214 protein-coding genes and 1 pseudogene (2 of these 215 running past the window's edge) are annotated in these 230,686 nt (G+C 66.3%); 101 read left to right on the top strand and 114 right to left on the bottom strand.

Translation table 11 applies throughout. The features are described 5' to 3' along the window. The 3 genes in view from JOF56_RS23065 to JOF56_RS23055 are tightly spaced (at most 10 nt apart) and all read right to left on the bottom strand, a layout consistent with a single transcriptional unit that may run on beyond the window. On the bottom strand, positions 1-331 hold the start of the coding sequence (locus tag JOF56_RS23065; protein ID WP_209641476.1) for an aldehyde dehydrogenase family protein. The gene continues 1,178 nt to the left of window position 1, outside the view; 331 of the gene's 1,509 nt are visible here — the first part of the coding sequence; the start codon lies at positions 329-331; its stop codon lies beyond the left edge, outside the window. Between the two features lie 10 nt (positions 332-341). Next, positions 342-1,193, bottom strand: coding sequence for a 3-oxoacyl-ACP reductase (locus JOF56_RS23060; protein ID WP_209641474.1), 852 nt, complete (start codon positions 1,191-1,193; stop codon positions 342-344). Beyond that, positions 1,186-2,271, bottom strand: a complete 1,086-nt coding sequence (locus tag JOF56_RS23055) for a zinc-binding dehydrogenase (RefSeq protein ID WP_209641472.1) — start codon at positions 2,269-2,271, stop codon at positions 1,186-1,188. The genes JOF56_RS23060 and JOF56_RS23055 overlap by 8 nt, the downstream gene beginning before the upstream one ends. 276 nt (positions 2,272-2,547) lie before the next feature. On the opposite strand from JOF56_RS23055, the gene JOF56_RS23050 reads away from it, so the two are divergent. Both JOF56_RS23050 and JOF56_RS23045 read left to right on the top strand, forming a co-directional pair. Then, positions 2,548-3,729 carry an acyl-CoA dehydrogenase family protein gene (locus JOF56_RS23050; protein ID WP_209641470.1) on the top strand — a complete coding sequence of 394 codons (1,182 nt, stop codon included), beginning with the start codon at positions 2,548-2,550 and terminating at the stop codon, positions 3,727-3,729. 12 nt (positions 3,730-3,741) lie between these two features. Next, on the top strand, positions 3,742-4,761 hold the full coding sequence (locus tag JOF56_RS23045; RefSeq protein ID WP_209641469.1) for an acyl-CoA dehydrogenase family protein: 1,020 nt from the start codon (positions 3,742-3,744) through the stop codon (positions 4,759-4,761). Positions 4,762-4,825: 64 nt separating this feature from the next. Here JOF56_RS23045 and JOF56_RS23040 read toward each other — a convergent pair whose 3' ends face one another. The 4 genes from JOF56_RS23040 to JOF56_RS23025 form a co-directional block, all read right to left on the bottom strand. After that, positions 4,826-5,488, bottom strand: a complete 663-nt coding sequence (locus tag JOF56_RS23040; protein WP_209641467.1) for a hypothetical protein — start codon at positions 5,486-5,488, stop codon at positions 4,826-4,828. Between the two features lie 146 nt (positions 5,489-5,634). Next, positions 5,635-6,144, bottom strand: coding sequence for a hypothetical protein (locus tag JOF56_RS23035; RefSeq protein WP_209641465.1), 510 nt, complete (start codon positions 6,142-6,144; stop codon positions 5,635-5,637). Positions 6,145-6,331: 187 nt separating this feature from the next. Further along, positions 6,332-7,420, bottom strand: coding sequence for an NAD(P)H-dependent flavin oxidoreductase (locus tag JOF56_RS23030; protein ID WP_209641463.1), 1,089 nt, complete (start codon positions 7,418-7,420; stop codon positions 6,332-6,334). Next, a complete protein-coding gene (locus tag JOF56_RS23025) occupies positions 7,420-9,030 on the bottom strand; it encodes an acyl-CoA synthetase (protein ID WP_209641461.1) in 1,611 nt (536 codons plus the stop codon). The genes JOF56_RS23030 and JOF56_RS23025 overlap by 1 nt, the downstream gene beginning before the upstream one ends. 60 nt (positions 9,031-9,090) lie before the next feature. Here JOF56_RS23025 and JOF56_RS23020 point away from each other — a divergent pair, with 60 nt between their 5' ends. The 5 genes from JOF56_RS23020 to JOF56_RS23000 are packed head-to-tail and all read left to right on the top strand — an operon-like array spanning position 9,091 to position 13,742. Further along, positions 9,091-9,864 (top strand): crotonase/enoyl-CoA hydratase family protein, encoded by a 774-nt coding sequence (locus JOF56_RS23020; RefSeq protein WP_209641459.1) that lies wholly within the window; start codon positions 9,091-9,093, stop codon positions 9,862-9,864. Between the two features lie 18 nt (positions 9,865-9,882). Next, the gene (locus JOF56_RS23015) at positions 9,883-10,842 is read left to right on the top strand and encodes a Zn-ribbon domain-containing OB-fold protein (RefSeq protein WP_245379932.1); all 960 of its coding nucleotides are present in this window, start codon (positions 9,883-9,885) and stop codon (positions 10,840-10,842) included. Positions 10,843-10,849: 7 nt separating this feature from the next. After that, the gene (locus tag JOF56_RS23010; RefSeq protein ID WP_209641457.1) at positions 10,850-11,902 is read left to right on the top strand and encodes a thiolase family protein; all 1,053 of its coding nucleotides are present in this window, start codon (positions 10,850-10,852) and stop codon (positions 11,900-11,902) included. Continuing rightward, positions 11,902-13,056, top strand: coding sequence for a thiolase family protein (locus JOF56_RS23005; RefSeq protein WP_209641455.1), 1,155 nt, complete (start codon positions 11,902-11,904; stop codon positions 13,054-13,056). Before JOF56_RS23010 ends, JOF56_RS23005 begins: the two co-directional genes overlap by 1 nt. Next, on the top strand, positions 13,026-13,742 hold the full coding sequence (locus JOF56_RS23000) for an SDR family oxidoreductase (RefSeq protein ID WP_307855219.1): 717 nt from the start codon (positions 13,026-13,028) through the stop codon (positions 13,740-13,742). Before JOF56_RS23005 ends, JOF56_RS23000 begins: the two co-directional genes overlap by 31 nt. Positions 13,743-13,818: 76 nt before the next feature. Here the strand turns inward: JOF56_RS23000 and JOF56_RS22995 are convergent, their stop codons facing one another. Further along, the gene (locus tag JOF56_RS22995; protein WP_209641454.1) at positions 13,819-15,042 is read right to left on the bottom strand and encodes a cytochrome P450; all 1,224 of its coding nucleotides are present in this window, start codon (positions 15,040-15,042) and stop codon (positions 13,819-13,821) included. A gap of 163 nt (positions 15,043-15,205) precedes the next feature. On the opposite strand from JOF56_RS22995, the gene JOF56_RS22990 reads away from it, so the two are divergent. Then, the gene (locus JOF56_RS22990; RefSeq protein ID WP_209641451.1) at positions 15,206-16,324 is read left to right on the top strand and encodes a steroid 3-ketoacyl-CoA thiolase; all 1,119 of its coding nucleotides are present in this window, start codon (positions 15,206-15,208) and stop codon (positions 16,322-16,324) included. Here the strand turns inward: JOF56_RS22990 and JOF56_RS22985 are convergent. Together JOF56_RS22985 and JOF56_RS22980 are read right to left on the bottom strand one after the other, a co-directional pair. Next, on the bottom strand, positions 16,321-17,226 hold the full coding sequence (locus JOF56_RS22985; RefSeq protein ID WP_209641449.1) for an SDR family oxidoreductase: 906 nt from the start codon (positions 17,224-17,226) through the stop codon (positions 16,321-16,323). The genes JOF56_RS22990 and JOF56_RS22985 overlap by 4 nt on opposite strands. Beyond that, positions 17,223-17,972, bottom strand: coding sequence for an SDR family oxidoreductase (locus JOF56_RS22980; protein WP_209641447.1), 750 nt, complete (start codon positions 17,970-17,972; stop codon positions 17,223-17,225). The genes JOF56_RS22985 and JOF56_RS22980 overlap by 4 nt, the downstream gene beginning before the upstream one ends. Positions 17,973-18,037: 65 nt before the next feature. Between JOF56_RS22980 and JOF56_RS22975 the strand changes: the two genes are divergently transcribed. From JOF56_RS22975 to JOF56_RS22960, 4 genes are read left to right on the top strand one after another with little or no spacing between them, the layout of a single operon-like run. Continuing rightward, positions 18,038-18,790, top strand: coding sequence for an enoyl-CoA hydratase family protein (locus JOF56_RS22975; protein ID WP_209641445.1), 753 nt, complete (start codon positions 18,038-18,040; stop codon positions 18,788-18,790). Then, positions 18,783-19,610 carry a CoA transferase subunit A gene (locus tag JOF56_RS22970; RefSeq protein WP_209641444.1) on the top strand — a complete coding sequence of 276 codons (828 nt, stop codon included), beginning with the start codon at positions 18,783-18,785 and terminating at the stop codon, positions 19,608-19,610. Before JOF56_RS22975 ends, JOF56_RS22970 begins: the two co-directional genes overlap by 8 nt. Then, positions 19,601-20,311, top strand: a complete 711-nt coding sequence (locus JOF56_RS22965) for a CoA-transferase subunit beta (RefSeq protein WP_209641442.1) — start codon at positions 19,601-19,603, stop codon at positions 20,309-20,311. The genes JOF56_RS22970 and JOF56_RS22965 overlap by 10 nt, the downstream gene beginning before the upstream one ends. Then, positions 20,308-21,372, top strand: a complete 1,065-nt coding sequence (locus tag JOF56_RS22960; RefSeq protein WP_209641440.1) for an NAD(P)H-dependent flavin oxidoreductase — start codon at positions 20,308-20,310, stop codon at positions 21,370-21,372. The genes JOF56_RS22965 and JOF56_RS22960 overlap by 4 nt, the downstream gene beginning before the upstream one ends. On the opposite strand, the gene JOF56_RS22955 is transcribed toward JOF56_RS22960, so the two are convergent. Both JOF56_RS22955 and JOF56_RS22950 read right to left on the bottom strand, forming a co-directional pair. Continuing rightward, positions 21,325-22,608: a M1 family metallopeptidase gene (locus tag JOF56_RS22955; RefSeq protein ID WP_372448093.1), complete on the bottom strand. Its 1,284-nt coding sequence runs from the start codon at positions 22,606-22,608 to the stop codon at positions 21,325-21,327. The two genes, JOF56_RS22960 and JOF56_RS22955, sit on opposite strands and share 48 nt — an antisense overlap. Further along, entirely contained in the window at positions 22,608-26,459 is a 3,852-nt protein-coding gene (locus JOF56_RS22950) for a Pls/PosA family non-ribosomal peptide synthetase (RefSeq protein WP_209641439.1), read from the bottom strand. Before JOF56_RS22950 ends, JOF56_RS22955 begins: the two co-directional genes overlap by 1 nt. A 212-nt stretch (positions 26,460-26,671) precedes the next feature. Here JOF56_RS22950 and JOF56_RS22945 point away from each other — a divergent pair, with 212 nt between their 5' ends. Beyond that, positions 26,672-28,669 (top strand): NPCBM/NEW2 domain-containing protein, encoded by a 1,998-nt coding sequence (locus JOF56_RS22945; RefSeq protein ID WP_245378360.1) that lies wholly within the window; start codon positions 26,672-26,674, stop codon positions 28,667-28,669. Positions 28,670-28,880: 211 nt separating this feature from the next. On the opposite strand, the gene JOF56_RS22940 is transcribed toward JOF56_RS22945, so the two are convergent. The 5 genes from JOF56_RS22940 to JOF56_RS22920 form a co-directional block, all read right to left on the bottom strand. After that, on the bottom strand, positions 28,881-31,376 hold the full coding sequence (locus JOF56_RS22940) for a M14 family zinc carboxypeptidase (protein ID WP_209641437.1): 2,496 nt from the start codon (positions 31,374-31,376) through the stop codon (positions 28,881-28,883). 146 nt (positions 31,377-31,522) lie between these two features. Next, entirely contained in the window at positions 31,523-32,677 is a 1,155-nt protein-coding gene (locus tag JOF56_RS22935; protein WP_209641434.1) for an acetyl-CoA C-acetyltransferase, read from the bottom strand. Positions 32,678-32,691: 14 nt separating this feature from the next. Beyond that, positions 32,692-33,258: a TetR/AcrR family transcriptional regulator gene (locus JOF56_RS22930; protein ID WP_281065746.1), complete on the bottom strand. Its 567-nt coding sequence runs from the start codon at positions 33,256-33,258 to the stop codon at positions 32,692-32,694. A gap of 61 nt (positions 33,259-33,319) precedes the next feature. Then, positions 33,320-34,096, bottom strand: coding sequence for an SDR family oxidoreductase (locus tag JOF56_RS22925; RefSeq protein WP_209641430.1), 777 nt, complete (start codon positions 34,094-34,096; stop codon positions 33,320-33,322). Beyond that, complete coding sequence (locus JOF56_RS22920) at positions 34,093-35,238, bottom strand: acyl-CoA dehydrogenase family protein (RefSeq protein ID WP_209641428.1); 1,146 nt, start codon at positions 35,236-35,238, stop codon at positions 34,093-34,095. The genes JOF56_RS22925 and JOF56_RS22920 overlap by 4 nt, the downstream gene beginning before the upstream one ends. A 39-nt stretch (positions 35,239-35,277) precedes the next feature. Between JOF56_RS22920 and JOF56_RS22915 the strand changes: the two genes are divergently transcribed. The 4 genes from JOF56_RS22915 (at position 35,278) to JOF56_RS22900 (ending at position 39,778) form a co-directional block, all read left to right on the top strand. Next, complete coding sequence (locus tag JOF56_RS22915) at positions 35,278-36,741, top strand: FadD3 family acyl-CoA ligase (protein ID WP_307855218.1); 1,464 nt, start codon at positions 35,278-35,280, stop codon at positions 36,739-36,741. Beyond that, complete coding sequence (locus JOF56_RS22910) at positions 36,738-37,568, top strand: enoyl-CoA hydratase (RefSeq protein WP_209641424.1); 831 nt, start codon at positions 36,738-36,740, stop codon at positions 37,566-37,568. The genes JOF56_RS22915 and JOF56_RS22910 overlap by 4 nt, the downstream gene beginning before the upstream one ends. Next, on the top strand, positions 37,565-38,677 hold the full coding sequence (locus JOF56_RS22905) for an acyl-CoA dehydrogenase family protein (RefSeq protein ID WP_209641421.1): 1,113 nt from the start codon (positions 37,565-37,567) through the stop codon (positions 38,675-38,677). Before JOF56_RS22910 ends, JOF56_RS22905 begins: the two co-directional genes overlap by 4 nt. 231 nt (positions 38,678-38,908) lie before the next feature. Continuing rightward, positions 38,909-39,778 carry an acyl-CoA dehydrogenase family protein gene (locus tag JOF56_RS22900; RefSeq protein ID WP_209641419.1) on the top strand — a complete coding sequence of 290 codons (870 nt, stop codon included), beginning with the start codon at positions 38,909-38,911 and terminating at the stop codon, positions 39,776-39,778. On the opposite strand, the gene JOF56_RS22895 is transcribed toward JOF56_RS22900, so the two are convergent. After that, on the bottom strand, positions 39,756-40,334 hold the full coding sequence (locus JOF56_RS22895) for a TetR/AcrR family transcriptional regulator (protein ID WP_209641417.1): 579 nt from the start codon (positions 40,332-40,334) through the stop codon (positions 39,756-39,758). The two genes, JOF56_RS22900 and JOF56_RS22895, sit on opposite strands and share 23 nt — an antisense overlap. Before the next feature lie 75 nt (positions 40,335-40,409). Here JOF56_RS22895 and JOF56_RS22890 point away from each other — a divergent pair, with 75 nt between their 5' ends. The 3 genes from JOF56_RS22890 to JOF56_RS22880 all read left to right on the top strand — a co-directional run bounded on the left by JOF56_RS22890 (position 40,410) and on the right by JOF56_RS22880 (position 42,124). Further along, entirely contained in the window at positions 40,410-40,793 is a 384-nt protein-coding gene (locus JOF56_RS22890; RefSeq protein ID WP_307855217.1) for a VOC family protein, read from the top strand. Positions 40,794-40,863: 70 nt separating this feature from the next. Next, entirely contained in the window at positions 40,864-41,397 is a 534-nt protein-coding gene (locus JOF56_RS22885) for an RNA polymerase sigma factor (protein WP_209641413.1), read from the top strand. Beyond that, a complete protein-coding gene (locus JOF56_RS22880) occupies positions 41,390-42,124 on the top strand; it encodes a hypothetical protein (RefSeq protein WP_209641411.1) in 735 nt (244 codons plus the stop codon). Before JOF56_RS22885 ends, JOF56_RS22880 begins: the two co-directional genes overlap by 8 nt. A gap of 12 nt (positions 42,125-42,136) precedes the next feature. Here JOF56_RS22880 and JOF56_RS22875 read toward each other — a convergent pair whose 3' ends face one another. Continuing rightward, the gene (locus tag JOF56_RS22875) at positions 42,137-42,430 is read right to left on the bottom strand and encodes an alpha/beta hydrolase (protein ID WP_209641409.1); all 294 of its coding nucleotides are present in this window, start codon (positions 42,428-42,430) and stop codon (positions 42,137-42,139) included. Between the two features lie 167 nt (positions 42,431-42,597). Between JOF56_RS22875 and JOF56_RS22870 the strand changes: the two genes are divergently transcribed. Next, positions 42,598-43,488 carry a bile acid:sodium symporter family protein gene (locus JOF56_RS22870; RefSeq protein WP_307855216.1) on the top strand — a complete coding sequence of 297 codons (891 nt, stop codon included), beginning with the start codon at positions 42,598-42,600 and terminating at the stop codon, positions 43,486-43,488. Between the two features lie 112 nt (positions 43,489-43,600). Here the strand turns inward: JOF56_RS22870 and JOF56_RS22865 are convergent, their stop codons facing one another. Continuing rightward, positions 43,601-46,408 (bottom strand): FAD-binding and (Fe-S)-binding domain-containing protein, encoded by a 2,808-nt coding sequence (locus JOF56_RS22865; protein ID WP_209641407.1) that lies wholly within the window; start codon positions 46,406-46,408, stop codon positions 43,601-43,603. After that, positions 46,405-47,547, bottom strand: coding sequence for a pyridoxal-phosphate-dependent aminotransferase family protein (locus JOF56_RS22860; protein WP_209641405.1), 1,143 nt, complete (start codon positions 47,545-47,547; stop codon positions 46,405-46,407). The genes JOF56_RS22865 and JOF56_RS22860 overlap by 4 nt, the downstream gene beginning before the upstream one ends. A gap of 121 nt (positions 47,548-47,668) precedes the next feature. Between JOF56_RS22860 and JOF56_RS22855 the strand changes: the two genes are divergently transcribed. From JOF56_RS22855 to JOF56_RS22845, 3 genes are read left to right on the top strand one after another with little or no spacing between them, the layout of a single operon-like run. Continuing rightward, on the top strand, positions 47,669-48,937 hold the full coding sequence (locus tag JOF56_RS22855; RefSeq protein WP_209641404.1) for an SLC13 family permease: 1,269 nt from the start codon (positions 47,669-47,671) through the stop codon (positions 48,935-48,937). A 3-nt stretch (positions 48,938-48,940) separates the two neighbouring features. Next, positions 48,941-50,053: a CaiB/BaiF CoA transferase family protein gene (locus tag JOF56_RS22850; protein WP_209641402.1), complete on the top strand. Its 1,113-nt coding sequence runs from the start codon at positions 48,941-48,943 to the stop codon at positions 50,051-50,053. Continuing rightward, complete coding sequence (locus JOF56_RS22845; RefSeq protein ID WP_209641400.1) at positions 50,050-50,817, top strand: enoyl-CoA hydratase/isomerase family protein; 768 nt, start codon at positions 50,050-50,052, stop codon at positions 50,815-50,817. The genes JOF56_RS22850 and JOF56_RS22845 overlap by 4 nt, the downstream gene beginning before the upstream one ends. Here the strand turns inward: JOF56_RS22845 and JOF56_RS22840 are convergent. After that, a complete protein-coding gene (locus JOF56_RS22840) occupies positions 50,814-51,689 on the bottom strand; it encodes an SAM-dependent methyltransferase (RefSeq protein ID WP_245378357.1) in 876 nt (291 codons plus the stop codon). The genes JOF56_RS22845 and JOF56_RS22840 overlap by 4 nt on opposite strands. Positions 51,690-52,598: 909 nt before the next feature. Beyond that, entirely contained in the window at positions 52,599-54,227 is a 1,629-nt protein-coding gene (locus JOF56_RS22835) for a serine/threonine-protein kinase (protein ID WP_209641398.1), read from the bottom strand. A 70-nt stretch (positions 54,228-54,297) separates the two neighbouring features. Here JOF56_RS22835 and JOF56_RS22830 point away from each other — a divergent pair, with 70 nt between their 5' ends. Next, positions 54,298-55,167: an acyl-CoA dehydrogenase family protein gene (locus JOF56_RS22830; RefSeq protein WP_372448090.1), complete on the top strand. Its 870-nt coding sequence runs from the start codon at positions 54,298-54,300 to the stop codon at positions 55,165-55,167. Here the strand turns inward: JOF56_RS22830 and hsaB are convergent. From hsaB to hsaA, 4 genes are read right to left on the bottom strand one after another with little or no spacing between them, the layout of a single operon-like run. Beyond that, positions 55,164-55,709: a 3-hydroxy-9,10-secoandrosta-1,3,5(10)-triene-9,17-dione monooxygenase reductase subunit gene (hsaB, locus tag JOF56_RS22825; RefSeq protein WP_209641394.1), complete on the bottom strand. Its 546-nt coding sequence runs from the start codon at positions 55,707-55,709 to the stop codon at positions 55,164-55,166. The two genes, JOF56_RS22830 and hsaB, sit on opposite strands and share 4 nt — an antisense overlap. After that, positions 55,706-56,608, bottom strand: a complete 903-nt coding sequence (gene hsaC, locus JOF56_RS22820) for an iron-dependent extradiol dioxygenase HsaC (protein WP_209641392.1) — start codon at positions 56,606-56,608, stop codon at positions 55,706-55,708. The genes hsaB and hsaC overlap by 4 nt, the downstream gene beginning before the upstream one ends. Beyond that, positions 56,608-57,468: a 4,5:9,10-diseco-3-hydroxy-5,9,17-trioxoandrosta-1(10),2-diene-4-oate hydrolase gene (gene hsaD, locus JOF56_RS22815; RefSeq protein ID WP_307855215.1), complete on the bottom strand. Its 861-nt coding sequence runs from the start codon at positions 57,466-57,468 to the stop codon at positions 56,608-56,610. The genes hsaC and hsaD overlap by 1 nt, the downstream gene beginning before the upstream one ends. Continuing rightward, a complete protein-coding gene (hsaA, locus tag JOF56_RS22810; protein ID WP_209641389.1) occupies positions 57,459-58,619 on the bottom strand; it encodes a 3-hydroxy-9,10-secoandrosta-1,3,5(10)-triene-9,17-dione monooxygenase oxygenase subunit in 1,161 nt (386 codons plus the stop codon). Before hsaA ends, hsaD begins: the two co-directional genes overlap by 10 nt. An 80-nt stretch (positions 58,620-58,699) precedes the next feature. Here hsaA and JOF56_RS22805 point away from each other — a divergent pair, with 80 nt between their 5' ends. The 4 genes from JOF56_RS22805 to JOF56_RS22790 all read left to right on the top strand — a co-directional run bounded on the left by JOF56_RS22805 (position 58,700) and on the right by JOF56_RS22790 (position 62,184). Further along, positions 58,700-59,026 carry a hypothetical protein gene (locus tag JOF56_RS22805; protein WP_209641387.1) on the top strand — a complete coding sequence of 109 codons (327 nt, stop codon included), beginning with the start codon at positions 58,700-58,702 and terminating at the stop codon, positions 59,024-59,026. Then, positions 59,023-59,475, top strand: a complete 453-nt coding sequence (locus JOF56_RS22800) for a hypothetical protein (RefSeq protein ID WP_209641385.1) — start codon at positions 59,023-59,025, stop codon at positions 59,473-59,475. The genes JOF56_RS22805 and JOF56_RS22800 overlap by 4 nt, the downstream gene beginning before the upstream one ends. Before the next feature lie 135 nt (positions 59,476-59,610). Beyond that, positions 59,611-59,985 (top strand): hypothetical protein, encoded by a 375-nt coding sequence (locus JOF56_RS22795; protein WP_209641383.1) that lies wholly within the window; start codon positions 59,611-59,613, stop codon positions 59,983-59,985. 15 nt (positions 59,986-60,000) lie between these two features. Beyond that, entirely contained in the window at positions 60,001-62,184 is a 2,184-nt protein-coding gene (locus JOF56_RS22790) for a (Fe-S)-binding protein (protein ID WP_209641381.1), read from the top strand. A 3-nt stretch (positions 62,185-62,187) separates the two neighbouring features. Here JOF56_RS22790 and JOF56_RS22785 read toward each other — a convergent pair whose 3' ends face one another. Continuing rightward, positions 62,188-62,871, bottom strand: coding sequence for a TetR/AcrR family transcriptional regulator (locus tag JOF56_RS22785; protein ID WP_209641379.1), 684 nt, complete (start codon positions 62,869-62,871; stop codon positions 62,188-62,190). An 83-nt stretch (positions 62,872-62,954) separates the two neighbouring features. Here JOF56_RS22785 and JOF56_RS22780 point away from each other — a divergent pair, with 83 nt between their 5' ends. After that, positions 62,955-65,036 carry an MMPL family transporter gene (locus JOF56_RS22780; protein WP_209641377.1) on the top strand — a complete coding sequence of 694 codons (2,082 nt, stop codon included), beginning with the start codon at positions 62,955-62,957 and terminating at the stop codon, positions 65,034-65,036. A gap of 79 nt (positions 65,037-65,115) precedes the next feature. On the opposite strand, the gene JOF56_RS22775 is transcribed toward JOF56_RS22780, so the two are convergent. The 6 genes from JOF56_RS22775 to JOF56_RS22750 are packed head-to-tail and all read right to left on the bottom strand — an operon-like array spanning position 65,116 to position 71,081. Beyond that, on the bottom strand, positions 65,116-65,685 hold the full coding sequence (locus tag JOF56_RS22775; protein ID WP_307855214.1) for an HD domain-containing protein: 570 nt from the start codon (positions 65,683-65,685) through the stop codon (positions 65,116-65,118). A 38-nt stretch (positions 65,686-65,723) separates the two neighbouring features. Next, positions 65,724-66,776 carry a hypothetical protein gene (locus tag JOF56_RS22770; protein WP_245378355.1) on the bottom strand — a complete coding sequence of 351 codons (1,053 nt, stop codon included), beginning with the start codon at positions 66,774-66,776 and terminating at the stop codon, positions 65,724-65,726. A 59-nt stretch (positions 66,777-66,835) separates the two neighbouring features. Next, positions 66,836-67,837 (bottom strand): 4-hydroxy-2-oxovalerate aldolase, encoded by a 1,002-nt coding sequence (dmpG, locus tag JOF56_RS22765; RefSeq protein WP_209641375.1) that lies wholly within the window; start codon positions 67,835-67,837, stop codon positions 66,836-66,838. Beyond that, complete coding sequence (locus tag JOF56_RS22760) at positions 67,791-68,705, bottom strand: acetaldehyde dehydrogenase (acetylating) (RefSeq protein WP_209641373.1); 915 nt, start codon at positions 68,703-68,705, stop codon at positions 67,791-67,793. Before JOF56_RS22760 ends, dmpG begins: the two co-directional genes overlap by 47 nt. Further along, positions 68,705-69,487, bottom strand: a complete 783-nt coding sequence (locus JOF56_RS22755; RefSeq protein WP_209641371.1) for a 2-keto-4-pentenoate hydratase — start codon at positions 69,485-69,487, stop codon at positions 68,705-68,707. Before JOF56_RS22755 ends, JOF56_RS22760 begins: the two co-directional genes overlap by 1 nt. Then, on the bottom strand, positions 69,474-71,081 hold the full coding sequence (locus JOF56_RS22750) for an FAD-binding protein (protein ID WP_209641368.1): 1,608 nt from the start codon (positions 71,079-71,081) through the stop codon (positions 69,474-69,476). The genes JOF56_RS22755 and JOF56_RS22750 overlap by 14 nt, the downstream gene beginning before the upstream one ends. A 96-nt stretch (positions 71,082-71,177) precedes the next feature. Here JOF56_RS22750 and kstD point away from each other — a divergent pair, with 96 nt between their 5' ends. The 5 genes from kstD to chsH3 are packed head-to-tail and all read left to right on the top strand — an operon-like array spanning position 71,178 to position 76,131. Next, positions 71,178-72,851: a 3-oxosteroid 1-dehydrogenase gene (gene kstD, locus JOF56_RS22745; RefSeq protein WP_209641366.1), complete on the top strand. Its 1,674-nt coding sequence runs from the start codon at positions 71,178-71,180 to the stop codon at positions 72,849-72,851. Then, positions 72,848-73,996, top strand: a complete 1,149-nt coding sequence (locus JOF56_RS22740) for a 3-ketosteroid-9-alpha-monooxygenase, oxygenase component (protein ID WP_209641364.1) — start codon at positions 72,848-72,850, stop codon at positions 73,994-73,996. Before kstD ends, JOF56_RS22740 begins: the two co-directional genes overlap by 4 nt. Further along, positions 73,996-74,289 carry a hypothetical protein gene (locus tag JOF56_RS22735; RefSeq protein ID WP_245379922.1) on the top strand — a complete coding sequence of 98 codons (294 nt, stop codon included), beginning with the start codon at positions 73,996-73,998 and terminating at the stop codon, positions 74,287-74,289. Before JOF56_RS22740 ends, JOF56_RS22735 begins: the two co-directional genes overlap by 1 nt. Next, positions 74,282-75,271, top strand: a complete 990-nt coding sequence (locus tag JOF56_RS22730) for a ferredoxin--NADP reductase (protein ID WP_209641362.1) — start codon at positions 74,282-74,284, stop codon at positions 75,269-75,271. Before JOF56_RS22735 ends, JOF56_RS22730 begins: the two co-directional genes overlap by 8 nt. Before the next feature lie 8 nt (positions 75,272-75,279). Beyond that, positions 75,280-76,131, top strand: a complete 852-nt coding sequence (chsH3, locus tag JOF56_RS22725) for an enoyl-CoA hydratase ChsH3 (RefSeq protein ID WP_209641360.1) — start codon at positions 75,280-75,282, stop codon at positions 76,129-76,131. Here chsH3 and JOF56_RS22720 read toward each other — a convergent pair. The 7 genes from JOF56_RS22720 to JOF56_RS22690 form a co-directional block, all read right to left on the bottom strand. After that, positions 76,118-76,771 (bottom strand): L,D-transpeptidase family protein, encoded by a 654-nt coding sequence (locus JOF56_RS22720; protein ID WP_245378354.1) that lies wholly within the window; start codon positions 76,769-76,771, stop codon positions 76,118-76,120. The two genes, chsH3 and JOF56_RS22720, sit on opposite strands and share 14 nt — an antisense overlap. Positions 76,772-76,903: 132 nt before the next feature. After that, complete coding sequence (locus JOF56_RS22715; protein WP_372448391.1) at positions 76,904-78,112, bottom strand: lipid-transfer protein; 1,209 nt, start codon at positions 78,110-78,112, stop codon at positions 76,904-76,906. A gap of 93 nt (positions 78,113-78,205) precedes the next feature. Then, positions 78,206-78,574 carry a MaoC family dehydratase gene (locus tag JOF56_RS22710; protein ID WP_209641358.1) on the bottom strand — a complete coding sequence of 123 codons (369 nt, stop codon included), beginning with the start codon at positions 78,572-78,574 and terminating at the stop codon, positions 78,206-78,208. Continuing rightward, complete coding sequence (locus tag JOF56_RS22705) at positions 78,571-79,437, bottom strand: bifunctional MaoC family dehydratase N-terminal/OB-fold nucleic acid binding domain-containing protein (protein ID WP_209641357.1); 867 nt, start codon at positions 79,435-79,437, stop codon at positions 78,571-78,573. Before JOF56_RS22705 ends, JOF56_RS22710 begins: the two co-directional genes overlap by 4 nt. Then, positions 79,434-80,546, bottom strand: coding sequence for an acyl-CoA dehydrogenase family protein (locus JOF56_RS22700; RefSeq protein WP_209641355.1), 1,113 nt, complete (start codon positions 80,544-80,546; stop codon positions 79,434-79,436). The genes JOF56_RS22705 and JOF56_RS22700 overlap by 4 nt, the downstream gene beginning before the upstream one ends. Then, positions 80,531-81,490 (bottom strand): acyl-CoA dehydrogenase family protein, encoded by a 960-nt coding sequence (locus JOF56_RS22695; protein ID WP_209641353.1) that lies wholly within the window; start codon positions 81,488-81,490, stop codon positions 80,531-80,533. Before JOF56_RS22695 ends, JOF56_RS22700 begins: the two co-directional genes overlap by 16 nt. Positions 81,491-81,498: 8 nt before the next feature. Further along, a complete protein-coding gene (locus JOF56_RS22690) occupies positions 81,499-83,493 on the bottom strand; it encodes an acyl-CoA dehydrogenase family protein (protein ID WP_209641350.1) in 1,995 nt (664 codons plus the stop codon). 117 nt (positions 83,494-83,610) lie between these two features. On the opposite strand from JOF56_RS22690, the gene kstR reads away from it, so the two are divergent. Beyond that, entirely contained in the window at positions 83,611-84,222 is a 612-nt protein-coding gene (gene kstR, locus JOF56_RS22685; protein WP_209641348.1) for a cholesterol catabolism transcriptional regulator KstR, read from the top strand. Between the two features lie 85 nt (positions 84,223-84,307). On the opposite strand, the gene JOF56_RS22680 is transcribed toward kstR, so the two are convergent. From JOF56_RS22680 to JOF56_RS22670, 3 genes are all read right to left on the bottom strand, one after another. Continuing rightward, positions 84,308-86,074 carry an IS1634 family transposase gene (locus JOF56_RS22680; RefSeq protein WP_209633904.1) on the bottom strand — a complete coding sequence of 589 codons (1,767 nt, stop codon included), beginning with the start codon at positions 86,072-86,074 and terminating at the stop codon, positions 84,308-84,310. A gap of 581 nt (positions 86,075-86,655) precedes the next feature. Continuing rightward, complete coding sequence (locus JOF56_RS22675) at positions 86,656-87,825, bottom strand: acyl-CoA dehydrogenase family protein (RefSeq protein ID WP_209648417.1); 1,170 nt, start codon at positions 87,823-87,825, stop codon at positions 86,656-86,658. Positions 87,826-87,836: 11 nt separating this feature from the next. Then, a complete protein-coding gene (locus JOF56_RS22670; protein WP_209641346.1) occupies positions 87,837-88,598 on the bottom strand; it encodes a glucose 1-dehydrogenase in 762 nt (253 codons plus the stop codon). A gap of 110 nt (positions 88,599-88,708) precedes the next feature. Here JOF56_RS22670 and JOF56_RS22665 point away from each other — a divergent pair, with 110 nt between their 5' ends. Then, the gene (locus tag JOF56_RS22665) at positions 88,709-89,335 is read left to right on the top strand and encodes a TetR/AcrR family transcriptional regulator (RefSeq protein ID WP_209641344.1); all 627 of its coding nucleotides are present in this window, start codon (positions 88,709-88,711) and stop codon (positions 89,333-89,335) included. Here the strand turns inward: JOF56_RS22665 and JOF56_RS22660 are convergent. Further along, on the bottom strand, positions 89,319-89,927 hold the full coding sequence (locus tag JOF56_RS22660) for a histidine phosphatase family protein (protein WP_209641342.1): 609 nt from the start codon (positions 89,925-89,927) through the stop codon (positions 89,319-89,321). The genes JOF56_RS22665 and JOF56_RS22660 overlap by 17 nt on opposite strands. A 105-nt stretch (positions 89,928-90,032) precedes the next feature. On the opposite strand from JOF56_RS22660, the gene JOF56_RS22655 reads away from it, so the two are divergent. Next, positions 90,033-90,857, top strand: a complete 825-nt coding sequence (locus tag JOF56_RS22655) for a glycerophosphodiester phosphodiesterase family protein (RefSeq protein WP_209641340.1) — start codon at positions 90,033-90,035, stop codon at positions 90,855-90,857. 126 nt (positions 90,858-90,983) lie between these two features. Here the strand turns inward: JOF56_RS22655 and JOF56_RS22650 are convergent, their stop codons facing one another. Both JOF56_RS22650 and JOF56_RS22645 read right to left on the bottom strand, forming a co-directional pair. Then, positions 90,984-91,820 (bottom strand): HpcH/HpaI aldolase/citrate lyase family protein, encoded by an 837-nt coding sequence (locus JOF56_RS22650; RefSeq protein ID WP_209641338.1) that lies wholly within the window; start codon positions 91,818-91,820, stop codon positions 90,984-90,986. 3 nt (positions 91,821-91,823) lie between these two features. Further along, complete coding sequence (locus JOF56_RS22645; protein WP_209641336.1) at positions 91,824-92,885, bottom strand: HpcH/HpaI aldolase/citrate lyase family protein; 1,062 nt, start codon at positions 92,883-92,885, stop codon at positions 91,824-91,826. A 205-nt stretch (positions 92,886-93,090) separates the two neighbouring features. On the opposite strand from JOF56_RS22645, the gene JOF56_RS22640 reads away from it, so the two are divergent. Next, positions 93,091-95,073 carry an elongation factor G gene (locus JOF56_RS22640; RefSeq protein WP_209641334.1) on the top strand — a complete coding sequence of 661 codons (1,983 nt, stop codon included), beginning with the start codon at positions 93,091-93,093 and terminating at the stop codon, positions 95,071-95,073. On the opposite strand, the gene JOF56_RS22635 is transcribed toward JOF56_RS22640, so the two are convergent. After that, complete coding sequence (locus JOF56_RS22635; protein WP_209641332.1) at positions 95,060-95,980, bottom strand: isoaspartyl peptidase/L-asparaginase family protein; 921 nt, start codon at positions 95,978-95,980, stop codon at positions 95,060-95,062. The genes JOF56_RS22640 and JOF56_RS22635 overlap by 14 nt on opposite strands. Positions 95,981-95,992: 12 nt before the next feature. Further along, positions 95,993-97,726, bottom strand: coding sequence for a glycoside hydrolase family 5 protein (locus tag JOF56_RS22630; protein ID WP_372448082.1), 1,734 nt, complete (start codon positions 97,724-97,726; stop codon positions 95,993-95,995). 163 nt (positions 97,727-97,889) lie between these two features. On the opposite strand from JOF56_RS22630, the gene JOF56_RS22625 reads away from it, so the two are divergent. Beyond that, a complete protein-coding gene (locus JOF56_RS22625; RefSeq protein ID WP_209641329.1) occupies positions 97,890-98,651 on the top strand; it encodes a maleylpyruvate isomerase family mycothiol-dependent enzyme in 762 nt (253 codons plus the stop codon). 704 nt (positions 98,652-99,355) lie between these two features. Here JOF56_RS22625 and JOF56_RS22620 read toward each other — a convergent pair. Then, complete coding sequence (locus tag JOF56_RS22620) at positions 99,356-100,078, bottom strand: hypothetical protein (protein WP_209641327.1); 723 nt, start codon at positions 100,076-100,078, stop codon at positions 99,356-99,358. A gap of 177 nt (positions 100,079-100,255) precedes the next feature. Between JOF56_RS22620 and JOF56_RS22615 the strand changes: the two genes are divergently transcribed. After that, entirely contained in the window at positions 100,256-100,561 is a 306-nt protein-coding gene (locus JOF56_RS22615) for a hypothetical protein (RefSeq protein ID WP_209641325.1), read from the top strand. Continuing rightward, the gene (locus tag JOF56_RS22610) at positions 100,558-101,367 is read left to right on the top strand and encodes a putative antibiotic biosynthesis monooxygenase (protein ID WP_209641323.1); all 810 of its coding nucleotides are present in this window, start codon (positions 100,558-100,560) and stop codon (positions 101,365-101,367) included. The genes JOF56_RS22615 and JOF56_RS22610 overlap by 4 nt, the downstream gene beginning before the upstream one ends. Here the strand turns inward: JOF56_RS22610 and JOF56_RS22605 are convergent. Genes JOF56_RS22605 through JOF56_RS22590 form a run of 4 tightly spaced genes read right to left on the bottom strand, consistent with a single transcriptional unit; the run spans position 101,364 to position 105,642 of the window. Then, positions 101,364-101,972, bottom strand: coding sequence for a GTP-binding protein (locus tag JOF56_RS22605; RefSeq protein WP_372448081.1), 609 nt, complete (start codon positions 101,970-101,972; stop codon positions 101,364-101,366). The two genes, JOF56_RS22610 and JOF56_RS22605, sit on opposite strands and share 4 nt — an antisense overlap. Next, positions 101,953-102,459, bottom strand: a complete 507-nt coding sequence (locus JOF56_RS22600) for a DUF742 domain-containing protein (protein WP_209641319.1) — start codon at positions 102,457-102,459, stop codon at positions 101,953-101,955. The genes JOF56_RS22605 and JOF56_RS22600 overlap by 20 nt, the downstream gene beginning before the upstream one ends. Positions 102,460-102,466: 7 nt before the next feature. Beyond that, complete coding sequence (locus JOF56_RS22595) at positions 102,467-102,904, bottom strand: roadblock/LC7 domain-containing protein (RefSeq protein WP_209641316.1); 438 nt, start codon at positions 102,902-102,904, stop codon at positions 102,467-102,469. Continuing rightward, positions 102,901-105,642, bottom strand: a complete 2,742-nt coding sequence (locus JOF56_RS22590; RefSeq protein WP_307855213.1) for a sensor histidine kinase — start codon at positions 105,640-105,642, stop codon at positions 102,901-102,903. The genes JOF56_RS22595 and JOF56_RS22590 overlap by 4 nt, the downstream gene beginning before the upstream one ends. Before the next feature lie 502 nt (positions 105,643-106,144). On the opposite strand from JOF56_RS22590, the gene JOF56_RS22585 reads away from it, so the two are divergent. Together JOF56_RS22585 and JOF56_RS22580 are read left to right on the top strand one after the other, a co-directional pair. After that, positions 106,145-106,525, top strand: a complete 381-nt coding sequence (locus JOF56_RS22585) for a DUF485 domain-containing protein (protein ID WP_209641314.1) — start codon at positions 106,145-106,147, stop codon at positions 106,523-106,525. Further along, positions 106,522-108,096: a monocarboxylic acid transporter gene (locus JOF56_RS22580; protein ID WP_372448078.1), complete on the top strand. Its 1,575-nt coding sequence runs from the start codon at positions 106,522-106,524 to the stop codon at positions 108,094-108,096. The genes JOF56_RS22585 and JOF56_RS22580 overlap by 4 nt, the downstream gene beginning before the upstream one ends. Here the strand turns inward: JOF56_RS22580 and JOF56_RS22575 are convergent. Continuing rightward, positions 108,091-109,452, bottom strand: a complete 1,362-nt coding sequence (locus JOF56_RS22575) for a pyridoxal phosphate-dependent decarboxylase family protein (protein WP_372448077.1) — start codon at positions 109,450-109,452, stop codon at positions 108,091-108,093. The genes JOF56_RS22580 and JOF56_RS22575 overlap by 6 nt on opposite strands. Next, positions 109,449-110,720 carry an MFS transporter gene (locus tag JOF56_RS22570; RefSeq protein ID WP_209641312.1) on the bottom strand — a complete coding sequence of 424 codons (1,272 nt, stop codon included), beginning with the start codon at positions 110,718-110,720 and terminating at the stop codon, positions 109,449-109,451. Before JOF56_RS22570 ends, JOF56_RS22575 begins: the two co-directional genes overlap by 4 nt. Positions 110,721-110,823: 103 nt before the next feature. Between JOF56_RS22570 and JOF56_RS22565 the strand changes: the two genes are divergently transcribed. From JOF56_RS22565 to JOF56_RS22550, 5 genes and pseudogenes are all read left to right on the top strand, one after another. Further along, the gene (locus JOF56_RS22565) at positions 110,824-111,294 is read left to right on the top strand and encodes an NADPH-dependent FMN reductase (RefSeq protein WP_209641310.1); all 471 of its coding nucleotides are present in this window, start codon (positions 110,824-110,826) and stop codon (positions 111,292-111,294) included. Then, positions 111,291-111,791, top strand: coding sequence for a flavin reductase family protein (locus JOF56_RS22560; RefSeq protein WP_209641307.1), 501 nt, complete (start codon positions 111,291-111,293; stop codon positions 111,789-111,791). The genes JOF56_RS22565 and JOF56_RS22560 overlap by 4 nt, the downstream gene beginning before the upstream one ends. A 26-nt stretch (positions 111,792-111,817) precedes the next feature. Further along, a pseudogene (locus JOF56_RS22555) lies at positions 111,818-112,897 on the top strand (type III PLP-dependent enzyme); the annotation flags it as partial. A gap of 60 nt (positions 112,898-112,957) precedes the next feature. Next, entirely contained in the window at positions 112,958-113,377 is a 420-nt protein-coding gene (gene speD, locus JOF56_RS58130) for an adenosylmethionine decarboxylase (RefSeq protein WP_245379914.1), read from the top strand. Then, positions 113,374-114,204, top strand: a complete 831-nt coding sequence (locus tag JOF56_RS22550) for a spermidine synthase (protein ID WP_209641303.1) — start codon at positions 113,374-113,376, stop codon at positions 114,202-114,204. The genes speD and JOF56_RS22550 overlap by 4 nt, the downstream gene beginning before the upstream one ends. Here JOF56_RS22550 and JOF56_RS22545 read toward each other — a convergent pair. The 3 genes from JOF56_RS22545 to JOF56_RS22535 are packed head-to-tail and all read right to left on the bottom strand — an operon-like array spanning position 114,191 to position 115,750. Further along, a complete protein-coding gene (locus tag JOF56_RS22545; RefSeq protein ID WP_209641301.1) occupies positions 114,191-114,553 on the bottom strand; it encodes a DUF3817 domain-containing protein in 363 nt (120 codons plus the stop codon). The genes JOF56_RS22550 and JOF56_RS22545 overlap by 14 nt on opposite strands. Beyond that, the gene (locus tag JOF56_RS22540; RefSeq protein WP_209641299.1) at positions 114,550-114,921 is read right to left on the bottom strand and encodes a hypothetical protein; all 372 of its coding nucleotides are present in this window, start codon (positions 114,919-114,921) and stop codon (positions 114,550-114,552) included. Before JOF56_RS22540 ends, JOF56_RS22545 begins: the two co-directional genes overlap by 4 nt. A 37-nt stretch (positions 114,922-114,958) precedes the next feature. Next, the gene (locus JOF56_RS22535; RefSeq protein WP_307855212.1) at positions 114,959-115,750 is read right to left on the bottom strand and encodes a lytic transglycosylase domain-containing protein; all 792 of its coding nucleotides are present in this window, start codon (positions 115,748-115,750) and stop codon (positions 114,959-114,961) included. An 86-nt stretch (positions 115,751-115,836) separates the two neighbouring features. On the opposite strand from JOF56_RS22535, the gene JOF56_RS22530 reads away from it, so the two are divergent. Continuing rightward, positions 115,837-116,529: a hypothetical protein gene (locus tag JOF56_RS22530; RefSeq protein WP_209641298.1), complete on the top strand. Its 693-nt coding sequence runs from the start codon at positions 115,837-115,839 to the stop codon at positions 116,527-116,529. A gap of 44 nt (positions 116,530-116,573) precedes the next feature. Here the strand turns inward: JOF56_RS22530 and JOF56_RS22525 are convergent, their stop codons facing one another. The 3 genes from JOF56_RS22525 to JOF56_RS22515 all read right to left on the bottom strand — a co-directional run bounded on the left by JOF56_RS22525 (position 116,574) and on the right by JOF56_RS22515 (position 119,059). Next, positions 116,574-117,068: a helix-turn-helix transcriptional regulator gene (locus JOF56_RS22525; protein WP_209641296.1), complete on the bottom strand. Its 495-nt coding sequence runs from the start codon at positions 117,066-117,068 to the stop codon at positions 116,574-116,576. A 173-nt stretch (positions 117,069-117,241) separates the two neighbouring features. Next, positions 117,242-117,403, bottom strand: coding sequence for a hypothetical protein (locus JOF56_RS22520; RefSeq protein WP_209641294.1), 162 nt, complete (start codon positions 117,401-117,403; stop codon positions 117,242-117,244). 522 nt (positions 117,404-117,925) lie between these two features. Continuing rightward, on the bottom strand, positions 117,926-119,059 hold the full coding sequence (locus tag JOF56_RS22515; protein ID WP_209641292.1) for an acyl-CoA dehydrogenase family protein: 1,134 nt from the start codon (positions 119,057-119,059) through the stop codon (positions 117,926-117,928). A 78-nt stretch (positions 119,060-119,137) separates the two neighbouring features. Here JOF56_RS22515 and JOF56_RS22510 point away from each other — a divergent pair, with 78 nt between their 5' ends. From JOF56_RS22510 to JOF56_RS22480, 7 genes are all read left to right on the top strand, one after another. Continuing rightward, a complete protein-coding gene (locus tag JOF56_RS22510; protein ID WP_209641290.1) occupies positions 119,138-119,803 on the top strand; it encodes a TetR/AcrR family transcriptional regulator in 666 nt (221 codons plus the stop codon). A 53-nt stretch (positions 119,804-119,856) separates the two neighbouring features. Continuing rightward, positions 119,857-120,780, top strand: a complete 924-nt coding sequence (locus tag JOF56_RS22505) for a hypothetical protein (RefSeq protein ID WP_209641288.1) — start codon at positions 119,857-119,859, stop codon at positions 120,778-120,780. Then, a complete protein-coding gene (locus tag JOF56_RS22500) occupies positions 120,777-121,382 on the top strand; it encodes a hypothetical protein (protein WP_209641285.1) in 606 nt (201 codons plus the stop codon). The genes JOF56_RS22505 and JOF56_RS22500 overlap by 4 nt, the downstream gene beginning before the upstream one ends. A gap of 40 nt (positions 121,383-121,422) precedes the next feature. Further along, the gene (locus tag JOF56_RS58125) at positions 121,423-123,681 is read left to right on the top strand and encodes a sensor histidine kinase (RefSeq protein WP_245378352.1); all 2,259 of its coding nucleotides are present in this window, start codon (positions 121,423-121,425) and stop codon (positions 123,679-123,681) included. A 5-nt stretch (positions 123,682-123,686) separates the two neighbouring features. Beyond that, a complete protein-coding gene (locus tag JOF56_RS22490) occupies positions 123,687-124,328 on the top strand; it encodes a response regulator (protein ID WP_209641283.1) in 642 nt (213 codons plus the stop codon). A 290-nt stretch (positions 124,329-124,618) separates the two neighbouring features. Continuing rightward, positions 124,619-125,251: a response regulator transcription factor gene (locus JOF56_RS22485; protein WP_209641281.1), complete on the top strand. Its 633-nt coding sequence runs from the start codon at positions 124,619-124,621 to the stop codon at positions 125,249-125,251. 143 nt (positions 125,252-125,394) lie between these two features. Next, the gene (locus JOF56_RS22480; protein WP_209641279.1) at positions 125,395-125,883 is read left to right on the top strand and encodes a Pvc16 family protein; all 489 of its coding nucleotides are present in this window, start codon (positions 125,395-125,397) and stop codon (positions 125,881-125,883) included. On the opposite strand, the gene JOF56_RS22475 is transcribed toward JOF56_RS22480, so the two are convergent. After that, positions 125,880-126,368: a hypothetical protein gene (locus JOF56_RS22475; protein ID WP_209641277.1), complete on the bottom strand. Its 489-nt coding sequence runs from the start codon at positions 126,366-126,368 to the stop codon at positions 125,880-125,882. The genes JOF56_RS22480 and JOF56_RS22475 overlap by 4 nt on opposite strands. Before the next feature lie 203 nt (positions 126,369-126,571). On the opposite strand from JOF56_RS22475, the gene JOF56_RS22470 reads away from it, so the two are divergent. Together JOF56_RS22470 and JOF56_RS22465 are read left to right on the top strand one after the other, a co-directional pair. Then, on the top strand, positions 126,572-127,624 hold the full coding sequence (locus tag JOF56_RS22470; RefSeq protein WP_209641275.1) for a GNAT family N-acetyltransferase: 1,053 nt from the start codon (positions 126,572-126,574) through the stop codon (positions 127,622-127,624). Between the two features lie 69 nt (positions 127,625-127,693). Beyond that, complete coding sequence (locus JOF56_RS22465; protein ID WP_209641274.1) at positions 127,694-128,722, top strand: LacI family DNA-binding transcriptional regulator; 1,029 nt, start codon at positions 127,694-127,696, stop codon at positions 128,720-128,722. Positions 128,723-128,759: 37 nt separating this feature from the next. On the opposite strand, the gene JOF56_RS22460 is transcribed toward JOF56_RS22465, so the two are convergent. The 10 genes from JOF56_RS22460 to JOF56_RS22415 form a co-directional block, all read right to left on the bottom strand. After that, positions 128,760-130,163, bottom strand: a complete 1,404-nt coding sequence (locus tag JOF56_RS22460) for a GH1 family beta-glucosidase (protein ID WP_209641272.1) — start codon at positions 130,161-130,163, stop codon at positions 128,760-128,762. An 8-nt stretch (positions 130,164-130,171) separates the two neighbouring features. Then, positions 130,172-131,002 (bottom strand): carbohydrate ABC transporter permease, encoded by an 831-nt coding sequence (locus JOF56_RS22455; RefSeq protein WP_209641269.1) that lies wholly within the window; start codon positions 131,000-131,002, stop codon positions 130,172-130,174. Then, the gene (locus tag JOF56_RS22450) at positions 131,002-131,898 is read right to left on the bottom strand and encodes a carbohydrate ABC transporter permease (RefSeq protein ID WP_245379909.1); all 897 of its coding nucleotides are present in this window, start codon (positions 131,896-131,898) and stop codon (positions 131,002-131,004) included. The genes JOF56_RS22455 and JOF56_RS22450 overlap by 1 nt, the downstream gene beginning before the upstream one ends. A gap of 77 nt (positions 131,899-131,975) precedes the next feature. Then, the gene (locus JOF56_RS22445) at positions 131,976-133,253 is read right to left on the bottom strand and encodes an ABC transporter substrate-binding protein (protein ID WP_209641268.1); all 1,278 of its coding nucleotides are present in this window, start codon (positions 133,251-133,253) and stop codon (positions 131,976-131,978) included. A gap of 120 nt (positions 133,254-133,373) precedes the next feature. Beyond that, positions 133,374-133,820: an FtsX-like permease family protein gene (locus JOF56_RS22440; RefSeq protein WP_209641266.1), complete on the bottom strand. Its 447-nt coding sequence runs from the start codon at positions 133,818-133,820 to the stop codon at positions 133,374-133,376. Continuing rightward, positions 133,817-134,524: an ABC transporter ATP-binding protein gene (locus tag JOF56_RS22435; protein WP_209641244.1), complete on the bottom strand. Its 708-nt coding sequence runs from the start codon at positions 134,522-134,524 to the stop codon at positions 133,817-133,819. The genes JOF56_RS22440 and JOF56_RS22435 overlap by 4 nt, the downstream gene beginning before the upstream one ends. A 159-nt stretch (positions 134,525-134,683) precedes the next feature. Next, positions 134,684-137,671: a helix-turn-helix transcriptional regulator gene (locus JOF56_RS22430; RefSeq protein ID WP_209641242.1), complete on the bottom strand. Its 2,988-nt coding sequence runs from the start codon at positions 137,669-137,671 to the stop codon at positions 134,684-134,686. Between the two features lie 11 nt (positions 137,672-137,682). Continuing rightward, positions 137,683-137,862 (bottom strand): hypothetical protein, encoded by a 180-nt coding sequence (locus JOF56_RS22425; RefSeq protein WP_209641240.1) that lies wholly within the window; start codon positions 137,860-137,862, stop codon positions 137,683-137,685. A gap of 560 nt (positions 137,863-138,422) precedes the next feature. Next, positions 138,423-138,614 (bottom strand): DUF397 domain-containing protein, encoded by a 192-nt coding sequence (locus JOF56_RS22420; protein ID WP_209641238.1) that lies wholly within the window; start codon positions 138,612-138,614, stop codon positions 138,423-138,425. A 4-nt stretch (positions 138,615-138,618) separates the two neighbouring features. Beyond that, entirely contained in the window at positions 138,619-139,482 is an 864-nt protein-coding gene (locus JOF56_RS22415; protein WP_209641236.1) for a helix-turn-helix domain-containing protein, read from the bottom strand. A gap of 137 nt (positions 139,483-139,619) precedes the next feature. Here JOF56_RS22415 and JOF56_RS22410 point away from each other — a divergent pair, with 137 nt between their 5' ends. Together JOF56_RS22410 and JOF56_RS22405 are read left to right on the top strand one after the other, a co-directional pair. Next, complete coding sequence (locus tag JOF56_RS22410) at positions 139,620-139,937, top strand: hypothetical protein (protein ID WP_209641234.1); 318 nt, start codon at positions 139,620-139,622, stop codon at positions 139,935-139,937. A 631-nt stretch (positions 139,938-140,568) separates the two neighbouring features. Further along, positions 140,569-142,716: a SulP family inorganic anion transporter gene (locus tag JOF56_RS22405; RefSeq protein WP_209641232.1), complete on the top strand. Its 2,148-nt coding sequence runs from the start codon at positions 140,569-140,571 to the stop codon at positions 142,714-142,716. Positions 142,717-142,762: 46 nt separating this feature from the next. Here the strand turns inward: JOF56_RS22405 and gnd are convergent, their stop codons facing one another. After that, positions 142,763-144,196, bottom strand: a complete 1,434-nt coding sequence (gene gnd, locus JOF56_RS22400; protein ID WP_209641230.1) for an NADP-dependent phosphogluconate dehydrogenase — start codon at positions 144,194-144,196, stop codon at positions 142,763-142,765. A gap of 207 nt (positions 144,197-144,403) precedes the next feature. Between gnd and JOF56_RS22395 the strand changes: the two genes are divergently transcribed. The 7 genes from JOF56_RS22395 to JOF56_RS22365 all read left to right on the top strand — a co-directional run bounded on the left by JOF56_RS22395 (position 144,404) and on the right by JOF56_RS22365 (position 154,070). Continuing rightward, a complete protein-coding gene (locus tag JOF56_RS22395) occupies positions 144,404-144,580 on the top strand; it encodes a thiazolylpeptide-type bacteriocin (RefSeq protein ID WP_209641228.1) in 177 nt (58 codons plus the stop codon). Between the two features lie 46 nt (positions 144,581-144,626). After that, positions 144,627-146,969, top strand: a complete 2,343-nt coding sequence (locus tag JOF56_RS22390) for a lantibiotic dehydratase (protein ID WP_209641225.1) — start codon at positions 144,627-144,629, stop codon at positions 146,967-146,969. After that, positions 146,966-148,036, top strand: coding sequence for a lantibiotic dehydratase C-terminal domain-containing protein (locus JOF56_RS22385; protein ID WP_209641223.1), 1,071 nt, complete (start codon positions 146,966-146,968; stop codon positions 148,034-148,036). Before JOF56_RS22390 ends, JOF56_RS22385 begins: the two co-directional genes overlap by 4 nt. 4 nt (positions 148,037-148,040) lie before the next feature. Further along, complete coding sequence (locus JOF56_RS22380; protein ID WP_209641221.1) at positions 148,041-149,495, top strand: hypothetical protein; 1,455 nt, start codon at positions 148,041-148,043, stop codon at positions 149,493-149,495. Next, positions 149,492-151,081: a YcaO-like family protein gene (locus JOF56_RS22375; RefSeq protein WP_209641219.1), complete on the top strand. Its 1,590-nt coding sequence runs from the start codon at positions 149,492-149,494 to the stop codon at positions 151,079-151,081. The genes JOF56_RS22380 and JOF56_RS22375 overlap by 4 nt, the downstream gene beginning before the upstream one ends. Before the next feature lie 686 nt (positions 151,082-151,767). After that, complete coding sequence (locus JOF56_RS22370) at positions 151,768-152,526, top strand: nitroreductase family protein (RefSeq protein ID WP_209641217.1); 759 nt, start codon at positions 151,768-151,770, stop codon at positions 152,524-152,526. Next, positions 152,523-154,070, top strand: a complete 1,548-nt coding sequence (locus JOF56_RS22365; protein ID WP_209641215.1) for a thiopeptide-type bacteriocin biosynthesis protein — start codon at positions 152,523-152,525, stop codon at positions 154,068-154,070. Before JOF56_RS22370 ends, JOF56_RS22365 begins: the two co-directional genes overlap by 4 nt. Here JOF56_RS22365 and tesB read toward each other — a convergent pair. The 6 genes from tesB to JOF56_RS22335 form a co-directional block, all read right to left on the bottom strand. After that, on the bottom strand, positions 154,050-154,958 hold the full coding sequence (gene tesB / locus JOF56_RS22360; protein WP_209641213.1) for an acyl-CoA thioesterase II: 909 nt from the start codon (positions 154,956-154,958) through the stop codon (positions 154,050-154,052). The two genes, JOF56_RS22365 and tesB, sit on opposite strands and share 21 nt — an antisense overlap. An 8-nt stretch (positions 154,959-154,966) precedes the next feature. Further along, positions 154,967-156,391 (bottom strand): pyruvate kinase, encoded by a 1,425-nt coding sequence (pyk, locus tag JOF56_RS22355; RefSeq protein ID WP_209641211.1) that lies wholly within the window; start codon positions 156,389-156,391, stop codon positions 154,967-154,969. Between the two features lie 241 nt (positions 156,392-156,632). Further along, complete coding sequence (locus JOF56_RS22350; protein WP_209641209.1) at positions 156,633-157,958, bottom strand: pentapeptide repeat-containing protein; 1,326 nt, start codon at positions 157,956-157,958, stop codon at positions 156,633-156,635. Between the two features lie 51 nt (positions 157,959-158,009). Then, positions 158,010-158,672 carry a DUF2461 domain-containing protein gene (locus JOF56_RS22345; protein ID WP_209641207.1) on the bottom strand — a complete coding sequence of 221 codons (663 nt, stop codon included), beginning with the start codon at positions 158,670-158,672 and terminating at the stop codon, positions 158,010-158,012. 4 nt (positions 158,673-158,676) lie between these two features. Beyond that, positions 158,677-159,261, bottom strand: coding sequence for a GNAT family N-acetyltransferase (locus JOF56_RS22340; RefSeq protein WP_209641205.1), 585 nt, complete (start codon positions 159,259-159,261; stop codon positions 158,677-158,679). Further along, positions 159,258-160,703, bottom strand: coding sequence for an APC family permease (locus JOF56_RS22335; RefSeq protein ID WP_209641203.1), 1,446 nt, complete (start codon positions 160,701-160,703; stop codon positions 159,258-159,260). Before JOF56_RS22335 ends, JOF56_RS22340 begins: the two co-directional genes overlap by 4 nt. A gap of 108 nt (positions 160,704-160,811) precedes the next feature. On the opposite strand from JOF56_RS22335, the gene JOF56_RS22330 reads away from it, so the two are divergent. Further along, positions 160,812-161,459 (top strand): GOLPH3/VPS74 family protein, encoded by a 648-nt coding sequence (locus JOF56_RS22330; RefSeq protein ID WP_209641201.1) that lies wholly within the window; start codon positions 160,812-160,814, stop codon positions 161,457-161,459. A gap of 19 nt (positions 161,460-161,478) precedes the next feature. Here JOF56_RS22330 and JOF56_RS22325 read toward each other — a convergent pair whose 3' ends face one another. From JOF56_RS22325 to gltB, 5 genes are all read right to left on the bottom strand, one after another. Further along, positions 161,479-162,264 (bottom strand): hypothetical protein, encoded by a 786-nt coding sequence (locus JOF56_RS22325; RefSeq protein WP_209641200.1) that lies wholly within the window; start codon positions 162,262-162,264, stop codon positions 161,479-161,481. Between the two features lie 201 nt (positions 162,265-162,465). Next, a complete protein-coding gene (locus JOF56_RS22320) occupies positions 162,466-163,905 on the bottom strand; it encodes an aromatic amino acid ammonia-lyase (protein WP_209641198.1) in 1,440 nt (479 codons plus the stop codon). Positions 163,906-164,520: 615 nt separating this feature from the next. Then, positions 164,521-164,841, bottom strand: coding sequence for a hypothetical protein (locus tag JOF56_RS22315; RefSeq protein ID WP_209641197.1), 321 nt, complete (start codon positions 164,839-164,841; stop codon positions 164,521-164,523). Positions 164,842-164,915: 74 nt separating this feature from the next. Then, complete coding sequence (locus tag JOF56_RS22310; RefSeq protein ID WP_209641195.1) at positions 164,916-166,427, bottom strand: glutamate synthase subunit beta; 1,512 nt, start codon at positions 166,425-166,427, stop codon at positions 164,916-164,918. Further along, on the bottom strand, positions 166,420-170,973 hold the full coding sequence (gene gltB / locus JOF56_RS22305; RefSeq protein ID WP_209641193.1) for a glutamate synthase large subunit: 4,554 nt from the start codon (positions 170,971-170,973) through the stop codon (positions 166,420-166,422). The genes JOF56_RS22310 and gltB overlap by 8 nt, the downstream gene beginning before the upstream one ends. 266 nt (positions 170,974-171,239) lie before the next feature. Between gltB and JOF56_RS22300 the strand changes: the two genes are divergently transcribed. Genes JOF56_RS22300 through JOF56_RS22285 form a run of 4 tightly spaced genes read left to right on the top strand, consistent with a single transcriptional unit; the run spans position 171,240 to position 174,793 of the window. Further along, positions 171,240-172,166 carry an ABC transporter substrate-binding protein gene (locus tag JOF56_RS22300; RefSeq protein WP_209641191.1) on the top strand — a complete coding sequence of 309 codons (927 nt, stop codon included), beginning with the start codon at positions 171,240-171,242 and terminating at the stop codon, positions 172,164-172,166. Between the two features lie 20 nt (positions 172,167-172,186). Beyond that, entirely contained in the window at positions 172,187-173,182 is a 996-nt protein-coding gene (locus tag JOF56_RS22295) for a FecCD family ABC transporter permease (RefSeq protein WP_209648410.1), read from the top strand. Further along, entirely contained in the window at positions 173,179-173,955 is a 777-nt protein-coding gene (locus JOF56_RS22290; RefSeq protein WP_209641189.1) for an ABC transporter ATP-binding protein, read from the top strand. The genes JOF56_RS22295 and JOF56_RS22290 overlap by 4 nt, the downstream gene beginning before the upstream one ends. Positions 173,956-173,989: 34 nt before the next feature. Further along, complete coding sequence (locus tag JOF56_RS22285) at positions 173,990-174,793, top strand: poly(ethylene terephthalate) hydrolase family protein (RefSeq protein ID WP_209641187.1); 804 nt, start codon at positions 173,990-173,992, stop codon at positions 174,791-174,793. A 6-nt stretch (positions 174,794-174,799) separates the two neighbouring features. Here the strand turns inward: JOF56_RS22285 and JOF56_RS61160 are convergent, their stop codons facing one another. Next, positions 174,800-175,033, bottom strand: a complete 234-nt coding sequence (locus JOF56_RS61160) for a DUF4279 domain-containing protein (RefSeq protein WP_504739840.1) — start codon at positions 175,031-175,033, stop codon at positions 174,800-174,802. Between the two features lie 372 nt (positions 175,034-175,405). After that, positions 175,406-176,233, bottom strand: a complete 828-nt coding sequence (locus JOF56_RS22280; RefSeq protein WP_209641185.1) for an SMI1/KNR4 family protein — start codon at positions 176,231-176,233, stop codon at positions 175,406-175,408. A gap of 56 nt (positions 176,234-176,289) precedes the next feature. Between JOF56_RS22280 and JOF56_RS22275 the strand changes: the two genes are divergently transcribed. The 3 genes from JOF56_RS22275 to JOF56_RS22265 are packed head-to-tail and all read left to right on the top strand — an operon-like array spanning position 176,290 to position 178,788. Continuing rightward, positions 176,290-176,874, top strand: coding sequence for a DinB family protein (locus tag JOF56_RS22275; RefSeq protein WP_209641183.1), 585 nt, complete (start codon positions 176,290-176,292; stop codon positions 176,872-176,874). Positions 176,875-176,926: 52 nt separating this feature from the next. Next, positions 176,927-177,715: an SDR family oxidoreductase gene (locus tag JOF56_RS22270; RefSeq protein ID WP_209641181.1), complete on the top strand. Its 789-nt coding sequence runs from the start codon at positions 176,927-176,929 to the stop codon at positions 177,713-177,715. Further along, complete coding sequence (locus JOF56_RS22265; RefSeq protein ID WP_209641179.1) at positions 177,712-178,788, top strand: NAD(P)H-dependent amine dehydrogenase family protein; 1,077 nt, start codon at positions 177,712-177,714, stop codon at positions 178,786-178,788. The genes JOF56_RS22270 and JOF56_RS22265 overlap by 4 nt, the downstream gene beginning before the upstream one ends. Here the strand turns inward: JOF56_RS22265 and lgt are convergent. The 6 genes from lgt to JOF56_RS22235 form a co-directional block, all read right to left on the bottom strand. Next, positions 178,772-179,911: a prolipoprotein diacylglyceryl transferase gene (gene lgt / locus JOF56_RS22260; RefSeq protein WP_307855211.1), complete on the bottom strand. Its 1,140-nt coding sequence runs from the start codon at positions 179,909-179,911 to the stop codon at positions 178,772-178,774. The genes JOF56_RS22265 and lgt overlap by 17 nt on opposite strands. Positions 179,912-179,982: 71 nt before the next feature. Then, positions 179,983-180,783, bottom strand: a complete 801-nt coding sequence (trpA, locus tag JOF56_RS22255) for a tryptophan synthase subunit alpha (protein ID WP_209641176.1) — start codon at positions 180,781-180,783, stop codon at positions 179,983-179,985. Next, a complete protein-coding gene (gene trpB / locus JOF56_RS22250) occupies positions 180,783-182,018 on the bottom strand; it encodes a tryptophan synthase subunit beta (RefSeq protein ID WP_209641174.1) in 1,236 nt (411 codons plus the stop codon). Before trpB ends, trpA begins: the two co-directional genes overlap by 1 nt. Next, the gene (gene trpC, locus JOF56_RS22245) at positions 182,015-182,824 is read right to left on the bottom strand and encodes an indole-3-glycerol phosphate synthase TrpC (protein ID WP_209641172.1); all 810 of its coding nucleotides are present in this window, start codon (positions 182,822-182,824) and stop codon (positions 182,015-182,017) included. Before trpC ends, trpB begins: the two co-directional genes overlap by 4 nt. Before the next feature lie 119 nt (positions 182,825-182,943). Continuing rightward, positions 182,944-183,435 (bottom strand): Trp biosynthesis-associated membrane protein, encoded by a 492-nt coding sequence (locus JOF56_RS22240; protein ID WP_209641170.1) that lies wholly within the window; start codon positions 183,433-183,435, stop codon positions 182,944-182,946. Continuing rightward, on the bottom strand, positions 183,428-184,981 hold the full coding sequence (locus JOF56_RS22235; protein ID WP_372448074.1) for an anthranilate synthase component I: 1,554 nt from the start codon (positions 184,979-184,981) through the stop codon (positions 183,428-183,430). Before JOF56_RS22235 ends, JOF56_RS22240 begins: the two co-directional genes overlap by 8 nt. Positions 184,982-185,076: 95 nt before the next feature. Between JOF56_RS22235 and JOF56_RS22230 the strand changes: the two genes are divergently transcribed. Continuing rightward, the gene (locus JOF56_RS22230; RefSeq protein WP_209641166.1) at positions 185,077-185,691 is read left to right on the top strand and encodes a TetR/AcrR family transcriptional regulator; all 615 of its coding nucleotides are present in this window, start codon (positions 185,077-185,079) and stop codon (positions 185,689-185,691) included. An 80-nt stretch (positions 185,692-185,771) separates the two neighbouring features. Here JOF56_RS22230 and hisI read toward each other — a convergent pair whose 3' ends face one another. Genes hisI through hisF form a run of 3 tightly spaced genes read right to left on the bottom strand, consistent with a single transcriptional unit; the run spans position 185,772 to position 187,218 of the window. Beyond that, on the bottom strand, positions 185,772-186,113 hold the full coding sequence (gene hisI, locus JOF56_RS22225) for a phosphoribosyl-AMP cyclohydrolase (RefSeq protein WP_209641164.1): 342 nt from the start codon (positions 186,111-186,113) through the stop codon (positions 185,772-185,774). After that, positions 186,110-186,460, bottom strand: a complete 351-nt coding sequence (locus JOF56_RS22220) for a hypothetical protein (protein WP_209641163.1) — start codon at positions 186,458-186,460, stop codon at positions 186,110-186,112. Before JOF56_RS22220 ends, hisI begins: the two co-directional genes overlap by 4 nt. Further along, positions 186,457-187,218, bottom strand: coding sequence for an imidazole glycerol phosphate synthase subunit HisF (gene hisF, locus JOF56_RS22215; protein WP_209641161.1), 762 nt, complete (start codon positions 187,216-187,218; stop codon positions 186,457-186,459). Before hisF ends, JOF56_RS22220 begins: the two co-directional genes overlap by 4 nt. 30 nt (positions 187,219-187,248) lie before the next feature. Here hisF and JOF56_RS22210 point away from each other — a divergent pair, with 30 nt between their 5' ends. From JOF56_RS22210 to JOF56_RS22185, 6 genes are read left to right on the top strand one after another with little or no spacing between them, the layout of a single operon-like run. Then, positions 187,249-187,821: a TetR/AcrR family transcriptional regulator gene (locus JOF56_RS22210; RefSeq protein ID WP_209641159.1), complete on the top strand. Its 573-nt coding sequence runs from the start codon at positions 187,249-187,251 to the stop codon at positions 187,819-187,821. Positions 187,822-187,873: 52 nt separating this feature from the next. After that, positions 187,874-188,587: an ABC transporter ATP-binding protein gene (locus JOF56_RS22205; protein WP_209641157.1), complete on the top strand. Its 714-nt coding sequence runs from the start codon at positions 187,874-187,876 to the stop codon at positions 188,585-188,587. Further along, positions 188,584-189,300, top strand: a complete 717-nt coding sequence (locus tag JOF56_RS22200; protein ID WP_209641155.1) for an ABC transporter permease — start codon at positions 188,584-188,586, stop codon at positions 189,298-189,300. Before JOF56_RS22205 ends, JOF56_RS22200 begins: the two co-directional genes overlap by 4 nt. A 40-nt stretch (positions 189,301-189,340) precedes the next feature. Then, positions 189,341-189,862, top strand: a complete 522-nt coding sequence (locus JOF56_RS22195; RefSeq protein ID WP_307855210.1) for an MOSC domain-containing protein — start codon at positions 189,341-189,343, stop codon at positions 189,860-189,862. 9 nt (positions 189,863-189,871) lie between these two features. Further along, complete coding sequence (locus tag JOF56_RS22190; protein WP_209641153.1) at positions 189,872-190,261, top strand: PPOX class F420-dependent oxidoreductase; 390 nt, start codon at positions 189,872-189,874, stop codon at positions 190,259-190,261. 31 nt (positions 190,262-190,292) lie between these two features. Continuing rightward, on the top strand, positions 190,293-191,018 hold the full coding sequence (locus tag JOF56_RS22185; protein WP_209641151.1) for a Clp protease N-terminal domain-containing protein: 726 nt from the start codon (positions 190,293-190,295) through the stop codon (positions 191,016-191,018). Here the strand turns inward: JOF56_RS22185 and priA are convergent. Next, complete coding sequence (gene priA / locus JOF56_RS22180) at positions 190,984-191,715, bottom strand: bifunctional 1-(5-phosphoribosyl)-5-((5-phosphoribosylamino)methylideneamino)imidazole-4-carboxamide isomerase/phosphoribosylanthranilate isomerase PriA (RefSeq protein ID WP_209641149.1); 732 nt, start codon at positions 191,713-191,715, stop codon at positions 190,984-190,986. The genes JOF56_RS22185 and priA overlap by 35 nt on opposite strands. 220 nt (positions 191,716-191,935) lie before the next feature. On the opposite strand from priA, the gene JOF56_RS22175 reads away from it, so the two are divergent. After that, complete coding sequence (locus JOF56_RS22175; RefSeq protein WP_245378349.1) at positions 191,936-194,266, top strand: S8 family serine peptidase; 2,331 nt, start codon at positions 191,936-191,938, stop codon at positions 194,264-194,266. Here JOF56_RS22175 and hisH read toward each other — a convergent pair. Beyond that, positions 194,261-194,887, bottom strand: coding sequence for an imidazole glycerol phosphate synthase subunit HisH (gene hisH, locus JOF56_RS22170; RefSeq protein WP_209641145.1), 627 nt, complete (start codon positions 194,885-194,887; stop codon positions 194,261-194,263). The genes JOF56_RS22175 and hisH overlap by 6 nt on opposite strands. Positions 194,888-194,973: 86 nt before the next feature. Between hisH and JOF56_RS22165 the strand changes: the two genes are divergently transcribed. Continuing rightward, positions 194,974-198,639, top strand: coding sequence for a leucine-rich repeat domain-containing protein (locus JOF56_RS22165; RefSeq protein WP_209641143.1), 3,666 nt, complete (start codon positions 194,974-194,976; stop codon positions 198,637-198,639). A 48-nt stretch (positions 198,640-198,687) separates the two neighbouring features. Here the strand turns inward: JOF56_RS22165 and JOF56_RS22160 are convergent, their stop codons facing one another. After that, positions 198,688-199,626: a hypothetical protein gene (locus JOF56_RS22160; protein ID WP_209641141.1), complete on the bottom strand. Its 939-nt coding sequence runs from the start codon at positions 199,624-199,626 to the stop codon at positions 198,688-198,690. 102 nt (positions 199,627-199,728) lie between these two features. Between JOF56_RS22160 and JOF56_RS22155 the strand changes: the two genes are divergently transcribed. The 8 genes from JOF56_RS22155 to JOF56_RS22120 are packed head-to-tail and all read left to right on the top strand — an operon-like array spanning position 199,729 to position 205,508. Beyond that, positions 199,729-200,340, top strand: coding sequence for a hypothetical protein (locus JOF56_RS22155; RefSeq protein WP_209641139.1), 612 nt, complete (start codon positions 199,729-199,731; stop codon positions 200,338-200,340). A gap of 3 nt (positions 200,341-200,343) precedes the next feature. After that, positions 200,344-201,663: a histidinol dehydrogenase gene (gene hisD, locus JOF56_RS22150; RefSeq protein ID WP_209641137.1), complete on the top strand. Its 1,320-nt coding sequence runs from the start codon at positions 200,344-200,346 to the stop codon at positions 201,661-201,663. Further along, positions 201,660-202,742, top strand: coding sequence for a histidinol-phosphate transaminase (locus JOF56_RS22145; RefSeq protein WP_209641135.1), 1,083 nt, complete (start codon positions 201,660-201,662; stop codon positions 202,740-202,742). Before hisD ends, JOF56_RS22145 begins: the two co-directional genes overlap by 4 nt. Beyond that, positions 202,739-203,338 carry an imidazoleglycerol-phosphate dehydratase HisB gene (gene hisB / locus JOF56_RS22140; RefSeq protein ID WP_209641133.1) on the top strand — a complete coding sequence of 200 codons (600 nt, stop codon included), beginning with the start codon at positions 202,739-202,741 and terminating at the stop codon, positions 203,336-203,338. The genes JOF56_RS22145 and hisB overlap by 4 nt, the downstream gene beginning before the upstream one ends. Then, positions 203,338-203,493, top strand: a complete 156-nt coding sequence (locus tag JOF56_RS22135; protein ID WP_209641131.1) for a CG2302 family histidine operon protein — start codon at positions 203,338-203,340, stop codon at positions 203,491-203,493. The genes hisB and JOF56_RS22135 overlap by 1 nt, the downstream gene beginning before the upstream one ends. Before the next feature lie 13 nt (positions 203,494-203,506). Next, positions 203,507-204,658 carry an aminotransferase class V-fold PLP-dependent enzyme gene (locus JOF56_RS22130; RefSeq protein WP_307855209.1) on the top strand — a complete coding sequence of 384 codons (1,152 nt, stop codon included), beginning with the start codon at positions 203,507-203,509 and terminating at the stop codon, positions 204,656-204,658. Between the two features lie 21 nt (positions 204,659-204,679). Continuing rightward, positions 204,680-205,057 carry a metalloregulator ArsR/SmtB family transcription factor gene (locus JOF56_RS22125; protein WP_209641130.1) on the top strand — a complete coding sequence of 126 codons (378 nt, stop codon included), beginning with the start codon at positions 204,680-204,682 and terminating at the stop codon, positions 205,055-205,057. After that, positions 205,017-205,508 (top strand): SRPBCC family protein, encoded by a 492-nt coding sequence (locus tag JOF56_RS22120; protein WP_209641128.1) that lies wholly within the window; start codon positions 205,017-205,019, stop codon positions 205,506-205,508. The genes JOF56_RS22125 and JOF56_RS22120 overlap by 41 nt, the downstream gene beginning before the upstream one ends. On the opposite strand, the gene JOF56_RS22115 is transcribed toward JOF56_RS22120, so the two are convergent. From JOF56_RS22115 to nadA, 4 genes are read right to left on the bottom strand one after another with little or no spacing between them, the layout of a single operon-like run. After that, positions 205,505-207,109: an ABC transporter substrate-binding protein gene (locus tag JOF56_RS22115; protein ID WP_307855208.1), complete on the bottom strand. Its 1,605-nt coding sequence runs from the start codon at positions 207,107-207,109 to the stop codon at positions 205,505-205,507. The genes JOF56_RS22120 and JOF56_RS22115 overlap by 4 nt on opposite strands. 10 nt (positions 207,110-207,119) lie before the next feature. Continuing rightward, positions 207,120-207,989: a carboxylating nicotinate-nucleotide diphosphorylase gene (nadC, locus tag JOF56_RS22110; RefSeq protein WP_209641126.1), complete on the bottom strand. Its 870-nt coding sequence runs from the start codon at positions 207,987-207,989 to the stop codon at positions 207,120-207,122. Further along, positions 207,986-209,608 (bottom strand): L-aspartate oxidase, encoded by a 1,623-nt coding sequence (locus JOF56_RS22105; RefSeq protein WP_209641125.1) that lies wholly within the window; start codon positions 209,606-209,608, stop codon positions 207,986-207,988. Before JOF56_RS22105 ends, nadC begins: the two co-directional genes overlap by 4 nt. Continuing rightward, positions 209,605-210,603: a quinolinate synthase NadA gene (nadA, locus tag JOF56_RS22100; RefSeq protein WP_209641123.1), complete on the bottom strand. Its 999-nt coding sequence runs from the start codon at positions 210,601-210,603 to the stop codon at positions 209,605-209,607. The genes JOF56_RS22105 and nadA overlap by 4 nt, the downstream gene beginning before the upstream one ends. Before the next feature lie 57 nt (positions 210,604-210,660). On the opposite strand from nadA, the gene JOF56_RS22095 reads away from it, so the two are divergent. Next, positions 210,661-211,365 carry an NUDIX hydrolase gene (locus JOF56_RS22095; protein ID WP_209641121.1) on the top strand — a complete coding sequence of 235 codons (705 nt, stop codon included), beginning with the start codon at positions 210,661-210,663 and terminating at the stop codon, positions 211,363-211,365. 18 nt (positions 211,366-211,383) lie between these two features. Then, positions 211,384-212,064 (top strand): LON peptidase substrate-binding domain-containing protein, encoded by a 681-nt coding sequence (locus tag JOF56_RS22090; RefSeq protein ID WP_209641119.1) that lies wholly within the window; start codon positions 211,384-211,386, stop codon positions 212,062-212,064. 77 nt (positions 212,065-212,141) lie between these two features. Here JOF56_RS22090 and JOF56_RS22085 read toward each other — a convergent pair whose 3' ends face one another. Together JOF56_RS22085 and JOF56_RS22080 are read right to left on the bottom strand one after the other, a co-directional pair. Continuing rightward, the gene (locus JOF56_RS22085; protein WP_209641117.1) at positions 212,142-213,506 is read right to left on the bottom strand and encodes a serine hydrolase domain-containing protein; all 1,365 of its coding nucleotides are present in this window, start codon (positions 213,504-213,506) and stop codon (positions 212,142-212,144) included. 29 nt (positions 213,507-213,535) lie between these two features. Continuing rightward, entirely contained in the window at positions 213,536-215,005 is a 1,470-nt protein-coding gene (locus tag JOF56_RS22080; protein ID WP_307855207.1) for an MFS transporter, read from the bottom strand. Positions 215,006-215,108: 103 nt separating this feature from the next. On the opposite strand from JOF56_RS22080, the gene JOF56_RS22075 reads away from it, so the two are divergent. Further along, positions 215,109-215,819: a TetR/AcrR family transcriptional regulator gene (locus tag JOF56_RS22075; protein ID WP_209641113.1), complete on the top strand. Its 711-nt coding sequence runs from the start codon at positions 215,109-215,111 to the stop codon at positions 215,817-215,819. On the opposite strand, the gene JOF56_RS22070 is transcribed toward JOF56_RS22075, so the two are convergent. From JOF56_RS22070 to JOF56_RS22055, 5 genes are all read right to left on the bottom strand, one after another. Beyond that, the gene (locus JOF56_RS22070; protein ID WP_209641111.1) at positions 215,816-216,427 is read right to left on the bottom strand and encodes a DUF2567 domain-containing protein; all 612 of its coding nucleotides are present in this window, start codon (positions 216,425-216,427) and stop codon (positions 215,816-215,818) included. The genes JOF56_RS22075 and JOF56_RS22070 overlap by 4 nt on opposite strands. Positions 216,428-216,469: 42 nt before the next feature. Next, entirely contained in the window at positions 216,470-216,667 is a 198-nt protein-coding gene (gene bsaP, locus JOF56_RS61110) for a biotin synthase auxiliary protein BsaP (protein ID WP_307855206.1), read from the bottom strand. Beyond that, entirely contained in the window at positions 216,664-217,680 is a 1,017-nt protein-coding gene (gene bioB / locus JOF56_RS22065; protein ID WP_209641109.1) for a biotin synthase BioB, read from the bottom strand. The genes bsaP and bioB overlap by 4 nt, the downstream gene beginning before the upstream one ends. Before the next feature lie 88 nt (positions 217,681-217,768). Then, positions 217,769-218,488 carry a dethiobiotin synthase gene (gene bioD, locus JOF56_RS22060; RefSeq protein WP_209641107.1) on the bottom strand — a complete coding sequence of 240 codons (720 nt, stop codon included), beginning with the start codon at positions 218,486-218,488 and terminating at the stop codon, positions 217,769-217,771. A gap of 58 nt (positions 218,489-218,546) precedes the next feature. Then, positions 218,547-219,566, bottom strand: a complete 1,020-nt coding sequence (locus JOF56_RS22055; protein ID WP_209641105.1) for a LacI family DNA-binding transcriptional regulator — start codon at positions 219,564-219,566, stop codon at positions 218,547-218,549. A 126-nt stretch (positions 219,567-219,692) separates the two neighbouring features. Between JOF56_RS22055 and JOF56_RS22050 the strand changes: the two genes are divergently transcribed. Genes JOF56_RS22050 through JOF56_RS22040 form a run of 3 tightly spaced genes read left to right on the top strand, consistent with a single transcriptional unit; the run spans position 219,693 to position 222,762 of the window. Then, positions 219,693-220,847 (top strand): Gfo/Idh/MocA family protein, encoded by a 1,155-nt coding sequence (locus JOF56_RS22050; protein ID WP_209641104.1) that lies wholly within the window; start codon positions 219,693-219,695, stop codon positions 220,845-220,847. Continuing rightward, positions 220,847-221,965 carry a dihydrodipicolinate synthase family protein gene (locus JOF56_RS22045; protein ID WP_372448390.1) on the top strand — a complete coding sequence of 373 codons (1,119 nt, stop codon included), beginning with the start codon at positions 220,847-220,849 and terminating at the stop codon, positions 221,963-221,965. The genes JOF56_RS22050 and JOF56_RS22045 overlap by 1 nt, the downstream gene beginning before the upstream one ends. After that, on the top strand, positions 221,962-222,762 hold the full coding sequence (locus JOF56_RS22040) for a sugar phosphate isomerase/epimerase family protein (RefSeq protein WP_209641100.1): 801 nt from the start codon (positions 221,962-221,964) through the stop codon (positions 222,760-222,762). The genes JOF56_RS22045 and JOF56_RS22040 overlap by 4 nt, the downstream gene beginning before the upstream one ends. Positions 222,763-222,992: 230 nt before the next feature. Here JOF56_RS22040 and JOF56_RS22035 read toward each other — a convergent pair whose 3' ends face one another. Next, positions 222,993-224,258: an adenosylmethionine--8-amino-7-oxononanoate transaminase gene (locus JOF56_RS22035; protein ID WP_209648406.1), complete on the bottom strand. Its 1,266-nt coding sequence runs from the start codon at positions 224,256-224,258 to the stop codon at positions 222,993-222,995. A 131-nt stretch (positions 224,259-224,389) separates the two neighbouring features. Between JOF56_RS22035 and JOF56_RS22030 the strand changes: the two genes are divergently transcribed. Further along, the gene (locus JOF56_RS22030) at positions 224,390-225,235 is read left to right on the top strand and encodes a hypothetical protein (RefSeq protein ID WP_209641098.1); all 846 of its coding nucleotides are present in this window, start codon (positions 224,390-224,392) and stop codon (positions 225,233-225,235) included. A gap of 75 nt (positions 225,236-225,310) precedes the next feature. Here the strand turns inward: JOF56_RS22030 and dnaE are convergent, their stop codons facing one another. Then, complete coding sequence (gene dnaE, locus JOF56_RS22025; protein ID WP_209641096.1) at positions 225,311-228,850, bottom strand: DNA polymerase III subunit alpha; 3,540 nt, start codon at positions 228,848-228,850, stop codon at positions 225,311-225,313. Positions 228,851-228,931: 81 nt separating this feature from the next. On the opposite strand from dnaE, the gene JOF56_RS22020 reads away from it, so the two are divergent. Beyond that, positions 228,932-229,534 (top strand): nucleoside/nucleotide kinase family protein, encoded by a 603-nt coding sequence (locus JOF56_RS22020; protein WP_209641094.1) that lies wholly within the window; start codon positions 228,932-228,934, stop codon positions 229,532-229,534. Here the strand turns inward: JOF56_RS22020 and JOF56_RS22015 are convergent. Beyond that, complete coding sequence (locus tag JOF56_RS22015; RefSeq protein WP_209641092.1) at positions 229,527-230,585, bottom strand: ABC transporter ATP-binding protein; 1,059 nt, start codon at positions 230,583-230,585, stop codon at positions 229,527-229,529. The two genes, JOF56_RS22020 and JOF56_RS22015, sit on opposite strands and share 8 nt — an antisense overlap. Next, a protein-coding gene (locus tag JOF56_RS58120) for a carbohydrate ABC transporter permease (RefSeq protein WP_209641089.1) crosses the window boundary here: on the bottom strand, positions 230,585-230,686 show its end. The gene runs 717 nt beyond the window's last position; 102 of the gene's 819 nt are visible here — the last part of the coding sequence; the start codon falls outside the window, past its right edge; its stop codon occupies positions 230,585-230,587. Before JOF56_RS58120 ends, JOF56_RS22015 begins: the two co-directional genes overlap by 1 nt.

Here is a 230,686-nt window from a genome sequence, read left to right as displayed (position 1 = left end):
TGATCGGCACGCCGTTGTCCAGCGCCAGCAGTTTCGTCAGTTCCGTGCTGTGCTCACGGAGCAGGCCGCTGAACTTGTGCAGGACCCGGACACGTTCGCTGACCGTCGCACGCGGCCAGGTTCCCTCGTCGAACGCCTTGCGCGCGGCTTTCACGGCGGCGTCGACGTCTTCGACGCCGGCGACAGCGAAGCTGCCGATCTCCTCATGGGTGGCGGGGTGACGGTGTGTCCACGTGGCACCGTCGCTGCTCGCCCGCCACTGTCCGCCGACGAGCAGCAGCCCGTCCTTGAGCCCCACGTCATCGCGGTGCGCGAGCATGCTGAGCGTCATGACACTCCTTCTACGACAGCGACATGGTTTCCATACAAGCAAAAGTCTTTGCGGGGTCACGGCTTTCGAACGCCGCTGTGACGTCGTCGAGGCTGGTGAACGTCTGCTCGACCGACGGCGCGGCCATCAGCGCGATCGTTCTGCCGTGCACCACGAACACCTGGCCGTTGACCTTCTCGGCGGCCGGTGCCGCGAGGTGGGCGACGAACTGCGCGACATGGTCAGGCGACAGTGGATCTTCGCCGTCGGGTGCCTCGCCGAACACGCCAGCAGTCATCGAGGTCCGGGCACGCGGGCAGATCGCGTTGGCCCGGACCCCGTACTTGGCCAGTGAACGCGCACTGGTCAAGGTCAACGCGGTGATACCTGCCTTGGCGGCGGCGTAGTTGGGCTGGCCTTCGGAGCCGAACAGGAACGCCTCCGAAGAGGTGTTGACGATCCGGCCGTACACCGGGCTCCCGGCCTGTTTGGACTCGTTGCGCCAGTACGCGGCCGCGTTGCGCGACAGCAGGAAGTGCCCGCGCAGGTGTACTTTGACGACCAGGTCCCATTCCTCGTCGGACATGCTGAACAGCATCCGGTCACGCAGCACACCCGCGTTGTTCACCAGGATGTGCAGGCCGCCGAACCGTTCGATCGCGGTTTTCGTCAACGCGTCCGCAGTGTCCCGTTCGGACACGTCACCGCGGACGAAAACCGCTTTGCCGCCGCGCTCCTCGATCTCAGCCACGACGTCGGATTCAGCGACGTCGCCGAGCACGACGTCCGCGCCCGCCTCGGCGAGCGCGATCGCCTCCGCCCGGCCAAGGCCGGCGGCGGCTCCGGTGACCACCGCGACCTTGCCTGCCAGCTGCCTAGCCAAATGTCACAACCTGCCTGATCATGTTTCCGCCGCCGCGCATCGCCTGCAGGCCGTCGTTGATCTCGGCCAGCTTGATCCGGCGGCTGATCATGCCTTCGATGTCGAGCCGGCCGGCCTTCCAGAGCGAGAGCAGCCGGGGGTAGTCGCGGCGGACGTTGGCCGAGCCGTAGAACGACCCCAGAATCCGCTTCTCGTGCAGGAAAAGCTCCTGCGCGCTGAACTGGACCATCGCGTCGCCACGGCCGGCGCCGACGACGACGACCGTGCCGCCCCGGCGCGCGATGTCGTACGCGGACCGGATGGTCGCCGGGATGCCGACCACGTCGAACGCGTAGTCGAAGCCCTCGCTGCCCGTCAGCTGCGCGTTGAGTTCCTGCAGGCCTTCCGGCGTGGTCGCGTGCGTGGCACCGAAACGCTTTGCCACATCGTGCTTTTCGGCGATCGGGTCGACCGCGACGATCGTCGACGCACCCGCGAGGCGCGCGCCCTGGATCGTGGCGATGCCGACGCCACCGCATCCGATCACGACGACAGTCGCGCCCGGCTCCACCTTGGCCGTATTGATCACCGCACCGACACCGGTCAGCACGCCACAGGCGACCAGCGCGCCGACCTCGAACGGCACGTCGTTGTCGATCTTGATCGCGCCCACGCTCGGCACCACGAGTTCCTCGGCGAACGTGCCGAGCCCGGCGAACCCGAACAGCGGCTGGTCACCCGCCTTGAACCGGGGCTCCATGAACGCCTTGATCGGGTGCACGCCGCACAGATGCGGCTGGCCACGCAGGCACGCGTTGCAGTTGCCGCACGGCGGGACGAACGTGACGACCACATGATCACCTGGCGCGAGGTCGGTGACCGCGGAACCCACTTCGACGATCTCGCCCGCGCCTTCGTGGCCGACGATCCCCGGGGCGAGCGCCGGCAGCGTTCCGTCCATCGCCGACAGGTCGCTGTGGCAGATTCCCGTTGCCCTGACTCGGATCCGAACCTGGTCGGGCCCCGGATCGATGGTGGTGACGTCATCACGCAGTTCGAGCTTGTCGTCCCCGACCGCGTTCAGCACGGCTGCCTTCACGGCTCACTCCTCGTCGAGCGGGTGCATTGCAGGTCACACTAGAATAGGTTCTCGCGAGTGACAAGGCTCTCAACCAGGCGAATCGTCCAGCGTTTGATAACAGGTTCTAAGTGGATCCGCGTGGCCGTGTTCACAGGGTCAACGAATCGGCCCGTGCCGAGGTGACGGCCATCCGGCGGATAGATCTTGTTCCAGCGCCACCGCCGCGGGCAGCTGGTGTGCCCACGATGGCCAGGCTATCGTGAACTAGAACGTGTTTCACTCACGGGAGGCCGGATGCGGATCACCTATACGCCGGAGCAGGAAGATCTGCGCCGTGAGCTGCGCGCCTACTTCGAGGCGCTGATGACGCCCGAGCGTCGCCAGGCGCTGGCCTCCGACGGTGGCGAATACGGCGACGGCGAGGCGTACAAGCAGGTCGTCCAGCAGATGGGCAGCGACGGCTGGCTCGCCCTGGGGTGGCCCGAGCAGTACGGCGGGCAGAACCGTTCGGCGATGGAGCAACTCATCTTCAACGACGAGGCGGCCATCGCCGGGGCTCCGGTCCCGTTCCTGACGATCAACACCGTCGGGCCGACGATCATGCGATTCGGCACGCCGGAGCAAAGGGCGACCTATCTGCCCGGGATATCCGGCGGCCGGACCCACTTCGCGATCGGTTACTCCGAGCCGGAGGCCGGGACCGACCTCGCGTCGCTGCGCACCCGTGCGGTGCAGGACGGCGACGACTACGTGATCAACGGCCAGAAGATGTGGACGAGCCTGATCCAGTACGCCGACTACGTGTGGCTGGCGTGCCGGACCGATCCGGACGCGGCCAAGCACAAGGGCCTCTCGATGATCATCGTGCCGACGTCGTCGCCCGGGTTCTCGTGGACGCCTGTGCACACCGTTTCCGGCGTGATGACCAGCGCGACCTATTACCAGGACGTGCGCGTCCCGGTGAGCAACCGGGTCGGCAGCGAGAACCAGGGCTGGCCGCTGATCACCAACCAGCTCAACCATGAGCGCGTCGCGCTGACCTCGTCCGCACCGGTCCGCAACGCGCTGCGGGACGTGATCGAGTGGGCGCAGAACACCAAACTCGCCGACGGCAGGCGGGTGATCGACCAGGAATGGGTGCAGCTGCACCTGGCCCGGGTGCATGCCAAGGCCGAGTTCCTCAAGCTGATGAACTGGCGGATCGCCTGGGGTGTGGAGCATTCGCCCAAGCCCGCGGACGCGTCGGCGACCAAGATCTTCGGCACCGAGTTCGCCACCGAGGCGTACCGGCTGTTGATGGAAGTGCTCGGAAGCAATGCCTACGTACGCACCGGATCGCGCGGCGAATTGCTCGGTGGGCGCGTCGAGCGATTGCACCGATCCGCGTTGATCCTGACCTTCGGCGGCGGCACCAACGAGGTGCAACGCGACATCATCGCCGGTGTCGGCCTGAAACTGCCGCTGGCCAAGCGCTGAAAGGGGTGCGCGATGGACTTCTCGTTCTCCGAGGCGCAGGGGGAACTGGCCGGGCTGACCCGGTCGATCACGGCCGATCTGACCGACGAACGGCTGCGGGCCGCCGAGTCCGGCGACGACCGCTTCGACCAACGGCTCTGGCAGTCACTGGTGCAATCCGGCGTGCAATCAGTGACAGACTTCGGATTGCTCGAGCATTGCAGTGTCCTGATTGAGCTCGGCCGCGCGGTCGCACCCGTGCCGTATCTGCCGTCGATCGTGGCCGCGTCAGCGCTCGCCCAGTTCGGGTCGCTCGACTCGCCCGATCTTGTGTACACGGCCGCTCTGTCGGATGACGAGGTGCTCGCCGAGCCGTCGGGGTCCGGCTGGCGGCTGACCGGCACCAAGTCCTGTGTCCCCGCCGGCGCGCTGGCGTCCCTGATCCTGGTCCCGGCCAGCACTCCCGACGGCGTCAAGGTCTTCATGGTCAAGCCCGCCGAGGTGGCGCTGACGCGGCAGCGAATCGTCGACAACGACACCGAGGCCTGGCTCGATTTCGCTGACGTGACCCTGGATTCCGACCGCGTCCTCGGCGGCCCGGAGGTCGCCGACTGGCTCCTGACGCGATACACAGTCGGGTTGTGCGCATTGCAACTGGGCGTCACCGAACGTGCCCTTGAATTGACCGCGGAACACGCCCGCAACCGAGTGCAATTCGACCGCCCAATCGGATCATTCCAAGCCGTGGCACAGCGACTGGCCGACGCCTATGTGGACGTCGAAGCAATCAGACTGACGTTGTGGCAAGCCGCCTGGCGAGTCAGCGAAGGCCTGCCCGCCGACATCGAAGTGGCGTCGGCGAAATTCTGGGCCGCCGACGCGGGCCACCGCATCGCCCACACAACCGTCCACGTCCACGGCGGCATGGGCATCGACACGGACCACCCGGCCCACCGCTACTTCGTCGCCGCCAAACGCAACGAGTTCGCCCTCGGCGGCGCCACCGCCCAGCTACGCAAAATCGGCGCAGCCCTCGCCTCGACCCCCGTCTAGTTGCCCGCATACGAGCAATGGCCGTGCCACCGGGTGGCACGGCCATTGCTGTCAGTACTGGTTGCTACCGCTGAGCCGCCTTGGCCTGCAGGTAGCTGGTGGTGCTGGAGCCGAGTGCCAGGATCAGGCCGATCAACGGCATCACCGCGAACACGATCGGGACCACCGTGGCAGCCGCCTTCAGGTTCCCCAACGCCGACGAGAACGCGGCATTGCCCGTGTCCGTGTCCGAGATCGCGATGTTGATCAGGTAGTAGGCGCAGATCACCAGCTCGAGAATGGCACCGATCACATACAGCATCCGGTTGGTGCCCGACATCAGCTGCACGGCGCCGAAGATCAGCAGGATCAGGCCCGCGAGCTGGGCCAGCGCGACAGCCCAGCCGATGGCGATACCTGGGCCACCACCGGCCGCGAACAGGCCTGCGAACAGCAGGCCGGTGGTGATCAGGGTGATGCCGGCCTGGATGAAGCCCAGCACCGCCGCACCGGTGACGCCACCTGGCTTCTCCACCGGCGCGGGCCCGTACCCGCCGCCGTAGCCGCCCTGGCCCTGTGGATAGGGCTGGCCGGCGTAGACGGGCTGGCCACCGGGTGGGGTGCCCGGGTATCCAGGCTGGCCCTGCGGATAGCCCTGCTGGGGGTAGCCCGAGCCGGCCGGTGCACCATAGCCGGGGATCGGCGGTTGATGGCCCGGATAGGGCTGTTGGCCGTACTCGTTGGACATCCGTACTCCTTGGGGCGCCTGTGGTTACCTGAGATTTACCTGAGACGCGCTGAGTATGTCCCCGGTTTCACCAAATTCGCGACCCCGCGCCCCGAATTGACACAATCCAGTCCGGTCGGACCGCACAACCTTCCCGAAAGGGCAGCTCAACGGCCCCGGCGAGCGGCCACGTACTGGCCCGCGCCGCCGGTCGCGGCCATGATCAGCCCGATCACCGGCAAGGTCGCGAAGCTGACGCCGAACGCGATGATCCCCGACTGGACGCTCTGCAGCAACGCGATGCCGCCGGTGGCGAACGACGCGAACCGGACGATCCAGTACAGCGAGATGACGACCTGCAGGACCGCCGCGACCAGGAACGTCGTCCGCGACGATCCCTTGATCAGCTGAACCCCGCCGACGACCAGCAGCGCCACGCCGACATACTGCGCGATGTCCACGACCCACATCTCGTACAGGGGCTCGAGCCCCGCCGAGGCCAGATCGATCAGGAACCACGAGATGTACGCGGACGCGATGAGCGTGAACCCGGCCTGGATGAACCCCAGCACCGCGGACGCGGTGGCCGTCCCAGGCCGCTTGAGCGGCACGGCCTGAGGCGGCGCGGTCTGTGGATAACCTGGGTGGTGCTGCTGTTGACCATAGGACTGAGTCATGTGGATTCCTCAAGGCGCTGGTTTCGCGAGAATTCGCAGAACGGCGCCGAGTATCCAGACCCCGGACCCGGATTGCGGTCTTTGGACCACTAGATCGGCGATGACTGCCCGTCAGGCCGCGGCAGCCCGCATCAGGCCGCAAAAAAGACCGGGCAGGCCGTGGCCTGCCCGGTCTGGTCGTCGGTCGCTACAGATCCCGCAGTCTGGCCATGGTCTGCTCGGTCTCCCGCAGCAGTGCCGACATGACGTCGTGCACCGAGCGGATCTCCGACATCCGGCCGACGATCTGGCCGACCGGCATGGACACCACAGCCGGGTCGTTGGCCCGGCTGATCCGGTCGTGGGCCTCGGCGACCAGGAGGTTCTGCAACGGCATGGGCAGTGGCTGGGGTGCGCCGTCGGCCGCCCACGCCTCCGTCCATTTGGTCTTCAGCAGGCGGGCCGGCTTGCCGGTGTAGATCCGGGTTCGCACCGTATCGCTCGAGGTTGCACCGAGGAGCGCTTCCTGCATTGCCGACTCACCCAATGACTCGGTGTACTCGGCTGTGGTGAGCCAGTACGAACCCATCCACACCCCCTCCGCACCGAGTGCGAGCGCGGCAGCGACCTGCCTGCCCGTGCCGATGCCACCCGCCGCGAGGACAGGCACATCGACGGCGTCGACCACCTCCGGGACAAGCACCATGGTCGCGATCTCGCCGGTGTGACCGCCCGCTTCGTACCCTTGCGCCACAACAATGTCCACGCCATTGGCGACATGACTGCGAGCATGTTCGGCCTTGCCCGCGAGCGCTGCGACGAGCACACCGTGTTCATGCGCCTTGTCGATGACATCAATCGGGGGCGAACCGAGGGCATTCGCGATCAGTTTGACCGGATGCTCCAGTGCTACGTCCACATGGGACCTCGCGACCGAGTGCAACCAGCCGAGCACTCCCGCCCGGCCCTCGCCCGCCAGCGGTGGCACACCGAGCTTCTGCAACGTCCGCTCGACGAAGTCCTTGTGCCCCGGCGGGATCAGCTTGTCCAGGTCGATCGCCGCGCCCTCGGTGGGGATCTTCGCCGGCATCACGACGTCCACACCGTACGGCTTGCCGTCGGTGTTCTCGTCCATCCAGTCGAGGACCTTGGCCAGGTCGGCCGCGTCATTGAATCGGACACACCCCAGCACACCCAGGCCGCCTGCCCGGCTGATGGCCGCGGCGACGTGTTCCGACGGCGTGAAACCGACGATGGGGTGTTCGATTCCCAGCTTGTCACACAAGGACGTTCGCACTACTTCACCACTGTCTGTGCGGTCGACTGCTCGGTTGGTTCGTTCTCGTTGGCGTGTGCCAGCGCCCAGCGATAGTCCGGCTTTCCGCTGGGCGAGCGCTTCACTTCGTCAACAATCCACAGGCTTCTCGGTACTTTGTAGCCCGCGATCTCGGTGCGCACGTGCGCGTCCAGTTCGGGCAATGTCGGGGTGCGGTCCGGCCTGGGCTGCACGACGGCCGCGACGCGTTGCCCGAACCGCTCGTCGGGCACGCCGATCACCAGGGCGTCGAAGACATCCGGATGGGACTTCAGCGCGCCCTCGACCTCCTCGGGGTAGATCTTCTCCCCGCCCGAGTTCACGCACATGTTGCCGCGGCCGAGCAGCGTGACACTGCCGTCTTCCTCGACTCGCGCGAAGTCACCGGGCACGACGTACCGTTTTCCGTTGACCTCGGTGAACAACGCCTTGGTCTTGGCCTCGTCGTTGTAGTACCCCAACGGGATGTGGCCGCCGCGGGCCAGCCTGCCGACCATGCCGGGCCCGACCGGCTGGTTGTTCTCGTCGATCACCGTGTTGTTCGCGTCGATCTTGACGCGCGGGCCGCCGCGGTGCTCGATTCCCTTTTGGACGATGCTGAGGCCGGAGAACCCGGTCTCCGACGAGCCGATCGAGTCGGTGATCACCACGTTCGGCAGCGCGGCCAGATACTGCTCCTTGACCGAAGGCGAGAACAACGCCGCGGTACTGGCGATCGCGACGACCGACGAAGTGTCGTAGTCGCCCTCCTGCAACGCCTCGATCATCGGCCTGGCCATCGCGTCACCGGTGATCAGGATGATCTGGGCCTTCTGTTGCTGGATGGTCCGCCAGACCTCGTGCGCGTCGAACTGCGGGACGAACACGACCGTGCTGCCTGAGAACAGGCTCTGGAACGTCGCCCACTGCGTGGCGCCGTGGATCAGCGGCGGGATCGGGAAACGCACCAGGCTGTACTGCAGCCCGGTGTTGGCCTGCTGCCACTCGTCCTCGATCCGGGCGCCGCTCATGAAGTCGATGCCGCCGCCGAGTACCCGCCACACGTCCTCGTGCCGCCACAGCACACCTTTGGGATTGCCCGTGGTGCCGCCGGTGTAGAGGATGTATTCGTCGTCCGGGCTACGCGGCTCGAAGTCCCGCTCGGGTGCCCCCTGGCTGAGGGCTTCCTCGTACTCACAGCCCTCGTAGTCCATACCGGAATCGTCGTCAACAACGATAACGTGTTCCAGTTTGCTGGTTCTCGCCTGGGCGACCTTGTCGGCGTAGCACCGCTCGTGCACCAGGGCGACGAGGTCGGCGTCCTCGAAGATGTACCTCAGTTCGTTGGCGACGTACCGATAGTTGACATTGACCGCGACCGCCCGGATCTTGTAGGCGGCCAGCATTGTTTCGACCGCTTGGATCGAGTTGCGCGTGTACACCCCCACATGCGCACCCTTGCCGACGCCGCGCGCGGCGAGGTAGTGCGCAAGCCGATTGGCGCGCTCCTCCAACTGCTTGTAGCTGACCCGGCGATCGCCGCAGATCGCGGCGATCCGCTCGGGCACGACATCGACGGCGTGCTCGACGAGATCGGCGATATTGAAGGTCACCGCCCCAAAGTAGAACATGTTATTGTTTCCGACAATCCCCCGTGTGGCAGGAGGAACTCGATGGACTGCCTGGTCTCCCGCGAAGGCCACGTACTCGTTGTGACGATGAACCGGCCGGAGGCCCGCAACGCGCTGTCCGCGGAGATGATGGCGATCATGCGCGAGGCCTGGGACGAGGTGGACTCCGATCCGGACATCCGTGCCTGCGTCCTGACCGGCGCGGGCGGCTCCTTTTGTGCGGGCGCCGACCTGAAGGCGATGACGGCCAAGCACCCCGGCGACACCGCGTCGGACTGGGACCTCTCTGTGATCGAGGCCCTGCTCAAAGGCCGCAGGCTGAAAAAACCGTTGATCGCGGCCGTGGAAGGCCCGGCGATCGCCGGCGGTACGGAGATCCTGCAGGCGACGGACATCCGTGTTGCCGGAGCAAGCGCTCGCTTCGGTGTCTCCGAACCCCGGTGGGGCCTCTTCCCGCTGGGTGGTTCCGCCGTGCGGCTGCCCCGCCAGATCCCGTACACCGTCGCCTGCGACCTGCTGCTGACCGGCCGCCACATCACCGCGGCCGAGGCCCTGCAGTTCGGCTTGATCGGTCACGTCGTCCCGGACGGCGAGGCCCTCACCAAGGCCCTGGAACTGGCCGAGTTGATCGCGGCCAACGGCCCGCTGGCCGTGCAGGCCATCCTGCGGACCATCCGCGAAACCGAGGGCATGCCCGAGAACGACGCCTTCAAGATCGACGCCAGGCTCGGCATGGAGGTCTTCCGCAGCGAGGATGCCAAGGAGGGCCCTCGCGCCTTCAGCGAGAAACGCAAGCCCGCCTTCCGCGGCCGTTGACCCTGCCCGTCCGAAAGACTGGATTCGAATGTGACCTCGCTCAGCGCGCCGCTCAACGTCGAGTTCGACTACACCCGGTCACTCGGGCCGATTCTCGGGCGCTTCATGACCGGCTTACGGGATCGCCGGATCGAAGGGATCCGTGGCGACGACGGCCGCGTGCATGTGCCGCCGGTCGAGTACGACCCGATCACCGCACGGCAACTCAGCGATTGGGTCGAGGTCGCACCGACGGGCACTGTCGAGACCTGGGCCTGGGTGCCTGAGCCGGATGATGGCCAACCGCTCCGAGAGCCGTTCGCATGGGCTCTGATCAAGCTCGATGGCGCTGACACCGCAATGCTGCATGCAATCGATGTCAAGAGTCCGGAGCAAATGAGCACCGGGATGCGCGTCCGGGTGCGATGGGCCGCGGAGCGCTGCGGCAGCATCCACGACATCGCCTGCTTTGAACCCGGGGAAGCCGAGACAAAGCCGGCCGAGAGCACCGAGGGTGATCCGGTCACGATGGCGATCATGCCGGTCCGGTTGCGGTACACGCACTCGGCATCGCCGGAGGAGACCCGGTATCTGCGCGGGCTCGCCGAGGGCCGGCTTCTCGGCCAGCGCTGTCCCGCGTGCCAGAAGGTCTACATCCCGCCGAGAGGCTCCTGCCCGACCGACGGCGTTCCCACCGTGGATGAGGTGGAGCTGCGCGACCACGGCACGGTCACCACGTTCTGCATCGTGAACGTCCCGTTCCTCGGCCAGAGCATCAAACCGCCGTACGTCGCCGCCTACATCCTGTTGGACGGCGCGGACATCGCGTTCCAGCACCTCGTTCTGGGGTGCGACGCGTCCGAGGTACGGATGGGCATGCGCGTCAAAGCGGCTTGGCGCCCGCGCGAGCAATGGCAGACCTCGCTGGCCAACATCGCGCACTTCGAACCGTCGGGCGAGCCGGACGCGCCGTTCGAGACCTACTCCCAGCACCTGTGAGGCACCGGTGAGAGATGTCGCCGTAGTGGGATTCGCCCAGGCACCGGCCGTGCGGCGGACACATGGCACGACCAACGGCGTCGAGATGCTCGTCCCCGTCTTCCGTGAGGTACTCCAGAGCACCGGACTGTCCAAAGGGGACATCGACTTCTGGTGTTCGGGCTCCTCGGACTACATCGCCGGACGGGCGTTCTCGTTCATCGCCGCGGTCGACGCGATCGGGGCGTTCCCGCCGATCAACGAGTCGCACGTGGAGGCCGACGCGGCCTGGGCCCTGTACGAGGCCTGGGTGAAGATCCAGACCGGTGAGGTGGACACCGCGCTGGTGTACGGCTTCGGCAAGTCGTCGGCGGGCAGCCTGCGCCGCGTGATGACCATGCAGCTCGACCCGTACACCGTCGCTCCACTGTGGCCTGATTCGGTCGCCGTGGCCGGCTTGCAGGCCCGGGCCGGGCTGGATCAGGGCCGCTGGAGCCAACGGGACATGGCCGAGGTCGCCGCCCGCAGCCGTGCCGACGGCAAGGCCAATCCGAACGCGCAGCTGACCGGTGACTTCGACCCGGACGAACTGCTCAACGAGTCCTATCTGGCCGAACCGTTGCGCAAGCACGACTGCGCACCGATCACCGACGGCGCGGCCGCGATCATCCTCGCTGCGGAGGACCGCGCAAGGGAGATCACCGAGCGCCCCGCGTGGATCACCGGCATAGCGCACCGGGTCGACTCGGCGAACCTGGGCGGGCGCGACCTGACCAAGTCGCCGTCCACGGTGGCGGCCGCGCGGGACGCCGGATTCGACAAGGTCGATGTCGCCGAGCTGCACGCGCCGTTCACCCACCAGGAGATCCTGCTGCGCCAGGAACTCGGCCTGAACGGCACCAAGATCAACCCGTCCGGTGGCGTGCTGTGCGGCAATCCGATGTTCGCCGCCGGGCTGATCAGGATCGGCGAGGCGGCCCGGCAGGTGAGCACCGGCCAGGCCGATCGGGCGCTGGCCCACGCGACGAGCGGGCCGGCACTGCAACAGAACCTGGTGTGTGTGATGGAGGGACGAGGCTGATGGCCGGACAACTGGCCGCGGTGATCGGCACCGGGCAGACGAACCACACCGCGAAGCGGCTGGACGTCTCGATGGCCGGGCTTTGCCGGGAGGCAATCGACCGTGCGCTCGCGGACGCGAACGTGGATTGGCCGGACATCGACGCCGTGGTGCTCGGCAAAGCACCGGACATGTTCGAGGGCGTGATGATGCCCGAGCTGTTCCTTGCCGACGCACTCGGTGCAAACGGCAAGCCATTGCTCCGAGTGCACACCGCTGGTTCCGTCGGCGGCTCCACGGCCAATGTCGCGGCAACCCTGGTGCAAAGCGGGGTGCATCGCCGAGTGCTCGCCGTGGCATTCGAGAAGCAATCCGAGTCCAATGCCATGTGGGCGCTCTCCATCCCCACCCCGTTCACCATGCCGGTGCACGCCGGTGCGGGTGGCTACTTCGCTCCCCATGTGCGCTCCTACATCCGCCGGGCGGGCGCACCGGAGCACATCGGTGCCATGGTCGCAGCAAAGGATCGGCGCAATGGCGCTTTGAACCCCTATGCGCACCTGAAGCAACCCGACATCACAGTCGAGTCGGTCCGGGCATCGAAGATGCTGTGGGACCCGATCCGGTACGACGAGACCTGTCCGTCCTCGGACGGTGCCTGTGCCGTGGTGATCGCCGACGAGAAGTCCGCCGGCTCGAACGCGGCCTGGATCACCGCGACCGCACTGCGCACCGAGCCCACCACGTTCGCCGGCCGTGACCAGGTCAACCCCCAGGCAGGACGGGACGCGGCGGCCGCGCTGTGGCGGCAGGCGGGCATCACCGACCCGCTCGGCCAGGTCGACGTCGCCGAGATCTACGTGCCGTTCTCCTGGTTCGAGCCGATGTGGCTGGAGAACCTCGGGTTCGCGGCCGCCGGCCAGGGCTGGAAGCTCACCGAGGCCGGCGAGACCGAGATCGGCGGGCTGCTGCCGGTCAACCCGTCGGGCGGAGTGCTGTGCTCCAACCCGATCGGGGCGTCCGGAATGCTGCGGTTCGCCGAGGCCGCCATGCAGGTATTGGGAAGAGCAGGGGCCCACCAAGTGGGTGATGCAAGGGTGGCTCTGGGTCACGCTTACGGCGGAGGTTCGCAATACTTCGCCATGTGGATAGTGAGCGCGAACAAGCCGAGCTGACCCGCACGGTCATCGTCACCGGCGGCACCGGCGGTCTTGGCACCGCGGTGACGGCCCGGTTCCTGCACAGCGGGTGGCGCGTCGTGGTGCCGTGGATCGCACCGGGCGAGCTGCCGAGGCTGCCCCGGCACAGCATGCTCGAGCTGACCGAGACAGACCTGTTCGACGACCAGGCGGTCGCCGACTGCGTCAAGCTCGCCACCAGCCGGGAGGACGCACCACTCGCGGCGGTGGTCAACCTCGTCGGCGGCTTCCACAAGGCGGGCCGGGTGCACGAGACGTCGGTGGACGAGTTCACCAGCCAGCTGCGCCTGAACCTGCGCCCCACCTATCTGGCGTGCCACCACACGTTGCCGCACATGCTCAAGACAGGCGGCTCAATCGTGTGCGTATCCAGCCGGGCCGCGCTGCGGCCGTTCTCCGGCGCGGCCGGCTACATCACGGCGAAGGCGGGTGTGCTCGCCCTGGTGGACACCCTGGCCGTGGAGTACAAATCCGAAGGGGTGCGAGTCAATGCCGTGCTGCCAAGCACCATTGACACGCCCGTCAACCGGGCGAGCATGCCGGACGCGGACTTCAGCCGATGGGTCAAACCCGAGAAGATCGCCGACGTGATCCACTTCCTGTGCGGTGACGACGCCAGCGCCATCACCGGTACCCACCTCGACGTCCCCGGCCGCGTCTAGCCCAAGTCCCAGTACCCCGATGTCCCGTTGGTTGCGTGCGAAGCAACCAACGGGACATTGGGGACCCTCTGCTCGGTCAGGAGTAGGTGACTGGGAATTCCTTGATGCCGTTGATCCAGCCGGAGCGCAACCGCTTGGGGCCGGCGGCCTTGGCGATGTTGGGCATGTGGTCGGCGATCGCGTTGAACATCAGGTCGATCTCCATCCGCGCCAGGTTCGCACCGATGCAGTAGTGCGGGCCGGTGCCGCCGAACCCCAGGTGTGGGTTGGGATCGCGGCCGATGTCGAACTGGTGGGGATTGTCGAAGACCTCGGGGTCGTAGTTGGCCGAGCTGTAGTAAAGCCCGACGCGGTCGCCCGCCTTGATGTGCGCCCCGCCCAACTCGGTGTCCACTTTGGCCGTCCGCTGGAAGACGATGATCGGGGTGGCCCACCGGACGATCTCGTCGGCTGTGGTCGCCGGGCGCTCGTCCTTGAACCGCTCCCACTGTTCCGGGTTCTCCAGCATGGCGACCATGCCGTGGGTGATCGCGTTGCGCGTGGTCTCGTTGCCCGCGACCGCGAGCATCAGCACGAAGTACCCGAACTCCTCGGAGGTCAGGCCGGCTCCGTCGATGTCGGCATGCACGAGCGTGGTCGCGATGTCGTGTGCCGGGCACTTCTTGCGGTCCTCGGCCATCTGCCAGGCGTAGCCGAGCATTTCGACCGACGCCAGTTCCGGCTGGGCCGCTTCGGGATCGTCGTAGGAGATCATCCGGTTCGACCAGTCGAAGAGCTTGTGCCGGTCATCCTGGGGCACGCCGATCAGCTCGGCGATGGCCTGCAGGGGAAGTTCACAGGCGACGTCCAGTACGAAGTCGCCGGTGCCTTCCGTGGCCGCGGTCTTCACGATCCGCTCGGCGCGATCGGCCAGCGCGTCCTTGAGGCTGTTGATCGCACGCGGTGTGAAGCCGCGCTGCACGATCGCCCGGGTCTTGGTGTGGTGCGGCGGGTCCATGTTCAGCATGATCACCCGTTGGGCGTCGAGCTTCTCACGGGTCATGTCCGGGCCGAACCGGACGATCGCGGTGTTCTCACTGCTGGAATAGACGTCCGGGGTGCGGGACACCAGTTTGACGTCCTCGTGCCTGGTGACCACCCAGTAGCCGTCGTCGTCGAAGCCGCAGTCCCGTTTGGGTGTCGCGTTCCACCAGACCGGGGCGGACCGGCGCAGTTCGGCGAATTCCTCGTGCGGTAGCCGGGTGGCGTAAACGTCCGGATCGGAGAAGTCGATGCCTTCAGGGATCCTGGGTTCGGCCACGGTTGCCTCCTCGCTCGTCCCCCACCACCATGTGGAACACGTTCTACGACGGATTTAAGCATACAGTGTTAACTGAGCGAAAGACCTGCTTCGTCATCAGTCTTGCTGATGACGGGAACGTGTTCTATTTTTCGATCACCGACAGCAGCGGGAGGAGCCCGGCGTGGGCAATGCGGTGATCGTCGAAGCGGTACGGACCCCGATCGGCAAACGTGGCGGCTGGCTTGCCGGTCTACATGCGGCGGAGCTGCTCGGCGCGGCCCAGCGGGCGGTGGTCGAACGGGCCGGGATAGACCCGGTTCTGGTCGAACAGGTCGCCGGCGGCAACGTCACCCAAGCGGGTGAGCAGTCGAACAACATCACCCGCACGGGATGGCTGCATGCGGGCCTGCCGCACACCACCGGGTGTATGACAATCGACTGCCAGTGTGGGTCGGCGCAGCAGTCGATTCACCTGATCGCGGGCTTGATCAGCGCGGGCGCGATCGAGACCGGCATCGGGTGCGGCGTGGAGGCGATGAGCCGCGTGCCGCTGGGCTCCAACCGCGGCACGGACGTCGGCTCGCCGCGACCGGACTCGTGGGACATCGACATGCCCAACCAGTACCTCGCCGCGGAACGGATCGCCGCCCGGCGCGGTTTCAGCCGCTCAGAGGTGGACCAGTTCGGCGTGTGGTCGCAGGTCAAGGCCCGCAACGCCTGGGATTCCGGGCATTTCGCCAGCCAGGTGGTACCGGTCAACGGCGTCGAGAGAGACCAGGGCCTGCGCGACACCACGATCGAGGGGCTCGCGGGGCTGAAACCTGTTCTCGAAGACGGCCTGCACACAGCCGGTACGTCATCCCAGATCTCGGACGGCGCGGCGGCCGTGCTGCTGATGGACGCCGACCGCGCCCGCGCGCTCGGTCTGCGTGCACGCGCCCGGATTGTCGCGCAATGTCTGGTCGGCGCTGAGCCGTACTACCACCTCGACGGGCCCGTGCAGGCCACCTCGCGTGTGCTCGAACGTAGCGGCATGAAGATCGGCGACTTGGACCTGTTCGAGGTGAACGAGGCGTTCGCGTCCGTCGTCATGTCGTGGACAGCTGTGCATAAGCCCGACCAAGACCGCGTGAACGTCAACGGCGGCGCCATCGCCCTCGGACACCCAGTCGGCAGCACGGGCGCACGCCTCATCACCACTGCCCTGCACGAGCTCGAACGCCGCGACCAGTCGTGCGCGTTGATCACCATGTGCGCCGGCGGTGCCCTCGCCACCGCCACCATCATCGAACGGATCTAAGCGCCGTAGACAGGCACCGGGGACGGGGCCTCGGCCAGCAAGTCCTTGATCACAGGAGTCAGCTCGCTGGGCGACCAGCGGGCTGACTTCGTCATGGTGGGGCCTGGGCGCCAGCCGTCGGCCACACAGATCCGGCCACCGTCCACTTCGAACATCCGGCCGGTGACGTCACGGGATTCCGCGCTGCCGAGCCAAACGACGAGCGGCGACACGTTCTCGGGTGCCATCGCGTCGAAACCCTCGGCCGGAGCCGCCATCGTGGTGGCGAAGGTCTGTTCGGTCATGCGAGTGCGAGCAGCCGGGGCGATCGCGTTGACGGTGACGCCGTAGCGGGCAAGTTCGGCGGCGGCGACCAAGGTCAAACCGGCGATTCCAGCCTTGGCGGCGGTGTAGTTGCTTTGCCCCACGCTGCCTTGCAGACCCGCGCCGGAGCTCGTGTTGATCACACGCGCGTCCGGGAGCGTGCCGGACTTGGCAACCGAACGCCAATGCGCGGACGCGTGCCGCAGAGGCGCGAAGTGCCCCTTGAGGTGTACGCGAATCACCGCGTCCCACTCGTCCTCACCGAGATTGACGAGCATTCGGTCGCGAAGGAACCCGGCATTGTTGACGAGCACGTCCAAGCGTCCGAACGTCTCGACCGCGGTGGCGACCAGCCGTTCGGCGCCATCCCACGAAGCGACGTCATCGAAGTTGGCGACAGCCGTACCACCGAGCGCCTCGATCTCGGCCACGACATCCGAAGCAGGGCCACTGGACGAACCGGTGCCGTCCGCGCTCACGCCGTAGTCGTTGACGACAACGTGCGCACCCTCCTGAGCGAACGCCAAAGCGTGGGCGCGGCCGATCCCCCGCGCGGCCCCGGTGACGATGACAACGCGGCCAGAACAGAGCTTGCTCAAGGTTTCTCCCGACTGAAGTACACGGGCACCTCACCACCACCGTGCACGAGCAATGTCGCGCCTGTGACATAGGAAGCCAGCGGAGAGGCGAGAAACACCGCACAGGCACCGACTTCTTCCGGCTCCGCCAACCGTCCTAACGGGACGGCGGTGCCGGCCTCGGCCGGATCGATCACGCCGGCGAAGGCCTGTTCGACCGCCTCCGTGCGGACCATGCCGACGCCCAGCGAATTCACCCGCACCTTGGGCGCCCATTCTGCAGCAAGGCTCGCGGCCAAGTTGTTCACGCCTGCTTTTGCCGCTCCGTAGGCCACAGTCATCGGCGACGGGCGGGAACCGTTGATGCTGCTGATCATCACGATCGATCCGCCGGTCCCCTGCTGCTGCATCACGGCGTTCGCGCGTTGGGAGACCAGCAGCGGCGCCAGCAGGTTGAGCCGGACCACCGCCTCGTGGAAACGTGGTGAGGCCGTCGCCGTCTCAGCCGGCGGTGCGCCGCCCGCATTGTTGACCAGAACGTCCAAGCGGCCGTACTTCTCCACGATTGCTGTGATCAACGCGTCGACCTGATCGGCATCGCGGATGTCACAGGCGATGAAGTCGGCACCCACTGAGACTTCCGTGCGGCCGCAGATGACCACGGTCGCACCGGCGGACTGGAACGCCCGCGTGACGCCGAGGCCGACCCCGCGCCCACCACCGGTCACCAGGACCACCGAGCCGCCGAGCGCCAGTTCCACCGTCACTCCTTCTCATGTGTACCGCGCCCTGATAAGTTACCAAGCAATCGCTAGGTTAGGAAGAAGGGTCCATGGGGATCACCAGCGGCCGGGCGGGCCCCGGCGTCACTCAGGTCACCATCGACTTCCCGCCGGTGAACGCGCCGCCGGTGCAGGGCTGGTTCGACCTCGCCGCGGCAATCCTTGCCGCGGGCGACGATCCAGCGACCCACGTCGTGATCCTTCGCGCTGAGGGCAAAGGCTTCTGCGCGGGCGTGGACATCAAGGAAATGCAACGCACCACGGGCCACGAAGCACTCATCGGCGCCAATCGCGGCTGCGCGGCGGCCTTCTCGGCCGTGTACGACTGCGCCGTGCCGGTGATCGCCGCGGTGCAAGGCTTCTGCCTTGGCGGTGGCGTCGGCCTCGTCGGCAACAGCGACATCGTCGTTGCTACCGACGATGCCTACTTTGGACTACCTGAAGTGGACAGAGGCGCGCTGGGTGCCGCGACTCACCTGGCGCGCCTCGTCCCGCAGCATCTGATGCGAACCCTTTACTACACAGCGAGAAACGTCACCGCCGAGCAGTTGCACCACCACGGTTCGGTCTACGAGGTGGTCTCCCGCGAAGATCTGGACGAGACCGCGCTCAAGCTGGCCAACGAGATCGCGGCCAAGGACACCCGGGTGATCCGGCGCGCCAAGGAAGCGATCAACGGCATCGACCCGCAGCCGGTGCACCGCAGTTACCGCTACGAGCAGGGTTTCACGTTCGAGCTCAACCTCACCGGCGCCTCGGACGAGGCACGCGACGCCTTCATCAACGGGACCAAGCATGCGTGACAAGACGATGACGCCCGCCGATGTCGTGGCGGAACTGTCCGACGGGATGACGATCGGGATCGGCGGCTGGGGCTCTCGGCGCAAACCGATGGCATTGGTCCGTGCGATCCTCGACTCGCCGCTGAAAGATCTGACCATCGTCTCCTACGGCGGCCCGGATGTCGGCCTGCTGGCCGCCGCGGGCAAGATCCGCAAGCTCGTGTTCGGGTTCGTGTCGCTGGACACCGTCGCCTACGACCCGTACTTCCAGAGGATCAGGCAGGCGGGCAGCTTGGAGATCACCGAGCTCGACGAGGGCATGTTCCAATGTGGACTGCTCGCCGCCGGGCACCGGCTGCCGTTCATGCCGATCCGGGCCGGGCTCGGATCGGACGTGATGCGGCTGAACCCGCAGCTGCGCACGGTCCGCTCCCCCTATGACGACGAAGAGCTCGTAGCAATGCCGGCATTGCACCTCGATGCAGCCTTGGTGCACATGAATCGCGCCGACCGGCACGGCAACGCGCAGTATCTGGGGCCGGATCCGTACTTCGACGATCTGTTCTGTCTCGCGGCGAAGCGCCGGTACGTCTCCTGCGAGCGGATCGTGGAGACGACCGAATTCGAAGGCCCGGTACAAGCCTTGCTGCTCAACAGGATGATGGTCGACGGCGTCGTGCAGACGCCGAACGGCGCGCATTTCACCAGCTGCGTCCCGGACTACCCGCGCGACGAGAAGTTCCAGCGACTCTACGCCGAAGCCGACTGGGAGTCCTTTGCGGACAGATTCCTGACCGGCGGCGAGCGTGGCTACCAGGAGGCGGTGGCGGCATGGCGGTGACCCGAGCCGAGGTCTGTGTCGCGGCCTGCGCGGATCTTTTCGCCGGTGACGGCGAGATCCTGGCCAGTCCCATGGGCTTGGTGCCCAGCCTCGGCGCACGGCTGGCCAGACTGACCAGCGAGCCGGACCTGTTGTTGTCCGACGGTGAGGCGTACCTGCTGACACCGGACGGCGTCACCGAGGGCTGGATGCCCTACCGGAAGGTCTTCGACGTGGTCGCCGCCGGTCGCCGGCACGTGATCATGGGCGCGAACCAGATCGACAAGTACGGCAACCAGAACATCTCCGCGATCGGCGACCACCAGCAGCCGACCAGGCAACTGCTGGGTTTCCGGGGCGCGCCGGGCAACACGATCAACCACACCACCAGCTACTGGGTTCCCCGGCACAGCAAACGAGTCCTGGTCGAGGCGGTGGACGTGGTGTCCGGCGTCGGCTACGACAAGGCCACCGGCCCGTACCACGAGATCCGCCGGGTGGTCACGAACCTCGCGGTGTTCGATTTCGCCACACCGGACCGAAGCATGCGCCTGGTCTCGATCCATCCCGGTGTGGATCGGGAGGAAGTCCACGATCAGACCGGGTTCGCCTTGCCGGACAACGAGGTCACGATCACCCGCGAACCGACCGGCACCGAGCTGGAGCTCATCAGAACCGTCCTGGACCCGGACAGCAAACGCGATCGGGAGGTACGCGTGTGAAAACCGCCCTCACGCAACTCGTCGGTGTCGAGCATCCGGTGGTTCAGACCGGCATGGGCTGGGTCGCCGGGCCCCGGCTGGTGGCGGCGAGTGCGCAGGCGGGCGGGCTGGGCATCCTGGCCGCGGCCACGATGTCGTTCGGCGAACTGGAACAGGCGATCGCGGAGACCAAGAGCCGTACTGACAAGCCGTTCGGCGTCAACCTGAGGTCCGACGCGGTCGACGCGCAACAGCGGATCGATCTGCTCATCCGCGAGAAGATCCGGGTCGCGTCCTTCGCCCTGGCACCCAAACCGGATCTGATCAAGAAGCTCAAGGACGCCGGAACCCTGGTGATTCCCTCGGTCGGCGCGGTCCGGCACGCCGAGAAGGTCGCGTCCTGGGGCGCCGACGCGGTGATCGCCCAGGGCGGCGAGGCCGGTGGGCACACCGGATCGGTCCCGACCACGCTGCTCATCCCGTCGATCGTCGACGCGATCGACATCCCGGTGATCGCGGCCGGCGGTTTCTTCGACGGCCGCGGGCTGGCGGCAGCGCTGTCCTACGGCGCCGCGGGGATCGCGATGGGAACAAGATTCCTGCTCACCAAGGAAAGTACAGTTCCCGAGACCGTCAAACAGTTCTATCTCAACCATGGTCTCGACGGCACGGTCGTGACCAGGCGCGTCGACGGCGTGCCGCACCGGGTCCTGCGGACTGAACTCGTGAACAAACTGGAGAAGTCCGGCCGGTTGCGAAGTGTCCTGTACGCGATCGCCAACGCGTCGAAGTTCAAGAAGCTCAGCGGGTTGTCCTGGACCGCGATGGCGCGTGAAGGCTGGTCGATGCGCCGCGAGCGGACCCTGTCCCAGGTGATCATGGCTGCGAACACGCCCATGCTGCTGCGCGCAGGCCTGGTCGAAGGCCGCACGGACGCCGGTGTGCTCGCGGCCGGCCAGGTCGTCGGGATGCTCGACGACCTGCCGACCTGCCATGACGTGATCACGGGCGCGGTCGCCGAGGCCAGCGAGATCCTACGGAAGCTCGGGCAGGCGAGCCTGGTGCAGCCACGCGGCGAATAGGTCGTCCAACGGCCGTGACGAGTGCTGCTGGGCGAGGGTTTTGAAGTCGTCCGTGGTCACGGTGCCGTACTTGTTCTTGGACGTCCATTCCCGCAACAGCGTGAAGAACTCCGCGTCACCGAGCCGCAAACGCAAGGCGTGCATGGCAAGCGCGCCGCGCTGATAGACGCGGTCGTCGAATATGCGCTGCACCCCGGGGTCGGCCAGGACCAGATCCTGCGGCAGCTTGGCCAGCTTCAGCCGGGCGGTGCGGGCCAGCTCGTCGGCCGATCTGCCCCCGGAGGCCTGCGACCACAACCATTCCGCGTACGTGGCGAGGCCTTCGTTCAGCCAGATGTGCCGCCAGCCTGCGATGGTCACGCTGTTGCCGAACCACTGATGGGCCAGCTCGTGCGCCACGAGATGCTCGGCGCCCCGGCGGCCGTCCACGTGGTTGGCGCCGAAGATCGACAAACCTTGGGCCTCAACGGGAATGTCCAGATCGTCGTCGGTCACGACGACGGTGTACGCGCTGAACGGATACGGCCCGAACATCCGCTCGAACGCGATCATCATGTCGGTCTGACGGCCGAAGTCGTGCGCGTAGCCCTCGGTCAGCCGCGCCGGCAGGGCTGCCCGCAGCGGGACGTTGTCGTCAGCCCGTTCAAGGAACTCATACCGTCCGATCTGGACAGTCGCCAGATAGCTCGCCATGGGTTCCAGCTGCAGGTAGACCCAGGTGGTCGTGCTCGCCGACACCCGGCCGTCGACCAGGTCACCGTTGGCGACCACCTGGTAGGGCGAGGCCGTGGTCACCGAGATCCGGTACGTCGCCTTGTCGCGAGGGTGGTCGTTGCACGGGAACCAGGACGGCGCCCCGACGGGCTGGCTGGCCACGAGCACGCCGTCCTCGAGGTGGTCCCAGCCGAGCTCGCCCCAGTGCCTGGTGCGGATCGGCTCGGGATTTCCGACATACCGGACCTCCACAGTGAACTGCCGGCCCGCGGGGATCCTGGCCTGCACGATCAGCTTGTGCGCCCGGTGGGTGAACCGCGCCGGCTTGCCGTTGACCAGCACCCGGCTGACCTTGAACACGCCGAGATCCAGCGTGAACCTGGTCAGTGCGGTATTCGCCACCGCGGTGATCTTCGCCCGGCCGGAGAGTCTGCCCGCGACGACCCGGTAGTCCAGCTCGAGGTCGTAATGCTCGACGTGGTAGCTCGGGTCGCCGTGCTCAGGCAGGTACGGGTCGATCACTACTTGACAGTAAGCCAAACCGAGATGGGATTGCCAAGCCACCTGGTATCAGCTGGGACACCTTCGCCGCGCATCACCAGGGAAGCGGGTCCGATCGTGGCGCGGGCACCGACCTTCGCGCCCGGCAGGATGATGCCGTGCGGGCCGAGGGTCGAGCCGTCGTCCATGTAGACCTCGGACATGCTCATGATCCGGTCGTGGAACAGGTGCGTCTGCAGTACGCAGCCGCGGTTCACGCTCACGCCGTCGCCCAGCGACACCAGGTCGGCCTCAGGCAGCCAGTAGGTGTCCAGGTAGACGCCGCGTCCGATCCGCGCACCCATCGTGCGCAGCCAGCCGTTGAGCAGGGGCGTCCCGACAGCCGAGCTGACCAGCCACGGCCCGGCGAGCACCTCGACGAACGTGTCCGCGAGCTCGTTGCGCCACACGAAAGAGCTCCACAAAGGATGTTCAACGGCCTTGAAGCGCCCGACCAGCAACCACTTCGCCGCAGTCGTGACAGCGCACGCGACCAGCCCGGCGCCGAGCAGGACCCCGCCGGACAGCAACGCCGCGACACCCCAGCCGAACCGGCCGACGAGCCCTTCGAACGCGGCCAGGACGAGCACAGCCAGCGCGACTCCGGCCATCACCGGGATGACCCGGCACAGCTCCACCAGCGCACGGGCCAGCACCAGTCGTTTCGGCGGTTCGAACGTCCGGCTGGTGTCGCTTTCGGTGGCCGTCCGCCGGAGTTTCATCGGCGGCATGCCAAGCCAGGACGATCCGGCCTTCGCGCGCTTGGGCGTCGCGGACAGCACGCCGACGAGACCGCCGTTCGGAACCGCCCGGCCTGGCGCGGTCATTCCGGAGTTGCCGAGGAAGGCACGCTTACCCACCCGGGCCTCGCCGATACGCACCCAGCCACCGGCGAGCTCGTACGTGGCGACCATCGTGTCGTCGGCCAGGAACGCGCCGTCGCGGATCGTGGTCATCTTCGGGATCGCCAGAACCGTGGACGCCTCGACGCGCCGGCCGACCTTGGCACCCAGCATCCGCAGCCACACCGGCGTGAACAGGCTGGCGTACATCGGGAACAGCAGGATCCGGGACAGGTCCATCAGCCGCTCGGTGGCCCACGCCTGCCAGCCGATCCGGCTGTGCACCGGGTGGTGCCCGGCGCGCAGCCCGATTCCGAGCAGTCGCACGGACACCAGGACTAGCGCGGCGAAGCTCGCCATCGCGGTCACGGTCGCCAGCGGGACTGCCAGCAGTGCACCGGTCAGGCCGCCGTCGAGGAACTCCGAGATCACCAGAAGGCCAGGCACCGCACCGAGAATCGGGAACATACCCATCAGCAGCGACGTGATCCCGTACGCGATCACCCAGCGCAGCTTGCGTGGAGCACGCGCCGACGGCCACGACCTGTTGGCCTTGCCCGAGCGCACCGCGGGAGCTCCGGCCCACCGCTGGCCGGGACGAACCGCGCCTTCCACGGCCGATCCAGGCGCGATCTCCGCGCGCTTGCCGATCCGCGCGCCCGGGAACAGCGTGCTGCGCGCACCGACTGTGGCGCCCGCGCCGATCCGGATCTTGCCGATGTGCAGGCGGTCGCCGTCCATCCAGTAGCCGCTGAGGTCGACCTCGGGCTCGACCGCGCTGCCCTTGCCGAGCTTGAGCATGCCCGTGACCGGAGGCAACGAGTGCAGATCCGCGCCCCGGCCGATCTTCGCGCCGAGTGCGCGGGCGTAGTACGTGATCCAGGGGGCGCCGGACAGGTTCGCGACACCGGACATGGCGGCGATCCGCTCGGCTGCCCACAGTCTGAGGTGGACCCCACTGCCACGCTTGTACGTCCCGGGTTTCAAACCACGCAGCAGCAAGCGGGCTGACCCCGCGGCGATGCCGAGGCGGCCGACCGGGCTGGCGAACACGAGCCAGCCGAGCGCCACCCACAGCCAGGAAACCGTTGGCGCCCAAGTGAATGTACCGAGCAGAGCGAGGACGTTGTTGATCGCGGCGAGCGCGACGATCCAGCGCGCACCGACAAGCGTGAGCAGCGGGACCATCAACGCGACCTGTGCGACGGCAGCCCCACGAGGCATCGGTTCGACAGTGCGGCTCGTGACCTGCGCGACGCCCAGCTCGTCCAGCAGCCGGGCCATCTGCCCCAGCTTGGAGTTCTGGTAGACGTCACTGACCGATAGCCCCGGATACTGGCGCCGGACAAGCGAAACCAGCTGCGCGGCACCGAGGCTGCTGCCGCCACGGGCGAAGAAGTCCTCGTTCTCGTTGTCCACGCCGATGCCGAGGACCTCGGTCCACTGCTCGGCGAGCCAGCCCGCCGTGCCGGAAAGCCCTGTGCCACCAGTCTTCAACGGCCAGGGCAGAGCGTTGCGGTCGACCTTGCCGGAGGTCCGGGTCGGCAGCGTGTCGACGACCGCGAGCAACGGCACCAAAGCCGCGGGCAATGCGGTCCGGAGCCGCTGCAGGGCGTCGGCCTCGACGAACTGCTCGGCTACCACGTAACCGACAAGCACCTGGTTGCCGGCCTTGGTCTTACGCACGGCCGCAGCAGCACCGGCCACGCCGGGAAGCGCCTGCAGCGCGGCGTCGACCTCGCCCAGTTCGATCCGGCGGCCGCCCAGTTTGACCTGCTCATCGGCCCGGCCGACGAACAACAGGCCCTCGGGTTCGGCTTTCACCAGGTCACCGCTGCGGTACGCGCGGTCCCAGCCGAGCGACTCCAGCGGCGCGAACTTCTCGGCGTCCTTGGCGTGGTCCAGGTAGCGGGCCAGGCCGACGCCACCGATCACGAGCTCGCCGATCTCGCCCATCTCCACCGGCTGGCCCTGCTGGTCGACCACGGCAAGGTCCCAGCCGTCGAGCGGCAGGCCGATCCGGACCGCGCCTTCGCCCGTCAGCTGGGCGGCGCACGCGACGACGGTCGCCTCGGTCGGGCCGTAGGTGTTCCACACCTCACGGCCTTCGACGGCGAGCCGTTCGGCCAGCTCAGGCGGGCACGCTTCGCCACCGAAAATCAGCAGCCGGACCTCGTCCAGCGCCTCGACCGGCCAGAGCGCGGCCAGCGTCGGCACGGTCGAGACCACGGTGATCTCACGCTCGAGCAGCCACGGGCCCAGGTCCATGCCGGTACGCACGAGCGCGCGAGGCGCCGGGACCAGGCAGGCGCCGTAGCGCCAGGCGAGCCACATCTCCTCGCAGGAGGCATCGAACGCGACAGACAGACCGGCAAGGACACGGTCACCTGGGGCGATCGGCTCTTCCTGGAGGAACAGTCGGGCTTCGGCGTCGACGAACGCGGCGGCGCTGCGATGGCTCACCGCGACACCCTTGGGCGTGCCGGTCGAGCCGGACGTGAAGATGATCCATGCGTCGTCATCGGGGCCTGGACCGGTGCCGCATCGCATGGGAGGACCGACGGGACGCAACTCTCCCTGGGAACCGATGACCGCGCACACCTTGGCTTCGGCCCACACCAGTTCAGCGCGCTCGTCGGGGTCGTCGGCGTCGACGGGAACGTAGGCGGCACCGACCGCGAGCACGGCCAGAATCGCCAGGTAGAGCTCGGCCGTGCCGGACTCGACGCGGATGCCCACGCGGTCGCCGATGCCGATGCCTTCGGCCGCGAGGATGTCCCTGCGCGCCTCTACTTCGGACATGAGCTGGCGGTACGTCAGCACGCTCGTGCCGTCGTCGAGGGCAGCGGCGTTGGGGTGCTGACGCGCGGTTGCCGCCAGGATGTCCACAAGAGTGCGCTCAGGCGTCGTGGCTCCGCCCGAGAAGAAGGTTGAGAGAGTCCCAACCGGCCCAGAGCCGAGCAGTAGCTGACTTTCGTCCAGGACGGTCATTCATCTCCCATGTTCAACGGCCAGGCCAGCCGAGAATCATAACGAGTAGGTGAACGCGGGACCAACAGATGTGGCCACTCTCTCCAGGCGTGTCGCCATACATCCGATGTCGCAAAGTCCGGCTTGACCGTTGCCCTGCTGTAATCGATTACATTATGGTGTTCTCTGCTGACTTTTGTTCGAAGATGTTGGACATTCAACGGTGAGGTCCGATGTTTACTCGCGCACGAAGAGTCACCGCCGGGCTGCTACTCGCAGCCGGCGTGATGGCTGTCCCAGCTCAGACCACCTATGCCGCTGTCACTCCAGGTGACGGCCTGGCACTGACCCCGCCCATGGGCTTCAACAACTGGAACTCCACCCACTGCCGGGCCGACTTCAACGAGGCGATGGTCAAGGGCATCGCCGACATCTTCGTCGACCGGGGCCTGAAGGACGCCGGCTACCAGTACGTCAACCTCGACGACTGCTGGGCGCTGCCCCAGCGCAACACCGCCGGGGACCTGGTCGCAGACCCCGTCCGCTTCCCCAACGGGATCAAGGCGGTCGCCGACTACGTGCACGCCAAAGGCCTGAAGTTCGGGATCTACACGAGCGCGGGCACCAAGACGTGCAACACCGCGGGCTTCCCCGGCGGCCTGGGCTTCGAGCAGCAGGACGCCAACCTGTTCGCGTCCTTCGGCGTCGACTACCTGAAATACGACAACTGCAACAACCAGGGCGTGGACGCCAAACTGCGCTACACGACCATGCGTGACGCGCTGCGCCGAACCGGTCGCCCGATCGTGTTCTCACTGTGCGAATGGGGCCAGAACCGGCCCTGGGAATGGGCCGCCGACGTGGGGCACCTGTGGCGCACGACCGGCGACATCAGCGACAGCTACACCAGCATGCTCAGCATCGCGAAGACCAACTGGGCGCTCGCGGACCACGCCGGGCCAGGCCACTGGAACGACCCGGACATGCTGGAAGTCGGCAACGGCGGGATGACCGACACCGAGTACCGCTCCCACTTCGGCCTCTGGTCGATCATGGCGGCCCCGCTGCTGATCGGCGCCGACCTGCGCAAAGTCAGCCCGGCGACATTCGACATCCTGGGCAACCGCGAGATCATCGCGGTCGACCAGGACCCGTTGGGCGTGCAGGGCCGCGTGATCCGGTCAGTCGGCGGAGTACACGTGCTGGTCAAACCGCTGCAGAACGGCGACCGAGCGGTGCTGCTGTTCAACGAAGGCGAAACCACCGGTCAGATCTCGACCTCGGCAGCGGAGATCGGGCTGCAGCGTGCGCCCGCGTACCGCCTGCGTGACCTGTGGACACACACGGATCGGCACACCGCAGGCTCGATCTCGGCGACACTCCCACCCCACGGCAGCGCGATGTTCCGCGTGAGCATGGATCGCAACTGGGCGCAGTACCCGCCGGCGGTCAGCGCGGGAGCCTCCATCGAAACCGTCTACCCAGGGGCCTTGCCGATCGTGAAGCCCGGCCGTACGGCCACGGTGACCACCAGCATCACCAACACCGGACGTGCTCCGGCGTTGTTCGCCTCCTCAGCACTGACCGCCCCCGCAGGCTGGACCGTGCAAGCGGACTCACCGACATCCGCGGAGGTACTCCGGACAGATCAATCTCTGAGTACAAAGTGGACAGTCGGCGTGCCGGCCACACTCGGGCCAGGCAAGTACGTCTTGAGCGGCCAGGCAACGTACCGCCCGGACGTGACCCTGCCGTACAGCCTGGAAGTCGTGATCCCAGGTGCGCCACCTTCGGGCAGCGGCTTTGTCAGTGACATCAACTGGTTGCGGGTCACGAACGGCTACGGGCCAGTCGAGAAGGACCGCAGCAACGGTGAGTCCCGGGCCGGCGACGGCCGGGTGATCACCATCAACGGCGTCACCTACGCCAAAGGCCTGGGCACACACGCACCCGGAGTCGTGGAGTACTACGTCGCCGGCCAGTGCACCTCGGTGACCGCCGACGTCGGCCTCGACGACGAGAAAGGCAACAACGGCACGGCAACCTTCGAGGTCTGGGCCGACGGCCGCAAGGTCGCCGACAGCGGCGTGCTGACGAACCTCATGCCCGCCAAGCCTTTGCGGGCCGACATCACCGGTGCCACGCTGGTCCGCCTGATCAGCACGGACGCCGGAGACGGCAACAACAGCGACCACACCGACTGGGCCGACGCCCGGATCACTTGCAGCTAGGGCTTGTATCGAGATCCGCCTGAGCCTCTGCCTCCCGCCCCGTGCACGACTTCAACTACGGAACGATCGCGACCCCGACAACAGTTCCACCCAGGCAAGGTGAACTCGTGCGAACGGACCGTTCGCACGGGTTCACCCCGCCGACTTCGATACACAGCCTAATGGCGAAGGCCGCCACCTCGACGCGAGGTGGCGGCCTTCGGTTTGTTCATCAGCGGCGGCGTTGCTTGTTGGCACGCGCCGAGTTGGTGCAGACCTCGCCCACATCCACGGTCTGGCCGCGGTCGGCGTAGACGTCGGCGATGCCGACGAGCCGGCCGATGCGGTCGGTGCAGGTGAGGGTGTAGGCCTCCTTGGGGCCGTACGTCGGCGGGATCGGCGAGGAGAACTCGACCTTGCCGTTCGCCCAGTCGTCCGGGTTGGCCGGGTCAACCTGGTCGTAGTTCACCATGATCGCGGCGTACTCACCGGCGGGCGGGTCCAGCAGCGTCGCCCGCTCGGAGTTCGTGCCACCGGATGCCGACTGGGTGACGACCTCACCGGCCGAGTTGACGATGTACAGGTCCCAGTCGGTGTTGGGGGAAGTCCACTGCACCGACACGTCGAACCGGCCGTTGTCCACCTCGGGCAGTCCCTTGACGGTGAACGGAATCCGCTCCGACACGGGGTTGCCCGGGAAGTTGGTGTTCTCCGCGGGCACTCCAGGCGGGTTGGCGAGCGTCTGCGTCGCCTGCGGCGGCCCCTGCGGCTCACGGCCGTAGCGACCGGCGACGTACGGACGCGTCGACGGGTTGATCGACCACGCGAACCGGCCACCGGTCGACGAGTACGTCGAGTCGAGCTTGTCGGTGACGTAGATCGGCGGCTTGGTCGTGCCGTCCGGCTGCACCACCGGCGAGGTCGGCGTCTGGAACGTCTTGTGCAGCTTGAGCTGGTATCCACGCGGCGCCGAACCGATCAGCGTCGAGTGCGCGGCCGGGTCGGCCGCGTTGCTCAGCATGTCCAGGAACGCCGCCCGGTTACCGCCCTTGCCGGCACCCGCGGCCGGGGCGACACCGGTGTACTCGGCCACCACCGCGTTCTCGTACGCCGGGTGGAAGCCGGCGGTGTTGATCTCGAACGTGAAGCCGAAACCGCCGGTCGCCCAGTACGACCAGTCCTCGGTGGTGCCAGTGGTGTCGTACAGACCCCACGACGGGATGCTGTCGTAGCCGTTGCGCGACGCCATCTTGTCACCCAGCGCCTTGACCACCGGCTCTTCCAGCGGGGCACGCACGTCGGCGACGCCCGGCGGGCGGAGAACCAGGTTGCCGTAGGTGTGCAAGGTGATCAGGTTGGTGACCTGACGCTTGGACACGATCTCGCGGATGTTGCGGGTCTCCGGCTCGGAGAACGGCGCCGAACCGCGGAAGGTCTCACTGCTCCAGGTCACACCGGCACCGGCGCCACCCCAGAAACCGGCGTAGTTCCGGTTGGGGTCGGTACCGCGGTCACGGCCACCCGGGTTGGCCTTGCAGACACCGCTGCGCAGGTTCGGCGGCGAGTCGTCGGCACGACAGTTCTTGCGCTTCATCTCGTAGTCGAAGCGCGAGAAGTCACCCTTGGGCTCGGCCTCACGCGAGATGGAGAAACCGTCCGCGTTGACGATCGGCACGACGATGTTGCGGGTCCTGCCGACCAGCGACTTGATCGCCGGGTCCTTCTGGTAGCCGTTGACCAGCTCGTACGCCCATTCGATGGCGTGCTCACTGGCCGGCCACTCGCGGGCGTGGTGCACACCCATGGTGACGTTGACCGGCTTGCCGTCGGCGATGTTGTCGACGTCGGTCGCGATCTCCACGCCGACCACGTCCCGGCCCTCGACGGTCGGGTTGCTCAGCGTGAAAGCCTTGACCAGCTTGGAATTACGGCGCGCCAGCTCTTTGAGCTCGTACTCGTACTCATACAGGTGGCGGTAGCTCGTCCGGCCGGACGGCAGGGCGGACGCCTGGACCTTGGCGGCGTACACCCGGTCCTTGGCAGCGTCCTCCCGGGCCGTCCTGGAGAGGTCCGGGTTGACGGTGCTGAACTGGAAACCGCTGTCCCGCAACGTCTTACGATCGGCGTCGTCGGCCAGGACGACCTCGACACCGGTCGCGTCACCCTTCTCGGTGACGTCCAGACCGAGGCCGAGCAGCCGGTTCTTGTCCTTGCGTTCCGGCGTCTGCACGCGCACGACCTCCGCGCGCTGCACCGGGGTGCCTGTTGTCGTCGGAGTGCCCTGCGGCGTCAACGCGAGGAAGTCGACTCCCAGGGTGACTGTGCGAGCCGGACCGGCGTACCGGCAGGCCTGCACCACCAGTTGCTGCCCCTTCTTGACGAAGCTCTCGGCCAGCTCACGGCTGCGCAACGCGGACGACGCCGCGACGATCTTGCCCGTCGCCTTGTCGAACACCGCGACATCCCAGTCGCCCTCGGCCCCGTCGCGGGGCGCGAGCCGCGCCTGGATCAAACCGTCCACCGTGGAGGTGAGCTCCCGCTGGTCGGCTCCGCTCGCCCGGCGCGACAGCACCGAGGCGTGGCATGCCCGGGCCACTGCCTGGTCTGCTCGCAGCACGTTGTCGGCAGCCGTCGCCGACGGCACGGTGATCCCGAAGATCGCCAGCCCGGCTGCCCCCACAGCGATTGCTGATCGCACTATCAAGGCGGATCTGTGCCTTGACCCCATACTTAGCACCTCATCTCGCTCCACCCAGCCCAACCGGCTGACCCTATGGCACAACCGGAGGCATCGGCGGCGGCCAAAAGTAGGTACTACCGAGGGTGGCCAGTTTGCCGCCCCCAGGGGTCGGCCCAGTTGGATCGGCCCTGTGATCAGCCGAGACGCTCGAGGATCGTGACGTTCGCCTGGCCACCGCCCTCACACATGGTCTGCAGGCCGAACCGGCCGCCGGTGCGTTCCAGCTCGTGCAACAGTGTTGTCATCAAACGGGTTCCGGTCGCTCCGATGGGATGTCCGAGCGCGATGGCGCCGCCGTTGACGTTCACCCGATCGAGGTCGACCTTGAGTTCCTTGGCCCAGGCCAGGACCACGCTCGCGAACGCCTCGTTGGCCTCGAACAGGTCGATGTCGGAGACGCTCATGCCGGTGCGTTCCAACGCATGCCGCGTCGCGCGGATCGGCGCCGTCAGCATGTACACAGGGTCCGACCCGCGTGCGGACAGGTGGTGCACGCGCGCACGAGGCATGAGCTTGTGCCGCGTCACCATCCGTTCCGACGCGACAAGCACGGCGCTCGCACCGTCAGAAATCTGACTCGACAACGCGGCTGTCACCAGACCGTCCGGTCGTAACGGAGCAAGCTTGGCCATCTTCGCCAGGTCGGTGTCCCGGCGCGGGCCTTCGTCGTGCTGCACCTCACCGAGCGGCACGATCTCCCGGCTGAACCGGCCCGAATCCTGGGCCGCCGCCGCCTTCTGGTGACTGGCGAGGGCGAACTCTTCCATCTCCACGCGGGACAGCTCCCACCGCGCGGCGATCATGTCGGCCGACCGGAACTGCGAGATCTCCTCGGAGCCGTAACGGTGGTCCCAGCCGACCGACCCATGCATCGGCGTGGGGAATCCGAACTGCTGGCCGACGACCATCGCCGACGAGATCGGGATCTGGCTCATGTTCTGCACACCGCCCGCGACCACCAGATCCGCCGTGCCGCTCATGACCGCCTGCGCGGCGAAGTGCACGGCCTGCTGGCTGGAACCACACTGCCGGTCGACGGTCACGCCCGGCACGTCCTCCGGGAATCCCGCTGCCAGCCAGGCGGTTCGCGCGATGTCACCGGCCTGCGGCCCGATCGTGTCCACACACCCGAAGATGACGTCGTCCACCTCGCCCGGGTCCACGCCGGTATCGGTGAACAGCGCTTTGATCACGTGCGCCCCCAGGTCAGCGGGGTGCACGCCGGACAACGCGCCGCCGCGCCTGCCGACCGGAGTGCGTACGGCCTGGATGATGTACGCCTCGGACACTGTTGTTTCTCCCTTCAGGGCCGGCGCACCGGCCGGCGGCGGGTGGAGATGCCGTCCAGCAGGATGCCGAGGTACTGCTCCGCCACGTCCTGCGCGGACAGCGCGCCGCCCGGCCGGTACCAGTGCACCGCCACCCAGACGGTGTCCCGGATGAACCGGTAGACCAGCTCGACGTCCAGGTCCGGCCGGAACGCACCGGCTCGCACGCCCTCGTCGAGCACGCCGACCCAGATCTTGCGGAACTCCACGCCCCGCTCGGCGATGTAACCGAACCGCTCGAACGTCGCGAGGTACTTGGCATCGTTCTGATAGATGGCCACTTCGGCGTGGTGGGCGTCGATGCTCTCCAGCGACGCGGTCACGATCGCCTCAAGCGTGGCCTTCGGCGGCATACCGGACTCGACGATCTGCCGGTACCGGCCGAACAGCTCGTCGAGGAAGCCGGTCAGGATCTCGTCCACCATGGACTCCTTGGAGTCGAAATGGTGGTAGAGGCTGCCGGACAGGATCCCGGCCGCGTCCGCGATGTCGCGCACGGTGGTCGCGCGGAACCCGCGCTCGGCGAACATCTCCGCGGCCATCCGCAGCAACTCGGCCCTGCGCTCGGACGCGCCTGACTCCCTCTTCAAGGCAGACTCCTCTTCACGGGTGCTGACTGCTCACCGACACCACCTCGCCAGTCATGTACGAGGCATAGTCGCTGGCTAGGAACACCATCACATTCGCCACCTCCCACGGCTGCGCGGCACGCCCGAAAGCCTCCTGGGCGGCCAGCTCGGTCAGCAGCTCCTCGCTGGTGACCTTGGCCAGGAACGGGTGCGCAGCCAGGCTCGGGGCGACGGCGTTCACACGGATACCGTGCTCTGCCACGTCCATGGCAGCACATCTGGTGAACGCCATGACGCCTGCCTTGGCAGCCGCGTAGTGCGCCTGGCCGCGTTGCGCGCGCCAGCCGACGACCGAGGCGTTGTTGACGACCACGCCTCCGCCGCCTTGGGCCACCATGCGCTTCAACGCCGCGCGGGTGCAGCGGAATGTGCCGTTGAGGGTCACGTCGAGAACTCTCGACCACTCGTCGTCGGTCATGTCCACGACCGATCTCGTACCGCCCAGGCCAGCGTTGTTGATCATCACGTCGATCCGGCCGAACGCCTCCGCCGCGCTCGCCAGCAAAGCCTGGACCTGGTCTTCGTTCGTGACATCGCAGGGCACGGCGGCCACCTGGCCGTCATGGTCGGCTTTCAGGGCCTCGAGCGTCTCCGCCAGACGACGCTCGTGGTGATCGCTGATCACGACACGCGCGCCTTCCTCAAGGCAGCGGCGGGCGGTGGCTGAACCGATCCCGGTGCCTGCCGCCGCCGTGACCACGACGACCTTGCCGTCCAGAAGGTCATGCCCGGCAGTGCTGTGTCCGGTCACGGGCGCGGCTCCTTCGGCAGGCCGAGCACGCGCTCGGCGATGATGGTGCGCTGGATCTCGTCCGAGCCGCCGTAGATGGTGTCCGCGCGGCTGAAGAGGAACAGCCGTTGCCACTCGTCCAGTTCGCCGTCGGCCGCGATCATCGACTCGGCACCGCACACCTCCATTGCCAGCTCGCCGAGTTCACGGTGCCACCGCGCCCAGACGAGCTTGGACACCGATGCCTCGTAGCCGGGATCCTTGCGGGACAACGTCCGTACCGCGTGTGCCCGCATGACTTCCAAACCGATCCAGGACCGGGTCAGCCGCTCCTTGATGACCGGGTCGTCGATCGAGCCGTTCTGTCTCGCCTTGTCGATCAACGCGTCCAGCTCACGCCGGAAACCGACCTGTTGTCCCAGCGTCGCCACGCCGCGCTCGAACGCCAGCGTGCCCATGGCGACGCGCCAGCCGTCGCCGACCTCGCCGACGACCAGGTCCCGGGACGTCCTCGCCCGGTCGAAGAAGACCTCGTTGAACTCGGACGTGCCGGTGAGCTGGCGGATCGGGCGCACCTCGATGCCCGGCTGGTCCATCGGGACCAGCAGATAGGAAAGGCCTTGTTGTCTTCGCGAGCCGGGCCCGGTACGGGCGAGCACGAAGCACCAGTCGGCCTCGTGCGCCAGCGACGTCCACACCTTCTGTCCGGTGATCACCCACTCGTCACCGTCCATTGTGGCTGTGGTGGCCACCGAGGCCAGGTCCGACCCGGCACCCGGCTCGGAGTAGCCCTGGCACCAGAGCTCTTCGACAGCAAGGATCTTCGGCAGGAACCGGGCCTGCTGCTCCGGCGTGCCGAACGCGATCAGCGTCGGGCCGAGCAGCTCCTCGCCGATGTGGTTGACACGGAAAGGCGCGTTCGCGGCGGCGTACTCCTCGTGGAGCGCGACTTGCTCCGCCATGCTCGCCCCACGGCCGCCGTGCTCGACCGGCCAGCCGAGGCAGGTCCAACCGGCTTCGGCGAGCTTGCGGTCCCATTGGCGGCGCAGCTCGTACTGCTCGTGCTCGCGGCCTGGACCGCCGACGCCGCGCAGATTCGCGAACTCGCCCTGGAGGTTCTGCTCGAGCCAGGCGCGCAGCTGTTGACGGAGATCGCCGTTCACGTACGCTAGCCTACCAAGCACTTGCTTGAGGAGGTGAGTGTGCGCCGAGAAACCATCCCCGCCGCGCTCCTCGAAGCGGCCGAACGCTTCGGTGACGCCGAAGCAGTGGTCGACGGCCAGGTCCGGCTGACATTCCGCGAGTTGCACGAGCGAGCCATGGCAGTCGCCTATGGCTTGCACACGAGCGGGATCACGCGCGGTGACCGGGTCGCGATCTTCGCACCGAACACGCATTACTGGGTCACCTCCGCGCTCGGAGTGCTGTACGCGGGCGCGGCTCTGGTGCCGATCAACACACGGTTCACCGTCGCCGAGACGCTTGACGTGATCAACCGGAGCGGGGCGCGAGGACTGTTCATCGAAGGCGACTTCCTGGGGATCGACCGGGAGGCCGAGCTACTCGAGGCCGACGTGACGCTGGCCTCCCGGGTACGGATGTTCCGGATGCCGCTCGACTGGCCGGAGGCCGAGTTCTCCTCGCCCGCCGAGCCTGACGACGTCGCCGACATCCTTTACACGTCTGGGACCACGGGTCGCAGTAAGGGCGCTATGAGCGCGCACCGGCAGTCGTTGGCTGTCGCACGCGCCTGGGTATCGAGGACTTCACTGGGATCTGCTGACCGCTATCTCGTGGTGAACCCATTCTTCCACAGCTTCGGCTACAAGGCCGGGATTTTGGCCGGCCTCGTCAGCGGCGCGGCGCTCGTCCCCCAGGCCGTCTTCAACGCCGCGGAGACAATCCGCTTGGTACAGCAGGAAAAAATCACTGTCCTGCCCGGCGCGCCGACCATCTACCAATCCATCATGGATCACGCTGCCAGCGTGTCGGACTTGCCACGGCTCCGGCTCGCGGTGACAGGTGCCGCCGTTGTGCCCGTCGCGTTAGTCGAGCGTATGCAGCAACAGCTTTGCGACACAGTGCTTACGGGTTACGGCTTGACGGAATGCCCTGTCGTGACGCTTTGTTCTCCGTCTGACAGCGCTACGACCGTGGCCAACACTTCGGGGCACGCGGCTGCGGGCTGTGAGGTCCAGATCGCACCTTCGGGTGAAATCCTTGTACGCGGCCCGAATGTGATGATCGGTTACCTGGACGACCCGGCTGCCACGCAGGCCGCCATCGACTCCGGAGGCTGGCTGCACACCGGGGATATCGGCAACCTGGACGAAGACGGCAACCTGACGATCACGGATCGCTTGAAGGACATGTACATCTCCGGCGGGTTCAGTGTGTACCCGGCAGAAGTGGAGCAGGCGCTCGCCCGGCTGCCGGGCGTGGCCGACTCGGCGGTCGTGGGCGTCCCGGACACCCGGCTCGGCGAGGTCGGAAAAGCCTACATAGTCCGGCAAAGTGGCGCTGAGCTGTCCGAACAGGACGTCATCGGTTTTTGTCGGACCCGCGTGGCAAACTTCAAAGTGCCCAGGTTCGTGGAGTTCCTCCCGGAGCTTCCGCGCAACCCGTCAGGCAAGGTCCTGAAGCGAGTCCTGAGAGGAGAGTCGTGAGCGTCGTCCGCTACGAACGCCAAGGCCCGGTCGCGATCGTCACCATGAACCGGCCGGAGTACCGCAACGCGCAGAACTCCGCGATGACCTACGCCCTGGACGCGGCCTTCACCGCAGCCGTCGACGACGCCGAAGTCAAAGTGATCGTCCTTGCCGGAGAAGGAAAGCACTTCTCCGCCGGGCACGACATAGGTACGCCCGAGCGCGATGTCGACGTGTCGTTCGAACGCAAGGCCGTGATGTGGTGGGACCATGTCGGCAGGCCGGGCGGCGACCAGCGCTACGCCCGGGAAATGGAGGTATATCTGGGAATGTGCCGCCGCTGGCGGGAGATTCCCAAGCCCACCATCGCGATGGTGCAGGGTGCGTGCATCGCCGGCGGGCTGATGCTGGCCTGGGTGTGCGATCTGATCGTCGCGTCCGAAGACGCATTCTTCTCCGATCCCGTTGTCCGGATGGGAATCCCTGGCGTGGAGTACTTCGCGCACCCCTGGGTGCTCGGCCCACGCGCGGCCAAGGAGGTGCTCTTCACCGGCGACCGGTTCAGCGCGGCACAAGCCCACGATTGGGGGATGGTCAACAGGGTGGTCCCCCGGGAATCATTGACCGCGGAGACCCTGAAGCTCGCCGAGCGCATCGCCGAGATGCCCCAGTTCGGTCTCGCACTCACCAAACGGGCCGTCAACCAAGCTGAGGACCTGATGGGAATGCGAGCGGGCATGGACTCGGTGTTCGGGTTACACCACTTCGCCCACGCCCACAACGCAGAGGTCTCCACCGACTCCCTCGCGGGCCTGAATGCCCGCTCCATGAAAGAAAAACAATGAACCTCGACCTCGATCCACCCACTCTCGCCTTCCAGGCGGAAGTCCGTTCCTGGCTTGCCGGCAACGTGCCTGCGGCATTGCCCTCAATGGACACCGACGAAGGCTTCGAAGCCCACCGCGCCTGGGAGAAGAAGCTTTTCGACGCCCAGCTGTCGGTTGTGTCGTGGCCTGCGGAGTTCGGCGGCAGAGACGCCTCGTTACTGCAGTGGGTGATCTTCGAGGAGGAGTACTACGCGGCGGGCGCGCCTGCCCGCGTGAGCCAGAACGGGATCTTCTTACTGGCGCCGACTTTGTTCACGCACGGCACGCGGGAGCAGTGTGCGCGTCTGCTGCCGGCCATGGCCAGCGCTTCGGAGATCTGGGCGCAGGCATGGTCCGAGCCCGAGGCCGGCAGCGACCTCGCCGCGATCCGGGCTTCGGCTGTGCGCACCGAAGGTGGATGGTTGCTGCGCGGGCAGAAGACGTGGAGTTCCCGGGCGACGTTCGCCGACCGCGGGTTCGGGCTGTTCCGGACCTCCGGCGAACGGCACCGAGGCTTGACGTACTTCATGTTCCCGTTACGAGCCGAGGGCGTGACCGTCCGGCCGATCAACCAGCTCGACGGCGAACCCGGCTTCGCGGAGATCTTCCTCGACGACGTGTTCGTCCCCGACGAGGACGTGATCGGCGAAGTCGACAACGGCTGGAAAGTCGCGATGAGCACAGCCAGCAACGAACGCGGCCTGTCGTTACGCAGCCCAGGCCGGTTCGTCGCCACCGCTGAGCGCCTGCTCTCGCTCTGGCGTGCCCTTCCCGACCCAGCGTTACGCGACCGCGTCGCCGACGCCTGGATCGGCGCCCAGGCCTACCGCCTCTACACCTTCGGCACCGTCACCCGCCTCGCCTCCGGCGGCTCTCTCGGCACCGAATCCAGTGTGAACAAGCTCTTCTGGTCCGAACTCGACATAGCCACCCACGAAACCGCCCTCACTCTCCTCGGCGCCCAGGCCGAGGCGACCGGCCCCTGGATGGACGGCTACCTCTTCTCCCTCGCCGGCCCGATCTACGCCGGTACCAACGAAATCCAGCGCAACGTCATCGCCGAACGCATCCTGGGCCTGCCCAAATAGCACCCCTTCCCTGACACAGCCCACGCCGAAGGTCGAAACCACGTAGGACAACGAGAGCCCACACTGGCCAGTCACCACCTGACCGGCCGTACACGGCCTGATCCACCCGAGATCGGACCGGCCCACCCATCCACCCCACAGCTGCCAGAACCTGTACCGCGCGGTCGCTCCTGAGCAAGTCCGCCGAACAGCCATCCGCACGCGTCTCCACCGGACCATGAGGTCATCACCATGCAGTTCGCGCTTTCATCGGAACAGATCCAGTTCGCCGAAACTCTGGACTCGTTACTGGCCAAGTCCGATGTCGCCCGGGCTTGGGCGGCGGGTGACCACGCGCCGGGGCTGGCTGTCTGGCGGAAGCTGGCCGAACTGGGTGTGATGACGCTTGGCGTGGATGCCGAGCCGATCGATGTGGTCGTGGCCATGGAGGCGATCGGGTACCACGCCTTACCAGGACCTGCCATCGAAACCATCGCCGTGCTGCCTGAGTTGCTTGACGGCGCGCTGCTCGGCACGGCCGCCATTCCGCCGCATGTGCCCTATGCGGTGGATGCCGATGTAGCTGACCGGGTGTTCGTGGTGCGGGACGAGGTCGTCTTCGCTGCGGAGACTGCCACCACTGTCGGCTCCGTTGATCCGTGCCGGAGGCTGTTCGAGGTGACTGCTGTCCAGGAGATCGGGCCGCTCCAGGGCGGATTCGAACGAGGTGCGCTGGCGTGTGCGGCACAACTTCTTGGGGCTGGGCGGGCGTTGCTGACCCGGTCTGTCGAGTACGTCAAACAGCGCACTCAGTTCGGGCGTCCGATCGGCTCCTATCAGGCCGTGAAGCATCAGCTCGCCGATGTTCATGTCGGGCTGGAGCTTGCGCGTCCCCTTATCTACGGGGCTGCGTTAGGCGAGGTGGACGTGTCGGCGGCCAAGGTCGCGGCGGGCGATGCCGCGTACCGGGCTGCCCGCGCCGCGCTGCAGGTTCATGGCGCGATCGGGTACACCGTCGAGAATGACCTCAGTCTGTGGCTGACCAAGGTTCGTGCACTGCATTCGGCGTGGGGCAACGGATCAGTACACCGCGCCAGAGTCATGACGGCTTTAGGCGCGTAGCAGCCGGAGGGCCGAGCACGGCATCCATCAGCGCCGGAACTTCCGAAGGATCGACGGGGTCACCCGTCATCAGGCGGCGGTAGAACACCACGCCGGACAACGCGAGCGAGGCGATTTCGGGGTCCACTGTGGCCGGAAACTCCCCTGCCTGCACACCCGAAGCGATCACGCGAACCAAAGCCTGACGGCGTCGAGCGCTGTACTCATGGTGGAAAGAACGCACCATGGCGTCCTGCTCGGCGGCGTGGACAAGCGCGGGAACACAACGTGAGAACGGGGAACTGACAAGTACCTCAGCAAGGTGACGCAGCAAGATCTCGACGCGTTCCCGCGCGGTCCCACCGATGTCCTGCACGCCCGGCTGCTCATTGAGCGTCTCGAGTGCGTCGGCGATCAACGGCAGCTTGCCGTTCCAGTGGCGGTACACGGTGCTGCGGCCCACACCAGCTCTGGCAGCGACCGAGTCCAGGGCGAAGCCGCCGTACCCGGCCTCGGCCAGTTCGGCCAAGGCGGCACGGCGGATGGCCCGCCGGGAGTTCTCCGCTCGCGGATCCATCGTTGCCTCCCGGCGAATTTGTGGGACACTAGTGTTTCACAACTTCTTCTACCAGCGGAAATGAAGGTGATGAAGGTGACTGAAGTCAGCGTCCGCTACATCGTCGACGACGTTGACGAAGCAGTGGACTTCTACACGACACACCTGGCGTTCGAGACTCAGGCAAGGCCAGGACCAGGCTTCGCGATGCTCCGGCGCGAAGGATTGCGGCTGCTGCTGAACTCGCCGGAGGGTGGTGGTGGCGCCGGGCAGGTGCTGGCTGACGGGTCGCGTCCCGAGCCGGGCGGCTGGAATCGGTTCCAGCTCGAGGTCGCCGACCTCGATGCGACCGTGGCCGGTCTTCGCGCGGCGGGTGCGGTCTTCCGTGGTGACGTCATCACTGGTCGGGGCGGCAAGCAGGCCCTGCTGCGGGACCCCGCGGGCAACCTGATCGAGCTTTTCCAGCCGAAGTCCGCGTAACGGCACTCTCGCGACGCGGCAACTGGTTACCGTGAGCGAGATTATGGCCAGACAAGACCAGCCTCCGGATGTGAGTGTTCCGGCGACAGGGCTGGCAGCGGAGTTCGAGCAGATCTACCGCGCCCACGTTCAGCAGGTCACGGCATATTTCGCGCGCCGGACCGCGGATCCGCAGACCGTCGCGGATCTGACCGCTGACACGTTCGTCCAGGCGATCACGTCCTTCGCCACGTTCGACCCGGCTCGTGGCAGCCCTCGGGGGTGGCTGTTCGCGATAGCGCGGCGGGTGTTCGCGCAGTACTGCGAGCGCACAAGCCGGGGAAGAAACGTTGTCGAGCGGCTGGCAGGCCGCCGTGAACTCGACATGGACGAAGCCGCCGAACTGGTGGTCCGGATAGACGCGGAACGGGCCGGCCGGGCCTTGTTCGACGGCATGGCGGCGCTCGCGCAGAGCGACCGTGAGGTCATCGAACTGGTCGACATCGCCGGGCTGGACCGCAAAGAGGCGGCAGCCGCTCTGGGGATCTCATTGGGGGCGTTACGGATCAGGCTGTTCCGGGCGCGTGGAAAGTTGCGGAAGGTCGTAGGTGAGGACAATGGGTAAATTCGAGGATCAGCTGCTGAGCGACCTCATGCAGAACCATGGGCCGGCGCTGGCAACAGCGGAGCGTCCGAGAACGCGGAACACGAGGCCGCTCTGGATAGCGGCAGGCGCGGTGGCATTGGCAGGCGCGGTGACAGTCGGTCTGACGTTCGTCGACGGTGGCACGCCCGCGGCCTTCGCGGTCAGTCAGAACGCCGACGGCTCCATCACCGTCTCCATCAAGGACATCGCCGCGATCGATCCCGCGAACAAGGAACTCGAACGGCTCGGAGTACCGATCAGAGCGGTTCCTGCACGGCCCGATTGCCCGACCCCTGGGGCCGACAGCGGCGGCGCAGCCGGCGGCAGTGGTGGCGGTGCCGGTGGCGGCGGAGGTAATGGCGGCGGTGCTGGTGGCGGTGGCGGATCGGCCGGTGGCAGTGGATCGGCCGGTGGCGGTGCGGTAGGTGATAGTCCGCCTGCTGCCGGAGCGTCCGATGTGCCCCGGCCGTCGGACAAATACGAACCGAAGCCTGAGATCCAGGTCAGCATGCAGCCCGGTGGCGGGGTCACGATCGCACGGTCGGCCCTCACGCCAGGCTCGAGCATCGCCCTCGCTGTCTTCACGAGCCAGGATGGCACTGTGAGTTCCATGTCGTTCGCGAAGATCGAGAGCGGCCCCATGCCGACATGTCTGCCGTCCGGTCCGCCGTCTGGCATGCAGCCTGAGCCAACGCCGTCGAACTGACGAACAGCCGAACTAACGAACAGCGGCCATGAGCATCGGCAAGGATCGATGCAGGGCTCGTTCCCAGTACGGCCACGCGTGCCTGCCTGGGCCGTAGAAGTCCGCGACGACCTTCACGTGCTTGGCACGCCACTGATCCGCCAGGGCCACCGACTGCTCACCGAGCAGTTGCTCCAAGCCGTCCGGCTGGGGCCCTGGCGGATCAAGCGGTCCAGGCCGGCCGTTGCCTGTCGACAAATAGACCGGGATCCCGCGCAGCCGGGCGGCCAGGTCGTACGGGTTGTGGGCGGCCCACGTCGCGGCCATTGGCCGGCACCGTGTTTCCAAACTGGCGCGAATCAGGTGAACAGTCAACCGGCCGATGGGGTTGTCGGCCAGGACAAAGATTCGATGATGACGATGTCGCACAGTCACTGGTCTATCGCGGTGCCGGGAGGCACAATCACCGGAATGTCCGGTTCAGGGAGTGTCCAGTGACTTCGTCTTCCGTTGTGACCACGGTGTTCCTGCCGATCGCGCTCGGCGTGATCATGCTCGGCCTCGGCATGTCGCTGACCGTGCAGGATTTCAAACGAGTCGCCACGGTGCCGAAAGCGACGCTGGTCGCCCTGGTGTGCCAGGTCCTGCTGCTGCCCGTGATCTGCCTCGGCCTGATCCTGCTGTTCGACCTCGCCCCCGCCCTCGCGGTCGGCATGATGCTGCTCGCGGCGTCACCTGGCGGGACGACGGCGAACCTGTTCAGTCACCTGGCCGGCGGCGACGTCGCCCTGAACATCTCCCTGACGGCGATCAACGCGATCCTCGCCGTGGTCACCATGCCGATCGTGGTCAACCTCGCGCTGTCGGGCTTCATGGAGGGCGGCGAGGAGCTCGGCCTGCAGTTCGGCAAGATGCTGCAGGTCTTCGCCATCGTGCTGGTCCCGGTGGCGATCGGCATGCTCGTCAGGCGCCGGTTCACCGCGTTCGCCGACCGCACGCTCAAACCCCTCAAGCTCGCCGCCATCATCTTCATGGTCGCCACCATCGCGGTCGCGGTGTTCCAGGAGCGCGAGAACATCGGCGGCTACCTCCAGGACATCGGCGTGCTCGCCCTGCTGTTCTGCGTCATCAGCCTGTCGGTCGGTTACGCCATCCCCCGCCTGGTCCGCATCGAACGCCGCCAGTCCATCGCGATCTCGCTGGAGATCGGCATCCACAACAGCACCCTCGCGATCGCCATCGCCCTGAGCCCTTCCCTGCTCAACAACACCCAGATGGCTGTGCCCGCCGCGGTGTACGGCGTGCTCATGTTCATCCCCGCCGGGGTCTTCAGCTACTGGGTCAGCCGCAAGAAGACCCCAGCCCAGGCCCCCGCCACCCCCTGAACTCCTTCGCGACAAAACCCGCCATTCGCAGCTCCCCTTGCAAGCCAAAGTAGCGGTGGGGTCTGACAGTTTTGATAGTTCGGGATTGGTCGGGTGGGTGCTTGCTGGAGGGCTATGTCGCTTCGGTGACGCAGGATGCGATGAGCTCGACGGGGTGCAGGGCTGTTCGGGAGGTGCCGTGTTTGATCTGCTGGCGGCAGGAGACGCCGGTCGCGGCGACTACTGCTGAGTCGGCGGCACGGATCGCGGGGAAGAGTCTGTCCTCTCCTACTTGGATGGATATGTCGTAGTGCTCTGCTTCGAAGCCGAATGAACCGGCCATTCCGCAGCAGCCCGCGTCGAGTTCGGTGACTTTCGCGCCTGGGATGCGGCGCAGCAGCTCCAGGGTCGCGGCTGTGCCGACTTCGGCTTTCTGGTGGCAGTGGCCGTGCAGCAGGATTTCCTTGCCGTTCAACCACGAGTCCTGGGCCAGGACGAGTTTGCCGGAGTCGATCGCCTCGGTGAGCAGTTCCTCGACCTGGCGGACCCGGGACGCGACCTCCCCGACCGTGGAATCTCCTGGCAGGAGGGACAAATACTCGTCCTGCAGGGTGTACAGGCACGAGGGCTCGCAGCCGACGATGGGACCGGAGCCGGTTGCCAGCCGCGAGGTCAGCACCGATGCCTTGCGTTTCGCGTCGTCCAGCAGGCCTTTGGAGATTCCGGCGCGGCCGCAGCAGGCGGACGACTCCAGCCGGACCTGCCAGCCTGCTTTTTCCAGCAGGGAGATCGCTGCCTTGCCCACTCCGGGTTCGGTGAATGTGGTGAAGGAGTCCGCCAGGAAGGTCACCGCCGAGCCCGACTGGGCCGCTGGGCGCTTGCTGAACCAGCGGATCAGGTTCTGGCGGTTGAACCGCGGCAGCGGCCTGGCCGGTGCGAGGCCGAGCAGTTTGCGGAAGAAGCGCGAACGCCCTGGCAGGTTGGACACCGGAGCCGTGGCGGAGCCGAGCCGGTTCAAGGTCCGGATCGCACCGAAGAACCGGGAACGCATCGGCACGCCCGTCTGTGCGTGTTTCTGGGCCAGGGTTTCACTCTTCAGTGCGGCCATGTCCACCCCGAGGGGGCACTCGCTCTTGCATGCCTTGCACATCAGGCAGAGGTCCAGGACCTCATGCAGGCGGGAATCGCCGAGCGCAGCGGCGGGATCCGGCGACGAAAGCGCCTTCACCAAGGCGTTGGCCCGTCCACGGGTGGAATCCTCCTCGTTGCGAGTGGCCATATAGGACGGGCACATCACGCCAGTCTCGCTTTTCCGGCAGAGACCGATGTTCATGCACCGATCCGCGGCGCTGCGCATGTCGCCGAGGAAAGTCAGATGCGTCTGCAAGGGTTTGGCCGGCGGCAGTGCCGGATCGCGCAGATTCGACGTCATCGATGGCGAGTCCACGATCTTGCCGGGATTCATCACGCCGTCCGGGTCGAAGATCCGTTTCACCTGACGCATGGCCTCATACAGTGCATCGCCGAACAGTGTGCGGTTGAATTCGCTGCGCGCCAAGCCGTCGCCGTGCTCGCTGGAGTTCGCGCCGCCGAATTCGACGACCAGGTCCCGGACTTCCTCGGCGACCGCACGCATCGCGGCCACCTCGTCGGGATTCGTCAGGTCCACGAATGGACGGACGTGCAAGCAGCCGACCGAGGCGTGTCCGTAGAAACCGGCTTTCATCCCATGCCGGGTGAGAATCTCCTTGAACCTTGTGCTGTATTCGATCAGTCGCGCGGGGTCGACCGCGGTGTCCTCCACAAATGCCTGCGGCCGCCGCGAGCCCTCACTGGAGGCCATCAGCAATCCGAGACCGGCCTTGCGGACCTTCAACAAAGCGCCTTGCTGCGCCGGGGTTTCCGCCCGCAATGTGTGGTAACCGTGCGAGTGCTTGGACCACAACGCATTCAGTTTGTCCATCAGGGCAACGGCTTCTGCCTGAGTATCGCCGGTGAAGGTGACGAACAGCAGCGCTTCGGGATCGCCCTCCAGGAAACTGGCCAGCCGCCGGTATTCCAGCTTCTGCCGGGACAGGTCCAGAATCGTCCGGTCGATCAGTTCGACGGCCGACGGCGAACAGGCCAAGGCGTCGTCGGTCGCCGCGATGGCCGCTTCGATCGACGCGAAATGACCGACCGCGATCACCGTGTGCTTGGGTTTTCCCACCAGGCCGACCACCGCCGATGTGGCCACGACCAGCGTGCCCTCGGACCCGACCACGAACTTGGCCAGGTCGAAAGGCCCATCTGCCAGGCGATCCAGCCGGTATCCGCCGGCTCGCCGCCAGAATTTGGGGAAGCCGCCGGCGATCGCGGACTGGTTGGCGGCCACCAACGCCGACAGTTCCTCGTCGAACTTCGAGGCAATGCCAGGCCCGAAGCTGGCCGTGCTGGCGTCGGACAACACCACGTCCAGCGAGCGCACATGATCAATGGTCATGCCATAGCGGACAGATCCACTGCCGGCCGAGTTGTTGCCGATCATTCCACCGATCGTGGCGCGATTGCTCGTCGAAGTGTCCGGCCCGAACATCAATCCATGCGGCAACGCGGCACGGTTCAGATCGTCCTGCACAACACCCGGCTGCACATGAGCCGTGCCGGCTTCGGCGTCGATCGACAGAATGCGATTCATGTGCCGGGAAAAGTCCAGCACTACGCCAGGACCGACCGTCTGGCCAGCCAAACTCGTGCCGCCGCCACGCGCGAGAACAGGCACCTCATGTTCCCGGGCAACAGTGACCGTGGCGACGACATCATCGGCATGCCGCGGAAAGACAACTCCGGCAGGCATGATCGAGTACATACTCGCGTCGCGCGAGAACAGGTGCCGCGTATAGGAATCGAACGCGACCTCGCCGTCGAGCGACCGCCGGAGGGCTTCGGCCAGCTCGTTCATGCGGCCGCCAGGTGATCGAGCGCGGCCGTGACCCCGGCGGGATCAATCGGAACACCTGCCAGTCGAAGGCCCATCTGCACGCCGGAGAGTGTGCCCGCCAGGCTGAGGTCGTTGAAATGCCCCAGGTGCCCGATCCGGAACACTTTGCCCGCCACTTTGCCGAGGCCCGCGCCCAGCGACATGTCGAAACGATCCAGGATCAACGCGCGCAGTTTGTCCGCGTCATGGCCGTCCGGCATCAGTACCGCCGTCAAAGTGTTGGAGTACAACCGGGAATCGGCGCACAGCAACTCCAGTCCCCAGCCCTGAACCGCGACTCGCGTCGCAGCCGCATGGCGCGCGTGCCGGGCGTAGACATTCGGCAGGCCTTCCGATTCCAGCATACGCAAGGCCTCACGCAGCCCGTAGAACAAGTTTGTCGGTGGAGTGTAAGGAAAACCGCCACGCTTGTTCGCCTCGAGGATCGGCTGCCAGCTCCAGTACGACTTCGGGAAACCGGAAACCGACGCCAACGCCTTCTCCGAGACCGCGGTCAGGCCGAGACCCGGTGGCAGCATGAGTCCTTTCTGCGAACAGGAGACCGTGACGTCCACGCCCCATTCGTCATGCCGGTAGTCAACGGACCCGAGTGACGACACGGTGTCCACCAACAGCAGCGCCGGATGGTCGCCCATCGCCTGCCGGACGGCCGCGATGTCGCTGGTCACCCCAGTCGAAGTCTCGTTGTGCACCACCAGAACCGCTTTGGTGTCCGGAGTCAGCCGGGCCGAGACCTCGGCCGGGTCCACGCCGTGCCGCCAGTCGCCGGGCACGAAGTCGACCTCCAGCCCGAGATCACGCGCCATCGCCTGCCACAGCGTGGCGAAGTGCCCGGTTTCGAAGCAGAGCACCCGATCACCCGGGCTCAAAGTGTTGACCAGCGCGGCTTCCCACGCACCAGTCCCGGAAGACGGATACAGGATCACCGGCCCGCTCGTGCCGAACACCGGCTTGACCGCTTCCAGCAGCTCCAGCGTGAATTGCGCGAACCGCGGCCCACGGTGGTCGATGACCGGCGCCGACATGGCGCGCAGCACCTGGTCCGGAACGTTGGTCGGGCCGGGGATCTGCAGGAAGTGGCGTCCTCCGGTGAAACTCATGCCCCTGTTTCCCTCTCATGCGGTCAGACCTTGACGTGATCCAGACCATACGTCTAATTTCTAAGTACGAACAACCTATTCCGTAATGCGAAACAGGTCTGGTCAGACAACGGAGATTCGCATGTCGGTGGAAATCATCTCGATCCTCGTGCTCATCGCGGTGTTCATCCTGGGCACCACGTTATCGATCAACATGGGTGTGCTGGCGTTCGTCGCCGCGTTCGCCGTCGGCACCATCGTGGTGGACAAGTCGACCGATGACATCGTCGGCGGTTTCCCCAGCAATCTCTTCGTCATCCTGGTCGGCGTCACGTACCTGTTCGCCATCGCCAAGAGCAACGGCACGGTGGACTGGCTTGTGCGGGCCGCCATCCGGGTGGTCGGTGGCCGGGTCGTGGCCATTCCATGGGTGATGTTCCTGACCACGGCCGTGCTCACGGCGCTCGGCGCGGTCGTCCCGGCCGCGGTCGCGATCATCGCGCCCATCGCCATGGGCTTCGCGACCCGCTACAAGATCAACCCGGTGCTGATGGGCCTGCTGGTGATCAACGGCGCCAGCGCGGGCGGGTTCTCGCCGATCAGCATCTTCGGCAGCATCACCAACGGCGTGGTCGAACGCAGCAACCTGCCGGGCAGCCCGATGACCCTGTTCATCGGCTCGTTCGTGTTCAACCTGCTGCTCAGCATCGTCGTGTTCGTCATGTTCGGTGGACGCCAGTTGCTGTATGCCCGAGCCGAGCAGCTCGACGTCGAGCAGAAGTCCGGTCCGGGCACGGTCCAGGCTCCGGTTTCGTTGGACCACAACAAGATTCTCACCCTGATCGGCATCGTCGGGCTCGCGGTCGGCGCACTGTTCTTCGACCTCGACGTGGGCCTGCTGTCGTTGACCGTGGTCGTGGTGCTGACGCTCGTATCGCCGTCGACCACGCGTGACGCCGTCGACAAGGTCGCGTGGAGCACAGTCCTGCTGATCTGTGGCATCGTCACGTACGTCAGCCTGCTCGAGGACATCGGCACGGTGGACTACCTCGGGCACGGTGTCGCGAGCATTGGAGTGCCACTGCTCGGTGCATTGCTGATCTGCTTCATCGGCGGTGCGGTGTCGGCGTTCGCGTCGACAACCGGCATTCTCGGCGCACTCATCCCGCTCGCCGTACCGTTCCTACAGACCGGGCAGGTCGGTGCGATCGGGCTGATCACCGCGCTGGCGTTGTCGTCGTCGGTCGTGGACGCGAGCCCGTTCTCCACGAGCGGCGCCCTGACCGTGGCCAGTTCGCCGCCGGAGTACCGGGAGCTGGTCTTCAAACGGCTGATGGCGTGGGGGTTCAGCATGATCCTGGTCGCGCCGATCGTCACATGGCTGGTTCTCGTGGTTCCGGGTTGGCTGTAGGGCATGCCCCTATCCGGAATCACGGTGCTGGAGGTCGGCGTCTTCATGGCGGGCCCGTACGCCACCATGCAGCTCGCCGACCTCGGCGCGGACGTCATCAAGATCGAGAACCCGGACGGCGGCGACCCGGTGCGTTCGGCCGGGCCGTTCGTCGACGGCGTCAGCTCGCCCTTCGCCCGGCTGAACCGCAACAAACGATCCGTCGCGTTGGATCTGAAGTCCCCGGAGGGCCGGGCAGCGTTCCTCCGGCTGGCGTCGCGGGCCGACGTCCTGGTGGAGAACCTCAGGCCAGGCGCGCTGCGGGCACTCCAGCTCGACTACGAGACTCTGCGCGCGGCCAACCCGGGCCTGATCTACGCCTCGGCGTCCGGCTGGGGCCAGGACGGTCCACTTTCGACACTGCCTGGCCTCGACATCATGGCTCAGGCCCGTAGCGGCCTGATGAGCATCACCGGAGCGCCAGGCGGTGACCCGGCCAAAGTCGGCGTGCCGGTCTGCGACCTGGTGTGCGGCTTGTACGTCGCCCTCGCGGTGACGGCGGCGCTCAGGGAACGCGAGCGCAGCGGCGAAGGCCAGTACATCGACGTCAGTCTGCTCGAATCAGGCGTGTCGCTGGCGGTCTGGGAAGCCGGGAAGTACTTCGCGACCGGCGAGGCCGGCGGCCCGCTCGGCTCAGCGCACCAGAGTCAGGCCCCCTACCAGGCAATACGCTGTGCAGACGGCTGGCTCACGGTTGGCGCGATCACCCCGAAGGCATGGCGTGGGCTGTGCGAAGTCCTTGGCCTGCAACGATTGCTCGACGACTCGCGGTATCGCGACGCGTACCGCCGCAAGGAACACGTCGACGACCTGATCCCGGAGATCGAGCAGGTCACAGCCACCCGCAAGGTGGCCGACCTGGTCACCGCGCTGGACCAGGCGTCCGTCCCGTGCGCGCCGATCTCCTCCTACGACGAGGTCTTCCACGCTCCGCAACTCACATCCCGCGACTTCTTCTGGGACGCGCCCGGCGGCATGCGACAACTTGGCTCACCGATGCGGTTCTCTCGGACACCTACGCGACGCTCACACGCCGGCCCCGCGCTGGGCGAGCACACCGACGAGGAGCTGACATGAGCCTTGTGGTCGAACAAGACGGTGCTGTTCTCACGGTCACCTTCAACCGTCCGGACAAGCACAACGCGATGACGTTCGACATGTACGCAGGCCTGGCGGAGGCGTGCGAACGCGCCGACAGCGACGACGGCATCCGCGCGATGATGTTGCGTGGCGCGGGCAGGCAGGCGTTCGTCGCCGGTACGGACATCACGCAGTTCGAGGAGTTCGAGACCGGCGAGGACGGCCTCGCCTACGAGCGGCGTATCGGTGAGGCGCTCATGCGCCTTGAGGACGTGACCGTCCCGACCGTCGCCGTCATCCACGGCTATTGCGTTGGCGCCGGGCTGGCTATCGCGGCCGTATGTGACCTGCGGGTCGCTGCTACGTCCGCGCGCTTCGGCGTGCCGATCGCCAAAACCCTCGGCAACTGCCTCTCGATGAACAACTACTCGCTGCTCGTGCACCATCTGGGCCCGTCGCGGACCCTCGACGTGCTGCTCCGCGCCAAAATGCTCACCGGTGGCGACGCCAAGGCAGCCGGTTTCGTCCACGAACTCTGCGGTGACGACGACCTCGACCGCACCGCGAACGCCGTCGTCGGCACGGTCCTGCGCCACTCACCCCTCAGCATGTGGGCGGCCAAACAAGCCGTCGCCCGCCTCCGCCGCGCCGCCCTCCCCGACGGCGACGACATCGTCGCCAAAGTCTTCGCCAGCGAGGACTTCCACACCGCCGTCAGCATGTTCGGCACAAAACGCCAGGTGAAGTGGACCGGCCGTTAGACCTTGCCGGCCACACCGCACCAGCCGAGGTGGTAGGACTCGGGATTCTGGTCAACCGGGTTGTCCTGGCGCCAGTCCTGAGGCGAGACGATGCCGGGGGCCTCGATCTGCCAGCCGTCGAAGAGCCTTGTCATCTCGGCGTGGGTGCGGGTGTAGAGGTGAGCCGTGGTGTTCTTGTAGGCATCGACGAACGCCGCGATCTGGGCCTGCTGTTCCGGGGGCGCGTTGTCACAGGTGATGTGGGAGAGCACCAGTTTGCTGCCGGGAGCCAGGCGGTCGCGGTAGTACGCGAGCAGCTCGCCGGGATTGTCGTCGTCGCTGATGAAGTGCAGCAGAGCCACCATCATCAGGCAGATGGGCCGGTCGAAGTCCAGCAGCGCCCGAGTGTCGGGGTGGTCCAGGATGCCGTCCGGGTTACGCATGTCCTCCTGGATGACCGTCACCCGATCGGTGACGCCTTGCTCTTCCAGCTTGAGGCGGGACGTCTGGACGGCGATCGTGTTCGAGTCGACGTAGACGACATGCACGTCCGGGTTGGCGCGTAGCGCGATCTCGTGAACATTGCCGACAGTCGGCGCACCCGAGCCGATGTCCAGGAACTGGGTGATCCCCGCCGCCACGGCCTCCTTCACCGCGCGGCGCAGAAAAGACCTGTTGTTGCGGGCCAGGGGCTTGATGGCGGGCAGGATGAGCTCGGCCTTCTCGACGAACGCACGGTCCACCGCAGTGTTGTGCGAACCGCCCAGGTACGCGTCGTACACACGATCCGGTGACGGTAACGAGGTGTCGATCCCGGCGGTCTCCAGCCACGAAAGGACCGCGTTGTCTCGAGAAGAGACCATGTAGCCGGGCTTGTCACGACCGGTTGTCATCGAGTCCCCCTGTCACTCAAGACGCCACCATCTGAATACAGGCAACCACGACGCATCACAAGGGGTAACGCCGGGGTAGAGATGTCCGCAGTGGACAACCTTGCCTGACCTACCAACGACATCCCAGGTCCGGTCCATGAAAAGCAAGGCGGGCGTATCAAACCGCAGCCGCGTGACATGTAGCACCTGCCAGAGCCAAGAAATCCATGACTACTGAGGGTTGCCAGCACTCTACCTGCTCTGGTAAACCTGAAGAGCCTTGAAAATCTGGACAGAACCGGGCCCTTAATTCGGCCGATCCGTTCGACGGCAACCAGTTCATCGTCACACACCACGTCAAATGCCGACCGCACATACAGGACGCCAAAGGTGTTCGCAGGTATCTTTTACTGACGACGTGACAATGATGATCAAATACCATATCCAGCAGGGGAGCCATGAGACTGAAGTCTGCACTATTGACGGCGTGCACCCTCCTGACGCTAACACCTACTGTAGCGCAGGCTGCGCCAGCACAAGCAGCCGCAGAGCTCTGCCAGGCAGGAAATATATGCACGTACTACTACCTCTTCCAAGAGGGAAAGAACTTCTCTCGTAGCAACAGTTCCATCTCGGGCTGCGTCGATATCCCAGAAAGCCAGTCATACCACAATGCTGGCGTACCGTCTCTCAAGCTGTGGAAGTACAGCAATTGCACCGGCGACTGGGTGTGGGCAACCGCCGGGACGGTAGGAGGCGCGTCGTTTTTTAGCTTTGACGCAGTAAGTCGTTAACTACCACTATTTTCACACACACTCGAAGTCTATTCTATCATCGACCAGAGGCATCGCGCGTCAAGCGATATATGCCTCTGCCAAATAGTCGCCAGCCGCCCTCGGTCGAATAAGCGAGATCGACCGAGGGCTCGGATTACCTGCCGTCCGAGGCAATCTTGAGCTGACCACCAGTCTTGATCACTCGAATCTCTTTGTGTGTCGAATTGCCTGATGCATAAGTGACGTCCACAGGCACAGTCACCGATCCGTCACCGTTCTCCCGGACGCCATTGGCGTTCCTTGAGCTGACCTGCGGATACTGTGCCCAGAACTGCTGGAACGCGCCGATCGAGCCGAAGGTCTGCTGCATCTCGGCGGACAGCATGCCCCACCGGGCCTCCGGTGCCGCCGAGCCGTAGTAGTTGATCACGAGCCGACCAGCCGAGCTCCAGTCGATTCCACCTTCGGAGGCACCCTGTGGTGTCGGCGGGGTGGTGCTCGTCTGAGGAGGTGGCTGGTTCGCCGTCGACACGATGGTCACGGTGCTGGGCGGCAACACGCCTGGCGTCTGCCGGTTGGCGTTGTCGTCCGGCGAGCCCGAACTCATCACCGAGGCGATGACACCGCCGAGCACGGCGGCTGCGACAACCGCGCCGATGACGGCGAGACCACGTTTGCTCTTGCCGGGCCGCCCGGGCTGTTTCGCCGGGGGTACGGGCCTGACCGGCGGGGGTGGGGTCGGCGGCGGTGGCTGCCTGGGCGGGGCCTGTTGTTGCTGGGCGACCACAGGTTTCGGGGCCACGAGCGTGGGCTGCACGGCCGCGGCCACCGGCTTCGGCGGAGTGGGCACGTGGACCACGACGGTTTCGTGGCCGGCGAGCTCGGAGAGGGTCGTGACGACCTCGGGCATCGTGGGCCGGTCGGCGGCGTCCGCGCTGAGCAGGGTCATCAGCGTCTTGGTCAGCGGGCCGGCGTGCTTGGGCTCGGGCACGTTGCCCATGGCCACGGCGTAGAGCTGGGCGAGCGGGTTGTCCTTGAAGCCGTACGGCGGCTGGCCCTCGAGTGCGTGGTACAGCGTCGCACCCAGGGAGAACACGTCCGAGGCCCTGGTCGGGTCCTGGCCGCGGGCCACCTCGGGGGCCAGGTAGGCGGGCGTGCCGGCGAGCATGCCGACCGAGGACTGGGTCATCGTGCCGTCGTCGGTCGACCGGGAGATGCCGAAGTCGGTGATCTTCACCTGGCCGGTGTCGTCGATCAGGATGTTGCCCGGCTTGACGTCCCGGTGCACGATCCCGGCGGCGTGCGCGGCGGTCAGCGCGGTGGCGACCTGCTCACCGATCTGGGCGGCCTCCTGCGGCGACAGCGTGCCGCGGTCGGCCAGCAGGCCGGAGAGGCTGCGCGACGGCAGGTACTCCATGATCAGGCACGGGTCACCGTCGTGTTCCGCCACGTCGAAGAGCGCGATGGCGTTGCGGTGCTGCAAGCGCGCGGCGATACGGCCTTCGCGCATCGCGCGGCGGCGCGCATCCTCTGTCTGGCTGTCGGACAGCCCAGCGCGCATCAGCAGTTGCTTGATCGCAACCGTTCGATCAAGACGCTCGTCGCGCGCCTGCCAGACGATGCCCATCGCGCCACTGCCGATGGTGTCCAGCAGCCGGTAGCGACCGGCGACCAGCTGCCCCTTTTCGATGACGGACTCTATTCCTCGCGTGCGTGTACCGGACGGTGCCAACCTTATCGAACGGCACCCGCCCACGAGTGACTCGGCACGACTGAACTTCATGGCAAACCAAGCGATTGTTTGGTTTGATGGACCCATGCTGACGGCCGAACAAGAAGATTTACGAGACGCCGTGCGGCAGATGCACGACCGCGGCGACGCCTCGTGGCAGGAGCTGTGCAAGATCGGCGTGGCCGGTCTGGGCGTGCCCGAGGAGTACGGCGGCGCGGGCGGCCTGATCGAGGCACACGTTGTCCTGGAAGAACTTGGGCGTGAGCTCGCACCTGTGCCGATGCTGTCGACCGCGCTCGCGGCGCAGGCTCTTCTACTGAGCGGTAACCAATCAGAATGCGCCCGGTTGCTACCCGGAATCGCCGACGGGACGACCGCCGCGACCGTCATGTGGGCGCCGTCGGTTCCGAGCGTCGTACCGTACGTGCTCGACGGTGACACCGCAGATGTGTTGATCGTCTCCACGCCGGATGGACTGTTCCTGGGCGAGGCGACGCATCGCGTACATACCCCCACGATGGATGAGACCCGTCGGCTCGCCACCGTGCACCTGTCCAACGGCCGTCAGATAGGCCCTCCTGCGCCGCGGTTACGCGACCTCGCGTGCGTCGCACTGAGCGCCGAACAAGTCGGCGCGGCGCAACAATGTCTGGACATGACCGTGGCGTACACCAAGACACGCGTGCAATTCGGCCGTCCAATCGGCAGTTTCCAGGCGTTGAAGCACCGTATGGCCGATATGTACGTCCTTGTCGAGACTGCGCGTTCGATTTCGTATGCCGCAGTCGAGTCCCCCGGCCTCGCGGCCGTCGCCGCGGTGCGATGCACCGAGGCTCTGTCCACTGTGGCCGGTGAGATGATCCAGATGCACGGCGGGATCGCCATCACCTGGGAACACGACGCGCACCGGTACTTCAAACGCGCGCACAGCAGTGCGCAGCTGTTCGGCCGGCCGCACGAGCACGTGGCCCGGCTGTCGCAGACGATCTAGATCCAGTCGTCGTGCCGGCCCCAGGTGAAGAGGTGGTCCAGCATGGCGTTCGGCCGGCGTTCGGCTTTCCTGTCCGTCGCGGAGTAGCGGCCGCGGTAGAACAGCAGCGGCTGGGCATCCCGGCAGGGACCCAGCCGCTGAACCCGGCCGACGACAACATGGTGGTCGCCGCCGTCACGGACTTCCTCGACGCTGCAGTCGATCCATGTGAGAACGCCGTCAAGGACCGGCGCGCCGCTGGGCGCCGGGCTCCACGCCGTGCCGAGGAACTTGTCCGCACCCGGCCGGCCGAACTTGGCCGACAGGTCCTGCTGGTCCTCGGCCAGCACGTTCACACAGAAGTGGCCGCGCTCGGAAATCGCCTGCCAGGTCCCGGAAGCGCGGCCAGGGCAGAACAGCACCAGGGGCGGATCCAGCGATAGCGCGGCGAAGGCCTGGCAGGCGAACCCGACGGGGCCTTCACCGGTGATCACCGTGACACCCGTGCAGAAGTGCCCGAGTGCCTTGCGGAACTCGGTGGCGACCGGGACCGTGGACGTCACTGTTTCGCGCCGACGCTGAAGTCGTGGCCCCACAGGCTGACCGCGGTGCTCTCCCGGGCGATCCACGACTCGTCGTCGACCTGCCTTCCCTCACAACCGAACTCGACGTCGAAGCCGCCGGGCGTCTTCATATAGAAGGACAGCATCAGGTCGTTGACGTGCCGGCCGAGCGTGGCCGAGAGCGGCACCTTGCGGCGCAACGCACGGTCCAGCGTCAGGCCGACATCGTCGCTGTTCTCCACCTCGACCATCAGGTGCACGATCCCGCTGGGCGTCGGCATCGGCAGGAACGCCAGGCTGTGGTGGCGCGGGTTGCAACCGAAGAAGCGCAGCCACGCCGGCGCGCCGTCGGCTGGGCGCCCGACCAGTTGCGGTGGCAGGCGCATGGAGTCGCGGAGCTTGAACCCCAGGACATCACGGTAGAACCGCAGCGCAGCTTCATCGTCGTGTGTGGACAGCACGACATGCCCGAGACCTTGTTCGGCGGTCACGAACTTGTGGCCGTACGGGCTGACGACACGACGGTGTTCCAGAGCGGCACCGTGGAAGACCTCGAGGGTGTTGCCGGACGGGTCGTCGAAGCTGATCAGCTCGTCCACCCGGCGGTCGGCCAGTTCGGCCTGCGTACCTTCCTTGTACGGCACGCCCGCGGCTTCCAGGTTGCGCCGGACCTCGTCGAGTTCCGCGGCGTTCGCGGTCTCCCAGCCGGACTGGGCCAGCCGGTCGGCCTCGCCCGGAAAGATCACCAGACGGGCCGGGAAGTCGTCCATCCGCAGGTACAGCGCGTTCTCGTCGCGGCCCTTGCCCTCCACCATGCCGAGCACCTTCAGGCCGTACTCACGCCACTTGGCCATGTCGGTGGCCTCGATGCGCAGGTAGCCCAGTTGGCGGATACCCATCACGCACTCCTCAGGAAGTCCAGGGTGAGCTGGTTGAACTCGGCGAATTTCTCCAACTGCGCCCAGTGCCCGCAACGGCCGAACACATGCAACTGCGCACGCGGGATCATCTTCAACGCCAGCAGCGCGCCGTCCAGCGGGTTGACCCGGTCCTCACGGCCCCAGACCAGCAGGACACGCTGCCGGAGCTGGTAGGCCTCACGCCAGAGCATGCCCTCCTCGAAGCTCTCCGCACTGGTGAACGACTTGCCCATGGAAGCCATGGCGCGCAACGACTCCGGGTCGGCCGCGACACGGTAGCGCTCGTCGATCAGCTCATCTGTGACCAGGGACTGGTCGAACACAAGCGTACGCAAGAACTTCGCCAGCTTCTCCTTCGACGGCCCAGGCGGCGCGGCGAACGAGTACAGGGCCTTGATGCCTTCGGTCGGATCGGGCGAGAACACATTGACGCCCAGACCTCCCGGCGCCATCAGCACAAGCCGCCCGGCGCGATCCGGATGCCTCAGTGCAAACCGCACGGCCGTCCCGCCACCCAGCGAATTGCCGACGAGATGCACTCGCTCGATGCCGAGCGTGTCGAGCAGACCGAGCAGCGCGTCCGCGCTGAACGTGAAGAACTGGCTGGTGATCTCGGGTTTGCCGGAGTGCCCGAACCCCGGCTGGTCCACCAGGAGGGTGCGGTATTGCTCGGCGAACACCGGCAGATTGCGCCCGAAATTGCTCCACGCCGAGGCACCGGGCCCGCCGCCGTGCAGCATCACGACCGGCTCGCCCTCGCCAGCTTCGTGGTAATGCAGCTTGAGGTCCGGTCCGGCTTGCCCAAACCGCGAAGTCGATTCGAAAGTAGTCACAGCCACGCGTCCTGCACCTTGAGACCCAGCTGCGTCTTGCCGTACATGGCAAGCGCGCGCTCGGGGTCGTTGATGGCGTGCACTCGCCCGGCGTGCGCGTCGCGCCAGAAGCGTTGGATCGGCGTGCCGGCGTTCAAGGCCTTGCCGCCGGAGTTCTCGAACAGCCTGTCCACCGCACCGATCGCGCGGCCCGTCGCTTTGACCTGGTCACGCCGGATGCGCATCCGCAGCTGGAACGGGACTTTCTCGCCCGCGAGAACGTGTTTGTAGGCCGTGCCGATGTTGTACTCCAGCTGCAGCCAGGCGGCGTCGATCTCGCTGGCCGCTTCGGCGACACGGACCTGGGAGTACGGGTCCTCAGCGGCTTTGGTGCCGTAGGAAGCCCGGACGCGCTCCTGCATGTAGGCGGTATGCGTTTCGTACGCACCTGTCGCCATACCGATGACGGGCGTGGCGATGGAGTAGGAGAACACCGACGCGAACGGCAGCTTGTACAGCGGGCTGGTGTTGACCTCGTGGCCCGGGCACTCACACTTGCCCGTGTCCATGAAACTCAGAGTTCTGTATTCAGGAACAAAAACGTCGTCGACCAGGATGTCGTTGCTCCCGGTGCCCCGCAACCCGACGGTGTCCCACACGTCTTCGATCTTGTAGTCGGAGATCGGCAGCAGGAACGTCCGGAAGTCCACCGGCGCGCCGTCGTCACCCAGGACGAGGCCGCCGAGAAAGACCCATGAGGCATGGTCGCAACCGGAGGAGAAGCTCCACCGCCCGGTGAACCGGAAACCGCCGTCCACCGGCGTCGCCCGGCCCATCGGCGCGTACGAGGAGGAGATCCGCGTGTCCTCGTCCTCGCCCCAGACGTCAGCCTGCGCCTGCGCCGCGAAAAGCCCCAGCTGCCACGGGTGACAGCCCAGCACCGACGCGACCCAGCCGGTCGAGCCGCACGCGCTCGCGATCAGCCGGACACTGGTATAGAAGTCGAGCGGATCGGCTTCGGCCCCACCGTGCCTGGCCGGCTGCAGGAGCTTGAAGAACCCTGTCTGCCGCAGCGCCTCGATCGATTCGGCCGGAACCTTGCGCAGGTCCTCGGTCTGCTGTGCCCGCTCCCGCAACACCGGCAGGAGTTCCCGGACGGCCGCGACGACCTCGCTCATGAGCAGCTCCCGAACTGGAACGTGTTCTCTTTACCCGACCAGACTAGAACACGTTCCAGTTCCTGTCACGGAGGAACCCCGTGCTGATCCCCCTGCCCATCCGCCTCAGACGCCAGGTCGAGGTGGCCTATTACTTCGACCCCAAGGGTGACCTGCAGATCTACACCAGCGTCGACAACCGCAACCACATCCACACCTTCGTCACCTTCCACGGCGTGACCGAGATGCGGCTCGCCAAGTGCATGCACGACATCGAGATCGACATGATCGAACAAGGACCCGACCGGTTCCGGTTCTCCGTCGAAGCCGACGACTACATCGGCGGATATGTGCTCGCCACCGGAATGACGCTCCGCAAACACGGCAGATCATTGGAACAGGTGGTGGAACCATGGACCTATCCGTGACAGAGCCACCGTGGACACTTGAATTCGATCGCCCGTTCCACTTCTGGTTCTTCTACGTGTCGCATGCACAACTGGTCCTGCGTAGCCCTAGAAGGGGCCACGAGCCCCGGATCGACGTGATCTTCACGTTCACCGGCGAGTTCAACCTGCCGAGAACACTCGACGACCTGCGCATCGACGCTCTAGCCCCGCACGACCCACGCCACAAGGAACTGGGCGTCCAGCGGCTGGACTTCATAGGAGTGGAACGAACGGCCTACGCCATCACCGCCAGCAACTTCCAGAACGGCCTCGTCACCGCGCACCGCGTGGAGATCCAGGAGACCGACCGGGAATACGACGACATCCACCCGTTCGAAGGCGACCTGCCTTACATGTCATTCGAAGAGCCTTACCCCGCCTACGACGAAGGACCATTGCGGTCCCGATTCGCCGATCCGGTCATCTAGCCCCGAACCCCCGCCGCACTGGCCACGCCTGAGCGAACGGGTTAAGACCACTCCCCCGAACGGGTGCTACCGGCTGGTAAAGAATCATGAGTACGCTCCCTGGAGAAGTGGCGCCGGTCACAGGGAGGCTCACGGATGCGGCATGTCTTGGCAAGGTGCCTCGCGTGCGGCTCCCGGTGTGCGTACTGCGATCTTCCGGTCCTGCTCGCGAGCGACTGCGGGCATCCCGGTTATGGCGTCGTGGAGCAGGTCGGCGATCTGGGCGGACTGCCCGGGCTCGGCCTGCTGCATCTGTTCTGCCGGGACTCCGCACGCTCAAGGAGCGCGGCCCGGCGCGGGCTTGTGGTGAGAAGGGCGTATCTCGGACGCGCCACCGAGCGTTATGAAGCGCGTCTGCCAGTGCGGCCTTACGATCGCCTCGGGGTTTGTCCGGGTGACGGGCAGCGGTGGCGGATTGCGAAGATGCGGTACGCGTGCAAGGCGTGCCGTTACTACACAAGCTCACATTGACGAGGTTGGGTCTACGTGGTCGTTCGTCTCGTTCTGGGTCTGTTGATGACCGTCGTTGGGCTCGGCTTCGCCGCCCAGCGAATCATGTGGCTGAACCGGCTGATCAAGTCCGGCCAGCCCGACCATGACCGCGCCGACCGGCTGGGCGCGCGCGTGGCGGCCCACCTGGCCGAGGTGTTCGGCCAGCGCAAGCTGCTGAAGTGGTCGGTGCCCGGCATGGCGCACCTGTTCACGTTCTGGGGCTTCGTGATCCTCGCGTCGGTGTACCTGGAGGCGTACGGCGCGCTGTTCGACGAGGACTTCCACATCCCGTTGATCGGCCAGTGGTCCGTGCTCGGCTTCGTGCAGGACTTCATCGCGGTGATGGTGTTCGTCTCGCTGGTGGCCTTCGCGGTGATCCGGATCAGGCAGTCACCCGAGCGCAAGCAGCGGGGATCGCGGTTCTACGGCTCGCACACCGGTGGCGCGTGGCTGATCCTGTTCATGATCTTCAACGTCGTGTGGACGATGTTCCTGTTCCGTGGGTCGTCCGCGGCGGTCGGCAACTTCCCGTACGACAGCGGCGCGTTCGTCTCGCTGGGGGTGGGCGACCTGCTGGAGCCGCTGGGCCACAGCGCGAACGAGGTCATCGAGACCGTCGGGCTGCTGCTGCACATCGGCGTGATGCTGAGCTTCCTGATCATCGTGCTGCACTCCAAGCACCTGCACATCTTCCTGGCGCCGGTCAACGTCACGGCCAAGCGCCTGCCCGACGGCCTCGGCCCGCTGCTGCCGATGCAGTCGCACGGCAAGCCGATCGACTTCGAGGACCCGGGCGAGGACGACGTGTTCGGCCGGGGCAAGATCGAGGACTTCACCTGGAAGGGCATGCTCGACTTCGCCACCTGCACGGAGTGCGGCCGGTGCCAGTCGCAGTGCCCGGCGTGGAACACCGGCAAGCCGTTGTCGCCCAAGCTGCTGATCATGGACCTGCGGGACCACATGTTCGGCAAGGCGCCGTACCTGATCGGCGGCAAGGAGGCAGCCGACGACGCGACTCCGGAGATCGCCGAGCACAGGCACGGCGTGCCGGAGTCCGGATTCGAGCGTGTGCCCGGTGACCAGGCCGGCCGGCCGCTGGTGGGGACCGCCGAGCAGGGTGGCGTGATCGACCCGGACGTGTTGTGGTCATGTACCTCCTGCGGCGCGTGCGTCGAACAGTGCCCGGTGGACATCGAGCACGTGGACCACATCGTCGACATGCGCCGCTACCAGGTGATGATCGAGTCGGAGTTCCCGAGCGAGCTCGGCACCCTGTTCCGCAACCTGGAGACCAAGGGCAACCCGTGGGGCCAGAACAACAACGAGCGGATGGACTGGGCCAAGGGCCTGGACTTCGAGGTGCCGGTCTTCGACGGTGAGCTGGCGTCCGATGTGGAGTACGTGTACTGGATCGGCTGCGCGGGGTCGTTCGACGACAACGCCCGCAAGACCGTCCGGGCGACCGCGGAGCTGCTGCACCTGGCCGGCGTGAAGTACGTCGTGCTGGGCAAGGAGGAGAGCTGCACGGGCGACCCGGCGCGCCGGTCGGGCAACGAGTTCCTGTTCCAGATGATGGCGCAGCAGACCGTCGAAATGCTGAATTCAGTATTCGAAGGACGGGAGCCGCTCCAGCGCAAGATCGTCACCACGTGCCCGCACTGCATGAACACGCTCGGCCGCGAGTACCCGCAGCTGGACGGGCACTACGAGGTCGTGCACCACACACAGTTGCTCAATCGCCTGGTGCAGGCCAAGAAGCTCACCCCGGTGGCGCCGGCCGACCCTGCCGGGCCTGGCGTGACGTACCACGACCCGTGCTACCTGGGCCGGCACAACAAGGTCTACACGCCGCCGCGCGAGCTGATCGGCGCTGCCGGTGCGTCGCTCACCGAGATGCCGCGGCACGCCGACCGTGCGATGTGCTGCGGTGCCGGTGGTGCCCGCATGTGGATGGAAGAGCGGATCGGCAAGCGCGTCAACGAAGAGCGGGTCGACGAGGCGATCGGCACCGGTGCGGACACTGTCGTCACCGGCTGCCCGTTCTGCCGCGTGATGGTCAACGACGGTCTCACCGCGCGGCAGAGTGAGGGCAAGGGCGAGGGCGTCGCGGTCAAGGACGTCTCGCAGCTCCTGCTGGAATCGGTGAAGCGCGGCGGAAACGTCCCCGCCGCGGACTGAGCCTCACCCGCGTCTGGTGTCGGCGAGGACGTGGGCGGTCAGCTGATCGTCCGCGCCCTCGCTGGTCAGGCCACGCACGAAGATCCCGAGCATGCGCTCAAGCGCGTCGTTGAGCATGTCCGGCGGCCAGTCGTGCATCGGGCCGTCGATCACGAGCATCGCGAAGCCGTGCGCCGCCGACCAGGCCGTGATCTCGGCCAGCGGCCGGTGCTCGGCTGACAGGTGGCCGACCTCCACCAGCTTGTCCAGGCCCTGCACCAGCATCTGGAACCCACTGTCCACTTTGGCCAGCGTGGTTCCCTCCAGGATGGTGCCGCCCTGCTCGAACGCGGTCCGGAACAGCCCGGCCTCGGTCATCGCGAAGTACACATACCCCCGCGCGATGGCGCCCAGCGTGCTCATCGCGAGCCTGACCGGGTCGTCGATCGGCGGCATCGCGTCGATGAACTCCTGCATCGTGCTCGCCAGACCGTCCATCGCGCACTCTTTGGCCGCGGTCAGCAGCTGCTCTTGGTTCTCGAAGTGACGGTAGGCAGCAGTCGGAGTGACGCCTGCGGCGCGCGCGGCGGCGCGCACAGTCACCGCCTGCGGACCGCCTTCCTCCGCCAGCTGTGCGGCGGCCTCGACCAGCGCGTTGCGCAGATCGCCGTGGTGGTAGCCACGTTTCGCCGGACCTGAGGGTTGCATGAGGGCGATGTTGACACCCGTGCACATCCGTGGCAAGTTAACGCCTGCCAAGTTTACGGCTGTACACATTTCGAGGGGTGCTCATGTTCGGACGCATCGGCCGGTTCGCGGCCCGCCATGCCAAGGCGATCCTGATCGTCATCACGCTTGTCCTGGCCGGTGCGGGTGCTTTCGGCTTCACCGCCTTCGGCAAGCTCAAGAGCCAGGGCTTCAACGACCCCGCAGCCGAGTCCTCGCAAGCTGCCGAGCTGGTCAGGTCGCATTTCGACGGCGGCGCCAGCCTGGTGTTCCTGATCAAGGGGCCAGTCGACGACCCAGCGGTCGAACAGGCCGGGACAACGCTGACACAGCAGTTGTCAGGCGACCCCGAGTTACGGGACATCGCCTCCTACTTCAGCACGGGCGCTCCCCCGATGCGGTCGAACGACGGCGCGTACGCGATCGCGGTCGCCAAGCTCAATGACAACGCAGATGTCGATGAGTTGCGTGCGCGCTACGACGGCGTGCGCGGACCCATCGACGTCACGCTTGGCGGTGGGGCGACCGTCGGTACCGACATCGGGGCGCAGGTCGGGCAGGACCTGCTCGTCGCCGAGGCGATCGCCGTGCCGTTGATCCTGATCCTGCTGGTGATCGCGTTCGGCAGCGTGGTGGCCGCGCTGATTCCGCTGGCCGTCGGCGGGATCGCGATCCTGGGGACGTTCGCCGAGCTCGCGGTGCTGGGGTCGGTCACCGACGTGTCGATCTTCGCGATCAACCTGACCACCGCGTTGGGCCTGGGCCTGGCGATCGACTACGCGTTGCTGATGGTCAGCCGCTTCCGCGAAGAGCTCGCACGGGGTTCTGACACCACGGCGGCTGTGGTTCGCACGGTCGAGACGGCCGGGCGCACGATCTTCTTCAGCGGGCTTGCTGTTACTGCCGCTTTGGCCGTGCTGTTGGTGTTCCCCATGTATTTCCTGCGTTCGTTCGCGTACGCGGGGGTTGGGGTTGTCGTCATTGCCATGAGCGCCGCACTGATTGTTCTGCCTGCATTGCTGGCTGTGCTTGGGCCGCGTATCAACGCTGGCAAGCTGTCGCGTCGCACGCCGTCGACAGCTTCCCCGTTCTGGGCACGGTTCGCCGGCAGCACAATGCGTCGCCCGGCACGTGCGGCTGTTCCTGTGGTCATTGCCCTTGCGATTGCGGCAATTCCTTTGCTGCACGTGCAGTTCGGAACTCCGGATGACCGGGTGCTGCCGCAGTCTTCCGACACGCGCATTGTCGGGGATGCTCTGCGGGACCACTTCCCCGACGACAACTCCAGCGCGGTGCAGGCCATCGCCACAACTCCGATCAATGTCGCGGATTACACCGAGAGGTTGTCGGCATTGCCCGGAGCCGGTCGGGTCACCGCGGCTCGGAGCAATGGCGCTGTGCTGTTCTCGATCGTCCCGCAGGACGGCCCCCGGTCCGCGCAGGCGGAGACCCTGGTCGGAGCAATCCGGTCGAGCGGAATGGACCTGAAGGTCGGCGGGGACACCGCGCAATTGATGGACACCAAGCAGGCCATTGGCAGCCGATTGCCCCTCGCCGCATCGCTGATCGCACTGACCACGTTCGTCTTGTTGTTCCTGTTCACTGGGAGTGTCCTGCAGCCATTGCGCGCTTTGCTCTTCAATGTGCTCGGTCTGTCGGCCACTCTCGGCCTGATGGTTCTGGTGTTCCAGGACGGCTGGCTGTCCGGCTTCCTCGGGTTCACCCCGTTGCCGTTGGACACCAGCATGCTGGTTCTGTTGTTCTGCATCACTTTCGGGCTGTCGATGGACTACGAGGTGTTCGTGCTCAGCCGGATCAAGGAGATGCACGACCAGGGCACCGGTCTGCACGACGCCGTCGTCCAGGGCCTGTCCCGCACCGGCCGCCTGGTGTCCACAGCAGCCGTGCTGCTCGCAGTCAGCCTGCTGGCCTTCGCAACCAGCGGTGTCAGCTTCATCCAGCTGTTCGGAATCGGCAGCGGGCTGGCGATTCTGATCGACGCCACGCTGATCCGTGGCGTCCTCGTCCCGGCCGGCATGCGTTTGCTCGGCAGAACAGCCTGGTGGTCGCCGAAACCACTGCGACGCCTGCACAACCGGGTCGGCATTCAGGAATCAGTACCTGAGCGCGAACCCGCGTCCGTATAACCCTCGATGGTGTGCCCCCAATGCCACATTGGGGGCATCACATGTCCCCAATGTGGCATTGGGGGCACAAGTCGCGGCATCAGATGGGATAGGACGACTGGAAAGCCAGCCGTTCGTCGGCGCCCGCGGCGATCCGGGTGAGTTCGTCATCGAGGGCCATGAACACTTCCCACGGCTCCTGGTCGGTCGCGAGCCGGTCGACCACCAACTGCTCCAGGTCCTGGACCCGCTTGGCCTTCCAGATCTTGTCGGCCAGACTGACCAGCAGGTCGTTGATGCCGATATCGGCCTCGTTCCAGGACGCGTGCGTCCTGGCGAACCTGGCCAGCGACTCTTGCACTCCGTGCGCCAGCAACAGCTCGTACCCGGCTTGTTCGTGCAGTGAGCCAGGTCCTGACAGTTCCTCCAGATGCTTGGTCTTGCCGATGTCATGTATGGCCGCACCGAACAGAACCGCCTCGCGGTCAACGGGAAGCGCTGGATAATGCTGCCGCACCCAGTCCACCAACTGGCACGCCACGTCATGGACAGCTCGCAGATGCGCGGCCAGCCTTGGCGGCGCGTGCAATTCCACCAGCAAGGCCGTGGCCCGGTCAGGCAACGGCCTCAGCGCCGAGTCGGTCATCGCACCGAGCAGAAGAGCAGACACGCTCCCACCTTATTCGGCTCGATCTGGTCAAGTAGCCGTTACTTGCCAGGGGCAAGGACTCCGGCGAAGAACAGGACGCCGATCAGTGTGATCACGAGCAATACGGCCAGTGCGTAGTGCCGCAGGCGTGATTTGCCTGGCATCCAACGCAATCCGACCGTGCTGACGACCAGGACAGTGACTCCGATGGGGAGCAGCGCCCGCCACGCGTGGTCGAACGAGTCCAGCGGCAGGAACGAATCCGCGCCGTACAGCGAGATGATCAGGGCGGGCACGCCCAGACCTGCCGCGGCCACAGCGGCCAGGAGGTTGAACCGCTCCTGCGCCTCGGAGTCCGCGGCGACGGCGAATGCGGAGATACCTGTGAGCAATGAGTGCAGGCGGGACACTTCTTCGGCCAATTGCTCGTCCATGGCTGTGCAATGCCGAAGCGCGTTGCGGTACGTGCGCACCCAGGTCGGCTCGCCCAGCTCTGACGTTGTCTCGTTGCGGACATGGTGGTAGGTCTCGTCATCCCACAGCCAGATCCACAGGCCGTCTCGGCCCGCCTTCTGAGCCTGGTCACGGCCACGCCCCAGGGCCGTCGACAGCTCGATGATGTCGGCGAGCACAGGCCTGAGCGAACCCCTGCGACGCCTGGCGAGCAGCTCGGCGATCATGCGTTCCAGCTCATACCGCAGGCCACGCAACCGAAGCACTTCATTGCGGGAGGACTCGGCGATCGCTTTGGCCAGCGTCACCGCCTGTGACACGGCGTCGCCTTCCGCCGGATACGCCGAGGGCAACGGCAACCCGGAGATTCGCTCCAGGCCGGTCACCGCAGGGCTGGTCGTATCCTCCGACCAGCCGGCTTCCTCGCTGCGCACGGTTTGCCGCACGAGGGTGAGTTCGACCCCGCCATCCGGTTTGGCGATCACACGTCCTTGCCCGACGACAAGCTGCCGTTTGCCAGGCTCACCTGATAATCGCAGGAACGGGACAGCGAGGAACGCCTTCGCCTCCGACTCCTCGAACGCCAGCCGCTCCGAGTCGTCGTATCCCCCGTCCCCGGTGTCGTCGACGACCTTTGCCAACACCGCATGCGAATCCATCGCGCAAGCATACGGCGGATCACCAGGGCCGTTGCCCGATCAGGCAACGGCCCTGGCTTTCACTTGGCCGCGGCGAGATTGATGGCGATGTCGGCGAGTTGGTCCTCCTGGCCGCCGACGAGTTTGCGTTTGCCGGCCTGGACGAGGATTTCGGCGCCGGAAACGCCATAACGTTCGGCTTGGCGGTAGGCGTGCTTCAAAAAGCTCGAGTAGACGCCCGCATAGCCCATCAGCAATGCCATCCGATCGAGTTTGCACTCGTCGGGCATGGTGGGCAGGACCACGTCCTCGGCCGCGTCGACGATCTTGAAGAAGTCGATGCCGGTTTCGATGCCCAGTTTGTCGCAGACTCCGACAAAGGCCTCGGTCGGCGTGTTTCCCGCTCCCGCACCGAACCTGCGGGCGCTGCCGTCGATCTGCCGGGCGCCCGCGCGGTACGCGGCCACAGAGTTCGCGACCGCGAGACCGAGATTCTCGTGGCCGTGGAAACCGACCTGCACCTCGTCGCCCAGTTCGGCGATCAGGGCAGAGACTCGGTCACTGACCTGTTCAAGGACAAGAGCCCCCGCGGAGTCCACGACGTACACACACTGGCAGCCGGCGTCGGCCATGATCCGGCCTTGCTTCGCGATCACCTCGGGCGGCTGGGAATGGGCCATCATCAGGAACCCGACAGTCTCCAGGCCGCGTTCACGGGCCAGGCCGAAGTGCTGGACCGCGATATCCGCCTCGGTGCAATGCGTGGCAATACGGCAGATTGAGGCGCCATTGTCCTGAGCAATGCGGATGTCGTCCTTCACACCGACACCGGGCAGCATCAGGAAGGCGATCTTGGCGCGCTTCGCGGTCTGCACCGCGACCGAGATCAGCTCTTGTTCGGGAGTTTTGCTGAAACCGTAGGTGAAGGACGAGCCGCCAAGGCCGTCGCCGTGCGTCACCTCGATGACGGGCACTCCCGCGTCGTCGAGTGCCGTGACGATCGACCGGACTTCCTCGGCGGTGAACTGGTGGCGCTTATGGTGCGAGCCGTCCCGCAGAGACGTGTCCGTGATCCTCAGCATCGATCATCCTTTCACCGGCTCGCACGGCTGCGGCCGTCATGATGTCCAGGTTCCCGGCGTACGCCGGGAGGAAGTCGCCCGCACCCTCGACCTCGATGAAAACCGTCACGCGGGCGGGTGCCCCACCCTCGGCTGGGTCGAACTGCGGCTCATTGAGCAGCCGGTAGCCGGGCACGTACGACGAGACCTCGGCGACCATCTCGGTGACCGAGGCCGCGATCGCGTCGTGCGAGGCATCGTCCGGGATCGCGCAGATGATGGTGTCGCGCATGATCATGGGCGGATCCGCGGGGTTCAGCACGATGATCGCCTTGCCGCGCTTGGCGCCGCCCATCACCTCGATCCCCCGCGAAGTGGTCCGGGTGAACTCGTCGATGTTCGCGCGTGTGCCGGGCCCGGCCGACACCGAGGCGACCGACGCGACGATCTCCGCGTAGTCCACCGGCACGACGCGGGAAACCGCGTGCACGATCGGAATCGTGGCCTGTCCGCCGCAGGTGATCAGGTTGACGTTCTGGGCGTCGAGGTGTTCACCCAGATTCACCGGCGGCACGACATAAGGGCCGATCGCCGCCGGGGTCAGGTCGATTGCACGGATGCCTGCCTCGGCGTAGCGCGGTGCATTGGCTCGGTGCACGTAGGCGGATGTCGCCTCGAACACCAGCTGGGGTGGATTCGGGCTGGCCAGCAGCTTGTCCACACCGTCGGCCGTGGTCTGCAGGCCCATGTCCGCGGCCCGTTTCAGCCCCTCGCTGGCCGGGTCGATGCCGACCATCCAGACGGGTTCGAGCACCTGGCTGCGGGCGAGCTTGTACAGCAGGTCCGTCCCGATGTTGCCGGAGCCGACGATCGCCGCCGGGATACGCATCAAGCACCTCCGAACGTCAGAGAAACCTTGCCGAGCCCGGAGAACTCGGCCACGAAACAGTCCCCGGGGCGGGCATCGATGGCCCGTGTGCACGATCCGGGCAGCACGATGTGCCCGGCCTTCAGCCGGACGCCGAAACCGGCGACCTTGTTGGCCAGCCACGAAACCGCGGTCACCGGATTGCCGAGCACCGCGTCGGAGCGACCGGCGGCCACTTCCGCCGAATTGCGCCACAATGTCGCGTCGATTGCCTTGACGTCCACATCGGACGGCTTGACCCGGGCCGCGCCCAGCACGAAACCGGCCGACGAGGCGTTGTCCGCGATGGTGTCCGGGAGGCTGATCTTCCAGTCGGCGATCCGGCTGTCGATCAGCTCGATCGCGGGCGCGAACGCCTCGGTCGCGTCGAGCACATCCTGCTCGGTGCATCCCTCGCCGGGCAGATCGGCACCCAGGATGAACCCGACCTCGACCTCCACACGCGGATAACAGAACCGTGCCGCGTCGGCAAGGGTGTCCTCGTGCAGTGCCATATCGTCGAGCAGGTGGCCGTAATCGGGTTCGTTCACGCCCATCATCTGCTGCATCGCCTTGGACGACAGGCCGACCTTGTGCCCCACCACCGGCCGGGCGCGCCGCCGGATGTTGTGCAGCTGGATCTCGTACGAGTCGACCGCGTCTATCTCGGGGTAGTCCAGGATCAGCGGCGGGATCGGCGACCGGTCACGCTCGGCCGCGTACAACCGGTCGGCCGCGTCGATGCGTTGCTCAGCCGTGAGCACTTGTCCTCCTCATACTCGCGTTGATGCCCGCTCTGCGCCCGGAGAACACGCAGTCGGCCAGCGAAAGCCCACTGACATAGGAGTTCGAGCAGATTCCCACGGCCGTACGACCGGCCGCGTACAGACCTTCGACCACCGACCCGTCGTCCCGCTGGACCGCGCCGCTCTCCTCGTCCACGACAAGCCCGCCGAGCGTGAGCATCGGACACGGATACCCGAGACTCGGCTTGATCGAGATGTCCAGCAGCGAGTATGGCGGTGAGTCCAGGACCCGTACGAACTCCGCGGGTTTGCCTGCGGGGTCGGGGTTTCCGTCCCGGGCGGCCGAGTTGTGAGCCTCGATTGTGGCCTGCAGCCCGGCCGGGTCGACCTTGGCCCTCGCAGCGACTTCTTCCACAGTGGAGCCGCTGACTCGTTCCCGGCCGAGCAGATACCGCGTCTGCAGCCGGTGGAACCACACGCCTTGTGTCCGCGACTGTTTGCGGATTTCGGCCACCAGGGCACTGTCGACGAACAACCAGCCGCGAGAGCCGTGTTTCGTGACCATGTCATGGCCCAGCGCCGCGCCATACCGGGATTCGTCGCCGATCCGCCGGCCGTTGACGTCAACAGCGAGACTGCCGAGGAAAGCACTGGGAGGACTGATGAATCGCCACGCGGACACCCGCTCCAGATGCGCGGTCGCGCCACCGGCCTCGGCGCCCATCAGGATCCCGGCACCATCGTCGGCGACTGTCCCCAACGGCAGGCCACGGCGGTAGTCCGGGGCGTGCTCACGCATCATCTCCCGGTTGGCTACGAACCCGCCTGCGGCCAGCACCACCCCGCGCCGGGCCTCGACCCGGATCGTCTTTCCGTAACGCCGTTCCAGCTTCTTGACGCGCCGGTTCAGTGCTTTGCGGAGCAATGGCACGTACAAACCCGGCTTTGCCGCGTATTTGCCACAGAGCTTGTGGACACGCGCCGCCAGGCCGGCCAGAACGGTGCATTCGACCCCGATCACCCGGTCGTCCTCGGTGATCAGATTCCGCGCGAACGTCTGCGTCCGGACTCGCGCGCCGGCCCGGGCCGCCTCGGCAAGCCGGGCGAAGAAGACCTTCCCCGAGGTCCCCTTGCCTTTTGTGCGGTGACCGCGCGCGGCAGGCGGCGCGACATCCCGGAACCCGCCCGCGGACTCACTGCCGGAGTAGTAGAGGTAGTGCTTGTTGCTCGGATAGGACGTCTTGTACGGGCACAAGCTGGCGTCGAACGGCACGCCCTGCTTCTCCAGCCAGGAGATCATGTCCACGCTGGAGTCGCAGAACCGCCGGAGCGTCTCGGGCGAGACCACGTCCCCCACCTCGAGCGCGAGGTACCGGGCCATCGCCTCAGGCGTGTCGGCGACGCCCGCGGCGGTCTGCTGGGGCGTGCCGCCGCCGGCGTAGACCACACCGCCCGACATCGCCGTCGCACCGCCACCGGCGAATCGATCCAGTACGAGCACATCGGCCCCGGCGGAGGCCGCCTCGATGGCCGCGCAAGCGCCGGCCGCGCCGAAGCCGACGACCACGACATCGGCGCTGTCATCCCAACTTTGTGGAACACGTTTCTGCACGGTCGGACCCGCCTCACAGTGTCAAAATCTACGAACACCATAGCGCGCCTGGCGGCCAAGACTATAACCTGTTCTAGTATTGCCCAGGAGGTGCTGATGACCGAGCCAGCCGAGTTCGACCTCGTTGTCGTAGGCAGCGGGGCGGCAGGGATGACCGCCGCGCTCGCAGCCGCGCACAACGGGCTGAGCGCCCTGGTGGTGGAGAAGGCGCCGACCTACGGCGGTTCCACAGCCCGGTCGGGCGGTGGCGTCTGGGTGCCCAACAACGAGGTGATCCTGCGCGCGGGCGTGCCGGACACCCCGGAGCAGGCCAGCGCCTATCTCAACCACATTGTCGGCGATGCCGTGCCCAGCGAGCTGAAGAAGACCTTCCTCGACCGCGGCCCGGAAACGATCAACTTCATCCTGGCCAGCACCCCGCTGAAGTTCGCCTGGGTGCCGAACTACTCCGACTACTACCCGGAGGCACCAGGCGGGCTGCCGAGCGGGCGCTCGATCGAGCCCAAGCCGATGCCGGCGAGCCTGATCGGCGAGCACCTCAAGACGCTGAACAGGCCATATCTCGCCTCCCCCATGGACGTGGCGGTCACGCAGGCCGACTACCGGTGGCTCAATCTGGTCCGCAGGCACCCTCGCGGCGTGCTGCGTGCATTCCGTGTCGGTGCACGCGGCTTCATCGCACGGGTGACCCGGCGGAGGCAGCTCGCGATGGGCCAAGCGCTTGCTGCAGGCATGCGAGCCGGACTGGCGAAAGCAGGAGTGCCGGTGTGGCTGGAAACCGCGCTTGTCGACTTGGAGACCCAGGACGACCGTGTGGTGGGAGTCCGCGTGAACAAGCGCGGCGAGGAGACCGTGGTTCGCGCCCGTTACGGCGTTCTGCTGGCGTCCGGCGGGTTCGAGCGTAACGAGGAGATGCGCCAGAAGTACCAGCGCGAGCCCATTGGGGCACAGTGGACAGTCGGCGCACTGGAGAACACCGGCGACGGAATCGAAGCCGGGCTGCGACTCGGCGCGGCGGCCGACTTCATGGACGACGCGTGGTGGGGCCCGTCGATCGTGCTCAGCGGAGGGCCGTACTTCTGCCTGGCCGAGCGGACGTTGCCCGGATGCCTCATGGTCAACGCCCAAGGAAAGCGGTTCGCCAACGAGGCAGCGCCATACGTGGACGCGGTGCACGCGATGTACGGCGAAGGTGACGGCCCGGCCCAGAACTTCCCAACCTGGTTGATCGCGGATCAGCGATACCGCAACCGGTACATGTTCGCCGGCTTGTACCCAGGCCAGCCATTCCCTGGCCGCTGGTACAAAGCGGGCGCCGTGTTCAAGTCAGGCTCACTGGCCGAACTGGCCGAAGCGATCGAGGTTCCGGCTGAGGCGTTGACCGCGACTGTCGAGCGCTTCAACGGGTTCGCGAACTCCGGCACCGACGAGGACTTCCGGCGTGGTGAGTCGGCATACGACAAGTACTACGGCGATCCCCGCAACCACCCCAACCCCTGTCTCGCGGCACTGGAGACCGGGCCGTTCTACGCGGTCCGGATCGTGCCCGGCGACCTGGGCACCAAGGGCGGATTGCGGACCGACACCGCAGCACGTGTTCTGCGAGAAGACGGTTCGATCATCGAAGGGCTTTACGCGGCCGGGAACGCCAGTGCGGCCGTGATGGGTCGCACGTACGCGGGACCTGGTGCGACAATCGGCCCGGCGATGACCTTTGGTTACCTGGCCGCACTGAACATGGCTGCGCTATCGAAGGGGAGCAGGCAGTGACACGCGACGAGATCCGGACCATCGACGTCGGCACCCCGCCGACCAGGTTCGCCCGAGGCTGGCACTGCATCGGCCTGGCCCAGAACTTCAAGGACGGCAAGCCGCACGCGATCGAGGCGTTCGACACCAAACTCGTGGTGTTCCAGGGCGAGGACGGCAAGCTGAACGTGCTGGACGCGTACTGCCGGCACATGGGCGGCGACCTGAGCCAAGGCACAGTCAAAGGTGCCAACATAGCCTGCCCGTTCCACGACTGGCGCTGGTCGGGCAACGGCCGCTGTGTCGACATCCCTTACGCCAAGCGGGTTCCGCTGCGAGCGAGGACGCGCTCGTGGACCACTTTGGAGCGCAACGGCCAGTTGCTGATCTGGCACGATCCACAGGGCAACCCGCCGCCGCCGGATGTCTCGATCCCGGTAGTGGAAGGCGCGGGCTCGCCGGAGTGGAGCAACTGGACCTGGGACACCATCCGGATCGAGGGCTCCAACTGCCGCGAGATCATCGACAACATGGTCGACATGGCGCACTTCTACTACATCCACTTCGCCTTCCCGACCTACTTCAAGAACATCTTCGAAGGCCATGTCGCGACCCAGTACCTCAACTCGCGAGGCCGGCCGGACATCGCCCCCAACGGCAGCAAGGACACCGGCAACTACGCGGGCGAGGACAACCTGCTGCGTTCCGAGGCCTCGTACTTCGGTCCCTCGTACATGATCAACTACCTGTGGAACGACTACAAGGGCATCGAAGTCGAGACGGTGCTGATCAACTGCCACTACCCGATCACGCACAACTCGTTCATGCTGCAGTACGGCCTGATCGTCAAGAAGCTGCCGGGACTGGACACCGAGATGGCCGACAAGGTCGCCGGCAAGTTCGCCCGCAGCTTCAAGACCGGCTTCCTGCAGGACGTGGAGATCTGGAAGAACAAGACCAGGATCGACAACCCGCTGCTGTGCGAGGAGGACGGCCCGGTCTACCAGCTGCGCCGGTGGTACGAGCAGTTCTATGTGGACGTCGAGGAAGTCAGCGACGACATGACCCGCCGGTTCGAATTCGAAGTGGACACCACCAAGGCCAACGAGGCGTGGGAGCGTGAGGTCGCCGAGAACCTGGCGCGCCGCAAGGAAGCCGGTGTGTGATGTGGGCGAAGGCTCCTGTCGTCGCCGGCACCGCACCTCATACGGAGGCCGACCGGCGGTCGTTCCTCTCCGACGGGCTGCGGCCGGTGGAGTGCACGAGTTGCGGGACGTGTGTGCTGGTGAAGAAGAACAGCGCGCATCACACCAGCATCCAGTGGCAGACACCGACCGATCGCTGCCCGGAGTTCGCCTCCCGGCCCAAGCCGGCCGCGCTGCTGGACACGTGCTCGAAACTGCGCGCGAGCATCGAATCCCTGGTCGCCGAAGGTCTGCTTGAGGTCCCGGATGGCTGAATACCAGCAGGTCACCGTGGCGGACATGATCCAGGAGACCGCCGACGCGGTCTCGGTCGTGTTAGACACCTCCTTCGACTACCGGCCCGGACAGTTCCTGACATTGCGCTGCGGCCCGGTCGCACGGTGCTATTCGCTGTCGAGTTCACCTGATGTCGACAGCCGTCCACAAGTGACGGTCAAACGCATTCCGGACGGCTACGGCTCGGCGTGGATCTGTGACAACGTACGGCCGGGGACTGTGCTGGATGTCCTGCCACCGGCCGGAATCTTCACTCCGCGGTCGTTGGACGACAACCTGCTGCTGTTCGCGGGCGGCAGTGGCATCACCCCGGTCATCTCGATCATCAAGTCCGCTTTGGCGCGCGGCAGCGGCCGGATCGTGCTGGTGTACGCCAACCGGGACGAGTCCTCGGTGATCTTCGCGTCGGCGCTGCGGCAGCTGGCAGACGAGTATCCGGACCGGTTGCTGGTGATCCACTGGCTGGAGTCGTTGCAGGGCTTGCCTACCGCACGGCATTTCACCACTTTGAAGCCGTTCACGGGTTTCCAGGCTTTCCTGTGCGGACCGGCGCCGTTCATGGAAGTGGCTTCGCAGGCCTTGAAGTCGCTTGGCGTGCCGCGTGACCGCATTCATGTCGAGCGGTTCATCTCCTTGTCCGGCAATCCTTTCGAGGAGACCGTCGAGGAGTTGCCGTCGGACGGCGACGAGGTCACGGTCGAAGTGGACCTGGACGGCGAGCAGCACACGTTTGAGTGGCCGCGGCACAAGAAGCTGCTCGACCTTTTGCTCGAGAAGGGCCTGGCCGCACCGTACTCGTGCCGGGAAGGCGCGTGCAGTGCCTGCGCGTGCCGGATCGAGCAGGGCGAGGTGAAGATGTTGCAGAACGAGATCCTTGACCAGGAGGACCTCGACGACGGCATCGTGCTCGCCTGCCAGTCACTGCCGGTCACCGACACGGTCAAGATCACGTACACCTGAGGAGTCGCATGCCGATCGATCCCGCGGTCGCCGTTGGTGCCTCGCTGGGCGAGACCACGTTCTCGTGGACATCGTCCGACGTGCTGCTCTACCACCTCGCGCTGGGTGCGGGCGCCGATCCGATGTCGCCGCTGGAACTGCGTTACGCGACCGAGCAGGACCTTCAGGTACTGCCGGCTTTCGGTGTGATCGCGGCGAACCTGCGGCAGACCAAGCCGCCCGTGGTGTCCTTTCCAGGGGTGGAAATCGACCTGGCACGTGTGCTGCACGGCCAGCAGGAGATCACCGTGCACCGGCCACTGCCGGTGTCGGCGACAGTGACCGCCCGGGCCCGGATTTCCGACGTGTTCGACAAGGGCAAAGCGGCTGTCATCGTGCAGGAGTCCACGGCGGTCGATTCGTCCGGCGAGGCGTTGTACACCACAAGATCCAGTATTTTCGCCCGAGGCGAGGGCGGTTTCGGGGGTTCGCGCGGGCCTTCGACCTCGGTGGAATTGCCTGACCGTGCGCCTGATTTCGTGCTCGACACACCGACGCTTCCGCAGCAGGCCTTGCTCTACCGATTGTGCGGCGACCGCAATCCGCTGCATTCCGATCCGGCATTCGCTTCGGCGGCGGGGTTTCCCCGGCCGATTCTGCATGGGTTGTGCACGTACGGAATCGTGTGCAAAACGGTGATCGACGGTGTGCTGGAGGGTGACGTGAGCCTGGTCGCCGGCTATTCGACGCGATTCACCGGCGTGGTGTATCCGGGTGAAACACTTCGCACCAACGTGTGGCAGGAGGACAAGCGCCTGCTGGTCACGACGACTGTCGACGACCGGGCAGTCCTTTCGGACACCGTGGTCACCCTATGTTGATCGCCGGATTCTTCGCCGGGTCCAGCCAGCGCATGATCTCGTCGAGCTTGTCGGACGGAATCGACACACATCCGGCCGTGGGCTTGTTTTCCGAGACATGCAGGAAGAACGCCGAACCCGCGCCCGGCTTGACCGGGTTGCGGTTGTAGTCGATCACCACTGCGTGCTTGTAGACCTCACCCGCGGTGATGAGCCGCTCGCCCGCGCGCTCATTGAAGGGGCATTTGCCTGGGGGACAACGGAAATGCTTGTTGTATTCAGGTGAGTTGACGTCGCTGACCCACCAGTCGGAATCGTCCACCTTGAAGTACGGCAGCTTGGTCCCGTTGTTGTCGGCGATACCGAACGCCTCGGTCAGCTTGAAAACACCGGCGGGCGTGCGGGCAATTCCTTCGCGTGCCTCACCGACACCGTCCGAGCCGACATACGCGGTAATCGGGCCGATGTCCTTGCGCCAGGAGTCGCCGTCCCGCGTCCAGGCCGACAATTTCGCGGTCGTCGCTGTCGGCGCCGGGGCCGAGACCGTGATCATCTGGTTGATCACACCGTCGGCCGGGAGCAGCACGCCCCGGCGGGGTGGTTGAGCGGTCTTGGGCGGGGTGGTGACGGCTGCCATCAGCTGCATTTCGTGCTCATCCATGGATTGCTGAAGTGTCTGCGGAGGGGTTTGCAAAGTCGGCGCGAGGGCCGAGGTTGTCGCTAAACCGCAGACGGCTAAGGCGAGCGCGATTGGCAGGGCGATACGACGCACCGCGTCACTCTAGCCGGTTGATCACCCCGTGACTATGAGACCGCTGGTGGGCACTCCGGTACCCGCAGTGACAAGGACCGGGCCGCCGACCTGATTGACCGACGTGCCTCGAATCTGCCGCACCGCCTCGGCGATCCCATTCATCCCGTGGATGTACGCCTCGCCTAACTGACCACCGTGCGTGTTGATGGGCAGCGCACCACCGATTTCGATAGCACCGTCGGCAATGAAGTGCCGCGCCTCACCAGGACCGCAGAAACCGAGTTCCTCCAACTGAACGAGGACGAACGGCGTGAAATGATCATAGAGAACGGCCGTGCCGATGTCCTGCGGGCCGAGCCCGGACTGCGCCCAGAGCTGGTCGCCGACCACCCGCATTTCCGGCAGCCCCAGCAGGTCGTCACGGTAGTAGGACGTCATCACGAATTGATCCTGACCGCTGCCCTGCGCGGCCGCGGCGATGACCGCGGGCTTCTGCGGCAGATCCCTGGCCCGCTCGGCACTGGTGACCACAATCGCGACACCGCCGTCACTTTCCTGACAGCAGTCCAGCAGGTGCAAAGGTTCAACCACCCAGCGTGACGCCTGATGATCGGCCAACGTGATCGGCTTCTGATAAAACCACGCGTCCGGGTTCACCGCGGCATGCCGCCGGTCGGCAACCGCGACCCGCCCGAAATCCTCGGACGTCGCCCCGTACACATGCTGATAACGCCGTGCGAACATCGCGACATCGGCGGCCGGCGTCCCCAACCCCATCGGATAGGACCACGACGCGTCGATCCCATTCGATGTCGGCGCCGAAGCCGCGGCCGTCGACACCCTGCCGAACCGATGCCCCGATCGCTCATTGAACGCGCGATAGCAGACCACGACATTCGCAACGCCCGTCGCCACCGCCATCGCCGCCTGCTGCACAGTCGCGCAGGCCGCTCCCCCGCCGAAGTTGATCCGGCTGAAAAAACTCAGCTGCGGAATCCCCAGCTCCCTGGCAACGGCAATCTCGGAATTGCTGTCCATCGTGAACGTAACCAACCCGTCCACATCAGACGGCTCCAGACCCGCGTCCGCCAAGGCAGCCCTGACCGCCTCGACCGCCAGCTTCAGCTCGGTGCGGCCGGACATCTTACTGAACTCGGTAGCCCCGATCCCCGCGATCGCGGCCTTCCCCGACAAGTTATCCACAGCAACCCCCTCTATCCACAACCAGCGCCAACCCCGCCCGCCCAGCTCCGCCACCCGATAGACTGGCCAGGGGCCGTCCCCCCGGAGAGGGTGGGGGCATTTTTCTTGAAGTTGTAGGGGCGCTGGTGATCGAGCTTGTCATGGCTGGGTCACCCGGACTGTTCCTGTTACGTGGTCGCCCAGGGAGCAGCGGCCCACCACGTCGACCACTGTGTCGTTGCCGTCCGGTTTCGCGGTGCCTGTGAACGTGAGCGTGTCGCCCGCGTAACAGGGGACACCGAGTTTGATGGAGACACTGCGGACCAGGGCTTCCGGCCCCGCCCAGTCCGTGACGAAGCGCTGGACCAGTCCTGTTGTCGTCAGGATGTTGAGGAAGATGTCCTTCGAGCCACGGGCTATCGCGGCTTCGCGGTCGTGGTGGACATCCTGGAAGTCGCGCGTCGCCAGGGCGGTGCTGACCACGAAAGTCGTCGTGGTCTCGATGGTGAGTTCGGGAAGCTGCGTCATGTCGCCCGCCAGACCGGGATCGTCAGCTCGCCGTCCACACGGGACCAGTCGACTGTGACGGACTGACCGATGTGGACTGATTCCGGGTCTGAACCTTGGAGTTCGCCGAGCATTCGGACGCCTTCCTCCAGTTCGACAAGGGCTATCACTATGGGCAGCTTCTTTCCCGGCACGGGTGGGTGGTGGTGCACGACATAGCTGAAGACTGTGCCGCGGCCAGAAGACAGGACATACGACGGATTCGAGTCGCCGCACGATGGGCAGAACGGTCCGGGCGGGTGCCGCAGTTGCGAGCAGGCTGGGCACTTCTGGATCCGGAGCTCGCGTTGCGAAGTGCCTTCCCAGAAGAACTCCGTGTCCTGGTTCATCAGCGGGCGGATCACCGCACCCGTCGCCGCCGGTGGGCGGAACTTCAAGATCCGGAACATCATCTCGGCCACGGGCTCTTCGTCCACGTACCACGTGCTGATGGTTGTGACGAACCAGCCTTCACCCAGCGCTGTCCGCTTCGGGCCAACGACATCGGACAGTCGGGTGGTCACCGACAGCTGTTCACCCGGACGCAGGTAGCGGTGGTAGGTCTGTTCGCAGTTGGTAGCGACGACCGAGGTGAAACCGGCCTGGTCCAGGACTGATGTCATGGCGCCGAGCGGGTCGTCGGCGTCACGGACCCCGTTGAGGCCGTACATGGTCCAGACCTGGACCATCGCGGGTGGGGCGAACTTGGGGTAGGCCGGATTCCGGTCGCCCAGGGCCTCGACCCAGTTGTTGATCATCGGTTCGTTGACGGGATCACGGGCGAGGCGGGGTTTGCTCTCACCTAACGCGGCGAGGCGGGCGGCCTCGGCTTCGATCGGGTTCATCGCGGCACCCTGGGCAGTCGGAGGCCGGCTGTGGCGATCAGCTCGCGTTGGATCTCGTTCACGCCACCGCCGAAGGTCAGGACCAGGTTGCGTTTCGCCTGGACGTCAAGCCAGCGCGTCAGATCCGCGGTCTCCGGATCCGCTGGGTCGCCGTACCGGCCGACGATCTCCTCCATCAGGCGGCCGATACGCTGAGTGCGATCGGCGGAGAACACCTTGGTCGCGGACGCGTCCGCGACATCCAATTCGGACGATGCAATCTGAGCATTGAGCAATGAATTGACTTCGGCGCACGCGTAGGTTTCAGCCAACGCGCGCCGGACATCCTGTTTGCCGAGCAGGTCCCGGGCAGCCGCCCATGCGTGGACGCGCTCGTACATACCGGTGAGGCGACCGGCCGGGCCGAGCATGATCCGCTCGTGGTTGAGCTGCGTCGTGATCAGCCGCCAGCCGCCGTTCTCCTCACCGACAAGCATGTCAGCGGGCACGCGGACATCACTGTAATAGGTGGCGTTCACGTGGTGGGCGCCGTCGCAGGTGATGATCGGCGTCCAGGAATAGCCGGGCAACGAGGTGTCCAGAATGATGATGGAGATTCCCTTGTGCCGGGGCGCTTCCGGGTCCGTCCGGCACGCCAGCCAGATGTAGTCGGCGTCATGCGCACCGGTGGTGAAGATCTTCTGGCCGTTGATCACGTAGCTATCGCCGTCGCGAACCGCCGTGGTGCGCAGTGAGGCGAGGTCGGTCCCGGATTCGGGCTCGGTGTAACCGATCGCGAAATGGACCTCGCCGGAAACGATCTTCGGCAGGAAGAAGTCGCGTTGTGCCTGCGAGCCGAAGGCTTTCAGGGTCGGCCCGACGGTTTGCAGCGTCACGTACGGCAGCGGGATGTCCGCGCGTGAGGCCTCGTTGATGAAGATCTGCCGGTCGACCTCGCTCATGTCCTGGAACCAGCCGTCCGAACCCAGGCGCCGCACCAGGTTCCGATAGGCCACCCCGTGCCGGTCGGTCATCATCTCGGTGCGTTCCCCGGCGGTCAGCAGGTCCGCGAAGTACTCGCGCAGCCGGGCCTGCAGCGCACGCTGCTCCTCGGTCAGATCAACGAACATAGCTGGTCCAGCCTTTCCCCGGCACCGCCGGTGAACCGCACCAGGTCCTTGCCCAGCGAGTAGAAGCGGTGCATCGGATAGGAGATGTCCACGCCGATCCCGCCATGCAGGTGGTGACATGTGTGCATGGCCAACGGAAGTTCGGTGGCCAGCCAGTATCCGGCCACGTCCAGTGCAGGTCCTGGATCACGGTCGACGCTCAGCCGCCAGATGGCCGACCACGCTGCCAGATGCAGTGTTCGGGCGGCGACGTAGACGTCCGCGATCTGCTGGGACACCGCCTGGAATGTGGCAAGTGGTTTACCGAATTGCTCCCTGCTCCGAACATGCTCCGAGGTCAGTGCCAATGCACCGGAGAGCAGTCCATCGCCGATCGCGACCGCACCGGCGAGTGCAATCGCGCGCAATGTGCCGACCTCACCGAGGTGTTCACCTGGAGCATCCGACAGGGTGAGGGTGTATTCGGGTGTCCCGCTCGACGAGTATGTCCGGACCATGCTCACATCGGCGGGATCCACGATGAAAACACCGGACTCGGTCGCGACCAGGATCCATCGCGCTTCCTCGGCATACAGAACATGGGTTTTGGTGCCGGAAAGCAAGCCGTCAGTGACCGTCACGATTCCGTCCAGTGCAGCGGTAAGGACGGATGTCTCTGCCAGCAGGCGATCCTGTTGTTCAGTCGTTCCCATGTGGACTATCGGCAGGACACCGAGCGCGAGCGTCGCCAGCGCGGGAACGGCGACTCCGGCGCGACCGACCTCGGCCAGCACGGCACAGGTCTCGATCACGCCGAGTCCGTCGCCGCCAAGCCGTTCGGGGATCGGCAACGTGAGCAATCCCGCTTGTCCCAATGCTTTCCACGCCTGATCAGGATCACGGCGCAGGACCGCGGCGGTCAGGTCGGCGATCTCGCGCTGCGTTTCGTCGAAGCTGAAGTCCACGCCACCTCCTAGGTTCTCGGCAGGCCGAGGACTCGTTCCGCCGCCAGGGTCAACAGGATCTGACTGGTCCCGCCGGCGATGCTCAGGCACCGGGTGAGCAGGAACGAATGAATCGCGTCGGCGGCGACGTCGGCCAACGCGCCGTCCGCGCCGTAGACGTCCAGCATGGCCTCGGCCACCTCCTGACGCTGCCGGACGCCGACCAGCTTGCGCACGCTGGGATCGGTGCCGAGCTGGTCCATCAGGGACACCACCAGGCCGCCCGCCAGCAGCTCACCCAGCCGCTGCGGGTCGGCGCCGCGCTCGGCAGCGATCTTGAGCAGGTCCTCCAGTTCCGAGCCGAAAGACGAACCGCCGCCCATGGCCACGCGTTCGTTGGCCAATGTCGTGCGCGCCAGCTTCCAGCCCTCGCCCAGCTCGCCGACAACGCAGTCGTCCGGTACGAAGACATCGTCCAGGAAGACCTCGTTGAACATCTCGTCGCCGGTGATCTCCCGCAGCGGGCGGATGTCGATGCCGGGCGTGCTCATGTCCACCAGGAAGTACGTGATGCCTTTGTGTTTGGGCACGTCCGGGTCGGTGCGGGCCAGGCAGATCGCCCAGTCCGCCTCGGCCGCCCGGGAGGTCCACACCTTCTGGCCCTGCAACCGGTAGCCGCCGTCCTGCCTAACCGCACGGGTCCGCAGCGACGCCAGATCCGAGCCTGCTTCGGGTTCACTGAAGAGCTGGCACCAGACGATCTCGCCGCGCAGCGTGGGCCAGACGAACCGGTCGCGCTGCCCGGGCGTGCCGTGCCGGAGGATCGTCGGCGCCGCCCACGCGCCTATCACCAGGTCCGGCCGTCTCACGCCGACCCGGCGGAGCTCGTCGGCGATCATCAGCTGCTGCTCGGCGTTCGCGTCCAGGCCATAGGGCTTGGGCCATTCGGGCGCGAGCAATCCGGTTTCCGCCAGCCGGACGCGCTGCTCACCCTGCGGCAGCGCCGCGATCTCCTCGACGAGCGAACGGGTTTCACTGTCTGCTTCGAACACCGCGCGTACCTGCCTGCGCGCGCCCTGCAGCGCCAGCTCAGCGACTCGGCGGCGCCACTTGGCCGTTCCGCCGAACAACGCGCGGAGCGCCAGAGCACGCCTGAGGTACAGGTGCGCGTCGTGCTCCCATGTGAAGCCGATACCGCCAAGCACCTGAATACAGTCTTTTGCCGTCTGTACTGCGCATTCAAGCGCCACCGCACCTGCGACCGCCGCGGCCAACGGGTGCTCGTCCGGGGCTTCGTCCGCCGCCCTCGCCGCGTCCCATGCCGCCGCGCGTGCCTCCTCGACCCGGCACAACATGCCCGCACACAGGTGCTTCACCGCCTGGAACGAGCCGATCGGCTTGCCGAACTGCTGGCGGATCTTGGCGTAGTCCGTCGCCGTGCGCAGACACCATCCCGCGATGCCTACGGCTTCCGAGGCTGCCAGCGTAACGGCGAGATCGTGCACTTCCTGCGTGTCCAGCAGCAGGACACGGTCGCTCGTGACGCTGCCGAGATCCGACAGCGGGCGGGAGAAATCGAGGGCGTCCCGCTCTGTGGACCCGGCTTCGACCAGTGTCCAGGCACCGTCCAACTGAACCAGTGAATACGGTGCGTGACCAATCAGCGGGGCACCGGGCTCGAGTCCGACTGCGACAGGGACACCGCCTTCGGCCAGCCCAGGCAGCAGTTCCTTGGCCGCGGGCGAATCCGGCGTACGCGCGAGTAACAATCCGGCGAGCACTGTGGGCAACACCGGGCCCGGTACCAGCGCGGCCGCGGCATGTTCCAGCACGGTGGCCAGATCCGCGACCGTACCCTCCTCATCCGGCAGCACCATGGCGAACAACCCGAGATGCGCCAGGTCCGCCCAGTGCTCCCGCCAATGCTTGGCACCCTTGGCTCCGCGGACCGTGGCCAGCACGCCGGCACCGGCCGCCCACGCCGTGACCGACTCCCCGATGGCCCGCTGCTGCTCGGTTGACACTCCGTCATTATAGAACGTGTTTCAGTTCTGAACTCAACCCTGCGACTGAGTACAATTCGCAACCGCGCGGTACACTGACAGTTGAAGTGGAACAGGTTTCAGCAAGGGGACCGATCGATGACAGCCACGCCATCCGGCGCCATCAGTGCCCTCGGCGACGACGAGCTCGGCTCAGCCGCGCAGCGCGACCGACGCAAGCGCATCCTCGACGCGACCATCGCGCTCGCCAGCAAGGGCGGCTACGACGCCGTCCAGATGCGAGCAGTCGCCGAACGAGCCGAAGTCGCCCTGGGCACGCTGTACCGCTACTTCCCTTCCAAGATCCACCTCCTGGTGACCGGCCTCGCCCGCGAGTTCGAGCGTAACCAGGAACGGATCGAAAAGGCCTCGATCCCCGGCGAGACCCGCTACGACCGGGTGCTGTTCGTCCTGGGCCGGGTCACGCGCGCAATGCAGCGGGACCCACACCTGACCGAGGCCATGACCCGGGCATTCATGTTCGCCGATACATCAGCGGCGGCCGAAGTAGACCACGTCGGACAGTTGCTGGAGCGGATGTTCACCCGCGCAATGCACGAGGGCGAACCAACCGACGAGGACAAAGCCATCGCCCGGGTCGTCGGGGATGTGTGGCTGTCCAACTTGGTCGCCTGGGTTACTCGCCGGGCTTCCGCCACGGATGTCGCCACCCGCCTCGAACTGACCGTCCGGCTCCTGCTCAAGAAGTAGTGTTTCCGCTGTGATTGTTTGCAAGAAGATGCCCTAGCCCCGTTTTCCGCACTGTTGGGCGGCTGCGCCTGTCAGGTTCGAAGGGTTAGTTGGTCTTTTCGGGCCAGGGCAGGGGGATGTCGAGGTGAGCGAGGATGGCGCGTTGGGGAGGGGTGAGGCGGTCGAGGTGTGGGCCGGTGGGGGTGTAGGTCAGGTGCAGGCCGTGGAAGGCGGTGAGGACGGCTCGGCTGGTGGGGATCGCGGCTCGGTGTTCGGGCAGCAGGCCGGGTAGTGGGGTGTCGGGGCCGAGGGCGTGGCGGAGTTCGGCTTCGATGAGCCCGTAGATGAGCAGCGCGATCCCGATGATCGCGATGAGGGCTTCGATCCGGTCGTCGTTGTGCAGGAAGATGGGGCGGACTTTGAGTGTTTGCTTGAGGTCGCGGTGGCGTTGTTCCACGATCCACTGGTCTTTGTAGACGGTGAGCACGTCCAGTGCAGTCAGTTCACGGTTGGGTGGGTCGGGCAGGTTGGTGGCCAGGGCGTAGAGCCCGTCCAGTTGGGCGGCGGCGGTGATGGCGTCGTGGTTGCGCTGCCAGTGGATGCTGGGTTTGCCGTGACGGGCGGGTCCGGTGGTGACGGTGATCAGGTCGGCGATGTGCGGTCCGATGATCTTCGCAACACGGGTGTCGACCTGCGTCTTCGTCTTGTAGTAGCGGCCACCGAGCCCGTTGCGGATCCTGGTCAGCGCGGTTTCGGCGTGGGTCAGGGTGCGTTCGCGTGCCTCGGTAACGGAGGCGGCTTCTTCGCTGGAGTGGATGTAGGCCACGCGCAGCCGGTGCTGCCCGGTCTGGCGGTCGGTGACTGTGAACGGCCGTAGTAGTCCCTTGTAGACGGTTCGACGGTCCGGGGGAAGGTGTTGTTCGCGCTGGGAGCGGTAATCGAGCTCGGCCAGGGCATCGAGGGTGCCTGCGTCGGCGCGGAAGCGCTGGGCCCAGCCGGTGTCGGCGCGTAACGGGACCACGAACCGGGTTGCCGCAGTATCGAGCGCGCACAGGGTGGTCAGGTAGCCCAGGCCGGAGTCGGCGACCGCGACCAGCCCGGCTGGCAGACAGGCGCGCAGTGCGTCCAGGGCCGCGGTGAACGCGGGCAGTTCGTTGGCGGAGCCTTTGTGCGGCCGGAAGTACAGCGATACTCCGGTTGTCGTGGTTGCTTGCAGGGTTTTGACCTGCCGGCCGAAACTGCGATCGGCGGCCCATCCCTTGGCCACCAGCGCCGAATCGGTGTGCCGGCCGGCGAACCGGACCGCGGTCAGATCCAGGTGCAGCCGGGAGGCGTCGGCCACCGCGAAGGTCTCGATCGCGCGGAGGAGTAGTTGGCAGCGGACCTGTTCGGCCACCGGTGCCAGCGCTTCCAGCGCCCGGCCGAGCCGGTCGTCGTTGAGCAGCAACGCCGGGACGCCGATCAGTTCGGCTACCGCTGCGGAGGTGGCCCATCCGGCCACGTCGTAGAGCGGCGCCGGCCCGCACAGCCGGTTGGCGACCAGCGCGGCGATGATCTCCCCGTGGGTGGCCGAGGCCCGTCCCCGCATCGGGGCGGTGTCATCGACGATCTCGGTCAGTCCCAGCCGGTTCAGGTAGTGCGTGACCAGTAGCAGCGGGCCGACCTCGCGGCGGGTGCCGACCGGGGGTGAGTCCAGCCGGGCCAGGCCTGCTACCAGCTGCTCCAACCGGCCCGTGGCGGTCAGCTCGTCCAACCGGCCCAGTTTTGCCACAACGCGCTGCCGCACCTGGCCGTCGACCCGGTGGCCTTCCACCAGTTCCAGGTACTCATACACGCGGTCGCCGCGGCGAACCCGCTTTACCTTCGGGTACATGTTGTCACAACGCTAGCGTAGTTGGCGCCGGAATCGGCTTGCGACACGCCGTATCCGGGTGGCCTCATACATCAAGTTTGTCACAACAGTCCGACTCTCTCGTCGAGACCGCTCCGGGCCCAAACCCGCAGCCTGGAGCCATCCCAGCAACAGGCAGCCACCCCGCTATCCGGTCACGATGCGGAAAACGGGCCTAGCCGGGCAGGCAAACCTCCCTCGGATGAGGGAAGGGCGGTTCGCGCCCTCGGTCGGCCTGCCCACGGGTGACCACACGAGCCCAGGCCGACCGAGGATGAGGACACTCAGAGCAGACTTCTGTTGCGCTGACGCGCATTTCTTTGCTGGGGCTCGGTAACCGTGCTCGCCCCCGCTCAGGACGCCAACCGGGCAAATACCAAGGCAGCCCTCGTACAAGCCGCCCAGACTTTGACGAAAACCCTTCCGCCCCAACCACAAGACAGTCCCCCACCCAACCCGGGGGGCGTCCCTGCTCCAGCCTACCGGGGGAGCAAGATCAGTAGGGGGTTGCAAGGGGTGAACCGGTGCGAATGGGCCGTTCGCACCGGGTTCACTGGGATGGGTTAACCGAGGGTGCCACTGACTGAGGCGTGTCCTTTGAGGAGGTTACGGGCGATTGTGCGGCGCTGGATCTCGTCGGTTCCTTCGTAGATTCGCAGCAGCCGGAGCTCGCGGTACCAGCGTTCGACTGGCAGCTCGCGGGTGTAGCCCATGCCGCCGTGAATCTGCAGGACTCGGTCGACGATCTCGTTGGCTTTGATGCCACCGTAGAGTTTCGCCATCGACTGGGCCTGGCGTGAGTCCATTCCCTGGTCGACCTGCCAGGCCGCGTGCAGGACCAGCCAGCGCAAGGCTTCGATCTCGACCGCTGAGTCCGCGATCATCCACTGGATTGCCTGGCGTTCGGCGATCGGCTGGCCGAAGGTCTCCCGAGTGCGGGCGTAGTCTATGCCCATCTCGAGCAAACGCTCGCACGATCCGATTGCCCTGGCGGGCAACAGATAACGTCCTTGGCCGATCCAGCGCATCGCCAGTTCGAAGCCGCGGCCGACTTCGCCGAGGATGTTGCGGGCGGGGACGCGGACGTTGTCGAAGGTCAGCGCCGCCGGACCCCATTCGCCCATTGTGTCGATCGGGTGGGACTTCCAGCCCGCGTCGCGGTCCACCAGGAAGCAGGTGACGCCGCCGTTCGCGCCCTTTTCCTTGTCTGTCACGGCGAAGACCATGGTGAAGTCGGCTTCGTTGCCACCGGTGATGAATGTCTTCTCGCCGTTGATGATCCAGTCGTCGCCGTCCTGGCGGGCCGAGGTGCGGATGGCGCGGGCGTCGGAACCGGCGCCGGGTTCGGTTATGGCGAAACAGGATTTGCGGTCGCCGGCGATGGTCGGCTTGAGGTAGGTCTCTTTCTGCTCCTCGTTGGCGAAGAACAGAATGTTGTCCGCTGAGCCGCCGAAGCGGAACGGCACAAAGGACCGGCCGAGTTCGGCTTCCAGCAGCGCCGCCATCACGCCGCCGAGGTTCATTCCGCCGTACTCTTCGGGCGTCAGCACGCCCCAGAAGCCGGATTCCTTGGCCTTCAACTGGAGTTCGCGCAACTCCGACGGTTCGAGACCTGGCCGGCCGGTCCGTTCGCGGCGCAGCACCTCCGGTTCGAGCGGGAGAATCTCCTTGCGTACGAACGTCCGCACCCAGTCACGGACCTCGCGCTGTTCGTCGGTGAGGGAGAAGTCCACCATGATTACTCCTACAGCTTGCGGCCGCCGTCAACGTAGATCGTCTGGCCGGTGATGAACGAGGACTCGTCGCTGACGAGGAAGGCGATGGTGCTGGCGATGTCCGCGGGCTGCCCGACGCGGCGGACCGGAGTGATCTCGGCGCTGCGCGCGGCCAGTTCGTCCGGGGTGATGCCAAGGCGCTCGGCGGTGGCGGCGGTCATCTCGGTGACGATGAAACCGGGGGCCACGGCGTTGACGTTGACGCCGAACGGGCCGAGTTCGATCGCGAGCGTGCGGGTGAAGCCCTGCAGGCCCATTTTGGCCGCGGAGTAGTTGGCCTGGCCCCGGTTGCCGAGCGCGGACACGCTGGACAAGTTGACGATCTTGCCGTATTTCTGGGCGACCATGTGCTTCTGCGCCGCCTTGCTCGCCAGGAAGGCGCCCTTGAGGTGGACGCCGATCACGGTGTCCCAGTCCTGTTCGGACAGCTTGAACAGCAGGTTGTCGCGGGTGACGCCGGCGTTGTTCACCAGGATGTCGAGCGAGCCGAATTCTTGGGCCGCGCGGTCGGCCGCGGCGGTTACCTGTGCGGCGTCGGTCACATCAGCGCCCACAGCGATGGCCCGGCCGCCTGCTGCCTCGATCGCGGCCACGGTCGGCTTGCCGGCTGCCTCATCGAGGTCGAGAACGACCACTGCGGCGCCGTCGGCCGCGAGTCGTCCGGCCACCGCGGCGCCGATGCCGCGGGCCGCCCCGGTGACCAGGGCTACACGTCCGTCGAGAGCGGCCATGCTGGTTCCTCCACGTTGTTGCTCGACCCTGCGAGCAGGTCACGGGCCCTGCGAGCAGGAAAACCATACGGTGTTAGGTATAGTCGAAGCATAACTCTGGAAGGACGCAGATGCCACGGCCGAGCACCCCGATCCTGAGCCGGGAGCGCATCAGGGCCGCCGCGCTGGAGATCATCGACCGCGACGGGCTGCCCGGCCTGTCCATGCGCCGGCTCGCCGGCGAACTCGGCGTCCAGGCACCCTCCCTGTACAGCCATTTCCCGACGAAGGACGCCCTGCTCGACGACGTCTGCGACGAGATCATGGCGGGCGTCGACGTCAGCGATTTCGGCGCCGCCGACTGGCAGACCGGCATCCGGACGTGGGCTAGGTCATACCGCGCCGCCCTGGCCGCGCACCCCAACATCGTGCCGTTCCTCGCCGCCGGCCCAGCCCGCCGCGACGCCGCCCTCCGAGTCGCCGACGCGGTCCACGGCGGCCTCGTCCGAGCCGGCTGGCCACCGCGCTACGCGACCATGATCGGCGCATCCACCAAGTACCTCGTGCTCGGCGCCGCGATCGGCTCGTTCTCCCGCGGCTTCGAAGACGACGTCAAGGTCTACCTCGACCGCTACCCCAACCTCAGCCAGGCCCATCGCCTCGCCGAGCACGCCGACGAGATCGACCAGGGCTCGTTCGAACTCGCCCTGGATTCGTTCTTACATGGCCTTTCCGCTCTACTCACCACAGTGGGTTGAGCCGGGCAGCGCCAATCAGCCGCGGTCCGGGAAAGCGCAGTTCGATCACACCACAGTTCGGCACGATGTAGCTTTCGGCAAACCTGCGGAAATCCTGCATGCTGCCGCCGGACAGCACCGTCCACACCATTGCCCGCATGAAATGACCGTGTGTGAACACCGCGACCGGACCCTTCGGTGTCTGGCTCAACCGGTCCAGCAGGTCCTGGACGCGGCCGCGTAGATCGTTGAACGATTCGGCACCACCGAGAGCGAAGCCCGGATCGCCCCGGTCCCAGTACGCCCGGACAAAAGGCTCGCGTTCCTTGGCTGTGGTGGCCTTACCGTGCAACTCGCCGAGATACGTGAACTCCTGTACCGGCCACTGCTCGTAGGGCACGTCCGGGAACCGCTCGACCGTCGGCTGCGCGGTCTGCCGAGCACGCAGGTACGGCGATGTGACGATCAACGCGGGCGGCCTGGCGAACGCCAAAGTGACCTGCTGTGCCTGCTGCCGGCCGAACTCGGTCAACGGGATCATCGCAGGCTCGGCTGACGTGCGACCGATGTTCGACTCGCTTTCACCGTGCCGGATCAGCCAGACTCGCGTCACTGTTCCCCCTGGGATCGAACGTATCCGTGGACCGGTTCCACGACAACCGCGCTGAGTGATCTTGTATTTTCCCATCAGGTAGTCAGTCGAAGGGAAGGACGCCTTATGGTCTCGCGCTCGGCAACGGCTCGGTTCGCGCTCGTCGCCGCTCTGCTGCCCGCACTCGCTGTACCTGCTGCGGCGCAGGAAAGTGTTCTGCCTGCGTGTCCCGCAGTGTTCGCGCACGGCGGTTATCCGACTGGAGCCAACGCTTGGGAACGCGACCAGGTAAGGCAGCCCAACAATCCGACCGCGTTACAGGACTACAAGAACAAGGGCGCGACCGGTGTCGAGGCCGATCTGCAGCTGACCAAGAACGGCACCAAGGCTGTCATGTGGCACAACACGTCCACGCTCCGGCTGACCGGCTCCAAGGCTGACATCAACACGCTGTGGTGGGACTCCGGAAGCGACAAGCTGAACGGCCGCACCATCGAGGTCGGGCCGTACAAGGGCGAGCGCGTCCACACGTTCCGCCAGTTCCTCGACGACGCAAAGAGAATCGGCATGGTCCCGCTTGTCGAGGTCAAGGGCGAGGCCAAGCAGTCACTTCTCAACTCGGACGCGGCGATCAGGAACACCGGCTGGGCCGAGGTGATCAACCCGATCCGGGAACGCATCGCGTCCCAGGAGATCATGGTCTACACCCACGACTCGGCGCTGGCGCCCGAGCTCACCACACGCTTCACCAACGCCGGTCTGGCAACGGTCATCGCGAACGGACCACAGCGGCCGGTCTGGCCGGACACCGTCGCCTGGGAGGAGCCCGTGCCGTCGTGGACGGGCAATCAGGCGTCCTGGCAAACCGCCCTGGCCAAGGGTCCCCGGCGCATGGCCACCAGTTGGCCCCAGCAGATGCGGACCTGGCTCAACGGCCGCTGCACCGCCTGAAGCTGACGTGCGGCGTCCGAAGGGCCTGGCTCGCTGAGCGACATAACCGCCATTCGATGGTCTCCCTGTCAGGCCAAAGTATCGGGAGGGTCTGACAGGGGCGTTGATCTTGGCGGACGGGCGGGCCTAGTCGAGGGCCTCGGCTATGGCGAGGATTCGGCGGGCGCTCTCGACGTGGAGGTTTTCGATCATTCGGCCGTCCACGGTCACCACGCCGCGGCCGGCTGATTCGAAGGCTTCGATGATGCGGCGGGAGTATTCGATCTCTTCGGGTGAGGGGGCGAAGATCCGGTTGCACGGGTCGATCTGGCCTGGGTGGATCAGGGTTTTGCCGTCGAAGCCGAATTGCTTGCCCTGCAGGCACTCTGCTTCGAAGCCCTCGGCGTTCTTCACGTCGTTGAAGACGCCGTCGAGGATGTCCTTGCCGGCCGCCCGGGCGGCGAGCAGGCAGAGGGAGAGGCCGCCCAGCAGGGGGGCGCGGCCGGGGATGTGGTCGGCGTGCAACTCTTTCGCCAGGTCGTTGGTGCCCATCACCAGCACCGACAGCCTGTCGCTGGCGCTGGCTATGTCGTGGGCGTGCAGCATGGCGATCGGGGTTTCGACCATGGCCCAGATCGTGGTTTTGTCCGGTGCGCCACCGGCTTCGAGGGCGCGTTCGATCGCGTGGACCTCGGCGGCCGAGTTGACCTTGGGGACGACCACGGCGTCGGGGCCTGCCTCGGCTGCGGCGCGTAGGTCGTCGGCGTGCCACTGTGTGCCGAAACCGTTGACACGGATGGTGATTTCGCGTTTGCCGTACTCGCCTGAGGCTGCCGCCTCGCAGACGCGTTTGCGTGCCTCCACTTTGGAATCCGGTGCGACGGCGTCCTCGAGGTCCAAGATCAGCGCGTCGGCGGCCAGAGTTTTCGCCTTCTCCAGCGCGCGTTCGTTCGCACCTGGCATGTACAGCACGGATCGACGCATGATTCAGCCTTTCTCAGCAGCCGCGTAGGCCTCGGCAAGCTCGGGGTCACGAGCAGCGAGCTGGTCGGCCAGCTCCGCCACGACGCGACACTGCTTCACCGTAGCGTCGTCCTGCATCTTGCCGTCGATCATCACGGTTCCGGTGCCGTCGCCCATCTCCCTGATGACCCGGCGGGCCCAGGCCACGTCCTCCGGCGCCGGGGAGAAGACCTTCTTGGCGATCTTGATCTGGGCCGGGTGCAGGCTCCACGCACCCACGCAGCCCAGCAGGAACGCGTTGCGGAACTGGTCTTCGCAGCCAACTGTGTCCCGGATGTCACCGAACGGCCCGTAGTACGGCAGGATTCCGTTCGCCGCGCACGCGTCGACCATCCGCGCCACTGTGTAGTGCCACAGATCCTGCTGGAAGGTCTGCCTGCCGACCGTGATGTCCTCACCGACCGGGTCGGTACGCACCAGGTAGCCCGGGTGCCCGCCGCCGACCCTGGTTGTCTTCATCCGCCTGCTGGCCGCGAGATCCGCCGGGCCCAACGACATGCCCTGCATACGCGGTGATGCGGCGGCGATCTCCTCCACATTGGCCACACCGGTCGCGGTCTCCAGGATGGCGTGCACCAGGATCGGCCGCTGAAGGCCCGCCTTGGCCTCCAACTGGGCCAGCAGCCGGTCGACGTAGTGGATGTCCTGCGCGCCCTCGACCTTCGGCACGATCACCACGTCGAGCTTGTCGCCGATCTCCGGGACGAGCGTGAGCAGGTCGTCCAGCGCCCACGGCGAGTCCAGGCTGTTCATCCTGGTCCACAGCTGCGCCTGGCCGAACTCGGTGCTCTTGCCGATCTGCACCAGCCCGGCCCGCGCGGCCTCCTTGCGGTCGGCCGGGACGGCGTCCTCCAGGTTGCCGACCAGCACGTCCACCTGACCTGCCAGGTCAGGCACCTTGGCCGCCATCTTGGGGTTGCCCGGGTCGAAGAAGTGCAGCGCACGCGAAGGGCGGAACGGAATCTCCCGCACCGGCTGCGGCGCACCCAGCGCCAGGGGCCGGAAGAAGTCCTTCGGCGAACGCATGCTGACCTCCACATCCTCGACTTGACCGGAGAGTAACCCGGCTGCACGGGCTGTGCTCGCGACTCGCGTCACAAAATTCGGTTGCCGCCCGAGTACGGCCTCTGGTCAACTGGCTCGCAGATCGGCCCGACTTAGGAGAGCAGAGTGCGACTCGCGTTCATGTCCATCCAGAAAGGAACTGACGCCTATCCAGAGGACATGAAGCTTGTCACGCACGCTCAACTTGGGCATTCTGGCGCACATCGACGCTGGTAAAACCAGCCTCACCGAGCGGCTGTTGCACGCCGCCGGTGTCATCGACGAGATCGGCAGCGTCGACGACGGCAGTACACAGACCGATTCCCTGGCGCTGGAACGGCAACGCGGCATCACGATCAAATCGGCTGTGGTGTCGTTTGTGGTCGGCGACGTCACCGTCAACCTGATCGACACGCCCGGGCACCCGGACTTCATCGCCGAGGTGGAACGCTCCCTGAGCGTCCTCGACGGGGCTGTCCTGGTGATCTCCGCAGTGGAAGGCGTCCAGGCCCAGACCCGGGTGCTGATGCGCGCCCTGCGCAGGCTACGCATTCCCACCTTGATATTCGTGAACAAAACAGACCGCAGCGGGGCACGGTACGAATCCCTGCTGGAAAGCATTTCCTCCAGACTGACCCCGGCCATCGTCGCGATGGGCTCGGTCAGCGAAATCGGCACTCGCGGCGCGCGAAGTACTCCTTTTGACGCCGCGGATGCTGGTTTCATCTCTCATTTGGTCGATGTGCTCGCCGAGTATGACGACGCGCTGCTCGCCGCGTACGTCCACGACCCGTCAGCCGTTTCCTACGATCGGCTGCGCACGGCTTTGGCTGAGCAGACCAAAAGAGCCAGGACACATCCGGTCTTCTTCGGATCGGCCATCACGGGTGCCGGACTGGACTCGCTGATGGCCGGGATCACCCAGCTGCTGCCCGCTGCCGAGGGCACTGTGGACGGTCCCGGCTCAGGCACTGTCTTCAAGGTCGAGCGCGGTGCGGCCGGGGAGAAGATCGCGTACGTCCGGATGTTCTCCGGCGTCGTGCGGACACGTGAAAAGCTGCGGTTCCAGGGCGGCAAAGAGGGAAAAGTCACCGCGATCAGCGTTTTCGACCGCGGTCCGGCAGTCCGCCGCATGTCGGTGAAGGCCGGTCAGATCGGCAAGATCTGGGGCCTCGCGGACATTCAGATCGGTGACACGATCGGGGTACCGCCACCGCTTGGCAGGCAGCACAATTTCTCTCCGCCGACGCTGGAAACCGTAATCGTCCCGGTCCGCCCGGAGGACAAAGGTGCCCTGCACGTGGCCCTCACACAACTGGCTGAGCAGGATCCGCTGATCAATCTGCGGCAGGACGAGATCCGCCAGGAGATCTCGGTCTCGCTCTACGGTGAAGTGCAGAAAGAAGTCATCGAGGCCACCCTGGCCGACGAATTCGGCATCGCGGTGACCTGCCAGGAGACCACGACGATCTGTATCGAACAGCCGGCCGGGTCCGGGGCCGCGCTCGAGATCATCGACAAGGGCGACAACCCTTACCTGGCAACGGTCGGACTGCGAGTCGATCCGGCGCCGGCAGGGTCAGGAGTCCAGTTCCGGCTCGGTGTCGAACTCGGGTCGATGCCGTACGCGTTCTTCAAGGCCGTTGAACAGACCGTGAAAGAGACGCTGCTGCAGGGAATTCACGGCTGGCAGGTCCTCGACTGTGTGGTCACGATGACACATTCGGGTTACTGGGCAAGGCAAAGCCATTCCCACGCGACATTCGACAAGTCCATGTCGAGCACGGCCGGGGATTTCCGGTACCTGACGCCGCTGGTGCTGATGGATGCCCTGCGGCAGGCCGGAACCGTGGTGCACGAACCCATGCACCGGTTCCACCTGGAGATCCCGGCGGACACGATCGGCACTGTGCAGCCGATTCTGGTGCGGTTGCGGGGAATTCCGCTCACCTCGGAAATACGTGGCTCGGTCTGCCGGCTGGAAGGCGACATCCCGGCCGCCCGGGTGCACGAACTGGACCGGCTACTGCCGTCGTTGACCCGCGGTGAAGGCGTGCTGGAATGCGCTTTCGACCACTACGAACCGGTTCGCGACACGCCGCCGGGCAGGTCGCGAACCGACCGAAACCCATTGAATCGCAAGGAGTATCTGCAGTTCACTCGTCGGTGAAGACCTTGGTCACAATGGTGCCCTCGGCCGTGAGGTAACCGTGCAGCAGCCCAGGAGTGCTGTGCGGCGCGGTGAATACGCCATCACGGTTGAGGGCGACCACGCCACCTGTTCCACCCAGTGCGGGCAAACGCTCCATAACGACCTCGTGCACAGCCGTGACCAGGTCTCTTCCGCCGAACTCGATCAGATTGGAAATCGTGCTCGCCGCGGCGCCACGAATGAACACCTCACCCAGGCCGGTCGCGCTGACGGCCAGGGTGTCATTCCTGGCGTACGTCCCCGCGCCGATGATCGGCGAATCCCCCACACGCCCGAGGACTTTGTTGTTCATCCCGCCGGTTGATGTCGCGGCGGCCAGGTCACGATTGCGGTCCACCGCGACCGCGCCGACAGTGCTGTATTCAGCCTGTTGCGGGGTATCGGGATTCTTGGCGTCCATCAGCTGGTCCCAACGGCGTTGAGTCCAGAAGTAATCCTGGGTGACCGTCGCCAGTCCGTTTCGAATAGCGAGATCCTCAGCACCTTCGCCAGCGAGCAGAACCCATTGTGTGGACTCCATGACCAGACGCGCCGCCGAAATCGGGTTGCGCACATTCCGCAAACCGGCGACAGCACCGGCAGCCAGATCAGTGCCCCGCATGATCGACGCGTCCAGCTGATGTCCACCGTCCTCAATGAACACCGAGCCTTTGCCGGCGTTGAACAGTTCGTCGTCCTCGAGTGCACATACAGCGACCTCGACCGCGGTCACACTCGTGCCACCGCTGCGCAGAATCTGCTCGCCGGCACGCAAAGCCGAAGCGAGTCCGTCCCGATAGGCCTGTTCCAGCTCGGGCGAGGTGTCCGCGCGAATCAGCCCGTTACCGGCACCGCCGTGTACTGCCAGGATGACATTCGGTTCCATCCTGCGATTGACTCACACAATCTTGCGGCAGAGCAACGCGTCGGGAGTACGGCCTGAGCCGAACCGGCCGGTGTAGGCGACGCCGGCAATGTACTCGTCAGTGGCGCATTGCCCCTTGTAATGGCCATACGCGAACTCGCCGCCACCCGGCGCCCGGTTGTCCTGACGGTCGAACCACACCGTCCGGCCGGTTTTGCCGAGCGGGACCGGCGAACGTGCACACAGCACCGACGAGAATGCCGAGCCTCGCACTCCGTAACCGACTGCGGAATAGTTCGGCGGGCACTGCACCTTGGTGTACCCACTCGCCCAGTCAGTGTCCACATAGGTCTCGGAACGGACCGGGGTGAATCCGGTCGGCGCGTGCGAAGCTCCCGTGCACAAACCGCGATTTCCGGTGTGGCTCAGGCCGATCAGCCGTTGCCCGTCCGGGCAGACGCCCTTGCGGGCACCGATGTCCCAATCCGGGTGTTGCCGGATCGTGCGAGACTGCTGGAAGTCGCTGTGGTCCAGGGTAAGCATCGACCAGCGTTCAGCGCTGGTGGCAGGCTTGGCCGGCGCGTTGATCAGCCGACGCCAAGCTCCTGCTCGCCAGTCGTCGCCGTCGTAGAGGCCCATGCGCTGCCCGGCGGCGTCCCAATGCAGCAGGCCCCAACCGTTGCCGGCGCGTGCGGTGTGGAAACCGACCAGCGGCCAGTAGGCGAAGTCCGCGTCCGTCTCAATGAGATAGTCGACGAACGTCTCGAACCACGCCCTGGATTTCGGGTCGTTGTTGTCCCGCCCGCCGACCCCGAACTCGCTGATCCACACCGGCGCGGTGAAGTGGTTCCCGGTTTCGGCGGAGACGTAGAAAGCCTGGCGGTAAAGCACATCGCGCAGCTGCTGCGGACTGAGGTCCTGATACCTCGGGTCGTGCGTCTCGCCAGCACCAGTCGCCCCAGTGTGGTTCGGGCCGGTGTAACCGTAGAAATGCGCGGAATAGACAAGCTTTCCGGACTCCACCAGGGTGTGGGAAAGCGTGCGGACCGGCTCGAGGGTCGGCCGGCCATGCGGCAGGCCGTCAACCGGGATGCCGGTCCAGTTGATGCCTTCGACGAAGATCAGCAGGTCCGGGTTGGCCTCGGTGAGAATGCGGTCGGCGGCCCGCTGGCTCGCCAGCTGCCAGTCGTGTTCGTTGCCCCAGCCCCAGTTCGGATCGTCCAGAATGGTGCGGCGAACCTCGTTGTAGAGGTCGGCGCCCACAACGCGTTTGTTGCTCGCATACCGGCGCGCCATGAACAGCCAGTCTTCTTCCCATTGCTGGGCTGTTTGGCTCGTGTTCCAGCGCTCGTTGCCGTCCACGCCACAACACCAACGGGAAGTGGTCGTGTGGTTGTTGAGGATCACCGCGAAACCACGCGCGGTCAGCCGCTGCACGACCGCGTCATAGATCTGCAGCGGAGTCCGGCCGCGCAGTTCCGGATCGACCGGGCTGGTCACCGGGGTCGTGTCGTGGATCATCTGGTTGGAGAACGGCAACCGGATGCTGTTGAGCCCCAGTTCGATGAAACCGTCGATGACGGTGTTCAGCTTCGTGCGGGTGAGACCGAGCGGGATCTGGTCGGCCTTCTCGCCCGCGTGGTGATTCGCCGGGTCGTCGATATCGCCGGAGCCCGTCCAGGTGCCGCTCGCCCCGTGCCAGTTGCCCGACTTCAGTTTGAAGCGTTCACCGCTCACGTCGACTATGTAGCGGCCGCGCGTGCTCAACGGACCAGCCCAATCCGGGTCTGCCGTAGCTGTCTGTGGCGGAATCAGAGCAATTCCTGAGCACAGCGTGAACGCGACCAATACGCGAACAGTTCTCACAAGCGGACGCTATCGACCCATCACCCGATCGAGCGAACCGGGTCCCTCTGCCAGAGTGAACACCATGGATTACCTTGCGCACTTCCGTCGTGAGATCCTCGAGTTCGAAGCAGCAGTACGTCAGGTGCCGGGGGACGCGCCGTTGATCGCGTCCTGCCCGGGGTGGTCGACCTCGGATCTGGTCGCGCACCTCGGCGGCGTGCAGCGGTACGTAATCCGCCTCATCTCCACGAGAGCCACTGTGCCGCCGGATCCCATGGAGATCAGCTACATGCGGCTTCCCGCGGATACCGAGGGATGGCCGATGCCGGACACCGCTCCGAACCTGGGGCTCATGCCCGCGGGACTGATCGACTGGTTCGCCGAAGGAGCGGCCGAACTGGCGGAACTGTTCGCCACCACAGCATCGGACACGCCCGTGTGGACGTGGTCGCGAGAGCAGACAGCCGGGTTCTGGCTGGAGATGCAGACCATCGAGGCCGCCGTCCACCGCTGGGACGCCAACAATCAGCCGATTGACCACGAACTCGCGCGAAGCGCCATCGAACAGACCTTCACCGTCATGGCACCGTTCCGGCGAGCACGGCAGAAGGCTCCGGCCGGCCAAGGTGAACGGTTCCGCTTCACCGACGGCACAATCAGCCGGACAGTCCAGTTCTCCGGCGATGACGTACAGCTCGTCGACGGCTCAGGCGATGTCGAACTTCTTGGCACAGCTTCCGACCTGATGTTGTTCCTCTGGCAGCGTGTCCCGGCCGACCACTTCGACATCACCGGCGACAGGGAGGTTCTCGACCGCTACTTCACTCTCGTCCCGCCCGTGTAGCCGCTTCAGCCGGGGGTTTCGTACGAACGGCTCCACTCGCAAATCTCGTTGTCCACAGGTCGCTTCTTCCCCTTTGTTGATCACACTCCCCCGGTAGACTGGAGCAGGGACGCCCCCCTGGGAGTGGCGGGGGCTGCCTTCTTGTGTAGGGGCGGAGTTGGGTATCGCCTGGTGGGTTGGAGTTCGTGGGGCTTGGGCGCTGGTGATTGCGGCTCTTTTTCTTTGGAGAGATTGTGCCCTGCCGGGCGGGCAAACCTCCCTCAGATGAGGACGGAAGAGCGGTTCGCGCCCCCACCCTCGATCGGCCCGCCCCAGGGTAACCACACAAGCCCAGGACACCGCACGCTTCCGACCGCCGGCGCCTCCCGACTATGAGGTGCTTTTCGCTGAAAGGTGACTCCGGTTTTGGGTCGGGTTTCGCTGGGGCCGCGCCGGGCTCGGGTTGGTCGCCGCTGTGCTGCGGTGCCCCTGGACTTATGTGATCAGGCTCCGCCCAGGCCGACCGAGGGTAAGGACACTCAGGACACAAGTCTGCTGCGCTGACGCGCTTTTCGTTGTTGGGGTTCGGTAACCGGGCTCGTTTGCGTCCGGGGGCGCTGACCGGGCACGCCAGACCTTCAAACTCGGTAACCGGGCTTGCTCTCCGCTCGGGGCGCTGACCGGGCCTGGCTAGGACTGCCCGTCTGAATGGCGGGGTGTCGGTGTCAATCGGGGGATTGGGTGAATGTGTCGAGGATTTTTTGGCGGGTGGTTGGGTTGGTGATGAATCGGGATATGTCGAGTTTGAAACGGGGCTCGTTGTGGCATAAGGGGGTTATGCGCTGGGCTAGGGAGATTATGTCGTGGTTGCCGGTTTGGGCCTGGATGAGGATTGTGGCGCCGGCTTCCGGGGTGGCCTGGACGATCTTTTCTGCGTTGGCGAATGTCCAGGTTGGGTCGGCTGCGATCAGGGAGGCGATCAGAGGGGCTGCCTTGCCTGGGTGGAGGGCGTCGGTGCGGGCCAGAGTGAGGGCGTCGGTGTTGTGGGCTTCGATTTGGGCGGCGAGTGCTGTCAGTAGTTGCCATTCCAGATCGGTGCCTGGGTGTATTGGGTCGTCGATTGCTCTGAACAAGTCGCGGTTGCCTGCTGCCAGGGTGGTTATGCGGTCGGCTCCGCAGGCGGATGGGTGTGTTTGGAAGAACACCAAGGCCTGGGCGCGGATTCTGGGGTTGGCGGCGGTGAGGCAGCTCGCGACTCCCTGGGCGAGGCGGCAGGCGTATGGCGTTGGCTTCACTTGGTTGTATGCGCGGTTGATCCAGTCGAGGGGGTGGCTGTCGCCTCTGTTCGAGCCGACGCCGCCTCCGCCGCTCAGTATTTCGGCCGTCAGTGCTTCGAAATCGGTGTCATCGTTGAATGTGAGGGTGTCCACGACGATCGGTGGGGTCACGGCGGACCACGGTAGCTTCTCGCGAGGTCATGAACCTACGGCGCCATAGCGTCGTATGGGTATTGAGGGGATCATGGGAGCTGAGCGGCCGGGGGTGCGGATGACATGCTGGAAGCCCGATCTGACCTCCGCTCACATCATTGGCAACGCAACCGCGGACCCCAGCCGGTGCACTGCATGAGCGTCCTGGCGTGGCAGGCAGTCGTCGCGGTCTCTATGTCCCTTCTCCTGTCCATCTGCTGGTTGGTGACGGCACAGGCCAAAAGCGACATACCGCGTCAGCGCAGCAGGGAAACGAACCCGCCTCCAGAAACACACGAGGCCCCGGACACGGTGCCTGTTCCCGCTGCCCGCGGTCCCGTGGTGGAGCAGCCCGCACAGCCTCCGCTTGCCGGCCTCCGCTTCGAGCAACCGGACATCGCCCTCATGCAGCGCGTGCTCGACGGACTGCGCAAGCTCCCGACTGAGGTCTCGAGCCGATGAAGCCCAGGAAGCCTGTTCTGCTTGAGAGCGCACACCATGTGCCGTTGGACATGATCGAGGGGTTCCTTGTCGCGAGCAAAGGGCTGATCGCGGCGGCGTCCCAGGCGCGGGGGTATCTCACCTCGTATGTATCGCCGCCTTCGCCTGGCGGGACGGGCTGGAATATCGCGGTGCAGTTCGACAGTGTCCAGTCGGCCAGGCGATGGCGGAAATCATCGTCACACCGGCAATGGATTTCCCTGGCGGGGAAGTTCGCGCCGCAGCAGGCGCTGTTCAGTACGCGAATACCGCGGAACCTGTTCGCTCCAGCACATACCGTCCTGAAACTCGGTGTTCCGCGCTGGAAAATGGCCGCGGTCAACCTGGCCGCCACATTTCCCGTCGTGCTCGGTACCAACGTCATGATCGTCCAGCAGGTGCCGGACCTGACCGTCATCGCGCAGACGGCAGCTCTGTGCGTGATCGTCAGCGTTTCGATGTCGTGGATCGCGCTTCCCGCGCTCGCCAGGCTGGCGCTGACATTTCTGCGAGCGCGCTCGATCGCCGCGGCGAGATCACGCCCGTTGGGCTCGAACGAACTCGCCGGTATCACTCAGATGAAATCGGGATGGGCGACCTCGATCCCAGGCGACCTTTTCCGGCTGCCGACGATCCCCGACAACTATCGCCCGAAGCCCACGCCTGGACGGCACTCACCCACGGTTCGTTCAGCGCGCGACCGGCTGGATATGAGGTCTCGCACCGAGCGAATCAACTTCCGCGGGACGCTGGACATCTATGAAGACGAGAGCGACCCGCCCGGTTAGTGCGCTGGGACTCCGTTCGCGGCTATCCATTGCTCCACCGAGTACTCGACGAGTGTGATCAGTGTTTGTTTGGTCGACTCGCGGTCGCGGGCGTCGCAGCGGACTATCGGGACGGTCTTGTCCACGGCCATTGCCTGGCGGACGTCCTCGACGCGGTGGTGGAGTTCGCCGTCGAAGCAGTTGAGGCCCACGATGTAGGGCAGGCCGCGCTCCTCGAAGAAGTCCACGGGCGAGAAGGAGTCGGCCAGCCGCCGGGTGTCGGCGAGCACCACGGCACCGATCGCACCTCGCACCAGGTCGTCCCACATGAACCAGAACCGTTGCTGGCCAGGGGTTCCGAACAGGTACAGGATCAGGTCCGTGTCCAGCGAAACGCGGCCGAAGTCCATCGCCACGGTCGTGGTCGTCTTGTCCGGCGTCGCCTCCACGTCGTCCACGCCGATGCTGGCCTCGGTCATCACCGCCTCGGTGGTCAGCGGCATGATCTCGGAGACCGATCCGACGAAGGTCGTCTTGCCGGCACCGAAACCACCCGCCACGACGATCTTCACCGACGTCATGGTCGGCACAAGTGCTTGCGCGGTTCTATAGCCGGCGGAGTCCACCCAATACCCTTTCCATCAGCGCTAGATGTGATGAACCGCCGGACAAGCCGGTCGTCCGGTGGACGACCACCAGTCCGGTCGCGACCATGTCCCCGAGCACGATCTTGGCTACCTGCAAAGGCATGTCCAGTTCCGCCGAGATCTCGGCGACGGACTTGGGCGTACGGCACAGCCGGGCGATCGACCGGTGTTCGATCTCCGCCAGCTCGGCCTCGGCCTGCCCGGCCGGTGACGTGGAGATCATCGCCTCCACGCGCAGATCACCGTCGGCCCTGGTGCGGCCGCCGGTCATCGCGTACGGCCGGACCATCGCCGGATCGTCGTGCGGCATCTCCACCAGCACCGGTTGCGGCGCCGCGGCCGAGCGCGCGACCGGCGCCGGGCGTTGTGAATCGTCCATGCCCTCCCCAGCCCGTTTGCCGTACGTCAGCCCGTTCAGGACGTCGGCGAAGGTCGGACCTGGCGGCGCGTCCTCATGGATCGTCATCGAGTCCTCACACCGCTGCCCCGGTCATCCCCCTCGTCCCCTGAAGAGCAGCGCGCAGTTCAGGGGTGAGCATCTGGCCGACGCGGTCGACCAGCATCGTCATCTCGTACGCGATCTGGCCGATGTCGCAGGCCGGCGAGGCCAGCACGGCCAGCGAGGACCCGTCGCTGATCGACATCAGCAGCAGGATCCCGCGTTCCATCTCCACCACGGTCTCCTTGACCGGACCCGCCTCGAAACACCGGGAAGCCCCGTGGGTCAGGCTTACCAGCCCGGACGCCACCGCCGCCAGCTGGTCGGCCCGGTCGATCGGCAGCCGGGCGGACGCGGTGAGCAACAGCCCGTCAGCAGACACCACGACCGCGTGCGCCACACCCGCGACCCGCTCCGCGAAGTCGTTGACCAGCCAGCCGAACTGGTGCGGCTGGGATTGGGGCGAGGTCATGATGGGCTCTCCTGTCCGTTCTGGTTGCCGGCCAGACTGCGCCGGCCGTTGCTCAGTCCGCGCTGAAGCTCGTCCAGCCGGCCCCGAACCTCCTGGGCCCCCCGTTCACCCCGCACCAGGCCTTCGCCGAATCCCGGCGGCGAGGCGATGCTCCCAGGTACGAGCTTCTCCCGTGGGACGCGCTGCGGCAAGCCCACGGATGTGACACCTTCGGGGGACTTCGTCACCGCTTCGGCGGCTTGAAAACCCTTGTCCGCGACCGACATCACACGTTCGGCCGACGCGTCACCTCCTTGTTGCAGGCGCGCCCGGGACAGCCCGTTCTGCAGGCCGCCGAGGCGCGCACGCAAGGCCTCGGCCTCCTGCCTGCCCCGCGCCTCCACCCTCGGCCCAGCGTCGGAAATGCTGCCGGGGACCAGCTTTTCCCGCGGCACGCGCTGCGGCAGGCCCGCCGCGGTGACACCCAACGGCGCCTCGGCGACCACCTGCGCGGCCTGGAAACCCTTGTCGGCGGCGAACTCCCACGTCTCGGTCGGACTGTCCTCGACCGGCTTGCCGGTATCCGAACCGGTGAACCACGCGGAGATCATCTCGTCGAAAATCGGGGTGGTCTCGTGGATTCCGCGTTCCGCCGGCGGCTCGGTATCCGGCGTGATCGGCTCCCACCAGCCGGTAGTGACCTCCTGCTCGGCCGTGGCGAACAGGTCGCCACGGGTCGGCTGTTCGGCGGGCACGACACGGCCGGTGAGCTTGCCTACGACGTCCGAAGTGGACACTGTATGGCCGTTGGTGCGCGGCTTGCGGTACGGCTCCTCGGGTTCGCCCGCCGCCATCAGCTCGACCGGGACGGTCATGGTGGCCCGGATGCCGGCGATGTCCTTGCCGCCGTGCAGTTCCACCCGCACACCGTGCCGGCCCGCCAGCCTGCCGACCACGAACAGGCCCATCCGCCGGGAAGCCGACGCGTCCAGCTGGCCGCCCTCCGCCAGCCGGGCGTTGACCTCCTCGATCTCCTCTTCCCGCATACCGATGCCGCTGTCGAGGACGTCGACCGACACCGTGCCGTCATCGGCGAGCCTGCTGGAGATGGTCACCTTGGTCTCGGGCGCGGAATACGCGGTCGCGTTGTCGAGCAGCTCGGCTGTCAGCCGGACGAGGTCTCGTGCGGCGTATCCGACCACGGTCAGCGAGGGCGGCGGCTGGACGACAACTCGTTGGTACTGCTCGATTTCCGACACGGCGGCCCGCAGCAGGTCGGCGAGCTGGACCGGTGGCCCGGCCCGGCGCGCCAGCTCGCTGCCGGACGAGAGCACCATCAGGTTCTCGTTGTTGCGGCGCATTCGCGTGGCCAGGTGGTCCAGCTGGAACAGGGTTGCCAGCTGGTCGGGGTCCTCCTCGTCGCGCTCGAGGCGGTCCAGCAGGTGCAGCTGACGCTGGACGAGGCCCTGGCTGCGGCGTGAGAGGTTGACGAACACGTCGCCGTAGCTGGCCCGCAGGTGCGCCTGCTCGGCGGCCAGCCGCAACGCCTGATCCTGCACCGCGTCGAACGCCCGCGCCACCTGGCCGAGTTCGTCCTTGGTGTGCACCGGGACCGGCGCCACTTCGGGCGGCAGCAGGGCACCCGCCCTGAGCCCCGCGACGGCCTCCGGCAGCCTGTGGTCGGCGACCTCGAGCGCGCTGCGCCGCAGGATCCGCAGCGAGCCGACGAGCTGGCGGCCGACGATGATCACCACGGCCGCCGCGAGGAGCATCGCCGCGAACAGGATGACCGAGACAAGCCCGGCGGCGTTGCCGGCCTCTCTCTGCAGCCGCGCCGACTCGGCGCTCAGTTCACGGCCGAGCTCGCCCGCGACGGTCGCCACCGCACCCGTGGTGAGTTGTGAGCTCGTCTGCCAGTCCGCCATGTTGATCGCCGGTTCGGACGGACGCGTGTCCGGCTGTTGCAGCAACTGGTCCAGCATCCGGTCACGGGCGTCGACACCGGCACCGGAAACGGTGGTGTTGAACACGATCTGCTGCGGACGGCTCGCGGTGGCCCGGAAATCCGCGGTCCTGGAAAGCAGCCTGGCCTGCGAGGTGCGCAGCAGGCCCATGTCCGCGACGGTGAGCACGCCGCGGGCCATGCCGGTGGTGACCAGCGCCTGCTGCAGGTAGATCTCCTCATTGGCCAGCTGCAGGTTGTGCAGGGCGTGCGCGGTGCCCGACAACGCCGGGTCGGTGATCTCTCCCGCCAGCGCCCTGTCCAGAGCCAGCATCACACCGACGACCTCGGTGTACCGGGTCAGTGCCGCGCGTCCGTCCAATTGGGAGCCGTAGACCTGGCGGCGCAACCGGCTCAGGGGCTCGATCTGCGCGCCGACCTCGTCGGCGGCCTCGACGGCCACCGGCGTGACGAACGAGACCGATTCGGCCGCACGGCTCATCGCGGCCCAGTTGACGTCGGTGGCCTGGTACTCCTGCCGCAGCTCGGCGCCCGGATCCGCGACGCCGGCCACGAGCAGCCTGGCCGACTCGGCGCGTTCCTGCTGCAGTCCGCCGATCGTGTGGCGAAGCTGGTCGGACAGCGCCACCAGGCGGTCCACCCGGCGGTAGGACTCCGCGCGGGCCACCTGGCCGTGGATCTGCACCGCGCCGAGCGCGACGACGAACACCAACGGGACCAGGGTGACCGCGGCGAGCTTGGTGCGCAGGTGCCAATCCCGCCAGCGCAGTATCCGCGCCCGTGAAGAGCTGGTCACTGTCAAAACACTCCCAATGCGCGCAGTCGCTTACTGCACTGCCTCGTCAAAGACAGGGATCAATTACTTGCGCCGTGCTTGTCAGGGGGGACGGCACCCCCATGAGGAAGCGCCGGAGCCAAGATGCTACATCAGAAGAATGATCAATCAATGGTCTGATCGGGATGGATCGGCGATATGCTACAGGGAGCATAGGAGAATACGAGCTTTATGCCCCGATCGGGGGAAATTCGGCCGGGCCTTGGTAGGCCATCCAGGATGGTCCACGCCCAGGTAGATCCCACCCAGCGGATCACATCTACCCCTTCGGACAACAAACCCGCTGCTCAGACGGGCATACGCTACGCAACCGTAAGGTTCACTCGGAAGTGTGAGCGTCGCCCCTCAGGTACCGCCCCGCTCCGGCCGATGTAGTGGTCAGGCCACCCGGAAGCCTATTGGACAACGCGAAACTCGTGGCTACTATGACGCCCGGCCGATAGGCGTACCGGGGAAGGTACATATGACGCACTGGTCCGGCCGAACTTCTTCGGCCAGCTTCGGAAGAATCGACTCGGCAAGAGAAAAAGAAGGACAAGAAGGGCTCGACTTCGTCCGGATTCAGCGAAGTGAGGAATTCACGGAACTGCGTTCCGGACTGCGCCGGTTCGTGTTCCCGGTCAGCCTGCTGTTCTTCCTGTGGTACCTCGGCTTCGTCGTGCTCGCCGCGTACGGCGGCGAGTTCATGAGCCGCCGCCTGGCCGGCATGATCAATATCGGGCTGGTGCTCGGTGTGCTGCAGTTCGTCAGCACTGTGCTGATCACGCTGGCCTATCGGCGGTTCGCCAAGCGCCGGATCGACCCGAAGGTGGCCGCACTGCGCGAACGGGAGGGCCTGTCGTGAGTACCGATGTCGGGAGCCCGGTGCTGAACATCGCGGTGTTCGGCCTGTTCGTGCTGGCCACGCTCGTGATGGTGGCCAAGGTCAACCGCAGGCAGGCCACGGCGAACGACTACTTCACCGCGGGCGGCGCGTTCGGCGGCGGCAAGAACGGCCTCGCGTTGTCCGGCGACTTCCTGTCCGCGGCATCCTTCCTCGGCATCGCCGGGGCGATCGCGATCCATGGCTACGACGGGTTTCTGTACTCGATCGGGTTCCTGGTCGCGTGGCTGGTGAACCTGCTGCTGATCGCCGAGCTGGTGCGCAACACCGGCCGGTTCACCATGGGCGACGTGCTGTCATACCGGATGCGCGCCCGTCCGGTACGCGCCGCGGCGGCCACATCGACGCTGGTCATCTCGTTCTTCTACATGTTGGCGCAGATGGCCGGCGCCGGTGGCGTCGTCGCGCTGTTGCTGGGTGTGCACTCCGGTGAGGGCCAGGCGGTCGTGATCACCGTCGTCGGCGTCGTGATGATGCTGTACGTGCTGGTCGGCGGCATGCGCGGGACGACATGGGTGCAGATCGTCAAGGCCGCGATCCTGGTGCTGTGCGTGGCGCTGATGACCGTGTTCCTGCTGGGCAAGTTCGGGTTCGACCTGTCGGCGCTGCTGGAGCAGGCCGCGGCCAACAACGTCCGGGGCGAGAAGATCCTGGACCCGGGCGGGATGTTCGGCCAGAGCGGTACGAGCAAACTGGACTTCGTCTCGCTCGCTCTGGCACTCGTGCTGGGGGCCGCCAGTCTGCCGCACGTGCTGATGCGCTTCTACACCGTGCCTAACGCCGTGCAGGCCCGCCGCTCGGTGATCTGGGCGGTCTGCACGATGACGGTGTTCTACTTGGCCACGCTGGTCATCGGGTACGGCGCGTCGGCGCTGGTCGGCTCGGACCGGATCCTGGCCGCGACCGGCGGTGAGAACTCGGCCGCGCCACTGCTGGCGTTCGAGATCGGCGGGACCCTGCTGCTGGGCATCGTCTCTGCGGTGGCGTTCGCCACGATCCTCGCTGTGGTCGCGGGATTGACGTTGACCGCGTCAGCTTCGTTCGCGCATGACGTGTACGCCAACATCTTCAAGCGTGGCCGGGCGAATCCGCGGTCGGAGGTCCGGGTGGCCAGGCTGACCGCGGTGGTGGTCGGCGCGCTCGCGATCGCCGGCGGAATCCTTGCCAACGGCCAGAACGTGGCGTTCCTGGTCGGGCTGGCGTTCGCGTTCGCCGCGTCGGCGAACCTGTCCACATTGCTCTATTCGCTGTTCTGGAAACGGTTCAACACCAGCGGAACACTGTGGGGCATGTACGGCGGCCTGGTGTCGTGCCTGACGCTGGTGGCGTTCTCACCGGTGGTGTCCGGCAGCCCGGGTTCGATCTTCCCGGGCGTGGACTTCGTCTGGTTCCCGTTGAGCAACCCGGGAATCGTGTCGATCCCGGTGTCGTTCATCCTCGGCTTCCTGGGCACGGTACTCAGCTGTGACCGCGGTGACGAGCGCAAACAGGCCGAGATGGAGGTCAGGTCGCTGACCGGCCTGGGTTCATGAGTACATCCGGCCCAGGAACTCGATCAGCAGCCGCTCCCGCAGGTCCGCGGGGGCGGCGGCGAGCAGGGTGTTGACCGCGGCCATGCCTTTGCTCATGTCCACTGCGGACAGCAGAGTGTCGAACTGATCACTGGTCAAGGTGGCTGCGTCGAGGCCTTTGAGGGCGTCGACGGAGATCTCTGCCGGGACCGCGGCCGAGGCCGAGTCTCGCAAGTCCGACAGGAACAGCTGTTCGTTGCCGCGGTTGGCGGCCGTGACGGTCAGGTGCAGGTTTGCGGGCGAGTTCTGGAACGCGAACTGGGGCTGAACGAACCAGCCTCTGGTCCGCATCTGGTCCGCGAGCCCGAACAAGTCGATGTCCGGCGAAGCTATCGAGAACAATGTGGACGCCGGGTCGCCCAGAATCCGAAGGCCATCAATTTGCTCGATGCCCGCACGCAGTTCACGCACCGCGGCAAGGGTTTTCGACGCCAGCTCCAGGTAGCCGTCCTCACCGACGTGCCGCAGCACGGCCCACGCGGCCGCGATCGGGCCACCAGACCTAGTGGACTGCATGGTTGAGTTAAGCATCGTGTAGCCCGGCCACTCGGCGCTCGCGAAGTACTGCGACCGCCGCAAGGACGCGTCCGCGTGCAGCAGCACAGACGTCCCTTTAGGACAGTAGGCGTACTTGTGCAGGTCTACCGAGATACTGGTGACGCCCGCAACGGTGAAGTCGAACGGCTTGAACCGCACGCCAAGCTGAGCGAAATACGGCAGTACCCAGCCGCCGATACAGGCGTCGACATGGCAGCGGACACCGCGATCCGCCGCCGCTGCCGCAATCTCCTCGACAGGGTCGATCACACCGTGCGCGTAGGAAGGCGCGCTTGCCACGACAAGCACAGTCGTGTCGTCGATCGCAGCTCGCATGGCTTCCGGGTCGGCTACGAAGCCATCGGTCACCGGGACAGCGATTGTCCTGATGTTGAAGTAATGCGCGGCTTTGTGGAACGCGGCATGCGCGGTCACCGGGATCACAATGGACGGATGTTCGATGTCCGGCCGGGCTTTCCGGGCTGCCAGCACGGCGAGCATGCACGACTCAGTGCCACCCGAGGTGACTTGACCGAATCCGCCATTGAGCAGTTTCGCCGCTGTCGCGACGACTTCGTTCTCCATCCGCAGCAGACTGGGAAACGCCGTGGGGTCCAGGCCGTTGGCTGAGGACGCGAGCGCGTGCGCGGCCGCACCGAGTTCGTCCAGCCCGGCCAGCCCGCTGTCGTACACGTAGGCCATGGTGCGACCGCCGTGTGTCGGCAGGTCGTGCGCCCGCATTTCCTTGAGCTCGGCGAGCACCTGTTCGGCGGGAATCACGTGCGGACCACCTCCAGTTTCCTGGTCAGCAACGGCAACGCCGCCACAACCAGCAGCATCGGCACGATCGTGAACCCGATCAGCACGGCGGTGACCGCGCTCGGCGGCTGGACCACGGTGGCGTCCGTACTCGAAACGTACCCGCCGATCGCCAGGATCAGGCCGTAAACGCCTGGCCCCAGGGCGAATCCGAGGGTCTCCCCGGCCGTCCACACGCCGGAGAACAGGCCGGCACGGCGCACGCCGGTCCGCTCCTCCTCGGCCGTGATCACGTCCGGCAGCATCGCCATCGGGAAGACCTGCATGCCCGAGTAGCCGACACCGGTGATCGCCGACAGCGCGACGATCACGGAATTCGGCAGCACCTGCGCGGCGGCAACGCCGGCCATCGGCACGGCAAAGATCACCGTCGCGACGATGAAGCTGATCCGTTTGCCGTAACGCACGCCGAACCGTTGCCACAGCGGCATGACGAGCAGCGCGGGCCCGACGAACGACAGGAACAGCAGCGTCTGCATACCTGGATCACGCAGCACGATCCTGGACATGTAGTCCACACCGGCGAGCAGGGTGCTCACTCCGGTCGCCTGGATCACGAACGCGGCCAGCAACCGCCGGAAATGCCGGGAATCCCGGACCGCCGCGACCAGCACCTTGAACCCGGCGCCCGCATCGACGTGGCTCTGGGCCGTCACTCCGCGTGTTCCCAGGTAGACCATGACCGTCCCGAGCAGGATCAGCGCTCCCACCGCGAGGCCCATGACCTGGTAACCGCCGGTCGCGTCCCGCAGTGCGGGCGCGCCCGCGCCGGAGATCAGGATCGCCAGCGCCAGAACGGCCATCCGCCAGGTCATCAGCCGTGTTCGCTGGTCGTAGTCGGTCGTGATCTCGGCCATCATCGCGACATACGGCACCTGGAAGAACGCGTACGCCGTGGCACACAACAGGAACACGACGCCGACGTACGCACCGCCACCGGCAGGCAACGCGAAGAGCGCCGCGAAAAGCACGGCGACACCCAGCCCACCCTGCAGCAGCAGCGGGCGGCGCGAGCCACGTCGGTCGCTGATCCGGCCCGCGACCGGGTTGAACAGCACATCCCAGGCTTTGGGCAGCAGCACGAGCAGGCCTGCGGTCGCCGCCTGCACACCGAGCGTGTCGGTGAGGTAGGGCAACAGCAGCAAGCCGGGCACGGTGCTGAAAGAGCCCGTGACCAGCGATCCCAAGCTGTATCCGGCGCACAGGCGGCGGCTGACGATCTGCGGCATGGTGGCGGGGATCTTAGCCCGGCAAGCCGCCGGAACCGCTGTTTCGTTTCTCAGTCGTTGGACACGGTTGACCATGGTCGCCCGGCTTTTCATGCTCGAAGGCATGACGGTCGTGGGTGTACTTGTCGGCAACCCGAAGCCGGCGTCGAGGACGCTGCGGGCAGCGCTCGCGGTCCGGGACGCGCTGGGCGGGGACCAGGGTCCGGTGATCGACCTCGGGGAGTTCGCGAACGAGCTGTTCGACTACCAGAGCGTACGAGTGGAACGCGCGGTTGAGGATGTCAAGAGCGTCGACGTGCTCGTCGTCGCCTCACCGACCTACAAGGCGACCTACACAGGCCTGCTGAAGGCCTTTCTCGACCGGTTCGGAGCCGGCTCGCTGCGCGGGAAGACGGCTGTGCCGTTGCTCGTCGCCGCGAGCGACAGGCACGCCTTGGCGGTCGAGGTGCACCTGAAACCGGTTCTCGTGGAGATCGGGCTTTCGGTACCGGGTCCAGGCCTGTTCCTCAACGAGTCGGTCTTCACCGAGGGTCTGGAGGACGCCGTGGCCACGCTGCTGAAGGACACCCAGTGATCGACGAGCTGCGTAACGCCCTACGGCACCACCCAGCCGCCGTCACCATCGTCACAGCTCCGGGCCCGGTCGGCCTGACGGTCAGTTCGTTCGGCTCGGTCAGCATGCACCCGCCGTTAGTGGGGTTGTGGATCGGTAAGAGCTCTTCGGCGTACCCGGCGCTGTCGGTCACGGACCACTTCGCTGTGCATCTGCTGCATGCCGACCAGACCGATCTGGCCGACCTGTTCGCCCGTACGAATGCCGACCGGTTCGGGTCCGGCACGCTTTGGGAGTCCGATGTGGACGGGCTGCCGCGGCTGCTGGAGGCGCCCGTCCGGCTGCGTTGCCGGACTGCCAGGCGGATCGAGGCCGGCGACCACATCGCCCTGATAGGTGAACCGGAGGATATCGAACACCAGGCGAATACCCAGCCGTTGCTCAGGTTTCAGGGCCGTTACACCTCGGTGGCCCAGTACGGCCGGGGCTGGGGCGCAGCTCGGCCAATCAGACACTGATTTCCTCGGCGGGCAGGGCTGGACCTATGCTGCCCGCTGTGATCGACGCCCTCCCGCAGGCGCCGGAGCGCATCAGAGCGTTCTTGGACGACCGTAGGCCCCCGACCCCGTGCTTGGTGATCGACCTGGACACGGTGCGGGAAAGCCATACGAGGCTGCGGGAAGCCCTACCCGAGGCGCGGATGTACTACGCCGTCAAGGCGAACCCGGCGCCGGAGATCATCAAGCTGCTGGCGCACGCGGGCTGCGGGTTCGACGTGGCCGGCCGCGAAGAGATCGACTTGTGCCTGGGCCAGGGCGCACGGCCTGAGTTGATCTCCTACGGCAACACGGTCAAGAAGGCCAGGGACATCGCGTACGCCTACCGCGCCGGTGTGCGCCGCTTCACTTTCGACAGTGAGGCGGACCTGGAGACCATCGCCAACATGGCGCCCGGTTCGACCGTGTCGTGCCGGATTCTGGTGGATAGCGCAGGTTCGGCGACGCCGTTCGGGCACAAGTTCGGATGCGCGCCCGAGATGGCCGTACGGCTGCTCGTGCGCGCAGCCGAACTCGGCCTGGACGCCGAGGGCGTCGCGTTCCATGTCGGCTCGCAGCACCTCGACCCGGCCGCCTGGGAGCCGTGGATCGCCGCTGCGGGCACAGTGACCCGGGAGGTCGCCGCGCGAGGTATCACGCTGCGCGGGCTGAACATCGGCGGCGGCTTCCCCGGCCGGTACCTGATCGACCCACCGCCGCTGAGCGACTACGCGGACACGATCCGCGCGTCGGTCGCGCGGCACTTCCACCACGAAGTGGACCTTGCGATCGAGCCCGGCCGGGTGCTGGTCGCCGAGGCCGGAATGATCCGCAGCGAGGTCGTGCTGGTCTCGCGCAAGTCCGACACCGACGAGAAACGCTGGGTGTACCTGGACATCGGGCGCTACGGCGGGATGGCCGAGACCGAGAACGAGGCGATCGCGTACCGGCTGCAGACCACGCGGGACGGCTCCGCCGAAGGCCCGGTTGTCATCGCAGGCCCCAGCTGTGACGGTGATGACGTTCTGTACCAACGGACTGCGTACTCGTTGCCGCTGTCGTTGGAGGCGGGCGACTTCGTCGACATCATGACCACCGGCGCCTACACCCAGAGCTACTCTTCGGTGTCGTTCAACGGTTTCCCCCCGCTGCGGACGTACTTCGTCGGCGGCGAGCCGAAGCCTGAGCAGGCGCACGACGAGGACGAGGTCGGCGAGTTCGCCGGGCGGCACGTGCTCGCCGAGTTCGAAGGCGTGGCGGCGGAACTGCTCGACGATCCCGAGTTCCTGGTCGACAGCCTGCAGCGCGCGCTGGAGAAGGCTGGCGCCACGGTCTGCGACATGAGTTTCAAGCAGTTCGAGCCGCAGGGCGTGACCGTGCTCGCGCTGCTGTCGGAGTCGCACGCGTCGATCCACTCCTACCCGGAGCGCGGCGCGGTGTTCATCGACGTGTTCACGTGTGGCAAGCGCGCGGACCCCGAATTGGCAGTGAACCTGTTGCGGGACATGCTCAACGCGGGCGTCTCTCGAATCAGTGTGATCCACAGAGGACAGGAGGGCCGGTCATGAAGATCGAGGAACCCATGGGCGCCGGTCTGACCCGCGTGTGGCAGATCGACGACGTCATCGTCGACACGCAGACGGCGTTTCAGCACCTGGTGATCGGCAAGACGGCGCAGGGTGTTTCGCTGTTCTGCGACAACGAACGGCAGAGCACCGACTTCAGCCAGCTCGTGTACCACGAGGCGCTGATGGTACCCGCGCTGCTGCTGGCCCAGAAGATCGAGCGCGTGCTCGTGGTCGGGTCGAGCGAGGGCGTGGTGTGCCAGATGGCTGTGGCCGCGGGCGCTTCCGTGGTCGACCACGTCGACATCGACACCGAGGCCGTGAAGCTGTGCGCGCAGCATTTGCCTTACGGCTACACGACTTCCGAGCTGGAGCAGGCCGAGCAGGGCAACGGCCCGATCCGGGTACACTACACCGACGGCTGGGAGTTCATCCGGACGTCGGCTGAGCGCTACGACATCGTGCTGGTGGACCTGCCCGACGAGCAGGACGACACCGACGCCCAGCACAACCGGCTCTACGGCGAGGAATTCCTCCAGCTGTGCAAGGGGTTGCTCACCGAGGGCGGCGTCGTGGCCTACCAGGGCGGCTGCCCGACCTTGTGGCGCAACTCGACGCTGGTCAAGTGCTGGCGGCGGTTCGAGCAGGTCTTCTCGTCACCGGTGTACTTCGGGTCCGATGAGCACGAGTGGGCGTTCTACTTCGGGACCACAGTTCAGAACCCGGTCGAGACGATGGTCGCCAGGCTGCAGACGTTGCCGTACCGCCCGGAGACCATCGACGCGTTGACGCTCAAGGGATCGACGGTTCCGCCGATCAGCCTGCGCTGAGCTCCTTGGTAACCTTGCGCTCGGCGATGAAGGACACGAACGGGACCATGCCTGCCAGCAGGATCAGTCCTGTCTTGACGATCGGCCATCGGGCCTTGAGCCCGAGGTCGACCGCCAGGACCAGGTAGACCACGTACAGGAAGCCGTGCACCGGCCCGACGATCGCGCTGTACTGCGGCTGGTCGAACACGTAACGCATGATCATGGCGCCGACCAGGGCGAGCAGGCCGACACCGACGATGTATGCAAGGACCCGGTAGCGGGCCAGTGCGCCCTTCAGGCCGGGGGCCGCGGCGTCACGGGCCGGGGCCTCTTCGTCGGTCACGGTCTTGGGTTCGGGGGCGGTCATCCGCTTTGTTCCTTCGTGTTCAGCTCGGCCAGGTATCGGTTGTACGCGGTCAGCTCGTCGTCCGGTTCGTCGTCGGCCGGCACCACCGGCTTCGGCCGTGCCATGACGGGTTTCGGCGGCGTGGCAGGCGCAGCGGGTCCCGCCCCGGCCCGCTCCCTCGCCTTCAAGCGCCGAATCCGCCAGAACATGAACGCCGGGAACAACCCGAACAGCGGCCATTGCAGCACGTAACCGAGGTTCTGCCAGCTGCCGCTGGACGACTCGTACCGGTTCCACTGCCACCACGCCAGCAGGCAGGCGCCGAGCAGACTGACCACGCAGACGGCGACAATGGCCAGCCTGCGCGCAATCACCCGGTCACCGCGCACGGTTTGACGCTAACACCTGCGGGTGACGTGACACCGATCACCTACCGGTAGCAGCCTTCGCGTAACTGTCCGCGAGACCGAAGACCTTCTGCCCGTATGGCACGGAGTTGTTGTACGAGAGCACGCCTGCCCACCAGCCGGATGGCGACCCCATGTCACGGCCGCCTACGCAGAGATACCGCGCCGCGGCGAGGGCCGCATCGTCGATCTGCTGCGGGTCGCCGCGGCCGTCGCCGTTGGCGTCGGACGCCCATTTGTTCCAGGTGGATGGGATGAACTGCATCGGCCCGACGGCCCGGTCGAGTGTCGGGTCGCCGTCGTAGCGGCCGCCGTCTGTGTCGGAGATCCGTTGCACGCCAACCGAACCGTCCAGCGGTACGCCGATGATCGGCTTCGAGGGGCGGCCATCGGGCCCCAGCACCGCACCGCCGTACTGGCCGTGGTTGGACTCGATCCGGCCGATCCCGGCCAGCGTGGCCCACGACAGGCGGCATCCGGGCGTGGTCTGCCTGAGAACCAGCTCCGCGTTGCCGTACGCCTGCAACGCGCGTGCCGGTATCCCGGTCGGGCTGGACATCTTGTTCGCCCACGTCAGCAACGGGTCCGCGCCGGCCGTCGCTTGCGGGACGCTCTGCTCCGCGGCCGGCACGACCGCGCCGGGCTCGACTGGAGCGGGCTGTACCTGCAGAGCCGGGATCTCGGTGGTGACCGGGCCCGCTTCAGGCGCGGACGTGGCGCTCAACGCCCAGACGCCACCGCCTGCGAGCAGCAGGACAAGCGTGACCAGCGCCAACCGCTTGATCAGCCCTCGGGATCGATCGACCACCACGTTCGGCTCAACGACTTGGACCGAACAGGCGTTACGTTCACTTTTGGGTGCAACGGGAATGCAAAGGTCGCGGGTACCTTGCCGCGGTGTCGCTCAAGGACGTCTCACGGATAGATATGACCTACACCACACCGGACGGGACCATGGGCCTGATGGCGGCCGTCTGGGACTGGACGCCCGAATCGCTGCGGCTGACCCAGTTCGCCATGAAGCTGCGGACGATGTGGGAACACGGCCAGGACAACCAGCCGTGCCGGATCGAGGTCACGTGCCGCAAGGACGAGCCACCTGTGTCCGCGGTCGGTCTCGCCCGCGGGGTCGGCGGCGTCCTGTTCTGGGGGCCGGGCCGAGTGCCCGTCGCAGGCAGACCGGGTGACTACCCGGCCGAAAACCTGGACTGGCAGGCCATCCACACAGCGAACTCGACGATGTTCGCCCAGGAGCACAGCCTGGACGGCAGCCTCGACTCACTGCGCAGGGTCGACGAGCTGCTGGAAGCAGCGCACCTGGCCGCGCGGGAGCAACCCGCCAAGGTGGACGGCGACATGCTGGTCCTGGCCGGGACGTATACGAGCGAGGTCATGCGCGCAGCCGTCGGCGGGACCTGGGACCCGCCCAAGCCCGAAACCGGACTGCCCTCGTTGCGGATGAACCTCGGACGAAACGGCGCCAGCAGCGTCAGCATGATCGCCAAAGTCCGGCAGTTCCTGCAGAACGGACCAGGCGACGCCGTGCATCCCGCAGCGACGTTCCTGGCCGATCGCGTCATCCCGGTATAGCGAAGCGGGTGGCCTGCCCGGGCCACCCACTGCCACACACGTTCTTATGCGACGCCGTTGCGCTGCTGCCGCTGCAGCCGCGCGACGCACCATGCGGGGGCGCTGCCCCGGCGCAGGTGCTCGAGCACCGTGAGCGGACCGAGCCTGCGGCTCAGGTCGGACGGCACCAGGCCGGCCGCACGGTAGTCCAGAGCGCGCTGGTCAAGCGGGCTGATCCCGGCGTCCCACCACTGCTCGGCCTCGGCGAGCCCACCGACCATCTGCCAGTAGCCCGCGGCCGCGGAGATCAGTTCCTGCGGCACACCTGGCAGGCGCCTGCTCATCGCGTCCAGGTAGCGCGGGTCGGCCGACTGCACGGCCGTGAACGACTTGGCCCCACCCTTGGAGCGCTGACCTGGGATCCCCGGCTGGGAAACGGTTACCGGTCCCTCGGCCAGCCAAGTCGAGGCAATCCGATTGATCTCCTCCGCTTCCGCGTCCTGCGACCGCTCCTGCGTCCACTGGCGAACCAGTGCGTCGACCCCGTGGTCGTCGACCATGCGTGCCTCCTGTGGGGGCGATGATCACTCGTTGCGGAAGACCGTAGGGTGACGTGCCCTCCAGCCGCTAGAGGGGAACCTTCATCAATCTCGCCACCTGGACTTTTCGGCGACAATCCACCCGGACGGTCCAATATGGATGCCCCTTTGGCAGGCAACGTCACCCAGCGTCATTAAGCGAACAGGCTCTTGACAAACGTGATGATCGCTTCCGCGCCGTCACGCAGGGCTCCCAGCAGGCCCTGAACCGCGTTCGCCGACTGCTGCGGCTGCGTGATCAGGTAAAACAGCAGCAGCGCGACCACTGCCAAGAGAACTATCTTCTTCACGTTCACCGGCTCGACTCCGTCCGCTCACACCCCCGCCGGGCGAGGGTGCTCAGCCCTTCCCGGGCACAGAACTGACCGTCATCACTCTACGGGGGCAACCCACTCCGGCACAGTCGGACACACCCCGTAATCACCCATTAGGGGACATCCCTGAACGGGCTATCAAGGCCACTCTACGAATACGCACGACTACGCATAGTCTGGTCAAGAGTGACAATCACGGCGTGTCGCCAAAGACGCGCCGATCACCCGTCCGGAGTGACGACCCCCGGACGGCGCAGCGGCCCGGATTATGCGCTGAAAGCTTCATCCTGCTGGAGCAATCCGCTGTTCACGGCCCGTCGCCGCACGCCCCACCCGAACGAACGCACACCCCATTGCATGAGGAATTCCCGAAGGGAACCCTTGATTCCACGATAGCAGCGGGGTCCGACAGTTTTGCTGTTTACGCAGGTCAGAAGGGGGTTGACGGGGCCAGGCCAGGCCCCGGCCAGGCTTGGAACCGGCCGGGGCCAAGAGCGGCGGCCGCTACAGGGTGCGCGCGATGATCTCCTTCATGATCTCTGTCGTGCCGCCGAAGATGCGCTGGACACGGGCGGCGGTCCAGGCCTTCGCGATCGGGTACTCGTTCATGAAGCCGTAGCCGCCGAACAGCTGAAGGCAGTTGTCGACGACCTTGTTCAGGCGTTCGGTGGTCCACATCTTGGCCATGGCGGCGCCGGTGACGTCCAGCTCGCCCTCGAGGTGCCGGTCGATGCACTGGTCCAGGAAGGCCTTGCTGACCGCCACCTCGGTCGCCGCGTCGGCCAGGGTGAACTTGGTGTTCTGGAAGCCGAAGATCGGCCTGCCGAAGGCCGAGCGCTCCTTGGTGTACTGCAGGGTCTGCTGGACGGCGAGGTCCATGGCCGCGACCGCGGTCACCGCGATGAGCAGGCGTTCCTGCGGCAGCTGCTGCATCAGCTGGATGAAGCCCTGCCCTTCCTGGGTGCCGAGCAGGTTCTCCGCCGGGATGGTCACGTTGTCGAAGAAGAGCTCGGCCGTGTCCTGGCCCTTCATCCCGATCTTGTCGAGCACCCGCCCGCGCCGGAACCCCTGCGTGCCTTCGGTCTCCACGACCACCAGGGAGATGCCGGCGGCCTTCTCCTCGGGGTTGGTCTTGGCGGCCACGATGACCAGGTCGGCCTGGGCGCCGTTGGTGATGAACGTCTTCGAGCCGTTGACCACGTAGCTGTCACCGGTCCGGATCGCCTTCGTCTTGATGCTCTGCAGGTCCGACCCGGTGCCGGGCTCGGTCATGGCGATCGCGCCGACCAGTTCGCCGGACGCCATCCCGGGCAGCCAGCGCTGTTTCTGCTCCTGCGTGCCGTACGCCCTCAGGTAGTGCGCGACGATTCCATTGTGGACGGCGACGCCCCAGGCGTCGTCCATCGCGCGGGCCTGTTCCTGCAGCAGAACGGTTTCATGGGCGAACGTGCCGCCACCGCCGCCGTACTCCTCGGGGATGCTCAGGCACAGCAGGCCCACCGAGCCCGCCTTGTTCCACAGCTCGCGGTCCACCTGCTTGGCCTCGGCCCAGCGTTCGGCGTTCGGCGTGAGCTCCTTCTCGCAGAACGAGCGCGCCAGCTCGCGAAAGGCGGTCAGGTCCTCATCCAGCCAACTCATGCCGAGCCTCCCAGGACAGACAGAAAACAATCCGCTCGGAAGGTACATGCGTGCAGGACTGCATGTAAAGTTCTCGGCGTGAGCGAGGCACGGGTGCATCGAACTCAGCAGGAGCGCCGGGAGCGCACCCGCGAGGCGCTGCTTGACGCCACTATCGACTGCCTGGTGGACCTCGGCTACGCCGGAACGACCGTGCAGGAGATCTGCCGTCGGGCGGGGCTGTCGCGGGGCGCGCAGCAGCACCACTTCACGACCAAGGCCGAACTGCTGGTCGCGGCCGTGGAACACCTCGTCGAGCGGTTGCGCGAAGAGATCACCAGCACCCTTGTCCTGCCCACCGGGCCCGAGCGCGTCGGCGAGGCCATCGACCTGCTCTGGCGCGGGTTCTCCGGAAAACTCTCCACCGCCGCGCTGGAGCTCTGGATCGCGGCGCGTACCGACGACGAACTGCGCCGCTCGATGCTCCCGGTCGACCGCGCGCTGGGACGGGCCACGCTCGACATCTACCGGGAGGCGGCCGGGACGGACTTCCCGGCCGACCGCCTGGAGACCCTGTTCTGGCTGACCGTGAACGTCACCCGGGGCCTGGCGCTCGACGCGATGATCGGCGGCGAGCAGACCCGGCGGGCCCGGTTGCTGGAGGAATGGAAGTCGATCGCGACCTCGGTGTATCTGAGTTGGTCGGCCCGGCCCTCGCTCGGGCCGACCAACACCATGAAAGACATCCCGGTACGCCGGTTATGACGCTCAGGCCGAAAAAACCCGCGCGAAGTGCCGCCGGTGGCAGGATCGACGCCATGACCCAGCACTACTTGACGCCGCATCGGCCCAAGCGACCGGCGTCGCGGCTGGTAGCGGGGTTGCTCTGGCTCGCGGCAGCCGGACTGGCCGTCGGCGCGACCTTCACCAACATCGTGATCTACGAGTTCGGTGGCGGCACGTCCCTGTTCGTCGTCGGCTTCTGGCGGCAGTACGGGCTCGACAGCGCGGGCCAGGTGAGCACACCGGGCACCATCTATTACGGCGCCTCCGAGGTCGCCGGTGCCGCCTTCCTGCTGCTGGCGACGCTGCTCGTGTTCCTGTCCGCGCGCCGTTGGGCCGCGGTGGTCGGGGGCGCCCTCGGCACAGGCATGCTCGTGACGGCGACGCTCACGTGGTTCCTGACCGCGTTGAGCGAACAAGTGAACACGAAGACGTCCATCGAGCCCGGCCTGTGGTACCTGGCCGGCGCCACTGGCGTCGCATTGCTCGCGTTCCTTGTCTCGCTGCTTGAACGCGAGAGGCCCGGAGCACAGCCGTCCCCGGTCGTCGCGACGCAAGCCCCGTCAACACCGCAATCCCTACCGCTGCCGACGCCACCTGCCCCGTCATCACCGGCACCGCCTCCGACGTGGGAACCCGAGACGCCGAAATTCGGTGTCGCCGTACCGGAGCCGCCGACCAAGCCCAAGACCAAGCCGAAGGCCGAATCCAGGACCAAGCCGAAATTCGAACCGAAGACCGAGCCCCAGTTCGAGCCCAAGACCAAACCCAAGGCCAAGCCCAGCATCGAACCCAGCACAGAGCCCGACTCCAAACCGGTGGCGGTCGCCGCCGAGGAGGACGTCTTCTTCGACGCGTTCGACTCGCCGGAGTTCACCGCCACACTCAGCCCGCCCAGGCCGTCCCAGACGCCGGAGACCCGTGCGATCTCCCGCAAGCTGGACGGCGGTGAGCCGTGACGCAATCCGCGGTGTGGCCGGTCGCCCGGCTTCGGCAGATCGGCAGTGGCGCCTGGATCGGCGCTGCCGCACTCGCGGTGATCGGCACGTTTCTGCCACTTCTGGAACGGCACTTCGGCCCCACCAACTCGTACTTGATCACGGTGTGGGGCTACGTGAGCGCCAACGAACTGGACCTGCAGGAGGCTGAGCGGTTCGTGCCGATGGGCGTGCCGCTGCTCATCGGCGTGGTCCTGCTGGTCGCTGCGGGGCTGCTCGGCCTGGCGTCGACCCGGTTGCATCCGGCCAGCGGCGCGGTGCTCGCCTCCCGGCTGCTCGGGACCGGCGCGGCCGGGCTGGTGGCCGGCTCGAGCACGATCATCTTCATCGTCGTGGGAGTGTTCGACGGCACCCCGTCCGATGCGCCGCCGGGGTACGCCAATGCCACCGGCTTCGGATCATGGCTGCTCACCGGGTCGATGGCGATCTCGTTCGCCGCGATCGCGTTGATGCTCGTGCCGAAACTCAGCCCGCGCGGCGAGGAGCCGGAGACCCCGGCGATGGGCATACCCGTGGTGCGTGTCCTCGATCCTGAATACGAGGAGACTGACCCAAAGGGGTAGACATTCGGGCGACGCGGCAGGCATACGGAATGATCTGCGTATGTCCGACTTGGCGGGCGCGTGGCGCGTGCCCGCCGCGTGCCTGGTGCTGGCGTTCACGCTGCTGGCCGCCTCCGGCTGGTGTGTCCTGAGCAGGGCCACCAGCCCGTCCGACGGCACCGTCGTGAACATCGGCGACCAGGCCGTCTCGGCCAGCGCCGTGGTGATCCAGCAGGACACCGACGACGGTCTGTTCCGTGCGGGCGACGAAGTGGTGGCCATCAACGGGGTGCCCGTACGCGACGCGGTGGCGAAGGGTGTTGGCGGGCCTGCGATCAAAGTAGGCGACGCCGTGCACTACGTGCTGCGCCGCGACGGCCAGACGGTGTCGGTGGACAAGACGCTTCAGCTGTTCCGGGTCGGTGACGCGGTCAGCCGCAACTGGCCGACGCTGCTGGTGCTGGCGTTGATCCTGATCGTCGCGGCCGGCATCTTCACCGCCCGTCCCACCGACCCGGCCGCGCAGGCCGCCCTGCTGGCCGCCGCGCTGAGTTTCATCACCACCAGCGGCTCGACGCACTTCCAGCTCGAGGCGATAGACCTGGTCGCGGGCGGGCAGTTCTGGCGCTGGTACACCGGTGAGTTCGGTTTCCTGTTGCTGTGGGCGGCGACATTGCACATGGCGATCGCGTTCCCCGCCGTCTACAACACCAAGTCGTTCCGCCGCAACGTCATTCTGGGTTACGTCGGCGCTTTGGCGCTCTACGGGCTGATGGCGCTCTACGTGGTGGCCTTCGTGAGCGACCCGCTCAGCCGCCTGAGCCTGCTCGGCTCCCCTGTCCTGCCGGTGCTTTTCACGTTCCCGCTGGTGATCCTCGCGGTGTCGGTCTACCGGTATCGGACAGTCCGCGACGAACTGGACCGCAACCGGATGCGGTGGGTCGTGTGGTCGCTCGGCGGCGGCGCGCTGATCTACGCGCTCGTGTTCGCGTTGCCGCAGGCGATATTCGGCGAAACGCTGCTGCCCAGCGAACTGCACACACTGGCTTTCCTGCCGGTCCCGATCGGGGTGGCCGCGGCGATCCTGCGTTACCGGGCGTTGAACATCGAGGTCGTCGTCAGCCGTTCGCTGGTCTACGGCGCGCTGTCGGCCGGCACGATCGGGCTGTACATCGGCTTGGTGAGCCTGCTGTCCTTGCTGTTCCCGCCGTTGGACGAACTGTGGCAGCAGGCGGCGGCCGCGGCGTTCGTCGCGGTGGCGGTCCAGCCGTTCCGGTCCCGGCTGCAGATACTGATCAACAAGCGGCTGTTCGGCGACCGCAACGACCCGTACCGGGTGGTGTCCACACTCGCCGCGCGGCTTGAGCAAACCCGTGCGCCCAGCGAGATGCTGCCCGCACTCGTGGAGACGATCGGGACGGCTCTGCGGCTGCCCTACGCGGCCATCGAGATCCAGGGATCCGGCGGCGGGCAGAACGAACAGGCGGCGACGTACGGCGAACCGACCGGCGAGCTGTACCGGCTACCGCTGTCCTACCAGGGCGAGCAGGTCGGCCAGCTGGCCGTCGCGGCCCGCACACCCCGGGAAATCCTGGGCCGCCGGGACCGGCTCGTGCTGGCCGAGGTCGCCCGGCACGCGGGCGCGGCCGTGTACACCGCCAGGTTGACCCGGGATCTGCGGCGCAGCCGGGACAACGTGGTCCAGGCCCGGGAAGAGGAACGCCGCCGGTTGCTGCACGACCTGCACGACGGCGTCGGCCCGACACTGGCCGCGATCTCGCTGGGACTGCACGCGTGCCGCAAGGCCATCGGGCCGGGTTCACAGGGCGAACTGCTTGGCACACTGCAGGAAGAGCTGGAAGGCGCGATCAACGAGATCCGCCGGCTGGCGCACGGCCTGCGCCCGCCCGAGCTGGACCGCATCGGCCTGGTCGGTGCGATCCGGGCCTATGCCAAGGCAATCTCTACCAGGGCAGATGACAAAGGCGTCACGATTGCACTCGATGTGCCGATAAGCATGCCGAGGCTGCCGGCGACCGTGGACGTCGCCGCGTACCGGATTGTGTCCGAGGCACTGACGAACGTCACCCGTCACGCGTCGGCGCGGTCCTGCGCGGTCCGCCTGTGGGTGGACGACGACTTGCACATCGAAGTCGTCGACGACGGAATCGGGTTGCCCGAGCAGCACGCCAATGGCGTCGGGCTATGGTCAATGCGCGAAAGGGCAACCGAGCTCGGCGGCGATTGTGTCGTGTCGGCGGGCAGCGGTGGCGGCACGAAGGTCCGTGCCACGTTGCCGCTGCCGAAGGAAGGCGGGTAAGGGCGATGGATCCGCTCCGGGTCATGGTCGTTGATGATCACCCGTTGTTCCGCTTCGGCCTGTGCACGGTGCTGGCCGACGTCCCGGAGACCGAGGTCGTCGGCGAGGCCGCGACCGGCCTGGACTCCATCGACGCGGCCAAGGCGCTGCGGCCGGACGTGGTGGTGATGGACCTGCACCTGCCCGACATCAGCGGGATCGAGGCGACCCGCCAGATCGTCACCGAACTGCCCGAAATCGGCGTGCTCGTGCTGACCATGTTCGACGACAGCGAATCCGTGTTCGCCGCGATGCGCGCGGGCGCCCGGGGATATCTGCTCAAAGGCGCCGGACAGGACCAGATCGTCCGGGCGGTGCACGGAGTCGGGCGGGGCGAGGCGATTTTCGGGCCGGACATCGCGACCCGGGTTCTCGGGTACTTCAACACACCGCCGCCCACGACCGACCCGGTCTTCCCGGAACTGACCAGCCGGGAGCGGGAAGTGCTCGCGCTGATCGCCGAGGGGCAGAGCAATTCGGTGATCGCCCGGGACCTGTCGCTGAGCCCGAAGACCGTGCGCAACCACGTGTCCAGCATCTTCACCAAGCTGCACGTCGCCGACCGGGCGCAGGCCATCGTGCGGGCCCGCAACGCCGGCCTCGGCTGAAACATCCGCTCATTCCCCCATTTCGGCCAATGGCGGATATTTAATACGACCGTCCACAATGGGCGGCGTTACGGACGCTTCCATAACGAGACCGTCTCAATTCAAAATCCCAGGGCAACCCGGGCGGGAATGGCCCGCCAATCCGACGTCCAGTCGGGCAACAACGGGACATCAGTCCCATGTGCCCGGGACGCCCCTTGGGGCAATCTGATGAGGCACCTAGTCAGGCACATGGTGATAGCTGCCGGACGAATTGGGGACGTCCGGTCTTGAGTGGGGAGAGAGAAAAAATGCACGAGCAGCGTCGTACACCAGTCGTCGTCCGCGCGACCGATCCGATTCTGCAGAACGGAGTGCACATGGCACTCCGTACCCGGCCGGAAGTCTGGCTGGTCGACGAGGACGCTGCGACCCCCGAGGCCGTCGCCCTTGTGGTCACCGACCGCTTCGACGAGCGTGGCAACCAGCTGCTGCGCACGCTGCAGGTCCGTGGCTTCACCCGGATCGTGCTGATCGCGGGTGAGCTCGAGGACACCGAGATCCTGACCGCCGTCGAGGGCGGCGTCTGCGCCGTGGCCCGGCGCTCGGAGACCACCCCGGATGTGCTGGTACGACTGGTGAAGGCCGCCGCGGCCGGCGAGGGCGCACTGCCGCCGGACCTGCTCGGCCGGCTGCTCAACCGGGTCTCCCGGCTGCAGCGCCACGTCCTGGAGCCGCGTGGGCTGCACCTGGCCGGGATCACCAACCGGGAGACCGAGGTGCTCAAACTGGTGGCATCCGGTCTGTCCACAAAGGAAATCGCGGACCAGCTGTGCTACTCGCAGCGGACCGTGAAGAGCATCCTGCACGACGTGACCAATCGCTTCCAGCTTCGTAACCGTTCGCACGCGGTTGCCTACGCACTGCGCGAAGGCCTTATCTGACAATTGATCACGAGTGGAAGGGCCCCGCTCCGGCGGGGCCTTTTTCATGTGTATACCGATCGCCTCTTCGGGCAGGCCGGAGCACCCTTTCAGGCGGGCGCTAACCCCTTGGGCACACCTGCGTGAGGCTGCACACTCGAAGTGTGATCACCGAGGTGGACGACGCTTTGTGCAAGTTGCTCGGCCGGCAGATGCCGGAGGGTACCGTTGTGCGTCTCGATCCGCCGAAGCCCACCTGGCAGACCGAACGGCCGTCGAACACCATCGACCTGTTCCTCTTCGGCCTGCAGGATGACACCGGCGCACCGCCCCAGGGCGAGCCGATCCGCCGCTGTGAGCTCTCCTACCTGGTCACCGCCCGTGCCGAGAAGGTCCATGAGGAACACCGTCTGCTCGACCGTGCGCTGCGGATCGCGATGTTCTCCGGGACGCTGCCTGCGGACTGCATGTCCAAGTCCCTCGCGGTGACCAAGCAGCCCGTGTACCTCAAGATCGCCAACACCGGGCCGGGCGCGCTGTGGACGAGTCTGGGCATGCCCGCGCGGGCGGCCTTTGTGATGAACGTGAGTGTCCCGATGATTCCCGAGCCGGCCCCGCGAACGTCGCCGCGCCGCTCCTGGGAGACCCCTTAGTCCCTGAGCTGGACCAGTGCTCCGAGGCTGCGGCCGATCAGCACGATCGCCCCGATCGACGCCAGCGTCCCGCCGTTGCGGGAGAACCACTGCGCGGCGTCCGCCTGCGGCTCCGCCTCACGGTTGTGCGGCGCGACGGTCACTGCCAGGCGGTATTCGACGTCGCCGGTCACAGCCACGCCGTCCTCCCCGAAGTCGATCAGGCTCGCACCGCTGAACACCATCGTCGACGGGCCGACAAAAGTGGTCCCGGCCTGCGTGAAGCGGTGTTTGGCCGGACAGGTCACGCTGGGTGCCTCAGTGCCCAGCCCACTGATGAACATGCCCTCGCTGATCCGGTCGAGCACCGGGCGCGCCTCTGCCTGCGACGCGGAGGTGACCTGGACGTGCCCACTCAGCGTCAGCGCGAGATCCACCGCCACGTGCCCGATGTCGGCCGTCGCCGCCGCGATCGGTGAATCGGGCAGCGTGTACCGGAAGGACATGACCACCCCTAGCAGGCGAAAAAGACAAAAGACGAGGCATGATCACGTTATTGGGTCGGGAGTACTCGGCGGGCGGCCAAAAGGGCAGAACATCGGGCGATGCCGGTGCCGTTTCGGCGTACGAGAGGCAACGCACACGTTTGCGGGCGTAGGTCTCACCTGGGCGAAACACTTCCGCAACAACTGGGGGCAAGCCTGGGCGCATGACCGAATCCCACACGTGGCGGCTGCGCGTCGAGATCGACGACCACCCGGGCGTGCTCGCTCGGGTCACGACACGCCTGGCAGCGCGTGACTGCAACGTCCTCGCGCTGTCCATCCTGCCGGTGCCGTCCGGCGTGGTCGACGAGCTGGTCATCAAGGCCGCACCAGGCGTGTCACCCGCAGACCTGATCCGGGAGATCCGGGCCGAGGGCGGCCGGTGCCTGGGCATTACGCACGCCGACGTCCGTGACCTCGTGGACCCGCAGACCGCCGCCCTGCGGGCAACCGCGATGGCACTCGACGACGCGTACGCCGCGCCCGAGGCAATACGCGTGCTGCTCGCAGCCGACTCGGTCAGCCTCGAATCCGGCACGCCGGGTGAGGTCCTGGACGCCGGGCACCGGGCCGTCCTGGGTCTCGGCGACGGCACGACGGTTGTCGCGCGGCGTGGCTGGGCACCGTTCACCGACGTCGAACTGGCTCGTGCGGCCGTGTTCACCGAGATGCTGGCCGACAACTCGGTCGAGGCGGACCCGCCCTCGGCCGTGATCACCGACGACGGCGCGGGCATCGTGCTGCGGCGTGGCGACATCGACGACCTGGACGCGGTCGCCGGACTGCACTCCCGGTGCTCGGCGCGGACATTGTTCGCGCGTTACCACTCGGGTGTCCGGACGCTCCCCCGCCGGCTGTTGCACCGTCTGCTGACACCACCGCGTGGCCGGACGCTGCTTGCTGTGTGCGGGCGGGACGTGATCGGGATCGGGCAGCTGATCCGCACGGCCCGGCCGGAAGAGGCCGAGGTGTCCCTGTTGATCGAGGATTCGTGGCAGCGGAAGGGAATCGGCACGGCGTTACTGCGCAGGCTGGCCGGTACCGCGCGGGCCCAGGGCCATCGGGAACTGGTCGCCTGGTGCCTGCCCGGCGAGTCGGGTTTCGAACGGGCGGTGGTGCGGGCCGGCATACCGTTGTCCGTCCGTCAGGAGGAAGGCATGGTCCGGTTCGGCCTGCAGGTGCATGAGAGCGCTTCCGCGGAGCTGAGGACGCGCTGACCGCCTCCACGACGTCCACCTCGCGCCAGGCTAGTCTGGCCTGAGGTGAGGACATTGGGAGGAACGCAGGTGGCCGGTCGACCGCTCTCCGGAGCACGCCCGACGCTCGAGGACGTCGCCGCCGTCGCGGGAGTCTCCCGGGCAACCGCATCGCGCGTGCTCAACTCGTCGCCACGAGTGAGCCCCGAGGCGCACGAGGCCGTCACAGCCGCCGCACTCCAACTCGGCTACGAGCCCAACCAAGCGGCGCGCACCCTCGTCACCCGCCGTACCGGCGCGATCGCAATGCTGATGTCGGAACCCCAGGCCAAAGTCTTCGACGACCCCCACTTCGGCGCGCTCGTACGTGCCGCGGCCAGCGAACTCGCCCGCATCGACATGCAAGTGGTGTTGATGCTTGTGCACGGCGAAGGCGCGCACAGCCGTGCCGAACGCTTCCTACGCGGCGGCCACGTCGACGGAGCCCTGCTCTTCACACCGCACCAGGACGACCCTTTGCCGTCCACAGTCCGGAAACTCCACCTCCCAGTGATCTTCGGCGGCCGCCCCTGGGGCTCATTGCGCGGTCTCTACACAGTGGACAACGACAACGAAGGCGGCGGCGTCCTCGCCACAGAGCATTTGCTGAGCCTCGGCCGGAAAACAATCGTGACAGTGACCGGCCCCGAGGACGAGCTCTCCTCCCGTGACCGAATCGCCGGCTGGGCCCGCGCGACAGGTGCGGGCCCAGCCGAGATCACCCAGCTCACCGAATGCGGCGACTACACCCGCGAAGGCGGCTACCGGGCGATGAACCTGCTATTGCACCGAGTCCCCAAAGTGGACGGAGTCTTCGCCGCCAACGACCTGATGGCCGTCGGCTGCCTGCAGGCACTCCGCGAACACGGCCGCACCGTCCCCGAAGACGTAGCCGTCGTCGGCTTCGACGACAACCAGATGATCGCCCCCCACACCGACCCCCCACTGACCACAGTCCGCCAAGACCTCGCCGACCAGGTCAGAAAAATGATCTCCAACCTGATGACCCTGGTAGACGGCGGCTCAGTCCGCCGGCGCGAGGTCCTCCCCGTGCAACTGGTCCGCCGCGAATCAGCCTAGAACCCGGTGCCGCTGGATTCCGGGGCCGGAGGCTGCCTTAGGCGGGGAGGCGGTTGGTTCGGGCGAGGGTTGCCAGGGTTTGGGCGCTTTGTTTGATTGTGCGTTTCTGGGTTTCGAAGTCTACGTGGATTATGCCGAAGCGTTGGCTGTAGCCGACTGCCCATTCGAAATTGTCCAAAAGGGACCAGGCTAGGTAGCCGCGGACGTCTGCGCCGTTCGTTATCGCTGTGTGGACTGCGCGGACGTGATTCAGCAGGTACTGGGTTCGCTCGGTGTCCATGATGGCTCCCCCGACGATTCTGTCCGGGAATGAGGAGCCGTTTTCGGTTACCACTATGGGGGTCTTTGGCGCTTGGTTGTGCAGCCAGAGGAGTAGTTCGGTCAGGGCGTCGGCCTGCTGGCCCCAGCCGAAGCCGGTGAGGGGGCCGCGTGGCGGGAGCATTTCGACGCCTTTGAGGCCTGGCATGTTTCCTGGCGTCACGAAGGCCGGGTCGGCTGGGGCGACCCAGGTCGGCTGGTAGAAGTTGACGCCGAGCCAGTCGATCGGGGTGGCGATCGCGTCCATGTCGCCGTCGCGGATGACCATCTCCCAGTCGCCGAGCCAGTCCACGTCGGCGAGCACATCCGCCGGGTATCCCCGCCCCAGCAAAGGGTCGAGCAGCAATCGGTTCTGCAGGCCGTCGACCTTGCGGACGGCTTCACGGTGTTCGTGATCCACCCCATCTGTCCAGACAGGACTCAAGTTCAGCACGATGGACAACGTGTGATCGGGCTGGGACTGCGCGCGAAGCGCCTGCATCGCAAGACCGTGCCCCAGCAGCAAGTGGTGCGCGGCTTTCAGGGACGCGGCCGGATCGGTGATACCTGGCGCATGGATTCCACCGCAATAGCCAAGAAACGCGGAGCACCAAGGCTCGTTCAAAGTCGACCACGTGCGCACCCGATCGCTCAGTGCGGAGAAAACAATCGACGAATACTCCGCGAATCGCTGCGCGGTGTCCCGGTTCACCCAGCCGCCTTTGTCCTCCAGCGCTTGCGGCAGGTCCCAGTGGTACAGCGTGGCCATCGGCCGGATTCCCTGGGCGAGCAGTTCGTCGACCAGACGGTCATAGAAATCCAGCCCGCGTGACTCCACCCGGCCCGATCCTGTCGGCTGGATCCGGGGCCACGACACCGAGAACCGGTAGACTTCCAGGCCGAGCTCGGCCATCAGGGCGACGTCCTCGCGATACCGGTGGTAGTGGTCGCAGGCCGGATCGCCGGTGTCGCCGTTGAGGACCTTGCCGGGAGTCGCGGAAAATGTGTCCCAAATAGACTGTCCGCGACCGTCGGCTGTCACCGCGCCCTCGATCTGGAAGGCCGCGGTGGCCGCGCCCCAGAAGAACCCGGGCGGGAAGACCAGGTCGGAGTCGACGAGACCGGCGGGGTCGGTAGCCGTCATGTGTGCGGTCATCCTTTCACGGCGCCTTGCATGATCCCGCCGACGATCTGGCGGGCCAGCAACAGGAAGAGCAGCAGGACGGGCAGCACGGCGAGCGTGGTGCCGGCGAGCATCATCGAATAGTCCGTGTAGTAGCCGCTGGCCAGAGTGGACAATGCGACCTGGACTGTCGGGCTGTCGTTGGGGTCCAGCACGATCAACGGCCAGAAGAAGTCGTTCCACGAGGTCAGGAATGTGAACATGCCGAGAACCGCCGCCTGGGCACGGACCGCGGGCAGGCCGACGTGCCAGAACGTACGCAGAATCGAGCAGCCGTCCACCCGGGCGGCCTCGATCAGCTCGTACGGCACGGTCTCCTCACATGCCTGACGCATCCAGAAGACCGCGAATGCACCGATCAGCGCCGGGAAGATGACCGCTTTCAGCGTGCCGACCCAGTCCAAATCGGACATCAGCATATGCAGCGGGATCACGCCGAGCTGGGTCGGCACCATCGAGGTTCCGACCACGATCAGGAACAGGGAGTTACGGCCACGGAAACGCAACCGGGCGAATGCGAATCCCGCGATCGAGCCGAGCAGAACATTGGCGATGGCCACCGTTCCGGCGACCAGGATCGAATTCTGCATGGCCAGCCAGAAATCGACGCTGTCGAATACGCGGCTGATGTTCTCGGCCAGGTTCCCGCCCGGGATCAGCGGCGGAACCTTGTCCCCCATCGCCGAGTTGTCCTTTGTGGCCACCACAAACGACCAGTACAGCGGGAAGATCGAGGCCAGCAGAACCGCGGTGAGAATCCCGTAGGCGACCGGGCCCGCACCTTTGAGTCCCCTGGCCATCACGACCCCTTGGCGATTCGCCGGGTGAGCACGAAGTTCACGATCGCGACCATCAGCACGACCAGGAACAGCACCCACGCGATGGCCGCGGCGTAACCGGCGTCGAACAACCGGAAACCCTTCTCGTACATGTACATCGTGAGCGTCTGGAATTGCCGGTCCGAGCCACCGGTACCCGTTCCGGTACCGCCCGGGTCGAACAGCTGCGGCTCGGTGAACAACTGCAGGCCGCCGATGGTCGACGTGATCACGGTGAAGATGATCGTCGGCCGGATGCTCGGCACGGTGATCGACCAGAACATCCGCCAGCGCCCGGCACCGTCCAGCATGGCCGATTCGTAGCGGTCCTTCGGCACGGCCTGCATCGCTGCCAGGTAAAGCAAAGCGTTGTAACCGGTCCACCGCCAGATCACCATCACGCTGACCGCGATGTGCGACGACCACGTATTGGCACGCCAGTCCACCGGGTCGATTCCGACCAGGCCCAGCAGGTAGTTCACAACGCCGAAATCGCGGCCGAACAGTTGCGCGAAAACCAGGGCCACCGCGGCCACCGAGATCACGTTCGGCAGCAGCACTCCCGCACGCCAGAACATCCGGCCGCGCAGCCCTCGGTCCAACAATGCCGCCAACCCCAAGGCCAGCAACAACTGCGGGATCGTGGACATCAGGAACAGACTGAACGTGTTGAGCAACGCGTTGTAGAAGTTGGGATCCGACAGCAGAACCGAGAAATTGTCCAAGCCGACGAACCGGGTCGCACCGTCGATCAGATGCCAGTCGTTGAGCGACACCCAGCCGGTGAACAGCAACGGGTACAACCCGAAGATTCCGAAGATCACGAAGAACGGCGCGATGATCAGATACGGGGTGTACTTCGTGTCCCAGCGCAACAGCCGGAGGCGCCAGCGGCGACGCTCCTCCCGGGCGCCGCCGCCGCGCCCGACATCCCCCGGTGACTGCACCCGCAGCGTCACTTCAGTGCGCCCCGGGCGTCGCCGATCGCCTGGGTGAACGCGTCACCTGGCGACTGCTTTCCTTGTTCCACACGGGTTATCGCGTTGTTGAAGGCCAGGGTGACCGGCTGGTCCTGCGTTCCGCGATAGGTCGGCCGCAGCTTCTCAGCGCCCTCGGCGAAGATCTTGCCGGTCGGCGCGTTCGAGAAGTACGCGTTGGTGGTGGCCAGGACCTCGGGGTCCTTGAACACCGCAGGCTGGCTGGAGAGGTTGCCGGTCTGTTTGAAGATCCGCTTCTGCTGCTCGGGCGCAGTCAGCCACTTCGCCAGCTCGTAGGCCTCTTTGGGGTGCTTGCCCTGCTTGGGCACGGCCAGGAACGACCCGCCCCAGTTGCCACCGTTCCCAGGCGGGGCAGCGACATCCCATTTGCCGGACGCCGCCTCACCTGCACCCTCCTTGATCAGCGCCAGACCCCAGGCCGGGCACGTTGTCGTGGCGAACGAACCCTGCTTGAGCGCGACGTTCCAGTCCTGGCTGAACGGCTCGAGCGCCGCGGTCAGCTTCTTGGTTCCCAGTGAGGAAGCCAAATCGAACGCGGCACGGACATCACTGTTGGTGTCCGCGATGAACTTGTCGTCCTTCTTGGCGAAGAAGCCTTCCTCGTCCTGGTCCATGATCGCCTTGAAGGCGTTGCGCGCGGTGTCGGTGAACTTCACGTCCGGCGTCTTGGCCGCGAACTGCTCGGCAGTCTTGGCGTAGTCCGCCCATGTCGGCCAGAGTTTCGCGACCTCGTCACGTTCGGTGGGCAGACCGGCAGCCTGGAACAAGTCCTTGCGGTAACACAGGCCCAGGCCACCGACGTCGGTTCCCAGGCCCAGCACGAAGTTGCCGCCGTCAGTGGTGCCCTGCTGCCACTTCCAGCCGACCCATTGGGATTTCAGGTCTTTCGCGCCGTAGTCCGCGAGGTTGGCGAACTTGTCCTTGGAGCCACGGAACTGGCTGATGAAGCCTTCCTCGATGGCCACGATGTCGGCCGCGCCGCGGCCGGATCCCAGCTGGCTGGCCAGTTGCGTGTGATGCTGTTCGAGCTTGACCTTGCGCTGCTCGATCTTGGTCGCCGGGTGGGCCGTCTCGTACTCCTTGATCAGGGCGTCGTAGCCGAAGTCGGAGAAGACTCCGATCGAAAGCTCGACCGCACCGGAACCCGGAGCCGAACCACCACTGTCGCCGCCACAAGCTGCCAGTCCGGTCGCCAGCGCGAACGCGGTCGCCACCAGGCCGATCCTGCGCGCCATGCCCGTCCTCCTTGACGTCGTGTTGCCACCGACCCCGCTCGGTGATTCGTGAGAGCGCTCTCACCGTCGTCAAAATCGAACCTTGTGTCAAGCGTGCGAACTTCGGTCTACACCTTTCCGTTACCTTCGCGGGCCGGCCGGCGGCACCCTGCTGGCCCGGAATGCGGGGACGAACGCGCCCACAACGGCGCCACCAACACCCATGAGCAAAGCGAATATCGCGCTGTCGAACTTGTACAGCCCAAGGGCGATCATGCAGAAGCCCAATCCGAGTAACGCCCCGGCCAGCCCGCACCAGGCGGCCTCGGTGAGTACACCGGCGAACACCTGACCACGGCTGGCGCCAAAACACCGCAGCAGCGCCAAATCCCGGCGCCGCCGCCGGACCAGAGCGGAAAACGACTGGTAGACGGCGATTTCGCTGACCAGGAGAACGGTCAGCACCCACCAGCCGGTGGATCCCGCGATCGTAAGCACGACACAGAACGCGATCGGGACGAGGGTGCCGGCCAAGGCGGGGAGACTCATCCGCGGCCCGGCGTGGATCGGGTGCACTGGGACGCTCATCGCCTCTCCAGTACCGCCCGGACAGAATCCGCTGTCGGCCTGGTGATCTCGCCTGTGATCCGGCCGTCGGCCAGGACGAGGACACGGTCGGCATGCGCGGCGACGAACGGATCCGAGGTCGCCAGCAGAACGGCCTGCCCGATCTTGCGCACCCACATGCGCAGAAATCCCAGCAGTGCGGCGGATTCCCGCCGATCAAGCTCCGCGGCCGGCTCATCGGCGAGCACGACATCGGGCTTGTTGAGAAAAGCACGCGCACACGCGACACGCTGCCGCTGCCCGGCAGTCAGCCGGTCGGGTTTCTCCTTGAGCAACGCGGCCAGGCCGAGCAGATCGACAACGGTGTCGAACCAGCACTGATCAGGCTGACTGCCGCCCAGGTCCTGGGCGATCCGGATGTTCTGTCCCACTGACAACGATGGCAACAGACTGCACGTGGCGAAGACGAACCCGATCCGATCCCGCCGCACCCTGGTGAGCGCGGCGTCGCCGAACCCGGTGATCCGATCGGCTCCGATGTGGACATTCCCCCGGTCGGGCCGCCGCAGCCCGCCCACGCAGTCCAGCAAGGTCGTCTTGCCCGCCCCGGCCACGCCCACGACCACCGTCAGCTGGCCGGCAGGCACCTCGAGATCGACCCCGCGCAGCACTCGCCCCCACACCAGGCCCCGTGCGCTCGCCGCCGCCCCGGCCACCACCGACATGACGCCAACGGTACGAGCCGGAACCTCGCCTCCACATCGGCTTGCAGGCCCCTGTGAGGTCAGACCTGAGTCTGATAAACCTCTCAGCCAAGCAACCCCAAGGACTAGACCAGGGTTAACGGTGGGCCGCTCTCGGGCAAGCGGCCCACCGTTGTCTCGCTAATCCAGCAGACCTCGGTCGTAGGCGATGGCCACCGCTTCGGCTCGGCGGCTCGCACCCAGTTTGGCCATGATGCGGGAGAGGTGGACGCTGACGGTCTTCTCGCTGATGTAGAGCTCTTCGCCCACCTGGCGGTTTGTCTGACCAGCCGCGACCAGTCTCAGGACCGATTGCTCACGAGGAGTGAAGAGGTCGACCGTGTCGCGGGCCGGGGTGCTGCTCTCGGTGAGGGGGATTCTGGCTCGGCGGGCGAGTTGGGTGACGGCGTCGAAAAGAGGTTTGGCGCCCAGGTCCGCCGCTGTTTTGCCGGCCTGGCGGAGTTGAGCGGCGGCTTCCTCGCGTCGGTCCGCGCTCAGCAGGGCCTCGGCGTAACGCCAGCGAGCGAAGGACTGCTCGTATGGCACTCCGTAGTCGAGTGCTGCCACGGCCGTGGCCCAGGCTTCGGGGGAGCTTTGGCCGTGCAGCCGGGTCAGTTCCGCTTCCGCGCGGGCCAGCCAGGCCCGGCCGTCGGGACCGAGGACACCGCTGCGAGGTGTGCCGAATTCCGCGGTTTTCCGAGCGTGCTCGACAAAGCGTTCGCCGTCGGCTATTGCCGCGTCGCGGTCCGGGCCTTTGGCTTGTTGGGCGATGTCGACGCAGGCCGCGGTGGCGAGCGCGCCCAGTTTGATGCCCGCGAGCAGCCAGTGACCGCCCGTGCGTTCGCTCCATTCGACGGCCTCGTCCACGCGCTGGACGGCCAGTTCGGGCCTGCCACGCCAGACCGCCAGTTCCGCGCCGACCGAGCCCGCGATCAGGGCGATCGGCAGCTCACGCCACTCCGGCCGAAGGCTTGCGAGCAGGCGTTCGGCGTCGGCGAACCGGCCCCTGCCCACCATCACGTGCAGGCCTGTCGCCGCCAGCCGCGCCGACACTGTGGTGGAGACCCGGCCACGGGGTTGTTCGGCCAGCTCCTCGGCGATGTCCCAGTCACCCCGGGCGAAGTGCGTCAGCACGGCCAGGCATCGCAGTTCCAGTCCGAAGTCGCTCCACGACAGGCCGGTGCTCTTGGCCAGGCGGATGCCGTCCCCCAGCGCGGTGGCCGCCTCGTCCAGCAGTCCTAACTCGAAGCGGTTAAGACCCTGGTAGTAGCGGGCGCGCAGCTCGACGCCGATGGCCTTGGCCTCGATCGCCCGGTCGGTGGCCGTCTGCAACAGGATGAGGCTCTGCTCGACGCCGCCGCCGGCTTCGATGACCGTTGCCAACGTGGTCAGAGCGTCCGCCTCAGCGCCGACAGCGCCCACCGACTGCGCGTCCTGCACAGCTCGTTCCGCACGTTCACGCGACAGCTCGAGCTCACCGTGCGAACGCAGAATCCGGGCCTGGACGGCCAGAACCCAGGCCCGGGTGTCACTCGGCGGCAGGTCGGCGACCTTCGCCCAAGCCGTCTCGATGACCGCGCGGGCCTCCTCCTCACCGCCGTCGATGGCCATCAGGCTCTGCGCCAGCCGGCGCCGGACCTCGGCGGAGACCTGCGGATCGGGCTGCTCGTCGGCCAGCTTGCAGGCGGATCGCGCGTACGCGATCGCGCGTTCCGGGTTGCCGGACGTGCCTGCCGCCCAGGACGCCTTACGCAGCAACTTGAGCTCATCGGTCTGAGTCGGCTTCTCGTCGACCGAGTCCCACAGCCGCAGTGCCTGTTCCAGGTAGCGCAGAGCCTCGCCGGGCGCGCCCAGGTCAGTCGATTGCGTCGCTGCCTCGACCGAGGCGACCAGCGCGGTCTTCAGCGAGTTGCTCTCCAGGCTGTGATACGCCAGCGCGGCCGCGTTACCGCGTTCCCCCTGACGACCAGTCAGATAGCGGGCGTAACTCGCATGTAGACGGACACGTTCCCCGGGCAGCAGATCGCCGTAGACCGCCTCACGGGTCAACGCGTGCCGGAACGAGTAGTGAACCTGCTCACCACTGGCGACGAACACGAAGTGCTGGACGGCCTCCCGCAAGGCCTCCTCCAGCTGGATGTCGTCGAACTCGCCGACCTCGCGCAGTGTGCTGTGCTTGACCGAACGCCCGGCCACCGACGCGAGCCGGATCACCTGTTGGGTCGGCTCGCTGAGCCGTTCCACCCTGGCCAGCAGCACATCCGCCAGTGACGCCGGCAGGCCGCAGTCGTCCGAATCGGACAGTGCGGCCAGCAGTTCCTCCGCGAAGAACGCGTTTCCCTCCGACTGGTCGGCGACACGCCGGATCGTGTCCTCCTCCACCAGCCCTTCGGCGAGCGCATGGACGAAGGTCCGTGCGTCGGTCTTGTCGAACGGCGCCAGCTCCAGCCGTTCCACCGCGTTCAACCGCACGAGCTCGGCCAGCAACGGCCGCAACGGATGGCGGCGGTGCAGGTCGTCGGTCCGATACGTGCACAAAACGAGCACCCGCTGCGACCGCAGTCTGGAAAGCAGGAAAGACAACAGGCCACGGGTCGAACTGTCGGCCCAGTGCAGGTCCTCGATCACCAGGACAACGGGCTTTTCCTCAGCAAGCTCCCCCAGCACGGCGTGTACCGCGTCGAACAGCTGCAGTTGCCCCACATCCTGCTCCGGGCGCGGCGGCAGCCCCGGCAGTTTGCCGAAGTTCGGCACAAACCGCTGCGGCTCCTGCACCTGCGCCGCGGGCGGCGCCAAATCCGGCAACAACATCCCCAGGGCCGGTTTCCCCAGCAACTCCGCACGCCCGTGCGCGCGCACCTGCGCAAGCGCTTCCGCGAACGGCAGGTAAGGCAACCCGGTTTCGCCTATGTCCACACAACGCCCGAACAGCACAACCGCGTCCTGCTCCGCCGCGAACCCGCCCAGCTCGTGCACCATGCGCGTCTTGCCAACACCGGCGTCCCCAGCGATCAGCACCGCACCGGCCGACTTGCGCGCCGCGCGGTCAAAGGCCGCACGCAACCGGTCCATCTCCCGGCTGCGCGCGACCAACGGTATTCCTGATCCCAGTCTCGGCATGTCAGGCATCGTGACACACCTCAGGCAGCGTGACGCTCACCATTTCCGTCATCGGACCGATGCGCCTTGAGCCGGTGCCACCAGCGAGGCTGCCCGTTGTGCGACTGCTCCGTGCGCAGTTCCCGTGCGTGCCTCTTGGCGACCAGGTCGCCCCGGCGGTAGGCGATCTCCGCGTCGATGGCCTCGGGGGTCCATTCCATCTCACTCACCTCTTCTTCGTTGGTGATGATGAGATTCGTCGTAAGGCCGGGCACGCGGCATCAGGTGAACGACCAAGGTTGAGCCGCGCAGGCCTCAGGCAGCCGGGTAAGGGATGCTCCGGTGCGGGTAAGGCCTCGTAAGGGGTTACGGTTTCCGCTGGTCGCCGGGTAAGTGGTCGGTCTTTGTCGCTCACGTGTTCCCGGTGCGGATCACTCGCTTTGGCCGCCGGCGGCCGGAACGGCCCGATCCGAGAGGAACAACCGGCCGCGGCCATTCTTGGCAGAACGCACAGGTTTTCGTCCTTTATGGACTTCAAGATACGCTTCCGGGCGTATCGCAATTACGGCACGGCCGGGACGCCGGCACGGATACACGATTGCCGGTACCTATCCGGGCGAACGCGTAGTTGATGTGGGCGACCTTTGCCCACGCAATGTCATAAGCCGGATAACACAAGCATGTGGCCAAGTCTCGCCGAAAATGTCCTGGACATAAAGCGGCCCAGACCTACCCGGCAATAGGTCTGGACCAATGTTCGGCTATGTGGTGCGCCGGTGACTCAGTCGCACTTTGTCGCAGTGAGGAAGATCGCCCATCTGGTGGCGCCGAAGCGCAGCGTGCCGGCGTCCGGATTCTTGGAATCACGTACTCGTGCCTGTGTTTCCGCCAAGGCGATTTCGACACAGTCGTTGCCGGCACCGCTATGGCTGCTCTTGCGCCACGCCGCGCCGGCCGGATCGGAAACGGACAAAGCCTTACTCCTCTCGTTGACGAGACAACCTTTCGGCCGTCCCAGAGACCAGCTGCAGACTGTCGTCCGGACTCAACGCGGACGCTCGCAAATGGTCGAACATCAACGTATACCTCTGGACGTCGGACTGCTCCTCCAAGTAGACGCCGCCCGTAGTGGTGTCCACATAGACGACATCAGGATCCGCCTGTTCCGGGAATCCCAAGATCAGAAACGGACCCTCCATACTGGAGTGCGCTCCCGCATCGAACGGGACCACCTGCAGAGTGACGTTAGGCAATGCGGAGATTTCACACAACCGGCTCAACTGCGCATTCATCACATCCGGTCCACCCACCATTCGGCGCAACACCGCCTCGTCGATGATCGCCCAATATGCCGGTGGTTGCGAGTCGGTCAGCAACCGCTGGCGCGCCATGCGGGCACCGACCCTGCGCTCCACATCGGCCTCTGTCCAGTCCGGCCGTATCGAGCGCATCACCGCCCGGATGTAGTCCTCGGTCTGCAGCAGGCCGGGCACGAGCAGGGCCTGGAAAGCCCGCAGTGAGGACGCATCGGACTCAAGTCCGACGAAGGCGCCGGTGAAGACCTCGTTGTAGGCGTGCCACCAGCCTTTCTTACGTGCCTCCCTGGCCAGTTGGACAAGCGCTTCCAACTGATCGGGGGCGACGTTGTAGAGCTCAAGAAGATCGCGCGCGTCGCGTGGCGTCACGCCGACGTGACCTGTCTCGATGCGACTGATCTTGGAGGCCGAACACTCCAGTTTCTCGCCGACTTCCTCGATCGTCAGCCGTGCGGCCTCACGGAGTCTGCGTAGTTCGCTGGCGAGTCTGCGCCGTCGGACAGTGGGGCTCTGTCCTCGTGCCATCTGCCACTCCAGGTGTCACCCGTTCGTGTACTGCAACTTGCAGAATGCGGGTTGCACACGCAAGCTTCTTCTCACCGCTTGGAGTAGCAGTCGAAGGTCCGGACGGACGCAGAGGGACGTGGTGACGGGTGGTCGTCGTGAACAATTCAATCTTCGGCCACTTGGAGTCCTCACTTAACGGCTACCTGGCTGATCTCACCCGGCGAGGGGAATCCGCCGACCCGGCGGCCGCAACCCGTATCGCGAACGGCGAACTGCCGCGGGTGGTCGCGGCATTGCAGGCCGTACTGGACGAACACCGGCCGGACGAGCAAGGTCGTTGTCCCTCGTGCCGCAAGCGTTTGTTCGGCCGCGCGCCCGCACCCTGCCGCGCATACCTGGCGGCGCACCTCTGCCTGCTGGTCACCGAAGACGACCAGCCCTACAGCGACACCCGCCAGCTCGGCGCCCGCTGAGCTGCCCCCGGACGGACCGGCCTCAACCCCCCGGTCCGACTGGACGCGCACGGTCCCTCCCCCGGCCAACCCTTCCCCCGGCCGACTTCACCGTGCCGTCCGGTAACCCCTCCCCAGCGGGGCCGGTTCTCGCGCCCCCGACAGAGTTCCGGTCCCGCTGGCTGTCCCGGTCAGTCCACTGTGGTCATTTCAGACCGTCACCGCGCCGCGTGTGATCAACTCGACCGGATGAATTTTTTGCGCTGCAAGCGATCTACCGCCATCATGGAGATCAGGCGGGACGGTACACAGAGGACACAGTGACCGGACCCGTCCAAGTGCCGACACTCGCGGTGCCGACACGGAGGTTTCGAGCAGATGGCCGGTGACACCAAGCAACGGGCTCCCAGGGGCCCCTTTCGCCCACGTGGCGGTTTCGGGCGCGCACGCCGCGCGCTACTGGACCAGCCCCGGTTAGGGCGTCAGGACATGTCCCGTGGGTCACGGGACACGCCCTAGAGCCTGCCCACAAGTCGTACGTCCGGCATGTTTGCCGGACGTTCGTCGACCAGGCGATGCCTGCCACCCCCTTACACGCACCCCGGGCGGTTTCATCCTGCCCGGGTTTCCCAGCCTCCGCAGAGGAAGAAGCATGTCCCGCGTCACCACTGTGCTCAGATACGACCTGCCCGCGTCGTTTGTCGTGTTCCTGATCAGCGTTCCGCTGTCGCTCGGGATCGCGGCCGCGTCCGGCGCCCCCCTGATCGCCGGCCTGGTCGCCGCCGTGGTCGGCGGTATCGTCGCCGGTTCGCTTGGCGGATCGGCGTTTCAGGTGAGCGGCCCGGCCGCCGGGATGACGGTCATCGTCGCCGGTCTGGTCGAGCAGTACGGCTGGCCCGCCACCGCAGGTATCACGCTGGCCGCGGGCGTGGTGCAGATTCTTTTGGCCGTAACAAAAGTCGGCCGCCTGACGCTGTCGCTCTCGCCTGCCGTCGTGCACGGCATGCTGGCGGGTATAGGAATCACCATTGTGGTGGGCCAGTTGCAGGTACTGCTGGGCGGTCACGCCGACAGCGACGTCCTGACCAGTCTGGCCGCCCTTTTCGGCCAGACACCGGTCTGGGGTGCGGTCGGGATCGGCCTGGTGACCGTCGCGATGATGGTTCTGTGGCCGAAAGTGCCGCGTGGCAACGTGATTCCCGCTCCGCTGGTCGCTGTGGTCGCGGCAACCGGAGTGGAGTTGCTGTTCCGGTGGAACGTCGCAACCGTGCAACTGCCCGACGACCCTCTGGCCGGCCTGGCGACACCGGCGATGCCCAACGGCGGCGCGGTGGAGATCGGGGTCGCTGTGGTGACTGTGGCGCTTGTGGCCAGTGTGGGGTCTTTGCTGTCCGCAGTGGCAGTGGACAAAATGCACAACGGCCCGCGCGCGGATCTCGATCGCGAACTCTTCGGCCAGGGCGCGGCGAACGCTGTGTCCGGCGCGCTCGGCGGGTTGCCGGTCGCCGGCGTGATCGTGCGTAGTTCGACGAATGTCGCGGCGGGCGCGCGGACTCGTACTTCCTCGATCTTGCACGGCGTCTGGGTTCTGCTGTTCGTGCTGTTCCTGGCGAACATGTTGGAACAAATCCCCATGGCGGCGCTCGCGGGCGTGCTGATCGTGGTCGGTCTGCGGCTCGTGGACGCCGGACATCTGCGGGATCTCCGCATGCATGGGGAACTCGCGGTGTACGCGGTGACGGTGCTCGGCGTGATCACGTTGGGGCTCTTGGAAGGCGTCGCGATCGGTGTCGCGGTGGCCATCGTGCGAGCGCTGTACCGGCTTGCGCACACGTCGGTCCGGGTCCGACAGGAGAACGACAGCTGGTCCGTGGACGTCGGCGGCTCGCTTGTCTTTCTTGGTGTGGGCCGGCTTGTACGTGAACTACGCCGGATTCCCTCAGGGGAACGTGTGATTCTCCAACTGCGGGTGGATTTCATGGACCACGCCGCGTTCGAGGCCATCGACGACTGGCGGTCCGGTTACGAGGCACGCGGCGGTCAGGTTCAGGTCCGTGAGAAATCCGGCACCTGGTACCGGCGTGCCCGCGACGGCGAACCCGGCCGCCGCAAGACAATCCCGCCGGCGCGCTGGGTCGGCCGGTGGACCGACTGGGAGAAGTGGACTCTGCGGATGCCCGAACCGCGCGAGCCGGTGCTGGACGGCGCGCTCGAGTTCGAACGGATGGCGGCGCCGCTGGTCCGGCCGTTCCTGGCCGAACTCGCCGAACACGGCCAGAGGCCCGAACAGCTGTTCATCACATGTGCTGACTCCCGGGTCCTGCCGAACCTGATCACGTCGACCGGCCCCGGTGACCAGTTCTGCGTCCGCAACATCGGCAACCTCGTGCCTGTGCTCTCGTCCAGCGAGTGCGATGAGGACAGTTCGGTCGGCGCGGCGATCGAGTTCGCCGTGGATGTCCTGGCCGTGCCGACCATTGTGGTCTGTGGCCACTCGCATTGCGGCGCGATGAACGCGTTGCTGAAGGGCAGCAGCCAGCCGGGCACGAGCCTGCACTCATGGTTGCGTAACGCTGCTTCGAGTCTGGCACGCGTCGACGGCACGGACGATCTGGAGTTGCTGGCGGCGGCCAATGTCGCTCAGCAGCTGGACAATCTGCGCACCCACCCCAGCGTCCGCGAGGCCGAGGAACTCGGCCGGCTCAAGCTGGTCGGCATGTACTTCGACCTGGCCGAAGCCCGGGTGTACCTGGTCGACCCGGACTCGTACCGCCTGGTGCAGCTGGAATCGCTGCTGTAGGCGGAAAGAGCCGGCCCGGTGCGTCCGGGCCGGCTCTTTCCGAGTGTCAGGCGTCGATCTCGGAACGGTCCGCGCCCCACAGTGTGTGGAACGTGCCCTGCTTGTCGACACGCGTGTAGGTGTGCGCGCCGAAGAAGTCGCGCAGGCCCTGGACGAGTGCCGCGGGCAGACGCTCGGACCGCAGTGCGTCGTAGTACGCGAGCGCACTGGCGAAACCGGGTACCGGCACGCCGGCCTGCACGGCCGTCACGACAACGCGACGCCACGCCTCGACGGCCTGCTCGACGGCGCTACGGAAGTACTCGTCGACAAGCAGCGATGGCAGGTCGGGGCTCTTCTCGTACGCCTCGCGGATGCGGTTGAGGAACACCGCGCGGATGATGCAGCCACCGCGCCAGATCGTGGCCATGGCGCCGAGGTCGATGTCCCAGCTGTAGGTCTCGCTCGCGGCCCGGATCTGGTCGAAGCCCTGGGCATATGCGACGACCTTGGACGCGTAGAGCGCCGCGCGGACATCGTCGACGAGGGTGTCCGGCACGTCGACCGGGTTGACGCCACCGTCCTGCAGCGCCGAGCGCTGGTCGGTCCGGGCCGACAGCGACCGGGCGAACACGGCCTCGGCGATGCCGGTGACCGGAATGCCCAGCTCAAGGGCCTCCTGAACGGTCCAGCGACCGGTGCCCTTCTGCTCGGCCTGATCAGTCACGACGTCCACGAACGGCTTGCCGGTCTCGGCGTCGACGTGCCCGAGCACCTCGGCGGTGATCTCCACCAGGTAGGACTCCAGGTCACCGGAGTTCCAGGTCCGGAAGACGTCCGCGATCTGCGCGGGCGCCAGGCCACCGGCCCGGCGCAGCAGGTCGTAGGACTCCGCGATCAGCTGCATGTCGGCGTACTCGATGCCGTTGTGCACCATCTTGACGAAGTGACCGGCGCCGTCCGGGCCGACGTGCACGCAGCACGCCTGGCCGTCGACGTTCGCGGCGATCGACTCCAGCACCGGGCCGAGGTGCTTGTAGGACTCGGGCGAGCCACCAGGCATGATGCTCGGGCCGTTGAGGGCACCTTCCTCACCACCGGAGATGCCCGCCCCGACGAAGTGCAGGCCGCGCTCCTTGAGGGCGGCCTCGCGGCGTCGGGTGTCGGCGAAGTGCGCGTTGCCGCCGTCGATGATCATGTCGCCGGGTTCCATCAGGTCCGCGAGCTCGTCGATCACCGCGTCGGTGGGACCGCCCGCCTTGACCATGATGATCACCTGGCGGGGTTTCTGCAGGGACGCGACCAGCTCGGCCGCGGTCTCGGCCGGGACGAACTCGCCCTCGTGGCCGTGCTGCTCGATCAGCGACTTGGTCCGGGCAAACGAGCGGTTGTGCACCGCCACCTTGAAGCCGTGCCGGGCGAGATTCCGCGCCAGGTTGCTGCCCATTGTCGCCAGGCCGGTCACCGCGATGCGGGCCGTGCCTTCCGTGCTGTTCGCCATGTGTACCAGCCTGCCGTATCAGCCCTCATAAGGCTCGCTTGTCCCGCTCAAGCCGCCGACCGTGGCGACGTTGCCGCAGGTCACCCGGGTGGACACGGGATATGTACGGCACGAGCCTATGCGGTCGCGCATGTTGCGGTCTCCTTGCGTCCAGACGGCGAAGCTTGTGGCCGGCCGCCTGTGGCCACAACTCGCCAAGGAGACGACATGAAAGACCTCACATTCGATGTTGACGACCTCGAACTGGACGGCCTCGCGGTCACCTCGATGCGCGACGCGGTCGCCTTACCCGAGTCCGGCGCCTCCACCGTCGGCTCGTCGTGCTCGTGCGGCAGTTCGTCCTGCTGTTGCTGCCACCCGCCGGTGATCGAATTCCCGGCTTGATCGGTTCGGTTGTCCGGTTTCCGGGTTTTTCGGTCAGGAGGTCACGATGACCGGTCCGCAGGTGGCGCCGTTCGCTCTGGTCCGGCTGGCTGCGCTTGTCCACCCTGCGCCGGTCGTCGGTGACTTCCGGACCGCGTTGAACGCCCTGGTCGCGCTCGAGTCCAGGATCGCCGCTCTGGCTCCGGCCGTGGCCGACGCCTTGTACTCCAGCGCGACAGGGCATTCAGTGGAGTTTCACCGCCGAGTCGTCCTGCCGTTACGCCGCTCCATTCACAATGGACGTTCCTTCCGGCGCACTGATCTGGCTGACTTGCCGGATCGTGTGCCGTTGTTGCGTGAATGGGTCGACGCGCAGGATGCGCTTTACAGGCAGTCGTCTGAAGTGCACGAACACTGGGCTTCGGCGTTGACGGCAGAACGCGCCACATTGGCTGAAATGTGTGCTGCTGAACCGCTGCGACGGGCCGCAGTGCTGACCGGACCGGATTTGCTGCACGGTTTGGAGCGGATCGCTTCCGGCAGCAATGCCCGTAAAGCCCGTAAGGCGGAAGCGACCGTATTGCGGTATGCGCTGCGGGCGAGTTCCAAAACGAGTCCGTTGTCCTGGTACACCTATGTTGCATGGGGACATTGGTCAGACGGCACCGATCACGATCAGAAGCCGGTGGCACGGGCACAGATCAATCGCGTGTTGCTCGCGCAGCTGACTGCGTCATTGCTCGGCGCCCGACGGGATTGCATCCCGCACCGGCTCGCTCCTGGACTGCGGGAACGTGACGGCCGGGTTTCATTTCACCGGGACATTCCGGTCGCCGGTTCGGCACGTGCTTATGTGACCAAAGAAGAAGTGGTCGACGTTTCCGTGACCGGGCCGCTGCGTTTTGTGCTCGACGCGGCCCGGCCGAAGGCCGCGATTCCGGCTGAGCTGATCAGCAGGCTGGCCGCGCGGCTGCCGGACGACCAGGCCCCGGCCGCGTCGAGATTCGTCAACCGGCTGCTGGACATCGGCCTGCTGATTCCGGTCGCGCCGGTCGACCCGCAGGACCCGGATGCCGCCCGAGCCCTGGCCGAATGGTTGCGGGACGCGGGCGATTCTGGGGCCGCGCATCTGCTGACAACGTTGGCGCAGGACACGGAATCGTTCGGGACCTTGGATGCGCGAGAGCGTCCGGCGCGGCTTGCGGAGCTGTCGAAAGGCTGGACGGATCTCGGGCAGCCTGGTGTCGCGCCGGTCGTGGAAGATGTTGTGCTGCCGGAGGTCGTCCGGCTCGATCGGTCTGGGATGGACACACTGGCCCGGCTCACCCCGCTGATGATGGCTTTCGACCGGCAGTTGCTGATCCGGCGGATCGCGCGGGAGAAGTTCGTCGAGCAGTTCGGCGTCGGCGCGAGTGCGCATCCAGCCGATTGCGCGGAGTTGTTCTCGGCAGCCCTGATCGATGCACTGACCGGTCCGGTCAGTGCATCGCTGCGGGAGATTCATACCCAGCTGGGTGATCGCGAGGAGATCACCGACGAGATGATCCGGATGGCCGGTGATCTCCTGGCGCCGCGCGGCAGGCCAGTGTCCTATTCCTGGTTCGTGCAGCGAACGGCCGACGGACTCGTGGTCAACCACTGCTATGCCGGTTTCACGAGGTTCGCCAGCCGTTTCCTCAACCAGCTTCCACCGGTCGCGCGTCAGGATGTCGCCGCGTACCTCGCCGGAATCTTCGAGGACGGGTTCGCCCAGTTCCGGCCGGTGGGTGGATTCACGCCGAATCTGCAGCCGAAACTGGGCCAGGAAGTCGGCGAGGACCCGGAATGGTCCGATCTGACACCGGATGAGCTTGTGGTGCGGCATGATCCGGTCTCGGACGAGTTACGGCTGATCCACCGGGGCCGGGCGATCGACGTGCTGTATCTGGGTTTCCTGATGCCGCTGATGTTGCCCGATCGGGTTACCGCTCTGTACACGGACCTTTCGTGCGGCTGGGCTGATCTCGATGGCTTGAGATCCACTGTGGAGCATGGTGATGTACTCGAACGGGGTCGGCTGCGGTATCGGAATGTCTTGCTGGCGCGCCGTTCTTGGGAGTTCGACTCTGTGCCAGAGGTCGGACAGGAGGCAGATGTCGCGTACACGGTGGCAAAACTGCGTGGCCGGTACGGGATTCCAGAGCATGTGTTCGTCAGCGCCGGTGGTGCGATCGCTTCCATGGCCGACTTCGAGGAGCGGTTGAACGCACCAAAACCGCAGTACGTCGATCTGGGTAATGCGTTACACCTGCGGTGCCTGCCAAAGACGCTCAGCCGGTATTCCGGGCCGGTGAAGCTGACTGAGGCGTTGCCGGTGCCGTCCGGCCGGGTGGTCGAGATGATTGCGGAAACCTGGTGGAGGACAACGTGATCGATGTCATCTGCTATTACCACGATCCGGTGAAGGCGCCGCTGTTACGTGAGGCCGTACTGCCGGCATTCGACGCGGCTACACGCCTCGGCGCGACCGGGCACGTCGAAAGGCATTGGCTGCACGGGCCGCACGTCCGGCTCCGTCTCGACGGTCCTGTTGAGGCAGCTCATGCCGCCGCGAGAATGCTAGAGAAATACTTGGCCGATAATCCTTCCTCAGTAAGGTTTACCGAGGACGAATTACTGAGTCAGGCCAGGGCCAACGGCCTGGCCGAACTGATCCAGCCGCCATATTCGCCGATATATCCCGGAAACACCGTTCGCATCGAGCCCACTGACACCACCCGGCTGCACAGCCTGCTCGGCTCGGACGCCTTGATCGACCTGCGCACCGTTGGACTCCGGCTCGGCGTCGACGCTGCCCGGTCGTCACTCGTCGACATCAGCCGCGTTCAGGTGGCGATCACAGCAATGGCCGTACACGCCAGCCGTTACCCACCTGGCCTGGCGAACGGATACCACTCATTCCTCTCGCATCTCGAGGACTTCCTGTTGCACAGTGATCCGGACGGCCGGGTCAGGGCGAAGTTCGACCAGATCTGGGAACGGAATTCCGCTCAGGTCGTCGAATCCGTCGAGCGGGTCGCCACGGGACACCCGACCAGTCAGCTCGAAGCCGCTTGGCAGGCATGGACGATTGGAATGCGGTTGGCCGCCGAGCAGACGTATGACTCCGGCGACCTGACGTCCACATTGAACCCTCGCTACGGCGAACGTGCCTACGAAACAGGCGATCCAGCGACCATCCAGCGTTACAACTTCGCCGAACGAACGAAGTTCAGTGAGTACCACACCCGGCTCTGGGAAGTCGATCTCGAGCATCCGCTGGTCAAACGGCCGCTGACGGTCTACCGATTCGGTACCAACGTGCTCTACCAGCTGCTCGCGATCTGCGACGTGACCCCGATGCAGCGGTATCTCGCCGCCGATCTGATGGCTCGCGCGACCCAGGAGATCACGGGCATCGGCTGGGCAGAACACCTGGCACAGATGGAAAGACGGTGAAACGATGGTGGTCCGGTTACGCCCCGTGGTGCACGCCTCGCCCACACCTGACGGGATCCACGTCCGCGGGTGGGCGTCGAGCTTCACCTTGCAGGGCGGCAAAGGGTTGTGGACCATCTGGCAACGCATCGCCGCGTCCCTGGCCACGGGAATTCCGAATTCTGAATTCAGAGTTCCGAATACCGCATCACCGGCGGTCGCCAAGGCCATCCAGATGATCATCGACCAGCTGCAGGCGCACGACATGGTCGTGACGGTCGACAGCGAGTGGATCCCGGACGCACCGCCGGATGAGGTCGCCGACTGGCTGATCTCCGTTGCCCCGCAACCACAGGAATCCTGGCTACGACTGCGAGCCGCGACATTCACAGTCGTCGGTTCCGGTCTGCTCGCGGCGGCGGCCCGCCGAGCCCTCGAGTCGACCGGGCTCGAAGCCCGCTCTGAACCAGGCGACGGCCTCATTGTGGTCACCGATGAGCACGCCGTCGCGGCCGGTTGCTCCGATCAGGTCGGATACGTCGTCCACCCTGGGTCCTATGAGGACGCCGTCTCCGACGGCAAGGACGTTGCCCGCCGTCTCGGTGTCGATGAGTCGCAACCACCTGAGATCCTCGCCGCGTTGGTCGGCTCGGTCGCCGCGCACCGGCTGATCTGCGCGGCAGGCGGCCTGCCGGACCCGTCCACCGAGTTCATCGTGCACCCCGGTGACGATCTTCCGCCGCAGGTGCCGCACCTCGGCGTGCTGGTGGCCAGGCTCGATCCGCTCACTGCCATGTACCACCCGTGGTTGTCGGCCACCCGGCCGCGTCAGCCAGATCTGGACGCGCTCGTCGACCCCGAACTCGGTCCCATCGCGATACCGGAAACTGGCTCGCTACCACAGCTTCCAGCAAAGATCGCGGTCTGCGAGGGTCATCTCGGCATCGGCACAACCTCCGATGCGGCACGGCTCGACGCGACCGTTCGCGCCCTCAATACCGGGATCGACGACACTCACACGCACGGCATCATTCTGCGTGCCACCGTTCGCGGTCAGCTTCCGGACTTCCCGGCGACCGAAGTGTCCGAAGAGGATTGGGCCGGTGACCCGACTGCGCGACGTTGGTGGAAGGCCTTGACGCTACGATTCGGCGTAACGGCATCGCTTTGCGTGACTCGTCTTGCCGACCATGCTGTGCACGCCGAGATTCGTTCTTTCGACCAAGTGCTGGCTTGGGCAATTGAGGCTGAGGCTGCGGACGCAGTCGCGTTCGCAGCCCTGGCCGCAACCGGAGTCCAGCAGGCCCGAGAGGCAGGGCTGTCCTTTTCGGATGAACCGTGTCACCTCAACGGCGCGGCACCTCTGGCCAAGCCGCCCGAGACCTCCTGGGCGACAAAGGACTGGTTCTGGCCCGCCGATGTCCGCAGCCGCGAGGACCAGCTACAACTCGCGTTGAGCACGCTCCTGGACGCGCGATGATCAGATTCGACGGCGGACTGGCGCTGCTGGGCCCCACTCCCGGCGATGTCTGCGTGGACTGCGCCGAATCCGCAAGGCGAGCGACACTCGGCCCGTTGGTCCCGCAGAGCGACCTGACCATCAGTGGATTTCCGACACCGGCCCTCAAGCCATTTCTGGAGCTGCTGGCGACCGAGGTTCAGGCGCACGCGGACCAGTACCGAAGGTCGGTGGTCGCGGTCCGTACCGATCTCGGTGTCGTGTCACACCATCCGGTACGACCTCGGCCAGGAGGTTGCCCTGTCTGCGGCCCAATCCCGGACGATCACCCACAGGAGCCAGTCCTGACGGCTCCGGTGGAACCAGGTCAATTGCGAGGCGCCAATTCTCGTAGCGGCAATCTGCGAGCCGAATTGTTCGACCTCAAGCACGGTCCGGTTTCCGGCGTATTCCGGACCGGACATCTGCCGCTGGCCGTCGCGAGTGCCGAACTCGTCGGCGCATCGGTGGAAGCCGGATACGGCCGAACGGTGAATTTTGAAGAGGCCGAGCAAGTAGCTCTCTATGAAGCAGTCGAGCGATACAACGGGATGCGGCCCCGCCGGACACGCACCGTGCTTGAGGCGTCGTTCACCGAACTGGGTCCGGATCGCGCGCTGGATCCCACGCGGCTTGGGGAGTACGACGCGGAGAATCACTTGACTCCGTACTCCCCCGACCTTCGGATCCGGTGGGTACACGGCTGGTCGTACACTCATGGCAAATCGGTCGCAGTTCCGGAAGAGGTCGCCTACTGGGCTGTTGGAAGCCGATTCATCGCCGAGACTTCCAACGGATGCGGTCTCGGCAACAGTCTCACTGAAGCCGTTCTGCACGGCCTTTTCGAAGTCGCCGAACGTGATGCCTTCCTGATGGCCTGGTACGGCAGGACTCCGCTGCCCCGGCTTCCTGCGCATGGGACCGTACTGCATTTGGTGGACCGGCTTGAGTCGATCGGTTACGAGCTGACTTTCTTCAATGCCACCAACGACATCGGCATTCCGACGGTGATCGGTGTCGCCCGATACCAGGGGTCTGTCCCTGATACACCCCAGATCTTCTACGCCGCAGGCGCCCACCCCGACCCCCGCCGGGCGATGTTCTCCGCAGCAGTGGAAGTCGCCGTAGACGTAGAGTCCATAGTAGATCGCGAAGCCGCCGAGCCGCAAACCTACCATCGCGACCGATTACGACGACTACTGGCGGAGCCGAACCTGATCCGAACAATGGCCGAGCATGTGGCAGTGAATGCTCTTCCCGAGGCTGCCGACCGGCACGATTTCCTTCTCGGCCAACCGGAAGTGGAACCACCTTCGGCAGATCTCCCCGTCTTCGACAACCTGAAGACGTTACTCGATCACTACGTCGACCGGTTGCGAACCCTGGACCTGGAGGTCATCGCGGTGGACCAATCCGACCCGGTCATCGCCGAACGCCTGGGATTGTTCTCCGCCAAGGTGATCGTGCCCGGCACTCTGCCCATGACATTCGGCCACATCTATCGCCGGACACGCGGCCTGTCAAGGTTGCGCGCGAACGGCCCCCGGCTACCCCATCCGTTCCCATGAAACGGGCACTCGCGGCGGCTTACGCACACGGCCCCGGCAAGGAAATCAAGGTCGGGCCCGCGCCTCAGTGTTTCTCCGCTCCCGGCACTCGGTTTGCTTTGCCCGCTTCAGATGTGGCGCGTCTGCTCGTCGCGGTTCTGACCCCGTCGCGTTGGGAGCCTTGGAATCAGTACAACGATCACCGCGCTTACCCGTCCCCGCGCGCGGCTTACCTGGTAGACGTCGAGATCATCGCCGACGGGGAACGCTGGCTGTTCGACCCCCTACGCCGCGCGGCCATAGCCCAACCGAGTGATCCCCGAGCGAACGGCCCACTCGCACCGACTCACCCCTTGAAACCCCCCGATGATCATGCACCCCCAGTAGACTGGACCAGGGACGCCCCCCGGGTTGGGCGGGGGACTGTCTATATGGGTATGGGCAGCAGGAGTTCTGCAGAGGCGACGTCCGGGCGTGTTTATCCTGGGGTAGCGCGGGAATGTGAGGCGAGGCTCAAGCACACGCCACCCAAGGAGTGTGTCCCTCCGGGAGCGGCGCAGGAACATGTTTGCTCAGAATCGGAACAGGAGCATGTCCCTCCCACGGTGGAGCGTATCTCTCGTGGAGTGGGGCGGGAGCGTACCTCTGCGGGCGTAGAGCGTGACTGTTCTGGGTTGGGGCGGGAGCAACCGGGGTGGGATCGGGGGGTGCGGCTGGAGTTTGTCCGGCGGCCGGATCGGTTGTCGGCTGGGTATGGGCAGTTCGCGGATGCGTTGACTGAGCTGGAAGTGGGGCATGTGGCCGGCGCTCTGGTGGAGAATGCGCCTCGATTCGGGTTGCGGGCGTTTGCTGATGGTGACGGTGTGACCTTGGAGCCTGGTGATTTCCGGGCAGCGCCTGGGAAGCTGCCGAAACGCAGTTCGGGGCTGGGGCCGCGGGGGCTGGCGGCGGATCCGAGGCCGTTGCCGATCGAGACGCTGACCGCTTTCGTCAAGGCCATGGAGCAGATTCCCGAGGGGACGTTGAAACATCCTGCTTTGCAGCATCGTCTTGCTGTCCACAATGTTGTCGGTGCTCGTGATGGTTGGTACACGGTGGATGTTCGGCGCGCGGGTCCGGCGATGGAGGCCGTCCAGGACTGTCATGGACATTCCCGGGCGGTGATGGACGTGTCCGGGATGAATCTGGCGTTGATTATGGCCGCGGATGTGTCCGCTGCTGTCGAAGCGGGGGGCGAAGGCGAGTATTCCGCGTTGCTGCGGGCGGCGGGTGCATTGGGACAACACCTGTGCACGGCTGCGGCCAAAGCGGGGATGTTCTGCCGTCCATTGCGGAGTTTTGACGACACCGCACTTGAAGCCGCGGCCGGTTTTCCACTATCACACAGTTTGCTTTACGTGCTGCTGGCCGGCCGGCCGAAGGTCACTGGATTCTCCTACGATCTGTCCCCTTTGGAGGCGCCGTGACCTGGAACAGTGTGCACTGCCGACTTTCGTGGCAGTCGGGACACGTGGACGACTTCGTCACCGGCAAGCTCGCCGCGTTGTTCGAGGGCGACTGGTTCTATGTCCGCTATTGGGAGACCGGGCCGCATCTGCGCATCCGTTACCGCGGCAAGCAAGACTTGAGGCAGAGCATCCTTGACCTGGTCACCGCGACGGACCATCCTTTGCTCGACATCGACCCGGTCGCGTACTACGCCGAGATCGGCGCGCCCGGTGGCGAATGGTTGCCGCACGGGGATGTCCGCGAAGTTCCGTACGAACCGGAGATCGAGCGTTACGGTGGCCCGGAAGGGCTGCCGATTGCTGAGGACTTGTTCTGCCGCAGCACAGAAGTCGCCGTCGCGGTACTGCGGTCCACGCGTTCGAAGAGCGCCAGGCTCAGCGCCGCGATTGGACTCGCCATCACTACGACCAGGGCGCTCGGAATGGACCGGCCCGCGGCAGCGGCCTGGCTGCGCACGATGGGCGCGAGTTGGCGATACGCCCAGGAACCAGCCACGTCGCCCTCACTCGAGTCACATATCGCCGCGCATCAGATTCTTTCTCAGCGTGGCAAGGAGATCAGCGCAAGGTGGGACCGTCCGGACAACCCGGCAGCCGCACATTGGTCCGAGCAGATCCGCGCCGCCAGGGCGAAGGCTGACCTGCCGCCACGGTTCTGGGCGTCGCAGCTGCATATGTTGTTCAACCGGATGGGGGTCAGTCCGGAAGAGGAACGCATGGTCTGCTGGCTTGTCGCGGCTGCCGCGCTCGCGCCCGACGGGCTGAGCACGTTCCACGGCGATGATTCCGACCAGCGCTATCTTGAGGCAAGCAAGTTCTTGCCCGGGTTCATCAACCAGTTCCCGCGCACAGCAAGCAAACCGCCCGCGCCGGCCAAGAACTGGACAATGGCGTTGCCGCCACCGGAAAACCTCACGGTCCCGCTCGTCACCGCTTTGAACGACAGGCACACCAGCCGCGACGAAGCCCTCAGTGGCACCCTCACCACTGTTGAACTGTCCACTTTGCTCTGGACAGCTCAGGGCGGACGGCCATATCCGAGCGCTGGAGCGCAATATTGCGCACGAATCAGGGCAATCGCGTTGTCTGTCGAGGGATTGACCCCCGGTTGCTATGACTTCGACGAGATCTGCCGGACCCTGGAATGGACCGGGCCGTGTCCGTCCGTACCGGACCTGGAGAGCACGTCGATGTGGTTCGGGCCGGGAACTACCGAACTGTCGGGCACGCCTGCCGTGCTTGCCCTCTATGTCAGGATCGGCGAACTACGGCAGACGTACGGCTTGCGGGCGCTCCGGTTCGCGTTCACCGAGGCAGGTCACCTGGCCCAGAACCTGGGACTGACGGCCGCCGCGATGGGGCTCTCGATGGGGACGATCGGCGGCATCTACGACGACCTCGCGCACGACCTGCTCGCGTTGGACGGGGTGAATGCCACTCTCGTGTACTTGCTCCCGGTCGCGAGATCGGAGTCAGCGGGCTCAGTCAGCGACGCGCAGTAGTCCTTCTTGGACGACTGTCGCGATCAATGTGCCGTCCTGGGCGAAGAACCGGCCCGTGGCCAGGCCGCGGGCGCCGGACGCGCTCGGTGACTCGCAGTCGTAAAGGAACCACTCGTCAGCGCGGAACGGCCGGTGGAACCACATCGCGTGGTCCAGGCTCGCGCCGTTGACCTTGTCGAGCCACCAGTACTTGCCGTGCCGCGCGAGCGGGGCGTCGAGCAGCGTCATGTCCGAGGCGTACGCGAGCACGCAGACGTGCAGCAACGGGTCGTCAGCGAGCTTGCCGTCGGCACGCATCCAGACCTGGTTACGGCCTTCGCGCGGTCCCTTGTCGCGGGACAGCCACGGCGGTTCGCTGACGTAACGGATGTCGATGGGACGCGGCAACGACCTAACCGGGTCCAGCTTGCCGTGCGCCTGCCCGACCTGGTCGGAGTACGTCGGCAGGCTCTCGGGCGCGGGCACGTCGGGCATCGAGTCGGCATGCTCCAGGCCAGGTTCGATCACCTGGAACGACGCGGACAGCGAAAAGATCGCCTTGCCGCGCTGGATCGCCACCACGCGGCGGGTGGTGAAGGAGCGGCCGTCCCTGATCCGGTCGACTTCGTACACGATCGGGATGCTCGGGTCGCCACCGCGGATGAAGTACGCGTGCAGCGAGTGCACGTGCCGATCCGACGGGACCGTCCGGCCCGCCGCGATCAACGCCTGGGCGGCGACCTGCCCGCCGAACACCCGGATCGGGCGGTCGGCGGGGCTCACTCCGCGAAAGATGTTCTCCTCGATGACCTCGAGGTCCAGTAGTGCGACCAGGCGGTCCAGCACCGGCTGACCGGACGCGCCCGCCTGGCCCGGATCCGCCGCAGCGGCCCGCGCGACCTCGGTCATCAAAGCTCCTAAGCGTGGTCTTCTTCGCCCAAACGGTGTACCCGGATGAGGTTAGTTGACCCGACCGTACCCGGAGGCGACCCTGCGACGATCACCACTAGATCGCCTGGCTGGTAGCGGCCGATGGACAGCATGGAGATGTCGACCTGGCGGACCATCTGGTCGGTGGTCTCCACCCGCGGCACCAGGAAGGTCTCGGTGCCCCAGGTCAGCGACAGCTGGCTGCGAACCTCCTGCTCAGGCGTGAACGCGAGCAGCGGCAGGTGCGTGTGCAGCCTCGCGAGCCTGCGCACGGTGTCACCCGACTGTGTGAACGCGACCAAAGCCTTCGCGTTGAGGCGCTCACCGATGTCACGCGCCGCGTAGGACAGCACGCCACGCTTGGTACGCGGGACGTGGGTCAACGGCGGCACGGCCGTGGACTCGGTCTCGACGGCCTGCACGATCCGGCCCATCGTCTCGACGGACTCGATCGGGTAGCGGCCGACGCTCGTCTCACCCGACAGCATGACCGCGTCGGCACCGTCGAGCACGGCGTTGGCCACGTCCGACGCCTCGGCGCGCGTCGGCCGGGAGTTGTTGATCATCGAGTCGAGCATCTGGGTGGCCACGATGACCGGCTTGGCGTTCTCGCGGGCGATCTGGATCGCGCGCTTCTGCACCAGCGGCACCTGCTCGAGCGGCAGTTCGACGCCCAGGTCACCGCGGGCGACCATGATGCCGTCGAAGGCCAGCACGATCGCCTCGAGGTTGTCGACCCCCTCGGGCTTCTCCAGCTTGGCGATCACCGGCAGCCGGCCGCGGCCGACCCGGTCCATCACCTGGTGCACCAGGTCGATGTCGGCAGGCGACCGGACGAAGGACAACGCGATGAAGTCCACGCCGAGCGACAGCGCGAACTCGAGGTCCTCGATGTCCTTCTCGCTCATCGCCGGCACGGACACGTCCATACCCGGCAGCGAGATGCCCTTGTTGTTGCTGACCGGGCCGCCCTCGGTGACCTCGCAGATCACGTCCTGGTTCTCGACCTCCCGGACCACCAGGCCGACCTTGCCGTCGTCGACGAGCAGCCGGTCGCCGGCCTTGGCGTCGCGCGCCAGGCCCTCGTACGTGGTGGATACGCGGTCGTGCGTCCCGACGACGTCCTCGACGGTGATCCGGACGACGTCCCCGGTCTTCCATTCGACCGGCCCGTTGGCGAACGTGCCCAACCGGATCTTCGGTCCCTGCAGGTCAGCCATGATCCCGACGGCGTGTCCCGTCTCGTCGGATGCGGCCCGGACCACGTCGTACACCTGCTTGTGGTCACTGTGGCTGCCGTGGCTGAAATTCATTCTCGCCACGTCCATACCCGCCTCGACCAGTTCGAGGACACGTTCCGGGGTCGAGGTAGCGGGACCCAGGGTACAGACGATCTTCGCGCGTCGGCTCACGTTCGTGCAGCCTAGCCCCTCCATCTGAACCGATGCGGAACTACCTGTCAGTAATATCGCGACGCGGGCCTCGGCCCCCCGGTATCCAGCGTACCGGCGAGCACCGACAGTTCTGGGTTTACACAGGTCAAGGCATTTCAATTGATCTTCACGTGATCATTCCGGCGGGGATCGCCGGCGCGTGAAAACCGCCGTTGGCCAGAAATTCATCCCCTGTCGGCCTCTTTCGTGTTCAGAAACCTCAGGGCGCGTTGGGTGGGGCGCCGCCGCGTTTGACCGGGGTCGGCTTGTCCAACGAGTTCGTGCGGATGAGGTAGCCCCAGGCTCCTTCGCGGTCGGCCAGCCGGGCTTCGGTGTCGTCCTTGGGTTCGCGGATCGCCCAGCCCAGGGGCCAGATCGAGAGGCTGCGGTCGGCGTCGACGCGGACACGGCCGCCGTCGAGCATGGCTGTGGTGGCGAACCATGCTTCGGTGAAGTCGACGTTGCCGCCGAAGCGGGCGGCACGCAGGTCCGCGTTGCGAGTGACGTAGGCGCCACGGAAGCTGCAGTGGGCGGCGAAGAACGCACCGAGGGCCTCGACGTGCGCGTCGAAGCGGACGCCGTTGAACACCGCGTCCTTGGAGAAGGCCGCGCTGCTGAAGTCGGTCTCCGCGGCGAACCAGGCCGAGGCGAATTCGGAGCGGCCGACGAACATCACGCCGCGGAATCCGGCCGCGGCACTGAACGCGACCTGGGAGAAGTCGACCGCTCCGGCGAACACGACCTTCGCGAAGACCGCCTCGCCGTTGAACTTCGCGCCGGTGAAGTCCGTGTCTCCGGCGAATCCGGCGCCGGTGAAGTCGGTCCGCGCGGCGAACCAGGTTCCGCGGAAGTCGGCCCGCCGGCTGACGAACCGGGAGTTGGTGAAACGGGCGTCGGCGGCGATCTGAGTGCCGGCGAACGAGATCTCACCGGCGAAGTGGGCCCGGTCGAAGGTCGCGGTGCGCAGCCGGCCGTTGGCCAGGACGAAGTCGATCAAGGTGGCGCCGGACAGGTCCAGGTCGATTTCGGACCAGAACAGCTCGGCGTCGGCGGGACGGAGGTGGCTCGCAAGGATGCGCTGCGCGGCGATGCGTACGCCGCGTTCGGCCACGTCACCGACGGTGTCCCCGGCTTGCTCAGGAGGTGCGTACGGCATCCGTAGGTAAGAGCAGATGACGTTGACGATGGTCTGACGGTATTGGCCGTCGACTTGCGCGAGACGCTCCAACGCGTACAGGCCAGCCAGCCGTACAGGCGCCTTGTCTGAGCCGAGTTGGTCGGCCGCGCGTGCGTACGCCTCGGCGCCGCGTCTTTCGAGGATGTCTATCTCGCTGAGCGACGCCGTCTGCTCAAGCCGCCAGAAATGCCGGGCGAGCAACATGAGGGCGACAGCACCGCCGGTCAGGATGCCGAACCAGACGCCGGTGCGTACGGCGTCCGGTGCGTCCGTCAGCAACAGGACCACAACGGCGATCGCGGTCACGCCGAAAACCGGCGCCACGACCGTGGCTGCCACCCGCCACCAGGACCACTGGGAGCGTTCCATGCTCTGGATCGTGTCCTAACTTTCGGTGATTCACCACATCGGGGTAGGCCACTACGCCGTTCGGAGACTGACTCCTACATGGTCACGGGCCCATTCGTTGAGCGGCCGCAGCTCGCGCCAGGCCTTGCGCACGCGGGTGAAGCACTCGCGTTCGTGCAGGAAATCGGCTGGTTCCCAGGTACGCGCCGCGTACAGCGACTTGTGTTTGAGCAGTTCGATCCGGGGGTGGTCGGCGTCGTAGCCCTTCGGCTTGGTCTTCAGCTGGTTGCCGAGAATGTCCCAGCCGGCCCGGCGCAGTTTGTTCACCATCTGCTCGAACGCGGGGCCGTGCACCTCCTCGGCGATCGCCGCACGGAACCGGGCGATCTGGTCGGACTCGAGGTAGAAGCACCCGCCGCCGACCCGCAGCCCGGCCGGGCTGATCTCGACGTAGTACGCGCCGCCGCCACGGCCCTGCTCGATCACGCCGCCGCAGTTCGTCTTGTACGGCGCCTTGTCCTTGGCGAACCGGACGTCGCGGTACGGCCGGAAGACCTTCGCCTTGCCGAACTCCGCCGCGAACTCCGCGCTGAGCTCGGCGAGCAGGGCCTCCATCGGTGCCCGCACGTCGTCGTTGTAGATCTCGCGGTTGTCTTCCCAGTACGCCTTGGAATTGTCGACCACGAGCCCGTCGTAGAAGTCGATGGCGTGTTCGCCGAACCCTGAGAACTTCACCCGGTCACACTAATTGGCGCCACATCGGGTACATCCGCGGACCGCCGGCTGGGCCGAACGGTACACCGATGTGCTCGAACCCAAGCCGCTCGTAGAGCGGCGGGCTGAGCTGGGAACTCGCTTCGAGGTACGCGGGCGTGCTGTCCTTGTCCAGGACCGCCAGGTTGTGTTCCAGCAGTTCACCACCGATGCCGGATCGCTGCCGCGCCGGAAGCACACCGATGAACTGCAGGTGCATGTGTGCGCCGTGCTCCGGATGGTGCTCGGCCATCAGGCCGGCCAGCCGCCCGAAGGTCGCCGCCTCCTCGTCGGTCAGCATGCCGAACCTGGCCATGAAGTCGTCTTCGTCGCCATCGTCCTCACCTCCGGGAAACCAGACCGTCGCGGCGATGGCGTCCGCACGCACGTAGACCACGCCGCCGGTGTCCAGCGCCGCCGTGGCGAACGCCTCGAAGAAAGCCGGTTGCACAGCCTGACGCCGTTCCGCCTCCGGGAACACCCATTCACTGACCGGATCATCCTGAAACGCGGCACCCAGCAACCGGCCGACCGACGGCAGATCGGCGTAACCGGCTTCCCGAACGGTCATCGAACTCCCCCCGTACCGCCGACTTTGGCGTAGACAGCCGGTTTCCGCCTGCGCAGCACCGCACCACGCGTGTAGCCCAGGATCACCGCCAGCAGCAGTGGCCCCGGCAGGATCCACGTGAGCGTGGAACCGCTTTGCGTGCCAAGGAGTCTGCCGAAGTTCAGGATGATCAGCAAGAAGACGCCGGCCAGCAACAGCACCGCGAGTGCCGGCGCGATCAGGCGTTGCCACGATGTCTCGGTGCCGGGATGCCGGCGGAAGAACTGGATCACCGCGACCGACACCGTGATCATGATCAGCACGACGCCGGTGGACGCGATCACCCCCAGCCAGGTGAACAGTTCGAAAACCGGATGCCGCCCGGCGACTACGAAACCCGCGACCACGACGAGCGCGATCACCGATTGTGTCAGCGAGCCCGCGACCGGTGAGCCAGTGCGCCGATTCGTGCGGCCAAGTGCTTCCGGCAGAACGCCCTCCCGGCCTAGTGCGAAGAAACACCGCGCGACAGCGTTGTGGAAACTGAGCAGGGACGCGAACTGACTTGTCAGAAACAGGATGTAGACGATGTCGGTGATCGGCGAACCGAGATGCCGGCCGCTGATACCGAAGAACACTCCAGGGCCCTGTTGCTGCGCCTGGCCGACGATCTCCGAGGGCCCGACGCCGACAGCCATGGCCAAGGCGGATACCGTATACAAAACGCCTGTCAGTCCAATTGCGACATATGTTGCCCGCGCGACCGTCCGGCTCGGATGCCTGCATTCCTCGCCGTAGGTGGCGGCGCCTTCAAACCCCGTGAAAGCCGCTACTGACAGCGCGAATACCGCGCCGACTCCCGTGACGAACAGGTTCGCCGGGTCCAACGGGGCCAGTGAGTCACCCGGCGCAGGGTTGGTGAGACCCGCTATGTCGACCACCAGAATCGCGGCGCACTCAAGGATGAGCACAACGCCGAGCACCTTGGCGTTGATGTCGACCCGCAGCGCACCCAGGACGCCCACCACCAGCAGAATCGCCAGAGACCAGAGCCACCAGGGAATATCCGTTCCGGTCTTCTGCTGAACGAAAGTTGCGACCGACCAGCCGAACAACCCGTAAACGCTGATCTGTATACAGTTGTAGGCCACCACGGCGACGAATGAGACCGCAATGCCGGTCGACCGGCCAGTCCCGTTTGCCACGTATGGGTAGAACGCCCCAGCGTTGGTGATGTGCCGGCTCATCGCCGCGTAACCCACTGCGAACAACGCCAACACCGGTGCGAGTACTACAAAAGACAGTGGTACGCCGATAATTCCCGTCACCGCGTATGTCGTGGAGATGCCGCCGGCGATGGCGAACAGCGGCCCGGATGCAGCGACAACGAAGAACACGATCTGCGCGGCACCCAAGCGTGGCCTGGCCAGGCCACGAGTGAACCCCGACGCTGCGGTCACCATGATTCCGTTGTCCTTCTGCAGGATTGGACACGACGCCGCGGAAGTATAGGATCAAGTCCGGCGGTTATCCATTGGTCCGGCCACTTTCTCGTCTCCCCGGGAGTCACAGTGCGGTTGGGTGATCTCTCGCTGTGCGAGTGCCTGTACTTCCTCGGTCATGATCCGTTCAGCGGCAGGCCCCGAATCCGCCGCGACATCCTCGACATCGGTCTTTCCGGTGCGGCACTGGGAGATCTGCTGTTCGACGAGCGAATCACGCTCGACCACGGAACTGTCGTACTGGTAAGCCGTTACGCCACCGGCGACGCGATAGCCGACCGTACGTTGGCGCACATCATGGGCGAAACGGACCAGCACGGGATACGCGATTGGGTGGAACACCTGCGATCCGGCACCTACGACACGGTCGTGGAAAATCTCACGGTCCGGGAACTCGTTACTCCAAAAGAGAAACGCGGCATGTTCAAACTGTCCCTGCACTACCAGCCATCCGATCTCCGGGCAGCGTCGGCACCGCGCGCGATCCTGCGCACCGCGATGCTCGGCAACGCCGACTGCGACGTGCCCACAGCCACTCTGGCCTTACTCGCATGGGCGATCGGCCTCGATGACATCTGCCAGCCCGAGCTGTCCCGCAAACAGGTGATGGCCTGGGTCGAACGAGTGAAAAGTAGGCTTGCCGAGCCGGTTGCCGGCCTGATCGCCGGCGTGGACGCCGCGGTCGCCGCCGCGGTGTACGGCGGCAACCGCAGTTAGTCCACTATGGACATCTACGTCAGTTCTTGGTGCGCTTGATCTTGGTGTGGAACGAAAGCAGACGGGTGCAGCCGCCGGACTTCTCGGCGCTAACGTTGCCGGCCAGGACCCCGTTCTTACGACCGTGCACGTTGTTGCGGTTGTAGTAAGTGTGTGTGTCGATCGTGGCGCAGAAACTACCGTTGCGGTAGTGCACGTACGAGCTGACCGACGTCTGGGCGCTCGTGTACGTGTTGGTCCAGTTGTTCTCCTTCTTGCTCCAGCCGGACGGCGAGTACCAGCCGTAGTTGTAGCCGCCGGTGGGGCCAGGGGAGCTCAGGACGGACGAGCCGTTCCAGCTCCACTCCGTCCAGTTGGACACCGAGTTGACGTCCAGCTGGACCGGGTCCTCGTAGTAGCTCTTGTAGTAGCCGCGTGACCTCGTGACGGCCTGGATGTTCGCGTCGCCGGCCACTCCCGCGCTCAACTGGGGCGTCGCGGCGCCTTCGCTCTTGTCAGTGTCGCTCTCTGCCTCGTCAGCGACCTCGGTCGAGCTGACCAGGACCTTGGACGTGCAGGTGTCCGGGTTGTGCGCGATCTCGTCGATGCTCGCCGTTTCAGTCGTCGGCGAGAGCTCGGAGCTCATCGGGATCTCGCACACGCCCCGCTCGTTGAGCGCGCCCTGAATGGTGACTTGCTGGGCATCTGCGAGCACCGGGACGCGATAGTGGATCCAGCCGTCGCTCTCAGCGCCTGCGATCCCCGAAGCGAGGCTGAGTCCGGTGGCCGTGGCCAGCGTCAGGACCAGTGTTCGAGTGAGTTTCAACTACCCCTCCAGTGATGAAAGGCTCCCCAGAAAATGAATTCCCCCGGACAGGCAAGCAGATCTTGACCTCTCGCGGAGGACAGGTTGCCTTGGAACTCCGATCCTCTTGAGGGTTGTTGATGTTGTCAAGGCACGTGTCAGGGCGTTGGTCCGACTGCCGCATCGGCTCTGAGGAGGGATGTTCCGATGACAGGGCGCCAGTCAGTCCACTCTGGACAAAGCAGTCAGCATCGTCGCCGCGAGCTCGACATCCGTGGTGAGCGAACGGTCGGCCATGCTGGGATCGAGCACCGCGGCCATCTGCTCATATGCCTCGCGAACCGGGACATCGACCAGATCCGCGGCCCGCATCCGCAAAGCCCGCACCGCGGCCACGAGTTCGCACCCGAGAACAACCCGATATGCGGCAGCCACAGTTCCCGCCTGCCGTGCGGCCTGGGTCGAGAACGAAGCATGGTCCTCAAGACCACGGGAAACCACCGCGGAACCCAAAGTCACCGGCAACGCCGCCTGCCGCAATTGGGCGAGCGCGTCGTGGGCGACGTACTCCAGGATCATCACGCCGGAACTCCCGGGTGGCCCGGAGGCCAGAAATGCCGGTAGATCCGTTTGATCCGGTTCGACCAGATCGCCGAGCCGAGCCGCTGAAAGTTCGGCCACATGGTGCACAGTCGCCCGGGCCGTGTCCAGACCCACAGCCACATAAGCCGTGTGGAAGTGGGCGTTGTGATAGACATCGTTGTCCTCCACCGAGATCATGGGATTCTCAGTGCTGGCGTTGATCTCAGTGGTGAGTACGGTCTCCAGCGACCGGACAGCATCCAGCGCAGGCCCTTGCACCTGAGGAAAAGCCCGCAGCCCATAGGGATCCTGGATACGACGCCCCGGCATAGGAACAGCAGTCATACCAAGCAACCGACGCATCTCAGCCGCGCAGTAAACCTGCCCAGGATGCGGCTTTGCATTGTGGACAGTCGTCGCGTAGGGCTCAGGCGACCCACCGAGCGCGATGTACGACAAAGCAGCCACAGTGTGACTGGCACGCAACAGTTCCCGAAGCTCCACAGTGACCAGAACAGCTTCGGCCAGCGTCGCGGAGTTGCTGCTCATGAACCCCAGGGCCTCACCGGCCCCGAACTCGACCGGCGCCAGCTCCCCCACCGCCCACGGCCGCTCCCCCACCAAGGTCATGGCAGTCTCAGCCAACGCCGTGAGATCGCCCGTACCGATCGCCCCAATCCGGTGCACAGCGGGCAAAGCCCCCATATTGAGCGCATCCGCGATAGCCACAAGCAGCCGCGGATGAACACCGGACCGCCCAGCCGCAAGCTGGTTCAACCGCACCAGCAACATCGCCCGCACCAGTTCCGGAGGCATCAGCTCGCCGACACCGCCGGCATGGCTGCGCATCAGCCGCAGCCCATCCTCAGCGCCACCCTCAGTCAGAACGGTTTTGTTCGCCCCGACACCAGTCGTACGCCCGTAGACCGCCCGGCGCGCGACGGCTTCACGCTGCAACTTCCAGGCCGCTTCGGCCGCATCCAGTGACGCAGGGTCAACACCGACCTTCACATCACCAGCCGCGAATCGAACCACATCGTCACACCGCAACGACGCACCATTCAGGACAATCTGAGCCATACCCCAGATTGTGCGCCTCACGTCAACTCACGTCGCGCTATACCACCGTGACAGGCGCCACCCGTCCAGACATGTCCATAGTGGACATAGTTGTTAGCATACCGCTGGTGTTGCCCACACAAGATGTGGCGTAGTGCCGGCCTGACTGCGCACATACTTCAGTGCGTTCTCCGGCTCTACCAGGAGATACTGATTCTTGCCATCGACCAGTTCAACCGTTGAACAGACAAACCGGCTCCTGGTGCCCGGGATACCAAGAGCCGTTCTGGCGGGATTGAGAGGTTGACCAGGCGATTCACTCATGCCGCCATCATTTGTTCTCGTGTTCCGCGCCCTGACGCCGCCACCGCCTGGCGAACTCCATTCCGAGGAACACCACCAGCCCACCGGCGAGTCCTGGGCCTATCCAACCTCTTATCACGAGGTCGACCGTTGTCGCAACGCCTACACATGCGGCGAGAATCAGTAGGCGCACAGGTGTCAGCCGCGGGACACGCCTGGAAGCCATCCCCTCCTTCGCTGGACAAATGCCAGTGCCGCTATCGGAAACTGACCGCCAGCCAGCGGTCACCATACCGTGTTTGGTCACGCCTCAGCTGCCGGTGGTTTCCAGGCTCAGTTCATCGCTTCAGCACATCGGAGGTCGCCCGCCATGGTGAACCGGAACTCCAGCCTGTTGGGCTCAGGGCACAGATCCGACAGTTCCTTCGCCATCTTCTCCGACTGTTCCATCGGGATGCCGCTCGGCACGTTCCTCGGAGCACGCGTGGAAAGAGCAGCCCTCGCTCCGCTGCGGTGCCAGCTGTCCGTTTCGTAGTTCAAGCCTTCGGAGATCAGGGATTCGGAGGCCGCGTCAGTCGCGGCGTGTTCATGCTCTGCCAGGGCGCACGCCTCCACATGTTCATGGACATCGTGGCCGCTGCAGCGACGGCCCAAGTTGTCTCGCTCGACCTTGACGGCCTCGTGTCGGCTGTCGTGGTCAGCGACTAGTGCCCGCCAGGCCAACGCTGCTAGACGACGGCGAGGGGCAGAGCTGTCGGGTGGACAGGGGCCGGCAGGTCTGACGCTCCGGTGAGGTAGGCATCGACTGCGTTGGCGACAGAACGGCCCTCGGCGATTGCCCAGACGACGAGGGAAGCGCCGCGGTGTGCGTCTCCGCAGACGAAGACGCCTGGGGCTGAGGTTTGCCAGTCGGAGCCACACGACAATGTGCCGCGTTTGGTGAGTGACAAACCGAGGCCGTCGAGGAGCGGCATTTGCTCCACGCCCTCGAAGCCGATGGCGAGGAGCACCATGTCGGCTGGGATTGCCTCGACGTCGTCGGATACCGGTGTCACGGAGCGCAGGCCTGTCGCTGGGTCTCTCTCGACGCGGACCTTCTGCAGTTCCACCAAGCGGACGTGGCCGTCGGAGTCGCCGATGAAGCGGGAGACTGCCACGGCGAAGCGGCGTTCGCCGGACTCCTCGTGTGCTGGGTAGGTCCTGAGGACGACGGGCCAGACTGGCCATGGTGAACGCGCGTCGTCGCGTACGTCCGGTGGCTTCGGGTACTGGTCGAGTTGGGTGACGCTTAGGGCGCCCTGGCGGGTTGCGGTGCCGTAGCAGTCTGCGCCTGTGTCGCCGCCGCCGATTACGAGGACGTGCTTGCCTGCCGCGGAAATCGATGTTGGTCCGTCGCCCTCGCATTCGCGGTTGGCTGGGACCAGGTGCTCCATGGCCAGGTGTACGCCCTTGAGGTCGCGGCCTGGGATGTCCGGAGCGTCGCGGCCCTGCAGCGCGCCGACCGCGAGCACCACGGCGTCGAACGAAGCACGAAGCTCCTCAACGGACAGTCCGCTGCCGCCGACCTCGCAGCCGGTGACGAACTTCGTGCCCTCGGCCCGCAACTGCGCGAGCCGTCGGTCGAGAACCTTCTTCTCCATCTTGAACTCGGGGATGCCGTATCGGAGCAGGCCGCCGAGCCGGTCGTCGCGCTCGAAGACCGTCACCTCGTGGCCGGCGCGAGTCAGCTGCTGAGCGGCAGCCAGGCCTGCGGGGCCGGAACCGACGACCGCGACCCGCTTGCCGGAGGACACAGCGGACACTCGTGCTTCAACGTAGTTGTTGTCCCACGAGACTTCCGCGATTGTCTCCTCGACACGTTTGATCGTCACGGCGCCACCGGAGTCGGGCGAGATGGCGAGCACGCAGGCGGCCTCGCACGGCGCCGGGCACAGCTTTCCGGTGAACTCCGGGAAGTTGTTCGTGGCGTGCAAGCGCTCGCTCGCCAGTTCCCAGTCGCCGCGCCTGACCAGGTCGTTCCACTCGGGGATCAGGTTGCCCAGCGGGCAGCCCGCGGAACCCGAGTGGCAGAACGGGATTCCGCAGTCCATGCATCGCGTTGCCTGCTTGCGGACCTGAGTGTCGCGTTCGGACGGTGCGAGCGCCGCGTAGACCTCACGCCAGTCGCCCAGGCGCTCGTCCACCGGGCGCTTCGGCGCGTCCTTGCGTGGGAAGGACATGAAACCGTTCGGGTCAGCCACGGGACGCCTCCATCACTGCCTCGTCGACGTCACGGCCTTCGGCACGGGCAAGCCGCATGGCCTCCAACACTCGCTGATAGTCGCGCGGCATCACCTTGGTGAACACACCCGCGCGCCGTGTCCAGTCGCCGAGCAGCGACGCGGCCACGGCCGAGCCGGTCAGTTTGTGGTGCCGTTCAACGACTCCACGCAGCCACTCAAGATCCTCGGCGTGCAGTCGCTGCAGGTCCACCATGTCGGTGTTGACCAGCGCGGGCTGCAGGTCGAGAACGTACGCGATACCACCGGACATTCCGGCCGCGAGGTTGCGGCCAGTCGGGCCGAGCACCACGGCACGGCCACCGGTCATGTACTCGAACGCGTGATCGCCGACGCCTTCGGCGACGATCACCGCGCCCGAGTTGCGCACGCCGAACCGTTCACCGACTCGGCCGCGCAGGAATATCTCGCCTGAGGTGGCGCCGTAGCCGATCACGTTGCCCGCGATCACCTGCGCCTCGGCGGCGAACGGCGCGTCCGGGTGCGGACGGACGATGATCCGCCCGCCGGACAGGCCTTTGCCGACGTAGTCGTTCGCGTCGCCGACGAGATCCAGCGTGATCCCGCCGGGCAGGAAGGCACCCAGCGACTGACCCGCGGACCCGCTCAGCGTCACGTTGATCGTGTTGTCCGGCAGGCCATCGCCGCCGTAGCGCCGCGTGACCTCCGAGCCCAGCAGCGTGCCGACGGTCCGGTTCACGTTGCGGACCGGCAGTTCCAGCTTCAGTGGGTGCGCGTCTTCCAGCGCTGCCTCGGACAGCTGGATCAGGGTGCGGTCGAGCGCGTGCGCCAGGCCGTGGTCCTGCTCGCGCACCTTGCGGCGGGCCGTGCCGTAACGGTTTTCCGGGACCTCGAACACCGGAGCCAGGTTGAGGCCCTGGGCCTTCCAGTGCTCGACGGCCTTGTCGACGTCCAGCATCTCGGCGTGCCCGACGGCCTCGTCGATGGTCCGGAAACCCAGCTCCGCCAGCAGTTCGCGGGCCTCGTTGGCCACGAAGTGGAAGTAGTTCACCACGTGGTCGGCCTGACCGGTGTACCGCTTGCGCAGCACGGGGTTCTGCGTCGCGATACCCACCGGGCACGTGTCGAGGTGACACACCCGCATCATCACGCAGCCCTCGACGACCAGCGGCGCGGTGGCGAAACCGAACTCCTCGGCGCCGAGGAGCGCGGCGACCACCACGTCACGACCGGTCTTCATGGCGCCGTCCACCTGCACGGTGATCCGGTCGCGCAGACCGTTGATCATCAACGTCTGGTGGGTCTCGGCGAGGCCGATCTCCCACGGCGTTCCCGCGTGCTTCAACGAGTTCAGCGGGGACGCGCCCGTGCCGCCGTCGTGCCCGGAGATCAGGACCACATCGGCGTGGGCCTTGGCGACGCCGGTCGCGACCGTGCCGACGCCCAGTTCGCTCACCAGCTTGACGTGGATCCGGGCGCGGTCGTTGGCGTTCTTCAGGTCGTGGATCAGCTGCGCCAGATCCTCGATCGAGTAGATGTCGTGGTGCGGCGGCGGTGAAATGAGCCCCACACCTGCGGTGGAGTGCCGCGTACGCGCGATCCACGGGTACACCTTGTTGGGCGGCAGCTGGCCGCCTTCACCCGGCTTGGCACCCTGCGCCATCTTGATCTGGATGTCGTCGGCGTTGACCAGGTACTCGCTCGTGACACCGAACCGTCCACTTGCGACCTGCTTGATCGCCGAGCGGCGCTCGGGGTCGTACAGCCGCTGCGGGTCCTCGCCGCCCTCGCCCGTGTTCGACCGGCCGCCGATGCGGTTCATCGCGATCGCCAGCGTCTCGTGCGCCTCGGCGGAGATCGAGCCGTAGGACATCGCACCGGTGTTGAAGCGCTTGAGAATCGCCTCGACCGGCTCGACCTCGTCCAGCGGGATCGACGGCCGGTCGCCCACGCGCAGCTTGAAAAGCCCGCGCAGGGCACCGCCGTCACGGTTGAGCCGCTCGACTTCGGCGACGTACTTGCGGTAGACCTCGTCGCTGCGTGTCTTGGTCGCGTGCTGCAACAGGAACACGGTCTCCGGCGTGAACAGGTGGAGCTCGCCGTCGCGGCGGTAGGCGTACTCTCCACCGCTGTCCAGGCGCCGGTGCACGCGGTCGGTCGGGTTGTCCGGGTGCGCCCGGCGGTGCCGCTGCGCCGCCTCTTCGGCGATCACGTCCAGCCCGACGCCGCCGAGCTTGGACGAGGTACCGGTGAAATATTCGGCCAGGACGTCGTTGGCCAGGCCGAACGCCTCGAAGACCTGGGCTGCGGTGTACGCGCCCACGGTCGAGATGCCCATCTTGGACATGATCTTCAGTACGCCCTTGACGAGCGCGTTGACGTAGTTGCGGATCGCCACCCGCGGCTCGATCCCGGTGATCGCGCCCCGGCTGATCAGGTCCTCAATGGACTCGAAGGCCAGGTACGGGTTCACCGCGGCGGCGCCGTAACCCAGCAGCAGCGCGACGTGGTGCACTTCGCGTGCGTCGCCGCTCTCCACCACGAGGGCCACGCGCAGCCGCTCCTTCGTGCGCACCAGGTGGTGGTGCACGGAGGAGACCAGCAGCAGCGACGGGATCGGCGCCATCCGGTGGTCGGAGTCCCGGTCGGAGAGCACCAGCGTGCGGGCGCCGGCCGCGATCGCCTCGGACGCCTCGCGGCGGACCCGCTCGATCGCCGCCGCCAGCGCCCGGCCGCCACCATCCACCTCGTACAGTCCGGACAGGACAGTGCAGGCGAAGCCAGGCAGATCCCCATCGTCGTTGATGTGGATCAGCTTGGCCAGTTCATCGTTGTCGATGACCGGGTAGTGCAGCTGGATGTGCCGGCAGGTCCGCGGGCCGGGGTCGAGCAGGTTCTGCTCCGGGCCCATGATCCGGGACACCGAGGTGACGATCTCCTCACGGATCGCGTCCAGCGGCGGGTTGGTGACCTGGGCGAAGTTCTGCTTGAAGTAGTCGTAGAGCAGCCGGGCCCGCTGCGACAGCGCGGCAGGCGGGGTGTCGGTGCCCATCGAGCCGATCGGCTCGGCGCCCTTCACCGACATCGGGGTGAGCAGGATCTTGAGCTCTTCCTCGGTGTAGCCGAAGGTCAGCTGGCGGCGCAGGACCGACTCGTGGGTCTGCACCACGTGCTCGCGGTTGGGCAGGTCCGACAGCTCGAGCAGGCCCGCGTGCAGCCACTCGTCGTACGGCAGGTGGCCGGCCAGCTCGGACTTGATCTCGTCGTCGCCGACGATCCGGCCGGCGTCGGTGTCCACAAGGAACATCCGGCCGGGCTGCAGCCGCCCCTTGGCCACGATCTCGCCAGGCGGGACATCGAGCACGCCGGTCTCGCTGGCCAGCACGACCCGGTCGTCAGCGGTCCGCCACCAGCGGGCCGGGCGCAGGCCGTTGCGGTCGAGCACGGCGCCGACAAGCGTGCCGTCGGTGAAGGTCACGCAGGCGGGGCCGTCCCACGGTTCCATGACACTGGCGTGGAACTGGTAGAAGGCACGCCGGGCAGGGTCCATTGTGGCGTGGTTCTCCCACGCCTCCGGGATCATCATCAGCACCGCGTGCGGCAGGCTACGGCCGCCCAGGTGCAACAGCTCGAGGACCTCGTCGAAGGAGGCGGAGTCCGAGCCGTCCGGGTCGACGATCGGGAACAGCCGGGCCAGATCACCGGGGATCAGATTCGACTCCAGCAGCGCCTCACGGGCCCGCATCCGGTTGCGGTTGCCGCGAACCGTGTTGATCTCGCCGTTGTGCGCGACGTAGCGGAACGGGTGCGCCAGCGGCCAGGACGGGAACGTGTTCGTGGAGAACCGGCTGTGCACCAAAGCGATGGCGCTTTCCAACCGGTCATCGGTCAGGTCGGGAAAGAACCTGGGCAACTGCTCGGTGGTGAGCATTCCCTTGTAGACCATCGTGCGTGCCGACAGTGACGGGAAGTACAGGCCGTGCCCGGCGGCCCGGCTCTCGTGCTCCGCGCGCTTGCGCAGCGCGAACGCCAGCCGGTCGAGCTCGACGCCCGACGGCACCCAGCCGGCCTGATCCTCTTGCCCGGCAACGAAGAGCATGGCGAAATGGGGCATCACCGACTTCGCTGTCGGGCCCACGTCGGCCGCGTCCGGGGCGATCGGGACATCCCGCCAGCCCAGCACGTCCAGGCCTTCCTCGCCGGCGATCCGGCCGGCCAGCGCCATGGCGTCGGCCCGCTGCGATTCATCGGCAGGCAGGAAGGCGATTCCGGCGGCGTACAGACCGGCCGGTGGCAGATCGAAGCCGGCCACCGCACGCAGCAGCCGATCGGGTAGCTGGACCAGGATACCGGCGCCGTCGCCGCTGGTCGGTTCCGCTCCCGCGGCGCCGCGGTGCTCCAGGTTCGCCAGTGCCGTCAGACCATCCGTCACGATGCCGTGCGACCGGCGGCCGCGGATGTCCGCGACCATGGCCACACCGCAGGAATCCTGCTCTGTGGTGGGGTCGTACAGGCCCTGGGGACCCGGGATGGCGGAGAAGATCATGAGCAGACCTCCCTCGTCGTCCTCGCGCTCAGGTGTTTGCTTTTCCTCTGGGCGCGGGACGCCGATGGCCCGCTTAGTTGACGTGACCTTAACAGCCGCGAAACGCAAAAAACACTCTTGCGGAGTGAAATCCGTCAGCCCAGGTAACGATTTGACCGGCTGCGACGATACATCGCCGGACGCCTGCAGCTTCGTCTGTCCAACCCAGCATAACCGACGTACGGGTTACCGCGAAACAGCACAAAGTACCTGGTAGCGTGCCTGCAATGACCTCTCGCGGCCGGTTCGCGGCGTTATCGTTGTCGTTGCTCTTCGTGTTCATGCAGGTCGCATGCGCCACCAGAGAGCAACCGGCCACCCCGCCGCCCGCGTCGCAGCCGGCGTTCCCGGCGACGCTGACGGCACCCGACGGTAAGCAAGTCGCAATCGAACGGCAGCCGTCCCGGATCGTCTCGCTGAGCCCGACCGCCACCGAGGTTTTGTTCGCCATCGGAGCGGGTAAACAAGTAGCCGCGGTGGACGACCAGTCGAACTTCCCGCCGGAGGCACCGAAGACGGCGCTGTCCGGCTTCAAGCCGAACGTCGAGGCCATCACCCGGCACAATCCCGACCTGGTCGTCGTCGCGGGTGACCTCAACGACGTCGTCGGCGGGCTGACCGCTGTCAAGATCCCGGTGCTTCTGCTGCCCACGGCCAAGAACCTCGACGAGGCGTATGCACAGTGGACACTGCTCGGCCGGGCGACCGGCCAGGTGTCCAAAGCCGACGACGTGGTCCGCCAGGCCCGTGACGAGATCAAGAAAATCGTCGACGGGACGCCGCGCAAGCCGCTGAAGTACTACCACGAGCTCGGCCCGGACCTGTTCACCGCGACCTCCAGCACGTTCATCGGCCGCGTCTACGGCCTGTTCGGCCTGCAGAACGTCGCCGACCCGGCGGACACCCCGGCCGCCGGCGGCTATCCCCAGCTCGGCCAGCAGGCGCTGTTCCAGGCCAACCCCGACCTGATCTTCCTTTCGGACACCAAATGCTGCGCCCAGTCCGCCGACACCGTCCGCGCCCGGCCACAGTGGCAGACGCTGAGCGCGGTGCAGAACAACCGCGTGATCGCGCTGGACGACGACATCGCATCCCGTTGGGGCCCAAGGGTCGTGGACCTTGTGCGGCAGGTGTCGGAAGCGGTGAAGGGCTGAACCGTCTGTCCGCCCGTGCGCTGGCGGTGGCCCTGCTGATCCTCCTCGTGGCCGCGTTCGTGTCCACGTTGGTCGGTGTGTCCTCGCTCGGGTACCAGCGGGTCCTGCAGGAGATCTGGGCACAGCTGACCGGTGGCGTGTCGCCGTTGTCCGAACGTGAGGCCGCGATCCTCTGGTACCTGCGGGTCCCACGGGTGGTGCTCGCCGGGCTGGTCGGCGCGGCCCTGGCCATCTCCGGGGCCGCGTTCCAAGGTGTGTTCCGCAATCCGCTGGCCGATCCGTATCTGCTTGGGGCCGCAGCCGGAGCCGGGCTGGGCGCGACCATCGTTGTGGTCAGTGCGCCTGGCGTCGCCGGCTGGGGCATCAGTCCGTTGCCGCTGGCCGCTTTCGTCGGAGCCTTGGGCGGAGTCGGGCTGTCGTGGGTGCTGAGCCAGTCGGCCGGGCGCGGCAACTCGGCGACGCTGCTGCTCGCCGGGGTCGCGGTGGCCTCGTTCCTCACCGCGATCCAGACCTTCGTTCAGCAGGTCAACATCGACACGATCCAGCGGGTGTACGAGTGGATGCTCGGCGGGCTGAACACCACTGGATGGCAGGAGGTGCTGCTTACCCTGCCCTACATCGGCGTGACGAGTGTCGTTCTGTGTCTGTGTGCCCGCTTGCTGGACGTGTTGGCGGTCGGGGATGAGGAGGCCGCCTCGCTCGGAATCCGGCCCGCGCGAGTCCGGCTCCTGGTGCTGGGCGCGGCTTCGTTGGCGACCGCGGCGGCTGTCTCGGTCAGTGGTTTGATCGGGTTCGTGGGGATTGTGGTGCCGCACGTCGTCCGGCTGATCGCGGGGGCGAGCTACCGGGTTGTGCTGCCGTTGTCGCTTATCGGTGGGGCGACGTTCCTGATCGCGGCCGACGAGGTCGCGCGGACCATCCTGGCTCCGGCCGAACTGCCGATCGGCGTCGTCACGGCGTTCACTGGGGCGCCGTTCTTCCTGCTGGTGCTGCGGATGAACCGGAGCCGGTCGTGATCGAACTGGTGGGTGTGAGCGCGGGGTACCGCGGAAAGCCGGTGGTGTCCGGGGTTTCCGTGCCGGTGCCGCGTGGCAGCTGGCTGGCGATCATCGGACCGAACGGGGCCGGGAAGTCGACTCTGCTGAAGGCCATCGCGGGCCTGGTCCCGTGTTCCGGCTCGGTTCTGCTGGACGGCAAGCCGGTCGGGGAGCTGACTTCCCGGGAACGGGCCCGTGCTGTGGGCTACGCGCCTCAGGTTCCTGTTCTGCCTGAAGGGTTGTCGGTGACCGACTACGCCCTGCTGGGGCGCACTCCGCACCTGGGCGCCTTGGCCCGGGAAGGGGCCCGGGATCTTTCCGTTGTGCAGCAGGTACTTGCGCGGCTCGATCTCACTTCGCTGGCGGGACGGCAGCTGCGGACCCTGTCCGGCGGTGAACGGCAACGGGCCGTCCTGGCCCGGGTACTGGCCCAGCAGACCGGGATCCTGCTGTTGGACGAACCGACAACAGGACTGGACATCGGGCACGCCCAGTCCCTGCTGGATCTCGTGGACCGGTTGCGTACCGAGGACGGGACAACCGTTGTCTCAACGCTGCACGACCTGACTCTCGCCGGGCAGTACGCCGACCAGCTGCTGTTGCTGGACCGTGGAAGTGTTGTCGCCAAAGGGAATGCGGCGACAGTACTGGACAGTGAAGTGCTTGCCAGGCACTATGACGCCAGGCTCGCCGTGCTGGACGGACCCGATGGAAATCCCGTCGTGGTCCCCAAACGCCGCCCGATCGAGTGATGCAATTCCAGCTGTCCCAGAGCAAGCTTGAACCATGACCCGGCTGACATCCCTGCTGCTCGCCCTGGTCACCTTCTTCTCGGTGGCTCCGGCGGCTTCTGCCACTACCAACTGGTCCGCTCCTGGGCCGCATCCTGTTGTCGTCGAAGCACTTGACGACGCACACACCGTCTACCGGCCCGCTTCTCTCGACGGGCCTCACCCCGTGATCCTGTGGGGCAACGGAACCGGATCCGCTCCGGCGGTCTACGACGGCTTACTCCGGCACTGGGCCTCATACGGTTTCATCGTGGCCGCCGCCAACACCCCGAACTCCGGTTCAGGACAGGAGATACTGGCCGGCCTGGACGCCCTTGAGGCCGAGAACTCCCAGCCCGGGAGTGTGTACTTCGGCAAGGTCGATGTCGGCAACGTCGGCACCAGCGGGCATTCCCAGGGCGGAGGCGGGGCGATCACAGCCGGCGCCGATCCCCGGATCGACACGACAGTGCCGATTCAGCCCGGACCACTGGGCGACGTGCAGTCGTTGCACGGCCCCATGCTGATCCTCGCAGGCCAGTTGGACGTGGTCGTCCTGCCGCTGCTGCTCGTGCTCCCCCGCTACACCGCCGCCACCCACATTCCCGCCGTCTACGGAGAACTCGCCGGAGCCACCCACACCACCCCAACAGGCAACGGCGGCGGATACCGCGGCGTCACCACCGCCTGGTTCCGCTACTGGCTCGCCGGCGACCAATCCGCCCGCAGCATGTTCTTAGGCCCAGACGCCACCTGCGGTCTCTGCAACGACCCAGCCTGGTCCGACGTCCGCCGCAACGCCCTCATCCCCCGCACCTGATGACAATCACTCGTCTCCCATGACATCAAGCGGGAGGTCACCTGGCAGTACCAACAGCCTCTTGAGAAGCGACCTGCCGAGTTCGACCGCGTGCTCGGTCGCCCCTGACACGGCAAAGCAGAACCAATCGACCACATATCCCTGATCCACCAGCCGCCACACCACATCAGCCTTCGGCTCAAGCCGATCCAGCAACCAGTGGAGGTGATCGACGAGCTCGCCAATCCCGACAACAGTCACAGCGACGTGCGACGGACGGTCTCCGCACCACGCCCTACCCGATCCCCAACCTCGGACATGTGCGTGTGCTCAAGCCTCAGCGCCCGCGCCGAGCTCCCACCATGATCACCCGACAACCGAACGTCGCCCCAGTCCGCACAACAGCATCATCGCCCAGCGAAGATCAGCAACGCGAATCGAATACTGGGTCAATGCCTCGCTGAATCTCGGCGTCTATCACGCGAGTGGTCAGCGGGTCGCCTATGCGCGCGTCGTGACCAACCTGGCGACCTTCGCCTGGCTCTGCGATGTCTACGTCGACAAGCTCAAGCGTGCTACTACCAGCCCTCGACGTCCATGCGATCCTCGACGAGAGCTGATCCTCGTGGCGGGTCAACGGCCCCACATCTTGGCGCCGTTGCCATCGGTCACTGACTTCACTGCGCAGCCCATCAATTCTACGGCCTGCAGCAGAGTTTCCCGGGCCTGCTGCTCTTCCTCCGGCGGATAGGCGACCCGGATCTGGTGGCCGTAGGCCGTTTCGTAGGTGAGCTGCCATGTTGCTGTGGCGAAGTGGTCCTGCCGGGTGCCGTCGTCCAACCGGACGCCGCCACGATCTTGTGTTGGTGCAAGGGCTTCGCACAGGATCCGGAGGCGCTCCACATACGGCAGTGAGCCTTCGGTCAAACGCACGTAGGCGTGCTCCAGTTCGCGGGGCGACTCGAACCACTGTGCCTGCGGCGCCGGCAGAATGTCACTTTCCAGCCCGCCGCTGAGCCAGCTTTCCAGGAACTCCACCGCGCCCAGATCGTGTCGCTCGTAGTCGAAAGTCTTCGGATCCCAGGCCACCACCGGCCACTCGTCCGGCTCCCCCTTCGTGAGCCAGCACAGACGCGGGCCATTGGAGGACGTCGCCCAGATCAACAGCCCACCAGGCTCCGGATAGAGCGGATACGGATAGTCCTCCGGGTCGATGTCCCCGCCCTCATCCCGGAACTCGCGATCGCCATCAAGCAAATCCACGCCATAACCCAGCAACGTGCACGGACCGAACGGCGGAAGCAGAGTCACCAGGTCGCAGAACGTACCGCTGCCATAACGCTCGACCAAACCCCGGTAGTCAGCCGGCAAGACCAATCCCAGCCCAGCCCAGTCACCCGTCGCGTCGACCGGCTCCAAGGGCGGCGGCACCCGCGCGACAAGCTCCTCCAGCGCACTCATGACCCGCACCGTATCGGGTACGAAAATTGTCGGTGGTGGGTGAGAGGCTGCTGCGCATGACCACGGAACCGAAGGCGGATCTTCACCGCTATCTGCAAGCTGCCCGCGATGCCTTGGTGTGGAAGCTTGACGGGCTCTCGGAGTACGACATCCGCAGGCCGTTGACGCCGACCGGCACCAACTTGCTGGGGTTGATCAAGCACGTTGCGAGCTGCGAACTGGGATATCTCGGAGACACCTTTGGGCGGCCCTCCGGTGAGCCGCTGCCCTGGTTCGATGATGACGCGAGCGTCAACGCGGACATGTGGGCGACCGCCGACGAGTCACGCGACGACATTGTGGGGCTGTACCACCGGGCGTGGGCGCATTCGGACGCGACGATCAATGCGCTGCCGTTGGATGCGATCGGTCACGTGCCGCACTGGCCGGAAGACCGGAACGAGGTGACTCTGCACCACATCGTGATACGCATGATCGGTGAGACCCATCGGCACGCCGGGCACGCTGACATCGTCCGGGAGTTGATCGATGGGGCCACCGGATTGTGGCTGGACAACAATGCCGTGGCGCTAGGCGACAAAACCTGGTGGGAAAACTACCGGAACCAGTTGGAGCAGACGGCGCGAGAGGCGGGCCGGTGACCAGGTGCTCTTCAGGCCTGGCACAGCCAGTAGAACGTGTTACAGTTTTCCGGTGATCCTTGATCGTTTCGCAGTGAGCGGCAAGGTGGCTGTGGTCACCGGGGCTGGGCGGGGAATCGGTGCGGCCACGGCCGTCGCGCTGGCTGAGGCGGGTGCGGATGTCGTGATCTCCGCGCGGACCGCCGAACAGCTCAAAGACGTCGCCGAACAGATCGAGCAGGCCGGGCGGCGGGCCAAGGTGGTGCCCGCCGATCTGAACAACCTAGACGAGATACCGGCGCTCGTGGCCGCGGCCCAGGAGTCGTTCGGGCGGCTGGACATCGTGGTGAACAACGTCGGCGGGACCATGCCCGCGCCGTTCGTCAACACCACGCCCGACATCCTCAAAGACGCGTTCCACTTCAACGTGGCGACCGCGCACGCGCTGAACCTGGCCGCGGTGCCCGTGATGCTGGAGACCGGCGGCGGGTCGATCGTGAACATCTCCTCGGTCCTGGGCCGGTTGAGCGGGCGCGGTTTTCTCGCATACGGGACCGCCAAAGCCGCGCTCTCGCACTACACGAGACTCGCCGCGACCGATCTTTCGCCGAAGATCCGGGTGAACGCCATCTGCGTGGGATCGGTGGCCACGTCGGCGCTGGACATCGTGCTCAGCAACGAGGAAATCAAGACCAAGATGGAGCAGGCCACCCCGCTGCGCGTGATCGGCGAACCGGAGGACATCGCCGCGACCGTCCTGTATCTGACCAGCGAGGCGGGCAAGTTCGTGACGGGCAAGGTCATCGAAGTCGACGGCGGCACCGAACGCCCGACGCTCGAACTCGGGCTGGAGGACCTGTGACGTACCGAGTCGTCCAGTGGAGCACCGGGAATGTCGGGCGGCACGCGATCGCCGGGATCGACGCCCGCCCGGATCTGGAACTGGCCGGTGTCTGGGTGTCCTCCGAGGCCAAGGCCGGCCGTGATGCCGGCGACCTCGCGGGACTTGGCCGTACGCTTGGGGTTCAGGCCACGAACGACGCGGATGCCTTGCTGGCGTTGAAACCTGACTGTGTCGTGTACACCGCGATGGCCGACGACCGGCTCAACGAGGCCCTGGAGGACCTGGCCCGGATTCTGCGGGCCGGTGTCAACGTCGTGTCCAGTTCCCCGGTCTTCCTCCAGTTCCCGGACGGGGTCGTGCCCGAGGAGGTGTCCGGGTCGGTCAAGGCCGCTGCGAAGGAGGGCAACGCCTCGTTGTGGGTCAACGGGATCGACCCGGGGTTCGCCAACGACGCCCTGCCGCTGGCCCTGACCGGCATCAGCGAGCGTGTCGACCAGGTGCGTTGCCAGGAGATCCTGGACTACTCCACCTACGACAACCGCAAAGTCCTGTTCGACATCATGGGTTTCGGCCTGCCCGAAGGCGAGATACCGCTGCTCCTGCAGCCCGGCGTGCTCCCGCTGGCGTGGGGCAGCGTCGTGCAGCAGATCGCCGCGGGGCTCGGCATCTCGCTGGACGAGGTGACCGCGGACCACGAGATCGTCCGGGCTCCGGAACGGTTCGAGATCAAGTCCGGTGTCGTGGAGAAGGACACCGCCGCGGCGCTCCGCTTCGAGGTGAAAGGCATGTACCAGGGCCGCGCGGTGTGCGTCCTGGAGCACGTCACACGGCTACGCGCCGACCTCGCCCCAGACTGGCCTCAGCCTGTCGGTCACGGCAGTTACCGCGTCATCGTCACCGGCGAACCCACGATGACCCTGGATCTGCAGCTGATGGCCTCCGACGGTGACCACAACACCGCAGGCCTCAAGACGACCGCAATGCGCCTGGTAAACGCAATCCCGGCGGTCGTCAACGCGCCGCCGGGACTGCTCACCGCTCTGGATCTTCCCCTGATCACGGGGAAGGGACTGGTCAGTCCTTCTTCTTAGGCTCCTCGGCCGCCTCGGTCCCGGCTTCGGGAGCCGCCGGGACCTTGGCTTCCTCTTTCTCGCCTGCGGACTCGTCCTTCTCCTGCGACTGCGAGTCGGCCGCCTTCTCGTCGTCGGCCTTCTCGTCGGAGTCGGAGTCGGAGTCGGAGTCCTTGTCGGAAGCCTTGTCCTCGGCTTCCTTCTCTTCGTCGTCCTTGTCCTCGGCGTCTTCGGAGACCTCGATGGGCGCCGGGTCCTGTGGGGTGCCGTCGCCGCGCAACAGGGCCAGATCCTCACGTTCGCCCTTGTTGCGGGCGATGATGAAGTAGAAGACCGCGCCGATGAAGACCAGCACCGAGACCCAGACGTTGATCCGGACGCCGGCGACCATCGTGGCGGCGTCGGTACGCATCAGCTCGATCCACGTCCGGCCCAGCGTGTAACCGGCGACGTAGAGAGCGAACGCGCGGCCGTGGCCCAGGCGCATCTTGCGGTCCACGTAGACCACGAGCAGCGCCACGCCCAGGTTCCAGAGCAGCTCGTAGAGGAACGTCGGGTGCACGATGGCGATCGGCGTGTGGTCGATGGCGACACCGGACAGCGGGTCTTCCAGACCGGTCGCCGGGTTGATCCGCTGGTAGATCTCCAGGCCCCAGGGCAGCGTGGTCGGCCCGCCGTAGAGCTCCTGGTTGAAGTAGTTGCCGATCCGGCCGATGGCCTGCGCCACCACGATGCCGGGCGCGACCGCGTCGGCGAACACCGGCAGCGGGATGCCCTTGCGCTTGGCGCCCAGCCACGCGCCCACGGCACCCAGGGCGATGGCGCCCCAGATACCCAGGCCGCCCTCCCAGATCTTCAGGGCGTCGATCGGGTTCTTGCCCTCACCGAAGTACCGGTGATAGTCCGTGATGACGTGGTACAGCCGCCCGCCTATCAGGCCGAACGGCACCGCGTACACCGCGATGTCCACGACCTCACCTGGGCGTCCGCCCCTGGCCTGCAGCCGCTTCTCGCCCCACCAGATGGCCACGATGATTCCGAGGATGATGAAAAGCGCATACGCGCGAATCGGAATCGGGCCGATCTCCCATACGCCCCTGTCCGGGCTAGGGATATTCGCCAGGAACACTGTCGCACCGGTCACGCGGCACACGGTAACGCCTCGCGTCAGGCCACACGCATACCACCCTGGCGAGTGACCTAAACGTTGCTAAATCACGAGGCCTGACCTGCGGCGACGCGCGACCGGACACCCTGAGCGAGCTCAGCGGCCAACGCACGTACCGGTTCGATACCTTCGCCCGCCTTGGTGACGAACGCCGAGCCCACGATCACAGCGTCAGCGAACGCGGCCGTCTCAGCCGCCTGTGCACCGGAACGGATGCCCAAGCCGACACCGATCGGCAGGTCAGTGTGCGGCCGGACGCGCCGTACCAGGTCCGGAGCGGCCACGCTGACCGCGTCGCGGGCGCCTGTGACGCCCATGACGGCCGCCGCGTACAGGAAACCGCTGGTCTTGGCGACCGTACGGGCGATCCGCTCCTCCGTGGATGCCGGCGCGACCAGGAAGATGCGGTCCAGGTCATGCGCCTCTGACGCCGCGAGCCACTCGTCGGCCTCGTCGACCACCAGGTCAGGCGTGATGATCCCGAGGCCACCGGCCGCGGCGAGGTCGCGGGCGAACGCGTCCACGCCGTAGCGGTATACCGGGTTCCAGTACGTCATGACCACGGCGTTGCCACCCGCGGAAGCGACCTTCTCCACGACCTTGAACAGGTCACGGATCCGGAAGCCACCGCTGAGCGCCTGCTCGGCGGCCTTCTGGATAGTTGGCCCGTCCAGCACCGGGTCGGAGAACGGCACACCGACTTCGACCAGGTCACAGCCGGATTCGATCATCGCCGAGAGGATCTCGGCGGATCCGTCCACGGTCGGGTAGCCGGCCGGCAGATAACCGACCAGCGCGGCCCGGTCCTCGGCTTTCGCGGCGGCGAACAACGCGTCCAAGCGGGCCATCAGGCGTCCTCTTCTACCAGGCCGAAGAACCTGGCCGCGGTGTCCATGTCCTTGTCGCCCCGGCCGGACAGGCTGACCAGGATGACGCTCTGCGGGCCCAGCTCCTTGCCGAGCTTGATGGCACCGGCCAGGGCATGTGCCGACTCGATCGCCGGAATGATGCCCTCGGTGCGCGACAGCAGCTGGAACGCGTCCATGGCCTCCTTGTCGGTGACCGAGCGGTACTCGGCGCGACCGGAGTCCTTGAGGTACGAGTGCTCCGGGCCGACGCCCGGGTAGTCCAGGCCGGCCGAGATCGAGTACGCCTCGACGATCTGGCCGTCCTCGTCCTGCAGCAGGTACGACCGCGAGCCGTGCAGCAGGCCCGGAGAGCCCTCGGACAGCGTGGCGCCGTGCTCACCGGAGTCGATGCCGTGCCCGCCGGGCTCCCAGCCGACCAGCCGGACTTCCTTGTCGTCGATGAAACCGTGGAAGATGCCGATCGCGTTGGATCCGCCGCCGACACAGGCCGCGACCGCGTCCGGCAGGCGTCCCGCCTTCTCCAAGATCTGTGCCCGCGCCTCGATACCGATGACCCGGTGGAAGTTGCGCACCATCAGCGGGAACGGGTGCGACGCGGCCGCCGTGCCCAGCAGGTAGTGCGTGGTGTCCACATTGGTCACCCAGTCGCGGAGTGCCTCGTTGATGGCGTCCTTGAGGGTGCGCGAGCCGGTCTTGACCGGGATCACCTCGGCGCCGAGCAGCCGCATCCGGGCCACGTTCAGCGCCTGGCGCTCGGTGTCGACCTCGCCCATGTAGACGACGCAGTCCAGGTCCAGCAACGCGCACGCGGTGGCCGTCGCGACGCCGTGCTGGCCCGCGCCGGTCTCCGCGATGACCCGCTTCTTGCCCATCCGCTTGGTGAGCAATGCCTGGCCCAGCACGTTATTGATCTTGTGCGAGCCGGTGTGGTTGAGATCTTCGCGCTTGAGCCAGATCTGCGCACCACCGGCGTGCTCGGCGAAGCGCGGGGCCTCGGTCAGCATCGACGGCCGGCCCGCGTAGTCACGCAGCAGGCGCAGCAGCTCGTTGACGAAGTCCGGGTCCTGGCGGGCCTTGTCGTACTCGGTCGCCAGCTCGTCCAGCGCCGGGATCAGCGCCTCCGGGATGAAACGGCCGCCGAACGTCCCGAAGTAACCACGGTCGTCGGGGTCGTGTTCGTCGTGTTCGTGACCGTTCTTCTCGGCGTCGCTCATCGGCTGGGCCTCGGGCAGGCGGGGTGCGAACCGGCGGTGACCAGCTTGGTCAGCGCGGCCTTGGGGTCGCCGCTGGCGACCAGGCCCTCACCGACAAGCACCGCGTCGGCACCAGCTCCGGCGTACGCCATCAGGTCACCAGGTCCGCGCACACCGGACTCGGCGATCTTGACCGTCTCGAACGGCAGGCCGGGCGCGATCCGCGTGAACACCTCCCGGTCGACCTCAAGCGTGTGCAGGTCACGGGCGTTGACACCGATCACCGACGCGCCGGCCTCCAGTGCGCGATCGGCTTCCTCAGCCGTGTGCACCTCCACCAGCGCGGTCATGCCCAGCGACTCCACCCGGTCGAGCAAGCCGACCAGCGTGTTCTGCTCCAGCGCCGCCACGATCAGCAGCACCAGGTCCGCGCCATGCAGCCGGGCCTCGTGCACCTGATACGGGCTGACAATGAAATCCTTGCGCAGCAAGGGAATGCTGACCGCCGCGCGCACCGCGTCGAAGTCCGCCAGCGAACCTCCGAACCGGCGCTGCTCGGTCAGCACGCTGATCACCCGCGCGCCCGCGGCCTCGTAGTCCGCCGCCAGCTCGGCCGGATCGGGGATCTCGGCCAGCTCGCCCTTGGATGGGCTGCGGCGCTTGACCTCCGCGATCACACCGACATCCGATGACCGCAGCGCGCTCATCACGTCCTTGGGCGGAGCCACCTTCGTGGCCTGCTCCTTGAGGACTTCAAATGGAAGCCGCGCTTCCCGGGCCGCGAGATCCTCGCGTACACCGTCGATTATCGACTCGAGAACGCTCACCGCGTATGCCCCTTCCCGCCGCACTGATGCTAACCCCGCGCCAGTTCGCGGCAGGACGCCGGGTCGGCCGTGCACACATAGCATGCGCGCAGCAACGCAACGCCCGCGCGACGGGGTCACTAGACAGTTGGGTCCTTGCCCTCGCTGAGCGCACGCCACAGCTCCTTTTCCCCGGTCGGCTCGGCTTTTGCCGCCGCGGGAGTCTGATAGTTCGCACCAAGCCTGGGCATCCGGTGACCGGCCCGCACCAGCACCACACCGGCGCCGACGACCACAATCCCCGCGATCAACGCGAGCCCCCGTGCCAACAGGCCTGCTCCACTTGTCTGCCCCTGGTCGAAGGCACCGTCGACAGCCAGCCAACCGGCCGCGAAACCGGTCAGCGCCAACAACCCTCCGACCACCCGGCGCGGCCAGCCACTCGTGGCCAGCACGCCCGCGATCCCAGCCAGGTATATCAGTGCGAGCGGCACGAGCGCGGCCACTTTTTCCGCGCCCGTCACACCAATGGACCAGTCCAAGCGCGAGGAACCCCACAGCGCCGCCGCCCCGCCGAGCAGCAACGCCGTCACGATCCATAGTGGACGACGGGCCCGCGCCTGGTCACTCATGGGACTGCCGGGCCGCCGAGGTGATGGTCCCGGCCATCGCGATCGCCGAGAGCACCGCACCGGCCTTGTTCTGGCACTCGTCGTCCTCGGCACCGGGGTTCGAGTCGGCCACGATCCCGGCTCCGGCCTGGACGGAGGCCACACCGTCCTGGATCAGCGCGGTCCTGATCGCGATCGCGGTGTCGGCGTCGCCGGCGAAGTCGAGATAGCCGACCACACCGCCGTACAGCCCGCGCCTGGTCGGCTCGAGTTCCTCGATCAGTTCCATCGCGCGTGGCTTGGGCGCGCCGGAGAGCGTCCCGGCCGGGAAACACGCCGTGACCGCGTCGAACGCGGTCTTACCCGGCGCGAGCTTGCCGGTCACGGTCGAGACGATGTGCATGACGTGGCTGTAGCGCTCGACCCGGAAGAAGTCGACGACATGCACCGAGCCCGGCGCGCAGACCCGGCCGAGGTCGTTGCGGCCGAGGTCGACGAGCATCACGTGCTCGGCCCGTTCCTTCTCGTCGGCCAGCAGATCCTTCTCCAGGACGGCGTCTTCGTCCGCGTCCACCCCGCGCCAGCGCGTGCCCGCGATCGGGTGCGTGGTCGCCACCCCGTCCCGGACGGTGACCAGCGACTCAGGGCTCGACCCGACGATGTCGAAACCGTCCAGCCGAAGCAGGTACATGTACGGGCTCGGGTTGGTGGTGCGCAGAATCCGGTACACGTCCAGTGAGTCGGCCTCGGTCCGCATCTCGAACCGTTGGGACACCACGATCTGGAAGGCCTCACCGGCCCGGATGGCCTCCTTGGCCGTCTCGACGGCCTGGCCGAACTCGGCCCGGGTGCGGCGGCGGGTGAACTCCGGCTTCGGCCGGTCGAAGACCATCGCCGTCGGCTCGGCCGTGGTGCACAGGTCCTGGGTCATCTTGTTCAGCCGGGCGACCGCGTCGTCGTAGGCCTCGTCGACCCGCTGCGGCGAGTTGTCCCAGTTCACCGCGTTGGCGATGAGTGTGATCGTGCCCTCATGGTGATCAAGGGCGGCCAGGTCGGTGGCCATCATCATGACCAGCTCAGGGATCTTGAGATCGTCTTCGGCCAGCTCAGGCAGCCGTTCCAGCCGGCGCACGGTGTCGTACCCGATGTAGCCGACCATCCCGCCGGTCAGCGGCGGCAGGCCAGGCAACGGCTCGGTGTGCAGCGTACGGAGCGTCTCCCGAAGGGCTTCCAGCGGGTCGCCGTTGCCGTTCAGGTCGTGCGGGACCTTTCCGGTCCAGGTGGCCTGACCACCCTTCGAGGTCAGCGAGGCCTCGCACCGCACACCGACGAACGACCATCGTGACCACGAGCGGCCGTTCTCCGCCGACTCGAGCAGGAAGGTGCCCGTGCGGTCGGCGGCGAGTTTGCGGTACACCCCGACCGGGGTCTCCGCGTCCGCGAGCACCTTCCGGACGACCGGGACGACCCGGCGGTCGCGGGCGAGGACATGGAACTGCTCCCGGGTGAGGCTGATCGCCCCCATCGCCGTGGAGCCGAGTGGTTCCGTTCCGATCACGCTGGCCATAGGGGTCATTCTGCCGGGAATGAGAACCGTCCGACCAAGGGGTGACAAATTCAGCGCCTGTTGAAAAGTTTGCCCCCGCCGGTAATGATGGAGACGTGACAACAGGCGCGGATCAGCAAGAGGGTAAGCGGCGCGGCCGCAGACCGGCCGGCGCGGACACAAAGACCGCCCTGGTCGAAGCCGCTCGAGCAGTGTTCACCGAACAAGGCTACGAGGGCGCGACAGTCCGCGCGATCGCCAGACAGGCAGGCGTCGACCCAGCCATGGTCAACCACTGGTTCGGCGGAAAAGAAGGACTCTTCGCCCAAGCGGTCCTCCAACTGCCGGTCGACCCAGCCGTGATCGTCACCGAACTCATGAGCGGCGACATAGAAACGATCGGAGAACGCATCGTCCGCCGCTTCCTCACAGTCTGGGACAGCACCGGCGGCGGCCAATTCGCAGCCCTGGTACGCAGCGTCGCCAGCCACGAAATGGCCGTCACAGGCCTCCGCGACATCTTCCTGAAACAAATCTTCATCCGCGTCGCCGACAAGACAGGCGCCGACAACGCCATGTTCCGCGCAACCCTGGTGGCCAGCCAGCTCATCGGCATGGGCATGGTCCGCTACGTCGCCCGCTTCGAACCCCTGGCCAGCAACGACATCGACACACTGGTCGCAGCCGTCGGCCCCACCCTCCAACGCTACTTCACCGGCACCATCACCTGACCACCGGCTTTGGGTGTCCCCAATGCCACATTGGGGGCATCTGATGTCCCCAATGTGGCATTGGGGACACAGCAACCCCGTCAGTCGGTGAGGAGGAGGTCGGCGTCGAAGCAAGTGTGGTCACCCGTATGGCAGGCGGCGCCTTCTTGGGTGACGGTCAACAGGATTGTGTCGCCGTCGCAGTCGAGGCGGACTTCGTGGACTTGCTGCGTGTGGCCGGAGGTCTCGCCTTTGGTCCACAGTTTTTGGCGGCTTCGGCTGTAGTAGGTGGCTTTGCGAGTAGTGAGGGTGCGGTCGAGGGCTTCGTCGTTCATCCAGGCGACCATCAGGACTTCACCAGTGCCGCGTTGCTGAGCGACAGCGCAGACAAGACCGTCGGCGTTGCGTTTGAGGCGGGCGGCGATCTTGGGGTCGAGGCTCACTTGGGTGTCTCCAGGTAGTGGCGCGCGGGTTCGGTGTTCACGACGACGGCTGCGTAGATGTAGGCAGCGGTGAGTACGCCGGAAACTGCGCGGACCCACCAAGGGGCTGTGTCGGACAGCGCGATCACCAGATGCGCCACCGCGAACAGGGTCACCACGACCATCGTGACCACACGCACGAAGCGCAGCCGAAGAAGCAAACCGATACACACGGCGACGGCCAGAATCCCGGTGCCGATGGGAAACCGGACCGTAGTCGAGTCCCAGAACAACGCCACCAGGATGAACAGCAACGCCCCGGCGCCTACCACGCCGACAGCGACTTTGACCTCCGTCGGCGCGTTCATCGGACTTCGACTCCGCTGGTGCGCAACGCGCCCTTCACGTCACCGATCCGCAACTGTCCGAAGTGAAACACGCTCGCGGCGAGCACGGCGTCCGCGCCCGCTGCGACGGCCGGCGCGAAGTGCGAGGTCGCACCCGCGCCACCGCTGGCGATCAGCGGCACGTCCACCTGTGCCCGGACGAGTTTGATCAGTTCGATGTCGAAGCCGGCCTTCGTGCCGTCCGCGTCCATCGAGTTGAGCAGGATCTCGCCGACGCCGAGTTCCTGGCCACGTGCCGCCCACTCGGCTGCGTCGATGCCGGTGCCGCGCTTGCCGCCGTGCGTGGTCACCTCGAACCCCGATGGCGTGCCGCCGCCGCGCCTGGCATCGACCGACAGCACGATGCACTGGGCGCCGAAGCGTTGGGAGGCTTCGTGAAGAAGCTCGGGCCGGAGGATCGCCGCCGTGTTGATGCTGACTTTGTCCGCGCCCGCGCGCAGGAGCTTGTCGATGTCCTCGACCGCGCGTACGCCACCGCCGACAGTCAACGGGATGAACACCTGCTCAGCGGTCCGGCGGACCACATCGAAGGTTGTCTCCCGGTCCGAAGAGGACGCGGTGACGTCCAGGAAGGTCAGTTCGTCCGCGCCTTCCGCGTCGTACGCCGCGGCCAGCTCGACCGGATCGCCCGCGTCGACCAGGTCGGTGAAGTTGACGCCCTTGACCACCCTGCCTGCGTCGACGTCCAGACAGGGGATCACACGTACCGCAACAGCCATGGCGAAAGCCTACGTGGCACGCTTGGGCACATGGCACGTGCTGGGCGGCGACCCGGGCAGACCGAGACGCGTGAGCAGATCCTGACCGCGGCTCGGACCCAGTTCGCCGAGCTCGGCTACGACGGCGCCACCATCCGCGGGATCGCAGCGCGGGCTGAGGTGAACCCCGCGCTCGTGCACCATTTCTTCGGCACGAAGGAGCAGGTGTTCGTGGCCGCGCTGCAGCTGCCGATCGACCCCGCGTTCCTTGTTCCCGCGCTGCTCGATGGGCCGAAGTCGCAGTTCGGCGAGCGGTTCGTGCGGCTGTTTCTGACCGTCTGGGGCAACGCGGACACCCGGGCGCCGTTCCTGGCGATGATGCGTTCGGTCACGACGAACGAGCAGGCCGCGCGGATGCTGCGGCAGTTCCTCGAACGGCATGTGCTGGCCCGTATCGCCGCCGAACTGGACGTGCCCCAGGTCCGGTTGGCCGCCGCGGCCGCGCACATGGTCGGCCTGGCCATGTTCCGGTACGTCATCGGCATCGAGCCGCTCGCCAAGGCTGGTGACGACGAGATCGTGGCCATGGTCGGGCCCGTGATCCAGACGTACATCGACGGCTGAAACCCCACACGAGCTGTTGACACCGGAATTCCACGGGCGCAGAATTAAACGCATGGTTAATTCTGTCGTGGGCGTCCGGGGCCTGACGGTCCGCCGAGGCGGGCGGCCGGTGCTGCGGGGCGTGGATTTCGAGGTGGAACGAGGGTCGGTCACGGGGTTGCTCGGACCGAGCGGGTGTGGCAAGTCGACGCTGATGCGCGCGATCGTCGGCATACAGATCGTCGAGTCCGGCGCTGTCGAAGTGCTCGGCCTGCCCGCCGGGCATGCCGGGTTACGCGACCGGATCGGCTACGCGACGCAGAACCCCGCGCTCTACGGGGATCTGACGGTCACGGAAGCGTTGCGCTACTTCGCTTCCGTGCTGCACGCACCAAGATCCGACGTGCACCGGGTGATCACCGAGGTCGGTCTGGAAGATCATGCCAACGCGATGGTCGGCCAACTGTCCGGTGGCCAGAAATCCCGGGCCAGCCTGGCCGTGGCGTTACTCGGTTCGCCCGAACTGCTCGTCCTCGACGAGCCGACAGTCGGCCTTGATCCCGTTCTGCGCGAAGAGCTCTGGGCGCTGTTCCACAGCCTCGCCGCGAGCGGCGTGACACTGCTTGTTTCGAGTCACGTGATGGATGAAGCCGCACGCTGCCAACGGTTGCTGCTGATGCGGGAGGGACTTCTACTGGCCGACGACACCCCCGACGGCCTGCGGAGAAGGACCGAGACACAGGATGTCGAGCAGGCATTCCTCAGACTGATCAAGGAAAACGTATGAGCACCGCACGCCGTATCCTCGCCCAGCTCAGGCACGACCCCCGCACGGTGGCGATGATGCTGCTGATGCCGAGTCTGCTGATGGTGTTGCTGCGCTTCGTGTTCAACTCCGAGCAGGCGTTCAGCCGGGCGGCACCGGCGCTGCTCGGCGTGTTCCCGTTCATCATCATGTTCATGATCGCCTCGATCACCACGTTGCGGGAACGGACGAGCGGCACGCTCGAACGGCTGATGACCACGCCGATCGGCAAGCTGGACCTGATCTTCGGATACGCGCTGGCGTTCGGCTCGGTCGCAGTCCTGCAGGTGATCATCGCGACGACCGTGTCGGTGTCATGGCTCGGGCTTGAGGTGACCGGTCCACTATGGATTCTGATGATGATCGCAGTGCTCGACGCGCTGCTGGGCATGGCGCTCGGACTGTTCGTCAGCGCGTTCGCGCGTACCGAGTTCCAGGCGATCCAGTTCATGCCGGTGTTCGTGATGCCTCAGTTGCTCCTGTGTGGACTCTTTGTCCCACGGGATGAGATGGCGTCCTTGCTGACCTGGTTGTCCGACGTGATGCCGCTGTCCTACGCCGTGGACGCCCTGACGCATGTGACCCGGTCGGCTGATTTCACCGGCACCCTGGCCGGCAATCTGGTGATCATCCTCGGCTGCGCGGTCCTGGCGTTGGTCCTCGGCGCGGCAACGCTCAGACGCCGAACACCCTGATAAATTGGGTCAAGTGACATCGACTGGGGTTGTAGCGGCCGTGAGCCGTAGCAAGGAATACACGTTCAGCAAACCGAACGCCGACAGCATCACACTTGTCGCGGGGCTCGGCGTCGAGGGCGACGCGCACCAGGGTGAGACGGTGAAACACCGGTCGCGCATGGCCAGGGATCCCAGCCAGCCGAACCTCCGGCAGGTGCACCTGATCCACGCCGAACTGCACGACGAGCTGCGAGCAGCGGGATTCACCGTCGAACCGGGGCAAATCGGTGAGAACGTGACCACCCGGGGCATCGATCTGCTCGCGTTGCCCACGGGCACGCGGCTTTTCCTCGGCGAGGAGGCCGTGGTCGAGGTCACCGGGCTGCGCAATCCATGCCTGCAGCTGGACCACTTCCAGCGAGGCCTGCAGAAGGCCGTGCTGGACCGCGACGAAGAGGGCAACCTGGTCCGCAAGGCCGGAATCATGTCGATCGTGCTGACCGGCGGCGTGGTCAGGCCCGGCGACACGATCCGGGTCGAGCTGCCGGCCGAGCCACATTCCGCGCTGCAACCGGTCTAGCCTGCACGCGTGGATCAGGAGCTGGCCAGGCTGGCCGACAGCAAGTACGTGCTTGTCACGACGTTCCGCAAGGACGGCACCAAGGTCTCCACGCCGGTCTGGTCGGCGCGCGACGGCGAAGAGCTGATCTTCTGGACGCGCTCGGACTCCTGGAAGGTCAAGCGGTTGCGCCGCAACCAGAACGTCGAACTCGCCGAGTGCGACCTGCGCGGCAAACCCAAGAGCGAGCCGATCCCCGGTGTCGCCCGCCTGCTCGACGCGGCCGAGACCGCCCGGATGCGCCGCGTCATGGCCCGCAAGTACGGCCCGAGCGGCTGGCTGGTGATCTACAGCAGCCGGATCTTCCGTGGCGCGAAGGGCACACTCTGCTACGCCGTCACGTCGTCAACTTCAGGTTGACGACCCGTCATCGTCAACCTAAAGTTGACGCATGACAAACACACCCCGCCTCGGCGAACTCATCGACACAGTGGAGCGACTCCACCCGGACGGCGACCCGTTGAAACGGCTGAGCGACGCCGTGCTCATCGGCCAGCACCTCGACGAACTCGCCGACCACCTGATCGGCCACTTCGTCGACCGCGCACGGCACTCCGGCGCGTCCTGGACCGACATCGGCCAGAGCATGGGCGTGACCAAACAGGCCGCGCAGAAGAGATTCACACCCAACTCACCGGTCACCGCGGACGTCTCCCAGTTCGCCCGCTTCACCGACTACGCACGCAAGGCAACCGTTGCCTCACAACAGGAAGCGCTCCAGCTCAAGCACGCGGAGATCACGCCGGGGCACATCCTGCTCGGGTTGCTCACCGTGCCGGAGGGCCTGGCCGCGCGGGCGATCGTGTCGCTCGGCGGAACGCACGAACGCGTCCGCGAGCTGGTCACGTCGAAACTGGGCCCAGCCGTCGAGAACCCGCCCATCGGCCACATCCCGTTCACCGCCCAGTCCAAAAAGGTGCTCGAGCTGACCGCCCGCGAAGCACTCCGCCTCGGCCACCACTACGTTGGCACCGAACACATCCTGCTCGGCCTGCTGGCACTGGACGACACCTTCGCCAAGGACATCCTCCTCGAAGCCGGCGTCGACGTCACCGGCATCGAGACGATCATCCAGGCCGCGGTCAACGCGTCGCGGCAAGAGCCTCAGAAAGAGTGAATGCCCCGGCGTACAAGGCTTTTCCGACGATCGCGCCTTCCACGCCGTCCGGGCCGAGTGCCGCGATCGCGAGTAGGTCGTCCACACTGGACACTCCGCCGGACGCGATCACCGGTGCGTCGGTGCGGGCGCAGACCTCGCTCAGCAGCTCGAGGTTCGGTCCGCGCAGTGTGCCGTCCTTGCTGACGTCGGTGACCACGTAACGGCTGCAGCCATCGCGGTCGAGGCGGTCGAGCACGTCCCACAGGTCGCCGCCGTCCTGGGTCCAGCCGCGCGCGGAGAGCCGGTGCCCGGCCTCGGTGATCCGGACGTCCAGCCCGACCGCGACCTTGTCGCCGTACTCGGCCACCACTTTCGCGCACCACTCCGGGTGCTCCAGCGCGGCGGTGCCCAGGTTCACTCGACGGCAGCCGGTTGCCAACGCGGCCTTCAGCGACTCGTCGTCGCGGATGCCACCGGACAGTTCCACCTGGACATCCAGCTTGCCGACGACCTCGGCGAGCAGCTCACGGTTGGACCCACGGCCGAACGCGGCGTCGAGGTCCACCAGGTGGATCCACTCCGCGCCGTCGCGTTGCCAGGCCAGCGCGGCCTCCAGCGGGTCACCGTAGCCGGTCTCGGTACCGGCTTCGCCCTGCACAAGGCGGACGGCCAGGCCGTCGGCCACGTCAACGGCCGGGAGCAGCGTCAATGTCACGGCGAAGACTCTACTGCGCCATGGGCGGCAACCCACCCACCGGCCGACTGTGTATCCGCAATGGACAGACCACAATTCGTTACAGGAATCCCGGTGTAAAAATTCCCAACTACCGGCCCGCCTTCCGGATGGCCAGGATCTGAAACCGCAAGTGCGCGTCCCATCAAACCGAGAGATGACAATCATGCATTTGCTCAGATCATTTAGCCCCGGCAGACTATTGACAGCCGCAATCGCCTGCACGACCGCGGCTGTCGCCCTCGCAGCGCCGTCGGCAGCGGCCGAAACAGCATCGATCCGAACCGTTTCCGACGCGGTTCCGGACAGTTATATCGTCGTTCTGAAAGACCACACTGTCAGCACAGCAGACTCTCTGACCAGCAAGTACGGCGGTACTGTCACCTCGACTTGGCGGCACGCGCTGAACGGGTTCGCCGCCCGGATGAGCGCCAAGCAAGCGGCCCAGCTGGCGTCGAATCCGAACGTGTCCTTTGTTCAGGAAAATGGCCGGGTCGACATTCAGGACTCCCAGCCGAACCCGCCATCCTGGGGATTGGACCGGGTGGACCAGCGCCAGCAGGCCCGGGATGGCAGATACACTTTCGAAACACTGGCATCAAACGTCCGGGCATATGTCATCGACACCGGAATACGCACTTCGCACACCACGTTCGGCGGCCGCGCGAGCTGGGGTGTCAACACGATCGACGGCAACAACACCGACTGCAACGGCCACGGGACGCACGTCGCGGGCACGATCGGCGGCTCGCAGTACGGCGTGGCCAAGGGTGTCAGCCTGGTCGCGGTGAAGGTGCTGAACTGCTCCGGCGGCGGCACCTGGGAATCAGTCATCAGCGGTGTCAACTGGGTGACGGCGAACGCGGTCAAGCCGGCCGTGGCGAACATGAGCCTCGGCGGCGGCGCGAACGCCGCTGTCGACCAGGCCGTCGCGAACTCGATCAACTCCGGCATCACCTACGCCATCGCGTCGGCGAACGCCAATGCCAACGCGTGCAACTACTCCCCCGCACGCGTGCCCGCAGCGATCACCGTGAACGCATCTGACGTCAACGACCGCCGGGCCACCTTCTCCAACTGGGGAGGATGCACGGACATCTTCGCGCCTGGCGTGGACATCGTCTCGTCGTGGAGCACGTCCGACACCGCGACTGCCGAGATCGACGGAACATCCATGGCCAGCCCGCACGTGGCCGGTGCCGCTGCGCTCTGGCTCGCGGACCATCCGTACGACACACCGCCTTTGGTCACCGCAGCACTGCTGACCAACGCCACGCCCAACGTGATCACTGACCCGGCCGGGTCGCCGAATCTCCTGCTGTACGCGCCGGTTCCCAACGGTGTCACCGACATCAACGCCGACTACAACGCCGACGGCCGCGGCGACATCGCACTGAACGGTGTACCGGGCTGGGGATCGATCCCGACCGCATTCTCCGCGGGCAACGGCGGATTCAACGTCACCAACGCGGGCGTCGCCAACTTCGCGACCTGGTCCTCGTCGCCTGGCGTGAAAATCCTGCAGGGCGACTACAACGGCGACGGCCGTACCGACCTCGCTTTGACGGGCGTCGGCGGCTGGGGCTCCATCCCCGTGGCCTTCTCCAACGGCGACGGGAACTACACCATCACCAACGCGGCCGTGCCCGACTTCCCAGGCTGGGCAACCACTCCGGGTGTCAAGATCGTCACCGGTGACTTCAATGCCGACGGCCGCACGGACATCGCACTGACGGGCGGGAACGGCTGGGGCTCCATTCCGGTCGCCTTCTCGGCGGGCAACGGCGCGTTCAACGTCACCAACGCCGGCGTCGCCGACTTCCCGACCTGGGCCTCGTCGACCAACGTCAAAGTCGTGGCACGCGACTTCAACGCCGACGGCCGCACTGACCTCGCACTGACCGGCGTCAGCGGCTGGGGATCCATCCCAGTCGCCTTCTCCGCAGGAAACGGCGGATTCAACATCACCAACGCAGGCGTCCCGGACTTCCCGACGTGGGCCTCGACACCGAACGTGAAGCTGCTCACCGCCGACTTCAACAACGACGGCCGGACCGATCTCGCGCTGACCGGCGTCGCGGGCTGGGGCTCCATCCCGGTGGCCTTCTCCGCAGGCAATGGCGGGTTCAACGTCACCAACGCCGGGGTTGCCAACTTCCCGGGCTGGGCGACGACTGCCGGTGTGCGGATCGTGGCGAAGGACTTCAACGCCGACGGCCTGGCGGACATCTCGCTGAGCGGCGGCCTCAGCTGGGGCTCCATCCCAGTCGCGTTCTCGGCGGGCAACGGCGGATTCAACGTCACCAACGCGGGCGTCGCCGACTTCCCGACCTGGGCGTCGACTGGTGGCGTTGAGCTCGTCGCCCGCGACTTCAACGGCGACGGCCGGACTGACCTCGCGCTGACCGGTGTCAACGGCTGGGGATCCATCCCAGTCGCGTTCTCGGCGGGCAACGGCGGATTCAACGTCACCAACGCAGGCGTCGCCGACTTCCCGACGTGGGCCGCGACTCCGGGGGCACTGGTCCTATAGGGACCCGAGCCAGTTCTTGAGCAGGTGCGCACCGGCGTCACCGGACTTCTCCGGGTGGAACTGCGTCGCGGACAACGCACCGTTCTCCACAGCGGCAACAAAATCACAGCCGTGGTTCGCCCATGTCACGAGTGGGGGCTTGAACGTGGTGTCCGGCTCAAGCTCCCACTTGCGCACGCCGTACGAGTGCACGAAGTAGAACCGCGCGTCCTCCGGCAGACCGGCGAACAACGTCGTGTCCTGCGGAGCGCGGAGCGTGTTCCAGCCCATGTGCGGGACGACCTCGGCCTCGAGCCGCTCGACTGTGCCCGGCCACTGGTTGCAGCCCTCAGTCTCCTGCCCGTGCTCGATCCCGCGCTCGAACAAGATCTGCATCCCGACGCAGATGCCCAGCACTGGGCGCCCACCGGCCAGCCGCGTGTCCACCGTGCGATGCCCCGACACGGCCTTGAGGCCCTGCATGCAGGCAGCGAACGCCCCGACACCCGGGACCACCAGGCCATCCGCGTTCAACGCCGCATGGACGTCCGCGGTCACCTCGACGTCCGCGCCGACGCGCCGCAAGGCACGCTCGACGGAACGGAGATTGCCCGACCCGTAGTCCAACACGACAACGTTCACGGCCCAAAGCCTACCGGTTGGTCCGAACAGGTCACTCGACCCGAAACACCCGCAGGCCACGGCCCCGGCTGGAAAGCTGGGCAACCATGGTCCCCGAGGCAGTCCGCCGCATCCGCGAAGCCCGCGAAACCGGCGCCACCACCCTGGATCTGTCCAGTCTCCGGCTGCGTGAACTGCCGCCTGCACTCGCTGGGATGACCGATCTCACCGAACTCAAACTCAACACCAACCGGCTGGCGGAGCTTCCCGGCTGGATCGCCGGCCTGCCTGCGCTGACGAAGCTCGACATCCGGGCCAACGACTTCAAGGTCTTCCCGCAGCCCGTTCTCCGGCTGCGGAACCTGACATCGCTGCTCAGCAACTTCAACAAGTTCGCCGCCATACCACCTGAGCTGGGCGAGCTCACCCAGCTGACCGAGCTTGCACTGGGCAACGCGGGTGCCACCGAGGTCCCGGTATGGCTGTCCTTGCTGCCTGACCTGGTCAGGCTCAACATCGGCAGCGGGAAGGTGACCAGGCTCCCCGACTGGCTCGCCGGGATGAATCGGCTGCGCGTGCTGACCGTGAGCGAGAACCCGTTGGAGCAGTTGCCGCACTGGGTCGGCGACTTCACCGAGCTGACTGCCCTCTGCGCCCAGGAATGCGGCCTGACCAGCCTGCCTGACTCCCTGACCGGGCTGAGGCACCTGGCGCGGCTGGACATCCGCTACAACAACCTGGATGGACTCCCGGGCTGGATCAGCGCCTTCCCGGCACTGCGCGACCTGCATGTCGACGGCAACCGGCTGACCGGCATCCCACCGGTCAGGGGCCTGCGCAGGTTGTCCTTCGCCACGAACAAACTGTCCCGGGTGCCCGACTGGCTGGCCGGTCAGACGGGCCTCACCGAACTGTCTCTCGGCGACAACGAGATCACCGAGCTGCCCACGTGGCTGGCCGCGATGACCGGCCTGCGGGAGCTGACGATCAACGGTTGCGGGCTCATCGCCCTGCCCGAATGGCTGGCCGAGCTCACCCAGCTGACCCTCCTCTACGCCAAGTCCAACGGCCTGGTCGAGATTCCCGGCTGGATCAGCGGGCTCTCCCGGTTGGTGTGGCTGGACTTCAGCGAGAACCGCCTGCATGAGCTGCCCGCCCGGTTCGCCGATCTGACTGAGCTGAGGTATCTGTTCCTGAGCGAGAACAGGTTCACCGAGGTACCCGGCTGCCTGGCGGGGATGACCGGGCTGAGAACACTCAACATGAATCGCAACTACCTGACGGATCTGCCGCGATGGCTGCCGGATCTGCGTAACCTGCAGACACTGGTGATGTACGGCAACCAGCTGACCAACCTGCCTGAGGCCATCGGCGAGCTGCGTGGACTGGACAGCATCTACGCCGGGCGCAACAAGCTGACCGCCCTGCCGGAGAGCATCGGCACCCTTCCCGAACTGGATCACCTTGCGGTGCTGGACAACGAGATCGGCGTGCTGCCCGACAGCTTCGCCGACCTGAAGACGTTGCGGTACCTGGAGCTGTCCAACAACCTCATCGGTCATCTGCCGGACTGGCTGACCGATCTGCCCAGGCTCACCGATCTCTTCGTCGCGGGCAATCCCCTCATCAGTCCGCCGCCGGAGATCGCCGACGGGACCGGCTCGGCGATGGCGTTCCTCCGGGCGCGGATGCAGGGATCCGAGGCACAGTGGAGTTCCAAGCTGCTGGTCGTGGGCGAGGGCGGGGTCGGCAAGACGTCGCTGGTGAAGGCGTTGAGCGGAGAGACCTTCGACCCGCAAGAGCCGTCCACGCACGGGCTGCAGATCCTCGATCTCCCGCTGGCGCACCCGCATCTTGCCGACGTCGATATGACGCTGTCCGCGTGGGACTTCGGCGGGCAGGAGATCTACCACGCCACGCACCAGTTCTTCCTGACCAACCGGTCGCTGTTCCTGCTGCTGTGGAACTCCCGGCACGGCTGGGAGCAGGGCAAACTGCGGTACTGGCTGGACATCATCTCCGCGCGGGCCCCGGAGTCGCCGATCATCCTGGTCGCCACCCACATCACCGACCGGCCGGTCGATCTGCCGCTGGACGATCTGCAACGTGAATACAGAATGATCGTGGGCAGTATGTCGGTGGACAACGAGACTGCCACCGGAATCGAGGCGCTGCGCACGTGCTTGGCCGATGCCGCGGCCGACCTGCCGCTGATGGGGTCCGAATGGCCGGTCACGTGGCTCAACGGCGCGGCCGTGCTGCGCGGCTCGGAGCACAAGCACTGCACTCCGGAGCGGATGTGGCGGATGATGGCGTCGGTCGGCCTGGAAGATCCGGTGCAGCAGCGGTACATCGCCCGGGCCTTGCACGAGCTGGGCGACATTCTTTACTACAGCGAGGATCCCGAGCTGTGCCGGACCGTGATCCTCAAGCCGGAATGGGTCAACGAGTACATCAGCAAAGTGCTCGACAGCGAAGAAGTGGCCGCTTCGCACGGGCTGTTGTCGCGTGAGCACCTCAACGAGCTCTGGTGGGATCTCGATCAGGGCATGCGGGACCATTTCCTTGGCATGATGGACAAGTACGACCTGTCGTACCGGGTCGACGGGCGTCCGGACGATGTCAGCCTTGTGGTGGAACGGCTTTCGTGGAACCCTCCGACGTACCAGCAGCAGTGGGACGCTTTGGCCGGCTCGCAGGAGATTCGCGTTCTGTACCGGCTGAACACGATGCCTCCGGGCATTCCGACGTGGTTCATCGCGCGATCGCACCGATTCAGCACCAACACTCACTGGCGTACGGGTGCGCTGTTGAAAAATGGCGAGCAGACCGCCCTGGTCCGGGCTGACACTCACCGAAAGACCGTGGAACTCACGGTTCGCGGGCCGTCACCCGCGGCTTTCTTCTCCGTCTTGGATGACGGGCTGAACCGCACTCTGGAACGCTTCCCTGGCTTGGAGATCGACCGTCAGGTGCCGTGCCGCTGCGAAGCCGGATGCACCGAGCTGTACAACTACGACAATCTCAGCAAACGACTGTCCCGGGTTCCGCCGCGGCACGACATCGAGTGCCACCATTCCGGCGAACTCGTTGACATACCCGGGCTTCTGCTCGGACTCGCGCCGTCCGAACGGGACATGACCCGGATGAGCCTCGACCAGATCGCCCGGACCATCACCCGCATCGAGGACAAAGTAGACGGAAATGCCGAATACAATCAGCGAATGTTCATGCGGCTGCAACACATCGCCCAGCTGCAACAGGAGACCCGCTGCCCCAGCGTGTTCGCCTTGGTGTCGGTCAAGGGAAAACGCCGCTACGAACTGAGGCTCTACTGTGAGGAACCCGGCGCCTGGCACCGGCTGCCCGAAACGGAGGGCTGCTACCCGATCCGGCAGCCCGCCGAATGGTTCCGCAAGGCCGGCCCATACCTACGAGGCGTGCTCAAGGTCCTCAAACACGCGGCGCCGCTGGCCGGGCCGATCCTCGGCATAGCCGTGGACCAGCTCGACAGCCAGCTCAAGTCCGACTGCGACCTGATGAAGGAACTCGCCGCCCAGATGCCCTCCGACCTGAGCACAGACGACGAACTGCGGGGCTACGGCCACACCCCCTCAGCCCGCGCCGGCACCGACGCCGACTTCCGTTTCCTCGAAGCCATGCTCCTCGAGCTGGACCCCAACCGCACCTGGGGCGGCCTCTCCCGCACAACCACCCCGGAAGGCCTCACCCTGTACCTCTGCAGCGAACACCGAAAGTCCTACCTCCCCTGATGCGAAGGGGGATGCCCCCAAGTGGCGTCGGGCTACGAGTTCCAACAATCAAACAGACGGGTCGGCGAGCGCTGCGACTGCTCGCCGACGGTAGCGCTCATCGAAATCCGGGTCTTTGGCAAGGACCCGGAAGGCCGAGGCTTCAGAATCACCACCGAGCAGGTCTAGTTCGTACGCAGCTTCGAATCGCTGGCTTGAGGCCAAGTGTGTGTCAGTCACCATGCGCCACAACACCGAACGTGCCTCCGTAGTGCCGCGGGCAGCCTCCTCGCCGAGGAGGGCAATAAGGCTGGCGGAGAACTGCTGTCTCACCAATTCCTGATATACCGATTCTCCTCCACTGATGACGGCAAGGGCGGCGGCGTTTGCTCGCGTGCCCTCGGCAAGGTGCCTGTTCTGGACGATGAGTAGAAATCCTTCGAGAATCTCGTCGTCTGCGTCAGGTATGGCATCGATGGCGTCCGCGTCACTGTCGGGGAACTCCCAGTCAGGGAAGTCGTTGCGCTTCATCAGGAATCCCATCGCTGCGGCCGCGGCAGGGCTTGAACCGCTGGCTTCCGCGATGGCCGCGATGCGCAAATCGTCTGTCAGGTCCGCATCGACGGCCATACCCAGCAGACGTGCTACCCCTTCGGGGTGCATGAGATCCCGCAGTGTGCGGATCGTGCCCCACTGGTGATGAAGGTCCATGACAGCACCGTCGGTGACCGTGGCGAGCTCCGCAGTAGCCTTCGGCCCGATCGGTACGCCTGCTGCCCAAAGTCGACGGACCAGTTGCCAGCTATGGTCCGGTGACATGCGCACCAGTTGGGCGAGGAGGGAATCTGCGTCCTTGCCTCTGGTCTCCCACAGGTCGATCAAGAACATGGGAAGTTGTGAGACTTGGAAGAACCTCGCGCTCTCGAACCTACTGGACGAATGGTTCGCAGCGAGCGTGTCGATGATCCGATTGAGCGTGCGCGTACTGAAGCCCTGCGAGCTGGTCACGTCCAGTCCGGGTCAGATAGCCGGTAGACCCGAGCAGATAGACGGCCTGGCGGCGAAGAAGTGCCTCACCTGCGTGGTACTGCGCTCCGCGACGGTCAGCAGGTGATCAAGGAATCGGATCCGTTCGTGCTCACTACTGCGCGTGGGACAGAGGTGACTGCGGATTCGACCAATGCGCTGGCGCTGGAGTCCGCCGTGCGACGGCAGGGCCGGGAGCGGGTCCGGCTGTGTGCGTCTCACAGGTTGGTACGGACGCAGCCGTTTCCGGAGGCATGGCTGTCACATTTCCGGCTGCTCGCGCTCACCGTCGCCGGGCGGGATGAGGGCTCGTTCCGGTTCGAGACCGAAAGCCTTCACGACCAGCTTGAGGCGCTGTTGACGCTGGTCAGCCACCTGCCGGAGGTTCGCGTGGCGATCACTGATCTGACCGGCAACCGTACGGATGTCCCGCAGGAGCGGGTGCTGACCCCGCTGGCGGAGAAGTTTCCGCAGGTGGAGGTCGTTTTCGATCAAGAGAGGACCAGGGGCCGGGGGTACTACGTCGACGCTTGCTTCGAGCTTCTCGCCCGGGGAATCTCGCTGGCAGACGGCGGTTTCACCACGTGGACGCGCCAACTGCTCGGCAATGCCAAGGAACGGCTGCTGACCGGCGGACTTGGCCTGGACAACATGCACGCCAACTTCGGTCCGCGCAGGCCGGACCTTTACCCTTGAGCCATGCTCAGCCGCATCGATCTGCGTGGCCGTGTGCCGTCGCCCGCCGAACTGCGGGCAGTCCTGCCCCGGGCGGAAACGGACGTGGACGCGGTCATGGACCGCGTGCGACCGCTGGTCGAGGCGATCCATCATCGCGGCGTCGATGCCGCGCTGGACTTCACTGAGCAGTTCGACAACGTCCGGCCCGCCGCCATCCGCGTGCCTGCCGAGGAGCTGGCCAAGGCCGAGCGCGAACTGGACCCGGCGGTCCGGGACGCCCTGCTCGAGTCCATCAAGCGCGCCCGTCTGGTGCACGCCGAACAGCGGCGCAAAGACACGACCACGCAGGTTGTACCTGGCGGGACGGTCACAGAGCGTTGGGTCCCCGTACAGCGCGTAGGCCTGTACGCGCCTGGCGGCCTCGCGGTGTATCCGTCCAGTGTGGTCATGAACGTCGTTCCGGCGCAGACCGCCGGTGTCGAATCGCTTGTGGTCTGCTCGCCCCCGCAGGCCGGTTTCGGTGGCCTGCCGCACCCGACGGTGCTCGCTGCGTGCGCGTTGCTCGGTGTTGAAGAGGTGTGGGGCATCGGCGGCGCTCAGGCCGTGGCATTGCTGGCCTATGGCGGAACGGACACCGACGGCACCGAGTTGACGCCGGTGGACATGGTCACGGGACCCGGCAACATCTATCTCACGGCCGCGAAACGCTTGCTGCGTGGGCTGATCGGGATCGACGCCGAGGCCGGCCCGACCGAGATCGCGATCCTGGCCGACGAGACGGCCGACCCTGTGCACGTGGCCGCCGACCTGATCAGCCAGGCCGAGCACGACACCTTGGCCGCAAGTGTCCTCGTGACCACGTCCGAACAGCTGGCCGACGCGGTGGACGCCGCGCTCGTCGGTCAGGTTGGCGCGACCAAGCATTCGTCGCGCGTTTCGACTGCGTTGTCCGGCAAGCAATCCGGCTGCGTGCTGGTGTCCGATATAGACACTGGACTGAAGGTTGTGGATTCGTACGCCGCCGAGCACCTGGAGATCCAGACGGCCGACGCGCGAGCGGTCGCGGCGAGGGTACGTAACGCGGGTGCGGTCTTCATCGGCGCGTATTCGCCTGTTTCGCTTGGGGATTACTGCGCGGGCTCGAACCACGTCCTGCCGACGAGCGGCTGTGCGCGACATTCTTCCGGCCTGTCGGTGCAGACGTTCCTGAAGGGCATCCACGTCGTGGACTACTCGCAGGACGCGCTGCGTGACGTCGCGAGCCAGGTGATCGCCCTGGCCAATGCCGAAGACCTCCCCGCGCACGGCCAGGCCGTCGCCGCAAGATTCGAGAGCCGATGAAGGACGTACGACTAGAGGACTTGCCGCTCCGTGAGGATCTGCGCGGCCGCACGCCGTATGGCGCGCCGCAGCTGGATGTCCCGGTCCGGTTGAACACCAACGAGAACCCGTACCCGCCGCCGCCCGAACTGGTCGCCGATCTCACCAAAGCGGTCGAGGAGGTCGCGTGGGGGCTGCACCGGTATCCCGACCGGGACGCCGTGGCGCTGCGCGAAGATCTTGCCGCCTACATCACCCGGGACACAGGATTTCCGGTCACGGCCGCGAATGTGTGGGCGGCCAACGGTTCCAACGAGATTCTGCAGCAAATCCTGCAGGCCTTCGGCGGGCCCGGCCGGACCGCGCTCGGGTTCGAGCCGTCCTACTCGATGCACCCGATCATCGCCGCGGGCACCCGGACCGAATGGGCCCCGACGCCCCGGCGTGCCGACTTCTCTCTGGACACCGTCGAAGCGGCTCGGATCGTGCAGGAGCGCAAGCCGGACGTCACGTTCGTGACCAGCCCGAACAACCCGACCGGGCAGTCAGTCCCCGTAGACGAGCTGCGGACGCTGGTCGAGGCGACGCCCGGGATCGTCGTGGTGGACGAGGCCTACGCCGAGTTCTCGTCCCAGCCCAGCGCGGTGTCGCTGCTGGAGGACTTCGGCCACAAGCTGATCGTGTGCCGCACGATGAGCAAGGCGTTCGCGTTCGCCGGTGGCCGCCTCGGTTATCTGATCGCAGCGCCCGCAGTGGTCGACGCGTTGCAGCTGGTTCGCTTGCCATACCACCTTTCCCTGCTCACGCAGGCCGCCGCGCGAGCCGCGCTCAGGCACGCGGACGCGACGCTGACCTCGGTCGCCAAGCTCGCAGCGGAACGTGAGCGTGTGATGGAAGCGTTGCGTGGCATGGGTTTCCAAGTCGTGCCGAGCGACTCCAACTTCGTGCTGTTCGGACTGTTCGAACCCGGTGCCTGGCAGGCCTATCTGGACCGCGGCGTGCTGATCCGGGATGTCGGAATCGAGAAGCACCTGCGTGTCTCCATCGGCACGCCCGAGGAGAACGACGCATTCCTGGCTGTGAGTAAGGAGATCGCGTGAACCGGATCGGGAAGATCGAACGGACCACCAAGGAGTCGTCCGTACACGTCGAGATCGACCTGGACGGCTCAGGCAAGCTCGACATCGGCACCGGCGTGCCGTTCTACGACCACATGCTGACCGCGTTCGGCGCGCACGGCTCGTTCGACCTGGTCGTGCGTGCCACCGGCGATGTCGAGATCGACGCGCACCACACCGTCGAGGACGTCGCGATCGTGCTCGGCCAGGCGATTCGCGAAGCCCTGGGCGACAAGGCAGGCATCCGCCGGTTCGGCGACTCCTGGATCCCGATGGACGAAACCCTCGCGCACGCGGCGGTCGACGTCTCCGGCCGGCCGTACTGCGTGCACGTCGGCGAGCCTGAGCAGTTCAACACGTTCACCATCGGCGGCAACTACCCGTTCGTGCTCAACCGGCACGTCTTCGACTCACTCGCGTTCCACGCCGGGATCGCGCTGCACGTCCGCGTGATCCACGGCCGCGACCCGCACCACATCACCGAGGCCCAGTTCAAGGCCGTGGCCAGGGCGTTGCGCGCCGCCGTCGAGCCTGACCCTAGGGTGAGCGGCGTCCCGTCAACGAAGGGTGTCCTGTAGTGCCCAAGGAAATCCCCGTCATCGGCCTGGTCATCCTCGCCGGATTCCTGGCCGGCGGCGTGTACGCGGCCTGGAAGACCGCCCGGGTCTTCGCCATGCTGCTCGGCGCCCTCGCCGTGCTCGCGCTCGGGGGAGCCGTCGCCTGGATGTTGTAGGTAGCGTCAAGGTGTGATCGATCTTGACGCGGTGCGTGCGGACACCCCTGGCTGCCATGACCTGGTCTTTCTCGATAGTGCGGGCTCGTCGTTACCGCCTGCGCCCGTGCTTCGCGAGGTGCAGGCGCATCTGCAGCGCGAGTCCGAGGTAGGCGGCTACCGGGCCGCCTCGGAACGTGCGGACGACTTGGCGGCGGGTTACGCGGTCTTCGCGGAGTTCCTGGGCTGTGAGCCGCATGAGGTGGCGTTCACGGACAGTGCGACGCGCTCATGGCTGGCGGCGCTTGACGCGATTTCGTTGAAGCCTGGTGACCGGGTGCTGGTGACTGAGGCCGAGTACCACAGCAATGCGCTGGCGCTGCTGCATCTCGGCCACCAGATTGAGCCCATTCCGTCGGACGAGACCGGCGCAGTGGATGTGCAGGCCTTGAAGGCGATGGTGGACGAGCGCGTCAAGCTCGTGTCGCTGGTGCACGTGCCGACCAACGGTGGGCTGGTCAACCCGGTCAAGGAAGTGGCCGAGATCGCACATTCCGTGGGTGCGTTGGTTCTGCTCGACGCGTGCCAGTCGATCGGACAGTTGCCGGTCGACGCGGCCGGACTGGGTGTGGACATTGTGTCGGGGACCGGCCGGAAGTGGCTGCGTGCGCCGCGTGGGACCGGGGTTCTGGTGGTGCGCGATCAGGTTGGACTGCGGCCGCGGCTGATCGATGGTACGGCCGCACTCTGGGAGTCGCCGGACAAGTTCACGTTGTCGCCGGGCGCCAAGGGGTTCGAGCTGTGGGAGTACGGCGTCGCCGAGCGGCTGGGCATGATCGCGGCCGCTCGCTACGCGATGTCGTTGGGGATCGAGGAGATCGCTGCGGCCGTGCAGGAGCGGGCGAAGCTCACCAGGTCCCTGCTGTCCGAGGTGCCCGGCGTGACTGTGCACGATCTGGGCAGCCGGCAGTGCGGGATCGTGACCTTCGATGTGGCTGGGAGGGAAGCCGAAGAGGTGCGTGACCGGTTGTGGGAGCGCGGCATCGCGGTGACGGTCTCGTACGCAAGCTCGACGCAGTACGACATGACCCGCCGCGGCCTGGACAAGCTGGTCCGGGCGTCGCCGCACTACTTCGTCTCCGGGGAGCAGATCGCCCGGTTCGCAGACGCCTTGACTGACGTGTAACCCACTGGTTACGCTTCCGGCGTGTTGGACCTCGTGGCCGGTGCGATCGCGGATCCGGTTCGCCGGGAGATCCTGCTGATGCTGCGGGCCGGCCCGATGCCGGCCGGTGAGATCGCCGGGCGCTTCACCATCACCCGCCCGGCGGTCAGCCGTCATCTGCGGGTGTTGCGGCACAGCGGCCTGGTCCGGGACGAAACCGTTGGCAGACAACGGGTCTACGCCCTGGACACGGACGGCCTGGCCGCTCTGCAGGAGTGGATCGGCCAGTTCGCGGCACCGGCCGGCATCTGGGAGAGCCGGCTGGACGCACTCGAAACCGAGGTTATGAGAACCCGCCGCGAGCACAGGAGGACTGTCCATGAAGCCCATCCCGACCGGCAAACTGGTTCGCACGGATAAGGGCCACGACCTGATCCTGACGCGCACGATGCGTGCGCCGATCGAGGATGTCTGGGCCAGCGTGACCGAATCCGAGCGCACGGCCCGCTGGTTCGGCCCCTGGGAAGGCACCGGCGCGCCCGGCAACACGATCAAAGTGCAGATGATCCACGAAGAAGGCCAGCCGTGGATGGACATCCACATCGACGCTTGCTCAGCGCCCACGCACCTCGCCGTGTCCAGCACGGACGACAACGGCACCTGGCGGATGGAAGTCCAGCTCATCGAGTCCGACGGGGTCACCGAACTGCGCCTGATCCAGCACGTCGAACGCACCGACATCGTCGGCAGCACCGGTCCCGGCTGGGAGTACTACCTCGACGTGCTCATCGCCTCACGTGAGGGCAAGCCGTTGCCGAGCTTCGACGACTACTACCCCTCGCAGGAGGAGTACTACAGCAAGCTCGTCTAGCGAGGCTGCCAGCGCGACAGGTTCCACCACGCACCCCAGGTCCCGTCCTGGGTGTCCGCGTCGACGACGGCCTGATAGCCGGTCCAGTTCCGGCGCAGGACGTAGGTGTGTTCGATCCCGGCCAGCACGACCATGCTGGGGGACTCCACATAGGTGCGCTGCATCTTGCGGTACTCGACGGCCCGTTGAGCCGGATCTGTGGTGGCGCGGGCTGCCTCGAGCGGGGTGGCGATCTTGGTGTCGCTGTCGTGAAGCAGCGGGTACAAGGCCAGGTCCGGGTCGAACGGGTCGCCGACGCTGATGATCGCGGCGTCGGCGGGTGTGGGGGCGCCAACGCTGGTCGACACTTGGATGCCGACAGCGTCGGCGTCGGCCGCGAAGGCCGTCGCGAGGTCACGGGAGACCGTGTCACCAGCCGGGTAGACGAGCGAGAACCTGGCAGGGACGCCGTTCTTGGTACGGATGCCGTCTGAGCCCGTCACCCAACCGCCTGTGTCGAGGAACGACTTGGCGGTCGGGACGTCGTGGGAGAACTTGGCGGATGGTTCGAAGTACTCCGCGAGCACGGGCGACATAGGTGTGTACGCCTCAGTGCCACGGCCCGCGAGCGGACCGTCGATCATGCTGCGACGGTTCACCGCGTAGTTGAGAGCGAGCCTGATCTGCGGGTCGCTGGTGACCGGGTTGGCCGCGGGCAGCCGCACGGTCCGGACGCCGGCGCTGCGCTGCGAGAGCACGGCGAAGACGTCGGAGTTCTCGAAACTCTTGGCTTGTGCGGGCGGCAAGGCCGCGCTGTCGAGCTTGCCGTCACGGACACGCTGAACACGCGCGGCGTCGTCGGGGATGAACTCGATAGTCACCTTGGCGACCGTGGGAGCGCCGCCGAAATAGGAGCTGTTGGCACGCAGCGTCATGCTCTCGCCGCGCTTCCACTCCTCCAGTTGGTACGGGCCCGTGCCGACTGGTTTGAGAGAGGCCACGTTCGCGGGTTGCGTGAGCGTCTCGCTGGGCACGATGCCGAGCACAAGCAGATCCGGGAAGGGCGCGTACGGCTGCGCCAGGTCAAACCGGACTGTGCTGCCGACCGGAACCGTCTTGGTGGACTGTGGCACGCGGCTGGACGTCGTGGGCGGCGCTGACGTGGTGGTGGTCGGCGGCGGTGTGACCTCCGTGACGCCGGTGATCACGCTGTACCGGGAGCGCAACGGCGAGGCGTACGCCGGGTCGAGCAGAGCGCGGTACGTCGCCTCGACGTCCTTGCCGTCGAACGCGCTGCCGTCCTGGAAGCGCACGTCACCGCGCAGCTTCACGGTCCAGGACTTGCCGTCGGCCGACGGTGTCGGCAGCTCGACGGCCAGTGCGGGGCGCACGCTCAGGTCAGCCTGGTGCTCGAGCAGGCCGTCGAAGACCTTGGCGGCGCCGTGCTGGCCGTAACCCGCGAGTGGGTGCACGTTCAGCGGCTCGTTGGGCACGGCGAGCACCAGCGAAGTGCTGTCCGTGCTGCCTGAGGCTGTCAGCGTCGGTGCCGCCGTACAGCCGACAAGTACCGCCGGTAGTGCGAGCAGGGCGGCACTCATCAGGAATGGTCGGCGAGCGGGCACATTCGAGACATTAGCCGTCCGCGCGATGTGCCGCCTGAGAATTGGATGAAACAAGATCCATCCCGAGATCGAGAGCGAGCGCGGAGTGGGTCAGACCACCGACGGCGAGATAATCCACACCTGTCCGCGCATATGCCCGCGCGACATCTATCGTCAGCCCGCCGGATGCCTCAAGGCGGGTGATCCCGCCCGCGGCCTTGGCCCGTCGAACGGCCTCGGCGCACTGGTCAGGGGTGAAATTGTCCAGCAGGACGAGTTCCGCGCGCAGCGCCAACGCCTCGTCGAGCTGGTCGAGATCGTCGACCTCGACTTCACACGGCAGTTGCGGTGCGTGCAACCGCGCGGCTGTCAAAGCCGCCGTTATCGATCCGGCCGCGAGTACGTGATTGTCTTTGATGAGAACGGCGTCGCCGAGGCCGAGCCGGTGATTCACGCCACCGCCGTGCCGGACCGCGTCCTTCTCCAGTACCCGCAGCCCGGGCATCGTTTTCCTGGTGTCGCGAATCGCGCAGCCGGTGCCTTCGACGGCGTCCACCCAGCGTGCGGTCGCCGTGGCCACACCGGACAGGTGGCACAACAGGTTCAGCGCCGTGCGTTCCGCGGTCAGCAGACCCCGCAGGGAACCTTTCACGATCAGCGCGGGATCTCCCGCGGTCAGCCTGCTGCCGTCCGGTGCCCGGCGCAGAACCTCGTAGTCGCCGAGCACACGTTCGAACACGATCAACGCGACCGCACCGCCTGAGAGCACGCCCGGGCTACGCGGCGTGATCTCGGCGATGCCGATCGCGTCGGCCGGGACCGTGGCCTCGGTGGTCGCGTCGGGCCCGTAACGCAGGTCCTCGTCCAGCGCGCGGTCGACGATCTGGTCAATCTCGGTCACGCCGCGCTCCTCAGCAAGGTCTTCGCCGCCAGCACCGGCTGGCCCGACGGGTTGAGCCGGACCGCGAGGCTGTGCTGCCAGGCCGGGTCCACAGCTGGGAAATCAGTCCGCACGTGACAGCCACGGCTTTCCGTGCGTGCCGCGGCGGCCGCGATCAAGGCGCGCGCGACCAGCGTCAACGCGGCGTCCTCGACGTTCTCCCGCGTCGTCAGCACAGTGTCCACAGCGGACACATCAAGCACCGAGCCGACCACGGCGAGGCCTTCCGCGTCACGCCCGATTCCCGCGTAACGGCTCATCACGCGCTGCAGGACGTCGCGGTTGGCCACGGGAGCTTCCGGAAGTGACACGCGTACACCGGCTTTGGGGTCGGCGAGGATGCACGCGGACAGGTCCGCGGCGATGGCTCTCGCGGCCCGGGAGCCGACGACAAGTCCTTCGAGCAGGCTGTTGGACGCCAGCCGGTTCGCCCCGTGCAAGCCGGTCCGCGCGACCTCTCCGACGGCGTACAGGCCGATGACGCCCGTTCGTCCGTCCACAGTGGCCGCGACACCGCCGCAGGCGAAATGCGCTGCCGGAGACACCGGGATCGGGTCGGCCGACGGATCGACACCGATGGACTGGCACGCGGCCAGCACAGTCGGGAACCGCCTGCGGAACAGGGCAGCGTCCAGATGCGTGGCGTCCAGGTAGACATGGTCGTCCACACCGCCCGGCTCCAGCGCCATCCGTCGCGCGATCGCTCCGGAAACGACATCCCGAGGCGCGAGATCTTCCAGCGGATGCACGCCCTCCATCACGCGCTCACCAAGCGCGTCGACAAGCACCGCGCCTTCACCACGCACAGCTTCGGTGACCAACGGACACCGCCCACGCGCGCCCGGTCCCGTGTACAGCACAGTCGGGTGGAACTGCACGAACTCCACGTCCGCAGCTGGCGCTCCGGCTCGCAGAGCCAAGGCCAAACCGTCAGCCGTCGCCACCTCAGGGTTCGACGTCGCCTGATACAGCTGCCCAAGCCCGCCTGTCGCAAGCAAGACCGCAGGCGCGCTGACGACGCCGGGCACACCATTCGGGTCCAACACAAGCAAACCGACCACAGCACCCGACGCCGTACGCACGGTGTCGACAGCGATGTGGTTGTCCAGCAAAGGAACCCGGCCGTCATGTGTGGCCGTGAGCAAAGCCCGCTCGATCTCGGCGCCGGTCGCATCCCCGCCCGCGTGCACGACACGGAACGCGCTGTGCCCGCCTTCCCTTGTCCTGGCGAGCTTTCCATTGTCGGCCGGATCGAACACCGCGCCCAGCCTGCGAAGCCGGGCCACGGCCTGCGCTCCACCGGTCAGGATCGCGTCGACCGCGTCGGCTTCGCACAGGCCGGCGCCCGCCACCAGGGTGTCCTGCACGTGAGCTTCGACCGAGTCGCCGTCGTCATGCTCCCCCGGCATGACGACGGCGACACCCCCCTGGGCCCAACGCGTATTGCCGGACCCCGCGGCCGCCTTGGTGATCACCAGGACGCGCAGCCCCAGTTCGCGGGCCTCAAGTGCAGCGGTCAGCCCGGCCACGCCGGTGCCGACGACGATGACGTCCGCTCTGGCCTCCCAGCGGGGGCTCATTCCCCACCGCCGGGCTGGCCGATCTCGATCATCCGCTGGACCGACGCCCGCGCCCGGGCCGCCGTCTCCGGGTCGACGTGCACCTGGTCCTTGTTCTCCCGCAGGCCACGCAGCAGCGCGGCCGGTGTGATCATCTTCATGTAGCGGCACGACGCGCGGTCGTTGACCGCCCGGAAGTCGATCTCCGGCGCGGCCTTGCGCAACTGGTGCAGCATGCCGATCTCGGTGGCCACCAGCACCGAACGCGCCTGGGTGGCCTTGGCCGCCTTGACCATGTCGCCTGTGGACAGGATCTTGACCTTCTCCGGCGGCACGATGCCCTCGCCGGCCAGGTACAGCGCCGAGGTCGCACAACCGCACTCCGGGTGCACGAACAGGTCCGCGTCCGGGTCCGCCGAGGCGCGTTCGGCCAGCTCAGGGCCGTTGATCGCGGCGTGCACGTGGCACTCGCCCGCCCAGATGCGGATGTTGTCGCGCCCGGTCACACGCTTGACGTGCGCGCCCAGGAACTGGTCCGGGCAGAACAGCACCTCCTTGTCGGCCGGGATAGAGGCCACCACGTCCACCGCGTTCGACGACGTGCAGCAGATGTCGGTCTCGGCCTTGACCTCGGCAGTCGTGTTCACATAGGACACGACCACCGCACCGGGGTACTCGGCTTTCCATGCCCGCAGGTCAGCGCCGGTGATCGAGTCCGCGAGCGAACACCCCGCCCGCGCGTCGGGGATCAGCACGGTCTTGCCCGGCGAGAGGATCTTGGCCGTCTCGGCCATGAAGTGCACGCCGCAGAACACGATCGTGGACTTGTCGCTTTCGGCCGCTATCCGCGACAGCGCCAGCGAGTCACCAGTAAAGTCCGCGATGTCCTGGATCTCGGGAAGCTGGTAGTTGTGCGCGAGCAGGACGGCGTCGCGCTGGTCGACCAGGCGCCGTACTTCGTCCCGCCATGCCGCGTCCGGCTCAACCCCGCTGTAAGGAGTCATGGTTGCCGTCATCTGGTCCTCCTAGCTCAGGATTTCCGGTCCCGAGGTTTTCGCCTAAGGATCGAAAACATGCCTGATGCTACCACCGAGGCACCCCTGCTCGGCCATGAGGTTTTGGCGGCTGTGCTGCAAGTGAGAGCGGGATCACTACAGGTGCTGCTCTGGCAGCGCGCTCGGGAACCGCACATGCACCGCTGGTCACTGCCTGGTGGCAGGCTGCGTCTCGACGAGGACGTAGAGCATTCGATTCGCCGTCAGCTCAAGGAAAAAGTCGATGTGAGACAACTCGCACACGTCGAGCAGCTCGCGGTGTTCAGCGCGCCCGACCGGGTTCCCGGGCCGAGGATGGTCGCTTCGGCGTTCCTCGGGCTCGTACCGTCGGACAACGACCCTGAGCTGCCCGAGGACACCCGCTGGCACCCGGTCGGGGACCTGCCGGAAACCGCGTTCGACCACCAGGCCATCGTGCGTCGGGCCCGCGACCGGCTGCGGTCGAAACTGTCGTACACCAACATCGGTTTCGCGCTGGCTCCCCCGACATTCACCGTCTCCGCGCTGCGGGAGCTGTACTCCGCCGCGCTGGGCTACCGCGTCTCAGCGACCAACCTGCAGCGCGTGCTGTCCAGGCGTGGCCTGCTAGAACCAACTGGCGACACCACCAGGCCAGGCCGGTCCGGCGGCCGTCCCGCGGCGCTGTTCCGGTTCGCCGACCGCGGTATGCAGGTGACCGATCCGTTCGCCGTTCTCCGGCCGCCTGCTGCGAAAAGCCGGTGATGGACGTAACTTGAACTGGTGCCCGAGACGCTTCCGCTGTTTCCGCTGCAGACGGTGCTGCTGCCGGGAGCGAACCTGCCGTTGCACATCTTCGAGCCGCGCTACCGCCAGCTGACCGTCGACCTGGTCAAAGGCGTCGTGCCGGACAAGCGTTTCGGGGTCGCGGCGATCAGGACACCCCTCATCGAGGAGGTCGACAAACCCGACCAGCTCGCCGCGGTCGGCTGCTCGGCGATCCTGCGGCAGGCCACCCGGCTGGGGGACGGCCGCTACGACATCGTCACCACCGGTGAGCGGCGGTTCCGGCTGCTGGACCTGGACGCCACCAGCGCGCCCTACCTGATCGGCACTGTCGAGTGGATCCCGGACGCCCAGATCCCGCCCGCCAAGGCGGATCGGGTCGCGTCGCTCGAACGGTCCGCGCGGGCGGCGTATCGCCGGTACTGCGAGACGGCGTGGGAACGTGAAGACTGGACGGAACCGGACGAGGACACCGACATCGGCAACCTCGCCCACCTGCTGGCGGCCGACTGTCTGCTGCCTATCGAGGACAGACAGACGCTGCTGGAGGAAGTCCGGCCGCTGCACCGCCTGCGCATGGTCTACAGCCTGCTCACGCGAGAAGCAGGGATCATCGCGGCGTTGCGCGCTGTCCCTGCTCCCGCGTCGGCCTTCTCGGCCCCCATGAACCTCAACTGACGCTTTTGCTTTGTCCCCAATGCCACATTGGGGACGTCAGATGCCCCCAATGTGGCATTGGGGGCAAAGCCTCTCAGTCACTGGGAGTGGGGAGCTGCCTTGGGGGCGGCCCGCATTCCGATGTAGCAGTAGTCGTTGCCGTCCTTCAACGTCGAGAACACCACGGGCATCCAGCCTTCGCTGAACGACGGCCCCGCACCGGTCGCGGCCCACACGGTCTCCGAGATCGGGACCAGGTCTGCCTCGATGGTCGGCGCCAGGCCCTTCATACCGTCGACAAACTCGTATGTCAGGTGGGCGTTCCCGGTCACCGTGATGACAACGCCTTCGCGCTTGTATGTCCCAGCGAACCGGCTGATGTCCACGGCAGGCGGCTGTGCAGCAGGCTCGAAGGCACCAGGCAACTGCACACCGGCGAGCTCATCGAGCAACTCACGGAACAGTGCCGCGTACAGCTGACGCGCCCCACCACCGTTGGTGGTCAACGCAATCGCTACGCCCTTCATCGGCACGACGCGCAGGTACGCGTACTGACCGACCGCAGCTCCGTCGTGTCCGTACCCCGGGACGCCGTCCCAGTCGTACAGCGTCCAACCGAGCCCCCACCCGTCGGCGCTGACGGTCCACTTGTCAGGGACGTCAACCTCACGGTGCTGCATCGCCGCAACGGATTCCTCGCTGAGCACACCGGCACCGCCGTCGAGGTGCATCTTGGCCAGCCGGACCACGTCGCCGGCCGAAGCGATGACCCGGGCGCCCGGACCGGCTGCGCGAGGCATGAGATCCCAGGCAGGCGCCGGATCCGGATAACTGCCCGGCGAGCCGAGATGGGACATCGCCGCGCGGAAACTCAAGGCCTCCTCGGGAAGCGTCATCGTGTGGGTCAGGCCAAGCGGCGTGAACAGGCGCTCCTTCAATGCCTGGTCCCACGTCTGGCCGGTCAGCACCTCGATGATCCGGCCCAGGGTGACGTACCCGACACCGCTGTAGGACACCGCGATCCCAGGTGGACAGTCCATCGCCACCCCCTTGGCGGCCTCGACGTAGTTGGCGATGCAGTCGTCGCCGCGGCCGCCGTCGTACATGAAGTCACACGTCAAACCACTGGTGTGGCTGAGCAACTGGCGAGGCGTGATGGTCTTGGTGGCCGCCGGGTCGGCGGTGGCGAACTCCGGCAGGATCTCGGCCACCGGCTGGTCCAGATCGAGCTTTCCCTCGTCCACCAGCTGCATCACCAGTGTCGCGGTGTAGACCTTGGCGACCGAGCCCAGCATGTAGACCGAGTCAGGCGTGGCTTCGACACGCGTTCCCATGTGCAGCACACCGCTGGCCAGTTCGTGGATCTCACCGTCGACAAGCACAGCGACCGATGCTCCAGGCACGTGGTACTGCTCGCGAAGGGTGTCGAGACGGTTCTGCCAGTGGGAGGTGTTGAAGGCCATTGGAGTTTCTCCTTGGTGTGTAAAGGTTATCAGGCTGCGAGGGCGTGTTCTTCGGTGACTTCGCTGGGCTTCGGGTCCCGCATCACCAGCAGGGCGAGCACAGCGGCGGCCACGACCGCGACAGCCGAGATCACGAACGTGGTGGACATGGCGTTGGTGAAGGCGTTTCGGGCGGCGTCGGCCAGACCGGGCACCTGGAGCGCCTCACCGAGGGTGTGTGGCGAGGAAGCCGGCAGCTGGGCGGTGAAAGCCCCGCTCAGGATGCTGCCGAGGGCAGCGACGCCCAGCGCGGCGCCCAACTGCTGGATGGTGTCGTTCAGCGCGGACCCGACCCCGGCCTGCTCCGGAGGCACGGTTCCCATCAGTGCGGCGATCGCGGCAGGCATCGCCAGACCGCCACCACAACCCAGCAGGAACAAGGCAATGGCGATGGACACGAACCCGGCATCTGCGGAAAGCGTTGCCATCCAGCCGAAGGCCGCGGCGATGCTGAGAAGACCGGTGGCCGCCATCAGCCGGTTGCCGAACTTCTGGCCCAGCGTGGCACCGAGGGCGTTGAACAGCAGCGAACCGATGGCCATCGGGATGAACGACAGACCAGCCTGCGTGGGCGTGTAACCGAGGACCAGCTGCAGGTACTGGGTGACGATCAGCATCAGGCCGCCGTTGCCGATCTGCACCAGCGTCAGGGAAAGGCTGCCACCGCGGAAGTTGCGGGCCTTGAACAGTCCCAAGGGGACCATCGGCGAGCCGGTTCGCTTCTCCCAGACCACGAACGACACCAGGCTGGCCAGTGCGATCCCGAACGGGATGAGGATCTCGGCGTCGGTCAGGGCGTACTTGGGCAGCTCGATGATCGTCCAGACGAACGAGGTCATGCCGGCGACCGACAGGATCGCGCCCAGCGGGTCCGGCTTCTGCCACGGGCCCTTGGACTCCGGCATCAGAGTCAGCGCGGCGATGATGGCCAGGATCGAGATCGGCACGTTGATCAGGAAGACCGCACCCCACCAGAACCACGCGATCAGCACGCCACCGAGCACCGGGCCACCGACGAAACCGACCGTGGCAGCGGCACTCCAGATGGCCATGGCCTTCGGACGTTCCTTGTCGTCGAAGACCGTGATCAGGATGGAGAGTGTGCTCGGCATGATCAACGCGCCACCGATGCCCATGATCGTGCGGGCGATGATCAGCTGCGCCGGGTCGGCGGCGAAGGAGGCCAGTAACGATGCCGCCCCGAACAGCGCCAGTCCGATGATCATCACTTTCCGCCGGCCGAACCGGTCGGAGAGGCTGCCGGAGGTCAGCAGCAGTCCGGCGAAGACCAGGATGTAGGAGTCCAGGACCCACTGGATGTCCTGCGCGCTCGCGCCGAGGTCCGAAGCCAGTGGCGGCACGGCGACCGTCAGCACCAGGTTGTCGATGACCAGCACCAATGTGCTGAGAACAAGCACCACCAAGATCCACCAGCGGCGCTGTGAGCTGTTGTGTTCCACGGTCTTTCCCCTCAGCTTGCGAACGTTGTTCCGTCGATGCGCACACTGTACGCATGACGCGAACGCTGACGCAAGTGCGAACATCGTGCGCTATGCTGACGGCATGACTGAGCAGGCACTGTCGGTGTGGACACGCCAGAAACGCGGCCGTGAACAGCCCGCGCTGAGCCGGGAGCAGATCGTCGCCGAGGCGATCAAGCTGCTGGACGCCGACGGCCTCGACACGCTGAGCATGCGCAACCTGGGCAAACAGCTCGGCGCGGGTGCGACCTCGCTCTACCGGCATGTGGCCAACAAGGACGAGCTGATCGAGCTGGTCGTCGACGAGATCTACGGCGAGATCGAAGTACCGGAGGCCGGCGCGGCAAGCTGGCGCGCCTCAACGACTGTGTGCGCGAGCAGTGTGCGCGCGATGATCCTGCGGCACCCGTGGGTGGCCTCGGTGCTGGGCCAGATCGGCACGTCCTACCTGGGCCCGAACGTGATGCGGCTGTCCGACCGGATGCTCGCGCTGTTCGAAGAGGGCGGATTCGGCCTGGAAGAAGCCAACCTCGGGCTGAGCACAGTGCTCTCGTACGTGATCGGGTGGGGCATCAACGAAGCCGCGTGGATGACCTCGCTCGCCCGCAGCGGACTGACCGAGCGCGAGTGGTCCGCACGGATGGAGCCCGCCGCCCGGGAAGCGGCCAGGAGCTACCCGCGGCTCAACCGGTTGTACGAAATGGCCGCCCTGACCTCCGGCGAGGAAACCCGCCAGGACGAGTTCACCTACGGGCTCGACCGGATTCTCGACGGCCTGGAGAAACGGCCCTAGCCCAGGCGGCGGCCCAGGTCGTCGAGTCCGTTCCAGGCCGCCAGCACGCCGTACGCCAGCGCGGCCGCCAACGGCTGCGCAAGGATCACCCAGGTGGATTCGATCGTGGGCGCGACGTCGACCACGTCACCCACGTTCAACGCCGTGGGCACGTCATAGAGCCAGCCGGTGAACAGGCCTGTCATCAACGTGGCCAGATACGCCGCCAGCAGCGAACCGAGCACCACAGCGACCATCGCCACCGGGCCGCGTCGCTCCCGCATGAACCAGACGCTCACCCCGACCACCAGCCCGGCACCCAGGCTGAGCGCGACGAACACCGCCATGGAGTCGAACCGGTGGTAGCTCTCCGCGGTCAACGGCACCAGCTGACCGCTCCGGCTGACCGCCTTGAGCTGGCTCGGCGCGAGCAGTGACCACAGGTACGCCAACGGGATGCCGAGCAGCGAGACGAGCGACACCACACTGATCGCCGGCAGCAGGTCCTGCTTGACCACAACCCGTGACCGCGGCGCGGGCGGGATGTAATACGGGTAGTCGAAGGCCGGGTACAGCGGGACGTCCGCGGGCGCGTCCGCTTCCCGCGCCTCGACCGGCCGCTCAGACACAGCCAGACCTCCCCTATCGGTTACTAGGCCAGGCGACCGAGCTTATCCGGTGACACCCGCGGACGTTGACTCGCCGTGCCGACTGCACCGCGCCGACCACCCGACCGGGGTCACCTGAACGACCATCCGCCGCGCGCACTGTGGACAGAAACGTGGCGGGTCGACCAATGCCAACCGTTTGTGGCACGCCGTGTGGTCGGTCTCGGACTCGGCCTTACCGCACCAGGAGCAGTACGTCACAGGGTCTCGTTCAAAGCCTTGATCGGCATCTTCAGCTCGGCCAGCATCTCGAGGTCCTGGCTGGCCGGGCGGCCGAGGTTGGTCAGGTAGTTGCCGACGATGATCGCGTTGATGCCGCCGAGCATGCCCTGCTCCGCGCCCAGATCGCCGAGCGTGAGCTCACGGCCGCCGGCGAACCGCAGCATCGTGCGCGGCATGGCCAGCCGGAACGCGGCCACCGTGCGCAGCGCCTCCGAGCCCTCGACGATCGGGTAGTTCTCGTACGGCGTGCCGGGGTTCGGGATGAGGAAGTTCATCGGGACCTCGTCCGGCTCGAGCTCGGCCAGCTGGACCGCGAACTCGGCACGCTGCTCGATCGACTCACCCATTCCGATGATGCCGCCGGAGCACACCTCCATCCCGGCCGCGCGAACCATCTGCAGCGTCTCCCAACGCTCTTCCCACTCGTGGGTGGTGACCACGTTCGGGAAGTGCGAGCGAGCCGTCTCGAGGTTGTGGTTGTAGCGGTGGACGCCCATCTCGACGAGCTCGTCCACCTGCTCCTGCGTGAGCATGCCCAGCGAGCAGGCGATCTGGATATCGTTGCCGTCGTCGCGGATCACCTTGATGCCCTGGCGCACCTGCTCAAGCAAACGCTTGTCCGGCCCACGTACCGCCGCCACGATGCAGAACTCGGTGGCACCGGTGGCCTTCGTCTGCCGCGCCGCCAGCACAAGCCCTGGAATGTCCAGCCAGGCCGACCGCACCGGCGTGGGGAACCGGCCCGACTGCGAGCAGAAATGGCAGTCCTCCGGGCAGCCACCGGTCTTCAGGCTGACGATGCCCTCGACCTCGACCTCAGGACCACACCAGCGCATCCGCACCTCGTGCGCGAGCCCCAGCAGCTCCTCCAGCCGGTCGTCCCCGAGCCGGAGCACCTCGACCACCTGCTGCTGCGACAGTCCGACCCCACGCTCGAGCACCTGCTCACGCGCGATCGCCAGCAGGTCGGTCTTCTCAGCCGCCGCGGTCAATGGTCCTCCTCGAAGCCGGTGCCCATTCCGGTCGATCAGTCTGCCTCAGATCAGGCCGGACCGTGAGGGATGTATCTCACTCAGCTGGTCATCCGGACTTGTAGGTCATCGCGAACTGTTCCGGGTCGAAATCGCCACCGAACCACGGCGAAAGCCCGGCCCGCGCGCTTTCCAGGAACTGTGCGGGGTTCAGCTGTCCCGCACCCTCGGGGATCGCGCCGAGCAGTGGCGCGCCTGCCGCGACAGGAAGGTCTTCGAGGTTGCACCGGGCCGCCAGATCGGGCTCGGCCGGCCAACTGCCGATCACGACTCCCAGCGACTCGATGCCGCGTTTCAGGAGCACTTCGGCGGTCAGCGCGGTCGCGTTGAGGGTGCCGAGACTGGCCTGGGCGACCATCAGCATGGGTACGCCCATCGCCCACGCGGCGTCGGCGATGGTCGAGCCGTTGCCGTCGAACCGGACCAGCAGGCCGCCCGCGCCTTCGATGATCACCAGGTCGTGGGTCTCGTCCAACTGGGATGCCGCCGCGGCGATGTCGGCGGGGCCGACGGTGGGCAGGCCACTGCGCCGGGCCGCGGTCTCCGGGGCGAGCGGGTCGAGGTAGCGGGCCAGCTCACGGGTGGTGACAGCGCCTGCCAGACGGCGGACTGTGTCGAGGTCGCCGGTGCCGTCCTCGTGCAGGCCCGCCTGCGCTGCCTTGATGACCGCGACCCGCCGCCCGTCGGATTGAGCGATGGCGGCGATTGCCGAGGTCACGATCGTCTTGCCCACCCCGGTACCGGTACCGGTGACCACGATCACGCTCACGTCGAGCCAGACTACGACCGAGACCGGTCTCGCGACACGCCGGGGCTCCAGAAAGCGCTTACCGGCCTGCCGGCGCGGCCACTGATTCACGAACCATCAACTCGGCCGGCATCCACAGCCGGGTCGGCCCGGTGACGGTCTCGACGCCGCTGGCGATCCGGCCGGCGCGGCGAGCACCCTGGTCGAGCGGTAGCCGGACGGTCGTCAGCGCCGGGACGACGTCCACCGCGGCCGGCAGGTCGTCGAAACCGGCCACCGAGATGTCGTCCGGCACACGGATTCCACGCTGCCGGAGCGCCGCGATCACGCCCAGTGCCATCAGGTCGTTGCCCGCGACGATCGCCGTGACGCCGGAATCTGCCAGGTCCATCGCCGCGTTGAAGCCCGACGCGCGGGAAAAGTCGCCGTGCACCACAAGCGACTCGGGAAGTCCTTGCTCGGCAAGCGCTTGACGGTGCCCGGCAAGTCGCGCTGTGGTCGTGCTGTTGCCCGGAGGTCCGGCGACGTACGCGATTTTCCTGTGCCCCATGGTGATCACGTGCTTGGTAAGTGCACGCGCGCCACCCTCGTTGTCGAACGCGACACATGGCACATCCACGCCTGGCGGTGCCGGCCTGCCGCACATGACCACACTCGTACCCGCGGACAGCGCCTGGGTGATCAGCTTGGCGATCGCCTGGAGGTGCTCCGGCTCCTCCCGGCTGCCGCCGGTCAACACCACGCCTCGAACCCGTTGCCGCAGCAGCATGCTGATGTACTTCAGCTCGTCGGACGGCGAACCCGCGGTGTTGCAGATCACGGCGAGCAGGTCGGCACTCGCGGCCTCCCACTGCGTGCCGCTGGCCTGGATCGAGAAGAACGGATCCGAGACGTCGTTCACGATCACGCCGATCACCTCGGACGTCGCCGCCGCGAGCGCCCGGGCCGGGCCGTTGACAACGTAGTCAAGCTCACCCAGCGCGCGGTGCACACGTTCGCGCGTGAGCGCCGAGACGGGGTAATTGCCGTTGAGCACCCGGGACACCGTCGCTGTCGACACGCCTGCGCGCGCCGCGACGTCCGCCAATGTCGCCGCCATCCGGTCACCTCCCAGCACACCCTATTGACACCCGGTCCGATGGCTGCCTAGCTTACGCTGATAGTAAGCGCTTTCTATCCACTGGCCAACGCCATCGGCACCGAGGCAGGATCGGAAGGGGAGACCATGGCAGACCGCAGGTCGGTCGGAATCGCGATGAACGGCATCACCGGACGGATGGGCCTGCGACAGCACCTGCTGCGGTCGGTGCTGGCCATCCGGGAACAGGGCGGCATCCCGGTCGGGGACGGCACGGTGATCTGGCCGGAGCCGATCCTGGTCGGCCGCAGCGAGCACAAGGTCAAGACGATCGCCAACGAGCACAACCTGCCGTGGACGACGGATCTGGCCGAAGCGCTCGCCGACCCGGGCGTGCAGGTGTACTTCGACTCGCTGGTCACCGGCGAACGCCAGAAGACCGTGCGCCAGGCCATCGCGGCAGGCAAGCACGTCTACTGCGAGAAGCCGACGGCATCGGATCTGGCCACCGCCCTGGAACTGGCGAAGCTGGCAACCGAAGCGGGCGTGAAGAACGGCGTCGTGCAGGACAAGATCTTCCTGCCCGGCCTGCTGAAGCTCAAGCGGCTGGTGGACGGCGGGTTCTTCGGCCGGATCCTGTCGGTGCGCGGCGAGTTCGGCTACTGGGTCTTCGAGGGCGACTGGCAGCCGATCAACCGGCCGTCCTGGAACTACCGGGCCGAGGACGACGGCGGGATCATCCTCGACATGTTCTGCCACTGGCAGTACGTGCTGAACCACATCTTCGGCAAACCCCTGACCGTGCAAGCGCTTGCCGCGACGCACATCCCCGAGCGCGTGGACGAGCAAGGCCGGACGTACGCGGCCACGGCCGACGACGCGGCCTACGGGATCTTCGAACTCGAAGGCGGGATCATCGCGCAGATCAACTCCTCCTGGACCACCCGCGTGTTCCGCGACGAGCTCGTCGAGTTCCAAGTGGACGGCACAGAAGGCAGCGCGGTCGCGGGCCTGCGACGTTGCCGCGCTCAACACCGCTCGGCCACACCGATGCCGGTATGGAACCCAGACCTGCCCCCGACCGAGGTCTTCCGCTCGCAGTGGCAGGAGGTCCCGGACAACGCCGTGTTCGACAACGGTTTCAAGACGCAGTGGGAACTCTTCCTCAAGCACGTCGTGCTGGACACGCCGTGGCACTGGGATCTGCTGGCCGGTGCGCGTGGCGTGCAACTGGCGGAACTCGGGCTGCGGTCGGCTCGTGAAGGCCGGCGGCTCGACATCCCCTCGCTGGAGCTGCAGTGATCATCGAACTGCCATCCGGCCCGTACACGCTTCAGTCCTCTGGCGGCTACCGCCCGGGGCCCGCACCGACAAGCCGCAAGTTGTTCGCCGCAGCACATGTTGTCGCCGATCCCCTGGGCGACAACACGCCCGGCAGCCCGGCAGCGGTCGACTGGGACGCCACGCTGGCGTATCGGTATCACTTGTGGTCCCACGGTTTCGGGATCGCAGAAGCCATGGACACCGCGCAGCGCGGCATGGGCCTGGACTGGGCCGCGACCCAGGAACTGATCCGCCGCACAGGTTCCGCCGCGGCGGGGCCGTTCGCCTGCGGCGCAGGCACGGATCAACTGGCGCCGGGCCCGCACACGGTCGATGACGTGATCGCCGCCTACCTTGAGCAGATCGCCGTCATCGAAGAGACCGGCGGGCAGGTCATCCTGATGGCCAGCCGGGCTTTGGCCGCGGCGGCCGCAGGACCCGAGGACTACCACCGGGTTTACGGGCATCTGCTGTCGCAGACGTCCCAACCGGTGATCCTGCACTGGCTCGGGCCGATGTTCGACCCCGCTTTGGCGGGATACTGGGGATCCGCGGACCTGGACGTGGCCACGGACGTGTTCCTGGAGATCATCAAGTCGAACTCGTCGTCGGTGGACGGAGTGAAGATCTCCCTGCTGGACGCGGGTCGCGAGATCGCCATGCGGCGCAAGCTCCCCGCAGGCGTGCGCTGCTACACCGGCGACGACTTCCATTACCCGGAGCTGATCCAAGGCGATTCCGAGGGCTACAGCGACGCACTGCTCGGCATTTTCGACGCCATCGCACCAGCCGCGGCGGCAGCCGTCCGGGCCCTGGACACCGGCGACGTGGCCACGTACAACTCGATCCTCGCGCCCACGGTCGCATTGTCCCGGCACATCTTCGGGACGCCGACCTACTACTACAAGACCGGGATCGTGTTCCTGGCCTGGCTCGCTGGGCACCAGTCACACTTCAGGATGGTCGGCGGGCTGGAGAGCGCCCGGTCCGTGCCGCACCTGGTCTCCCTGTTCACCCTGGCCGACGCGGCCGGACTGCTGCCGGACCCCGATCTGGCCGTGGCCCGGATGCGCGCGTTCCTGGAGGTTTCCACATGACCTCAAGACTGAGCCTGAATCAGGCCACCACAACCCAATGGGACATGCCGGCGTTCGTGGAAGGCTGCGCCCGGGCGGGCCTCACCCAAGTCGGTCTGTGGCGCGGCCCGGTCGCCGACCACGGACTGGAACGCTCGGCAAAACTCGTCCGCGACGCAGGCCTGACAGTGACATCGTTGTGCCGCGGCGGTTTCTTCGCCGACCCCGGCGCGATCGAGGACAACCGCCGCGCGATCGACGAAGCCGCGGCGCTGGGAACCTCAATCCTGATCCTGGTCTCCGGAGGGATGCCGCCCGGAAGCTCGGACATAGACGGCGCCCGCCAGAACGTCATCGACTCGATCGACGAGCTCACCCCGTACGCGGCCTCATGCGGCGTGCAACTCTCCATCGAACCCCTGCACCCGATGTTCGCCTCCGACCGGTGCGTAGTGTCCACACTGGACCAAGCACTCGACATGGCCCTGCTCTTCCCGGCCAACCAGGTCGGAGTCTGCGTGGACACATACCACATCTGGTGGGACCCCAACGTCTATCAGGCGATAGCCCGCGCGGCAGGCAGAATCTCGATCTTCCAGGTCTGCGACTGGATCACGCCATTGCCCGAAGGAGTCCTGCTCGGCCGAGGCATGATGGGCGACGGCTGCATAGAACTACGCCGCCTGCGCCAAGCCGTCGACAAAACCGGCTACACCGGCCCCATCGAAGTCGAGATCTTCAACCAGTCGATCTGGGACTCCCCCGGCGACGAAGTAGTAGACCGAGTAATAACGACATACCAGGACCACGTCCTCTAACCCGAACATCTGTCTGATGTAGACAGCCTCCGGCCCTGGAATCCAGCCTACAGCCGACAACCGCCAGAAATGAAAGGACAAGGCAGTCCACAGGCCTCGCTGTGGACAAGTCACCACCTGTGGACAACCGAGGCCTCGTCACCAGCGATCTCAACTTTCTGTCAGACCTCAACGGTAGGCTGGAAAACGGGGGGCCGTGGCCCAGCTTCGGTGGGGTGGCAGGGCGAGGTCTATCCGGCGGCGACGGCTGCGCAGGCGGCTTTGGTTATCAGGGCCAGGTCTTCGTCGCAGGTTATGTAGGGGGGCATTGTGTAGATCAGGTCGCGGAAGGGTCTGAGCCAGACGCCGGCTTCGACCGTTGCTTTGGTTGCCTCGGCTATGTCGACCTGGTGGTCGAGCTGGATGACGCCGATGGCGCCGAGGATCCGGACGTCGAGCACTCCGGGCAGGTCGAGGGCTGGTTCGAGGCCGGTGAGCAGACCGTGTTCTATCCGTCTGACTTCGGTTGACCAGTCGGCTTCCAGCAGGAGGTCGATGGAGGCGTTGGCGATCGCGGACGCCAGCGGGTTGCCCATGTAGGTCGGCCCGTGTGCGAGTACCGGCAGGTCGCCCTGGGAGATTCCGTCAGCGACCTGGGATGTGCAGAGGGTCGCGGCCATGGAGAGGTAGCCGCCGGTCATGGCTTTGCCGAGGCACATCACGTCCGGGCTGACCGCCGCGTGGTCGGCCGCGAACAATGTGCCGGTGCGGCCGAAGCCGGTGGCGATCTCGTCAAAGATCAGCAGGACGTCGTGGGCCAGCGTGAGCTCGCGCAGTACGTGCAGGTATCGCGGGTCGTGGAAGCGCATGCCGCCGGCGCCTTGGACCAGTGGCTCGATGATCACGGCTGCCAGTTCGTCGGCGTGCTGTTCGATCATGTCGGCGAGGGTCTCGACGTATTCGTAGTCGACGCCTGCGTCGAAGCCGGACGGTGGCGTCGGCGCGAACAACTGTTCCGGAAGGACTCCGCGCCACAGCGAGTGCATGCCGCCGTCGGGGTCGCAGACGCTCATCGGGTGGAACGTGTCGCCGTGGTAGCCGCCGCGCCATGTGAGCAGGCGCCGCTTCTCCGGTCGGCCGATCGAGCGCCAGTACTGCAGGCACATCTTCACGGCGACCTCAACGGACACCGACCCGGAGTCGCACAGGAACACGTGTTGCAACGGCGACGGCGTGATCTGCACGAGCCGGCTCGCCAGCCGCACCGCGGGTTCGTGGGTCAGGCCGCCGAACATGACGTGGCTCATCCGGCCCGCTTGGTCGATCATGGCCTGGTCGAGCCGTGGATTGCGGTAGCCGTGAATGGCGGCCCACCACGACGACATGCCATCCACCAAATCGCGCCCGTCGGCCAGGTGCAGCCGTACACCCGACGCGGCCTCGACCACGAACGGGTCCCTCGTGCCCGGCATCGGCCCATATGGATGCCAGACGTGCGCGCGGTCCAATGCGATCATCTCGGCGACGTCCACGAATCGAGGTTAGTGCCAATTGGTCGCATTTAGCGCGCGTTTCGGACAGTTACGCTGTATTCGTTTGTCACAACCGGCAGTACGCCGTCCGGCGGCAGACGCTACCGTCAGCAACCATGACTGACTGGACAGTCCTGCACCCGATCATCGACGGCGGCGATCCGGACAATGTCACCCGTCTTGTCCGGGGCCTGGATCCAGCTGCTCGCAAGGCATTGACCGAACCGCTGCGGGCGTACGAAAAGACGCTGCGGACAGGCACGTTCGTGAGCAAGCGGTTCTGGACACCACGGCTGTGTGCACTCACAGTGGCCGGGGCGGCGTTGCTGCCAAGCGCGTCCAGTGTCGCGGTGTGGATCGCCCGCAATGGATTGCAGGAAGATGAAACCGGGACCGACGTAATCGACCTTGTTGTTGAAGTTTTGCAGGATCGGCGGGTTGGTTGGTTGCCGGATCTCGTTGACCGGCTCGCACTCCGGCTGCCGGCCGATAAACTCGAGCCTCAGCTACAACAGTTGGTTGTGAAACTCTCCGCATACACCGGGATCGCGCCATTGGCCACGGACGGGCTAGTTTTCGCGTGGATCGCTACCGGGCGTGAGGACACCAGCCGGTCGGCGCTGGCCCGCCGGTTGTTCGAAGTGGACGGTGTCGGGCCGTTGCTCGAACCCGGGGGCTGGCCGACGAAGCTGGCGGCCGACGAGACACTCGACCGGACCATGATGCTGGAAGGCTGCCTGTTCCGCCTCCGGCGTGGCGGAAAAACCGCGGACCTCAACGGTTTCCTGTTGCTGCACAAGGCACTCGCGCCGACGCACAGTGAAGTCGCGATGCTGGCCAAAGACTACGTCGCGCTCTTGTCCAATTCACACACCGCGATCTCGGCAATGGCCCGGCATGAACTGGTGCGTGCCGGACAAGCCGGCGCATTGCCCGACGAGTGGCTGAAAATCAGCCGGTAACCAGTCTTTCCACACCGCATGACAAAAGGCCGGACCCGGAACCCGCTGACCTGCAACGGAATCAACCGCAGGACGTCAGGCGAGACAGCCCGGGCCGAGCAATGCCTTCAAGTCACCCATCAACGCCGGATTCGGCGTCACCCGCAGGGTGTCGTCCAGTCGCAGCAAGGTTTTGCGCTGGCCGTTGATCAGCCGCAAATGCACTTCGGTGGTCCCCGGATGGGTGGAAAGGGCGTCCTTCAATTGAGCGACGACCGCCGGAGTGCATTTTGAGGCCGGCATACTGACCCGGATCGGCTGACTGCCCGCCATTGCCTCCAGATCCGGCACAGCCAGGTCGTTGGCGATCAGCGATGTGCGGTCGTCCCGTTTGGCCACCCGGGCCTTGACCAGCACGATCGCATCCTCGACCACGCTCATGCCGATCACGGAATACGTCTTGGGGAAGAACAGCACCTCGATGCCACCGGCGAGGTCCTCCAGCTGGGCGGACGCCCACGGCTCACCGTTCTTGTTCACCCGGCGGGTGACCGAGGCGAGAATGCCGCCGATCGTCACCTGCGCGCCGTCGGCTATGCCGCCTTCCAGAATCGCCGCGATCGGCGTGTCCGACTGAGCGGTCAGGATGTGCTCGACGCCGTCCAACGGGTGCCCGCTGACGTACAGGCCCAGCATTTCCCGCTCCAGGGCGAGCTGGTGCTTGGTCTCCCAGGCGTCCTCCGGGACCTTCACGTCGAACACGCTGCCGGCGTTGTCGCCGTCGTCGTCCCCGCCGCCGAACAGGTCGAACTGGCCGACCGCCTCCGCGCGCTTGGTGTCCATCACCGCGTCGATCGCGTCGGTGTGCACCAGGAACAGGCCCTTGCGCGGGTGTTTGAGCGAGTCGAACGCCCCGGCCTTGATCAGCGATTCGACGACCTTCTTGTTGCAGACCGACGCGTCGACCTTGCGCAGGAAGTCCGAGAAATCGACGAACGCGCCCTTCTCGGTGCGCGCCTTCACGATCGATTCGACCACGTTGGTGCCGACGTTGCGGATCGCGCCGAGGCCGAAGCGGATGTCGTCACCCACCGGCGCGAAGTCCGCGGCGGACTCGTTGACGTCCGGCGGCAGGACCGTGATGCCCATCTTGCGGCATTCGGCCAGGTAGACCGCGGCCTTGTCCTTGTCGTCCCGGACCGAGGTCAGCAGGCCGGCCATGTACTCGGCGGGATAGTTCGCCTTGAGGTACGCCGTCCAGTACGACACCAGGCCGTACGCGGCGGAGTGGGCCTTGTTGAACGCGTAGTCCGCGAACGGGACCAGGATCTCCCAGAGCGTCTTGACCGCGTCCTTGGGGTAGCCGTTGTCCAGCATGCCCTTCTCGAACCCGGCGAACTCCTTGTCCAGGATCTCCTTCTTCTTCTTGCCCATCGCCCGGCGCAGCAGGTCTGCTTGGCCGAGCGTGTACCCGGCCAGCTTCTGGGCGATCGCCATGACCTGCTCCTGATACACGATCAGGCCGTAGGTCGTGCCCAGGATGTCCTCGAGCGGCTCGGCCAGCGCCGGGTGGATCGGCGTGATCTCCTGCTGCTTGTTCTTGCGCAGTGCGTAGTTCGTGTGTGATTTCGCACCCATCGGGCCGGGGCGGTACAGCGCGCCGACGGCCGAGATGTCTTCGAAGTTGTCGGGGCGCATGAGGCGCAGCAGGTCACGCATGGGCCCACCATCGAGCTGGAACACACCGAGCGTGTCGCCTCGGGACAGCAGCTCGTACGTGGCTTTGTCGTCCAGCGCGATCGTCTGCAGGTCGACCTGCGGTTTGCCGTTGCGTTCCATGTTGCGCAGGCAGTCGTCGATCACCGTCAGGTTGCGCAGGCCCAGGAAGTCCATCTTCAGCAGGCCCAGCGACTCGCACGTGGGGTAGTCGAACTGGGTGATGATCGAGCCGTCCTGCGGGCGCTTCCACAACGGGATCACGTCCAGCAGCGGCTCGGCGCTCAGGATCACCGCACAGGCGTGCACGCCGGCGTTGCGGATCAGGCCCTCCAGGCCACGGCCCGTGTCGATGATCTGCTTGACCTGCGGGTCCTGCTCGTAGAGCGCCCGGATCTCGGTGGCCTCGTTGTACCGCTTGTGGCTCGGGTCATGGATGCCCGACAGCGGGATGTCCTTGGCCATCACGGCCGGCGGGTAGGCCTTGGAGATCCGGTCGGCCACCGCGTAGCCGGGCTGGCCGAACAGCACGCGGGCGGCGTCCTTGATCGCGGCCTTGGCCTTGATCGTGCCGAACGTGATCACCTGGGCAACCTTGTCCTCGCCCCACTTCTCGGTGACGTACCGGATGACGTCACCGCGACGACGCTCGTCGAAGTCGATGTCGATATCGGGCGGGGACACCCGGTCCGGGTTGAGGAACCGCTCGAAGATCAGCCCGTGGGCCAGCGGGTCGAGGTCCGTGATGCCCATCGCGTACGCGATCAGCGCGCCTGCGGCCGACCCACGGCCGGGGCCGACGCGGATGCCGTTGGACTTCGCCCAGTTGATCAGGTCGGCGACCACGAGGAAGTAGGCCGGGAAGCCCATCTGCAGGATGACGCCGATCTCGAACTCGACCTGCTGTTTGTGGACCTCGTCCACACCGTCGGGGAACCGGCGGTGCATGCCCTCCCAGACCTGCTGCTTGAAGTAGTCGTCCTCGGTCATGCCCTCGGGGATCGGGAAGTTCGGCATCAGGTTGCGGAACGTGAACATCCCCTCGGTGCTGACCTTCTCGGCGATCAGCAGGGTGTTGCGGCAGCCCTCCTGCCAGGCGTCGGACGAGTCGATCGCGCGCATCTCGTCCGGCGACTTCAGGTAGTAGCCCGAGCCGTCGAACTTGAACCGGGTCGGGTCCTGCATCGTCTTGCCGGTCTGCACACACAGCAACGCGTCGTGGGCGTCGCGCTCGTGCTCGTACGTGTAGTGCGAGTCGTTGGTCACCACGAACGGGATGCCGACCTTCTTGGCCACGTCCAGCAGCTCGTTGCGGACCTTGAGCTCGATGTCGATGCCGTGGTTCATCAGCTCGACATAGAAGTTGTCCTTGCCGTAGATGTCCTGCCACTCGCCCGCGGCCTTCACCGCCTCGTCGAAGTGGCCCAGACGCAGCCGGGTCTGCACTTCGCCGGACGGGCAGCCGGTGGTGGCCATCAGACCGTCGGACAGGCTCGCGAGCAGCTCCCGGTCCATCCGCGGCCACTTGCCCAGCTGGCCCTCCATCGAGGCCAGGCTCGCGGCGCGCATCAGGTTGCGCAGGCCGACGTCGTTGCGGGCCCAGATCGTCTGGTGGGTGTACGCACCGCTGGCGGAGACGTCGTCGGACTTCTGCGACGGGTCGCCCCAGCGGATCCGGTCCTTCACGTGCCGCGAGCCGGGCGCGAGGTAGGCCTCGATGCCGAGGATCGGCTTGATGCCCGCGGCGGTCGCCTGCTTGAAGAAGTCGTAGACGCCGTTCATGTGGCCGTGGTCGGTGATCGCGACCGAGGTCATGCCCAGCTTCTCGCACTGGGCGAACATGTCCTTCAGCTTCGCCGCTCCGTCGAGCATCGAGTACTCGGTGTGCACATGCAGGTGAGTGAAGGAATCAGCGGCCACGATCCACCACCCTAATCGTTCGCTGCGGGTCACCGACGGAGGCTCGCTGGTTGTACCCGCCACCTCTGACAGTCTTGGCTGGTGCGCTTCCAACCGGTGACGTTCACGGCCCTGGCCGAACATGTCGTCTCACGCATAACCGCCGCACCAGGCCAGATACGGGTCGCCATCGACGGCGCGGCAGGTGCCGGCCCGGGACTGCTGGCAGACGCCCTGGTCGACCCGCTGCGGGTGCTGGGCCGCTCGGTGATCCGGGTCCGGGCCCAGGACTTCCTGCGACCGGCGTCACTGCGGTTCGAGCACGGCAAGACCGACGAGGAATCCCGCTATTCGTCCTGGCTGGACGAGGGCGCGCTGCGCCGGGAAGTGCTTTCCGGACAAAAGGTTCTGCCGTCCCTGTGGGACGCCGAGGCCGACCGGGCGACCAGGGCGGAATACGTGTCGCTGCCGGAGAACGGCGTGATCGTCGTCGATGGCGAATTGCTGCTCGGCCGCGGACTGCCTTTCGATCTCACGGTCCATTTGTGGCTTTCGGCAGGCGCGTTACACCGCCGCACGGCAGCCGTGGACGCATGGAGTCTTCCCGTTTTCGCCCGATACGAAGAAGAAGTCTCCCCATTGACCACCGCTGACATCGCCGTCCGCGTCGACGACCCGAATCATCCGGCGATGCGGATCACGTGAGAATCATCCCGCTCTCCTTGCCGTACAGCAGAAGCCTTCCTTGCTCAGGGACTGCCGTGACTGTCGATCCGATCGCGGGTTCATGCTGTTCCCGGACAGTGAGCCCGAGCAGGCTGCCGTCGGGGCATTCGAGTGTCACGAGTGAACTGACGCCGAGGTTCTCGATTGTCGAAACGATTCCGGTGATGCCCGCGGCACCGGTCGCCAAAGTGAGGTATTCGGGCCGGATACCGACGATCACCTTGCTGTCGTCGGAAAGGTCCACGGGCGAAGGCAGTTTCGCGCCGGCCACCGCGAGAAGACCGTTCTCGATCGCCCCGTCGATGAGGTTCATCGGGGTCGAGCCGATGAAATTGGCCACGAATGTGTCCGCAGGCCGGCCGAACACCTCACGGGGACTGCCGAGCTGGCGGATCCTGCCGGATTCCATCACCGCGATCCGGTCGGCCAGCGCGAGCGCCTCGGCCTGGTCGTGGGTGACGAACACAGTGGTGACACCGATTTCCTGTTGCAGGCGCTTGAGGAAAGTACGCGCCTCCAGCCGGAGCCGGGCATCCAGATTGGACAGCGGCTCGTCGAGCAGAAGCACATCGGCATCGATGGCGACCGCCCGGGCCAGGGCGACCCGCTGCTGCTGACCACCGGAAAGCTGGCCGGGCCGACGGTCCAGCAATTCTGCCAGGCTCAGGCTCCGGGCTGTGCGTTCGGCGACTTCCCGTTGCCGCGCCTTGGGTTGACGGCGGACGCGGAGCGGATAGGCGATGTTCTCCGACACGGTCATGTGCGGGAACAGGGCGTAGTCCTGGAAGACCATCGCCACTTTCCGCTTGCCCGGTTCCACGGTGGTCACGTCCCGCTCACCGATCGAGACCGAGCCCTCGGTCGCCGCCTCCAGCCCGGCGATCGTGCGCAGCAGCGTCGTCTTCCCGCAGCCGGAGGGTCCCAGCAGCGCGAAGAACTCGCCGTCGGCGATCTCCAGGTCCAAGGCGTCCACCGCGCGCACTCCGTTGGGGTACACGGTGGACAGATTTTCAACCGTGATCCGGGCCATCAGCTCTTGATCCCTCCGTGGAAACGGAAGCCGTAACGCTTGCTCACGAACAGATACAGCACGACCACTGGGATCGAATACAGCAACGAGAACACCGGGAT

The organism is Kibdelosporangium banguiense, assembly GCF_017876405.1.
In the GTDB taxonomy this organism is placed as follows: domain Bacteria; phylum Actinomycetota; class Actinomycetes; order Mycobacteriales; family Pseudonocardiaceae; genus Kibdelosporangium; species Kibdelosporangium banguiense.
Note: the sequence above shows the minus strand (reverse complement) of the source record. Positions and strands in the feature narration are given on the sequence as shown.

What these genes read in the sequence shown, in the direction of transcription:
- JOF56_RS23050 (WP_209641470.1), top strand. Translation starts at nt 2,548, where the DNA reads ATGCGGATCACCTATACGCCGGAGCAGGAAGATCTGCGCCGTGAGCTG.
- JOF56_RS23045 (WP_209641469.1), top strand. Translation starts at nt 3,742, where the DNA reads ATGGACTTCTCGTTCTCCGAGGCGCAGGGGGAACTGGCCGGGCTGACC.
- JOF56_RS23040 (WP_209641467.1), bottom strand. Translation starts at nt 5,488, where the DNA reads ATGTCCAACGAGTACGGCCAACAGCCCTATCCGGGCCATCAACCGCCG.
- JOF56_RS23035 (WP_209641465.1), bottom strand. Translation starts at nt 6,144, where the DNA reads ATGACTCAGTCCTATGGTCAACAGCAGCACCACCCAGGTTATCCACAG.
- JOF56_RS23020 (WP_209641459.1), top strand. Translation starts at nt 9,091, where the DNA reads ATGGACTGCCTGGTCTCCCGCGAAGGCCACGTACTCGTTGTGACGATG.
- JOF56_RS23005 (WP_209641455.1), top strand. Translation starts at nt 11,902, where the DNA reads ATGGCCGGACAACTGGCCGCGGTGATCGGCACCGGGCAGACGAACCAC.
- JOF56_RS22975 (WP_209641445.1), top strand. Translation starts at nt 18,038, where the DNA reads ATGGGGATCACCAGCGGCCGGGCGGGCCCCGGCGTCACTCAGGTCACC.
- JOF56_RS22970 (WP_209641444.1), top strand. Translation starts at nt 18,783, where the DNA reads ATGCGTGACAAGACGATGACGCCCGCCGATGTCGTGGCGGAACTGTCC.
- JOF56_RS22965 (WP_209641442.1), top strand. Translation starts at nt 19,601, where the DNA reads ATGGCGGTGACCCGAGCCGAGGTCTGTGTCGCGGCCTGCGCGGATCTT.
- JOF56_RS22950 (WP_209641439.1), bottom strand. Translation starts at nt 26,459, where the DNA reads ATGACCGTCCTGGACGAAAGTCAGCTACTGCTCGGCTCTGGGCCGGTT.
- JOF56_RS22945 (WP_245378360.1), top strand. Translation starts at nt 26,672, where the DNA reads ATGTTTACTCGCGCACGAAGAGTCACCGCCGGGCTGCTACTCGCAGCC.
- JOF56_RS22940 (WP_209641437.1), bottom strand. Translation starts at nt 31,376, where the DNA reads ATGGGGTCAAGGCACAGATCCGCCTTGATAGTGCGATCAGCAATCGCT.
- JOF56_RS22930 (WP_281065746.1), bottom strand. Translation starts at nt 33,258, where the DNA reads ATGGCCGCGGAGATGTTCGCCGAGCGCGGGTTCCGCGCGACCACCGTG.
- JOF56_RS22905 (WP_209641421.1), top strand. Translation starts at nt 37,565, where the DNA reads ATGAACCTCGACCTCGATCCACCCACTCTCGCCTTCCAGGCGGAAGTC.
- JOF56_RS22900 (WP_209641419.1), top strand. Translation starts at nt 38,909, where the DNA reads ATGCAGTTCGCGCTTTCATCGGAACAGATCCAGTTCGCCGAAACTCTG.
- JOF56_RS22895 (WP_209641417.1), bottom strand. Translation starts at nt 40,334, where the DNA reads ATGGATCCGCGAGCGGAGAACTCCCGGCGGGCCATCCGCCGTGCCGCC.
- JOF56_RS22880 (WP_209641411.1), top strand. Translation starts at nt 41,390, where the DNA reads ATGGGTAAATTCGAGGATCAGCTGCTGAGCGACCTCATGCAGAACCAT.
- JOF56_RS22875 (WP_209641409.1), bottom strand. Translation starts at nt 42,430, where the DNA reads ATGGCCGCGACGTGGGCCGCCCACAACCCGTACGACCTGGCCGCCCGG.
- JOF56_RS22865 (WP_209641407.1), bottom strand. Translation starts at nt 46,408, where the DNA reads ATGAACGAGCTGGCCGAAGCCCTCCGGCGGTCGCTCGACGGCGAGGTC.
- JOF56_RS22860 (WP_209641405.1), bottom strand. Translation starts at nt 47,547, where the DNA reads ATGAGTTTCACCGGAGGACGCCACTTCCTGCAGATCCCCGGCCCGACC.
- JOF56_RS22855 (WP_209641404.1), top strand. Translation starts at nt 47,669, where the DNA reads ATGTCGGTGGAAATCATCTCGATCCTCGTGCTCATCGCGGTGTTCATC.
- JOF56_RS22850 (WP_209641402.1), top strand. Translation starts at nt 48,941, where the DNA reads ATGCCCCTATCCGGAATCACGGTGCTGGAGGTCGGCGTCTTCATGGCG.
- JOF56_RS22845 (WP_209641400.1), top strand. Translation starts at nt 50,050, where the DNA reads ATGAGCCTTGTGGTCGAACAAGACGGTGCTGTTCTCACGGTCACCTTC.
- JOF56_RS22840 (WP_245378357.1), bottom strand. Translation starts at nt 51,689, where the DNA reads ATGACAACCGGTCGTGACAAGCCCGGCTACATGGTCTCTTCTCGAGAC.
- JOF56_RS22835 (WP_209641398.1), bottom strand. Translation starts at nt 54,227, where the DNA reads ATGAAGTTCAGTCGTGCCGAGTCACTCGTGGGCGGGTGCCGTTCGATA.
- hsaC (WP_209641392.1), bottom strand. Translation starts at nt 56,608, where the DNA reads ATGGGTATCCGCCAACTGGGCTACCTGCGCATCGAGGCCACCGACATG.
- hsaA (WP_209641389.1), bottom strand. Translation starts at nt 58,619, where the DNA reads ATGAGCGAGGTCGTCGCGGCCGTCCGGGAACTCCTGCCGGTGTTGCGG.
- JOF56_RS22795 (WP_209641383.1), top strand. Translation starts at nt 59,611, where the DNA reads ATGCGGCATGTCTTGGCAAGGTGCCTCGCGTGCGGCTCCCGGTGTGCG.
- JOF56_RS22785 (WP_209641379.1), bottom strand. Translation starts at nt 62,871, where the DNA reads ATGCAACCCTCAGGTCCGGCGAAACGTGGCTACCACCACGGCGATCTG.
- JOF56_RS22780 (WP_209641377.1), top strand. Translation starts at nt 62,955, where the DNA reads ATGTTCGGACGCATCGGCCGGTTCGCGGCCCGCCATGCCAAGGCGATC.
- JOF56_RS22770 (WP_245378355.1), bottom strand. Translation starts at nt 66,776, where the DNA reads ATGGATTCGCATGCGGTGTTGGCAAAGGTCGTCGACGACACCGGGGAC.
- dmpG (WP_209641375.1), bottom strand. Translation starts at nt 67,837, where the DNA reads ATGCTGAGGATCACGGACACGTCTCTGCGGGACGGCTCGCACCATAAG.
- JOF56_RS22760 (WP_209641373.1), bottom strand. Translation starts at nt 68,705, where the DNA reads ATGCGTATCCCGGCGGCGATCGTCGGCTCCGGCAACATCGGGACGGAC.
- kstD (WP_209641366.1), top strand. Translation starts at nt 71,178, where the DNA reads ATGACCGAGCCAGCCGAGTTCGACCTCGTTGTCGTAGGCAGCGGGGCG.
- JOF56_RS22735 (WP_245379922.1), top strand. Translation starts at nt 73,996, where the DNA reads ATGTGGGCGAAGGCTCCTGTCGTCGCCGGCACCGCACCTCATACGGAG.
- JOF56_RS22730 (WP_209641362.1), top strand. Translation starts at nt 74,282, where the DNA reads ATGGCTGAATACCAGCAGGTCACCGTGGCGGACATGATCCAGGAGACC.
- chsH3 (WP_209641360.1), top strand. Translation starts at nt 75,280, where the DNA reads ATGCCGATCGATCCCGCGGTCGCCGTTGGTGCCTCGCTGGGCGAGACC.
- JOF56_RS22720 (WP_245378354.1), bottom strand. Translation starts at nt 76,771, where the DNA reads ATGGATGAGCACGAAATGCAGCTGATGGCAGCCGTCACCACCCCGCCC.
- JOF56_RS22710 (WP_209641358.1), bottom strand. Translation starts at nt 78,574, where the DNA reads ATGACGCAGCTTCCCGAACTCACCATCGAGACCACGACGACTTTCGTG.
- JOF56_RS22705 (WP_209641357.1), bottom strand. Translation starts at nt 79,437, where the DNA reads ATGAACCCGATCGAAGCCGAGGCCGCCCGCCTCGCCGCGTTAGGTGAG.
- JOF56_RS22700 (WP_209641355.1), bottom strand. Translation starts at nt 80,546, where the DNA reads ATGTTCGTTGATCTGACCGAGGAGCAGCGTGCGCTGCAGGCCCGGCTG.
- kstR (WP_209641348.1), top strand. Translation starts at nt 83,611, where the DNA reads ATGACAGCCACGCCATCCGGCGCCATCAGTGCCCTCGGCGACGACGAG.
- JOF56_RS22680 (WP_209633904.1), bottom strand. Translation starts at nt 86,074, where the DNA reads ATGTACCCGAAGGTAAAGCGGGTTCGCCGCGGCGACCGCGTGTATGAG.
- JOF56_RS22670 (WP_209641346.1), bottom strand. Translation starts at nt 88,598, where the DNA reads ATGGCCGCTCTCGACGGACGTGTAGCCCTGGTCACCGGGGCGGCCCGC.
- JOF56_RS22665 (WP_209641344.1), top strand. Translation starts at nt 88,709, where the DNA reads ATGCCACGGCCGAGCACCCCGATCCTGAGCCGGGAGCGCATCAGGGCC.
- JOF56_RS22655 (WP_209641340.1), top strand. Translation starts at nt 90,033, where the DNA reads ATGGTCTCGCGCTCGGCAACGGCTCGGTTCGCGCTCGTCGCCGCTCTG.
- JOF56_RS22650 (WP_209641338.1), bottom strand. Translation starts at nt 91,820, where the DNA reads ATGCGTCGATCCGTGCTGTACATGCCAGGTGCGAACGAACGCGCGCTG.
- JOF56_RS22645 (WP_209641336.1), bottom strand. Translation starts at nt 92,885, where the DNA reads ATGCGTTCGCCGAAGGACTTCTTCCGGCCCCTGGCGCTGGGTGCGCCG.
- JOF56_RS22635 (WP_209641332.1), bottom strand. Translation starts at nt 95,980, where the DNA reads ATGGAACCGAATGTCATCCTGGCAGTACACGGCGGTGCCGGTAACGGG.
- JOF56_RS22625 (WP_209641329.1), top strand. Translation starts at nt 97,890, where the DNA reads ATGGATTACCTTGCGCACTTCCGTCGTGAGATCCTCGAGTTCGAAGCA.
- JOF56_RS22615 (WP_209641325.1), top strand. Translation starts at nt 100,256, where the DNA reads ATGAGCGTCCTGGCGTGGCAGGCAGTCGTCGCGGTCTCTATGTCCCTT.
- JOF56_RS22610 (WP_209641323.1), top strand. Translation starts at nt 100,558, where the DNA reads ATGAAGCCCAGGAAGCCTGTTCTGCTTGAGAGCGCACACCATGTGCCG.
- JOF56_RS22600 (WP_209641319.1), bottom strand. Translation starts at nt 102,459, where the DNA reads ATGACGATCCATGAGGACGCGCCGCCAGGTCCGACCTTCGCCGACGTC.
- JOF56_RS22595 (WP_209641316.1), bottom strand. Translation starts at nt 102,904, where the DNA reads ATGACCTCGCCCCAATCCCAGCCGCACCAGTTCGGCTGGCTGGTCAAC.
- JOF56_RS22585 (WP_209641314.1), top strand. Translation starts at nt 106,145, where the DNA reads ATGACGCACTGGTCCGGCCGAACTTCTTCGGCCAGCTTCGGAAGAATC.
- JOF56_RS22570 (WP_209641312.1), bottom strand. Translation starts at nt 110,720, where the DNA reads ATGCCGCAGATCGTCAGCCGCCGCCTGTGCGCCGGATACAGCTTGGGA.
- JOF56_RS22565 (WP_209641310.1), top strand. Translation starts at nt 110,824, where the DNA reads ATGACGGTCGTGGGTGTACTTGTCGGCAACCCGAAGCCGGCGTCGAGG.
- JOF56_RS22550 (WP_209641303.1), top strand. Translation starts at nt 113,374, where the DNA reads ATGAAGATCGAGGAACCCATGGGCGCCGGTCTGACCCGCGTGTGGCAG.
- JOF56_RS22545 (WP_209641301.1), bottom strand. Translation starts at nt 114,553, where the DNA reads ATGACCGCCCCCGAACCCAAGACCGTGACCGACGAAGAGGCCCCGGCC.
- JOF56_RS22525 (WP_209641296.1), bottom strand. Translation starts at nt 117,068, where the DNA reads ATGGTCGACGACCACGGGGTCGACGCACTGGTTCGCCAGTGGACGCAG.
- JOF56_RS22515 (WP_209641292.1), bottom strand. Translation starts at nt 119,059, where the DNA reads ATGAGTTGGCTGGATGAGGACCTGACCGCCTTTCGCGAGCTGGCGCGC.
- JOF56_RS22505 (WP_209641288.1), top strand. Translation starts at nt 119,857, where the DNA reads ATGACCCAGCACTACTTGACGCCGCATCGGCCCAAGCGACCGGCGTCG.
- JOF56_RS58125 (WP_245378352.1), top strand. Translation starts at nt 121,423, where the DNA reads ATGTCCGACTTGGCGGGCGCGTGGCGCGTGCCCGCCGCGTGCCTGGTG.
- JOF56_RS22490 (WP_209641283.1), top strand. Translation starts at nt 123,687, where the DNA reads ATGGATCCGCTCCGGGTCATGGTCGTTGATGATCACCCGTTGTTCCGC.
- JOF56_RS22485 (WP_209641281.1), top strand. Translation starts at nt 124,619, where the DNA reads ATGCACGAGCAGCGTCGTACACCAGTCGTCGTCCGCGCGACCGATCCG.
- JOF56_RS22475 (WP_209641277.1), bottom strand. Translation starts at nt 126,368, where the DNA reads ATGTCCTTCCGGTACACGCTGCCCGATTCACCGATCGCGGCGGCGACG.
- JOF56_RS22470 (WP_209641275.1), top strand. Translation starts at nt 126,572, where the DNA reads ATGACCGAATCCCACACGTGGCGGCTGCGCGTCGAGATCGACGACCAC.
- JOF56_RS22460 (WP_209641272.1), bottom strand. Translation starts at nt 130,163, where the DNA reads ATGACGGCTACCGACCCCGCCGGTCTCGTCGACTCCGACCTGGTCTTC.
- JOF56_RS22455 (WP_209641269.1), bottom strand. Translation starts at nt 131,002, where the DNA reads ATGGCCAGGGGACTCAAAGGTGCGGGCCCGGTCGCCTACGGGATTCTC.
- JOF56_RS22445 (WP_209641268.1), bottom strand. Translation starts at nt 133,253, where the DNA reads ATGGCGCGCAGGATCGGCCTGGTGGCGACCGCGTTCGCGCTGGCGACC.
- JOF56_RS22440 (WP_209641266.1), bottom strand. Translation starts at nt 133,820, where the DNA reads ATGAGCGTCCCAGTGCACCCGATCCACGCCGGGCCGCGGATGAGTCTC.
- JOF56_RS22435 (WP_209641244.1), bottom strand. Translation starts at nt 134,524, where the DNA reads ATGTCGGTGGTGGCCGGGGCGGCGGCGAGCGCACGGGGCCTGGTGTGG.
- JOF56_RS22430 (WP_209641242.1), bottom strand. Translation starts at nt 137,671, where the DNA reads ATGCCTGACATGCCGAGACTGGGATCAGGAATACCGTTGGTCGCGCGC.
- JOF56_RS22425 (WP_209641240.1), bottom strand. Translation starts at nt 137,862, where the DNA reads ATGGAATGGACCCCCGAGGCCATCGACGCGGAGATCGCCTACCGCCGG.
- JOF56_RS22415 (WP_209641236.1), bottom strand. Translation starts at nt 139,482, where the DNA reads ATGGCACGAGGACAGAGCCCCACTGTCCGACGGCGCAGACTCGCCAGC.
- JOF56_RS22405 (WP_209641232.1), top strand. Translation starts at nt 140,569, where the DNA reads ATGTCCCGCGTCACCACTGTGCTCAGATACGACCTGCCCGCGTCGTTT.
- gnd (WP_209641230.1), bottom strand. Translation starts at nt 144,196, where the DNA reads ATGGCGAACAGCACGGAAGGCACGGCCCGCATCGCGGTGACCGGCCTG.
- JOF56_RS22395 (WP_209641228.1), top strand. Translation starts at nt 144,404, where the DNA reads ATGAAAGACCTCACATTCGATGTTGACGACCTCGAACTGGACGGCCTC.
- JOF56_RS22390 (WP_209641225.1), top strand. Translation starts at nt 144,627, where the DNA reads ATGACCGGTCCGCAGGTGGCGCCGTTCGCTCTGGTCCGGCTGGCTGCG.
- JOF56_RS22380 (WP_209641221.1), top strand. Translation starts at nt 148,041, where the DNA reads ATGGTGGTCCGGTTACGCCCCGTGGTGCACGCCTCGCCCACACCTGAC.
- JOF56_RS22375 (WP_209641219.1), top strand. Translation starts at nt 149,492, where the DNA reads ATGATCAGATTCGACGGCGGACTGGCGCTGCTGGGCCCCACTCCCGGC.
- tesB (WP_209641213.1), bottom strand. Translation starts at nt 154,958, where the DNA reads ATGACCGAGGTCGCGCGGGCCGCTGCGGCGGATCCGGGCCAGGCGGGC.
- JOF56_RS22350 (WP_209641209.1), bottom strand. Translation starts at nt 157,958, where the DNA reads ATGGAACGCTCCCAGTGGTCCTGGTGGCGGGTGGCAGCCACGGTCGTG.
- JOF56_RS22340 (WP_209641205.1), bottom strand. Translation starts at nt 159,261, where the DNA reads ATGACCGTTCGGGAAGCCGGTTACGCCGATCTGCCGTCGGTCGGCCGG.
- JOF56_RS22335 (WP_209641203.1), bottom strand. Translation starts at nt 160,703, where the DNA reads ATGGTGACCGCAGCGTCGGGGTTCACTCGTGGCCTGGCCAGGCCACGC.
- JOF56_RS22320 (WP_209641198.1), bottom strand. Translation starts at nt 163,905, where the DNA reads ATGGCTCAGATTGTCCTGAATGGTGCGTCGTTGCGGTGTGACGATGTG.
- gltB (WP_209641193.1), bottom strand. Translation starts at nt 170,973, where the DNA reads ATGATCTTCTCCGCCATCCCGGGTCCCCAGGGCCTGTACGACCCCACC.
- JOF56_RS22300 (WP_209641191.1), top strand. Translation starts at nt 171,240, where the DNA reads ATGACCTCTCGCGGCCGGTTCGCGGCGTTATCGTTGTCGTTGCTCTTC.
- JOF56_RS22285 (WP_209641187.1), top strand. Translation starts at nt 173,990, where the DNA reads ATGACCCGGCTGACATCCCTGCTGCTCGCCCTGGTCACCTTCTTCTCG.
- JOF56_RS22280 (WP_209641185.1), bottom strand. Translation starts at nt 176,233, where the DNA reads ATGAGTGCGCTGGAGGAGCTTGTCGCGCGGGTGCCGCCGCCCTTGGAG.
- JOF56_RS22275 (WP_209641183.1), top strand. Translation starts at nt 176,290, where the DNA reads ATGACCACGGAACCGAAGGCGGATCTTCACCGCTATCTGCAAGCTGCC.
- trpA (WP_209641176.1), bottom strand. Translation starts at nt 180,783, where the DNA reads ATGGCCCGCTTGGACGCGTTGTTCGCCGCCGCGAAAGCCGAGGACCGG.
- trpB (WP_209641174.1), bottom strand. Translation starts at nt 182,018, where the DNA reads ATGAGCGACGCCGAGAAGAACGGTCACGAACACGACGAACACGACCCC.
- JOF56_RS22240 (WP_209641170.1), bottom strand. Translation starts at nt 183,435, where the DNA reads ATGAGTGACCAGGCGCGGGCCCGTCGTCCACTATGGATCGTGACGGCG.
- JOF56_RS22235 (WP_372448074.1), bottom strand. Translation starts at nt 184,981, where the DNA reads ATGGCCAGCGTGATCGGAACGGAACCACTCGGCTCCACGGCGATGGGG.
- JOF56_RS22220 (WP_209641163.1), bottom strand. Translation starts at nt 186,460, where the DNA reads ATGAACGCGCCGACGGAGGTCAAAGTCGCTGTCGGCGTGGTAGGCGCC.
- hisF (WP_209641161.1), bottom strand. Translation starts at nt 187,218, where the DNA reads ATGGCTGTTGCGGTACGTGTGATCCCCTGTCTGGACGTCGACGCAGGC.
- JOF56_RS22210 (WP_209641159.1), top strand. Translation starts at nt 187,249, where the DNA reads ATGGCACGTGCTGGGCGGCGACCCGGGCAGACCGAGACGCGTGAGCAG.
- JOF56_RS22205 (WP_209641157.1), top strand. Translation starts at nt 187,874, where the DNA reads ATGGTTAATTCTGTCGTGGGCGTCCGGGGCCTGACGGTCCGCCGAGGC.
- JOF56_RS22200 (WP_209641155.1), top strand. Translation starts at nt 188,584, where the DNA reads ATGAGCACCGCACGCCGTATCCTCGCCCAGCTCAGGCACGACCCCCGC.
- JOF56_RS22185 (WP_209641151.1), top strand. Translation starts at nt 190,293, where the DNA reads ATGACAAACACACCCCGCCTCGGCGAACTCATCGACACAGTGGAGCGA.
- JOF56_RS22165 (WP_209641143.1), top strand. Translation starts at nt 194,974, where the DNA reads ATGGTCCCCGAGGCAGTCCGCCGCATCCGCGAAGCCCGCGAAACCGGC.
- hisD (WP_209641137.1), top strand. Translation starts at nt 200,344, where the DNA reads ATGCTCAGCCGCATCGATCTGCGTGGCCGTGTGCCGTCGCCCGCCGAA.
- JOF56_RS22145 (WP_209641135.1), top strand. Translation starts at nt 201,660, where the DNA reads ATGAAGGACGTACGACTAGAGGACTTGCCGCTCCGTGAGGATCTGCGC.
- JOF56_RS22120 (WP_209641128.1), top strand. Translation starts at nt 205,017, where the DNA reads ATGAAGCCCATCCCGACCGGCAAACTGGTTCGCACGGATAAGGGCCAC.
- JOF56_RS22105 (WP_209641125.1), bottom strand. Translation starts at nt 209,608, where the DNA reads ATGAGCCCCCGCTGGGAGGCCAGAGCGGACGTCATCGTCGTCGGCACC.
- nadA (WP_209641123.1), bottom strand. Translation starts at nt 210,603, where the DNA reads ATGACGGCAACCATGACTCCTTACAGCGGGGTTGAGCCGGACGCGGCA.
- JOF56_RS22095 (WP_209641121.1), top strand. Translation starts at nt 210,661, where the DNA reads ATGCCTGATGCTACCACCGAGGCACCCCTGCTCGGCCATGAGGTTTTG.
- JOF56_RS22085 (WP_209641117.1), bottom strand. Translation starts at nt 213,506, where the DNA reads ATGGCCTTCAACACCTCCCACTGGCAGAACCGTCTCGACACCCTTCGC.
- JOF56_RS22075 (WP_209641113.1), top strand. Translation starts at nt 215,109, where the DNA reads ATGACTGAGCAGGCACTGTCGGTGTGGACACGCCAGAAACGCGGCCGT.
- JOF56_RS22055 (WP_209641105.1), bottom strand. Translation starts at nt 219,566, where the DNA reads ATGGCGGCGACATTGGCGGACGTCGCGGCGCGCGCAGGCGTGTCGACA.
- JOF56_RS22050 (WP_209641104.1), top strand. Translation starts at nt 219,693, where the DNA reads ATGGCAGACCGCAGGTCGGTCGGAATCGCGATGAACGGCATCACCGGA.
- JOF56_RS22040 (WP_209641100.1), top strand. Translation starts at nt 221,962, where the DNA reads ATGACCTCAAGACTGAGCCTGAATCAGGCCACCACAACCCAATGGGAC.
- JOF56_RS22035 (WP_209648406.1), bottom strand. Translation starts at nt 224,258, where the DNA reads ATGATCGCATTGGACCGCGCGCACGTCTGGCATCCATATGGGCCGATG.
- JOF56_RS22030 (WP_209641098.1), top strand. Translation starts at nt 224,390, where the DNA reads ATGACTGACTGGACAGTCCTGCACCCGATCATCGACGGCGGCGATCCG.
- JOF56_RS22015 (WP_209641092.1), bottom strand. Translation starts at nt 230,585, where the DNA reads ATGGCCCGGATCACGGTTGAAAATCTGTCCACCGTGTACCCCAACGGA.